This window comes from Vibrio sp. SCSIO 43097, from assembly GCF_023650755.1.
GTDB classification, from domain to species: domain Bacteria; phylum Pseudomonadota; class Gammaproteobacteria; order Enterobacterales; family Vibrionaceae; genus Vibrio; species Vibrio alginolyticus.
The window spans coordinates 1,323,305-1,553,990 of the sequence record NZ_CP071841.1 but is presented as its reverse complement, the minus strand read 5'-3'; the positions used below and the strand labels follow the sequence as shown (position 1 = coordinate 1,553,990).

The 230,686-nt window shown below is 45.7% G+C and carries 186 protein-coding genes, 6 pseudogenes and 1 riboswitch (2 of these 193 cut by a window edge); of the genes and pseudogenes, 106 read left to right on the top strand and 86 right to left on the bottom strand.

Features of this window, described 5'->3' with window-relative positions:
- Positions 1-19 carry the final stretch of a TetR/AcrR family transcriptional regulator gene (locus tag J4N40_RS23340; protein ID WP_115386815.1) on the top strand. Its footprint begins 527 nt before the window's first position, so 19 of the gene's 546 nt are visible here — the last part of the coding sequence; its start codon lies beyond the left edge, outside the window; the stop codon is at positions 17-19.
- A gap of 84 nt (positions 20-103) precedes the next feature.
- Here the strand turns inward: J4N40_RS23340 and J4N40_RS23335 are convergent, their stop codons facing one another.
- Both J4N40_RS23335 and J4N40_RS23330 read right to left on the bottom strand, forming a co-directional pair.
- Positions 104-2,542 (bottom strand): formate C-acetyltransferase/glycerol dehydratase family glycyl radical enzyme, encoded by a 2,439-nt coding sequence (locus tag J4N40_RS23335; protein WP_250654552.1) that lies wholly within the window; start codon positions 2,540-2,542, stop codon positions 104-106.
- 2 nt (positions 2,543-2,544) lie between these two features.
- A complete protein-coding gene (locus tag J4N40_RS23330; protein ID WP_213895956.1) occupies positions 2,545-3,486 on the bottom strand; it encodes a glycyl-radical enzyme activating protein in 942 nt (313 codons plus the stop codon).
- 254 nt (positions 3,487-3,740) lie between these two features.
- Here J4N40_RS23330 and J4N40_RS23325 point away from each other — a divergent pair, with 254 nt between their 5' ends.
- Positions 3,741-4,415 (top strand): fructose-6-phosphate aldolase, encoded by a 675-nt coding sequence (locus tag J4N40_RS23325; protein WP_115386941.1) that lies wholly within the window; start codon positions 3,741-3,743, stop codon positions 4,413-4,415.
- Positions 4,416-4,654: 239 nt separating this feature from the next.
- On the opposite strand, the gene J4N40_RS23320 is transcribed toward J4N40_RS23325, so the two are convergent.
- From J4N40_RS23320 to J4N40_RS23305, 4 genes are all read right to left on the bottom strand, one after another.
- A complete protein-coding gene (locus J4N40_RS23320) occupies positions 4,655-5,083 on the bottom strand; it encodes a ribosomal maturation YjgA family protein (RefSeq protein ID WP_115386818.1) in 429 nt (142 codons plus the stop codon).
- A complete protein-coding gene (gene creD, locus J4N40_RS23315) occupies positions 5,070-6,410 on the bottom strand; it encodes a cell envelope integrity protein CreD (RefSeq protein ID WP_115386819.1) in 1,341 nt (446 codons plus the stop codon). The genes J4N40_RS23320 and creD overlap by 14 nt, the downstream gene beginning before the upstream one ends.
- A 75-nt stretch (positions 6,411-6,485) precedes the next feature.
- Positions 6,486-7,928 carry a two-component system sensor histidine kinase CreC gene (gene creC / locus J4N40_RS23310; RefSeq protein ID WP_115386820.1) on the bottom strand — a complete coding sequence of 481 codons (1,443 nt, stop codon included), beginning with the start codon at positions 7,926-7,928 and terminating at the stop codon, positions 6,486-6,488.
- Entirely contained in the window at positions 7,928-8,638 is a 711-nt protein-coding gene (locus J4N40_RS23305) for a response regulator (RefSeq protein ID WP_053307945.1), read from the bottom strand. The genes creC and J4N40_RS23305 overlap by 1 nt, the downstream gene beginning before the upstream one ends.
- Positions 8,639-8,897: 259 nt before the next feature.
- On the opposite strand from J4N40_RS23305, the gene J4N40_RS23300 reads away from it, so the two are divergent.
- The gene (locus tag J4N40_RS23300) at positions 8,898-9,410 is read left to right on the top strand and encodes a DUF2799 domain-containing protein (RefSeq protein WP_005374970.1); all 513 of its coding nucleotides are present in this window, start codon (positions 8,898-8,900) and stop codon (positions 9,408-9,410) included.
- A 34-nt stretch (positions 9,411-9,444) separates the two neighbouring features.
- Here J4N40_RS23300 and J4N40_RS23295 read toward each other — a convergent pair.
- Positions 9,445-9,904: pseudogene (locus J4N40_RS23295) on the bottom strand (GNAT family N-acetyltransferase).
- A 24-nt stretch (positions 9,905-9,928) separates the two neighbouring features.
- Entirely contained in the window at positions 9,929-10,399 is a 471-nt protein-coding gene (locus J4N40_RS23290; RefSeq protein ID WP_158173246.1) for a GNAT family N-acetyltransferase, read from the bottom strand.
- A gap of 132 nt (positions 10,400-10,531) precedes the next feature.
- Here J4N40_RS23290 and J4N40_RS23285 point away from each other — a divergent pair, with 132 nt between their 5' ends.
- The 10 genes from J4N40_RS23285 (at position 10,532) to J4N40_RS23240 (ending at position 21,731) form a co-directional block, all read left to right on the top strand.
- On the top strand, positions 10,532-11,722 hold the full coding sequence (locus tag J4N40_RS23285) for an MFS transporter (RefSeq protein ID WP_250654551.1): 1,191 nt from the start codon (positions 10,532-10,534) through the stop codon (positions 11,720-11,722).
- A complete protein-coding gene (gene yidZ / locus J4N40_RS23280) occupies positions 11,697-12,665 on the top strand; it encodes an HTH-type transcriptional regulator YidZ (RefSeq protein WP_085569398.1) in 969 nt (322 codons plus the stop codon). Before J4N40_RS23285 ends, yidZ begins: the two co-directional genes overlap by 26 nt.
- Before the next feature lie 141 nt (positions 12,666-12,806).
- Complete coding sequence (locus J4N40_RS23275) at positions 12,807-13,676, top strand: DMT family transporter (protein ID WP_250654550.1); 870 nt, start codon at positions 12,807-12,809, stop codon at positions 13,674-13,676.
- 388 nt (positions 13,677-14,064) lie between these two features.
- Positions 14,065-16,239 (top strand): FUSC family protein, encoded by a 2,175-nt coding sequence (locus J4N40_RS23270; RefSeq protein WP_115386823.1) that lies wholly within the window; start codon positions 14,065-14,067, stop codon positions 16,237-16,239.
- A 10-nt stretch (positions 16,240-16,249) separates the two neighbouring features.
- Positions 16,250-17,893 (top strand): TolC family protein, encoded by a 1,644-nt coding sequence (locus J4N40_RS23265; protein WP_017820551.1) that lies wholly within the window; start codon positions 16,250-16,252, stop codon positions 17,891-17,893.
- A complete protein-coding gene (locus tag J4N40_RS23260) occupies positions 17,893-18,096 on the top strand; it encodes a DUF1656 domain-containing protein (RefSeq protein ID WP_250654549.1) in 204 nt (67 codons plus the stop codon). Before J4N40_RS23265 ends, J4N40_RS23260 begins: the two co-directional genes overlap by 1 nt.
- Positions 18,097-18,108: 12 nt before the next feature.
- Positions 18,109-18,999 carry an efflux RND transporter periplasmic adaptor subunit gene (locus tag J4N40_RS23255; protein ID WP_213969268.1) on the top strand — a complete coding sequence of 297 codons (891 nt, stop codon included), beginning with the start codon at positions 18,109-18,111 and terminating at the stop codon, positions 18,997-18,999.
- Positions 19,000-19,015: 16 nt separating this feature from the next.
- Entirely contained in the window at positions 19,016-19,702 is a 687-nt protein-coding gene (locus J4N40_RS23250) for a potassium channel family protein (protein WP_047102392.1), read from the top strand.
- Positions 19,695-20,843 carry an AI-2E family transporter gene (locus J4N40_RS23245; RefSeq protein WP_005386936.1) on the top strand — a complete coding sequence of 383 codons (1,149 nt, stop codon included), beginning with the start codon at positions 19,695-19,697 and terminating at the stop codon, positions 20,841-20,843. Before J4N40_RS23250 ends, J4N40_RS23245 begins: the two co-directional genes overlap by 8 nt.
- A 216-nt stretch (positions 20,844-21,059) precedes the next feature.
- A complete protein-coding gene (locus J4N40_RS23240) occupies positions 21,060-21,731 on the top strand; it encodes a DUF2057 domain-containing protein (RefSeq protein ID WP_017634411.1) in 672 nt (223 codons plus the stop codon).
- Positions 21,732-21,791: 60 nt separating this feature from the next.
- On the opposite strand, the gene J4N40_RS23235 is transcribed toward J4N40_RS23240, so the two are convergent.
- Positions 21,792-22,238, bottom strand: a complete 447-nt coding sequence (locus tag J4N40_RS23235) for an RDD family protein (RefSeq protein ID WP_025768614.1) — start codon at positions 22,236-22,238, stop codon at positions 21,792-21,794.
- A gap of 180 nt (positions 22,239-22,418) precedes the next feature.
- Positions 22,419-23,183 carry a ferredoxin--NADP reductase gene (locus tag J4N40_RS23230; RefSeq protein ID WP_005374935.1) on the bottom strand — a complete coding sequence of 255 codons (765 nt, stop codon included), beginning with the start codon at positions 23,181-23,183 and terminating at the stop codon, positions 22,419-22,421.
- Between the two features lie 210 nt (positions 23,184-23,393).
- Between J4N40_RS23230 and J4N40_RS23225 the strand changes: the two genes are divergently transcribed.
- Complete coding sequence (locus J4N40_RS23225) at positions 23,394-23,846, top strand: acyl-CoA thioesterase (protein ID WP_171345528.1); 453 nt, start codon at positions 23,394-23,396, stop codon at positions 23,844-23,846.
- A gap of 1,583 nt (positions 23,847-25,429) precedes the next feature.
- On the opposite strand, the gene J4N40_RS23220 is transcribed toward J4N40_RS23225, so the two are convergent.
- Positions 25,430-25,648, bottom strand: coding sequence for a VF530 family protein (locus J4N40_RS23220; RefSeq protein WP_025613103.1), 219 nt, complete (start codon positions 25,646-25,648; stop codon positions 25,430-25,432).
- Positions 25,649-25,780: 132 nt separating this feature from the next.
- Here J4N40_RS23220 and J4N40_RS23215 point away from each other — a divergent pair, with 132 nt between their 5' ends.
- Positions 25,781-26,704, top strand: a complete 924-nt coding sequence (locus J4N40_RS23215) for a LysR family transcriptional regulator (RefSeq protein WP_025768616.1) — start codon at positions 25,781-25,783, stop codon at positions 26,702-26,704.
- Here the strand turns inward: J4N40_RS23215 and J4N40_RS23210 are convergent.
- Positions 26,701-26,991, bottom strand: a complete 291-nt coding sequence (locus tag J4N40_RS23210) for a putative quinol monooxygenase (RefSeq protein ID WP_213904642.1) — start codon at positions 26,989-26,991, stop codon at positions 26,701-26,703. The genes J4N40_RS23215 and J4N40_RS23210 overlap by 4 nt on opposite strands.
- A 69-nt stretch (positions 26,992-27,060) precedes the next feature.
- Positions 27,061-27,714 (bottom strand): oxygen-insensitive NAD(P)H nitroreductase, encoded by a 654-nt coding sequence (nfsB, locus tag J4N40_RS23205; RefSeq protein ID WP_005374924.1) that lies wholly within the window; start codon positions 27,712-27,714, stop codon positions 27,061-27,063.
- A 167-nt stretch (positions 27,715-27,881) separates the two neighbouring features.
- On the opposite strand from nfsB, the gene J4N40_RS23200 reads away from it, so the two are divergent.
- Positions 27,882-29,345, top strand: a complete 1,464-nt coding sequence (locus J4N40_RS23200; RefSeq protein ID WP_250654548.1) for a helix-turn-helix transcriptional regulator — start codon at positions 27,882-27,884, stop codon at positions 29,343-29,345.
- A 129-nt stretch (positions 29,346-29,474) separates the two neighbouring features.
- Positions 29,475-32,132 carry an alpha-amylase family glycosyl hydrolase gene (locus tag J4N40_RS23195; RefSeq protein ID WP_213904644.1) on the top strand — a complete coding sequence of 886 codons (2,658 nt, stop codon included), beginning with the start codon at positions 29,475-29,477 and terminating at the stop codon, positions 32,130-32,132.
- A gap of 84 nt (positions 32,133-32,216) precedes the next feature.
- Here the strand turns inward: J4N40_RS23195 and J4N40_RS23190 are convergent, their stop codons facing one another.
- Entirely contained in the window at positions 32,217-33,374 is a 1,158-nt protein-coding gene (locus tag J4N40_RS23190) for a D-alanyl-D-alanine carboxypeptidase family protein (protein ID WP_104976414.1), read from the bottom strand.
- Positions 33,375-33,584: 210 nt separating this feature from the next.
- Between J4N40_RS23190 and J4N40_RS23185 the strand changes: the two genes are divergently transcribed.
- Together J4N40_RS23185 and trhO are read left to right on the top strand one after the other, a co-directional pair.
- Positions 33,585-34,880 (top strand): alpha/beta fold hydrolase, encoded by a 1,296-nt coding sequence (locus tag J4N40_RS23185; RefSeq protein WP_005374900.1) that lies wholly within the window; start codon positions 33,585-33,587, stop codon positions 34,878-34,880.
- Positions 34,881-35,335: 455 nt separating this feature from the next.
- Complete coding sequence (trhO, locus tag J4N40_RS23180) at positions 35,336-36,316, top strand: oxygen-dependent tRNA uridine(34) hydroxylase TrhO (RefSeq protein ID WP_005374899.1); 981 nt, start codon at positions 35,336-35,338, stop codon at positions 36,314-36,316.
- 68 nt (positions 36,317-36,384) lie between these two features.
- On the opposite strand, the gene J4N40_RS23175 is transcribed toward trhO, so the two are convergent.
- Positions 36,385-36,690 (bottom strand): DUF6482 family protein, encoded by a 306-nt coding sequence (locus tag J4N40_RS23175; protein ID WP_005374898.1) that lies wholly within the window; start codon positions 36,688-36,690, stop codon positions 36,385-36,387.
- A 108-nt stretch (positions 36,691-36,798) separates the two neighbouring features.
- Between J4N40_RS23175 and J4N40_RS23170 the strand changes: the two genes are divergently transcribed.
- From J4N40_RS23170 to gbpA, 3 genes are all read left to right on the top strand, one after another.
- A complete protein-coding gene (locus J4N40_RS23170) occupies positions 36,799-38,280 on the top strand; it encodes a cryptochrome/deoxyribodipyrimidine photo-lyase family protein (protein WP_250654547.1) in 1,482 nt (493 codons plus the stop codon).
- An 80-nt stretch (positions 38,281-38,360) separates the two neighbouring features.
- Positions 38,361-38,861: a fasciclin domain-containing protein gene (locus J4N40_RS23165; RefSeq protein WP_062730898.1), complete on the top strand. Its 501-nt coding sequence runs from the start codon at positions 38,361-38,363 to the stop codon at positions 38,859-38,861.
- A 268-nt stretch (positions 38,862-39,129) separates the two neighbouring features.
- A riboswitch (cyclic di-GMP riboswitch) is annotated at positions 39,130-39,230 on the top strand.
- Positions 39,231-39,328: 98 nt separating this feature from the next.
- Positions 39,329-40,792 carry an N-acetylglucosamine-binding protein GbpA gene (gbpA, locus tag J4N40_RS23160; RefSeq protein WP_115386831.1) on the top strand — a complete coding sequence of 488 codons (1,464 nt, stop codon included), beginning with the start codon at positions 39,329-39,331 and terminating at the stop codon, positions 40,790-40,792.
- Positions 40,793-40,845: 53 nt separating this feature from the next.
- Here gbpA and J4N40_RS23155 read toward each other — a convergent pair whose 3' ends face one another.
- Positions 40,846-41,718 (bottom strand): patatin-like phospholipase family protein, encoded by an 873-nt coding sequence (locus tag J4N40_RS23155; RefSeq protein WP_017634445.1) that lies wholly within the window; start codon positions 41,716-41,718, stop codon positions 40,846-40,848.
- Positions 41,719-41,908: 190 nt separating this feature from the next.
- Positions 41,909-42,550, bottom strand: a complete 642-nt coding sequence (locus J4N40_RS23150; RefSeq protein ID WP_005374889.1) for a MarC family protein — start codon at positions 42,548-42,550, stop codon at positions 41,909-41,911.
- Between the two features lie 194 nt (positions 42,551-42,744).
- Between J4N40_RS23150 and nfsA the strand changes: the two genes are divergently transcribed.
- The 4 genes from nfsA (at position 42,745) to J4N40_RS23130 (ending at position 47,706) form a co-directional block, all read left to right on the top strand.
- On the top strand, positions 42,745-43,467 hold the full coding sequence (gene nfsA, locus J4N40_RS23145) for an oxygen-insensitive NADPH nitroreductase (protein ID WP_053303898.1): 723 nt from the start codon (positions 42,745-42,747) through the stop codon (positions 43,465-43,467).
- Between the two features lie 418 nt (positions 43,468-43,885).
- A complete protein-coding gene (locus tag J4N40_RS23140) occupies positions 43,886-45,007 on the top strand; it encodes a polysaccharide export protein (RefSeq protein WP_017634447.1) in 1,122 nt (373 codons plus the stop codon).
- 69 nt (positions 45,008-45,076) lie between these two features.
- Positions 45,077-45,517, top strand: coding sequence for a low molecular weight protein-tyrosine-phosphatase (locus J4N40_RS23135; protein ID WP_053303899.1), 441 nt, complete (start codon positions 45,077-45,079; stop codon positions 45,515-45,517).
- Positions 45,518-45,546: 29 nt separating this feature from the next.
- Complete coding sequence (locus J4N40_RS23130; RefSeq protein ID WP_115386832.1) at positions 45,547-47,706, top strand: polysaccharide biosynthesis tyrosine autokinase; 2,160 nt, start codon at positions 45,547-45,549, stop codon at positions 47,704-47,706.
- 65 nt (positions 47,707-47,771) lie between these two features.
- Here J4N40_RS23130 and J4N40_RS23125 read toward each other — a convergent pair whose 3' ends face one another.
- Entirely contained in the window at positions 47,772-48,143 is a 372-nt protein-coding gene (locus J4N40_RS23125) for a hypothetical protein (RefSeq protein ID WP_017634450.1), read from the bottom strand.
- A 7-nt stretch (positions 48,144-48,150) separates the two neighbouring features.
- Positions 48,151-48,459 carry a monooxygenase gene (locus J4N40_RS23120; protein ID WP_005374871.1) on the bottom strand — a complete coding sequence of 103 codons (309 nt, stop codon included), beginning with the start codon at positions 48,457-48,459 and terminating at the stop codon, positions 48,151-48,153.
- 109 nt (positions 48,460-48,568) lie between these two features.
- Here J4N40_RS23120 and J4N40_RS23115 point away from each other — a divergent pair, with 109 nt between their 5' ends.
- The 4 genes from J4N40_RS23115 (at position 48,569) to J4N40_RS23100 (ending at position 53,566) form a co-directional block, all read left to right on the top strand.
- Positions 48,569-49,459, top strand: a complete 891-nt coding sequence (locus J4N40_RS23115) for a LysR family transcriptional regulator (RefSeq protein ID WP_115386833.1) — start codon at positions 48,569-48,571, stop codon at positions 49,457-49,459.
- Between the two features lie 280 nt (positions 49,460-49,739).
- Complete coding sequence (locus tag J4N40_RS23110; RefSeq protein WP_115386834.1) at positions 49,740-51,005, top strand: DUF1835 domain-containing protein; 1,266 nt, start codon at positions 49,740-49,742, stop codon at positions 51,003-51,005.
- Positions 51,006-51,394: 389 nt separating this feature from the next.
- Positions 51,395-52,699: a dicarboxylate/amino acid:cation symporter gene (locus J4N40_RS23105; RefSeq protein ID WP_054576578.1), complete on the top strand. Its 1,305-nt coding sequence runs from the start codon at positions 51,395-51,397 to the stop codon at positions 52,697-52,699.
- Positions 52,700-53,101: 402 nt separating this feature from the next.
- Positions 53,102-53,566 (top strand): DUF6795 domain-containing protein, encoded by a 465-nt coding sequence (locus J4N40_RS23100; protein WP_250654546.1) that lies wholly within the window; start codon positions 53,102-53,104, stop codon positions 53,564-53,566.
- A 133-nt stretch (positions 53,567-53,699) separates the two neighbouring features.
- Here the strand turns inward: J4N40_RS23100 and J4N40_RS23095 are convergent, their stop codons facing one another.
- The 5 genes from J4N40_RS23095 to J4N40_RS23075 all read right to left on the bottom strand — a co-directional run bounded on the left by J4N40_RS23095 (position 53,700) and on the right by J4N40_RS23075 (position 57,269).
- Complete coding sequence (locus J4N40_RS23095; RefSeq protein WP_250654545.1) at positions 53,700-54,143, bottom strand: DUF6795 domain-containing protein; 444 nt, start codon at positions 54,141-54,143, stop codon at positions 53,700-53,702.
- Between the two features lie 170 nt (positions 54,144-54,313).
- Positions 54,314-54,688 (bottom strand): YkvA family protein, encoded by a 375-nt coding sequence (locus J4N40_RS23090; protein ID WP_115386835.1) that lies wholly within the window; start codon positions 54,686-54,688, stop codon positions 54,314-54,316.
- 242 nt (positions 54,689-54,930) lie between these two features.
- Positions 54,931-56,055 carry a M20 family metallopeptidase gene (locus tag J4N40_RS23085; protein ID WP_005374856.1) on the bottom strand — a complete coding sequence of 375 codons (1,125 nt, stop codon included), beginning with the start codon at positions 56,053-56,055 and terminating at the stop codon, positions 54,931-54,933.
- A gap of 9 nt (positions 56,056-56,064) precedes the next feature.
- A complete protein-coding gene (locus tag J4N40_RS23080; protein ID WP_005374849.1) occupies positions 56,065-56,532 on the bottom strand; it encodes a YjiG family protein in 468 nt (155 codons plus the stop codon).
- Positions 56,532-57,269, bottom strand: coding sequence for a nucleoside recognition domain-containing protein (locus J4N40_RS23075; protein WP_005374846.1), 738 nt, complete (start codon positions 57,267-57,269; stop codon positions 56,532-56,534). Before J4N40_RS23075 ends, J4N40_RS23080 begins: the two co-directional genes overlap by 1 nt.
- Positions 57,270-57,717: 448 nt before the next feature.
- Here J4N40_RS23075 and J4N40_RS23070 point away from each other — a divergent pair, with 448 nt between their 5' ends.
- Together J4N40_RS23070 and J4N40_RS23065 are read left to right on the top strand one after the other, a co-directional pair.
- Positions 57,718-58,005, top strand: a complete 288-nt coding sequence (locus tag J4N40_RS23070; RefSeq protein ID WP_049872671.1) for a hypothetical protein — start codon at positions 57,718-57,720, stop codon at positions 58,003-58,005.
- 96 nt (positions 58,006-58,101) lie between these two features.
- Entirely contained in the window at positions 58,102-58,818 is a 717-nt protein-coding gene (locus J4N40_RS23065; RefSeq protein ID WP_053349997.1) for a DsbA family protein, read from the top strand.
- 69 nt (positions 58,819-58,887) lie between these two features.
- Here the strand turns inward: J4N40_RS23065 and J4N40_RS23060 are convergent, their stop codons facing one another.
- The 5 genes and pseudogenes from J4N40_RS23060 to J4N40_RS23040 all read right to left on the bottom strand — a co-directional run bounded on the left by J4N40_RS23060 (position 58,888) and on the right by J4N40_RS23040 (position 69,167).
- Positions 58,888-60,948, bottom strand: coding sequence for an alpha-amylase (locus tag J4N40_RS23060; protein WP_115386836.1), 2,061 nt, complete (start codon positions 60,946-60,948; stop codon positions 58,888-58,890).
- A 180-nt stretch (positions 60,949-61,128) separates the two neighbouring features.
- Positions 61,129-61,743, bottom strand: a pseudogene (gene mtgA, locus J4N40_RS23055) (monofunctional biosynthetic peptidoglycan transglycosylase).
- Positions 61,744-61,939: 196 nt separating this feature from the next.
- Entirely contained in the window at positions 61,940-64,132 is a 2,193-nt protein-coding gene (gene glgB, locus J4N40_RS23050; protein ID WP_373921116.1) for a 1,4-alpha-glucan branching protein GlgB, read from the bottom strand.
- A gap of 283 nt (positions 64,133-64,415) precedes the next feature.
- The gene (gene malQ, locus J4N40_RS23045; protein ID WP_005374838.1) at positions 64,416-66,596 is read right to left on the bottom strand and encodes a 4-alpha-glucanotransferase; all 2,181 of its coding nucleotides are present in this window, start codon (positions 66,594-66,596) and stop codon (positions 64,416-64,418) included.
- Positions 66,597-66,713: 117 nt separating this feature from the next.
- The gene (locus tag J4N40_RS23040; protein ID WP_005374836.1) at positions 66,714-69,167 is read right to left on the bottom strand and encodes a glycogen/starch/alpha-glucan phosphorylase; all 2,454 of its coding nucleotides are present in this window, start codon (positions 69,165-69,167) and stop codon (positions 66,714-66,716) included.
- 734 nt (positions 69,168-69,901) lie between these two features.
- On the opposite strand from J4N40_RS23040, the gene malT reads away from it, so the two are divergent.
- From malT to sstT, 7 genes are all read left to right on the top strand, one after another.
- Positions 69,902-72,610, top strand: a complete 2,709-nt coding sequence (malT, locus tag J4N40_RS23035) for an HTH-type transcriptional regulator MalT (RefSeq protein ID WP_005374834.1) — start codon at positions 69,902-69,904, stop codon at positions 72,608-72,610.
- Between the two features lie 578 nt (positions 72,611-73,188).
- Entirely contained in the window at positions 73,189-74,106 is a 918-nt protein-coding gene (locus J4N40_RS23030) for a polyprenyl-phosphate transporter (protein WP_025768640.1), read from the top strand.
- Positions 74,107-74,350: 244 nt separating this feature from the next.
- Entirely contained in the window at positions 74,351-74,776 is a 426-nt protein-coding gene (locus tag J4N40_RS23025) for a hypothetical protein (RefSeq protein ID WP_025768641.1), read from the top strand.
- Between the two features lie 9 nt (positions 74,777-74,785).
- Positions 74,786-75,400, top strand: a complete 615-nt coding sequence (locus J4N40_RS23020; protein WP_005384635.1) for an SCO family protein — start codon at positions 74,786-74,788, stop codon at positions 75,398-75,400.
- On the top strand, positions 75,390-75,698 hold the full coding sequence (locus J4N40_RS23015) for a PTS sugar transporter subunit IIB (RefSeq protein ID WP_250654544.1): 309 nt from the start codon (positions 75,390-75,392) through the stop codon (positions 75,696-75,698). Before J4N40_RS23020 ends, J4N40_RS23015 begins: the two co-directional genes overlap by 11 nt.
- 275 nt (positions 75,699-75,973) lie before the next feature.
- Complete coding sequence (rsgA, locus tag J4N40_RS23010; RefSeq protein ID WP_005384642.1) at positions 75,974-77,050, top strand: ribosome small subunit-dependent GTPase A; 1,077 nt, start codon at positions 75,974-75,976, stop codon at positions 77,048-77,050.
- 356 nt (positions 77,051-77,406) lie between these two features.
- Positions 77,407-78,624 (top strand): serine/threonine transporter SstT, encoded by a 1,218-nt coding sequence (gene sstT / locus J4N40_RS23005; RefSeq protein ID WP_005374821.1) that lies wholly within the window; start codon positions 77,407-77,409, stop codon positions 78,622-78,624.
- Between the two features lie 65 nt (positions 78,625-78,689).
- Here sstT and pdxY read toward each other — a convergent pair whose 3' ends face one another.
- From pdxY to J4N40_RS22990, 3 genes are all read right to left on the bottom strand, one after another.
- On the bottom strand, positions 78,690-79,559 hold the full coding sequence (gene pdxY, locus J4N40_RS23000; RefSeq protein WP_250654543.1) for a pyridoxal kinase PdxY: 870 nt from the start codon (positions 79,557-79,559) through the stop codon (positions 78,690-78,692).
- A gap of 101 nt (positions 79,560-79,660) precedes the next feature.
- Positions 79,661-79,849 carry an AbrB/MazE/SpoVT family DNA-binding domain-containing protein gene (locus tag J4N40_RS22995; protein WP_115386839.1) on the bottom strand — a complete coding sequence of 63 codons (189 nt, stop codon included), beginning with the start codon at positions 79,847-79,849 and terminating at the stop codon, positions 79,661-79,663.
- 139 nt (positions 79,850-79,988) lie between these two features.
- Positions 79,989-81,185 carry a tetratricopeptide repeat protein gene (locus tag J4N40_RS22990; RefSeq protein WP_115386840.1) on the bottom strand — a complete coding sequence of 399 codons (1,197 nt, stop codon included), beginning with the start codon at positions 81,183-81,185 and terminating at the stop codon, positions 79,989-79,991.
- Positions 81,186-81,731: 546 nt separating this feature from the next.
- On the opposite strand from J4N40_RS22990, the gene pulA reads away from it, so the two are divergent.
- The gene (gene pulA / locus J4N40_RS22985) at positions 81,732-85,721 is read left to right on the top strand and encodes a pullulanase-type alpha-1,6-glucosidase (protein WP_250654542.1); all 3,990 of its coding nucleotides are present in this window, start codon (positions 81,732-81,734) and stop codon (positions 85,719-85,721) included.
- A gap of 113 nt (positions 85,722-85,834) precedes the next feature.
- On the opposite strand, the gene J4N40_RS22980 is transcribed toward pulA, so the two are convergent.
- The 5 genes from J4N40_RS22980 to lamB form a co-directional block, all read right to left on the bottom strand.
- Positions 85,835-87,451, bottom strand: a complete 1,617-nt coding sequence (locus J4N40_RS22980) for an endonuclease (protein ID WP_213972099.1) — start codon at positions 87,449-87,451, stop codon at positions 85,835-85,837.
- Positions 87,452-87,782: 331 nt separating this feature from the next.
- Positions 87,783-89,384: an alpha-amylase family glycosyl hydrolase gene (locus J4N40_RS22975; RefSeq protein WP_213972098.1), complete on the bottom strand. Its 1,602-nt coding sequence runs from the start codon at positions 89,382-89,384 to the stop codon at positions 87,783-87,785.
- Between the two features lie 120 nt (positions 89,385-89,504).
- Positions 89,505-90,023, bottom strand: coding sequence for an early set domain-containing protein (locus J4N40_RS22970; protein WP_225466189.1), 519 nt, complete (start codon positions 90,021-90,023; stop codon positions 89,505-89,507).
- A gap of 163 nt (positions 90,024-90,186) precedes the next feature.
- Positions 90,187-91,017: a MalM family protein gene (locus J4N40_RS22965; RefSeq protein ID WP_053307972.1), complete on the bottom strand. Its 831-nt coding sequence runs from the start codon at positions 91,015-91,017 to the stop codon at positions 90,187-90,189.
- 156 nt (positions 91,018-91,173) lie between these two features.
- Positions 91,174-92,394 carry a maltoporin LamB gene (lamB, locus tag J4N40_RS22960; protein ID WP_213972097.1) on the bottom strand — a complete coding sequence of 407 codons (1,221 nt, stop codon included), beginning with the start codon at positions 92,392-92,394 and terminating at the stop codon, positions 91,174-91,176.
- Positions 92,395-92,840: 446 nt separating this feature from the next.
- Between lamB and glgX the strand changes: the two genes are divergently transcribed.
- On the top strand, positions 92,841-94,832 hold the full coding sequence (glgX, locus tag J4N40_RS22955; RefSeq protein WP_250654541.1) for a glycogen debranching protein GlgX: 1,992 nt from the start codon (positions 92,841-92,843) through the stop codon (positions 94,830-94,832).
- A 78-nt stretch (positions 94,833-94,910) separates the two neighbouring features.
- Here glgX and J4N40_RS22950 read toward each other — a convergent pair whose 3' ends face one another.
- Positions 94,911-96,281: an L-serine ammonia-lyase gene (locus J4N40_RS22950; RefSeq protein ID WP_250654540.1), complete on the bottom strand. Its 1,371-nt coding sequence runs from the start codon at positions 96,279-96,281 to the stop codon at positions 94,911-94,913.
- A gap of 11 nt (positions 96,282-96,292) precedes the next feature.
- A complete protein-coding gene (locus J4N40_RS22945) occupies positions 96,293-97,834 on the bottom strand; it encodes a sodium:solute symporter family protein (protein WP_017634478.1) in 1,542 nt (513 codons plus the stop codon).
- Between the two features lie 339 nt (positions 97,835-98,173).
- Here J4N40_RS22945 and J4N40_RS22940 point away from each other — a divergent pair, with 339 nt between their 5' ends.
- The 3 genes from J4N40_RS22940 to J4N40_RS22930 all read left to right on the top strand — a co-directional run bounded on the left by J4N40_RS22940 (position 98,174) and on the right by J4N40_RS22930 (position 101,850).
- A complete protein-coding gene (locus J4N40_RS22940; RefSeq protein ID WP_005374774.1) occupies positions 98,174-99,469 on the top strand; it encodes an MFS transporter in 1,296 nt (431 codons plus the stop codon).
- Between the two features lie 101 nt (positions 99,470-99,570).
- On the top strand, positions 99,571-100,587 hold the full coding sequence (locus J4N40_RS22935; protein WP_005374772.1) for a nuclear transport factor 2 family protein: 1,017 nt from the start codon (positions 99,571-99,573) through the stop codon (positions 100,585-100,587).
- A 177-nt stretch (positions 100,588-100,764) separates the two neighbouring features.
- Positions 100,765-101,850, top strand: coding sequence for a porin (locus J4N40_RS22930; RefSeq protein WP_062730895.1), 1,086 nt, complete (start codon positions 100,765-100,767; stop codon positions 101,848-101,850).
- A gap of 63 nt (positions 101,851-101,913) precedes the next feature.
- Here the strand turns inward: J4N40_RS22930 and J4N40_RS22925 are convergent, their stop codons facing one another.
- The 4 genes and pseudogenes from J4N40_RS22925 to hisD all read right to left on the bottom strand — a co-directional run bounded on the left by J4N40_RS22925 (position 101,914) and on the right by hisD (position 105,752).
- Entirely contained in the window at positions 101,914-102,633 is a 720-nt protein-coding gene (locus J4N40_RS22925) for an alpha/beta fold hydrolase (RefSeq protein ID WP_053350176.1), read from the bottom strand.
- A 1-nt stretch (position 102,634) separates the two neighbouring features.
- On the bottom strand, positions 102,635-103,639 hold the full coding sequence (locus J4N40_RS22920) for a cupin domain-containing protein (RefSeq protein WP_025768658.1): 1,005 nt from the start codon (positions 103,637-103,639) through the stop codon (positions 102,635-102,637).
- Between the two features lie 83 nt (positions 103,640-103,722).
- Positions 103,723-104,457, bottom strand: a complete 735-nt coding sequence (locus tag J4N40_RS22915; RefSeq protein ID WP_025768659.1) for an SDR family NAD(P)-dependent oxidoreductase — start codon at positions 104,455-104,457, stop codon at positions 103,723-103,725.
- A 1-nt stretch (position 104,458) separates the two neighbouring features.
- Positions 104,459-105,752, bottom strand: a pseudogene (hisD, locus tag J4N40_RS22910) (histidinol dehydrogenase).
- 289 nt (positions 105,753-106,041) lie between these two features.
- On the opposite strand from hisD, the gene J4N40_RS22905 reads away from it, so the two are divergent.
- From J4N40_RS22905 to J4N40_RS22850, 12 genes are all read left to right on the top strand, one after another.
- On the top strand, positions 106,042-106,791 hold the full coding sequence (locus J4N40_RS22905; RefSeq protein ID WP_115386849.1) for an HpcH/HpaI aldolase family protein: 750 nt from the start codon (positions 106,042-106,044) through the stop codon (positions 106,789-106,791).
- A gap of 150 nt (positions 106,792-106,941) precedes the next feature.
- On the top strand, positions 106,942-107,898 hold the full coding sequence (locus tag J4N40_RS22900; RefSeq protein WP_025768661.1) for a LacI family DNA-binding transcriptional regulator: 957 nt from the start codon (positions 106,942-106,944) through the stop codon (positions 107,896-107,898).
- A 268-nt stretch (positions 107,899-108,166) separates the two neighbouring features.
- Entirely contained in the window at positions 108,167-109,162 is a 996-nt protein-coding gene (locus tag J4N40_RS22895; RefSeq protein ID WP_132936239.1) for a TRAP transporter substrate-binding protein, read from the top strand.
- Positions 109,163-109,220: 58 nt separating this feature from the next.
- Complete coding sequence (locus J4N40_RS22890) at positions 109,221-109,784, top strand: TRAP transporter small permease (protein ID WP_132936238.1); 564 nt, start codon at positions 109,221-109,223, stop codon at positions 109,782-109,784.
- Entirely contained in the window at positions 109,781-111,061 is a 1,281-nt protein-coding gene (locus tag J4N40_RS22885; protein WP_250654539.1) for a TRAP transporter large permease, read from the top strand. The genes J4N40_RS22890 and J4N40_RS22885 overlap by 4 nt, the downstream gene beginning before the upstream one ends.
- Positions 111,062-111,574: 513 nt before the next feature.
- Positions 111,575-112,549, top strand: a complete 975-nt coding sequence (locus J4N40_RS22880; protein ID WP_132936236.1) for a nuclear transport factor 2 family protein — start codon at positions 111,575-111,577, stop codon at positions 112,547-112,549.
- Between the two features lie 49 nt (positions 112,550-112,598).
- Entirely contained in the window at positions 112,599-113,594 is a 996-nt protein-coding gene (locus J4N40_RS22875) for a nuclear transport factor 2 family protein (RefSeq protein WP_054578611.1), read from the top strand.
- A complete protein-coding gene (locus tag J4N40_RS22870; protein WP_005374733.1) occupies positions 113,587-115,320 on the top strand; it encodes a sodium:solute symporter family transporter in 1,734 nt (577 codons plus the stop codon). The genes J4N40_RS22875 and J4N40_RS22870 overlap by 8 nt, the downstream gene beginning before the upstream one ends.
- 217 nt (positions 115,321-115,537) lie before the next feature.
- Positions 115,538-116,545 (top strand): LacI family DNA-binding transcriptional regulator, encoded by a 1,008-nt coding sequence (locus J4N40_RS22865; RefSeq protein ID WP_017820101.1) that lies wholly within the window; start codon positions 115,538-115,540, stop codon positions 116,543-116,545.
- 146 nt (positions 116,546-116,691) lie between these two features.
- Positions 116,692-117,336: a recombinase family protein gene (locus J4N40_RS22860; protein WP_132936235.1), complete on the top strand. Its 645-nt coding sequence runs from the start codon at positions 116,692-116,694 to the stop codon at positions 117,334-117,336.
- Positions 117,333-118,517 (top strand): multidrug effflux MFS transporter, encoded by a 1,185-nt coding sequence (locus tag J4N40_RS22855; RefSeq protein ID WP_054576560.1) that lies wholly within the window; start codon positions 117,333-117,335, stop codon positions 118,515-118,517. The genes J4N40_RS22860 and J4N40_RS22855 overlap by 4 nt, the downstream gene beginning before the upstream one ends.
- Before the next feature lie 77 nt (positions 118,518-118,594).
- Entirely contained in the window at positions 118,595-119,239 is a 645-nt protein-coding gene (locus J4N40_RS22850) for an START domain-containing protein (protein WP_132936234.1), read from the top strand.
- A gap of 81 nt (positions 119,240-119,320) precedes the next feature.
- Here J4N40_RS22850 and J4N40_RS22845 read toward each other — a convergent pair.
- Positions 119,321-121,082, bottom strand: a pseudogene (locus J4N40_RS22845) (hypothetical protein).
- Between the two features lie 428 nt (positions 121,083-121,510).
- Between J4N40_RS22845 and J4N40_RS22840 the strand changes: the two are divergent.
- Both J4N40_RS22840 and J4N40_RS22835 read left to right on the top strand, forming a co-directional pair.
- Positions 121,511-122,465: pseudogene (locus J4N40_RS22840) on the top strand (M23 family metallopeptidase).
- On the top strand, positions 122,369-122,821 hold the full coding sequence (locus J4N40_RS22835; RefSeq protein WP_080659230.1) for a bactofilin family protein: 453 nt from the start codon (positions 122,369-122,371) through the stop codon (positions 122,819-122,821). Before J4N40_RS22840 ends, J4N40_RS22835 begins: the two are co-directional and overlap by 97 nt.
- 88 nt (positions 122,822-122,909) lie before the next feature.
- Here J4N40_RS22835 and J4N40_RS22830 read toward each other — a convergent pair whose 3' ends face one another.
- Entirely contained in the window at positions 122,910-125,660 is a 2,751-nt protein-coding gene (locus J4N40_RS22830) for a M16 family metallopeptidase (RefSeq protein ID WP_250654538.1), read from the bottom strand.
- Positions 125,661-126,024: 364 nt separating this feature from the next.
- Between J4N40_RS22830 and J4N40_RS22825 the strand changes: the two genes are divergently transcribed.
- Positions 126,025-127,911 carry a methyl-accepting chemotaxis protein gene (locus J4N40_RS22825; protein ID WP_132936231.1) on the top strand — a complete coding sequence of 629 codons (1,887 nt, stop codon included), beginning with the start codon at positions 126,025-126,027 and terminating at the stop codon, positions 127,909-127,911.
- Positions 127,912-128,028: 117 nt separating this feature from the next.
- Here J4N40_RS22825 and fecE read toward each other — a convergent pair whose 3' ends face one another.
- From fecE to J4N40_RS22795, 6 genes are all read right to left on the bottom strand, one after another.
- Complete coding sequence (fecE, locus tag J4N40_RS22820) at positions 128,029-128,793, bottom strand: Fe(3+) dicitrate ABC transporter ATP-binding protein FecE (protein WP_017634499.1); 765 nt, start codon at positions 128,791-128,793, stop codon at positions 128,029-128,031.
- Positions 128,794-128,795: 2 nt separating this feature from the next.
- Positions 128,796-129,767 (bottom strand): FecCD family ABC transporter permease, encoded by a 972-nt coding sequence (locus J4N40_RS22815; RefSeq protein WP_047102431.1) that lies wholly within the window; start codon positions 129,765-129,767, stop codon positions 128,796-128,798.
- Positions 129,764-130,723, bottom strand: coding sequence for a FecCD family ABC transporter permease (locus J4N40_RS22810; RefSeq protein WP_250654690.1), 960 nt, complete (start codon positions 130,721-130,723; stop codon positions 129,764-129,766). The genes J4N40_RS22815 and J4N40_RS22810 overlap by 4 nt, the downstream gene beginning before the upstream one ends.
- A 74-nt stretch (positions 130,724-130,797) precedes the next feature.
- Positions 130,798-131,721 carry a Fe(3+) dicitrate ABC transporter substrate-binding protein FecB gene (locus tag J4N40_RS22805; RefSeq protein WP_025768676.1) on the bottom strand — a complete coding sequence of 308 codons (924 nt, stop codon included), beginning with the start codon at positions 131,719-131,721 and terminating at the stop codon, positions 130,798-130,800.
- A 101-nt stretch (positions 131,722-131,822) separates the two neighbouring features.
- Complete coding sequence (gene pvuA, locus J4N40_RS22800; protein ID WP_054576556.1) at positions 131,823-133,961, bottom strand: TonB-dependent siderophore vibrioferrin receptor PvuA; 2,139 nt, start codon at positions 133,959-133,961, stop codon at positions 131,823-131,825.
- Between the two features lie 120 nt (positions 133,962-134,081).
- Positions 134,082-136,118 (bottom strand): TonB-dependent receptor, encoded by a 2,037-nt coding sequence (locus J4N40_RS22795; protein ID WP_005383467.1) that lies wholly within the window; start codon positions 136,116-136,118, stop codon positions 134,082-134,084.
- 250 nt (positions 136,119-136,368) lie between these two features.
- Between J4N40_RS22795 and J4N40_RS22790 the strand changes: the two genes are divergently transcribed.
- Genes J4N40_RS22790 through J4N40_RS22770 form a run of 5 tightly spaced genes read left to right on the top strand, consistent with a single transcriptional unit; the run spans position 136,369 to position 143,617 of the window.
- Positions 136,369-137,580 (top strand): ATP-grasp domain-containing protein, encoded by a 1,212-nt coding sequence (locus tag J4N40_RS22790; RefSeq protein WP_053307985.1) that lies wholly within the window; start codon positions 136,369-136,371, stop codon positions 137,578-137,580.
- Entirely contained in the window at positions 137,577-139,409 is a 1,833-nt protein-coding gene (locus J4N40_RS22785) for an IucA/IucC family protein (protein ID WP_250654537.1), read from the top strand. The genes J4N40_RS22790 and J4N40_RS22785 overlap by 4 nt, the downstream gene beginning before the upstream one ends.
- Before the next feature lie 6 nt (positions 139,410-139,415).
- On the top strand, positions 139,416-140,621 hold the full coding sequence (locus J4N40_RS22780; RefSeq protein WP_064369565.1) for an MFS transporter: 1,206 nt from the start codon (positions 139,416-139,418) through the stop codon (positions 140,619-140,621).
- The gene (locus J4N40_RS22775) at positions 140,593-142,422 is read left to right on the top strand and encodes an IucA/IucC family protein (RefSeq protein WP_104976381.1); all 1,830 of its coding nucleotides are present in this window, start codon (positions 140,593-140,595) and stop codon (positions 142,420-142,422) included. Before J4N40_RS22780 ends, J4N40_RS22775 begins: the two co-directional genes overlap by 29 nt.
- Complete coding sequence (locus tag J4N40_RS22770) at positions 142,415-143,617, top strand: type III PLP-dependent enzyme (protein ID WP_250654536.1); 1,203 nt, start codon at positions 142,415-142,417, stop codon at positions 143,615-143,617. The genes J4N40_RS22775 and J4N40_RS22770 overlap by 8 nt, the downstream gene beginning before the upstream one ends.
- 73 nt (positions 143,618-143,690) lie before the next feature.
- Here J4N40_RS22770 and J4N40_RS22765 read toward each other — a convergent pair whose 3' ends face one another.
- From J4N40_RS22765 to J4N40_RS22755, 3 genes are read right to left on the bottom strand one after another with little or no spacing between them, the layout of a single operon-like run.
- On the bottom strand, positions 143,691-144,935 hold the full coding sequence (locus J4N40_RS22765) for an ABC transporter substrate-binding protein (protein ID WP_176311369.1): 1,245 nt from the start codon (positions 144,933-144,935) through the stop codon (positions 143,691-143,693).
- Positions 144,936-144,937: 2 nt separating this feature from the next.
- Positions 144,938-146,368 (bottom strand): ATP-binding protein, encoded by a 1,431-nt coding sequence (locus J4N40_RS22760; RefSeq protein ID WP_176311370.1) that lies wholly within the window; start codon positions 146,366-146,368, stop codon positions 144,938-144,940.
- Positions 146,358-147,065 carry a response regulator gene (locus tag J4N40_RS22755; RefSeq protein ID WP_005383484.1) on the bottom strand — a complete coding sequence of 236 codons (708 nt, stop codon included), beginning with the start codon at positions 147,063-147,065 and terminating at the stop codon, positions 146,358-146,360. Before J4N40_RS22755 ends, J4N40_RS22760 begins: the two co-directional genes overlap by 11 nt.
- A gap of 265 nt (positions 147,066-147,330) precedes the next feature.
- On the opposite strand from J4N40_RS22755, the gene ptsG reads away from it, so the two are divergent.
- The gene (gene ptsG / locus J4N40_RS22750; RefSeq protein ID WP_081886422.1) at positions 147,331-148,773 is read left to right on the top strand and encodes a glucose-specific PTS transporter subunit IIBC; all 1,443 of its coding nucleotides are present in this window, start codon (positions 147,331-147,333) and stop codon (positions 148,771-148,773) included.
- Between the two features lie 95 nt (positions 148,774-148,868).
- Here the strand turns inward: ptsG and J4N40_RS22745 are convergent, their stop codons facing one another.
- On the bottom strand, positions 148,869-149,315 hold the full coding sequence (locus J4N40_RS22745; RefSeq protein WP_033906624.1) for a DUF302 domain-containing protein: 447 nt from the start codon (positions 149,313-149,315) through the stop codon (positions 148,869-148,871).
- A gap of 227 nt (positions 149,316-149,542) precedes the next feature.
- Here J4N40_RS22745 and J4N40_RS22740 point away from each other — a divergent pair, with 227 nt between their 5' ends.
- The 6 genes from J4N40_RS22740 to J4N40_RS22715 all read left to right on the top strand — a co-directional run bounded on the left by J4N40_RS22740 (position 149,543) and on the right by J4N40_RS22715 (position 157,080).
- Positions 149,543-151,534, top strand: a complete 1,992-nt coding sequence (locus J4N40_RS22740; RefSeq protein ID WP_064369561.1) for a U32 family peptidase — start codon at positions 149,543-149,545, stop codon at positions 151,532-151,534.
- Between the two features lie 105 nt (positions 151,535-151,639).
- Positions 151,640-151,885 (top strand): DUF3297 family protein, encoded by a 246-nt coding sequence (locus J4N40_RS22735; RefSeq protein ID WP_025768686.1) that lies wholly within the window; start codon positions 151,640-151,642, stop codon positions 151,883-151,885.
- Positions 151,886-152,372: 487 nt separating this feature from the next.
- A complete protein-coding gene (locus J4N40_RS22730; protein WP_250654535.1) occupies positions 152,373-153,083 on the top strand; it encodes an ABC transporter ATP-binding protein in 711 nt (236 codons plus the stop codon).
- Positions 153,070-155,601, top strand: coding sequence for an ABC transporter permease (locus J4N40_RS22725; protein WP_250654534.1), 2,532 nt, complete (start codon positions 153,070-153,072; stop codon positions 155,599-155,601). The genes J4N40_RS22730 and J4N40_RS22725 overlap by 14 nt, the downstream gene beginning before the upstream one ends.
- Entirely contained in the window at positions 155,601-156,710 is a 1,110-nt protein-coding gene (locus tag J4N40_RS22720) for a lipocalin-like domain-containing protein (RefSeq protein ID WP_250654533.1), read from the top strand. The genes J4N40_RS22725 and J4N40_RS22720 overlap by 1 nt, the downstream gene beginning before the upstream one ends.
- A gap of 103 nt (positions 156,711-156,813) precedes the next feature.
- A complete protein-coding gene (locus J4N40_RS22715; protein ID WP_004746427.1) occupies positions 156,814-157,080 on the top strand; it encodes a DUF2999 family protein in 267 nt (88 codons plus the stop codon).
- A 110-nt stretch (positions 157,081-157,190) separates the two neighbouring features.
- On the opposite strand, the gene J4N40_RS22710 is transcribed toward J4N40_RS22715, so the two are convergent.
- Both J4N40_RS22710 and J4N40_RS22705 read right to left on the bottom strand, forming a co-directional pair.
- Positions 157,191-157,778 (bottom strand): GNAT family N-acetyltransferase, encoded by a 588-nt coding sequence (locus J4N40_RS22710; RefSeq protein ID WP_115386866.1) that lies wholly within the window; start codon positions 157,776-157,778, stop codon positions 157,191-157,193.
- A 91-nt stretch (positions 157,779-157,869) separates the two neighbouring features.
- Positions 157,870-158,733 carry a helix-turn-helix domain-containing protein gene (locus tag J4N40_RS22705; RefSeq protein ID WP_250654532.1) on the bottom strand — a complete coding sequence of 288 codons (864 nt, stop codon included), beginning with the start codon at positions 158,731-158,733 and terminating at the stop codon, positions 157,870-157,872.
- Positions 158,734-158,917: 184 nt separating this feature from the next.
- On the opposite strand from J4N40_RS22705, the gene J4N40_RS22700 reads away from it, so the two are divergent.
- Together J4N40_RS22700 and J4N40_RS22695 are read left to right on the top strand one after the other, a co-directional pair.
- Entirely contained in the window at positions 158,918-159,817 is a 900-nt protein-coding gene (locus tag J4N40_RS22700) for an AraC family transcriptional regulator (RefSeq protein ID WP_115386868.1), read from the top strand.
- Positions 159,818-160,115: 298 nt separating this feature from the next.
- Positions 160,116-161,213 (top strand): YdcF family protein, encoded by a 1,098-nt coding sequence (locus J4N40_RS22695; protein WP_042522253.1) that lies wholly within the window; start codon positions 160,116-160,118, stop codon positions 161,211-161,213.
- 53 nt (positions 161,214-161,266) lie between these two features.
- Here J4N40_RS22695 and J4N40_RS22690 read toward each other — a convergent pair whose 3' ends face one another.
- The 3 genes from J4N40_RS22690 to ohr form a co-directional block, all read right to left on the bottom strand.
- On the bottom strand, positions 161,267-161,602 hold the full coding sequence (locus J4N40_RS22690) for a type II toxin-antitoxin system RelE/ParE family toxin (protein ID WP_020195558.1): 336 nt from the start codon (positions 161,600-161,602) through the stop codon (positions 161,267-161,269).
- Between the two features lie 13 nt (positions 161,603-161,615).
- A complete protein-coding gene (locus J4N40_RS22685; protein ID WP_005383516.1) occupies positions 161,616-161,858 on the bottom strand; it encodes a type II toxin-antitoxin system Phd/YefM family antitoxin in 243 nt (80 codons plus the stop codon).
- Between the two features lie 264 nt (positions 161,859-162,122).
- A complete protein-coding gene (ohr, locus tag J4N40_RS22680) occupies positions 162,123-162,545 on the bottom strand; it encodes an organic hydroperoxide reductase Ohr (protein WP_064369558.1) in 423 nt (140 codons plus the stop codon).
- A gap of 137 nt (positions 162,546-162,682) precedes the next feature.
- Here ohr and ohrR point away from each other — a divergent pair, with 137 nt between their 5' ends.
- From ohrR to ahpF, 3 genes are all read left to right on the top strand, one after another.
- Positions 162,683-163,141 (top strand): transcriptional regulator OhrR, encoded by a 459-nt coding sequence (ohrR, locus tag J4N40_RS22675; protein WP_064369557.1) that lies wholly within the window; start codon positions 162,683-162,685, stop codon positions 163,139-163,141.
- Positions 163,142-163,446: 305 nt separating this feature from the next.
- Positions 163,447-164,004 (top strand): alkyl hydroperoxide reductase subunit C, encoded by a 558-nt coding sequence (gene ahpC, locus J4N40_RS22670; protein WP_005374632.1) that lies wholly within the window; start codon positions 163,447-163,449, stop codon positions 164,002-164,004.
- Between the two features lie 334 nt (positions 164,005-164,338).
- Entirely contained in the window at positions 164,339-165,907 is a 1,569-nt protein-coding gene (ahpF, locus tag J4N40_RS22665) for an alkyl hydroperoxide reductase subunit F (protein ID WP_250654531.1), read from the top strand.
- 249 nt (positions 165,908-166,156) lie between these two features.
- Here ahpF and J4N40_RS22660 read toward each other — a convergent pair whose 3' ends face one another.
- The gene (locus tag J4N40_RS22660; RefSeq protein WP_064369556.1) at positions 166,157-166,726 is read right to left on the bottom strand and encodes a hypothetical protein; all 570 of its coding nucleotides are present in this window, start codon (positions 166,724-166,726) and stop codon (positions 166,157-166,159) included.
- A gap of 229 nt (positions 166,727-166,955) precedes the next feature.
- Here J4N40_RS22660 and J4N40_RS22655 point away from each other — a divergent pair, with 229 nt between their 5' ends.
- Entirely contained in the window at positions 166,956-167,375 is a 420-nt protein-coding gene (locus J4N40_RS22655) for a VOC family protein (protein WP_005374615.1), read from the top strand.
- A 77-nt stretch (positions 167,376-167,452) separates the two neighbouring features.
- Here the strand turns inward: J4N40_RS22655 and J4N40_RS22650 are convergent, their stop codons facing one another.
- Together J4N40_RS22650 and J4N40_RS22645 are read right to left on the bottom strand one after the other, a co-directional pair.
- Positions 167,453-167,992, bottom strand: a complete 540-nt coding sequence (locus J4N40_RS22650; protein ID WP_017634523.1) for a CAP domain-containing protein — start codon at positions 167,990-167,992, stop codon at positions 167,453-167,455.
- Between the two features lie 128 nt (positions 167,993-168,120).
- Positions 168,121-169,077 carry a LysR family transcriptional regulator gene (locus tag J4N40_RS22645; RefSeq protein WP_115386869.1) on the bottom strand — a complete coding sequence of 319 codons (957 nt, stop codon included), beginning with the start codon at positions 169,075-169,077 and terminating at the stop codon, positions 168,121-168,123.
- 126 nt (positions 169,078-169,203) lie between these two features.
- On the opposite strand from J4N40_RS22645, the gene J4N40_RS22640 reads away from it, so the two are divergent.
- From J4N40_RS22640 to J4N40_RS22630, 3 genes are all read left to right on the top strand, one after another.
- Positions 169,204-169,890: a DJ-1/PfpI family protein gene (locus J4N40_RS22640; RefSeq protein WP_005383525.1), complete on the top strand. Its 687-nt coding sequence runs from the start codon at positions 169,204-169,206 to the stop codon at positions 169,888-169,890.
- A gap of 120 nt (positions 169,891-170,010) precedes the next feature.
- Positions 170,011-170,541, top strand: coding sequence for a sigma-70 family RNA polymerase sigma factor (locus tag J4N40_RS22635; RefSeq protein ID WP_255209459.1), 531 nt, complete (start codon positions 170,011-170,013; stop codon positions 170,539-170,541).
- Between the two features lie 166 nt (positions 170,542-170,707).
- Positions 170,708-171,403 carry a VC0807 family protein gene (locus tag J4N40_RS22630; RefSeq protein WP_005383527.1) on the top strand — a complete coding sequence of 232 codons (696 nt, stop codon included), beginning with the start codon at positions 170,708-170,710 and terminating at the stop codon, positions 171,401-171,403.
- A 73-nt stretch (positions 171,404-171,476) separates the two neighbouring features.
- On the opposite strand, the gene J4N40_RS22625 is transcribed toward J4N40_RS22630, so the two are convergent.
- Together J4N40_RS22625 and J4N40_RS22620 are read right to left on the bottom strand one after the other, a co-directional pair.
- Positions 171,477-172,469, bottom strand: coding sequence for a zinc-dependent alcohol dehydrogenase family protein (locus J4N40_RS22625; protein ID WP_250654530.1), 993 nt, complete (start codon positions 172,467-172,469; stop codon positions 171,477-171,479).
- 88 nt (positions 172,470-172,557) lie between these two features.
- On the bottom strand, positions 172,558-173,373 hold the full coding sequence (locus tag J4N40_RS22620) for an AraC family transcriptional regulator (protein ID WP_033906852.1): 816 nt from the start codon (positions 173,371-173,373) through the stop codon (positions 172,558-172,560).
- A 111-nt stretch (positions 173,374-173,484) separates the two neighbouring features.
- On the opposite strand from J4N40_RS22620, the gene J4N40_RS22615 reads away from it, so the two are divergent.
- Positions 173,485-174,177, top strand: coding sequence for an MOSC domain-containing protein (locus J4N40_RS22615; protein WP_158173296.1), 693 nt, complete (start codon positions 173,485-173,487; stop codon positions 174,175-174,177).
- A 65-nt stretch (positions 174,178-174,242) separates the two neighbouring features.
- Here J4N40_RS22615 and J4N40_RS22610 read toward each other — a convergent pair whose 3' ends face one another.
- Positions 174,243-175,481, bottom strand: coding sequence for a DEAD/DEAH box helicase (locus J4N40_RS22610; RefSeq protein ID WP_250654529.1), 1,239 nt, complete (start codon positions 175,479-175,481; stop codon positions 174,243-174,245).
- Positions 175,482-175,746: 265 nt separating this feature from the next.
- A complete protein-coding gene (locus J4N40_RS22605; protein ID WP_047102453.1) occupies positions 175,747-176,748 on the bottom strand; it encodes an arginine deiminase-related protein in 1,002 nt (333 codons plus the stop codon).
- 404 nt (positions 176,749-177,152) lie between these two features.
- Here J4N40_RS22605 and J4N40_RS22600 point away from each other — a divergent pair, with 404 nt between their 5' ends.
- Positions 177,153-179,003, top strand: a complete 1,851-nt coding sequence (locus J4N40_RS22600) for an ABC transporter ATP-binding protein (RefSeq protein WP_171345550.1) — start codon at positions 177,153-177,155, stop codon at positions 179,001-179,003.
- Positions 179,004-179,595: 592 nt separating this feature from the next.
- Positions 179,596-180,303 (top strand): DUF445 domain-containing protein, encoded by a 708-nt coding sequence (locus J4N40_RS22595; RefSeq protein WP_005374596.1) that lies wholly within the window; start codon positions 179,596-179,598, stop codon positions 180,301-180,303.
- Between the two features lie 102 nt (positions 180,304-180,405).
- On the opposite strand, the gene J4N40_RS22590 is transcribed toward J4N40_RS22595, so the two are convergent.
- Together J4N40_RS22590 and J4N40_RS22585 are read right to left on the bottom strand one after the other, a co-directional pair.
- Complete coding sequence (locus J4N40_RS22590; protein ID WP_005374595.1) at positions 180,406-180,882, bottom strand: Lrp/AsnC family transcriptional regulator; 477 nt, start codon at positions 180,880-180,882, stop codon at positions 180,406-180,408.
- A 292-nt stretch (positions 180,883-181,174) separates the two neighbouring features.
- Positions 181,175-181,423, bottom strand: a complete 249-nt coding sequence (locus J4N40_RS22585) for a hypothetical protein (RefSeq protein ID WP_005374593.1) — start codon at positions 181,421-181,423, stop codon at positions 181,175-181,177.
- 358 nt (positions 181,424-181,781) lie between these two features.
- On the opposite strand from J4N40_RS22585, the pseudogene J4N40_RS22580 reads away from it, so the two are divergent.
- Both J4N40_RS22580 and J4N40_RS22575 read left to right on the top strand, forming a co-directional pair.
- Positions 181,782-182,057: pseudogene (locus J4N40_RS22580) on the top strand (GNAT family N-acetyltransferase); the annotation flags it as partial.
- 5 nt (positions 182,058-182,062) lie between these two features.
- A complete protein-coding gene (locus J4N40_RS22575; protein ID WP_064355019.1) occupies positions 182,063-182,497 on the top strand; it encodes a hypothetical protein in 435 nt (144 codons plus the stop codon).
- Between the two features lie 91 nt (positions 182,498-182,588).
- On the opposite strand, the gene J4N40_RS22570 is transcribed toward J4N40_RS22575, so the two are convergent.
- Positions 182,589-182,828, bottom strand: a complete 240-nt coding sequence (locus J4N40_RS22570) for an RNA recognition motif domain-containing protein (protein ID WP_005374587.1) — start codon at positions 182,826-182,828, stop codon at positions 182,589-182,591.
- A gap of 148 nt (positions 182,829-182,976) precedes the next feature.
- Here J4N40_RS22570 and J4N40_RS22565 point away from each other — a divergent pair, with 148 nt between their 5' ends.
- Positions 182,977-183,510 (top strand): GNAT family N-acetyltransferase, encoded by a 534-nt coding sequence (locus J4N40_RS22565; protein ID WP_017820066.1) that lies wholly within the window; start codon positions 182,977-182,979, stop codon positions 183,508-183,510.
- 124 nt (positions 183,511-183,634) lie between these two features.
- On the opposite strand, the gene putP is transcribed toward J4N40_RS22565, so the two are convergent.
- The 4 genes from putP to J4N40_RS22545 form a co-directional block, all read right to left on the bottom strand.
- The gene (putP, locus tag J4N40_RS22560) at positions 183,635-185,128 is read right to left on the bottom strand and encodes a sodium/proline symporter PutP (RefSeq protein ID WP_005374582.1); all 1,494 of its coding nucleotides are present in this window, start codon (positions 185,126-185,128) and stop codon (positions 183,635-183,637) included.
- Between the two features lie 136 nt (positions 185,129-185,264).
- Positions 185,265-185,972 (bottom strand): delta-1-pyrroline-5-carboxylate dehydrogenase, encoded by a 708-nt coding sequence (locus tag J4N40_RS22555; protein WP_005392153.1) that lies wholly within the window; start codon positions 185,970-185,972, stop codon positions 185,265-185,267.
- A gap of 11 nt (positions 185,973-185,983) precedes the next feature.
- On the bottom strand, positions 185,984-189,115 hold the full coding sequence (gene putA / locus J4N40_RS22550; RefSeq protein ID WP_158173300.1) for a bifunctional proline dehydrogenase/L-glutamate gamma-semialdehyde dehydrogenase PutA: 3,132 nt from the start codon (positions 189,113-189,115) through the stop codon (positions 185,984-185,986).
- A 405-nt stretch (positions 189,116-189,520) separates the two neighbouring features.
- Positions 189,521-190,333, bottom strand: a complete 813-nt coding sequence (locus tag J4N40_RS22545; protein WP_025768702.1) for an AraC family transcriptional regulator — start codon at positions 190,331-190,333, stop codon at positions 189,521-189,523.
- Between the two features lie 971 nt (positions 190,334-191,304).
- Between J4N40_RS22545 and J4N40_RS22540 the strand changes: the two genes are divergently transcribed.
- A complete protein-coding gene (locus J4N40_RS22540; protein WP_017820063.1) occupies positions 191,305-192,024 on the top strand; it encodes a helix-turn-helix transcriptional regulator in 720 nt (239 codons plus the stop codon).
- Between the two features lie 73 nt (positions 192,025-192,097).
- Here J4N40_RS22540 and pdxH read toward each other — a convergent pair whose 3' ends face one another.
- On the bottom strand, positions 192,098-192,733 hold the full coding sequence (gene pdxH / locus J4N40_RS22535) for a pyridoxamine 5'-phosphate oxidase (protein WP_005374570.1): 636 nt from the start codon (positions 192,731-192,733) through the stop codon (positions 192,098-192,100).
- Positions 192,734-192,848: 115 nt separating this feature from the next.
- On the opposite strand from pdxH, the gene J4N40_RS22530 reads away from it, so the two are divergent.
- From J4N40_RS22530 to J4N40_RS22495, 8 genes are all read left to right on the top strand, one after another.
- Entirely contained in the window at positions 192,849-194,723 is a 1,875-nt protein-coding gene (locus J4N40_RS22530) for a sensor histidine kinase (protein WP_017634535.1), read from the top strand.
- Positions 194,716-195,939 carry a sigma-54-dependent transcriptional regulator gene (locus J4N40_RS22525; protein WP_005383565.1) on the top strand — a complete coding sequence of 408 codons (1,224 nt, stop codon included), beginning with the start codon at positions 194,716-194,718 and terminating at the stop codon, positions 195,937-195,939. The genes J4N40_RS22530 and J4N40_RS22525 overlap by 8 nt, the downstream gene beginning before the upstream one ends.
- Before the next feature lie 173 nt (positions 195,940-196,112).
- On the top strand, positions 196,113-197,504 hold the full coding sequence (locus J4N40_RS22520; protein ID WP_005374562.1) for an HlyD family type I secretion periplasmic adaptor subunit: 1,392 nt from the start codon (positions 196,113-196,115) through the stop codon (positions 197,502-197,504).
- A 114-nt stretch (positions 197,505-197,618) separates the two neighbouring features.
- Positions 197,619-198,302: a transglutaminase-like cysteine peptidase gene (locus J4N40_RS22515; RefSeq protein ID WP_005374561.1), complete on the top strand. Its 684-nt coding sequence runs from the start codon at positions 197,619-197,621 to the stop codon at positions 198,300-198,302.
- 5 nt (positions 198,303-198,307) lie between these two features.
- Positions 198,308-200,221 carry a bifunctional diguanylate cyclase/phosphodiesterase gene (locus tag J4N40_RS22510; RefSeq protein WP_005383568.1) on the top strand — a complete coding sequence of 638 codons (1,914 nt, stop codon included), beginning with the start codon at positions 198,308-198,310 and terminating at the stop codon, positions 200,219-200,221.
- 15 nt (positions 200,222-200,236) lie between these two features.
- Positions 200,237-202,351 carry a type I secretion system permease/ATPase gene (locus tag J4N40_RS22505; RefSeq protein WP_005374556.1) on the top strand — a complete coding sequence of 705 codons (2,115 nt, stop codon included), beginning with the start codon at positions 200,237-200,239 and terminating at the stop codon, positions 202,349-202,351.
- Positions 202,352-202,844: 493 nt separating this feature from the next.
- The gene (locus J4N40_RS22500) at positions 202,845-203,438 is read left to right on the top strand and encodes a mechanosensitive ion channel family protein (protein WP_213912031.1); all 594 of its coding nucleotides are present in this window, start codon (positions 202,845-202,847) and stop codon (positions 203,436-203,438) included.
- 135 nt (positions 203,439-203,573) lie between these two features.
- Complete coding sequence (locus tag J4N40_RS22495) at positions 203,574-204,158, top strand: flavodoxin family protein (RefSeq protein WP_054575572.1); 585 nt, start codon at positions 203,574-203,576, stop codon at positions 204,156-204,158.
- Positions 204,159-204,221: 63 nt separating this feature from the next.
- On the opposite strand, the gene J4N40_RS22490 is transcribed toward J4N40_RS22495, so the two are convergent.
- Positions 204,222-205,847, bottom strand: a complete 1,626-nt coding sequence (locus tag J4N40_RS22490) for an ABC transporter substrate-binding protein (protein ID WP_005383575.1) — start codon at positions 205,845-205,847, stop codon at positions 204,222-204,224.
- Between the two features lie 141 nt (positions 205,848-205,988).
- Here J4N40_RS22490 and mpaA point away from each other — a divergent pair, with 141 nt between their 5' ends.
- A complete protein-coding gene (gene mpaA, locus J4N40_RS22485; protein ID WP_005383577.1) occupies positions 205,989-206,699 on the top strand; it encodes a murein tripeptide amidase MpaA in 711 nt (236 codons plus the stop codon).
- A 19-nt stretch (positions 206,700-206,718) separates the two neighbouring features.
- On the opposite strand, the gene J4N40_RS22480 is transcribed toward mpaA, so the two are convergent.
- Positions 206,719-207,570: a MurR/RpiR family transcriptional regulator gene (locus tag J4N40_RS22480; RefSeq protein WP_033907250.1), complete on the bottom strand. Its 852-nt coding sequence runs from the start codon at positions 207,568-207,570 to the stop codon at positions 206,719-206,721.
- Between the two features lie 242 nt (positions 207,571-207,812).
- On the opposite strand from J4N40_RS22480, the gene murQ reads away from it, so the two are divergent.
- The 3 genes from murQ (at position 207,813) to J4N40_RS22465 (ending at position 211,402) form a co-directional block, all read left to right on the top strand.
- Positions 207,813-208,715 carry an N-acetylmuramic acid 6-phosphate etherase gene (murQ, locus tag J4N40_RS22475; RefSeq protein ID WP_250654528.1) on the top strand — a complete coding sequence of 301 codons (903 nt, stop codon included), beginning with the start codon at positions 207,813-207,815 and terminating at the stop codon, positions 208,713-208,715.
- Between the two features lie 28 nt (positions 208,716-208,743).
- Positions 208,744-210,198, top strand: a complete 1,455-nt coding sequence (gene murP, locus J4N40_RS22470) for a PTS N-acetylmuramic acid transporter subunit IIBC (RefSeq protein WP_005500182.1) — start codon at positions 208,744-208,746, stop codon at positions 210,196-210,198.
- Between the two features lie 148 nt (positions 210,199-210,346).
- On the top strand, positions 210,347-211,402 hold the full coding sequence (locus J4N40_RS22465; protein ID WP_047102475.1) for a porin: 1,056 nt from the start codon (positions 210,347-210,349) through the stop codon (positions 211,400-211,402).
- A 208-nt stretch (positions 211,403-211,610) separates the two neighbouring features.
- On the opposite strand, the gene J4N40_RS22460 is transcribed toward J4N40_RS22465, so the two are convergent.
- Positions 211,611-212,522 (bottom strand): LysR family transcriptional regulator, encoded by a 912-nt coding sequence (locus J4N40_RS22460; RefSeq protein WP_085569464.1) that lies wholly within the window; start codon positions 212,520-212,522, stop codon positions 211,611-211,613.
- Positions 212,523-212,610: 88 nt separating this feature from the next.
- Here J4N40_RS22460 and catC point away from each other — a divergent pair, with 88 nt between their 5' ends.
- Positions 212,611-213,270, top strand: a complete 660-nt coding sequence (gene catC, locus J4N40_RS22455; RefSeq protein ID WP_021821184.1) for a type C chloramphenicol O-acetyltransferase — start codon at positions 212,611-212,613, stop codon at positions 213,268-213,270.
- Between the two features lie 56 nt (positions 213,271-213,326).
- On the opposite strand, the gene J4N40_RS22450 is transcribed toward catC, so the two are convergent.
- The 4 genes from J4N40_RS22450 to J4N40_RS22435 all read right to left on the bottom strand — a co-directional run bounded on the left by J4N40_RS22450 (position 213,327) and on the right by J4N40_RS22435 (position 219,590).
- Complete coding sequence (locus J4N40_RS22450) at positions 213,327-215,006, bottom strand: flagellar assembly protein A (protein ID WP_250654527.1); 1,680 nt, start codon at positions 215,004-215,006, stop codon at positions 213,327-213,329.
- A gap of 251 nt (positions 215,007-215,257) precedes the next feature.
- Positions 215,258-217,285: a tRNA(Met) cytidine acetyltransferase TmcA gene (locus J4N40_RS22445; RefSeq protein WP_017821874.1), complete on the bottom strand. Its 2,028-nt coding sequence runs from the start codon at positions 217,283-217,285 to the stop codon at positions 215,258-215,260.
- A 105-nt stretch (positions 217,286-217,390) separates the two neighbouring features.
- Entirely contained in the window at positions 217,391-218,365 is a 975-nt protein-coding gene (locus tag J4N40_RS22440) for a ParB/RepB/Spo0J family partition protein (RefSeq protein WP_005374504.1), read from the bottom strand.
- 7 nt (positions 218,366-218,372) lie between these two features.
- Positions 218,373-219,590 (bottom strand): AAA family ATPase, encoded by a 1,218-nt coding sequence (locus J4N40_RS22435; RefSeq protein ID WP_005374503.1) that lies wholly within the window; start codon positions 219,588-219,590, stop codon positions 218,373-218,375.
- Between the two features lie 1,238 nt (positions 219,591-220,828).
- Here J4N40_RS22435 and J4N40_RS22430 point away from each other — a divergent pair.
- Positions 220,829-222,799: a replication initiator protein RctB domain-containing protein gene (locus tag J4N40_RS22430; RefSeq protein WP_017635223.1), complete on the top strand. Its 1,971-nt coding sequence runs from the start codon at positions 220,829-220,831 to the stop codon at positions 222,797-222,799.
- Between the two features lie 289 nt (positions 222,800-223,088).
- Here the strand turns inward: J4N40_RS22430 and J4N40_RS22425 are convergent, their stop codons facing one another.
- The 3 genes from J4N40_RS22425 to J4N40_RS22415 are packed head-to-tail and all read right to left on the bottom strand — an operon-like array spanning position 223,089 to position 225,339.
- Complete coding sequence (locus J4N40_RS22425; RefSeq protein ID WP_005374501.1) at positions 223,089-223,556, bottom strand: hypothetical protein; 468 nt, start codon at positions 223,554-223,556, stop codon at positions 223,089-223,091.
- Positions 223,556-224,488: an ATP-binding cassette domain-containing protein gene (locus tag J4N40_RS22420; RefSeq protein WP_017821873.1), complete on the bottom strand. Its 933-nt coding sequence runs from the start codon at positions 224,486-224,488 to the stop codon at positions 223,556-223,558. The genes J4N40_RS22425 and J4N40_RS22420 overlap by 1 nt, the downstream gene beginning before the upstream one ends.
- A 2-nt stretch (positions 224,489-224,490) precedes the next feature.
- The gene (locus tag J4N40_RS22415) at positions 224,491-225,339 is read right to left on the bottom strand and encodes an ABC transporter ATP-binding protein (protein ID WP_042522305.1); all 849 of its coding nucleotides are present in this window, start codon (positions 225,337-225,339) and stop codon (positions 224,491-224,493) included.
- Between the two features lie 361 nt (positions 225,340-225,700).
- Between J4N40_RS22415 and J4N40_RS22410 the strand changes: the two genes are divergently transcribed.
- Both J4N40_RS22410 and ribA read left to right on the top strand, forming a co-directional pair.
- Complete coding sequence (locus tag J4N40_RS22410; RefSeq protein ID WP_005374493.1) at positions 225,701-225,898, top strand: PA3496 family putative envelope integrity protein; 198 nt, start codon at positions 225,701-225,703, stop codon at positions 225,896-225,898.
- 238 nt (positions 225,899-226,136) lie between these two features.
- The gene (gene ribA, locus J4N40_RS22405; RefSeq protein ID WP_017635221.1) at positions 226,137-227,198 is read left to right on the top strand and encodes a GTP cyclohydrolase II; all 1,062 of its coding nucleotides are present in this window, start codon (positions 226,137-226,139) and stop codon (positions 227,196-227,198) included.
- A 68-nt stretch (positions 227,199-227,266) separates the two neighbouring features.
- Here ribA and J4N40_RS22400 read toward each other — a convergent pair whose 3' ends face one another.
- Positions 227,267-228,022: a substrate-binding periplasmic protein gene (locus J4N40_RS22400; protein ID WP_213910614.1), complete on the bottom strand. Its 756-nt coding sequence runs from the start codon at positions 228,020-228,022 to the stop codon at positions 227,267-227,269.
- A gap of 68 nt (positions 228,023-228,090) precedes the next feature.
- Between J4N40_RS22400 and J4N40_RS22395 the strand changes: the two genes are divergently transcribed.
- From J4N40_RS22395 to J4N40_RS22385, 3 genes are all read left to right on the top strand, one after another.
- On the top strand, positions 228,091-229,989 hold the full coding sequence (locus tag J4N40_RS22395) for an ATP-binding protein (protein ID WP_250654526.1): 1,899 nt from the start codon (positions 228,091-228,093) through the stop codon (positions 229,987-229,989).
- 100 nt (positions 229,990-230,089) lie between these two features.
- Positions 230,090-230,299: a DUF3283 family protein gene (locus J4N40_RS22390; protein WP_005374484.1), complete on the top strand. Its 210-nt coding sequence runs from the start codon at positions 230,090-230,092 to the stop codon at positions 230,297-230,299.
- Between the two features lie 135 nt (positions 230,300-230,434).
- Positions 230,435-230,686, top strand: the 5' end (the start) of a protein-coding gene (locus J4N40_RS22385; protein ID WP_005374482.1) for a YebC/PmpR family DNA-binding transcriptional regulator. 465 nt of this gene lie beyond the right edge of the window; only the first 252 of its 717 coding nucleotides appear in the window; it begins with the start codon at positions 230,435-230,437; its stop codon lies beyond the right edge, outside the window.

Genomic DNA, 230,686 nt, shown 5'->3' with positions numbered 1-230,686 from the left:
CATTTTGCACAAGCTTTAATGCGTTCAGGTATAGTCATTTGCGGATTAAGTATGCAAACCAAAGGCACCAATCGGTGCCTTTCGTTTTAGTTAGTGAGTGTACTTACAGCTCGTGCTCGGTACGAGCAATGATATCGTCTTGAGCATCTGGTGATAGCGCGGTGAAGAAGGCTGAGTAGCCTGCAACTCGCACAACCAGATCACGATATTGTTCAGGGTTCTTCTTCGCTGCTAGCAAGGTCTCGCGAGAGACGATGTTGTACTGAACATGCCAGCCTTTGTGGTGGTTGAAGAAGGTGCGAATCAACATAGAAAGCTTGAGCTTGTCCCCTTCAGACTCAACTGCTGCCGGGCTTAACTTCTGGTTAAGCAGCACGCCACCAAGGATCTTATTCGCTTGAATCTTACCAACCGAGTTGTACACTGCCGTTGGACCTAAACGGTCTGAGCCAGATGACGGGCTTGCACCTTCTGCCAATGGCGTTTTCGCTTTACGACCATCTGGCGTTGCCATGGTTGAAGCACCGAATGGGACGTTTGCCGAGATACTTGATGTACCTGCGTAGTAACCGCCGCCAATTGGACCACGCCCATGACGCGTATTAACGAACTGCTCTAGCTCATCAATGTACACTTGGTAAGCGTCTGCCAATAGTTGGTCTACCGCGTCATCATCGTTACCGTATTTTGGTGCAAAGTTGATAAGACGTTGGCGAAGCTGTTCGTTCTCCATGCCATCGAAATCTTCTGCCAATGCTTTTGCTAGCTGTTGTTGTGAGATAAGGGGCTGAGTAATTTGCGCATCATCGAAAACAAGGTGTTTGATTGCTGCTAGGCTATTACCTAAGTTTGCGATACCGACTTGCAAACCAGATACCCAGTCGTATTTCGCGCCGCCTTCTTTCACGGTTTTACCGCGAGCCAAACAGTCATCCACCAGCGTTGAACAGAAAATATCTTGTGCTTGCTGTTCAAGCACGCTGTCAACTACGGTATCAATCTCAATCGATTTACGGGTGTAGTAGCGGATTTGCTCTGCCCAAGAAGCCGTCACTTGCTCAAAGTTCTCAAAGTTGCCTTTTGCCAATGACTTATCGTGCGGCAAGAAAGCTTTACCCGTTGTTGCATCCACACCTTCGTTCAATGAAGCGAGCAGGATACGAGCGAAGTTAATAAAGCTCATGCCCGTACAACGGTAACCCCATTTGCCCGGAACCGCCGTCTCGATACAGCCGATAGATGCGTAGTTGTAAGCGTCTTCTTTCTCTACACCAAGCTTGATGAATTCAGGAATAACAATCTCATCGTTGTTGAACGCTGGCATACCGAAGCCGCATTTAATCACTTCGATACAGCCCATTAAGAACTCTTGGTTCAAACCTTCGTGGTAACGCACACTCAGGTTAGGTTGCGTTGAACGTAACTGACCACAAGATTCCAGAATCGCCCAAGAAAGGGGATTCACTGCGTCTTCAGGCTCACCCTTTTCATTCAACTTCTGACCGCCGATACACACGTTTTGATACAGCGGAGAACCAGCCGATGCTTTCGAGTGTGCACCAGAGCGAATCTTGTTTACTTCAAGCAACTTCAACCAACAGCTTTGTAGCAACTCTAACGCGAAGTCTTTCTCAATTGTGCCGTTTTCGATATCACGAACATAAAATTCGTTTAGGAACTGGTCCATACGACCGAAAGAAACCGAGTGACCATTCGATTCGATTTGTAGCATCAACTGAACGAAGTAGCTCAACTGCAATGCTTGCCAGAAGTTTTCTGGTGCGTGGCTTGCTACATGACGACAGTTTGCCGCAATGCTTTCTAACTCAGCTTTGCGCAGCGGGCGCGTCTCTTCTAACGCCATTTTTGCTGCTAATTCAGCGTAGCTCACCATGTGATCTTGAATGGCAAGCAGTACGATTTCGACTGATTTATAGAACTGCTCTTTCTTCAAGCCTTCAAAGGTCGAAACATCATTGTTAGCACGGTGCTGACGAACATCCTCTAATAAGCCGTTCATGCCTAGCTTCAAGATTTTCTCGTTATCCACCGCAAGGTGCGCGTCACCCGAAGTCATATTGCCTTCAGCTTTAATGATGGTGCTGGCTAAGATATCTTGCTGCTCATCAGTAAACAAACCATAACAACGGTCTTGAACGGTTTTGCCACGCCAGTACGGTGTGATGCTGTGGATGCTTTGCTTATCTTCTTCAGTGACCGCAAAGCCTGCACCAGGACGGTCGGCTAGCTCATCAATTTCCGCTTCAATCCAACGTACTGTGTATTCAGGGAAAATAGGTGCAGCGCGCACTTTGCTCGCTTGGTTACCGACGATCAATTCATCGTGTTTAATCCAAATAGTACGAGTGCGTAAGTGCTCTTGCAGCGCCAGCGCACGTTGGACAATTACAGGTTTGTCTTCGTTTGCTTGATAAGCACGAGTGTATGCCTCTGCACGCTCGGTACAGACAGGTGGCGTTACGATATTTACCAGTGCCGATTTGTGCGCTTTGATACGCTCAGGAAGGTAATTCAGGTCCATAGTTAACCTCTTACAATCACGTTAAGTTGGGTGTTTTCGCTTGCGTATTGCATGGCGCTTTCTAGCAGTTCTGGTTTGTTTAATGGCTTGTCAGAACACTTGTAAGGCATATCGAGCAAACGGTATTTATTGATGCCGAGCGTGTGGTACGGCAGCAAGTGAAGTTCTTGGCAGCTTTCTAGTGAAGCCGCAAAATCGATGATGTCTTTCAACTCTTCGATGGTGTCATTGAACCTCGGCACAACGGGAACGCGAATCACAATGCGTTTCGCGATAGGTGCCAGTTTTCGGAAATTGTCTTTGATGCGTTTTAGTGAACCTTTCGCCCAGCTAAGAAACTTTTCTTCATCGGTATGTTTTAAATCCGCCAACCAGCAATCAATATGCGGCGCGACTTTTTCGACGTTCTTCCACGGCACATGCATGCACGATTCAATAGCGGTAGAGACTTGGTTGTCATGCAGACGCTGTGCGAGTTCTGCTACCAAATCCGCTTGCATGAGTGGCTCACCACCGGAGAAAGTCACGCCACCTTGGCTTTGGTCATAGAAAGGTTTGTCTTTCATTAAGGTGTCGAACAGCATGTCTGATTTTGCCTCTTCACCGCAGACGGTCAGTGCTTGCGTAGGACAGACGTTTCGCAGCGCGATCAGTTGGTCTTCTTTGATGGCTTTGCGATTGATGATGATTTGGTTGTCGATACGTTGAATACCATCACCCACCGTTTCGCTACCCGCTGTGGGTTGAGTTGTGGCTTGATAAGCAGAAACGCACAGCTGGCAACCTTCCATACAGCTTCGCTGATCAAATAAGAGTGAATGCTTTTCGCTGCGACTTTCTGGGTTTTGACACCAAGGGCAAGACAAGCTGCATCCTTTGAGAAAAAGAATGGAACGAATGCCATCGCCATCATGGGTAGAGAATCGTTGAATATTGAAATACATCTCTGCTTGCCTCTTGGTCTGTGCTACCGCTGTGTACTTAATCCGTTTCTTGCTGGTTAAGTCTTATCAGCGGCTTTTCTTTGTTCGAACTGAAAGCTTCATTTGAGCGTTTACAAGTTTCACTTAACTTTCATTTGATGAAATCATTACAGTTTCAAATGAAATTTCAATTGATCGAAATCAAGATCTCGTTCGATTGTCAGATCTATAGTGATCCCATCATCAAAACGAAGATTTTGTTTAAGGTAGAAACCATGATTGAACTTTATTTAGATACTGCTGATGTGGCAGAAGTAAAACGCTTTAACCAGTGCCTACCGCTAAAAGGCGTGACGACAAACCCAAGCATTTTGGCGAAGTCAAAACAGGGGCTGAATGAAACCCTAGCAGGCATGCAAGAAGCACTTGGCGGTACACCTCGCTTTCACGCTCAAGTCGTGAGTTCAACCGTCGAAGGCATGGTGGCAGAAGCACGCCAACTGAATGAATTGCCTTACGATATGGTGGTAAAAGTGCCAGCAACAGAAACCGGCTTAGCAGCAATTAAGCTAATGAAAAAAGAGGGAATTCAGATTCTTGCTACTGCTATCTATTCAGCTCAACAAGGGTTCCTTGCAGCACTGTGCGGTGCAGACTACCTAGCACCTTACGTAAACCGCATTGATGCGATGAACGGCAACGGTGTTGAAGTGGTTGCGGATCTTCAATTGTTGCTCGATCAAAACCAACTACCAGCGAAGATTTTGGCAGCCAGCTTCAAGAACACTCAACAAGCGATGGAGGTGATGAAACTGGGCATCGAAGCCATTACATTGCCAACCGATGTGGCAGCGCAAATGTTCGCTCACCCAGCAGTAAAACCTGCGGTTGAACAGTTCGATAAAGACTGGAAAGAGACGTTCGGCGAGAAACTTTCATTTGAAAGCTAATTAAAAGTAAGAACTCAATATCTTAGTCAATAATAAGGGAATCTTAACTCACCCTGTGCGCCGGTGAGTTTGAGATTCCCTTTTGTATTTCATATAAAGAGGCGAGGTTTACAGCAGCTCTCTATTGGTCAGTGACCAAAGGTACACGCGCTTGAGTAAACTGATTTTGAGCCTCTTACGAGTACCTCGTTTGGAATGTCGAAGTTGGTTTGGTAGCACAATAGCTTTCATCTCGGTTTTCATTTCTTTTCCATCCACCAACACAGTAGACCTCCGATGCAGTAAGCCAGCATGTCTTTCCAATCAAATGTGGCGCCCAAAATCACTGCCAGAGGCGATGAAGATTCGATACCAAGCCAAGCTGCAACCTGTAACAATTGCCCTAACTCAACAGCAAACGCAATCAACACCACCAATGAAACCAGCCAGTTAACGGGCATAGAGAACATACTTGCAAGAAAGTAGTAGAGCCAAACCACAACGAGAACATCACCAAATGTCGGGCGAATAAAGTTGTCTCGAACATAGAGTGCAATAACGACCAATGCGATAAAACACACCAAGCTTTTCAGTCCATTTTTTGCAGAAAATCGCAGGTAGATAGCGGACGTCTCTTCCACCATATCGCTTGGCTGACCAGCAAGAGCGACTCGTTTAAACATCTTCACGATTCGCCTTTGCACTTTCTTCTGCTTTCTTATTTCGTGCGTACCAGTCGATGTTGCGTGTAATGACCATAGTGAAGCTCAAAATCGCAAAACACAGTAATGTCCCCATGACCAATGCGTAACTCTCTGCTTGTAGCAAGCCAAACAGTAATCCGTAGAGAGTGAGCAAACACGCTCCGAATATCGCGCCGTGCTTGGTGTTGCTCAACATACCGCTCACGTACACACTTAAAAGCCCCGTCGATGCAACTGCTGACACCACATACGCCCAGTTAAAGCCGAGGTGTTCACTCATCGAAATCAGCAACAGATAGAAAAGTGCTAAAGCCAGACCAATAAAGCCGTATTGCACAGGGTGCACCGGACGCGCTTGGAACAACTCCAGTAAGAAGAAACTCGCAAATACTAATGTGATAACCAACAGTGAATAGTTCACAGCTCGGTGAGACTTCAAATAGTGATCAACGGGGTCAATCAAATCTACGCCCATTTGTCGCTGTTCAAGCTCGTGACAAGCGTGATTCGATGACAAACAGCTTTGGAACAGCTGCGCGATATTGGTTGAGAAGTTGTTGCTCGCCCATTGCGCGTTAAATCCATCTTCAGATACTTCTGATGACACCGGTAAGTAATCACCGATAAAGCTTGGATGCGCCCATGTTGAAGAGAGCTCCACTGTTGTTTGACTGCCAATTGGTGTGACTTGAAGCTGTCCCATCCCTTGTAGCAAGAAGTTAAGATCGAATACCAAAGGTTTTGCTGGGTTTAGGTCTGCAAGTGTCAGATCACTGTGGAAGCCTTGTGGTAACTGATTTAACCCCGTTCCCGGTGCGACTTCGATATCAGAGCTCGCCATGGTCATGTCATCCAAACGAATCAATCCACGGCTGTCTTCAATGCCAACGACTAGGCTCATGTTGTCAATATCAAGCCCCTGCAACGCCGCGAGTTCGTCTGCATCAAAAGTGCCTTTCAGTGCCACTTGTGCTTTGTATAAACGCGCGCGGTAAATGCCTCGGTACTTTTCAAAACTGTCCAGATTCGCGCTCATATCAAAAGTGCTAGGTAAAAGAAATTTACGACGCTCTTTAATCTGTACTTTGTCATCTCGGTAACTGGTTTCGGTGTAATTAACCATGATGAATGGACCAATGATGCGCTGTTCGCCGCTGCTGCTGCGTGCGATGTCGTTTCTGACTTCATCTTGGCGATATGAGCGTTCTGAGATCAGCCCTGTGACCATTGAAAGCGGGATTTGCAGTAAGACAAACAAAAACAGCACGAAGGCGAACTTCGTGCCGAGTTGGTTATTGAGGATCTTTTTCATGTTTCATTCTCCATTTGCTGATGGGAGTAATCTAAATCAGCAATTTGGAGAACGAATGGAGCTAATGTGGAGTTTCTATGGAGTTGGTAAAATCAGGGTCACTTTCACGCCAGCATCGACGTTTTCGACTTGCAACTGACCTTTGTGCAGCTTGATCACTTGCTCAACAAAATTAAGCCCGAGCCCAGTGCTCTTAACACCATTTTCCCGAGCGAGGGAGTAGAAGCGCTCGGTTAAACGAGGCATTGCATAGTCGGGAATGTGAGGACCTGAATTGAAAATCGACAGGCACACCTTTTCTTTCGTGACCTCAGTTTTCCATTCAATGCATCCCTCTGAATGAACAAAATCCAGCGCATTGTCCATCAGGTTAAAAACGGCTTGTTTCAGTAAGAAGGCATCACCAAGTACGGAGAGATGGTCATCAATTTGGATTTTGGCAGTGACCGACTTAGCACTCAAACGCGCATCCGCCGACTCAACCACTTCATTGACCATTTGTTCTAGCGAGATAGCTTCGACTTGCTCTAGCTCAGGGCGCTTTTCAAGACGAGCAAGTTCTAGCAACTTATCAATCAATGACTGCATGCGATCGCTCTCTCGCTCAATGTTGCCAGCAAAGCGCGCGACCTTTTCTTCAGGCAACGGCATTTGCAATATTTCACTCGCGCCTTTGATCGCTGATAACGGACTTTTCAGCTCATGAGTCAGCGTCTGTACGTACTCTTCCACATACTGCTTACCATCGAGCTGATTGCGCATTTTCTCTAATGCATCACTTAGCGTGCCGTACTCATAAAAGATACGAAATGTCGGCTTAGAGACCTTTTCACCTTCACCCATTTTGGTCGCGTAGTCTTCTAGCTTGTTCAGTGCTGAGTGAATTCGCCAAGCAAACAATGCCCCTGCCAATAGCACTAAACCACTCATCCACACCATCCAAAACAGCACATTGCGTTTAGAAAGATCGATGAAGGGTTGTACTGAGCGATTGGATTTTGCCACCGTCACGCTGCCAATGATTTCACCTTTGTGGTAAATGGGCGCAGCCACGTGCATAACGGTTGAGAGCGGATCTTTCGGGTCTTCGATGGTACTGCGCGCGCCGTATTGACCACGCAACGTGAGATATACATCGTTCCATTGCGAGTAGTCTTTGCCTACGTCTTGCTGCCAAGAATCCGCAATCACAATGCCTTGTTTATCGGTAATGTAAATTCGATGGTTAATCGCTTTTTTGCCAATTTCCCAAATGCGCGCTTGAGGCTCTCGCTGCCCATAAGCCGCTAGTAGTTTGGAGAAGCGACTTTCAGACAACTTTCCGTTCGCAACATCTTCTTCTGCCAATACTGCAAGCAAGTTCGCCATATCCACCAGCGTCTCTTCGGTGGTTTGACGCACGGTTGGCTTAAGTTCTTGGACGACCGTTTTGCTCACCATGTAAGCCGTCATTCCGACTAAGATGAAGTAGAGAAAAAACAGTCTGAGTCCAAGAGGGATCTTCGGCCAGCGATTCATCATTCACCTTTAATGCAGTAAAAGTAACCAAAGCCACGCTTGGTACAGATGCGTTCAGACATCTCAAACGGCTTCAACTTATGGCGAATGGCTTTGATGTGGGTATCAATATTGCGCTCGTACGCAGCTTCCGGCGCCATGTCAGCAGCGACCATAAGTTGCTCTCGGCTCAATACATTGGAAGAGACAGAAATCAGTTTATCGAGAATCTTAAATTCGACCGCAGTTAACCCAAGCATTTGCCCGCCAACACCGTAGTCGAAGTTCTGCGCAACTAAATCATGGTTCAAATGAGGTTGTTCTGGAACAGCTACAGGCTCTGGTTTGTCCTCCATCATTGGCGCTTTAGCTTTGATTCGAAGTTTAATGCGAGCCAACATTTCGCGCGGGCTAAATGGCTTAGTCACGTAATCATCCGCGCCAATTTCCAAACCGACTACGCGATCAATTTCATCGCTTCTTGCGGTGAGAAAGATTATGGGAATATCAGAAAACTCACGGATGGTTTTGCATAATTCAAAACCATTGCCATCCGGTAAGCCTACGTCTAAGACAAGTAACGCTGCGGAGTTGTGCTGCAAAAAAGCTAAGCCCTCTCCTGCTGTTGTAAACCACTCTGCGTGGTAGCCATCCATCTCTAATACATGAATCAGGTTCTCTGCGATAGCAGATTCATCCTCGATAATAAGGACGGTGGGTTGTTCGCTCAATGTCTTAGCCTCATTGACGGTGTTTATCTTTATGTTGGTATTATCACTTAATTTGGGGCCAAGGCTAGTGGATTGATGCAGCAAAGGCGCAGTTCGTGGATAATACTAATCAAACACACTTCTATTCAGCATAATAAATTTATCACTTAGATTAATGAGTCACCACAATTGTGAATACAATGATTTCAACCATTGATATGAACAGTGTTCATTTTAAACTCAAGTTATCAATTCGATTTTATTTAAAGGACAGTCACTGATGAAAAGAGCGCTAATCCCCCTGGCTTTACTGACTTTGCTCTCAGGTTGCGCCAGCATGTCTCCGGATGAGTGCAAAACGGCGAACTGGTACAACGTAGGTTATCAAGATGGCCGAGACGGCAACGATCCAAACATTATCAATAGCTATACCGAAGACTGTGGTGAAGCGGGTGTGACACCCGACCGAGCGAAATGGAAAGAAGGCTTTGATAAAGGCACTATCCAATATTGCTCACCAGACAATGGGTACACTGTCGGTATCGAAGGCAAAGAATATTACGGTGTATGCAGCAGCAAAGAGTTTATTGAGAACTACCAGTTAGGTCATCAAGAATATCAACGCCAGCAACGCATCCAACAAATCGATACTGAAATCTCGGTCATCGATAATCAGCTTGATGGCAATCCAGACAAAGATAATGCCAAGAGACTGAAAGAGAAGAGAAAGCGATTGGCTGACGAGCGTTCAAGCCTCTTGTCGCCAACCATCAACTTGAATCTGAATTTCTAAATCGATTGGATTTAGCTTCTAAAAATTCATGGCCCTAACTCAGTTCTAGGGTCATGAATTGACTGTTCGGATCGAGTTCGTAATCCCCGAACGGCTCGCAGTACACAAAGCCATGCTTTTCATACAACAGGCGCGCTGGTTTAAAAAACTCCATCGAGCCCGTTTCTAAACTCAAGCGCTGCAAACCTTTTTGCTTCGCTTGCTCAATCACATGAATCAATAATTGAGATGCCACACCTTGGTTTCTTGCCGTAGGCGTGGTGCGCATGGATTTCAGCTCCGCGTGTTGGTCATCCAACTCTTTAATCGCCGCACACCCAAGCAGTTGCTCACCTTTCCATCCGGTCCAAAACGTCACTTCTGGCGCTTTGAGCTTATCTAAATCTAACGCATGCACGCTTTCTGCGTGGTGACGTGGCGTACATGTCCTGTAAATGTCCTTCCAACAGCGCTATCACTTGCGACCGTTCTAAATTGTCGATTTCAATCCTCATCTTTCCATCCTTGGTTTTTCCTAGCTAAAGCGGCTGTCTCATAATGTGTTGCGGTCCAACGGGGCCACCGTGGTAAAGCTCATTGGTATCTTCAAACCCTGCTTTTAAATAGCACTGATAAGCGGGTATGTTGCGGCAATTCACAGTGAGATAAAGCGCATCAAACTCGGGATAATGGCGTTTGGCGAAATCGGCAAACTGTTGAATGGCTTGCTTGGCGATGCCTTTGCCTTGATGACGGTGATCCACCAGCAAAGCACGTACGCCTAAACTGTTTTTCGGGCAAAAATCGTATTTCTCGCTGTAAGCAGCATCAAATAGAAAAAAGCCAACCACGTCATCGTCTGCCAAAATCAGATGCGGAAGCTCTGTGGGTTCAAGACGTGTAAGCATTTCACCCACATCCGCGACCGTAAACTGCGATTGCTCTTCTAGAACGCTAAGTTCGCAAGTTTGTTCATGTCGCTCAGGCGAATACTTTTCAATAGTAATCATAATCTTCCTTGTTGTTTTTATGCTCAATTCATACAGGGTATGTCGTAAATAGAAATACCTAGTGTCGTATTTCCCACTCGCAGGCAAACGTTTAGCACTCTATTATCCTCGCCATTCGATAGAGAGGTTTCCATGTCCCGTTTTTTACTTTGCAGTTTTGCACTCGTCTTACTCTACCCTACTGCCATTGATTTGTATCTTGTTGGTTTGCCTCAAATTGCGTCAGATCTCAACGCCAGTGAATCTCAGTTGCATATTGCGTTTTCGATCTATTTAGCTGGCATGGCTACGACGATGTTATTCGCGGGGAAAATTGCAGACTCTGTGGGACGAAAGCCTGTTGCCGTCGGCGGCGCGATGATCTTCGTGCTCGCGTCTTTTCTCGGCGGAATGGCTGAGCAACCAAACGCTTTCTTGATTGCTCGCTTTTGCCAAGGCATCGGTGCTGGATCTTGCTATGTCGTCGCGTTCGCGATTTTACGCGACACGTTAGACGATGAACGCCGCGCGAAAGTATTGTCGATGCTCAATGGCATCACCTGTACCATTCCAGTGATCGCACCCGTGATTGGTCACTTGATTATGCTGAAATTTCCTTGGCCGAGTTTGTTTACCACGATGGCAGGAATGGGCATTCTCGTCAGTGTATTGGCCATTTTTGTTCTCAAGGAATCACTACCCAGCCAACAAGGTGAAGAACAGACAACGCCAGAGAGCCATCAAGAGACTTTCTTCGAGCGATTTTTTATCAGTAGGCTGATCATTACTGCACTGGGAGTGACCACCATCCTGACCTTTGTTAACGCTTCACCAATTGTTGTGATGAGTATGCTTGGTTTTGATCGCGGTGGCTATTCTTCCATCATGGCGGGGACTGCGACGATCAGTATGTTGATTTCGTTCTCGGCGCCATTGGCATTGGGGATTTTCAAGCAGCGAACCTTAATGATGAGCTCTCAAGTATTGCTCGTTTGTTCAGCCATCGTGCTCAGTGCAGCCCATTTCCATGATGGACAACCTTTTTACTATGTGTTCGGACTTGGGCTGATTTGCGCAGGCTTCGCTTGTGGCTTTGGCTTGGCCATGAGCCAAGCGCTCAGCCCATTCTCTCAACAAGCTGGCGTGGCGAGCTCGTTACTGGGCATTGCTCAAGTTTGTAGTTCCGCGTTCTATATTTGGTTTATGGGTTTCATCGGCGTTACTGCACTGAATATGTTGGTGTTTATCTTAGTGCTAGGTAGCGTCATCAGCCTTGCTCTAATACTATTGATTCCAAAGCCTGTTCACGATACCCATTATGAAGAAATCCCTAGCGCGACTTGATTTAAACTTACTGTTCACTCTGCAATTATTGTTGCAAGAGCAAAGCGTCTCGAAAGCCTCGAAAAAGCTGAACGTTACGCCCTCTACCGTAAGTAAGTCGCTCAACAAACTTCGTCATTGGTTCGATGATCCTTTGTTTGTCAAAACACCTAAAGGTCTTGCGCCAACGCCTTTGGCACAAAGCATGGAGCAAGATCTTGCAGAATGGCTGCAAATTGGCAGCCAGATTGCAGAAAAACGCAGCGATATTACGCCTAAAGGAGTGCGTTTTGATATCACGATTGAGTCGCCATTAGTGCTCACAGTGCTGGACAGACTCATCGTCGCTATCCACCAGCGATACCCTGAAGCGAAAGTAAAAACCAGTAACTGGGATTACGATTCACGCGACGCCATCATTCGAGGCGAGGCGGATATCGGTTTTACCGGCCGAGAAAGTCACCCGAGATCGAAAGAGTCGTTGGATCTTCTGCCGTATTTCTTGGATTTTGAGATTCTATTTTTTGACCTGCCGATGGTGTATTTACATAAAGATCATCCGGCATTACAGCAAGAGTGGAATCTCGAGACCTTTCTGAGCTACCAACACATCAATATTGTTTGGGAAAAAAGTGAAACTTGGGCGTTGGATGAAGTATTAGCGGAACTAGGGCTACAGCGCTCTATCGGGCTGACGATGTCCAACTTTGAGCAATCCCTTTTTATGGCAGCGCAGCCGACGCATGACATGATCACCACCGCGCCGCACTATTGCAAAAGTTACACAGAAAAGCTGCATCTCGATTTAGTGTGCTTGCCAATTCCATTAGACCAAGCTCAACAAGACAAGTTACTGATTCCATTTACCATGATTTGGCATAAACGCAATGCGTACAATCCCAAATTGCTATGGTTGAAAAACACCATTAAGTCATTGTACAAACAACCTTCCCAACCACAGTAAGACTCAGGCTAAGGTCAGGTTTTCTCTGGTTATTTTTAATGACTTTCTTGCTCTGATAGCTATAACTAATCACTTTATCAACTAATAAAAATGTTCTTTTGGATCTACACTAGCTGTTCATTTACACGCTAAGGATCAAGGATGTCGACCTTTTTACTCACTGCCATTGCAATGCTGGCGTTCGCTGCCAATTCATTATTGTGTCGAATTGCCTTGGCAGAAGGGTTAATTGATGCAGGAAGCTTCACGCTCGTTCGATTGATATCTGGCGCGATTACCTTAATCGCAATGCTTGTCGTGAGAGGCCAGTGGAAAACCGATCGGCCAACTTCTCGCTTTCGCTTTTTTGCTGGCGTGGCGTTATTTGGTTACGCTGCCCTTTTCTCTTTCGCGTACTTACAACTGGCGACAGGAACCGGTGCTTTGCTTTTGTTTGGTGCCGTGCAACTTACATTACTGGCGATCTATTGGTGGCAAGGTGAGCGCTTTCAGTTTCTCGAAATCATCGGTATCGGCCTTTCAATTGTTGGGTTTGTTTGGTTGATGTTGCCATCTGCCACGCGCCCCGATATTAGCTCTGCACTTCTCATGTTGATTTCTGGCGTTTGTTGGGCTGCGTTTACTGCGCTCGGTAAACAAGCGCCTTCTCCAAGTAGTGGCATCACGTGGGGATTCATCGCTGCATCAATAATTGGCGTGCTCCTTTCGCCATTAATCTTGTCCTCAATCCACCTTTCTTTGAGCGGAGTGTTGCTCGCTATCGCATCTGGTGCCATTGCCTCTGGCCTTGGTTATACGCTTTGGTACCAAGTCGTACGTAAGCTCTCTTTGCTTCAAGCCGCCGTCAGCCAACTTTCCGTGCCAGCCATTGCTTTGCTACTCGGCAGCATCGTACTCCACGAGCCTCTTTCACTGCATATTCTTTTAACCAGCGGCATCATTCTTGGTGGGATCGCTTTGGTTTTTTTATCTCGATCCAAAAAAACAAACGAACAATCGGCAAGCCGATAAAAAGTAATAACTTTCCCTCTCAAGTACCCATTCATCATCTATGCTTTTTAAAGCAGTAAAGCTCATTGCAGATGGTACAAGTGGTCTGCTTTGGTACCAGGCGAAGAATATAAGGTGAGAATTGGCTCACACAATGCAGCGATTTTGTTTCAAAAGTGAGAATCATCACAGATCGCGAATTTGCTCGTTTTAGGCGTTTCACCAATAACGCCAAGGGCTAGCACGAGATCAAGCCAAATACGCACTTTTTGTTTTGACAAAGGGTTTACAAAGCACACTTTTTCACCCGCTATATTCCGCCCCCCGAATTTATTCAGAACAAGATTCTGATTATTCATATAAGAAATTCATCAACTTATAACGATAAGCCTGAGCAAACTTTGACACTATGAACGACAAAATAAAATTCGCTATTAAAGTATCGCTTAGCCTAACTCTGGCTTATCTGATCCCGTTTGCCATGGGTTGGCCGCAAGCATCGACGGCCGCAACCACAGTGATGCTGATTGCATCCACAGGCAGTCGTCGTGAATCCCTCGCCAAAGGTACCTTACGCGTGTTAGGTACATTGGTTGGTGCCGTGGTTGGCTTGTTACTGGTGGGGTTGTTTGCTCAAGACCGCTTGCTGTACATGCTGAGCGTGTCGGTTGTGGTCTCATTCATTTTTTACTTCCGTAAAGCCTATCAAAAAGATCCAACGCTACTCATGCTGACCGGCGTGATGACACTGATGATGTCCAATGGCGGTGACGCAGAAGGTGCGTTTCTTTATGGCGTTGACCGCGCCTACATGACGGTGTTTGGGGTGGTGGTTTACACACTCGTGGGGACTTTCTTATTCCCGACCAAAACAGAACAAAACCTAAGACAGCTCATCGAACAACTCAACCAAGCACAACGCGCGCTGTTCACCGCTATCTTGCAAAATTTCGAGCAAAAATCGGCAGGGCAAGTCTCTACTCAAGAAGAGGGAAAAGAAAATCCAGAAGCAGGAGAGCCACAACCTAGCGTGGATTCTCTTATCGAACAGATGTTTGCCGCCCAAAATGCGCTCGAACAGCGCTTTGCTACGGTCAGTGTGGAATGCAGTGAAGTGTCGGCCTACATGAAAGAGTGGCGCTTGGCGGTTCATTTGAACAAGCAGGTAACGCAACAATTGACCGTTGCGGCGCACAGCCACTTTAGCCACCAGCAAGACCGTGAAAGCATCAGCAACTTTGATCAAGCCGTTGCGGAAATTGACGCGCTATTTGATACCTGCCAACAAGTCTGGGACGAAAAAGAGCCCGCTTTTCGTGTTCAGGAATTCAAAGTCAAATACAACCAAGCGTTGCTAGAAGACGCAACTCACCTAGAGAAAGGCTCTGCGCTTACGCTTGGTCACCTATTGGAACTGATGCATCAAAACTTGTCGCGTTTAGCGGAGAGCATTAGCTGTATTGACTCTGTGACGAACAATGTCTCCTTTGACGTGCCACTGCCGAAACCGAAAGGCAAGTTTCTATGGTGGGACGCAGAAAACTTTAAAACCGCGGTCAAAACCTTTGTCACTTATTGGGTTGCTGGACTGATTTGGATTTATTTCAATCCACCAGGCGGCTATTCATTCGTGGTCTTCTCGACCATGTTTATGTCTTTGCTGTCGTTCGTGCCTGTGCACCCAATTTTGTTGCTTGTGCTGTTCACTTTCGGCTTCTTGTTCGCGGTGCCTTCTTACGTCTTCATTCTTCCGCAATTGGATCTCGGGTTAGAACTTGGCCTGTTCATCTTTATCTACACCTTTATCGGTTTTTATCTGTTTAACGGGCCAGTGACGATTTTCTACATGGTGGGCTTGTTTGTTCTCGGTTTAGATAACAACATGTTCTATCACTTCGGGATCCTCATGACGATCATACTGTTGTTCTACATGGTGGTGTTCATGATTATTTTCGCGCACTACTTCCCGTTTAGCTCACGACCAGAACACCTCTTTTTGACCATAAAAGAACGCTACTTCCGACATACCCGAGAGCTGTTCACTACCTATCAACAGCAGTCCAGCTCGGTTATTACGCCGCTCAAACGGGCCTTGCACTTGGTGACGCTCAATGTCTCATCGAAAAAGCTCAAAGTCTGGGGTTCGAAAATCAACCACAAACACTTTGATAAAACCACGCCAGAAGCGATTGGCGCGTTTAGCAAAGCGTGTGATGTACTCAGTAATCACATCAACATCTTAATGGCCGCCGAGAAAAAGTTGATGGCCAATCCGCTGATTACTCAGCTTCGTCAACAACACCGCGATTCCATCATTCCTTTGATGGCAGGCGCTTTAGCCAGCCATCAAGCAACACAAGAACTCGACTCCGTATTCGACCAATACAGTCAGGATTACCAAACATTCGAAGATAAACTGGAAGATTTTTTTAGTGAGTTGGATTTATCTGACTACGCTTATTCAGAGATAGCCGGTTTTTATATCTTGCTGAATTTAAAACGGAACGTGTTCGAAGCAATCAAGCATTGCAAGCAAACCTACGAGGATATCGATTGGGTGAACTTACAACAGAAGCGTTTTTAAAGGTGGGGATATGATGCTTCCAAAACTAACCAAACCAAGCCTCGCCATACTTTCTTTGCTCGGACTCAGTGCGTGTACCACGGTAGGACCAGATTATGTTCATCCAAAGCAGGCGCCACTGCCAAGTGACTGGTCGGTGCAAAAAGCAGCCAAAGATACGCAGCAATCAGAGCAACAGCTACAACAATGGTGGCAGCAATTTAATGACTCGACTCTTAATCAGCTGGTTGAGTTGGCGAGCAAACAAAACCTCGATTTAGAAGCCGCAGGGCTACGAATTGTACAAGCACGTTCATTGCTTGGTATTTCGACTGGCTTGCAATACCCACAAGTTCAAACCGTGTCAGGAAACCTAGCGCGTGCCTACGTAAATGATCAGGGCGTGAATAACGCCACTTTGTCGTTTGATGCTGCTTGGGAAATGGATGTTTGGGGCAAGTATGCTCGCGGTATTGAGTCGGCAGAAGCGGGTTACTACGCATCCATCGCATCGTATCACGACATCATGGTTACCATAACCGCCGAAGTGGCGCGCAATTACATCAACTATCGCACATTCCAAGAACGTATTTTGCTGTCTCGCCGCAATATCGAGATTCAAGAGCGTGTCGTACGTATTACTCAGGTGCAGTTCGACTCTGGCAACGTTACAGAATTGGACGTTCAACAAGCTAAAAACCAACTCTACACCACCAAAGCAGCGCTACCGAGCCTCGAAGTGGCAATGAAGCAATCACGTACTGTGTTGGCTTTGCTACTGGGTCTGTTACCAGAAGAAGTAGATGGACTGCTACAGTCGGATGGGATGCACAAGCAAATCGCTGAGTACGAAGCCCAGTTCAAATCAACGGGCAGAAAATCGGCGCTATCGGGCACCGACGAGCGCTCCATTGTGCCACGTCCACCGCTTTTGGATACGCAAGTGGATGCTAACTTAGTGATGCGACGTCCGGATTTGCAAGTCTCTGAGATGCAAGCTCGCGCGCAAAGTGCGCAGATTGGCGTGGCAGAAACCGCTCTGTACCCAAGCTTTTCGTTGTTCGGTTCCATCGGTATCGACAGTACGGTTCCCGATGGCAGCAGTTTCAGTTTTAGCGATTCGCTCACCATGGTGGTTGGCCCAACGTTCAGTTGGAACATTTTCCAATACGGACGCGTGAAAAATAACATTCGTTTCGAAGATGCTCGCTTCCAAGAAACGCTGACGAACTACAACAAAAAGGTACTGCAAGCCGTTAATGAAGTCACCAATGCAATCGAAGCATATGACCTGTATTTGCAGCAAAAAGATTTACGCTTGCAATCGGTCAACTCTTCCATTCGTGCGTTCAACATATCCATGACACAGTACGAAAACGGACAAATTTCATTCGAACGTCTGCTTAACTCGGTAGAAAAAATGACCCGCGCAGAAGACAGCTACGCAACGATCAAAGGTAATGTTGCGAACCAAGTTGTCGCGCTCTACAAAGCCCTCGGTGGAGGCTGGCAAACCCAAACAGGCAAACCTTTCATCAGTGAATCGATTGCCACGCAGATGACAGAGCGCACTGACTGGGGAAGTTATTTAAATGAAGAAAACCGCGTATTGCCGCCTTTGCGACTCGAAACTCCGGCTGAGACCAGTGATGAAAACAAAACGGAGGATCGGTAATGCCTCATGAACTCTCTTGGGGAGACGTTTACTTTTCTCCTACGCTACTCGTGCTCTTTCTCGCCGTCACGGCCACGTGGATAACGGTGATGATATTGAACAAGACACGTTTGTCTCGCTTCATCGCTTTTCCGTCTCTGACGTTTATTGCCATCATGGTCGGTTATGTGGTGGCCATCAACAGCTTTTATATTCAATTTTAGGTGCCAAACAAGATGAAAAAACTATTCGTAATCGCACTCAATCTTGTCATTCTTGGTGGCGCAGCTTGGCTCGGCTATCAAAAGTTTGAGGAATACTTTAATAACCCATGGACACGAGATGGGCAAGTGCGTGCTAACGTCATCAAAGTGGCTCCTCGCGTATCAGGCCCAATTGTAAATGTCGCGGTGCAAGACAACCAAGAAGTAAAAACGGGGGATTTACTGTTTGAAATCGACCCTGCGACTTACCAGGTTGCGTTATCTCAAGCCGAAGTAGCACTGGAGCGCTCCATTGTTAGCTCTCGCGGTAAAAAAATCGAATATGACCGCTTAAAAGACATTCGTGCCAAAGACCGTGGCGCAGTTTCGCACAAGGATCTGATTCGTCGTGAAATCGCTTACGAAGAATCGCTACTGCAAATCAAATCTGCAGAAGAGCAACTAAGATCAGCACGCCTTAATCTCAGCTTTACCAAAGTTTATGCGACCGTCGATGGTTTTGTATCTAACCTCGATATTAGAAACGGTACGCAAGCGGTCGCAAACCAACCACTGCTCGCACTGATCGACAAAAACAGCTTTTGGGTATTTGGTTTCTTCCGTGAAAATCAACTTGCGCAAATCGAACCTGGCAGCCAAGCGCGTGTCACTTTGATGTCACACCCAGACACGCCAATTGACGCGACGGTTGACTCGATTGGTTGGGGTATTGCGCCCAAAGACGGCACGGTCGGCTACAACCTTCTTCCAAACGTAAACCCTGTTTTTCAGTGGATTCGCTTAGCACAACGTATTCCGGTGCGAATCTCCCTACAAGAACTTCCTGAAGATGTTGATCTTCGATTCGGGCTTTCTGCGTCCATCATGGTGATGAAAGAGTCATCCGCAGAAAGTGAACAATAACTAAGTGAGAAGAGCCATGGTCATTGGTAAAAACCTCAAAAACATTAATGAAGAAAACAACTTCTTCTATCTAACCTTAGCGCTAGTGATTTTGTTGCTAGGGAGTGCGATGGCACAAGTCGTAGGTGAAGGGACGATTGAACACATACTTCAGGCTTTCACGGTTCTGACGTTTATCGTCTGTTTTGCGAGCCTTCGCTTTGACAAAACCTGGTCTCGTTTCCTCTATAGCCTGTTTGGTGTTTGGGTTCTTGTGATTGTGATCAAGACCGTTTTCAACATCAGAGAGATGAATGTGGTGATGCTTGCCCTCACCTTTGCGTTCTTTTTCGGCACTTTTAAATCCATCGCAAGACAGATTCTTTTCACCGGCCATGTCAACAGCAACAAAGTCATTGGCTCGGTAGCGCTTTTCTTGCTACTTGGTCTGATGTGGGCGATTGCCTACCTCATTCTGCTTGAGTTTTCGCCTGAAGCCTTTACCGGTATGGAAGCGATTTCTTGGGGGCAGAACTTCTCCAATGCAGCGTATTTCAGTTTCGTTACCTTAACCACGCTCGGTTATGGCGACATTAGTCCTCTAACACCACTGGCTCAAGTCGTGGTGTATTTAGAGGCCATCACAGGTGTTTTTTATATGGCGATTGTTGTTTCAAGTCTCGTCAGTTCTAACATTGATCATCAGGTAAACAAAAATGGATAAACAATCGGTAAAAATCGACAGTAAGCTTTTCATCAGTAATATGGTGGAATCAGCAATACGCATTGGCTTGATCTTTGTCTTGCTGATGTTTACGTACGACATCATCAAACCCTTCATACTTCCGGTTATTTGGGGCGCTATTATAGCCGTCGCTTTAATGCCGCTTACCCAAAAATTGCAGCGTGTATATGGTGGTCGCAGAGGTCTGGCAGCCACAACCATTGCTTTACTTGGTATTGCCCTCCTTGTCACGCCACTTGTTATGGTATCAGGCTCCATTGTGGATGGTGCAACGCACGCGCTTGAAGTACTACAAAATGGTCAAGTGAAAATACCAGGGCCAAAACCTTCCGTAGCGGATTGGCCTATCGTGGGTGATAAGCTCTACGAAGTGTGGACCCTATTCGCTACTAATCTTGAGCAAGCGATTCAAACCTTTATGCCACAAATAAAGGCAGGACTCACATCTTTACTGGGTACACTGGGGGGCGTATTGGGAAGTTTACTGCTTTCAATCTTGTCACTTGCGATTGCAGCAGGTTTCATGACGTACTCTGAATCTGCGGCATCAGGCCTAAGAACCATCGCGATTCGTACCGCTGGTGAAAACGCAAAAAGCTGGACCACGCTTATCGCAGCGACAATTAAAAGCGTACTGCTTGGCGTAGTCGGTGTAGCGGCGATTCAAGCACTGTTGATCGGTGCTGGTTTCTTCGTATTTGGCGTTCCGGCAGCAGGTTTACTCACACTGCTTCTAATGATCTTATGTATCGCTCAGCTCCCGGCGTTGCTCGCAGTGCTACCTGTGATTGGCTTCATGTACATGACCCAAGACACCTCAACAGCAACCATGTTTACTGTTTGGGTCGTAGTTGCGGCTCTTTCTGAAAACCTGTTCAAACCAATGTTAATGGGACGTGGCGTCGACGTGCCAATGCCTGTGATTCTGCTCGGTGCCATCGGTGGTATGCTTTTCTACGGCATCGTTGGTCTGTTCTTAGGTGCCGTTATCCTAGCAATTTGGTATGAGTTATTTGTTTGGTGGTTGAGCATTGAGAAAGCACAACAGCAAGAAGAAATGGCAGAACAACAAGACGCTTCTGATGACCAATCAGAACCTGGACACGGTGCTGGCATTTAATAAATCAATAAGTTAGAAAGAAATTTAATCTATAACTTATGATATCAAACCGCTGCATTTCAGCGGTTTGATTCTATTTGGATCACAGTTTCGTCGTAATAAATGCGATAAAAATGACGTTCTTGTTAAATTTTCATACTTATTACACTTGGGAGTTGCAATCGGGCAATGAACGATGCACTCTCGATGACCACTAATTTGCTTAGGATAAAAACAATGAAATTGATCAAGCCTTTAACTTGTGCGCTTGCTCTCGCAATGAGTGGCATGGCATTCGCAGATGTAACCGTGAGTGTTCCTGACAACGTTTCAGTATTGGCGGCTAACGGTGAAAAAGCAGATCTTTCGGGTGGTTTTTTCGCCTCTGAAAGAACACTGACGTTACCTGATGGCCTTAACCAAGTCGTATTTCGTTTCGCCCCTTACTTCAACCAAGGTAATGACCGTTTAAGTGTTGAAAGCGATGTTATCGTTACACGATTTGACGCGACCAATGCCGAACTCACTCTACAAATGCCAGAATACCGCAACCTACGTGATGCGGAAGAGAAGATCAAAGACTTAGATTGGAAACTGGTTGATGATTCAGGCAACGCAATCGCGGTTGACCAGGACAAGTTGCTCAAACCGGGTATGCAAATCGGTCGTGATTACGTACGTGAAATCGAAGATTATAACCAAGCTGGCGGTGCAGCAGCCGTGGCTTTTGCTGGCGCAGCGACCATGCAGCCAGTCACGCTTCCTGCAAAGGTTCCTGCGGATATGAAGCAAGTGAGAGCAACTGCGGTTAAAGCGGATTCGACAGCTGAAGAGATGCTGCACTTCTGGTACCAAAAAGCAGACGCAGAAACCAAAGCTCGCTTTAAGAAATATGTTAATCAACAGTAAATCTGGTTAACTTTATCGATATTAAAAAAGCCACTTCACGTGGCTTTTTCGATCAAAAAATTAGGAAACTTGGACAACTTTAGTATTGGCGATCAAGTCATGCAACAAACGTCGCTCCGGATGAAAGAACAACAATGCCAAATTTACCAACGGGATCCCCGGAATGAGCATCTCCAGTAAGTAGCTAATAACAAGCCTTAACCCTGCTGTAACTTTCGTTGCCTTACTATCATTTTTCATTACAACTTTAATACCAATCATGCGCATACCAATGGTTTGCCCATGACTCAATGCATTCCAGTTGATCATTAAAACCGTTGGTAAAGAAAGCAAGTAAAACGCCTGAGTTTCACGAACAAGCGTGAGGTTATCTGCTAAAGAGAGCTGAAAGTCGTTAAGAAAAGAGTTAATACTCAATGCGATGATTAACACGACCACCATCGTAAAGAGCAGGTCGATAAAACCAGCAATGATTCTCTGTTGCTTGCTCGCGATAAAAGCATACATGGACTTCAGTCACCTCAATGTAATTGGTTAAGCGAGAATGACTGAGTGTACAGACGCGCAATGGTGAGCGCAGTTTAGGTATTGCCAACATAATATTCAACTAAGAACATACTAAATCGCGGTCGTATCTCAAAAGTAATCATTACATCTTGAGCATAACCGTATCAATTTAACAAAACGCTACCAGTAACGTTCGTAAATGATATTTCCCCCAGTTTGATGGCGATACTTTTCCAAGCCTAGCTCTTGTAAAACGGGCACGGTATCTTTGATCATTTGTGGATTCCCACACATCATGACAAAGCTACGCTGAGCTGAGAATGGCGCATCAGCGGCGTTGGACAGTAAACCCGATTCGATGAGTTCAGGAATTCGGCCTTGTAATTTACCATCAACCACTTCCCTGCTAACTATCGGTATATACTTTAATCTGCCTTCATATCGTTGCTGAAGCTGTTCAATTAGGTATTTATAAACCAGATCTTTTTCGAAACGAACGGCATGAACCAGCACAATGCGCTCATTGTGAGGCGGTAAGTTTATATCATCCAGCAGCGACAAAAACGGTCCAATCCCCGTACCTGTAGATAGCAGCCACAGGTCATGAGCCTGTTTAGGAATAGAATCATGGATTAAATCGCCATGTGCGGTGGCACCGACATAAATGCTATCACCAGATTTAAGCTTTTGGAGCCGTGGAGAAAGTTGTCCTTGAGGGTCGGCTACTATTAGAAACTCCAACCAATCGAATTGCTCGCTTGGCGCATTAACCACAGAGTAAGCGCGGCTGATCGGCTTACCTTCATCATCAAGCAAAGCAAGCTTGGTGAATTGGCCAGCTTTAAAGGAAAGAGGCGCGCCAGATATTCTCAAACTGAACAGCTCACCTGTCCAATCGATGCGTTTCTCAACTCTTGCGAGGTTGAAACCTTTGAGTTCAATCATGAGACACCTCCTATCTGGTTACTCTTAGTTAAACTTACGCCTTCAACTCAATTATGTAAAGTTTCTAGTTTACATAATCAAACCACCATTTCATTTCACATTTTAAAAACAATTTTATTACATATTAAATGATTACATCTAGAATAAATGCTCAAAGTGATAAGTCGCGTCGCAATTTGTGGCAAAGCAGATGAAAAAGGAGCAATAAAAATGGACACACTGTTAAAGGACTTTCCCGTTATCACAGAGATAAAAGTCGCATGGGGTGAAATGGATGCTCTGCAACACGTTAATAACGTGGTCTATTTTCGCTACTTTGAGACCGCACGTTTAGATTACTTCAACAAAATTAACCTGCTGGTCGACCTGCAGACCTCGCAAATTGGACCTGTACTGAGCGAGACTCAATGCCGCTACAAATTGCCTGTTACTTACCCAGACACGCTATTAGTCGGTTCTCGCGTAATCGACATGCAAGAAGATCGCATCACGATGGAGTACCAAGTGCTGAGTAAGAAGTGGGGTAAAATTGCGACCATCGCGACCGCCACTGGTGTGATGTTTGATTTTAAGAACAACGTTAAAGCTTCGATTCCAGATCACGTTCGCCAGTCGATTTTAGACTTGGAAGGAACCGTGGGTAGTACGCATCATTTGGAGTAACAATAAACGAGAGATTAAAGGCGAGGTTCCCGACAGCGCTTCTTCATCGCTATCGGGAATGATGCTGAGGTACCATTCCAACTTACGCAATAAGAAAACTAGCGTCATTCTAATGAGCCTAAGTGAATCATTCGAAACCTCGCTAAACGTAACAGCAGCGCGACTCTTCCAGCCTACGCGATAAGAAAAGCTGCGTCATTCTAGCGAGCCATAGCGAGACTAAGAATCTACTTACCGCTTGCAGCAGACCATAAAGCCATGAATAAACTCAATACAATCTGAGGGTAAATTCTGAATCACGCTCGTTCCTCTCGGTTCAGAATAACAGTTCGAGTTTGGCTCTGAGCTCTACAAAACCATCTAAAAAAGCGATTCCAGAAGAACCTAAGTGAGTCACTCGAAATCTCGCTTGAGACGCATCAGCAGCGCGACTCTTCTAGCCTACGCGATAAGAAAAGCTGCGTCATTCTAGCGAGACTAAGAATCTACTTGCCGCTTGCTGCAGACCATAGAACCATGAATAAACTCAATACAATCTGAGGGTAGATTTTGAATCACGCTTGTTCCTCGCGGTTCAGAGTAACAGTTCGAGATTGGCTCTGATCTCTACAAAACCATCTAAAAAAGCGATTCCAGACGAGCCTATGTGACCATCCGGAATTTCGCTTTAGACGTAACAGTAGAGCGACTCTTTCAGCCTACGCGATAAGAAAAGCTGCGTCATTCTAGCGAGCCATAGCGAGACTAAGAATCTACTTGCCGCTTGCTGCAGACCATAGTGCCATGAATAAACTCAATACAATCTGAGGGTAAATTCTGAATCACGCTCGTTCCTCGCGGTTCAGAATAACAGTTCGAGATTGGCTCTGACCCCTACAAAACCATCTAAAAAAGCGACTCCAGACAAGCCTAAGTGACCATCCGAAATCTCGCTTGAGACGCATCAGCAGCGCGACTCTTCCAGCCTACGCGATAAGAAAAGCTGCGTCATTCTAGCGAGCCAAAGCGAGACTAAGAATCTACTTGCCGCTTGCTGCAGACCATAAAGCCATGAATAAACTCAATACAATCTGAGAGTAGATTCTGAATCACGCTCGTTCCTCGCGGTTCAGAATGACGGTTCGAGTTTGGCTCTGATCTCTACAAAACCATCTAAAAAGCGATTCCAGAAGAACCTATGTGACCATCCGGAATCTCGCTTTAGACGCATCAGTAGGGCGACTCTTCTAGCCTACGCGATAAGAAAAGCTGCGTCATTCTAGCGAGCCAAAGTGAGACTAAGAATCTACTTGCCGCTTGCTACAGACCATAGAGCCATGAATAAACTCAATACAATCTGAGGGTAAATTCTGAATCACGCTCGTTCCTCTCAGTTCAGAATAACAGTTCGAGTTTGGCTCTGACCTCTACAAAACCATCTAAAAAAGCGATTCCAGATAAGCCTAAGTGACCATCCGGAAAATCACTTTGGACGTATCAGTGGAGCGACTCTTCCAACCTACGCGATAAGAAAAGCTGCGTCATTCTAGCGAGCCAAAGCGAGACTAAGAATCTACTTACCGCTGCTGCAGACCATAGAGCGGTTAGCAGAATGTCTCGATATATAGCGCTTCGACTTTGTCTCGCGCCCATTGCGTTTTACGCAAAAACTTCAGAGAAGATTTGATCGACGGATCTTTCTTAAAACAGTTCACACGAACGCGCTCATACATGCCATTCCAACCAAAGTGTTCAACTAGTCGGGTGACGATTTTCTCTAAACTCAACCCGTGAAGTGGGTTATTCGGCTGATGTTGGCTCATGCTATTGATCCGGTAAAGTGAAGTTGCGCGCTAATCTAACTCAAACTCGCCGTGCAACCTAATGTTTTAACCTTGAATTGGCCTACGACTCTCCCCTATAGTAGCCCAAACTTCATAAAAGCCCTTTTCACGATGAAAGCCCTCAACGACCTCAATATTTTTGTCGAAACAGCGCGCCAAGGCAGCTTTTCAAAAGCCGCTAACAGCATGGACATGACACCAGCCGCCATTAGCGCATCGATTAAGCGTCTTGAAGGGCAAATCGGTTTCCCGTTGTTTGTGCGTTCCACCCGAAGCCTGCGTTTAACCTCAGAGGGCGAACTGTTTTTAGACAAAACCACGCAAGCGTTGGCAACATTGCAAGAGGGGTTGGATCAGATCTCAAGTGCGCGCGGGGAGTTGTCTGGTCAGCTGCACATTACTGCACCCTCCGATTTTGGTCGCAATATGTTGCTCGATTGGGTGGATGAGTTCATCGATCTCTACCCAAATGTTTCCATTAAACTAGAGCTGTCCGATAGCTTGACGGATATGTACACCAAGCCTGTCGATATTGCGATTCGCTACGGCGAACCGGCCGACTCCAATCTGGTCGTATTGGCATTGTGTGGGTCAAACGAACGGATATTATGTGCATCGCCAGAGTACGTAGCTACACATCCAGAACTCACCTCTCCTGCCGATTTAACGCAACACAATTGCTTGTGCTACATGGTCGCGGATTCGGTCTACAACAAATGGACGCTCACGCGTGGCAGCGAGAAAGAACAAATCGTGGTCAGCGGTAACTTGTTGAGCAACGATAGTGACTTGCCACACCGGTTAGCGATCAAAGGCAAAGGCATTGCGAATAAATCATTGATGGACATTAGCCGAGACTTAATCGAGGGAAGATTGGTACGAGTGTTACCAGAGTGGGATTGCGGCCCAGTGCCGCTCTACATGGTATGTGCCGATCGTCGATTATTGACGCCAACGATTCGGACTTTCCGCGACTTTATCCAACAAAAATGCTGCCAGCAACGCGCCAACGTGCTGGCAACCTTCTGTCATTAGGCGATAAATCGAAGAGGACGAATCTGGGTATATTCAACCCAATCGTTCTCTTCCAATGTTTCAAGAAACGTCGCCATATGCGGGCTTTGCAAATGCTTATCCAAGGCCTCTTGCGACGCCCAGATTTCTTGGAACATAAATAGGCCATCAACTTTTTCGTCGAGATACAACTCGTATTGGCAACAGCCTTCTTCTTTACGAGTTGGCTCTAGTAAACCAGCAAGCAAATTCACCACCTGCTCCTTACTATCTGGATAGGCTTTCACTTCTGCGACTAAGTGGATCATCGTTTTATCACTCTTTTGCGATTTATATATTGATTACGGGGTGCTACGTCACCTGTAAGTAAGCTCGAATTAGATCTCGGTGAATACGGTTTCTGCGTCCCAGCGAGACTTTGGCGTTTTCGCGTTGAAGTCATCTTCCGCGTGGTAGCCAAGCGGCACGATCACAACACTGGTATAACCTTTTTCACGCAAGCCAAATTCTTCATCCAGCACTTTTGGATCAAACCCTTCAATTGGTACTGCATCGATTTCTAGCGTCGAAGCACCCAACAGCAACGTACCCACGTTGAGGTAAACTTGTTTCTCCATCCAATGGTTTGCATCTTTCAAATCAAAACGGTGCATGTTCACAAAGTAGCTACGGCCACCGCGCACAGCCGCTTTCGCTTCTTCAGTTGGGAATCGACCATCTTTTTCTTCTTGCACCATTAGCGCTTCAATGTAGTCGTTATCAATGCCTGTTTTTGCACAAAACACCAATACGTGAGAAGCGTTGAGAATCTTCGCCGCGTTAAACGCGTAATTCTCTTGCGCCGCTTTAGCGATGCGCTGCTTGCCTTCTTCTGTGCTTGCCAGAATGAAATGCCAAGGCTGGGAGTTCACACTCGATGGACTAAAACGAATCAGCTCTTTAACTGCGTCGATTTTTTCTTGAGGTAGCTTGCGTGTTGGGTCAAACACTTTCGTTGAGTAACGAGATTTTGCAGCTTGTACGATATCCATGAGGTTCTCCAATTAATGAATTTAAGCTGTGTAACAGCATAACCTCATGAGATAAAGGGAAAAACCGATTTCGATTAAAAACATTTTCAAAATAAATTTGAAAATAAAACGATAAGAAAGGCTTTGAGCGTTCTCACTGAACTTCTTCATCTTTTCAGCAATAATGCATGTTTGCTCGCAACCAAACTCAACTCATGCTGCCTCAAGATAACATTATTACATCCTTTCTGTGCAAAAAGCTCGGTCACAATCACCTTCGAATTGCTGGCGAATATTGGCACATTGAGAAGTTGGTGGCCTTGCAATGTATGATGTTGAAAGAAGCGCCTAACCTCCAAGAAGGGCTGCTTTGGTGGAGTAAAAGTGTCTCATTATTCGACCGCCGTTTGTACGTCACATTTCAACATGGTGATGCCCAAATCCATCTGCAAGTAGAATGCAGAACGGGCGATATGCCAAATTGGGCGGAGTCGGTGTTTGGCTTGCTCAGAATGCAGTTGGAGATGCTTGAGCTAAGCGAATCAATACAAGTACAAGTTCAAGCCAGCAATCCATTCTCGGCCGATATTTTTCTAGGGGAAACGCGAGATTCTAAAACGAGTTCAAGCGTGTTTGAACTGGTGAAACACGTTTATTTGCTGCTTTCTCACCAGCCAATTGAGCAACCCGAATTGCTGAGTGTTTTGAACGCCTTGTTCATCAAAAACAGCAATTACGCGCTCAAGTTAGAGCAAGCGGCAAGGCAACTGGGCGTCTCCAAACGCACCTTGCAACGTCGACTGCAAGAGAAGCAAATGAGCTACTCTCAATGCGTTGATTTCGCTAAAAGAAAGCAAGCACTCACTTTGCTTGCCGACACCCAACTCACAACGCAGCAAATCGCCTATCAACTTGGTTATGAAGAACCTTCGAACTTTCACCGCACTTTTCGTCGTTGGTATCCGTTTTCACCCATGCAATATCGCCAACAATGTTTGGATAACCGAACTCAACTAAATCAACAACCGATCCGCTTATACTACGCCAAAGCCAATACCTTCGACGATAACCACATCGACCAACCTGTCGGCAAAATCTGGATGGAAGTGGACAATATTGCGTTTGAAAAAGTGGTCTCGGTAGAATGCCGTGACCGTGATGGCACGTGGCGTCGCTACCCAGCCTTCTTCGAGCGCTTTTTAAGTCATGGCATCGAACTCTGGGCAACGACCGAACTTCCGGTAGCGCACCCCCTTACCTTTCGCCTTTGTTATGAAGTCGATGGGGAACGTTACATTGAGAATAACCACCAGCGTGACTATGTGGTTTCTAAGGGGCTTTTAATTGGTGCAACGGAATACATTGTCCCGACTCGGCAGCTTATTAATATGGGGGCGCAATACACGCTCTTTATCGAACTGGCATGCCGACTTGAAAACGTTGCGAGGATTGACTGTTACGTCGATGATGATCCCACACCTCACGCAATGCGCTTAACCAAACACTCGCTACATTATGCTTGTTGGGTGCTGCAATTATCGCTCACTCAAACTGCAAAGCAGTGCCGTTTCCGCCTTTATGATGAATCCGACAACGAGCTCGCGAAAGAGCATTACCCGATACAATATCCTATTGTGCAACCGCTCAATTAAAACTGTCGGTCAGATCAAAACCATCACTTCGTGACATCATTTCACGTCTTTTTTGGCGTAAAATGACACTCTCAATTTCAAACCTTTGCTTTATCGTTTCTGCATTGCTGCATAACGGAGGCAAAAACTGTGTTTGAAACTCTACCTAACCCAATGAATAAAATAAAAATACTTCCTTTCGCGATCGCTCTTGCCCTTTCTGGCTGTGGAAGCGACGAAACCACACCAGTCGATACAGGCAGCCACGTGGCATCTCCTGATTGGCAAGATCAAATCATTTACTTCCTGATGATCGACCGTTTTAACGACGGCGACAGCGCTCTCAATGATCAAGAGCAAAACGAATTCGATCCGACGTCGGATAAAAAATTCAGCGGCGGCGACCTCGTTGGTGTGAGTGATAAGTTAAGCTACATCGAAGATCTCGGTGCCACATCGATCTGGATTACTCCGCCAGTTGCTAACCAATGGTGGGATGCAGAGCAAAACTACGGCGGCTACCACGGCTACTGGGCGCGTGACTTCCAAAAAGTGGATGAGCACTTTGGTGACATGGAAAGCTACCAAGCGTTAGCGCGAGAAGTGCACGCTCGTAACATGTTCTTGATTCAAGACATCGTGACCAACCATGTTGGTAACTTCTTCACTTACGATGCCCCATACAATTACGATCCTAGCCTTCCTTGCCAAGGTTTCCGTTTGATAAAAAATGCACTACCTGCCGGGCAAGAGCTGCCGTACCCACTCAACATGAATGAGTGTAAAACAGACGGCACAGGCAGCTACCACTGGACGCCAAGCATCACCGACCATAACGACCCAGTACAAGAAAAAACCTGGCAACTGTCGGATCTGGATGACCTGAATACATCCGATCCTGAAGTACGCGCTTATCTAAAAGAGAGCTACCGTAAATGGATTCGCGAAGTGGGCGTTGACGGTTTCCGTATCGATACGGTGAAGTTTGTTGAGCACGATTTCTGGAACGACTTCCTGCATGCCGACGATGGTGTGATGACTCAAGCGGTTGATACTGGTCGCGATAACTTCCTGACCTTTGGTGAAGTCTTCGAAACATCTACGCCTTACCACACCGAAGGCGAAGAGAAGATGCTGACTTACATCGGCGAAAGCGGCTCGCCGGAGCAGTTAACCTCGGTGTTGAACTTCCCATTGCAAGCAACCATGACTCGCGTGTTTGCAGCAGGACAACCGACCGATTACCTACGCTTTCGTCTTGAGAAAATGATGGAGATGTTCCCAAATCCATACATCATGCCGAACTTCATTGATAACCACGATATGCCGCGTTTTCTATCGCAAGGCAGTGTCAACGATATGAAGCAAGCTCTGATCACCATGATGAGCGTACCCGGTATTCCTGTGATTTACCAAGGTACAGAGCAAGCGATGCCAGCAGCGCGCGATGCGATGTTTGCTGGCGGTTACCGTGAAGACGGCGACTACGTAGATTCATTCGACCAAAACAGCGAGATGTACTTGTTCATCCAAGAGCTTGCTAAGTTACGTACCGAAAACAAAGTCATGACACGCGGCGAAATGAAAGTCATTGGCAGCGATAAAGCTGGTGCAGGTGTGTTCGCCTTTACCCGCACTTTGGATAACGACGAAGTCTTAGTGGTAATGAACACATCTAACTCTCCAATGTTGATGAACCAACTCGATGTAGAACAAGTTGGTGGCACCGTCTTCAAACAACAAATCATGTCGAACTGGGTAGACGCTCCAGAGCAGTTAATCGCAGATGAAAACGGTTACGTAACCCTTGAGCTACCAGCCAAATCTGCCGTGATTTACTCAAAAACTAACGATACCCAATCGGTAGATACCCCAGACCTCAACATACAACTGGCGCAGGATTGGGAAGGAAAAACCATCACTGGTGATATTGTTATCGCGGGTAGTGCGAACGCCAACGAGAAGTTGAACCTTGTCGTCGATGGTAACTTAGAAACAGCGCAAGCCATTACTGCAGGCGCTGATGGTCAGTTTAGTGTCACGCTGTCGACTCGTCACTTTGCAATTGGCGAACAACAACACCGCTTCGCGATTTATTCTACTGAGAAAAAAGCGGGCATTGAAGATGTTAACTTTGTGTCGGACTTAAGCTGGTCAAACACGCCAGACGACACTATTGATGACGCGGGTGATGCGCAAGATGGCATGGGCGGTCCTAACGGTAACTATTCGCTACCAACGGATCCAACATTCGATAAAAACAATAGCCAACTCGCAATCAACAAAGCTGAGGTATTTACCGTTGGCAGTAACGTACGTTTGACCTTCACTATGGACAACATCACCGACACTTGGTTGCCACCAAACGGCTTCGACCACGTAGGTTTCACCATCTTTATTGATTTACCTGAAGAAGCCGCAACTAACTTGTCTGAGCTACCGAAGATCAACGCTTCTATGCCAAGCGGAACCTGGAGTCGTAATGCGGTTGTTTTTGGCTGGCAAAGTTCGATTTACAACACCAAAGGAGCAAATGCGACGACATGGGGAGAAGCGGTCACGCCAGCACCAACAGTGACAGTAGACAAAGCCAATAACACTATTTCGATGGACTTTGCGAGTGACGCGCTGGGCCGCCCAGATTCGCTCGATGGTATCCGCTTCTATGTCACGACTTGGGACTTAGACGGCCTTTCGGCAACTTACCGTCCGCTAGAACAAGACAAAGGCCCTTGGAACTTCTCCGGTGGCGCATCGGATGAAAGTAAGATTTGGGACGATTTACCAATCATCACCTTGTCGGAATAAACCGTTAAATAAAACACCGCCCAGCGTTTAGCTGGGCGGCCATCAACAAAAAAATGCAGAAAGACACTTCTGCTCGTTTTTATTCTAGTTAAAGAACGATTTCACCCACAGCACCAGACTGTCCCAAAGCTGAGCGAACCACGAGCCCTCTTCTACCGCTTGGCTGCTGACCAAGGGATAACTCGCCACGGTACTGTCATCGCTTTTCCAAACGACCTTACCAATCTCATCTCCTTGCGCGATCGGCGCAATCAACGGTTCATTTAACACCACACTCTTATCAAGCCCAGCCGTCATTGAACGAGGCAGAGTGAGATAGGCATCTTTAGCAAAGATCGCCTCAACTTGATTAGCATTTCCCTTCCAAACGCGAACTTTAGACTCAACTTCCCCCTGTTTAGCAACTTGCTTGGTGTCATAAAAGCGAAAACCATAGCTGAGTAGATTCTTCGATTGGCTGATCCGAGCCTGTTTACTTGGCGTACCCATCACCACCGAGATAAGGCGCATTCTTCCTTCTTTGGCCGAGCTCACCAAGCTGTATCCGGCATTGCTGGTGTAGCCGGTTTTTCCCCCGTCGACATCAATGGAATTGTCCCACAACAACTTATTGCGGTTGTACTGCGTAATGTCGTTCCACTTGAAGACTTTCTCACTGTATAGCGCGTACACATCAGGAACATCGCTGATGATCGACTGCATGAGTCTTGCCATATCGGTTGGTGAGGTTTGGATGCCATCACTATCAAGACCATGGGAGTTCACAAAATAGGTGTCTTGCAGTCCTAATTTCTCCGCCCAACCATTCATCAAGGCAACAAAGCCGCGTTCACTGCCTGCAACATGCTCAGCCAGTGCAACGCACGCGTCATTTCCTGATTGGATGATCACGCCGCGCATTAAGTTCGCAACACTAATTTCATCTTTCGGTTTGATGAACATTTTAGAAGAACCGGGAAACTTGGCCGACCACGCGTTTTCGCTCACGGTGACAACATCATCCCATTTCAAACGCCCCGCTTTGATTTCTTGTCCAACTACATAAGCGGTCATCAACTTGGTTAAACTCGCCGGAGCAAGGCCTGCTCGCCCGTTATACTCGGCAATAATGGCACCGGATTGAAAGTCCATTAATACGTAGCCTTTTGCCTGTAACTGAGGTGGGTTGGGCGTAACAACGGCAAAAGTAGGTACGCTTATTAAACAAGTCACAATTGTCCATCGAGCCAGTGACACTTTCATCCGACTTCCTCCATGCTCTTACTTTGTCGCAACTCTATTGAGCATAGCTCACTCAACCAGTTGCACCAGTCGCTAATCGTTTCATTTTCTTGAACTTACATTGATTTGACCAAGGTATAGAACTGAAGAGGCAATTGGGAAATAGCGTTGGTTCTTCGCGCCATTCGCAGTAAAGTAGCGCTACCCCTCAATAAGGAAATAAAGATAACAATGAACGCTCAATCATTTATCGACGCAGGATTGCATTACACTCCCCACAGTTTTACCGTTCCTCTGGATTACCAAAACGCGAGCAAAGGCACCATTGAAGTCTTCGCCCGTGCGGTTTGCCTAGTTGGCGAGGAAGAATCGACCAAACCTTGGTTGGTTTACTTTCAGGGCGGACCTGGCTTTCCCTCTCCGCGTCAAAACGGCAATAACGGCTGGGTAAAACGCGCGCTGCAAGAGTACCGAGTTTTGCTTCTCGACCAGCGCGGTACGGGCAACAGCAGCGTAATTAATCACCAGACGCTTGCTCACCTCACGCCAGAGCAACAAGCAGACTACTTGAGCCACTTCCGAGCGGATAACATCGTGCGCGACGCGGAATACATTCGTGAGCAATTTGGCGTCGAAAAATGGGCGATCTTAGGTCAAAGCTTTGGTGGGTTTTGCTCCCTCACCTATTTGTCTTTGTTCCCAGACAGCTTGCTGCAAAGCTACATCACGGGTGGCGTGCCATCAGTCTCGCGTCATGCCGACGATGTGTATGAAGCCACCTTCAAACGCACCATGGAGAAAAACCAAGCGTTCTTCCAACAATTTCCCAATGCGCAACAACTTTGCCAAAACATTGCGAATCACTTGCTGGAAAATGAAGAGTACCTACCAAATGGTCAACGCTTCACAGTGGAGCAATTTCAACAAATCGGCATCAACTTTGGTGTGAGTGATACTTTCTTACCAACTTACTATTGGCTAGAAAGCGCGTTGATTGAAGTGAACGGCAAACCACAACTTCGTTATGAGTTCTTAAACGATATGTTGGCGCAGCAAAACTTCCAAACCAACCCGATCTACGCCATTTTGCATGAATCGATTTACTGCCAAAGCTTCGCGTCGAATTGGAGTGCGCACCGCGTTCGCCAAACCCGATCAGAGTTTAATTATGAATCTGGCAAGCCATTTTACTTTACGGGGGAAATGGTCTTCCCATGGATGTTCGACCAATACGTTAACCTCAAACCACTAAAAGACGCCGCAGAAATATTGGCAGCGAAAAAAGATTGGACTGCGCTGTACGATCAAACACAACTGGCTCAGAACAAAGTGCCTGTCAGTTGCGCCGTTTACGCCGATGATATGTTTGTTGAAATGGATATCAGCCGAGAGACGCTCGCGTTAATACCAAACTCAAAAGCGTGGATCACCAATGAGTACGAGCACAACGGCTTACGTGCCGACGGTGAACGCATTCTCGACAGGCTCATTGCCATGGGTAAACAGACCGCAGCTGCGTTGAAATAAGCAGGACAGACGTTAGAAATACGCCTTTTTAGTATTTGATGAAAAGGCGTTTATAGCGGTTTATGAACAATGGCGATCAGTCATTCACTCTTTGTCCCTAAACCTTTATCCCTCACCACCTCATGTATAAAACTGCGACATGTCCTTTCCTTGTCAATGACTCCGGTGATTACTTGGTGCTTCTTGCGCCTAACTTTTTTGAAGGGCCCAAAACAGCATAAATTTAAACCAAAAGTATCGGCTCCAACCTACCTAACCCACTATAATTAATGCTTATAATTTGAACACATAGCGGCTTCACCTGCGGACATGCTCCCCCTATCAAAGACCGCCAGGCCCCGCCTACTCATAATATCCGTATAATTTGTCCGTATTTCCGACTAGTTTAGTCAGGTATACTTCGTGCCGCTAAAATTTTAAGGTCGTTGACCACCTGTATTTTTAAAGGAAACCTCATGAGTCAGTATGTAGTTTGTGCGCTGTACAAGTTTGTTGAGCTGAATAACTATCAAGAGCTACGCGAGCCATTACTTGCGTTGATGGAAAAACACCATATTCGCGGAACATTACTACTGGCAAGTGAAGGTATCAACGGTACTGTTGCATCTGATCGTGCAGGTATTGATACGCTACTGGAGTGGCTAAACAACGAACCTCGTTTGACTGGCACCGTATACAAAGAGTCGTATTCTGAGACCCAGCCATTCAATCGCACCAAAGTGAAACTGAAAAAAGAGATCGTAACATTAGGTGTTGAAGGTATAGACCCTCGCCACGTAGTGGGTACTTACGTGAAACCTCAAGAGTGGAACGATCTTATTGCTGATCCTGAAGTGTTTGTTGTCGATACACGTAATGATTACGAAATCGAGATCGGGACATTCAAAGGCGCTGTAAACCCAAATACTGAAACCTTTCGTGAATTCCCAGACTATGTAAAAGAAAACATGGACCCGGCAAAACACAAGAAAGTTGCGATGTTCTGTACCGGTGGTATCCGCTGCGAAAAATCAACGGCTTACATGAAAGAACAGGGCTTTGATGAGGTCTACCACCTAGAAGGCGGCATTCTTAAATATCTTGAAGAAGTTCCTCAAGAAGAGAGCATGTGGGAAGGCGATTGTTACGTATTTGACGGTCGTGTTGCAGTGAACCACCAGCTAGAAAAAGCAGATTACGATTTATGTAACGCTTGTCGTCTACCGATCACTGAAGAAGACAAACAGTCAGAATTGTTCGAGCAAGGCGTGAGCTGTCCAAAATGTCACGGCACACACTCAGAAGAACAAATTGCTCGATTCCGCGAGCGTGAAAAACAAGTTGTTCTTGCAGAGCAGCGAGGCGAGCAGCATGTTGGTGGTGAAAGTGCCAAGCAAAGAGAAGCCCGACGTGCCGCTAAGTACGCGCAAAAAGAAGCGCAGCGTAAACAAGACTAAGCCCAACTCTCCTTATATTTAGCGAGCTGCCGTAAGGTGGCTCGCTTTTACTACGCACCAATACTCTTTCAATACAATTTTGTATCCCTCACCAATACCTCTAGTTGATTGTCTCTTTTGCCTTCGGGTAGCCCCACCATTTCATCATAAGCACTTTGATGCACTAGAACCTGCTTATTTGCTTTGATATTCCTGCACTTCTTTTGCATCTCGATCAGGGAATGAGCCCTCAAAAAGATACCGTTGTCATCAGTGATAAATTGCGCTTCTCCATCAATCACGACAGATGCCTGGTACAATGCGAGATCAAGCGAATGAATGACCAATTTGTCTACATAGAAGTATTTTTGTAACTTACTCAATGGTATTGCCATGTGTCACCTCCCTGAAAGTTACCTCTACGTTTTGTAGAATAAAACCGATCATTGGATGAGATTTCTTCGGTTTACTTGCGTACAACATCGGAAACAAAGAGGATTCCGATGCAAACAATCAATGTCGTGTGGTTAAAGCGAGATTTAAGGCTGACTGACCATCAACCACTAACTCAAGCATTATCAACAAAGCACCCAACTGTGCTTTTGTATATTGTTGAACCATTGCTATTGAACAACCCACACTATTCTGAGCGCCACTGGCGATTTGTTTGGCAATCACTGCAAGACATGGATGAAACGCTCAAAGCGTATGGGCATCGAATCACGGTGCTGTTTGACGATGCCTTAGCATGTTTCCAATCAATTCAAGCGCAATATCAAATCAACGCTGTTTTTTCTCACCGAGAAATAGGACTCAACTGCACCTTTGAACGAGACCGACAAGTTGCCGCTTGGCTGTATGAGCAGAACATCGACTGGTTTGAATTCGAACACGGTGCTGTAATCAGAGGTGCAATAAACCGGCAAGGTTGGGACAAACATTGGGACTCTGTCATGAGAGCCTCAATAAGCCCTATTGAGCTCCAAACCGACTTATTGCATTCATTGGATGCAGAAGCTCTCGGCTGTTCGTTTTCGCCACCATCATCCTGGCTATCAAAATGCAAAGGAATGCAAACGGGAGGAAGCCGGCTCGCTTGGAAAACACTAGAGGACTTTTTCCATCGTCGAGGTCGTGATTACTATCGAAGCATTTCTAGTCCCACAGCCTCACGCACAGCCTGTACTCGACTTTCTCCATATCTCGCTTGGGGTAACATATCCTTGCGTGAAGTTTATCAATACCTTTTGAAACACTGGCAAGTCGCTGGATTTCGTCGCAGCTTAATTGCATTGTCTTCACGGCTTCATTGGCACTGTCACTTCATCCAAAAATTCGAATCGGAATACGACATGGAGTTTTACTGCGTTAATCGGGCTTACGAACCATTGATTAAACAAAGTAGTACTTTCGATGAAGAAAAGTTAGCAGCATGGAAATCCGGGCATACTGGCGTACCTTTGATTGATGCCTGCATGCGCTGTTTGCACCACACTGGTTACATTAACTTTCGCATGCGTGCCATGCTGGTTAGCTTTCTTACTCACCACATGAACATGGATTGGCGAGTAGGTGTAACGCATTTAGCGCAACTATTTCTCGACTTTGAGCCTGGAATTCATTACCCACAATTCCAAATGCAAGCAGGAGTAACCGGGACTAACACAATCCGTATTTATAATCCGATCAAGCAAGCCCAAGAACATGATCCTAACGGTACGTTCATCTACAAGTGGGTGCCTGAGTTACAAATGGTTCCTCCCCCTCTTTTATTCGAGCCCTGGACAGTGACCCAGATGGAAGCTGTCATGTATCAGTTGCAGCCAGATAGCCGTTACCTTGCACCTATTATCGCACCAGACAACACAGCTAAGGCAGCAAGAGAGCGCTTATGGGCGTGGCGGAAACGAGCCGATGTGAAACAAGAAGGCAGACGAATTCTTGCGCGACATGTTAGGCCCTCAAAAGAAAGTAGGACGCGATGATCATCTTTCAATCACGATGCGTACAAATGCAAACACACTCCAGGGAACCCGTTGTACCCTCAACTAGTAAGGAACACACTATGTTCAAACGTATCTTAGTTATCGCGGCGACACTGATGGCGACATTATTTTTTATGCTTCCCGTCAAGGCTCATGAGCATGGCATGATGAAAGCCGATATTGTCGACGTTGCCGCTGAAAACGGCTCTTTCAATACGCTTGTTGCTGCGGTAAAAGCAGCGGGCTTGGTTGACACTCTCAAAGGGGAAGGCCCATTTACTGTTTTTGCACCAACGGATGACGCTTTTGCAAAACTGCCAGACGGCACAGTCGACATGCTCTTAATGCCGGAAAACAAAGACAAGTTAGTATCTGTTTTGACTTATCACGTCGTCCCAGGGAAAGTGATGGCTGCCGATGTTGTTAAGCTAGACAAAGCGACTACGGTTCAGGGGCAAGATGTGATGATTAAAACCATGGGCGATAAAGTCATGGTTAACGATGCAAATGTCATTGCAACCGATGTGAAAGCTAAAAACGGTGTCATTCACGTGATTGATACTGTCATCATGCCGAAATAACACCATTCAAAGGGCGGTACACTCCGCCCTTTAGACAGAACTTCTTCCACCCTTAGCACGATTCCTCTCCACTTATCCCCAACCCCCACTCATTCACCATGACTATAAAAAGGATAAAAACAAAATTAAAATCAATACCTTGCAATACGACACTGCACAATATTGACGAGGTTAAGATATCGTTATCTTTCAATTTGAGAACAGGATTCCATGTCAGTGACGTTTACTTTTCCACATGTAAATTCTTAAGCTAAATTTTGGCTGCTCAATCACATTTCGGCAAACCATTCGAAAGGGTGGGACGCAAAGCTTCCGGTCTGTCAGCATTTAAAAATCTAAAAGAATGCTCATGATAGCGGGGTTACCATGACGCAGTGTTACAGAAGTCCAATTTCTGTAGCGTTGCTTTATGCTCAGCATGCGCCGGGGTGTGACACTAGTTTGTCAGCCATAACAGAGGACATGTGATGAAATCATTTCCAACCAAATCCGTACTCGCGTTAGCACTTGCAAGCATTAGCTCAGGTACTGCGGCTCACGGTTATGTATCAGAAACCAATGGTGGTGTCGCTGCAAGTCGCTCGGCACTATGTAAGTATCCAACGCCAGATACTAACGAAAAAAATAATAACTGCGGTGCGATTCAATATGAACCGCAAAGCGTTGAAGGCCCTGATGGCTTTCCCGAAACAGGGCCTCGCGATGGTAAAATAGCGAGTGCCGAAACCGCTTTAGCAGCTGCCCTTGATGAGCAAACTGCCGACCGTTGGGTAAAACGCCCTATTCAAGCAGGTACACAAACTTTTGAATGGACATTTACCGCTAACCACGTGACGCGCGACTGGAAATATTACATCACCAAGCCTGATTGGAACCCAAACGCTTCACTATCACGAGACTCTTTTGATTTAACTCCTTTCTGTGTCGTCGACGGCAATATGGTTCAACCCCCGAAACAGGTAAGCCATCAATGTAATGTGCCTACTCGCGAGGGATACCATGTCATCCTGGCAGTATGGGATGTTGGCGACACTGCAGCCTCATTTTATAACGTGATCGATGTGAAATTTGATGGTGACAGTCCCGTAATTCCAGATTGGAAGCAAGGCGGTCAAATTATTCCTACAATGGATTTAAATATTGGGGATTCGGTTTATACGCGCGTATTTGATCAAGCAGGTGAAAACGTGGCGTATAGAACTGAACTAGAAATTACCGATGCAGCAATGGGCCAAGCGAAAAACTGGTCTTACGCACTCGCGACTAAGCTAAACCAAGAACAAGCAAAACTGCAAGCTGGGCAGTATGCAGAGGATAAATTCACTCCTGTTTATGGTACTAATCCGGTGTATCTGCAAGCAAATAGCGGCCTTAAGCGAGTAGAGATCGGCTATAATATTGAAACTCCTGTTCCAGAATACTCACTCACAGTAGATGGCTTAGCAGACGAATATATCATTGAGTCAACACCGACAACGTTGGATCTGACACTAACTGCTGAAGGCGATTTAAATGCAGAACTCACCGTTTACAATCACCATCGCGAACCACTTGCAAGTTGGGCAAACGAAATGAAAGACGGCTCGGTAGAGGCGATATCGCTCGCTTTAAGTAAATCAGAGCCGGGTCACCATATGCTCGTGACACGTATTAAGGACAAAGATGGCAACTTGGTGGATCAGCAAACACTCGACTTTCACTTAAAAGAAGAGTCAGTTACTCCACCACCATCTGGTGAGTACGATTTTGTCTTCCCTGAAGGACTATCTAGCTACACTGCGGGCACAAAAGTGCTTGCCAGCGACGGGGGCATTTATCAATGTAAACCTTTCCCATACTCTGGTTACTGTATGCAGTGGAAAGAAAGCGCAAACCATTACGAGCCTGGAATAGGTTCACACTGGGAGATGGCTTGGGATAAAGTCAACTAAATCACCCTTCGAACGTTAAGTAAAAAGAGCCTCACTATGAGGCTCTTTTATAATCAAACGCAAAAATGACAATTTTCCCGGTCTAAACCATGAACACCAGATAAACTAGTGAGATGCGCTCGCCCCTCAATCAGCCCCATTTCATACCCTTCTAGTAAAACGGATTGTCGCATTGATAAGCGCTGAACATGAAAATTATCTGGTGGGGCAATCACCCTAACATGTGTTCCTGGTGGAGGGTTACGAATAAACTCTAATGATTGATTATAGTTATCTGCACGTCTTAACATCGCATCCGCCATTTTGGGGTGCTCCGCAAACAGTTTCTTCATCAGCCATGTGGTCTTAACTGGCTTTTTGGCATAATTCAGTGGGTGAGAGAGTACTACGGTTATGTCGCGAGCCCCTCGACGATAAGCCTCACGCACTGGGATAGAATCAGCGACCCCACCATCGGTATAACAACCACCAGAAAAACAAGGGGTATGCTTGTAGGCAATCGGTAATGCTGTTGTCGCTTCAATCGCATGGTGAAAATTATCACGTGTCACGCGATAGTAATCTGCCTGCCCTGTATCTACATTTGTTGTCGCTGCGAGAAAAGGAACGCCATTAAACAGTTTATTTTCATCGACGGGATACAAGCGATTAGATTCTTCAAACAACCACTTCACATCGATGAGATCCCCACCTTTAACGAAGCGAGTCGGGTCAAAAAAGCGTTTACTTGTGGCCAGCTTAGTAATGACGTTAATACTGCGATGCGGGTAGTCGGTCAAATACCCAATCAAATTTGATGCACCAGCAGATACACCGATTGCAAAATCAAACGGTTTATAACTCTGCTCTAAAAACGCATCTAACACTCCGCTTGCGAAGACGCCTCGCATCGCGCCACCTTCTACTACAATTGCTTTTGTTGCCATATTTCCCCCATTCTCCTTGCCAAAAGAGTAATGAAATTCGTGCAATCACAACAATTGAATATTCTTATTATTGAAATAGGTGAAGTCTATTTATTTCTCTCTTAGAAAATGAAAACTAAAGTTCAAAAAATCCGTACCCGTTAGAAATGTAATTGCGGGCTTAACCAAGGTGGCAAGGTCTAAGAGAAATCTAGGAGAAAACCGTTTTATAGGCTTCGCCCGCGCCATCAATGAACATTTGAGTACCAATAACCGCTAGAATTAAGCCCATCATTTTAGTCACAACATTTAGAGCACTTGGTCCAACCGCTTTGACCAATTTGTCTCCAAACAAAAACAGTACATAGGTGATCACACAAAGGACAGCGAAAGAAACGATAGTAATAATGGTTTGATCGAAACCACCCGCTGTCGCAAAGTTCATCGCGGTAGCAATCGTTCCAGGCCCAGCTAATATTGGCATCGCCAGTGGAGACACTGCAATACTCAATGCCGCCCGTTGCTGAGCTGGTGAATACGCCTTCTCTTTGGTTTTTTGATGCGTCGAATCACCTTGAAGCATGTTAAAACCTATCAAAAACACCAAAATACCGCCTGTTATTCGCAATGCATAAAGCGTGATACCAAACAAATCAAAAATTAACTTACCGGCAATAGAAAATATCGCGATGATAATAAATGCAATAAAAACCGAGCGGAGCGCAATGGAACGGATGGTTTCTTTATCTTCATCAGCAGTTAAACTCAAAAAGATGGGAATATTGGCGATAGGGTTCATGATGGCAAAGAAGCCCATAAACACCGTAACTGTATGAACAATGAGTTCTTTCATATTTTCCACTGCATTTAAATTATTGATTCTAAAAACAGTATATACGCTCTCAAACAGAACGAGTGGTGTATTCTCGATTCGTCTTCACACTTATGCACCAAGCATTGTTTTTCTTTTGAGATAGTTTACCGACTCATCAAATGTCGCTAAGGTGAGTCTTCAGCCTTTAACGTAACAGGGGATGTTAAGTCACCATGAACAGCACGATTCAAACAATTCTCAATCACCGCTCAATTCGAAAATTCACCTCACAACCGATTGAGAGTGAACAATTAGATGCCATTCTTCAAGCCGGCCTTGCGGCATCCTCATCAAGCATGTTGCAAGTCGTTTCAATTATCCGCGTGACCGACAAAGAAAAACGCACGCTATTAGCTCAATATGCCGGAAATCAAGGGTACGTTGAAAGCGCGGCTGAGTTTTTGGTGTTTTGTATTGATTACCAGCGCCATGCCAGTATCAACCCAGATGTTCAAGCTGACTTTACCGAGTTAACGCTAATAGGCGCTGTAGACTCGGGCATCATGGCACAAAATTGCTTGCTTGCGGCGGAGTCGATGGGACTAGGAGGTGTGTATATTGGTGGTTTACGAAACAATGCCCAAAAAGTAGACGAATTATTAGGTTTACCTAAAAATACCGCCATTTTATTTGGTATGTGTCTTGGTCATCCAGATCAAGCCCCTGAAGTAAAACCTCGCCTACCTAAGCATGTCGTGGTGCATGAAAATCAGTATCAAGACCTAAGCTTGGATGATATTCAGACGTATGACCAAACTATGCAAAACTACTATGCAAACCGTTCGAGCAATCAAAAACAGAGTACTTGGTCACAAGAAGTCACCAGTAAACTGGCTGGCGAATCACGTCCGCACATCCTTCCGTATTTGAATGGGAAGGGGTTAGCGAAGAAGTGACCATGTCGAAAGACAACAAAACAAAAAAGAGACATGAGTCACATTTTTAATAATCCTATTTAATACAACGAGATAATTAGTCGGTAGACTTTCTTGGTTGTATTTTAGAAAGAAAACACTACATATAGAGCTAATAAACAAAATTTGAGCTAATTGAACAAGTTTTTTATCCGCAATATGAAATCTTGTAAGTGAAAACATAAAAATACGATATTTATTTGGACACTTGCTGCATTACTGTCTATTGCTCTAACCATTGAAATTCATTAGAGTTCATGCCTCCAGATGCAATCAATCCCTTATTGAGCACTTTATAAATAGAAGAAGGTGGTGCTTATAAGGTTATGTTGTGAAGTCTTTTCTGGAAAAGAATGTTGCTACCAGCAACTCGCTCTTTACGTCAGATGAATGAAAAAACATGAATTTCAAACATAAAAAGCTAGCTAGTTTAGTGCTTTCCTCAGTACTTCTTTCTGGATGTACTGTACCCGGTAGTCACCTTTCCACAGATGGAAAAAACTTCGTCGAAGACAGCAATGTTAGTCGCACTTCTGATTTCAATGTTTTTCCACTTACACTTGATAAAGTATCTCAACTTAAAATTTTGGGGATAGAAGCCAAATCCAACCCTGAACTAGATCGCCAACTTAGCTCTTATGAGTATGAGGTTGGCCCTGGAGATATACTAAACATTACTATTTGGGATCACCCAGAACTAACTATTCCTGCTGGTTCTTATCGCAGCTCTGCTGAAGCGGGGAACTGGGTACATGCTGATGGCACTATCTTCTATCCATATATAGGTATTGTTGAAGTTGCGGGTAAAAACGTTCGTCAAATTCGTGCTGATATTTCTCGCCGATTAGCAAAGTACATAGAAAGTCCTCAAGTGGATGTCAGCGTAGCAGCTTTTCGTTCGAAAAAATCCTACATTACTGGTGAAGTAAGTAATCCTGGACAACAACCAATCACCAACATCCCACTCACCTTGTTAGATGCAATTAACCGTGCAGGTGGATTAGCCGAAAACGCCGACTGGAAAAATGTAACACTGACAAGAAACGGCATAGTTGAAAACATATCTCTTTATGCGCTGATGCAAGAAGGCGACCTCACTGAAAATAGGCTACTTCAACCAGGTGATATCATCCATGTGCCAAGAAATGATTCACAAAAGGTTTTCGTTATGGGTGAAGTTAACGATCCTAAACTACTGAAAATAGATCGCGCTGGCATGAGCCTTACGGAAGCTCTGAGCAACGTTGGCGGTATTAATCAGATATCAGCGGATGCGACAGGTGTATTCGTAATTAGGAGGTCACAAGACGCAGGTTCACTGGGCGACATATATCAACTTGATGTCTCCGATGCGGCAGCGCTCGTTATTGGTACTGAATTTGCTCTGAAACCGTATGACATCGTTTATGTCACTGCGGCGCCTATCAGTCGTTGGAATCGCGTTATTGCACAACTAGTACCTACCATCTCAGGCTTCAATGAACTTACAGAAGGCGTCCTTCGAGTCAGGACTTGGCCATAGAAAAAGCATTCTGAAGGGCTTGTTTGAACATAAACAAGTCATTCAAACGTTGTCTATAAGGAGCAAAACATGTTTTCGAACATTCTTGTCGTGTGTGTAGGTAATATTTGTCGCTCTCCCACAGGAGAGCGGTTACTACAGCAACTACTCCCAGATAAACAGATTTCTTCGGCGGGTATTGCCGTAGAAAAAAGTCGCCTAACCGGAAAGCCAGCAGATGAAACCGCCAGACTTGTCGCGTCAGAACGTGGTATCTACCTGCTAGACCACAAAGCGCAGCAGCTAACCGCTAAGTTGTGCGCAAAACAAGACCTAATATTGGTGATGGAACAAGGTCATATCGATGCTTTGACGGAGCTGGTACCAGAGGCTAGAGGTAAAACAATGTTATTTGGTCACTGGATAGGTTCCGTGGATATTCCAGATCCATACAGACAGAGTAGAGAAGCCTTTGAGCATGCATTATCTCTGATTGAAAATGCTGCTCATGCATGGGCAAAAAAAATATAAATTCAGATCACTTGGCGAAATAAAAAATAATGGCTAACCAAACAATACAACCATCTGCTCTTGCTGATGATGAGATCGACCTAGGCAAGCTCTTCGGCATATTGATAGACGCGAAATGGTTTATCATCAGTATTACACTCTTTTTTGCAACATTAGGTATCGCGGTCGCGTTGCTATCAACTCCGATTTACAAAGCCGACGCGTTAATACAAATCGAAAAGAAAAGTTCAGGTGGTATTTCGGCGATGGTCGGTGACATGGGAGAACTCTTTTCTGCCGAATCATCTGCAACTACAGAGATTGAAATAATTAAATCGAGAATGATTCTTGGCGATACCGTTGATAAGTTTAACTTAACAACCATTGCCACTCCTGATTACTTACCTTTTGTTGGTAAAGGTCTAGCACGAATCAACGGTACTCAAAACTACATTTCTTTGACCACGTTTGAAGTACCTCGAACGGCTAAAGGATTATCTCATCAACTGATTGCTACAGACATCGAGAAAGGTCAATTCAGCTTGATGCTTGAAGACCAAATGGTACTTTCTGGTTCAGTTGGTCAACTAATTGAGATGAATGGCTATCGTGTAAAAGTGAACCAGCTCAATGCTCAAAATGAAGATACTTTTACAATAAGTAAAATAAGCAAGTTAGATGCTATCAACAAGTTAGCCTCACAACTTTCTATTTCAGAGAGAGGTAGCCAAACAGGTATTGTATCTCTAAGTATTGAAGGTGAATACCCAGACCACAGTCAGCTTGTTTTAAATGATGTTGTTCAAAACTATTTTTTGCAGAATGTTAGAAGAAACTCAGCTGAAGCTGAGCAGAGCCTCAACTTCCTTAAAGGTCATTTACCCGAGATTAAGGACAAGCTAACTATTTCAGAAGATACATTGAACAGTTTTAGACAAGAAAACGAATCTATCGATTTAAATCTCGAAGCACAATCTACTCTAAAAGTGATGGTGGCACTTGAAGCCCAACTTAATGAGCTAACATTTAAAGAAAGTGAAATCAGTCAAAAATTCACCCAAGACCACCCAGCTTATAAATCGCTGTTAGACAAACGTCAGACATTACTACAAGAGAAAGAGCGTCTTAACAAACAAGTTCAAAAACTGCCAAAAACACAGCGCGAAGTCTTGCGTATGACTCGTGATGTCGAAGTAAACCAGCAAATCTACATCCAACTTTTGAATAAAGTTCAAGAGCTAAATATCATAAAAGCTGGCACCGTAGGTAATGTGCGTATTATTGACAACGCACAATCTTACGCAATTCCTATTAAACCGAAAAAACCTTTGATTGTAGTTTTGGCTACTCTTCTAGGAGGCATGGTAGCTGTCGCATTTGTTCTGGTAAAAACCGCGTTTCATCGTGGAGTGACTTCTCCTGATGAAATTGAGCAAACTGGAATATCTGTATATGCAAGTGTTCCAAAATCAGCACAACAATTGGAAGTTGCGAACAAGCTAAAACGTAAAAACAACAAAGACTTACTTCTTTTAGCAAATGCCAATCCAGCAGATCTATCAATTGAAGCACTACGTGGACTTCGAACCAGCTTACACTTCGCAATGTTGGAAGCCAAAAACAATGTCTTAATGATTTCAGGCCCAGCGCCTTCCATAGGTAAGACGTTCGTATCAACTAACTTTGCTGCAGTTGCGGCTAAAACGGGTCAAAAAGTCCTTTTGGTGGATGCTGACATGCGAAAAGGTTATTTACAGCAATGTTTTGGCCTCACAGCAGAGCAAGGGTTATCTGACTTACTAAGTGGAAAAATTGATCGAGCAACCGCAATCAAGCCAAGTCAAGTTGAAAACTTGGATGTGGTTACTCGCGGCCAAGTACCACCAAATCCGTCAGAACTTCTTATGCACCCTCGCTTCAAGAGCTTTGTTGACGAGATGTCTGCACAATACGATCTAGTCATCATCGATACGCCGCCTGTACTCGCAGTTACCGACCCAAGCATTGTTGGCGCGCTTGCAGGAACAACTCTGATGGTCGCTCGTTTTGATCAAACGACTTTGAAGGAGATTGAAGTCGCGCAAGGTCGCTTCGAGCAATCAGGCGTTGAAGTTAAAGGTGTGATTCTCAATGCAGTTGAGAAAAAAGCATCTAACTCATACGGCTATGGATACGGCTACTATAACTACGCGTACAAAAGCGAATCATAACTTGAATTTAGATCGCTAATTAAACCAAATATGACAAAGCCCTGCTAGAAACAGCAGGGCTTTTTCTATTGCACTCTTAATTGCTTGTACGTAATCAAACTAAGCAAGACAAAGAATATTGGGTCACTCCAACCAAAACCGACAAATACTCCGATAATGCCGGCATAGGTAGTAATCACTGCCCCTAAGCCATTAGTAATCAATAATGCTTTAAACAGCTGTTTCGCAGTATGCCCTGATTCCACATTACGTAACATCAAACTCACCGCTGCGATTCCACCTAAAAAGATCGAAGTATGCTGCGATAAAAACAGCGCGTACTGGTCGTTAATTTGTACTCCATACATCGGCCACATTATGGTTGGTACAAAAAACAACGCAAAAGCGAATACCGTATATACGACACCATGAACGGTTAGAAAAGTGCGGTTGGTCATCATCTCCTTATCCTCTAATAGGCCCTTGATTGAGCGTCGTTAACGGCACATTGATATCGAAAATTTGACCTCGTACTTCGACTACGCCCATTTTTCGTAAGCGTGCGGCATGCATTTCGAGATAAGCTTGCGCCGTGGCTTCATCTTCAAAAAGATAGATACCACCACCGAGTTTGTCTTTTTCGCTTTCCGTCCAGATTTTCCAAATCATGCCCGGCTCTTGGTTAATCGACTTAGCTAAGTCGACCAGAGCATTCGACATCTCGTCACCAAACGGACCATGAAATTCAAAATCAACTTGCAATAATTTCGCCATCTTGAGTCTCCTCTTCTTATTGACTCGTTTTCGATGACAAGATTATTACCTTTATAAAACTGACAGAAAAGTTCATAATTTCGCCATTAACTGTCTAAAAAATTGACTCATGAGACTAAAAACGACCTTAGAACAATGGCAAACGCTACAAGCGATTAATCAAGAAGGCAGCATTCAATCCGCAGCTTTACTGCTCAACAAGAGCCATACCACATTGATCTACTCGGTGAGGAAGTTAGAAGACCAACTTGGTATTCAACTTATCGAAGTACGAGGGCGCAAAGCGGGTTTGACAGAGCACGGCAAAACCATACTGCGTCGTGCACAATCCATGCTTGAACAAGCGCGGGAACTAGAAGTCATCAGCGAGCAGTTAAAAAGTGGGGTGGAATCTCAAATCACGGTCGCAGTAGATCATCTTTGTGACCCTTGTTGGCTTTATGCACCACTCAGTCAATTTTTGGAGGACAACAACACAACCTCCGTTCAAGTGGTTGAAACGTCACTGAGCAAAACAACCGAAATGGTCGTAAATGAGCTCGCTGACATCGCAATCATCAACTTACCGATAACCAACTACCCTGCCGAAGCATTTGGCGTAACAACCATGCTGCCTGTAATCGCAGCACACCATCCACTCGCTAAAAAGCCGCATGTTTCCATCGACGATTTTGCAACCACCAGCCAAATTGTCATCCGTGACTTAGGTGATTCAGACAAAACGAAAAGAGATGTGGGTTGGTTACGCGCACGTCAGCGTATTACCGTCGATAACTTCGACCACGCTTTTCACGCCGTAGAGCAAGGCGTTGGGTTTTGTCGGCTACCAGCGCACTTAGTCTCAGCCCGAAAGAGCGATAAAATTAAAGTATTGGAGCTCGAACACTCCCATCAATATCAAGTTGCGCTACACCTCACTTTGCCCAAAGGAGCCAAAAGTGGTCCTGCGACTCAAGCGCTTTATCGTACTTTACTCAAAAGTGTAGAAACTCGAGTCTAGCAACAGTGGTATTGAGTTGAATCGCTAGTGTTATCGGCTATTGATTCTCCCTAAATATAGAGAAACGGCCATTTTGTGACGCTACACTCTCACAAAAGGTTGCACGAAGGATAGCGACCACCTACTATCACTCTGCTCATGCCTAAAGCACCCAACACTCGCGGAAAGAACTCGGTTCACGGCAATATCCTCACCTGCTTGGTTTAGCAGGCACAATCTGTTTTTACCTTCTTTTTAGCTTCTATATAGGCGAGTGTGGAAGAAATAAGAAAGGTGAAATATGAACTCTACAAATAGCTTCTCGATCAATATCAATCAGCAAAAATCCATTGCTAAAAAAAGGCTCAAAGCTATCCGCCTATACGATGACGCCACGTTGGAGTTAGTTAAGCGATTTCACTCCAAACCAGAATCTTTGGCTCCCAATACAATTCAATTGGCTGACGTTCAACATGCACTCGCAAGAGAACTGGGCTTATCCAGTTGGAGTAAACTAAAAGTTCATGTCGAAGAGCTAGAAGCGCACAAACTAGCCATCAAAGAACAAAAACCGCCCCTAGATGCAAAAGTAAAAACGCTACACGTTCGTTGTGGCCACGACATTCAACAACAACTTAAAGCCAGCGGATTTGAAGGGGCATTTTTAGCCCTGATCGATCCGCTTTGTATTGGCCCCATACCAGCAACACCACAGAACTTCCTTGCCATTCGTGCCCAATATGTCGTAGAGACTCTGCTGCCTGTGATGAAGCGTGAAGACTCGGTTCAAGATATAGTCACATTGGAACAATCAAACCTCGATCTGTTGCAAAGTGATGTATTTGAACGAATCGTCTTTTGGGTCGAACATGACAGTTATGATCAATTGATGCTAATTCGTGCTCTAACACAGTTAGAGAATGTAGAGAATAAAGTGATAGAGGTCATTGAGTTGAACCAGTTCCCGGGCACTGAACGATTCATCGGCTTTGGGCAGTTGCCTGAAGAAGCTATTCGTTCTTGTTGGCGATACCGTAAACCTGTGACAGCAAAATTATTCAGTCAGGCTAAACGGTGTTGGCACGCTATTACATCACCGACACCTATTTCCATAATTAATTTGATTCAGCAGCATAACCTGGATTGCTTGCCCAATATATTCAACGTGCTTAAACGCCATTTGCAAGAGTTACCTAATTCACAAACTGGATTGAGCTTGACACAACACCTCGCACTAAAGGTTTTGAACTCGCAAAATCGTTCAATTCCCATCAAAGATTGGTTTGAGCAATATCAACAACTAGAACCTCTTCCTTACCTAGGAGACGTGATGTTTTACGCGTTACTCCTCCCTCTAGCACAGTGTCAAACACCTTTGATCACGATTGAGTCACGTGAAAGGCACTGGTGGGAACAAAGCGTCCGTATCACTGAGGCTGGCAAGCAGTGTTTGGAAGGCTTAATACGAGCGAAACAATGCTATTGGGTTGGAGGGATTAAAAATACCAGTCAAAGTTATTGGAGCTGGGATCACCTCCAACTAACTACACTTGCCAACCATCATTGAGTTGACAAATATGAAAGCATAACGGGTTCGTTGGCTCTGATGAACACTCAATACTAAATTATCCCTAAAGAAGCGACCGCTAGCCTGAATATAACTTAAATAGTTATGCAGAAATGCATCCACTCAAAGAGAGTATGCACTCTATCTCTTATTAAAATTTATTGTAAATCCTCTTTGTTATCGGTTGTATATTCGATAAAAGTGTTAAAATACAAACTTTTCATCCGGCCAATTCGTTAATATTTGGTTAAAATCCCATTTTTATTAGTGATAAAGTTCACATCTATTAACCATTTAGAGGATTATTCTTTCGTATTTTCTCACTCCGCTGCTAATCTGCTCGCCGCTTTGAAGTGAACTCAAGGTGCATAACTATAAGGAGTGTTCTCATGAATACCAAGAAACCGATGTCGCTTACCAGCCGCGTAATTTTAGGTATGGTTGCGGGTATCTTGACAGGATTTGCAATTCGCACACTTTTTGCCGACAACGGATTTGTCGACGCATACATTGTTAATGGATTATTCGAAGTTGGTGGACAGATCTTCGTTGCCAGCTTAAAAATGCTTGTTGTACCGCTAGTATTTGTTTCGTTAGTTTGTGGTACTAGCTCTCTCAAAGACCTCTCTACACTGGGTCGCATGGGCGGTAAAACCCTCGCTTTCTACGTTACGACAACGGCTATCGCGATTACGCTTGCTCTAACTATGGGTACTCTATTCCAGCCAGGGGCAGGGGCAGATCTAACGGCAGCAAGTTCATTCAAATCAGCCGAAGCGCCATCTTTAGGTCAGGTGATCATCGATATGTTCCCGACCAACCCAATCAGCGCAATGGCAGAAGGTAAAACTCTGCAAGTTATCGTGTTCGCCGTGCTATTCGGTATCGCGATCAGTGCAGCGGGTAAACCAGGCGAACGCATCGCAGCATTCTTCTCTGATCTGAATGAAGTGATCATGAAACTGGTCGCGATTTTGATGAACTTGGCGCCTTATGGGGTGTTCTTCTTAATGGCGAAGCTATTTACTGGTCTTGGTCTGGGCGCGATCGTCAATCTGGCAGAGTACTTCTTAGTACTGGCTGGTACGCTTGTCCTACACGGTCTAGTTACTTACAGCTTAATGTTAAAAGGTTTCACAGGTCTAAACCCAATTACGTTCCTACGTAAGATGGAAGACGCGATCATGTTTGCTTTTTCTACAGCATCATCGAACGCGACGATTCCAGTGACAATGGAAACAGCAAAGCACCGCATGGGTGTTGAGAACCGTGTATCATCGTTCACAGTACCACTTGGTGCAACCGTGAACATGGACGGTACGGCGATCATGCAGGGCGTAGCAACTGCGTTTATTGCTCAAGCTTTCAATATTGATTTAACTATGGGCGATTACCTAATGGTTATCATGACGGCAACTCTGGCGTCTATCGGTACCGCAGGTGTTCCTGGTGTGGGTCTTGTCATGCTTGCTATGGTATTGAACCAAGTTGGTCTGCCGCTTGAAGGTATCGCGCTCATCATGGGTGTTGACCGTCTTCTTGATATGATTCGTACCGCGGTAAATATCACTGGTGACAGTGCTGTAACCGTCATCGTTGCGAAATCAGAAGGTGCATTGGATGAAGCTCGCTTCAACGACCCAATGGCAGGCGTAGCCGAAGAAGAAGTGCATCTGAAGCGCGCGGAAGCTTAAATACTTCCAAGTTAAATTATCCTGTCTAAGCAAAAACCACCTTACTCTAAGGTGGTTTTTTATTTCCAATTAACCCGAAATCAAAAAGGTTTAGATAAAATTCTCGTCCCCCGAGGTTGTTTCAATTACTAATAGGTCAGTAGTTAGATTCTATATTAGTTCATCTAGAGGGTTAAGATAACTCGCCTATGTTTATCACTTTGAAAATGATATAAGGGACATTTTCATCATATAGAGATACAAATTCCATTATCAAATTAAAGTTCAAAACCAAATCGCGATAGATAGTAGTCTGATAATTAAGTTGGTACTAAGATACATACATCATAATTTCATGTTTAAAAATAGTCTTTTTTATTCATATTCTCACTTCCAATACTTGCATTAGGTTTCAACGAAAGTATGTTCGATTTTTTTAAGAAATTTAAATATACATTAAGCCCAGAGGTAAAAGGTACTTTAGTTCTTGATCAAAGACCTCTAGAAAATGTAACGGTTTACTTAGAAGCTAATTTTTTAAAAAATAATTACAAAAGGAGTTCAAGTACTAATGAGTTAGGTGAATTTCACTTTAAACCAGTCATACATGCTCAAAGGTTCAAAGAATCAGCTTTGAATCAAACATATTCATATATCGGAATATATACCTATATAAATGAAGAAAAGAAATATATTTGGGAGTCTCAGTTAAACTACGTTTCACCATCTATATTTATAGAGGACAACTTAAGTAATCTTTACTGTGAGCTTGAAGATACCGAGTTTCGATACTTTTTCAAGAATATCAATCTAGAAAATGCTGGAGATCTAATGGTTATTAGCAACTGCAATTTAAATGGATTTTTATATAAAAGACATTTTTCATAGAGTTTATGATTGTGATGATTATTAAACTCAAAGTTCTTTAAAAGAAAAAGCTATACCTGCACGCCTCAATCAAGTTTAAAAATATCAATCAAAGTGCTAATTCGCAGAATATTTCTCTAAAGTAATTCACTACTTAACTTTCGTATACTCCTGATTCTACATAACCAGTTAGTTTGCACTGACTGTACACATAAGTATCATCTTCACCATTTCCAAAATAAGAAAAAGCGAAGTAGTAAACTTCATTGGTTACTTCACAATTCAAATTTCCCATATTTTCTCTAGCAAACTCATAAGTCTCATAACCATCAATTGAAGACTCCCATATCGTCACCTCTTCTCCATTTGCTAGATGAGTCGTCAGGAAAACGAGCACGTATTTCTGATCTAAGTTCAATAAGTCTTGAGACTCATGCTCTTCAAATACAGGGAAGGCAAACGATCCGTTAGCATCAGTAATAGTTTGAAACTCATGAATGGTTCCACGCACACCGACTCGGAGGACCACTAATTGAGATGACAACGGTTTTCCGTTCAAAGTTAGCATACCAATAATATCTGGCGTATACCTGTACATGAAAGGTTTCTCTTAGATAAAAACTTGAATCTGAAAGTACCCTTTCAAATCGAGCAAATCTACTACGGAAAAACGTATTGTGACGAGCTCGTGTGCTTTGAGTAAATGTTAAAAATAACAATTTCTTGTTTGCGCTAAACCAAACATAGAACATGTTTGATGGGCCATACCTACTCCACCATCGAATTCAGTTTTTCTCTAGCTTGTGCTTCGTGTTCTTTAGTGATGGCATTACCGACTGAGTTCGCGGCTAAGGTAAGTGCCGCCATATCATCGGTAAAACCGACGCCAGCTAGTACGTCTGGCACCATATCTGTTGGTAGGACGAAGTAAGCCAGTCCGCCACCTAAAATAGCCTTGTGGCGAACAGAGGTGTTGGAATCTGCCATCGCGAGCCATGATTTTATGCCCATTACGGCAATTTCTTCACCCGCTTTCTTAACCGACCCTTTCATTTTTCGCCAGAATGTTTTCTCATCTGGCGCTTGCATCGTTTGATCTTTGGCGTCTTTCGGCGCCGATTTTACAGACATTGTTGTGGTCATCGTTGCCTCCGAAATTTATGACTATGTCCAACATATTAATAAATCGAACCTGAACGCAAGATTAATAACAAGAAATGATAGTAAAGTGAAACACAGATAGAAAAATCCCCAAACCGAAGTCCGGGGATTATTGCCTTGGAAACAAAAAGTCTTGGAAAACAAAAGTTTTGAAACCAAAAGTTTTGAAACCAAAAGTTTTGAAACCAAAAGCTTTGGGAGCCAAGCTTTAGAAGCAGAATGCCTTATTGAACAATCTTCTCCAGTACACGTATCAACATTTTGATACTTGGTTCAATAGACTCAAGCAACAAGTACTCTTGATCGCTGTGGAAGCCCGCACCGATAGGTCCTAGACCATCCAAAGTTGGAACACCAAGAATCGCCGTGTTGTTTGCATCAGAGCCACCACCTACTTCTTTCCAGTTGATGTCGATCGCCAGTTCACTTGCGGCTTCTTCAACTAGCATCATCAGGCTTTCTGTTTGTGGGCTTGGCACCATAGAAGGCTTATAAGCTTCACGAACCAACTCAATTCTCACGCCATCAACGAATGGTGTTTCCAGCATGCCATTTAGCTTGCTATCGACATCATCGTATTCTTCGTTGCTCCAGAAACGCACATCCACGATCGCTTCCGCGTGCTCAGGGACGATGTTCGCACCGTTGCCGCCAGAAACAATGCCGACGTTCAGCGTAGTACCAGATTCAAAGTTGGTCATTGCATTGACAGCCAGAATCCAATTCGCCATCTCAGTGATTGCGCTGCGGCCGTTTTCTGGCTCGTTACCTGCGTGAGCAGCAACGCCATTAAAGGTCATTTTGTAGCGAGCCATGCCTTTGCGCGCTTTCACTAAACCACCGTCTGCACGTGCTGCTTCTGCAACCAGCACATTCTTAGCGTTTTTCGCAACTGATTGAATCCAATCCACAGAGTCCAGAGAGCCCGTCTCTTCATCTGGGTTCATGCAGATAGCGATAGACAACTTATCCAACACCGCTTGGTCTAGATTGCGCATCGCGTATACGATGTTCAGCAAGCCAGATTTCATGTCCGAGACGCCCGGACCGTAGGCTTTCTCTGCATCTTGAGACATTGGACGAAGCTCAGCAGTACCCACAGGGAACACGGTATCCATGTGACCAATCAGCATTACGTCGATTTGCTCAGCTTCCGGCTTGTTTCGAACTTCAAGACCGATGCCCGCTCTGCCACAGTCGATGCGTTTTACGCTCCAACCTGACATCGCTTGGTACTTCTCTTCAAATTGAGAAGCGATAAACTCGATACCATCAGTCGTGTAAGTGCCACAATCCACATTAATCAGCGGACGTAGCTCTTCTAGATATTCATTTAGAGAGAATTGCATGACTCACTCCTAGACAAACAGATTCATCACCAGCATTGCGCCAAACGCGTTCAATACTGAGATTGCAATCATAACTGGGATGTAACGACCTTCAGTACCGATTGGGCCCATGATACGACCCATGTACTGAACTTGAGAGCCCATAAGGTAGATGGCAGGCGCTAGAATCGCAATGTGCGTGCCGTTAAGGATACCTTGGTCAAACAGCGTGATAACCACACCCACTGCGCCACCCATCGACATCCAAGCACCGATCAATACCGCTGCAGCTTCACCCGGAAGACCAAACACCGCCATGATTGGAGAAAACACAGTGCCCATCAGATCCAACGCGCCAGTGATTTGCAGCGCTTTGATGATTACGAACGCCATCAATACGTTAGGCACCGTAGAGGTAGTCGCAATCACCCAACCTTTCTTAGCACCTTCGACGAAGATATCCGTCACCATTGGTTTTTTCGCTTTAACGTCACCCATTATGCCGTCTCCTCTTTTAAGTTCTCTGATTTGTTTTGGTCTTGCTTGTCTTCTTTACCTTCCGTCATGTTCAGGTAGATACGGAACAGGTTCGCGCCGATGATCTTAAATGCGAACATCACCACAACTGCTAAACCAATAGAAGACGTTACTGCTAGAGAGCCGTCAGCCATCGTCAGTGTGAACAGCACAGCACCCGATGAGAAGAAGTTCACGATGGTTGCACCTGCTGTGAACTGGAACATGGTAAATACGTCCGTTTCACGCTTAGTTAGGTGACCTTCATCTTTTAGCTGACGCGTCATTGCCGCACCTGCATCGGTACTTTGTAGAGAAGCAATTAAAGCCAGACCAGAGTTACCAGGGATGCCCATTAGAGGACGTAGAAGAGGAGTAAGAAGCTTACGAGCTGCTTCAAGTGCACCGTAGTGCTCAAGTACGTTGATCATACCTAAGGCGAACATAACAGTTGGAATCAAAGTAAGTGCGAAAATGAAACCGTCGCGAGCACCGCTACCACCAGTACCGCGAAGCGACGTTGTTGCAACTTGCACACCGTCAGCCGTTTCGGTGACACCATACGCCACCTTGCCGAAAGAGCCATTGAGCGTTGTAAAATCGAATACACCGTACCATTCGCTAGATTGCATCAGGCCAGAAAAGAACACAACCGCAAACGCCAGAGCAACGTAGCACCCCAGTGTAACTTTACGCTCAGTTTGAACAGGAATTTTCATAACATTACCTACACATGTGGAACTTAACACATATGTTCACCTGAATAATGTGCTAGAGAGATGATCAAAATCAATCCGCCTGCCGAACATTATCGCGACTCAGTTATGAAGTTTTGTTTTATGATTTCAATCACAATTGAAAGATAATGAAAGTTTGTTCTAACAATTAGGTATTTTAATCTATATCGATACCTCGGGACTTCTTTATCAACCCAACAAATGATTCTGACGAATATTACTTTCTACAACATTCATGACGAACTTCATACTTTGGCATTGAGGCAATATCGATTAACTCGAAAGTAACATTCAGCCACGAAATTTAGGTTAGGATGGTCCGGTCATATGTAAACGGCATAAACCAGAATTAACAGGACTATACGACCCATTGTTACGCTCACAATATAAAATAGCCAAATGGACACTCGCCCTCGTGCTTTGGGTGGTGATGATATGCTTAAGCCAAAATTCTGGTTTCTCGAAAAGCTGCCCGAAGGCTCACCAAATACAGAGTCAGCAAGATGAGAGTGTGAATTTATCACCATCTTGCGACCTTTCAGAAAAGCTGGTTCAAGCTTACCAACATCAGTTTGATCATATTCTTATTCCATTTTTTCTGTTTGCTTTGATTGTGGCGCTGCCGATGACAACCACAGCAATTCGTTATCTGGAATACACAGAACCGATACCGGAAAAGTATCGGGTTCACCTAAAACTTTGCGTGTTTAGAGAATAAAGCCAGCAAGGCGAGAGACCTTTCTGCCTGACTTTTGTGCATATTTTATTCACTTCACATAACAAACAACGAAATTTAAAAGTTTTAGGAAATATTATGACATTCACTCGTACACTTTTGGCGTTAACGATGGCTATCGTATCTGCCGTATCTTTCGCATCAGAAAAGACCGCAGAACAAAAGCTAGAGGAAGTTAATCAGATACTAAAAGATAACCCTCAAATTCTTGATTCATTGCACCAAAACCTTCAAGAGTACATTGCGTATCAACAGTCATTTGGCGACACCTTGAAGGAGGTTCGTCAATATCTAAGTGATGGCAAACATTCCTCTTTTGGTGCTGAAAACCCTGAGTTAACCATTATTAACGTAACAGACTACAGCTGCCCTTTTTGTAAACGTTTAGAAGGAGAGCTGGTCAAAGTTGGTAAGGAATATCCGCAGGTAAAAGTGCTTAACCTCAATGTCTCTTTTAAAGAACAATACGAGAAAAACGGCTACAACTCGGCAAGTTACGCATTAAATGTTTGGCAAAACCAGCGAGATAAGTACGAACAAGTGCATGAGTTATTGGTGAAAAAACCGGGCGCACATGACGCACGTTCCTTAAATCAAATCGCGAAAAAAACGGGGACAGAAGCGCAGCTTGTCGACGACAAAGAGACCAAGGCGTTGCTTGATAAAAACTATCAGTATTTCACGCAACTTGGTTTACGCGGCACGCCTGCGTTGATCATTAATGATCAAGTCATTCCTGGCTATGTGCCGTTTGACGAGCTAGAACAAGTCATCGACCAAGAACTGGCGAACTAAAACAACAAAGCCCTTCCCTGATAACTCAAGGAAGGGCTTTTTCTATCTAGGCTTAAAACGAAGTTCTAACTACTTTTCGCGACCCACAAACGCCACAACGACTTTGTCATTGCCAAGCGAGCGAGAGAACACATACGCACCTTCTTGTTCAATCACTTGATGTTGACCTGCACCAATCGCTGGGTGCGCTTTACGGAACTGACCAAGGGTTTGCCAGTGTTTGAGTAGCGCTTGCTTCTCATCCGATAGCTTCCACACCATGTCAGAACGTGTGCCTTGGTGGAAATCATCCGCGTAAGGACCAATGTTACGACCAACTTCATCACCATAATAAACCTGAACAGCACCAGGACTCAGAAGCAGTGCATTCGCGGCGTTACGCTGCATACCGTAATCTTTGAAGCGAGAGAAGAACAGCTCGGTATCGTGAGAAGACATGTAGCTCACAGGGTTAAAGTCTTTCTCATTGGCGATAGTATCTGCGTAACTTTGGTAAGTGTCTGCCATTTGGCTGAAACACGCCGCGCCTTTGTCTAACTTCTTCTGCATGTCGAAGTTAATCAACGCGTCAAAGCCATCGTCAAAGTAAGGGCTGCGATAAGCGCTATGTCCCCATACTTCACCCATCATCCAGAATGGCTGACCTGACTTACCGTTCTCTTTACGCCATTGCTCAAGGCTGCTTGATGCCTCTTCTTTCAAGCGTTTCCACACATCGCCTTCAACGTGCTTCACCGTGTCGACACGGTAACCATCAATACCAAAGCGTTTCACCCAATCAGTTTGCCACTCAATTAGGTAGTCCGAGACGGTGTAATTATCACGCGCCTCAACGCGAGTGCCAGGGTTATCCAATAGCCATTGAGCTGGCTTCACGGCTTTGTCTGATTCAGTGATAAAGTCAGGCAAACCCGCCAATGACATGGTGATATCACTGCTGCCCGGAACTGGGTATCCCGGTAGACCTGTTCTTATCCAGTCACCGCCCCACCATTTCGCCCAGTTTGGACTCTGGTAATCAATATTCTGGTGGTAGCTATGCCAATTTTCACCCGCTTTTGGTTGCCAATCCCCCCACTTCTTAGGTAGTTCAGCGTTTGGTTTTAACACCTCAATACCATCAAATTGCAAATCGGCTAACGTTGAGTAACCGGTGTGGTTGATTACTGCGTCCATCAATACTTTAAGGCCACGTTTGTGTGCCTCTTCCACCAGCTTTTTCAGGTCATCTTCGTTACCGAAGTTCTCATCAATCTTGGTGAAATCACGCGTCCAGTAACCGTGGTAAGCGTAAAATGGGAATGAGCCGCTATCGCCGCCGCCCACAAAACCATGCACTTGCTCAACGATTGGCGACAGCCAAATTGCATCTGTACCTAGGCTCTTGATGTAATCTAGCTTTTCGATCACGCCTTTTAGGTCACCACCGTGGAAGGTACCAATCTCTTCTTTGCCGTCTTTCTTGCGCCCATAGCTGTTATCATTGCTGGTATCGGCATTGTTAAAACGGTCGACCATCACGAAGTAAATGTTGGCATTACGGTAATCAAACGGTACTGCTTCTTTGGTTTTCTTCACTGGCTCTAGTAGCACCAAACCGCCGGAATCTTTGCTTGGTGTCAGCGATACTTGCTGATCTTTTACTTCGACCATTTGACCAGAATAGGCATCACGCAACTTGGTGCCATCGGGGAAACTGTCACCCAGCGCGATGGTGACTTCGCCGCCTTGGTAAACCTCACATTGCACTTGTGGGATTGGGCGTTTGAATTCTGTCTTGGCAGCTTTCTTAGGTTCACGCTTGAAGCGTAGAGTTTTGGCTTCCGCATCAAAAGCAAAAGAGTAATCGCCAGTAAAACGGATTTTTAACGGCAGTTCTGTTGGTTTTCCGCAGTTCAGCGCGATAGGTTTGTTGAATTTGACCTTCTGACCATCAGGCGCGACACAGTCGCCTTCAACACCCGTGATTTTGAGCGTGTATCCGTCTTTGGTTAAGGGCACAACCAAAGGTTGCTCTGCACTTAAAGGAAAGTCACGGCTGTTGGTCGTGGTAGAAATGGTGATGTTTGGCTCGGCGATGGCACTTGCCGATGCAAGCAATAAGGTCGTCGTAATCAGATTCAGTTTCATCGTTCAGTCCATTGGTTGCGCATAGGCGCAGTATTCGTGTTGTAGTTTTATTCACACTAATAGTAAATGGATGAAAAACTGAGCACATCATTCTGAAAGGCTACGCCCTAAAGCTTGTGACGCTTCACATTTTGCTTTTATTGGGGCGTAGTTCTATTTACGAGCAGGATAAAAGGGAGTTTAAAGCTGCACGCTGCCTAGGTTGCGCATTTGTCTCATCGCCCAATTGACGCGGCTGATGGTGTAAGAAGTCTGAGGGTAGACTTTGATGCGATACGGATTTGGCAGCACCACCGCAAGCCTTGCTGCTTGGCGTGTTGAAAGTTGTTTAGCTGGAATACCAAAGTAGTTTTGTGCAGCGGCTTCCGCCCCATAAATACCCGGCCCAAACTCCACCACATTCAAATACACTTCGAGAATGCGTTCTTTACTCCACATTGCTTCCATCAGCAGAGCAAAATAAAGTTCATACGCTTTGCGCACATAAGAGTGTGAAGGAAACAGAAACACGTTCTTTGCAGTTTGCTGAGTAATCGTGCTCGCACCGCGAGAGGGACCGTTCTCGCCAGACTCTGAGATCACTTTAAACAAGGAATCAAAATCCACTCCTTAATGGGTCGGGAACTTTTGATCTTCTGTCGCAATCACAGCCAATTGAATGTGTTTAGAAATATCACTCAAAGGCACCCATTCATTTTGACTCTCTTCAGGAAATCCTTCAGGAGGAGAAATCATGCGGCTGATCTTCCATCCCCAAATTGGTGGATCGATGTATTTCACTATGCCAACGAGCATCACTGGTAAAAGCAAAAGCACCAATAAGATATTGAACAGAAGGGATTTAATCTTTCTCAAAGTCCGACCTAGCCTGATTTAATAAAACAATATGATGCAAGTATAGAGTATGCAGTCTGTTTATCGTTAGTGAAAACTTGGTCAAAAAAAGCCCGATTTACAATGTAAAACGGGCTTAGAATTTGATTAGACTAAATTATTTGTGCAGCTTGTAGAACACGGTTGAAAGTGGAGGCAAACGAAGCTCAAGTGATTGAGGCAGTGATTCACTTTCAACTTTTTCCGTTTTCACACTGGTCAGCACTTTAAAATCGCTGCCGCCGTATTTGCTGTCGTCTGTATTCAGTAGCAGTTCGTATTGACCTGCATTTGGAACGCCTAAACGAAAGCGCTCGTGTGGTACGGGCGTAAAGTTGGTGATGATCAGAATACGCTCACCTTCTTTACTAATACGCTCGTGCGCTAGGATGCTCGCATCCGCTTCGTCTTGTAGACGCCACTCAAAACCAGCAGGAACACAATCTTGATCGTGCATCGCAGCTTCATTTCGGTACAAGTGGTTCAAATCTCGCATCAGCTTTTGAACGCCTTGATGACGCTCGTATTCTAGCAAGAACCATTGCAACTGATCATCGTGGTTCCACTCCGCCGTTTGACCGATTTCCGCGCCCATGAAGTTCAGCTTTTTGCCCGGTTGACCATACATATAACCGTAGTATGCACGTAGGTTTGCGGTTTGCTGCCATTCATCGCCCGGCATCTTGTTATGGATAGAGCCTTTTCCGTACACCACCTCGTCGTGAGAGAGAGACAAGACGTAGTTTTCGCTGTGCGCATAAACCAGCGGGAAGGTGATGGTATTGTGGTGGTATTTGCGGTGAACAGGATCTTCTTTGATGTATGAAAGACTGTCGTGCATCCACCCCATATTCCACTTGAAGCCAAAACCTAAACCACCCATAAAGGTTGGCGCAGACACCCCCGGAAACGCCGTTGACTCTTCCGCAATCGTCATCGCATTCGGGAAGTGCTTGTACACTTCTTCGTTCATCCATTTTAAGGTTGCGATTGCGTCGTAGTTTTCGTTGCCACCATCGACGTTTGGAACCCACTGGTCGTGGCTACGTGAGTAGTCGAGGTAAAGCATCGATGCGACTGCGTCCACGCGAATACCATCAATATGGAATTGTTCAAACCAGTACAGCGCATTCGAGACAAGGAAGCGGCGCACATGTTCACGGCCTAAATCGTAAATGTAGGAGTTCCAGTCTTGGTGCCAACCGCGACGCGGATCTGGATCATGGAACAGAGGCGTACCATCAAAGTTCGCTAAACCATGATCATCCGATGGGAAATGCGCAGGAACCCAATCCAGCACTACACCGATACCAGCTTGGTGACACGCATCCACGAAGAATTTGAAATCATCAGGTGAGCCAAAACGGCTAGTTGGTGCAAACAAGCCAACAGGTTGATAGCCCCATGAACCATAGAATGGATGCTCAGACACAGGCATCAGCTCAACGTGGGTGTAGCCCATATCCACAAGGTATGGCACCAACTGCTCCGCGAGTTCGCGGTAGTTCAAGAAATCACCGTTCTCGTCGCGCTTCCATGATCCAGCATGTAGCTCGTAAAACGATAACGCTTCATCACGCTTTTGTGTCACTGCACGGTTTTGCCATTTCGCATCTTGCCATTGGTAACGCTTGTGATCGTAGGTAATGGATGCGAACGATGGGTATTGCTCAGAGTAGAAACCCCAAGGGTCTTGTTTGTGTGGCAACCCTTCCCCATTTGGCCCTTTGAGCTCAAATTTGTATTGTACCCCCTCTTCCAAACCAGGAATGAATAGGCCCCAGATACCGTAGTCTAAGCGTTGCATTGGATGACGACGGCCATCCCATTGGTTGAAGCAACCCACAAGGCTAACAGCAGATGCATGTGGTGCATAAACAAGGAAACGCACACCAGAGATGTTTTCACCGCCACGCTCTAGCGTGACAAAGTGCGCGCCCATGTAGTGATACATGTCTTTTGGCGTATGCAGATGCTCGTACTCTTGGTAGATATTGTGGTACTGGTACGGGTCATCAATAATTTGTTCAACACCATTCCAATCGACCGCTAAACGGTAGTGGGTCAGGTGTAAATCGCGTTGTTCTTTTAAGATGAAACCGCTGTCGCCATCACGCTCAAGCGCCACGCGAGGTTCACCATTAACAAGCAGTTCAACCTTGTTTGCGCCCGGCATCCAAACTCTCAGCGAAGCTTCGTCGTCAATGAATGGACCCAGCGCCGCAAATGGATCTGAGTAAGCCGCCTCAGCAAGCAGTTCGTATGCGCGTTCGTGTTGTTTCTTTATTTTCTTGGTTTTGGTGGTTTTCAAATCTTTCTCCCTAGAGCCAACATCCTTTTCAAGACCAGAGATCTGAATCAAACATCGGTTTCTCCACAGCCAACGTTGTGAACTCACAAAAAGACTCCGCTTCTCACGTTCGTTGCGTAAACGGCGTCAAAATACAAAAATGCCCGCTATTGTCGCGGGCATAATAACGGTACTTCATCCTAACGGATTGTGTTTTAGGAATGAGTGACCTAGACGGAACTTTCGTACCTCTGAGCTAACAAAATTGGTAATCAGCTCGTCCATCTACGCCACTCTAGGCATCTTACTTACTCGCCTGTGCGCGAACTTCAGTAAGGCGTTTAGAAATACGATTCACATCTTCACGGCTGAAGATTTCATCTAGGTTCATCGACAATTTACGACGCCAGTTTGGATACTCATCCACCGTACCAGGAATATTGACAGGTTGATCCATTTCTAGCCAGTCTTCAAGCTGAACGCTAAGCAGTGCAGAGTCACCCGCGGCTACGTGCAGTTGCAGCGCTTCGCTTAGGTATGAATCCATTGGCACGTACTGAGCATCATGACCAATGCCTTCTGGCAGATAGCCATGCCAGCGAACACTGTCTAGAATGCCTTGTTTGCACTTCAAGCGGTCAGCGAATAGGCCTTCCAACTGCTGCTCATCAGGGTACAGACCAATCTCACGCCCCATCTTCAAGTCATCACAGTGCCAGAAACCGCGTAGTGTTGGCATATCGTGCGTACACAGCGCAGCCATAGACTGCTCAGCGTAGTGCTTCGGAGAAATAAAGCCACCGTCGTCTTTTGATGTTTCGAAGAAGAAGACTTTGTACGAATGCACACCCGCATCACGAAGGATATCAACGATTTCATCAGGTACAGTACCCAAGTCTTCACCGATTACAGAACACTGATGACGGTGAGATTCCAACGCTAGGATTGCTAGCATGTCTTCCACTGGGTAGTACAAGTATGCGCCTTCTGTCGCTTTCTCGCCTTTTGGAATCCACCAAAGGCGAAGCAGGCCAAGTACGTGGTCGATACGCAATGCACCACAATGCTTCATGTTAGCACGTAGCAATTTGATGTAAGCGTCGTAGCCAGTCGCTTCTAAAACCTGAGGGTTAAGCGGAGGCAGACCCCAGTTTTGGCCTAGTGGACCAAGTACATCTGGTGGTGCACCGATGCTTGCATCCAATACTAGCGCGCCTTCATCAGCCCATGTTTCACTACCAGAATCAGCAACACCAACCGCAAGGTCACGGTACAAACCCACAGCCATGCCTTTTTCTTCGGCTAGCGCTTGCGCTTCTTTGATTTGATCGTCTGCGATCCATTGCAGGTACATGTACAAGTGAACACGATCTTGGTTATCCTTGATGTACTTCTGAGTACCAGCTGCGTCGAATGTGCGGTATTTCTCAGGGAATACAGGCCAACCCCACATGTTTGCATCTTCTGCATGTAAATCAGCATGAAGTGCATCGAATGCAGCTTGATGTAGCAAGCTGTCGCCGCCTTTTTCAACAAAGTCCAAGAAGGCACGAGCGCGATCGGTGTTTTTGTCTAAATGGCGAGCTTTAAACTCACTGAATAGTAGCGGAAGAACGCTCATTTTTAGTTGCGAAACTTCGGTGTAATTCACCCAATGAGAGTCTCGTGCTTTTTGTAAACGTTGTTGGAACTCTGCGCTACCAACACGCTGTTGTGCTTCTGCACTTAGCGCGAATTCAGGTACAGAGCTTACGTCGATGTACATGATGTTCAACCAACGACGAGAAGACGGGCTGTATGGGCTTGCCCCTTCTGGATTCGCAGGGAACAGCGAGTGAATAGGGTTCAAGCCAATGAAGTCACCGCCACGAGAGGCAATATCACTCACCAGTTGTTTTAGGTCGCCAAAATCACCGATGCCCCAGTTATGCTGAGTACGCAGTGTGTAAAGCTGGATACTAGGACCCCATAGCTTTTTGTGTTGGTTTAGATCGTCTTGTTTGAAACACGCTTTCGGCGTAATGATCAATGACATCTCGTAAGGTGTTTTACGACGCTTACGACTGATGATCAGTTTGTGATAACCCCAAGCCAAGTTCTTTGGCAATGCAAACACTAGAGGGCCACCCTCAGCACGCTCATCACGAACAATTTGGGACTGAAGATAGCCTTCAAGTACCTCTCCTTGTTCTGTTTCTAAACGCCAGCTGAATTCACTCTCACGAGCACTCGTACCTAGGTTTAGTTCCACTTCGACTGGTTCGCCGTCGCGTAAAACAAGAACAGGGGCTAGTACGTCTTTTTTATGTTTCTTTTCAGCAGAAGCCAGTAGTTTTTCATCACTGCTAGTATCGTAGCCAAGCGAAGCGAGCAAGCGGCGTAGCGTCTCCTCAGACACTTTAGCCTCATCTCCCCAAGCACTGACATAGCTATCAGCCAATCTCGCCATTTCCGCGACTTTCTTTAATGCTGTTTGTTCTTTCATCGCTTTCTCCGAAGGTAATACCAACACCTTCCATGTAGGGTTTTATTGTTATCAATAACTTCTTTTGGAAAATGACCAAAGGTAGCGCTTGGCTACCTTGGTCTTAACTAGGTTCTATTAGCGTTTCACCGCTTCAAGTTTCCAGATATTGTTCACGTAGTCTCGGATTGAGCGGTCTGACGTGAACTTGCCAACAAGGGCGGTATTAAGAATGGCCTTCTTCGCCCAGCCAGCTTGATCTTTATATTGTTCGCTCATGTCTTCGTGCGCTTTCACATACGATGCGAAGTCCGCAAGACATAGGTATGGGTCACCGCCATCCAGCAGGCTATCGTACGTTGCACGTAGTAGGCCCGGTTGACCTGGAGTGAATTCTTCACCCAGTAGTAGGTCCATGGACGCTTTGAGTAAGTGATCCGCATTGTAGTAATCAAATGGGTTATAACCTTGAGCTTTCAGCGCTTTCACACCTTCAACATCTAGACCGAAGATATAGATGTTCTCATCGCCTACTTCCTCACGAATCTCAACGTTTGCACCATCCATTGTACCGATAGTTAGCGCACCGTTTAGCGCCATCTTCATGTTACCTGTACCTGATGCTTCTTTACCCGCTAGCGAGATTTGTTGAGAAACGTCAGCCGCAGGGATAATGATTTCAGCCATGCTCACGCGGTAGTCAGGGATGAATACCACTTTCAGCTTGTTACCGATGCGAGGATCGTTGTTCACCTTGTCTGCAATCTTATTGATTGCGAAGATGATTTCTTTCGCTAGGTGGTAACCCGGTGCTGCTTTTGCTGCGAAGAACACAACGCGTGGCGTACACTCAAAACCTGGTTCATTAAGAATACGGTGGTACAGAGACAGTACGTGTAGCAAGTCTAGATGCTGACGTTTGTACTCGTGCAGACGCTTGATTTGAACATCGAAGATTGCATTAGTATCGAGCTCGATACCCATGTTCTCTTTCACCCAAGTTGCTAGGCGTTCTTTGTTCTCTTTCTTCACTGCCATGAATTCTTTTTGGAATGTCGCGTCAGTAGCGTACTTCGCAATACCTTCAAGTTGCTCTAGTTTCGCTGGCCATTCTGGGCCGACTTTCTCAGTGATAAGCTGAGACAGACCTGGGTTACAGAACTTCAACCAGCGACGTGGCGTAATACCGTTCGTTACGTTGTGTAGACGTGTCGGGTACATTTCGTGGAACTCTGGGAATAGGTCTTTCTTAACCAATTCAGAGTGAAGTGCTGCTACACCGTTTACTGCGTAAGAGCCGATTACACATAGGTTTGCCATACGAACCATGCGGTGGAAACCTTCTTCGATGATAGAAAGCTTCTGTTGCTTCGCGACATCACCCGGCCACATTGCACGTACGTCTTGTAGGAAGCGGTGGTTGATCTCGTAAATGATCTCCATGTGACGTGGTAGCAGGTGCTGGATTAGCGACTCTGGCCATGTCTCTAGTGCTTCTGGAAGTAGCGTGTGGTTGGTGTACGCAAATGTCTTAGAGCTGATTTCCCAAGCCGCTTCCCAAGCTAAACCTTTTTCATCCATCAGGATGCGCATTAGTTCAGGAATCGCAATCGTTGGGTGTGTATCGTTAAGCTGGATAGTCTCTTGCTTAGGTAGATCCGCTAGCGAGTAGCCCGCAGCTTCGTGGCGACGTAGGATGTCACGTACAGACGCTGCTGAGTGGAAGTACTGCTGCATTAGACGCAGTGTTTTACCTTTCTCGTGGTTGTCGTTCGGGTAAAGCACTTTAGTGATGTTACCTGCGTCGATCAGTGCGTGCTGAGCTTCGAAGTAATCACCATTGTTAAAGCTTGCTAGTGAGAATGGTGCAATCGCCTGACATTCCCAAAGACGTAGCGGGTAAACCGTGTCTGATTCGTAACCCACAATTGGAAGATCCCAAGGCATTGCTCTTACTGTCATGCCTGGTACCCATTTGCGAACCTCTTTACCGTTCTCGTTAATCACTTCAACGTGACCGTAGAAACCGATCTCTTGCGCAAGTTCTGGACGCGCAATTTCCCAAGGGTAGCCTTCTACACCGCGCCATGCGTCAGGTGCTTCTTGCTGGCGACCATCTTTGAATGACTGTTTAAATAGACCGTATTCGTAATGTAAACCATAGCCGACAGTTGGGAATTCTTGTGCCGCACATGAATCCATGAAACACGCAGCCAGACGACCAAGGCCACCGTTACCCAATGATGGGTCGCGCTCTTCTTCTAGCAGATCAGTTAGGTTGTAACCCAGTTCAGCCATTGCTTCTGTTACTTGTTCATACAGACCCATGCTGATTAGGTTGTTACCCGTCAAACGACCGATAAGGAATTCTAGCGAAAGGTAGTTAACGCTCTTCGCACTTTTAATGCGTGGATCTTCTTCTGTCGCAAGCAAATCTAGAGTAGTAAATTCAGCCAGAGCATGCCCCATTGCTAGGTACCATGCGCGGCTGTCTGCGTTTTCAATCGTATGAGCGTAAGTTACAGATAGGTGTTTCTTTACGCTTTCTTGGAACGACTTCTTGTCAAATTGTTTTTGTTGAGTAGGTTTCATTACGAAATTCTCACGTCTTTTGGTAATTCATCTGCCATACATCGTGCATTTACCTCTGTGAATAAACATCCTCCTAATTCTCATCCTTTGAAGGAGGAGGGCTGAGGGCGTAGAGGGGGTACCATTGCTAGGTTAGTGATCCAAATCTCAACAAAGTGAACTTTGCACCAGTTCTTAGTGATTTTGATCACAATGGAATGTGAGAAAGGTTAAAACCCGTTCATGACGCTTTTTATAGTCCACTCATCTGATGATGTGAAAATTGTAATATCGGTCACATTAACTCGGTCAGCGTAGAAGAACTTTTCGTAATCTATGTGCAACGCGATCTTAACGCTAACGAAACAAACGATATTTAAGTGACGACAATCACAAATAAAGGGCGTAGTTGATGGTAAATCCATCAACCCTTGAGAATTAGGAAGTGGATCAAAGTAACGAACATTTCTGATGTCGTAACATCCCACTCAGCTCACAGGATTGTACGCTTTTTATACAAACTAGAATTAGGCGATGTGAGTTATTTCTAGTTTTCGCTAGCTTTTATATCTAAGTGACCGTATGGAATGGTTTTTCAGACGGACGCAAGCCCCAACAGTAGCGACATTATCCGGCATTCAAACAGTGTTTTTGATGCTGATGACATCATTCAGTAAGACGGCTTTCAAGGGGGCTTTACAAGAATGATCACGTTGCTGTCATTTGGGTATACATAAATAAGGACATAACTACTAATGTGGATTCCATCTAAGCTTACTCGACCAGGACGCCTGCACAATGCCATCGTGCGCCCACGAGTGTTGGACTTACTACAGCAAGCGCCTTACTACAAATTGGTTTTATTCCGATCCCCAGCAGGTTACGGAAAAACGACAATGGCAGCGCAGTGGCTATCCGATAAGCCAAACGTCGGTTGGTACAGCATTGATGACAGCGATAACGACGGCTTTCGCTTTGTAAACTATCTGCTTCAAGCATTAAACAAAGCCACCAACTTCAGTTGCGCTAACGCACAAAAACTGGCGGAAAAACGTCAGATCTCGTCTTTACGCTCCCTATTTAGCGAAGTATTCGCTGAAATGGCTGACTTTCATCAAGAGTGCTACGTGGTACTTGATGACTACCATTTAATCACGAATGATGAAATCCATGAATCCATGCGTTTCTTCTTAAAGCACATGCCAGACAACCTCACCGTTGTGGTAACCAGTCGTGCAGCGCCGCCTCTGGGCACTGCAAACTTACGTGTTCGTGATTTAATGATCGAAATCGGCAACGAGATGTTGGCGTTTGATACCGAAGAAACCACTCGCTTCTTTAACCAGCGTATCGCCGATGGTATTGATGAAGACATGGCGAACAGCCTAAGAACCTATGTTGAAGGTTGGCCATCGGCGATGCAGTTGATCGCATTACAAGCCCAACATCAAAACCGCACATTGGCACAAACTGTAGAGTCGGTATCGCAGTTCAATCACGCGCACTTGTGGGATTACTTGGTCGAAGAAGTGTTTGACTTACTCGATCACGAAACTCGTCACTTTTTAATGCAAGTATCCGTGCTTGACCACTTCAATGATGAGTTAGTGTTTGCCCTTACCCAACGCGAAGACGCACTGGGAATGATTGAATCGCTTAACCGTTACGGCTTATTTATTTACCCGCTCGAAGGGGAACAGAACTGGTTCCGGTTCCATAACTTATTTGGCGAGTTTTTATCTCATGAGCGCCAAGCTCGTATTCCTCAGCAAGAAAAAGATCTCCACCGCAATGCTGCTATCGCTTGGTTACAACAAAAAGCACCACACCAAGCGATTCATCATGCACAAAAATCGAATGATAAGGACTTAGTGGTAGAGATCCTAAACGAATTCGGCTGGAAGATGTTTAACCAAGGCGAACTCAGCACACTGGAAAGCTCAATTAACAAGTTGGACGATGATCTGTTGTTCAGCCACCCAAAACTTACGATGCTCCGAGCATGGTTGGCTCAAAGTCAGCATCGTTATAACCAAGTGGGCCACCTGCTTGAAGAAGCGGAAGAGGAACACAAAAAGCGTAACATTGCGTTAGATATTCATTATCAAGGTCAAGCAAACGCGTTGCTTGCTCAAGTGGCTATCAACAGTAACCAACCAGAAAAAGCTCTCGAATTAGCGGAGTTAGCGCTTAGCCAACTTGATAACACAATTTACCGTAGCCGAATTGTGGCGACTTCGGTTGTTGGTGAAGTTAACCACGTGCTAGGTAAACTAGACCGTGCTTTGCCGATGATGCAACAAACTGAAAAGCTAGCTCGTCAGTATCAGGTATATCACCAAGCGTTATGGGCAATATTGCAGCAAAGCGAGATTTTAATTGCACAAGGTTACGTGCAAGCTGCCTTTGAACTACAAGATTCCGCATTCCGTCTGATTGAAGATCAGCAGCTTCAGCATGTTCCTCTTCATGAATTTTTGCTGCGTATTCGCGCGCAAGTACTTTGGTGCTGGAACCGACTTGATGAAGCGGAAGAATGCGCGTACAAAGGTCTGCAAATTCTCGAAAACCATTCACCAAGCAAGCACTTACATAGCTATTCGATGTTGGCGCGTATTGCGATTGGACGCGGTGAATTAGACAAAGCAGGTAAATTCATTGAGCATATACAGCACTTGATGAAACAGTCGACTTATCACGTAGATTGGACTGCAAACGCTTCACTATCGTTGATTCTATTTTGGCAAGCGCGCGGGAATACCGATGCAATGCAAGAATGGCTCAATACTGCGGTTCGTCCTGAATCGGCATGCAACCACTTTTCTCAATTGCAATGGCGTAACATTGCTCGCGCCCACATTAACTTAGGCCAATATACCGACGCTCGTGCTGCGTTAGATTTTCTCCAAGGTGAAGCTCGTCGCACTAACCTAATCACAGATACTAATCGCAACTTAGTGGTTGAAGCGGTCCTTTCTGCTCGCCAAAAAGATGAGGAGCAAGCCAAGGCTCTGTTAAAAGAAGCATTAGTAATGACGAACCAAACTGGCATGGTCGGAAACTTCCTGATTGATGGTGCAACCATTGGCGGTCTGCTGGAGAAGTTGAGCCTCCGCCATGAACTGGGCGATCTTGAGCGTCACCGTGCTCAACAGTTAATGAAGGACATTTCATCGAATCAACGTAGCCGGTCGATTCACTTTGATGAAGACTTTATTGAAAAGTTGGTGAATCACCCTAATGTGCCAGAGCTAGTACGTACTAGCCCATTAACACAACGCGAATGGCAGGTTCTGGGGCTGATTTATTCAGGCTTTAGTAACGAGCAAATCGCACAAGAGCTGGATGTGGCAGGTACGACAATTAAAACCCACATTCGCAACCTGTACCAAAAGCTTAATATTGCTAATCGTAAAGAAGCCATTGTGACAGCTGAAAATTTGCTACAGTTAATGGGATACTGAACTGCTAGATAAACGGGTTAAAACGTAAAGTAAAACACAAGGGTTGGCGTAACACGTCAGCCCTTTTTTATGACTGACAGTAAGAGAAGTGCAATTTGCAAAGCACGTAAGTAACGTTGTTCATATAAAAAAATAGCCAACCGCAATAATCGCGATTGGCTTATATTTAGTGTGAACAAATTGTATTCACTAACAACGTCAGTTGGCTAGGTGACCCTCGGCTTAAGAAGGGTCGAGCAGTATTATGCATTAATCATGCCAAAATGCAAAGACTTATTTTTGGGCACAAGATCTCATATAAGCTGGATTTATTCACGCGCAAATTATCAAAATGCAATTTGATAATGCAAATTGCAATTGCACAATGCAACCAAGATTGATAATTGATAGTAGAGTTAATCATCTCAAAAATGTAAACCAAGCATTAAAAGCTCGTTACGGCGGCATTGTCTCTTGGCGGGTAATAAAGATAGGCAATAGATTGGATATAAAACCAAGTAGTTACAGCACTATTTCATACTTTTTTCATCGCAATGTTTGTATACTCTCTGCCATCGAAACGACTTAGCATTAGAGCAATGAACTATTTAATTACTTTCTTCAAGGGAATCGCCATGGGTGCAGCAGATGTTGTACCTGGTGTATCTGGCGGCACCATCGCGTTTATCACTGGTATTTACGATACGCTGCTTGAAAGCATTCGACGCATTAACCCCTCACTTTTCTCTATCTGGCGAAAAGAAGGGGTTAAAGCCGCGTTTAATCACATCAACGGATTCTTCCTAATCGCTCTGTTTGCCGGCATTTTCACCAGTATTGCAACGCTAGCAAAGTTGATTACTTGGCTTCTTGACACACACCCGATCCCACTTTGGTCATTTTTCTTTGGTCTAATTTTGGTCTCTGTGTATCACATTATTCGTCAGGTTGAGCAACGCGATCTTGTCCGCTTTGTCATTCTGCTCGTTGGTGTCGGGTTTGCTTATAGTATTACTGTGCTCAAACCTTTACACATGGAACCAACGGCCACTAACACCTTATTCGCTGGAGCTATCGCGATTTGTGCGATGATCTTGCCGGGTATCTCTGGCAGTTTTATTTTGCTGCTGATTGGCATGTATGCTCCTGTATTAGCCGCAGTGAAAGGTTTTCAAGTCGATACATTAGCGCTATTTTTGTCTGGCTGCGTGATCGGTTTACTGTCCTTCTCTCACTTATTGTCGTGGTTACTACGCAAGTTCCGTGATTTCACCCTGATGTTTTTGACTGGATTAATGATTGGTACGTTGCCAAAGATTTGGCCATGGAAAGAAACCATCACTTGGCGCACCAATTCGAAGGGCGAACAAGTGCCATTGCTACAGCACAACCTATCACCATTTGAATTTGAACACGTGACATCACAACCTTCTCAGTTAGTACTTGCTGTCGTAATGATGCTTGCAGCCATTGCTCTGGTTTTGGGTCTAGAGAAATTCGCAGATTCAGATAAATAACTTTGGTATCAAACACATACTGAACCAAATAAAAACGGAGCCAATTGGCTCCGTTTTTATCTATTGGCTAAGGGCAAAAACATCTCAATTGAAAACTCTGCTGTATTTGATGCAATAAAGTCCGTCGCATTACTAAGAAGCTGGTCACCGAGGTATAACGCACAATTTACCGAGGTCACGAGTTGGCGAGCGGCGCATCTGTGCTACGATGCTCGTAATGTTAAGTGATAAATGCTGAACCTTAATGAAACTGTTACAAATCGCCGCTGTTTCAGCCGCATTAGTTGCGGGATTTTATGCCCCGACTCTAATAAAAAGCTTTTCTTCTTCCACTCAAAGCAAGTCAATAGATGAATACTGCTTTCTCTCTACAACCTCTTGCGTCCAAGAAAATGTTACGATGACGCTAAACTCAGAAACTGCTCAACCCTTGGTTCCTACCACTCTAAATGTTGAGTGGCATACAAGCGATGCTAAGCAACTCATCCTAAGTCTTTCAGGAAGAGAAATGGAGATGGGTGAGCCTAAGTTTTTGCTGAAGCAAATCGCTCCTGGCCAATATCAAGGTGACATCATTCTCCCGGTTTGCACGGAGGATGCAATGACTTGGGTTGGTGAACTCAGTGATGGAGAGAATACCGTTTACCCTGCTATAAAAATGCAAAGATAAGGAATCGTTATGAGCCACAATTGGTCCCTATTTCTCGTAGCTGCTTTCGCACTCGGGTTTGGCGTAAAGAGCTATTTAGATAATCAGAAAACGAAGCCAGAGCAAGTGGACAGTTCCACCTCTCAACAAACGGTATTGTTTGGGGAAAATAACCAAGCCGTCAATATCTTCGATGTGAATGACCCTCGCATCCGAGTCGTCTATTTTGGCTTTACTCGCTGCCCAGACGTTTGCCCAACTTCTCTTGCAATGCTGGCAGGAGCACTGAATCAAATTGACGACGCGCAAAAAGCACAACTACGCCCGATGTTCATTTCTTTAGACCCAGAGCGTGATGAGGCCGATGCATCAGCAAAATATGCCCATTACTTCCATCCAATGATTGAAGGCCTATCGGCACCACTTGATGTAACGACACCTTTGGCACACAACTATGGTGTCATTTTCCGCAAGACAGAATTGGAAGGCTCAGAACTAAAATACACGCTGGATCATAGCTCTTACTTTTACTTCTTGAAGCCGGATGGCACGTTAATCACTAAAGTACCGCATACGCTCTCACCGGCACCGATTGTTGAAGCCATTTCAAAACTAACGACCGAAGACTCTTCAAATGACGGTTAAGTCAGTGCTGAAGCAATTTTTCAATTTCCTAACTCATACCAACCCCAATATCGAACAAGACGTCGATACGATCATTGACGCCATTGGGGGCATAGAGAACCTGCTAGAAACTGGTGCATGTGCGACTCGGCTGCGTCTTACCCTCAGAGCGACGTCCGTCATCGATAAGAACGCACTCAAGAATCATGGCGCGCATGGCGTCGTGATATTGGATGATCGTCATGTCCAAATCATATACGGCTTAAAAGCCAACACGTATTCGCAGATTATGGAAGAGCGCATCACAAAACAAAGTTAATATTTTTGCAGTATAGCTACCCTCTTTAAAAAAGGGCGGCTATACTCTTTTGGCTTAATTAACTCACTTATTTATTAACCAACGAAGAGGACACAAGATGATTGTATTGAATAACACTAACTGGGCATCGCAAGGGTAACCCTAACAGCACCAACTCTGTGGCATAGCCACAACTCCCCTTCTCTGCCCGGTCTTCACCGGGGTCAACTCTATCCGAATTAGACCCTAATGCGATTTGTATTAAGGCGCTTTGTTGCGTCTGGGATAATTCAATAATGAATCAAACACATACTTTTTGTGACACATTAGTTTCAACTTCAAACCCTCTAAAACAATTGGGTTGGAAACCATTTTTTCAGCAACAACTGACATTAGACGATTACGACAACACTATCTTTGCTCGTGTAATTGCGCATCACCGAAGTGGTTATTTATTGGCAACAGAAACTGGGCAAGTTCATCTTAATGCCCACCATTCTTTACCCAATATGACCGTCGGAGACTGGGTAATCTTAAATGAAGATCAGCAATTTGTTCGCTTACTGGATCGCTTGAGCCTCTTTAGCCGCAAAGCCGCTGGCAGCAAAGTGGTAGAGCAACTTATCGCAGCCAATGTGGATACAGTGTTTATCGTCTGTTCCCTTAACGACGACTTCAATTTAAGTCGTATTGAACGCTATCTTGCCTTGGCTCATGAAGCCGAAGTCGAACCCGTCATCGTGCTTTCCAAAGCCGATTTGTGTGACAATACTGATGAACTAAAAAGCCAAGTACAGAAGCTCGACCCTCTATTAGCTATAGAGACAGTCAACGGCTTAGAAATAGAGAGTGCTTCTAAACTCATGACCTGGTGCAAAGAAGGACAAACCCTCGCTTTTATCGGTTCTTCAGGCGTTGGCAAATCAACTCTTGTTAATGCATTACTCGGGCAACAAGAACAGGCAACTGGGCATATTCGTGAAGACGATAGCAAAGGGCGACATACAACTACATCGCGCTCTATCCATCTATTACCTGATGGCGGCATCTTGATTGATACTCCGGGAATGCGCGAGCTTCAACTAGCAGATTGTGAATCGGGGGTCAGTGAGGCATTTTCTGACATTGAGGCGCTCGCTCAGCGTTGTCGCTTTGGCAATTGTAAGCACCAAACTGAGCCAGGCTGCGCAGTTCAAACTGCGATTGCAAATGGCAAACTGGAGGTTCGTCGTTTCAATAACTATCAAAAACTATTGCGAGAACAAGCCTTTAACGGCGCAACTTTGGCAGAGCAACGAGCACAAAGTCGACGATTCGGTAAACTTGCTCGCAATGCCATGAGTGATAAGCGCAGGCGCCAACAAAGTTATTAATTTGTTGCGTTTGAGTTGTCAATAAAATCAAAGGAGACGAAAGTCTCCTTTTTAACAACTTTATTAAAAACCATTACTCATAACTAATGATAATTTTCAACATAAAAATCTTATTTAAATAACATTGAGCAAACATTTAATCCAAAAACAAACTAAAACTAGACACAAAATATTACCAAGCTAAGATATGTGATATTCAGCAAGAAAATGGCTGAATTTATAAAAACAGGATAATTGATAATCATGTGTCTTAGTGACCAGAAGCAATGCTCACCCCTTGTAATATAAGGGCATTATCGCCGTGTAATGATGGACTATTGCCCTGCCACTCTGGCATAAAATTGCAGGAATGATGTATGCAACACAACAGCCTCGTTGCCCGATATGCTCGTGGTAACCTCGTCGTCCAGATCCTTGTCGGTATCGTCTTTGGTATTTTGCTCGCGACAATTTCTCCAAGCCATGCCGAAAGCGCGGGATTAATTGGTAGCCTTTTTGTCGGCGCGCTTAAAGCGATCGCGCCAATTCTTGTGTTTATTTTGGTTGCCGCTTCAATTGCAAACCAAAAGAAAAACCAACACACTTACATGCGCCCAATCGTTGTACTGTACCTGATGGGTACATTCTTCGCGGCGCTATCAGCAGTGGTTCTAAGCTTCCTTTTCCCGACCAATTTAACGCTTGTCACCGGCGCTGAAGGTGCAACGCCTCCTCAAGGTATTGCTGAAATTCTACGCACACTGTTGTTTAAACTGGTCGACAACCCAGTAAATGCACTAGTAGAAGCAAACTACATCGGCATTCTTGCTTGGGGTGTGGGTCTGGGTCTTGCACTACACCACGCATCGGCAACAACGAAGGCCGTATTTGAAGATCTAAGCCACAGCGTGTCTCACATTGTGCGCTTTATCATTCGTCTTGCACCATTTGGTATCTTTGGCTTGGTTGCTTCAACGTTTGCGACAACGGGCTTTAGCGCACTAGCAAGCTACGCACACCTTCTGGCGGTTCTTCTTGGCGCAATGATGATCATCGCACTCGTTGTAAACCCAGCGATCGTGTTCGTTAAAACCAAACAAAACCCTTACCCACTTGTATTCCGTTGTCTACGTGAAAGTGGTGTAACTGCGTTCTTCACTCGTTCAAGTGCGGCGAATATTCCAGTAAACATGGCACTATGTGAGAAGCTAAAACTGGACGAGGATACATACTCAGTATCTATCCCTCTAGGTGCGACCATCAACATGGCTGGTGCTGCAATCACTATCACGACGCTAACGCTTGCAGCTGTGCACACTATGGGTATCGAAGTTGATCTACTGACTGCGCTACTTCTAAGTATTGTAGCTGCGGTTTCTGCATGCGGCGCATCAGGTGTTGCAGGTGGCTCTCTACTACTTATCCCACTTGCGTGTGGCCTGTTTGGTATCTCAAACGACGTAGCAATGCAGGTTGTAGCGGTTGGCTTCATTATCGGTGTGATTCAAGACTCTGCTGAAACTGCGCTAAACAGCTCAACAGACGTTGTCTTTACGGCAGCAGTTTGTAAATCAGAGCAGCAAAAAGCTCAGTAAGACTGACAGAACAAATAGAAAGGGGAGCCGATGATGGCTCCCCTTTTTTGTTTAATTGCGCTCAATTATGCGGTGACCAGAGCCACTTCTTCAATCGGGAAGTGTTTGCTTGGTTCAACAAACTCTTGCTGCGCCGCGATAGTTTGCAGCTCCCATTCGCCTGCATGGTAAGTGGCGCTTAACACCCCGTAACACGCGTCGTGACAATGTTGGAAAGCTTGTTTAGGAGACCAACCTTTCAGCAATCCTGAAGTGAAGATCGCCGAGATAAGGTCGCCCACGCCAACAGGTTGTTTAGCAAACTCAAATTGAGGACGCTTCGCAAGGTAAATGCCTTCTTGCGTAGCCAGTAGCATGTTAAAGCTGCCATTTTCTAGGCAGTAAAGGTGCTTAACTAGCACAACTTTTGGACCTTTCTCTAGCGCACGTTGGCATGCGGTGATCGCATCGTCTAGTGAGTGGATTTCCATCTCAGCAAATTGACTTAGCTCGAATTGGTTCGGAACGATCACGTCCGCCATTGGCATCAAACGCGTTAGAAGATTTTCAGCAATGCCCGGAGCCACAATGCAGCCTTTGTCTGGCGCGCCCATCACAGGGTCGCAAACGTAAAGTGCGTTCGGGTTCGCTTGCTTCACTTTCGTCACGGTATCTTCAACAGCAAGGCACTGCTCTGCGCTACCTTGGTAGCCCGTCAATACCGCTTGGCACTTTTCCAGCACGCCGATGTTACCAAGTCCACGAACTAACTCGCTGATGTCTTCAGCCGCAAACGCTCGCCCAGTCCAGCCTTCTTGATACTGCGTGTGGTTAGAAAATTGAACGGTATGAATCGGCCATACTTCGAAACCCATGCGTTGCATTGGGAAAACGGCACTGCTGTTACCAGCATGACCAAAAGAAACATGAGATTGTATAGAGAGGATACCTTGCATAGTACCTTACCTCTTATTGTAGTTATCGATAGTTCAAAGACAGCGGCAAGCGCCAGTTTTGCGAAACCAGTAGTGTATCCGACAAACCAAGATTCTCTAACTCAATTCTCCTCAATATCTTCAGAGTAAGTTGGCGCGCTGGTTTTCAACACCATCTTCTTAATTTCCATTTTGTCTTTATTCAGTGCGATTTCTAGGGTATCTCCTTCCCTTATCCCGAGCTGAGCCAGGATTGCGCTTGGAATGACTACGGCGGTATCGCCACCGATTTTAACAGGTTGACTTATCATCTTTCGTCCTCCAAATGTCGAAAATGAGTTTTCACGTCATTGGATGTCTAGCCTCAAATGCATTGAGCTGACTTGGATTGGCGTAACATTTTAAAGACAAAAGAAAAGCCTCAATCTTGAGGCTTCTGGATAAGATAGGTTATGGCTGAAGGAAGTTTTGAGTGAAATCGAGCGCATCTTTAGAGAGTTTTTTTTCGTTGGGCGATGTGCTTGCCTGACCTTCTGCTGTTACCGTTGTCATGTTAGGCTGAAAATCTAGTGTTGATGCCTCCTCCCAAGCTTCGGAGGCGTCTTTATTCTCATCATTCAACACCGCATTGAGCTCCTCTTCCGCAGGAAAATACGCTTCGCGTTTGTACACTTTGTTAAGGGCTCGAATAATAGAGTGCTTTCTCACCATTCCTGAGGCCAGCTTTCTTTGCAACGGCTTCGCTATGGACTGCAATCCAACGACAACATCAACACCAATATTGGTTGCCACTTCATCACGTAACGTACGCGCAGGTTGGTAGCCCATATTGGCAGCAAGAAACAGCCAAACGTAAGCAATTGCATTACCCGTTTTACCTTTATCCTTCCACGCTTCGCCAGCATGATACATCGCTTTAGCACTGCCACCTTCCGCGGCCCGTTCCAGCCAGTAGCAACCTTTAACCATGCTTTTTTCTGTACCAATGCCATTTAGGTAACATAAGCCGACTTGGATCTTGCCATCTGCACTGTCTTTTTCCGCCGCTTTCATAAACCAGTAAAGCGCATCTGCACTGCGTCCTGCACTATTGTCTGGTGAAAGCTGCCATTCCCCCATATAAATCATGGCATCAATGCAGCCTTCTTCGGCGGCAGTTTCAATCAGTTGGTTACCTTTTGGGATATTTTTTTCAGTTCCTCGACCAAAGACCAAGGCCTTGCCCGTCGAAAATTTCGCTTCGGTATCCCCTTCCATTCCCGCAATTGCGGTACGCCAGAAGTTTGCCTGCTCTTTTAAAATCACATCTTCGCGCATGCGTTCACTTAAGCGAACAATGCCGTACATCCCCGTCACATTGTCCAGTTTAGCGGCTTTATCATACCAATACAGCGCTTGACGAATGTTGTCCTTTTCGGCTTCTTTCGCTAGAAATAAAATGGTGGGGATATGCCCGGTTTCTGCTTTGAACTCTCGCTCTTTACGCTCTTGCTCTCGCGCTTTATGCATCGCCTTTCGATAAGCGGCTTCGCGAGCTTTCCTCTCTGCCTCGAGTCTCTGTTTCCGCATCGACAACGAGATCATCCACACAAATATCAGGACGAGTGAAAGGCCAGTTGCCGCAATGGCAATGCCCATACTACTCATAAATAGCCTCTTTTGGTTTCAGGGCCCAATTCAACTCCCTTTCAGGGAAATCTTATGATTACGCGCCGACGTAACGCCGACTACCTTCATTATATAACGACCACTTAGCGAAAATCTGAAGCTTGCGAAGACTTAATGGCGGTATTTTATTCAACATCACTGCAACTTATTTTTAAAAGAAAAATATAGCCCTCATTTTTATAGAACTTAATCACGGTTTTGGGGCTGAGACATTCTCATCCCCTATCATCCCCCCTTACTCATCCCATAAAAATTTACATTTTAATGGTGTGCAGAATCTCTCACTATGCGCCTGTTTTATTATTTAATTTGTGAACAAAATCGACTGTGACAGAAAATTTGCACCTGTAAAAAACTTAACAGCCTGCTCTCACATTTTGCTGATGATTCAGTGTATTAGCATCTAATTGAACATTTCCTTTTTTGGCATCTGCCTTTCTAGCGTGTGCAAAACCTTCTTGATGATTGAGTCAGCGAAGGCAGCGCGCAGCTCAATATCAATTCAATAACAATGGATTTGTAAACGTGGACAATAAGACATTTAAATTATCAACAATTGCCAAAACCGTACTGCCTTTGATTTCCGTCGCGGTAATCAGCGGTTGTGGTAGTGATAGCACGAACGAAGATACGACGAACCCTGGCTCAGGCTTGTACCCTGCGGGAGAGAACGAAGTCGTCATTTATTACAAACGTGACGTAGCATCAGCTTCAACAGCAAGCGACTACGAAGGTTGGGGCTTGCACCTATGGAACGGTGAGGGCTGTACCAGCACAGATTTAGACGCAATGGGCATTCCGGGAACAGGAACGGATTGGTCTGCGCCACACCCATTCGATGGCATCAACGACACCTACGGTGCTTACTACGTACTGAAAATAAACCCTGACGCCTCTGACCCACACGAATGCATGAACTTCATTCTGCACAAAGGTGATGAGAAAGCGTTCGGCAGCGCAAACTCAAAAGTAGAGTTGACGAAAATCGGCGAATCGAAAGGTTTGTTTGGCTTCCACGGCAGCAGTGAACTTTACTACGAGCCAATAGAAGAGCGCCCTGTTGATATTGATGGTCAAAAAGCGCATTGGCTAGATGCCAACACCATCGCGTGGGAAGCGGCGGCCAATGCGGATTCCATGAAGCTGTTCTACAGCCTTAGCAATGACATCAAAATGGATGAAGATAAGCAAATCTCTGGCGGTACAGCGGTTGAGCTGACAAAAGCTGGTGAGTTGTCTGATGGTCTGAAATCACGCTTCCGTCACCTTGCTAGCCTTCAAGCTGCGGGTATCGATGTCGATGACGCGACCTTGCGTACGATCCTGAAGTCACAAATCGTTATGGTGGCTTACAACGCAAATGGTGACGTCATTTCTGCAACTGAAGTGCAAAAACCGGGCGTTTTGGATGCGGTGTTTGCCGATTCCAAGGCAGGTAACGCGATCGGTCAAGAACTCGGTGCGATTGTGGAAGGCGGTGCCGCAACCTTCAAACTATGGGCACCAACTGCCCAAGATGTTGATCTGATAATCTACGATGAAAACTTAGCAGAAGAAGCGACCGTTGCCATGACGGAAGACCCAGCAACAGGTATCTGGGTTTCTGAGGCACAAAGCAACGTTGTCAACAAATACTATCGCTACCAAGTTAAGGTATACCACCCAACAACTGGCGTCGTTGAAACGCGTTTGGTAACAGACCCATATTCAATGAGCTTGTCTAAGAACTCACGATACTCACAAGTGGTTGATTTAGATGATCCAAGCTTAATGCCTCAAGATTGGAAAAACTACGCACGCCCAACGGTTAAAAAAGACGAAGACCACGTCCTTTACGAGTCACACATTCGTGATTTCAGCTTTAACGACAGCAAAGGCACACCAAGTCTTGATGGCAAATATCTGGCGCTTACAGAACCTGAGCGTGAGTCTGTATCTCACTTACAAGCTTTAAAAGATGCTGGCCTAACAACGCTACATATCTTGCCAGCATTTGATATTGCAACCGTGGATGAAGACGCTGACCAGCGAGTCGATATCACCGACACCGTGGGTAAACTTTGTGGCATCAAGCCAGAAGCCTCCATTTGTGAGACCGAAGATGACGGCAAAGTAATTGAAGAGGTATTAAATAGCTACGACCAAACAACGGGCAAAGCACAAGCGTTGATGAACGATCTTCGCATGCTAGACAGCTTCAACTGGGGTTATGACCCTTACCACTACACCGTGCCAGAAGGCAGTTATGCGACCGATCCTAACGGGTCTAAGCGTATTCTTGAGTTCCGCGAAATGGTTCAAGCGACGCATAAAATGGATCTGAAACTGGTCATGGACGTCGTGTACAACCACACAAATGCATCTGGTGTGAACGAAAAATCAGTACTGGATAAGATTGTCCCTGGGTACTACCACCGCCTAAACGTCAACACTGGCGGCGTCGAAAACTCAACCTGTTGTGATAACACCGCAACCGAGAACTTGATGATGGGTAAACTAATGGTTGACTCATTGATGGTATGGGCGGATGACTATAAAGTCGATGGTTTCCGTTTTGACCTTATGGGCCACCAGCCGAAAGATGTGATGGTTTACGCACTTGAAAAAGTCCGTGAAATTGATCCGAATACTCTGTTCTACGGCGAAGGTTGGGACTTTGGTGAAGTCGCGCAAAACGCTCGCTTCGATCAGGCGACACAAGTCAACATGGCAGGGACAGAAATCGGTACTTTCTCTGATCGTCTGCGTGACGCAGTTCGTGGCGGAAGCCCGTTTGATGGCGGTGTAGATTCAGAAGGTAAGCACCCACTTCGCTTTAACCAAGGCTTTGGTAATGCTGCTTACCCTAACGAAGAAACCAAAACTGACGCAGAATCGGTGAATGGTCGTTTACACAACCAAGATCTGGTTCGTCTAGGTATGGCTGGTAACTTGGCTGACTACATCCTTCTTGATTACAAAGGCGAAACCAAACTGGGTAAGAACGTTGATTACAATGGTGCGCCTGCAGGCTACACAAAAGTGCCATCAGAGAACATCTCTTACGTGTCTAAGCACGACAACCAAACATTGTGGGATAACAACGCCTACAAGATTGCGACAGGCACTTCATCTGCCGAGCGTGCACGTATGCAGTCTGTGTCCCTATCAACGGTGATGCTTGGTCAAGGCATTCCATTCATCCACATGGGTTCTGAGCTATTGCGCTCTAAATCCATGCAGCGCGACTCTTACGATTCTGGTGACTGGTTCAACCGCGTCTTCTTCGACGGCAGTGACAACAACTGGAACGTAGGTCTGCCTCGTGAAGACAAAGACGGCGCAAACTGGGAGCTGATCAAGAAGATCGTTTCTGATACGACAGCGAAGCCAGATGCAACCGACATTGAGCTAACCAAACAACAATTCCTAGAACTACTAAAAATCCGTAGTTCAAGTGAACTGTTCCGCTTAGATACCGCTCAAGAAGTCATGAACCGTGTTGACTTCCGCAACGTTGGTAAAGACCAAGTGGAAGGCTTGATCGTTATGTCTATCGACGATGGTAAATCAGCAGGTGCCGATTTAGATTCGAACTACGATGCTGTCGTGGCCGTTGTGAACTCAACATCAACTGAGAAGTCTTTCAAAGTTGCTGGCGCAACTGGTTTCGAGTTACATGAAGTTCAACAAAACTCTGCGGATGACATCGTGAAAGGTGCAAGCTTCACCAATGAAACGTTCACAGTACCAGCACTGACAACAGCGGTATTCGTGCAGCCACAAAACGGCGCACAAGGTGCTGGCCTACCAGTAAACACGGATAACAAAGACGTATCGAGCATTCCTCCTTACGGCGAAACCGTTGTTTACGTGAAAGGCACGATGAACGAGTGGTCTGATAGCAGTGATTGGGCGATGACCTTTATTGGCAACGGTATGTACTCTGTAACTGGCGTTCTTGAAGCTGGTGAACACGAGTTCAAATTCGCGGACTCTGGTTGGGCAAATCCAAACATCGGTTGTGATATTGCGAATATAGCTTCTGGTTCACTAGACTTAGGTTCAGAAGGTAACTGTAAGCTGTCTGTTGCTGAAACAGGTAAGTACAACTTCACTCTGAACGCGCTGCATGTTCAAGATGAAAGCGTAGAAAAACCGGTCGTGTCAGTGACCAAATCAGCAGATGCACCAACATTCGGTGAAACAGCACTTTACTTACGTGGCACTATCACTACATGGGATGCTCCAGCACAAGACTCAACAGCGAAGTTCAGCTATGTTGCAAATGACGTTTATTCGCTAGACATTGACCTAGCGGCGGGCAACTACGAGATGAAAGTTGCGAGCGCAGACTGGGCAGCAGACACCAACTTCGGTGGCGAAGGCAGTGTTGAGCTTGGTAAAGCGCTAACGATGGAAGTCGGTGGCGGTAGTGCAAACCTGAAAATTGCGATTGCAGAAGCAGGAAATTACAACTTCCATTTCAATGCGGCTGACAAGTCAGCGCCAATCGTAACCGTCACGAAGAACTGAGTTCTCCAGTTTTCACAACATCCGTAAATACAAGGGGAAGCATTATGCTTCCCCTTTCTTATTCTCAATGGTTCGCCGTGAGATTGACTCGCAATGTTGAAACCAATTGCGCGTTAATTCCCCCAAATTTGCTCAACAAATTCAGGATGATCGATAAACGGGTTGCGGTTTCCTTGGAACTCAAACACCAAGTCATTGCGACGGATTTCTTTCGCGCTAACAGGATCATTTTTGTGCCAACGTTTCAGCATGTTTAGCATCCAAGGTTCAAATACGTTCGTACTGGTGCCATCCAACACCGCGTCAGAGTTGCTCGTGTTGTTCTCCCAATTGCCAATCACGTTCTCGTAACGGGTTGCCATGTAAAAATACGCGCGCGCAAAATCGCCTTTAAACTCATCAATCGGCTCAAACACGGTGCCTGAATAACCCAGTGCTGTGCTCGCTTGACCTAGCTTAGAACCATTGCTGGAAACATAAGTCGAGGTGCCCACTTCGCCAAATGGCCAGTTGCTACGTTTGGCGTTTACATAACCATCGGTGACAAACAAATGGTGACCGTCTGAGTTCATCGGTTCAACTTTTCCACCAAACCAGCTTTTCGGGAACGAGTGTTCACGGTTGTAGCAATCCCCTTCTTGACTGTATTGACCGCATTGGTCGGTTACTTTCGTGAAACTCACTGCATCGTTGCCCGCAGGCTTCTCTGAATACATATCAAGAATGGAGCCGTCTTTCTCGTAGTAGTTATCCAAATCTACGTCTTTTACCAAAGTCCAAATCGCTGAATAGCCACGGCTGGAGTGATTATTGATGATGTTAAACAACGCCGTTTTGAGTGCGTAGCCTGTCTTGCCAGACGCGGCTTGATAATACCCATCAACCACTGGTGGAGTCGTGGTGGTGTCACCTAACGTAAAATCAGTGGTTTCGCTTTTGGCGAACTCAGCGCCAGAAGCAAGGGTCTTGGTTCCTTCCATCAACGTGTACGAACCCGCGCCACTTCCACAACAAATGCCGTCACCATACTCATCTTGAATGGTGAACTGGTAATCACCGTCGGCTAAACACATGCTTTTTTCAACGGTGGTTGCCGACTCATAACCCTGACCAGAGAACAGCACTGCGGATTGGCTGTTTTTCAGCGTCCAACTCGTTTCAGAGCCATAGTTGTCGGTCGTGAGAGTCAAGACCACTTGGTGATCACTACAGCTCTCTACGGGAGGCTGCGTGCTTGTCTCAGTCGGTTGAAAATTATCGACGTAGACAACTTCTGAGCCATCAAAACTGGCTTCATCGTAAAAACGCAAACCGACGTTGATGGTCTTGTTCGAGCTCGCTGTGTAGTTGTGCGCGAGCTCTTGCCACTGGTTTATCTGTTGTGGGTTCGAGTAATTGTGATAACCATCAACCACCAGACGTGCTTTTACATTTCCTTCGGTATGATAAACCGAGACAGAAAACGGATAGGTTTTCCCTTGCTCCACATTAATGGTTTGCAAAAAGTCGGTGTTGCTTTGGGTACCTGTATTCACGACGAGCTGGGCAGCCAGACCACCCGATTTGATTTGCTCGCTGCTTGGCGACACTGTAATGCCCGCGTCAATCTCTGACCACTGCGTAGGTACATTGCCATTCCACTGCTCAAAGTCACCGTTGATAATTTGGCTATATGCAAACGGAGAGCTAACAGCAGCAAGGAGACAGAGGGAGTTCGTTATGGATTTCATTATACTTTTCCATTAGTTATATAAATCCCAAACACGATAAACATATTAGTGGGGCATAAGTAATCCTTCAGTCACATTTTTACGTTGCACAAGTGTTAATTTACTTTTTAATGTGCAGCTTATCTCACAAATATTCACCTGCTGAAAACAAACGCCAATACAAAAAGCGAAGCTACTTGTTGGCTACATCGTCGTAAAACCATTAAGGGAAAAGTAAAACAGACAGAAAAAAGCCAAGTGTGCGCCTATGGGGGTCAGCAACAACACTTGGCTTGTTTATAAGAAAGCTTGTGGTCAGCTCAACTGGTGAGCATCAATTCTGGATAATTCCTTAAGGTTTTACCGCAAAGAATCGCCCTTGTAATGGCGACATCGGAAGTTGATATTGACCATTGCTCGGAGTAATTTTTTCTTTCGTAAGCAAATCCACCAACTCACCAGTACCAACACTCTCCTGAGTAAGAGTGACGCTTCTAGCGCTCTCTAAGGTATTTAGCGCAAACAAGACTTTGTCCGAACCAGATTGTTTCAAGTCCACATAACTGCCGTTACTCGCAACTAAATTCGTGCGTGACCCCTGATAAAGTGCAGGATGCGCATCGCGCATTGTCATCAGCGATGTCACATAAGATTTGAGATCGGCTTGGTTTGCATCAAGCGTCGCCGTCACGCCTTCAATTTTCGCACTGCTGCGCGCAACGTGATCATCGCACAAACCTTGAATGGCGCAGGTGCTGTTGTCTTCTTTTACGGCAAAACCATCCACTTGATCCCCGATTTCATCACCGTAGTACAACGTGATTGGCCCGGTGTACGCCGCTTGGAAAGCAAACGCGGCTTTATGGCGTAACCAATATTCTGCATCATTCACATCCGCTAAATTTCCGCGCTGTAACAAGTCACCAAAGCGCACTAAATCATGGTTGCCGATCATCAAATTCGGCTGCGCATGTGTTGGATATTGGTTGTGTGTGCTGTAGCCGTTGTCTAACCAATCCGCACCGCGACCACCCACGCCGCTCTCATTCACGGCCAAAGTTTCAACGAGGCGATATCGCATAGGGAAGTCAAACGCAGAGCACAATGCTGGATCGCTGTTCGATCCATACGCCTCATTCGCGATTTCAGACTCCCCTTTCCAAATCTCTGCCACCATGTAACCCAACGGATTCACTTGTTCGCCTTTGCTATTGGTGTACGTCACACTTTGTGAGGCTTCATCGACGGCTTTACGAATTTGTGTCCAAGCGTCTGTCGGAACTTGATAGGCTTGATCTAAACGCCAGCCGTCAATCTTCAGTTCTTTGATCCAATACGTTGCCACTTCTTTGTAGAAATCGAGACTGGCCGGGTAATCAACGGGATTGCTCGATCCCGATGGCAACAAACCGGAAGGAGATGGTTTGATCAAACCATCTTTGTGATGACCAAATACACCATCAAAAAACACGTATAAGCCGCGTTTGTGTGCTTCCTCGACCAAGGTTCTCGCCGTTTCTAAATCACCAAAACGTGGATCAATGGTGAAGTAATCCGTTGCAAAGTAGCCCGTGGCATCCAGGTGTTCTTGGCCCGCTATCGCTTCCGATTCAAAAACTGGCGTCAACCAAATCGCGTTCATCCCTAAATCTTGGATGTAATCGAGTGAATCAATCACTCCTTGCAAATCGCCGTTATGATGGCTGGTGCCATAACCTGTACCGTGACCAATGCTCGCATCACCATCCACAAAACTCTCTACCATGATTTGATAAGTACGAAGTTGGTTACTTTGCGCCATGACATTGGCTTGGCAAGCATAACTGGTATCCGGTAGCGGAGTGCTGCTATTAGTGTCGCTACCACCAGAAGAATTACACGCAGATAAAGCACCAATCACACTTAACGCAAGCAACGATCGAGACAGGCGATGGTTACGTAGGATATTACGCATTTTATTCTCCCTAACTTACTCAAATAAACTACTGACATTTGAGTAATAAAATTAACCCCGACATTTGTTTCATGCAGGGGTTAATAAATAAAAATAGATTTTAAATAATTGAATGGAATATTATTGGCACTTATTTACCATAATTGAATAAGGTGAGCCATCATCTGTAAATTCTAAACTCCAAAGATATTTACCAGGCTCTTTAATTTCTAGTTTTGTATCTGTACCGTAACCACCGTAAGTCAGTTCATTTAATTGTCCGACCGATAATTTTTTACCTTTGGCAGTAAACTGTGGTTTCCATTGTTCAGCGGCATACTGCATTTTATAATTACCTGAAATTTCATCGGTAATCACTTGATAGACATTGTTCCCCTTATAGGTCAGCTTGCGCTCGGCAGTGTGCTTCCAATCTGCATTTGGGAAACTACCTACAACAAAAATGTCTTTAGACAATGGGCCAGATTCGGCTGAATCCGGCAAACTACAATTTGTCATCATATCAATCTGCGTGCTCGTAAACGCAACCGCATTATTTACTTCACCTTGGGTTGTATTTTCTGATGATGTGGACGAGCAAGCAGACAAGATAGACACAGCAGCTAAAGTACATGCTGTATTTATAATTATTTTTTTCACGTTATATCCTTATTTTTATTAGACCAAGTACTAATTAAATTAGAACATATATATTATGGATCGAAATAAAATAAATTTTAAATAGGAATAATATAATATGTGAAAAAGATAACTAAATGCGTAATAAAAAAGCCGACTATCTTAGCCGGCTTTTTAAAATTATCTATTTACTATTAACTGCTTTTACAAATACTTCTTGCGCACCTTCAATTCCTAACGCTTTTGCTTCATCAAGTAAGCTCAGAGCTTTAGGGATATCATCTGCTTTTACGGCCGCTTTAATTGCGTTGTGGTAGTAAGTTTGTGTTTCAGGCTGTACTGATTCAACCGCCTTAGCCGCAATTGGAGCCGCCGCTGGTTCATTACTTGATGTTCCGATTGAGAAGAAACTCACACGGTCAATCGAGACTTCAATCTTACCTGTATCACTGTTAGGAATTGGAATATCTTTTACTTCTGGTAAGTAGTTACCTCTCCCCTCAGCGTCCAAACGCGCGGGGTGAATCACTTCGGTAAACCCGCCAAGGTCGGCTTTATCTGTATAAATAATAAGATAAACAGAATCTAATCCCGTTGGGGGGAAAAAGTCTTTTTCGGCAGCCAAGCGATTACCAAGATGCAGGCGAGGTTTTTTGTACTCAAATTCAGTTTTATCATAATTTTCGAGCTCTCTACCATTTTTATCGACAATAACTGCTCTTGGTACAAAAGCCGTCTCTTCGATTAGACTGGTGATTTTAATAGCAAACTCACCACGATCTGCTGGAAGCTCAAACACAGCGACACGGCTATCGATATTCTGATACTTCAGAACTTGGCTTTGAGCAGTGATATCAATAATGGCAGAGCTAGGAAGCTTCATTTTTACCGATTGAAGTTCAGAGAGTGTGTCAACTTGTTGCATTTGAGCAACTTGAACTTGTTCGATAACTTCAGTGGATTGGCAGCCAGCAAGCGCTACACATCCACTTAACATGAGGGCACGGAAGTACATACTTTTTCCTTCTAGTTATTTTTCTAAAGGTTTTGGCACTAAAGCATCTTAGAGTGACTTTAATGAAACGTCTAACTTTTCAATAACCCTTAGAAAAATAGCCGACTGATGTCGGCTATTTGACTAGGACAGCTAGATAACTAAGAGTTTATTTGATTACCACCAAGCCTCAGCTTGAACACCAAATACGAACTCTGTATCGTCACCGTTGAACGTATTGTCATTTTCAGTATCTAGCAAGTAAGTTCCGTATACACGTAGTTCTGGACGAGCCCAGAAGCTGTCACCCATAGCCCAAGCTTGAGCAACTGTGAATTTAGCATTACCAAAATCTTCTTTTGCTAGGCCACTATCTGCGATTTTCTCACCAGAGTTGTAACCCGCTTCGAATACTGTGCGCATTGTATCGTTCCACTTGTACATAGGACGAACAACTACAGAATATTGATCAATATCGAAGTTTTTACCTGTGTAAGCGCCAGCAGCTTGACCACCAATGTCGCTACCTGATAGGTAAGCAAGTTGGTGACCCATTTCCCAGTTCTCAGCTAGGTTCATTACACCCCAGTTGATCAAACGGAAGCCTGATGCATCATTAAATGCCTCTGTACCTCGCGCGTAATAAGCACCAGATCCCCAGAAGTTAGCAGCTTGAACACCGTAACCATTTGTACCGTATTGAAATACTGTTTGGTTAAAACCGTTACTCATACCTTGATGGATAATCGCAGACGCCAATACGCCGTCATCCGCTTCTTCTTTTGCATCGTTAGAATCTGTCGCAAAGTTGTAAGCAACAGCCAACTCAAGAGCAGCATTATCCCAAAGGCCGATGTTCGCTAAACGAGCATCAAAGATGTAACCCGTTGAATCTGAAGTTTCACCATCTTGAATCAATGCTAGAGATAGTTTTTGGTTGCCTACTGAGAGGTTTTCGATACCACCACCAGTACCAGAAGTGTTTAGGAAATAGAAATCAGTGATGTGGATATCTTTACGCTGGTAGTAAGTTTTACCAGCCCACATAGTTGCGTCTTTATCAGAAGCAATCAGACCTTTAGCTTTTACAGCAAACTGAGCAACGTTAAAATCAGCATCTTCCCAACCATTCGCACCAGGAGCACCAGAAGCAATCATAGATTCGATACGCCAAGTCTGGTCACCCATTTTCAACTCTTCCGCCAAACCAAACTCAGAGTAGTTATCGTCTTCGTTACCCAGACGACCAATACCAAATTTGTTTACAGCAAGGTCACCATTACCATTACCGCTGATACCAGTACCAGCGCGCATGTAACCGTTAAAATCCACTGCAAACGCAGAACCAGCAGCTAAAGTTGCAGCAACAGCAGCAGCAATTACACTTACTTTTTTCATTCTTAACTCCATTAAGGGTATTTATAATTCTGTCTTCCCTGCTCACTCTTTTAGGTGAATATAGGCAGTAAAAACACACCTAAAGAAAGAGAGGTAAGATGGGAACGAATCCCCGTTTGTTTCAACAGTTGTGAGATTACCCGAGGCGTACAAGGATGACTTCCTCCGCCCTAAACTAATTTAAGGGGGATGAGAAGGGAGTAGAAAATTTACCGAATGGTGTTTTTTCGAGTCAGATCACCAATCTAGGGAGGAATTAGTAAGTTTGTTCGGTTTTGAGCCGCTACAAAGTGATAGCCATTTCATATTTTTGACTCTAAGCCGTCACATAAAGTAATTAAATTACACGAATATTTTTATATTTAGGGTGGTTGACCTTAGTAAGACAAAGTTTTTAACTTATAGTTTCCTAAAGGTAGCAATAAATATTAAATAAAGTATCTCCGATGACACGACTTCTCTCTCGCCCCTACCCCCTGGGCGCAACATTGAATAAAGAAGGCTGTAACTTCTCTATTCATGCTCCGGGCGTAAAAGACATTCAACTGGCATTGTTTGCAGACGATGGCAGCTACGAGCTTCGCGGTTTACCGAATGAATACGCTGGCATACGTCATACTTTTATTCCAGATATTGAGCCGGGGCAAAAATACGGTTATCTTGTCTCCCACAAGGACGAGCCACTGTTAATTTCTGATCCGTACGCAAAATCAATAGATAAAGCCCTCCACTATCATCCTCCCTACTCTCCAGCCAAAAGTTTCGATATGCCGAAGTGCGTCGTTATCGAAGATGATTTTGACTGGCAAAACACGGATCACCCGCGTATACCCAGAGAAGAGATGGTGTTGTTTGAGACGCACGTCAAAGGGATTACCCAACGCCACCCAGAGGTTGAGGACAAGCTGAGGGGGCGCTATTTAGGTCTTGCATCACCTGAAATGCTGGCCTTTTACAAACAGCACAACATCAACACGCTGCAATTGCTACCTGTCGCAGCATGCATGCATGAGCCTCACCTACTAGAGATGGAAAAGGTCAATTATTGGGGATACAACCCTTATCTCTTTATGGTGCCCGATCCGCGCTACGCAGAACAAGACGCCGTTACGGAATTAAAAACAACAATTCGCGAATTGCATAAAAACGGCATCGAAGTGATTCTCGACGTGGTTTACAACCACACTGCTGAAGGTGGTGAAGGGCCTACAATTTTCAACCTGAAAGCCCTCGACTCCTGTTTTTACATCAAACATGGCAACCACTTCGCCAATTACACTGGCTGCGGAAATACAGTGGATCTCACCTACCAACCAGCCTTAAACCTTGTGATGGATACATTGCGCTACTGGGTTAGCGAATTTAAAGTCGATGGCTTCCGTTTTGACTTGGCTGCAACGTTAGGTCGACAGGGCGATGATTACAACCCAGAAGCAGCTTTCTTTAAAGCCGTTGCGCAAGACCCAATTTTGCGTGAAACCAAATTGATTGCCGAGCCTTGGGATATTGGTCCAAATGGCTACCAAGTGGGTAACTTTCCATTTGGTTGGAACGAATGTAATGACAAACTGCGTGATATTTCCCGCAGTTTTTGGCGCGGTGATCAAGGCTATTTAAAAGAGTTTGCCACTCGATTAATGGGCTCTCGTGACATTTATAGTGCAGCGAACTGGCCATACAAACTCACCGTAAATTACATCACGTATCACGATGGCTTCACACTGCAAGATTTAGTGTCTTACAAGCACAAACATAACGAAGCCAATGGCGAAGAAAATCGCGACGGTCACGGCGACAATCGTTCAGAAAACTACGGTGTTGAAGGCGAGACCGAAAATCTGATGATCATCGCCACGCGTGAGAAGCAAAAACGCAACCTTATTGCTAGCTTGCTGTTTGCCTTCGGTATCCCACACATTCTCACTGCTGATGTTCTGTCTCACACCCAAGGCGGTAACAATAATGCCTATTGCCAAGACAACGAAACCAGTTGGCTGAACTGGGAAGAGACAGAACGTAAGCAACATTTCAAAGCATGGATGTCACAAATGGTCGCCAACCGAAATCAATACATGGTGCCATTTATCCGAGCTTTCAGTGGCGAAAACCGCAATAACAACCGCATTTTCTGGCGCCGAACAGACGGTCGCTTAATGGAGCACGATGATTGGAACCGTTTAAGCTCTGTCGCACTTCACCTTGGTATCGGTAAAGAAGGACAAGAGTTGGTCTACCTCATCAACCAAACTAACGCCACAGCGCGCTTTAAGCTCCCCAATGAGCGAAAGCAAGAATGGGTGACGATCTGTGATACAAACGTACGTAACCTCAACCCAGGACATGCTGAAGGCGAAGTCTTGCTGTCACCCACCTCGATGGTGATTTTGCACTATCAACCAAACCAAAGCACACCAAAAGGTGAGCAAACGCATAGCTAAATTATAAACGTTCCAAAAAAGGAAAGCCGATGCATCTCAGTGCTTCGGCTTTTTTGTTGGTTAGATGTGCCTAACTCATTATTCGCAAGGCGGCGCTAGGTGAATCAAAGCTAACCCACCCTGTGACGTCTCGCGGTATTTCTTGTTCATGTCCTTGCCCGTTTGGTACATGGTTTCAATCACCTTATCCAACGAGATCAAACATTTACTATTACGCTTTAGTGCCATGCGAGATGCATTGATCGCTTTCATTGCACCCATTGCATTACGCTCAATACACGGTACTTGCACTAAGCCACCAATTGGGTCACAAGTCATGCCTAGTGAGTGCTCCATGGCGATCTCGGCCGCAATACAAATTTGCTCATTACTACCACCACGCAGCGCGGTCAAGCCAGCTGCCGCCATAGAAGAAGAAACACCGACTTCGCCCTGACAACCTACTTCGGCACCCGAAATAGACGCATTAGTTTTGTACAAAATGCCAGTCGCACCGGACACAGCAAGGAAGTCTTTAAGCTGTTTAGTATCAAGCTCTTTGATGAAGCGATGGTAGTACATCAATACCGCCGGAATCACACCCGCCGCACCATTAGTTGGCGACGTTACGACTTGTCCACCAGCCGCGTTTTCTTCACTCACAGCAAAAGCAAACAGGTTAATCCAATCCATGATTTCCATCGGATCGTTTTCGATTGCTTCATTTGCTTCAAGCTTCTTCAGTAAGTTAGGCGCACGGCGGGTCACATTCAAGCCGCCATCCAAGATGCCTTCTGTTTCGAAACCACGCTCCATGCAACGCGTCATCACACGCCAGATCTGTTCTGCACGTTGATTGATGGCTTCCATATCCTGAAACGCTTGTTCGTTTTTCAGAATCATGCCGCCAAGGCTCATGCCATTCTTCTCTGCCTGTGCCAACATTTCGTCTGCACTGGAGAATGGAAGCTCAACTTCTACGGGAGCAGTCGCACTGCCATTTTGCAGTTCATCCGCCGTTGCGATGAAACCACCACCGATAGAGTAGTAAGTTTCAAACCCAACCTGATTGCCGTGCGCATCTAACGCAGTAATCGTCATTCCATTCTCATGCAGAGGAAGGTTCTCTTCATGGAACAACATGTCCGTTTTGTAGTTGAATTCGATTTCATGACGGCCATCGACAGACATCATGCCCTCTTCAATCGCCTTGCGCATCGCTTTGTTCGCAGAAGCGATTTTGATGGTATCTGGTTTGTTACCCAACAGACCCAAAATGGTCGCACGGTCTGTATGGTGACCAATCCCCGTTAACGAAAGTGAACCGTATAAATCAACTTGAATACGAACCACTTTTGCCAAGTTAGATTCAATCAAACGAGTGAAGTGGTAACCCGCGATCATTGGACCATTGGTGTGAGAGCTAGAAGGACCCACACCAATCTTGTAAATATCAAAGATGGACAGCATAAACTTACCTATTACGACAATGCAGCATAAAGCCAATCAGGGAGAACCATACAAGCAGCGATGGTCGCCACGGCGAACACCAACAGCCCGTAATGGCTTGCGGTTGGCTTTGCAAAAAGATGTTTTTGATTATTGATAAAAATTTGTTGCTCGGCAGTCACAGCGCCCCAACGACGGCTCACTAACACACCAAACAAAAGGAAGACAAACGTACCAATTGGCGCGAACCACGGCCAAGCCACGTCGAGATACATGGCAGTAAACACCGCAATCACACTCATGATACTGCCAACGATCACGCCTTTCTCATTGGCTTTTGCCCAGAATAAGCCAAGCACGAATGACCCAAGACGGATACCAACAAAGATGGAAGTCAGGCTAGCGATGGTTTTGAGTACCGATTCATTCGATACCGCCAGAAGAGCTGGCACTACCACCATAGCCGCAGCGAGCAAACTCATCTTTCTTGCGACTTTTTCGTAGTGCTCATCATCGGCACTCTTGCGAACGAAACGCTTGTAGATATCAAACGTTGCGACGGTCGCCATTGAGTTGTAGGTAGAATCCAAGGTCGACATTGCGGCCGCCGCCAATGCGGAAATGATCAAACCAACGACGATTGGGTTAGTGTGGTTGAAGACGAAATCCAAAATCACTTCGTTGCTGTTTTCAAACGATTGATCTTGATAGAAAACACTCAAAAGAACACCGAGTACCGCGAAGAATAAGTACACAAAAAATGCACCGTAACCACACAACAGCATCGACTTCTGCGCCGTCTTTTCACATCTCGTCGCTAACGTGCGTTGGATGATCAATTGGTTGGTGCCGTACACACTCAAATGCAAAAAGCTCACGGCAACCACGCCAGCCCAGAGTGTGGTATCTACGCCTAAATCAAAGTCTAAGTTGATGATATTCAGGTGATTACGAGAAAGGTAATCTGCCGCATTAATCTCTGTCATTAGAATGGCAAAGATAGCGATACTGCCCGCCACCAATACTGCAGATTGCAACATATCGGTCCAGATAACCGTGGAAATTCCGCCCGCATAGGTATAGCAAGCGGTGAAAATACTGATGTAGATAATAGCTTCAGAAATACTGATAGGCAGAACTTGCACTAAGATCAGCGCCACAGCATACAAAATCACACCCGCAGAGATACATTGAACCACAATGAACACAATCGAGTTGATGGTTCTTGCATACACCCCAAAGCGGTGCTCAAGGTATTCATAAATCGAAGTCAAGCCCAGCTTATAGAAGACAGGCACAAAGAAAATGACGGTGAAAAAGATAACGATGGGATAGTTAAGGTGAATACTCATCGCTTCCATGCCAGAGCTATAAACCCAACCAGGCATCCCTACAAACGTCATCGCACTAATGTAAGTCGCAAGTATCGAAACACCCGCCGTAAACCAGCCAAATTGCTTTCCACCCGTAGAAAAGTCGCCACCATTGCTGTAGCGCTTATTCACTAAATAGCTGATTAATATGGTGATTAACACGTATAACGCAATCACCACAAAACTTGAGTACGTAACCATTTCAGGGTTTCCATAATTCTGGGTGCTAATTATTTGTGCTTGGATATTACTTTAAAAAAGCATATCTAAACGATAATCCCGCCATAACTGTGACTATAATCACCAATATAGACGGTTATATATTCAAAAATGCCAAAAAGACCGATTTAATGAGACTCCCATCACTAAAAACCACTAATTGGGTACGCATTCATTTTAAAATTGATATTGATCACGGATCTAATGACCTTAAAAAAACTATGATTCACCACGACACGAAATCGAAGATGATCCCAATAAGATCGTGTTCTTTAAGTTTGAATAGCAACAAATCCTAAGTGAAATAGAGGTTTATCGGTCATGAATGCCAAAAGACACATGAGCGAAGTTCCTATGATTCAAAGGGTAGCTGCCTATCTAGCGATACTGGTTGGTTACTTTTTCTATTGTTATAACTTTGTAATTATTGACTACGTACGCCCATACATCGTTGAAGCGTATGATGGTATTAGCCTGTCAGACACTGCCCAGTTCTATACATGGCAGTCGGTTGGTGCACTTATCGGTGCATTGAGCTGTGCTTGGTTCGCAACAAAATTTGGTAAGAAATCCACTCTTATTACCATCACAGCCCTAAACGGTGGCGCAACGATCATCAATATGATGTTCACCGACTACACAACATGGGCAGCAATGCGTTTCATCATTGGTTTGTCACTGGGTGGTTACTTCACCGTGGCAGTAAGCTTGATGATCGGCCTATTTACGCCAACGGTACGTGGTAAGTTGACGGCATTCGCGTCTTCTATGTTCTCTGTAGCACTGATGGTAATGGGTGCGTATGCAGCATTTATTGCAAGCATTGATGCACCATGGGAAAGCCTAATGCTTGTAGGTGGTATCCCACCATTGGCAGCCGCTGTGGTCATGATCTTTGTGCTACCTAGCGACAGCAAAGTGATCGCTTACGGTGAAGAAGAGCAAGCAAAAGCGGAAGAATCAGACGCACCAGCGAAAAAAGGCTCTTGGGGCGAAATGCTAAGCAAGCCCTACCGTAAGATCACACTAACCTGTCTATTACTGGCTGGCCTTAACTTCTATGGTTTCCAATTCTTTGGTGGCTTCGTAACCACATACCTACGTGATGTACGTATGTTCGACGGTGCAACCATCGGTCTCATCTTCTCTATCTCAGCATTTGGTTCACTGTTTGGTGCGTGGTTCTGGGGTTGGGTAGCTGACAAATTCGGTCGTAAGGTGAACGCGTTTGGCTTCATCCTAGCGGGCATCATGGTTTCAATCTTCTTTGTTGCACCTGGCGACATGGTGATTGGCGGCCTAAACATGCTGGCTCTACTTGGCCTGATTTACAACTTCGGTCTGTCTTCTTCAGCGGTATGGGGCGGTTACTTCTCAGAACTGTTCCCAGCACACCTACGTAGCTACGGCGCAGCGCTATTCCACGGCGGTCGTATCCTCGGTATGTGGGCACCAATGGTACTTATCTTCATCCAAGAACGTACCGACCTACAAACCGCAATGTGGGGTTCACCAATCGTATGGATCCTTGCTGGTCTTCTATGGCTATCACTGCCAGAGACACTAAAAGGCGGCGTGTTCGATAAGAGCAAAAAAGCCGAAGCAGCAAAAGCGTAACTGAATTTCAAAAACTCCGGCTGGCTCCCCGGCCGGATGAAAAAACTTAATTTCGAGTCCTGTTCCCAAAGCCGACTCGACAGCAAATAAGAGAGTTTATTATGTCTAAATATCAAGAAGCAAAACGCGTTGTACGTGAATACTTCAGCGCAATGGAAAACGCAACTCACGAGAACGTGGCAGAAGTACTAAAAGCACATACTTCAGAAGATTACCTTTGGCGTGGTGTTTACCCATTCCGTGAGCAACAAGGCGCTCAAGCAGCGGCTGACGTTTTCTGGGCTCCTTTGATGAAATCAATGACTCGCATGCAGCGTCGTCAAGACATCTTCATCGGTGGTGAGAACGAAGTAACATCAGGTGAAATCTGGGTAATGAGCATGGGTCACTTCATGGGTCTATTCGACGCTGAATACCTAGGCATGCGCCCAACTGGCAAAATCATGAACATCCGCTACGCAGAATTTAACTGTGTTGAAAACGGCAAGATCACTAAGACTGGCCTATTCCTAGACCTTCTAGGTGCAATGGACCAAGCGGGTTGTTACCCACTACCACCATCAACAGGTAAGCACTTCGTATACCCTGGTCCTCGTAACCACGATGGTCTACTGTTCGAAGACGCAGCACCAGAAGAAGGCGTAGCAACACTAGCACTAGTGAACAAGATGGTTGATGACCTATCTGCACTAAACGACAGTGGCGCTATGGGTTGCCCACCAGAAGTTCTTGAGAAGAGCTGGTCTAAAGACATGATCTGGTACGGTCCATGTGGTATCGGTGCGTCTTACACAATCCCTCGTTACCAACAGCAGCACCAATTGCCATTCCGTAACAACCTGAAAGACAAGAAGTTTAACGGCCACGTATGTCGTTTCGCAGAAGGTAACTTCTCTTGTTTCTTCGGCTGGCCAAACCTATCTAACACACCAATCGGTGGTTTCCTAGGTATGACAGGTGGTGAAGTACGTGCAGACATGCAAGTGGTTGACGTTTACTACCGTGACGGCGACAAGCTATCTGAGAACTGGGTACTGATCGACCTTCCTTACTGGCTAAAACAGCAAGGTCTAGACGTGTTCGAGCGTACTCAACAGATCCTAAACCCTTCTCTATAAGAAGTCCTAGGGGCGGATTGTCAACCCGCCTTTATGTTGCCTGAATCCCCTCTCGGTTCAGGCGACATGCTCCCAACTCGTGCCTCAAGGATGGGGCACAACCTCAAGATAGAACCCTTATTCAAAACGGGCATGAACGCACGGTGGCTTTCTGCGCCCTGAATAATGAGATTGATGATGAAAAAGTCGACCCTTTCTGCAGTGATTTTAGCAGCGCTTACTTCTAGCTCAGCCTTTGCTGCACACACTTTTGTTAATGACGCTGGCGACAGCCTAACCATCGATGGCCGTTTCGATCTTCGCTACCAAGACCGTGGCGGTGATGACAACGGCGAATGGAACAGCGGCAGCTCACGTTTCGGTTTGAAAGGCCAAATGGGTCTGGATAACGGCTGGACTGGTTTCGGTCACGCGGAATGGGGCTACAACTCTGGCGCGAACGGCGACAACATTTACGACCGCTTGCTATACGCAGGTGTTGATCACGAAAAATACGGCAAGATTGCTGCGGGTACTAAGCAGTGGTCTACCTTCTACGACGTAGCATGGTACACCGATTTAGGTCGTGTATTCGGTACTCGTGGCTCAGGTGTTTACAACCTAGCTGACTGGGGTATCGCATCCGGTGCTGGTCGTGCGGAAAACTCAATTACGTACCGTAATTCAATTAATGAAAAAGTGAGCTACGGCTTTACTTACCAAACCACGCGTGAAGATGTTGCTCTAGCAAGCAATGCGACAGCCTCACTGAAAAACGGCATGGGTGCGTCTATCACTTACAAACCCGTTGATGGCGTAACACTTGGTGCGGCTTACCATCAAAATGAAGTTGCGGATCTAGACGCAAGCGTGGTTGGCGTAGAAAACGGCGACAACATGCGCATCATGCTATTGGGCGCAAACTACAGCAACGGTGGCTTCTACGCAGGTGCGACTTTCCACGTTGGTGAAAACTGGGAAGCAGTGAGCCAAGGCGGTACGGACGTAATGTTCGATACCCTAGGTGGCGAAATCTACACTTACTACCACTTCGACAACGGCCTACGCCCAACGTTGAACTACAACTACATGGAAGATCGCGGTGACGAGACGCAAGGTTACGAGCGTAACTTGCTGATTCCTGGTGTTGAATACCACTTCCAGAAGAACAAATTCCTAGTTTGGACTGAATACCAATTCGACCTAGGTAAAGATCAGTACGATGGCAGCAAATTCGAAAATCGTGATGATCAATTCGCGGCAGGTATTCGCTACTACTTCTGATAATACTCATCGCTCACCACCTATACCCAAGTAGCCTTAAGGTGGTGAGTGATGAAGTTCTTATCAACACAAAGCAAAGTTATCTTGAAGCCAAGTAGTCATCACTTCACTAACCATTAAAGGCTGCTCCAGCGTAGATAGATGCCCACACTCAGGGATAACATGAAGCGTGACGTTTGGGATGCATCTCTCCATGAGCAGGTGATTGTCTAGCGGACAAAGCTTATCTTCTTTACCTGTTATCACCAACGTAGGAACTTGAATGTCCGCCAATAAAGGTCGAGCATCCGGGCGAGTTGCTAACGCTTTAGCATGCGCTTCAAATGCCTCCAAACCTACATTGACCGCCATGCCTTCAATACGCTCTGTCAACACTTTGTCTTGCAAACGGCTGGGATGAATCAGCACAGGCATCAGAGTGTCAGGCGTAATGCGTTCAAACTCACCACTTAACGCACGGCTAACCAGTGCATCACGCTTTTGTGTCACCTCTGGCTTTTCATCTGCTGCATTGGTATCCATGAGGATCAAGCCTTTGACTCTGTTTGGCGCTTGACGGTACACCTCAAAGGCAAGAATCCCACCCATTGATAAGCCACCCAAGACAAACTCCTGCGGTGCGTCTTGCAACACTCTCTGCGCCAGCTGTTCCATTGACGGCAATGAAGCCAGCGTCGGGCATGAAGGCTCAACCCAACTTGGCAACGCTCGGTTGACTTCCTCAAACAATGTGCCATCACAAAGTAGTCCGGGTAGCCAAACTAACGAGGTGGGTTGCGTCATTTTATTCTCCTGCCAGCGGCTTTGGTTGATCAGAGCCAAGAATGCAATACGTCAAACTATTACCACGCAAGTTCGTCAGTGAGTATGACGCACCTTCTGGAACATTCAGCACATCACCGCGCGTTAAAACAACATTAGCTTGTTCGCCTTGATGCGTGAGGACCACCTCTGTATCGCCATCAAAGTTGATAAGTACTTGTTTTTCTTCTCGGCAGTGTTGAGGAATCGAGCCACCTTCAGAAAGCTCATAAGCCATGATGCTCACTTCATCTTCACTCTTTACTTGGAAGTCATAACTCGCCAAAGGATGACCCGTTAAGGCGTATTGTTTCACGTTGCTTCCGCCGAAATCGCCTTTGATTTCACGATAATCTTTTTGCAGAGCGACAAATGGCATCATCTCTTCTGCGGTGTAGGTATCGAAGGTCGCGAGCTCTTCTTCGGTAAGCAGCGGCATCAATTCTGATTCTTGTGGCACCGGGTCGCCATTAATGGTGTCCACGAGTGTGCCATCGGCTTTGAGGTATAAACCATAACCTTGACTGTCTTTAATAACGTTTGGATGCCAAATAACGCCGCCACCTGAATCGTCGCCGCCAAGTACCGAGAACATAAAGCCGTAATCGCGGCCAACCACTTCAAATCCACGGAAGAGATTGGTTGGAATCGAGATGACGTCACCGTGAGACAACACCGCCTCATGCTCTCCATCGTTCCCCCAATAAAAACGGAACTGACCTTTGAACACCAAGAAAAGCTCGGCGGTACGATGAGAGTGCAACGAATTTTTGATGCCCGGCGGTTGGCCTGCGGCACCAATGTTAAAGCCCGCCGTATCGCGAATATGAACATGCTGACGACTGCTCTCTGCCACCCCAGCACCGATAATGCAAAAGTTATCTTTGAGATCACTGCCTGGCGTGCGCGCATCAATAAACGCACTCGTACCCGGAATCAGTTCCATGTAGCGGACCAGGTTATTATTCATTTTAGATTGTAGAGTCATTGTAAATCCTTGTTGTCCTTGTTTGGACCTAGCCTTTGAATTGTTAGTTACAAACCTAAAGTTAGTTACAAACCTAAAGTGTGTTACAGACCTAAAGGTCGCCCACCATCAACCGCGATGGTATTGCCTGTCGAGAAGGTCAGAAGATCTGCCGCGGCGTACACGGCTTGAGCGACTTCTTCATCATTGGCTAAACGCTTAAGCGGTGTGGATTGTTCTTGTTGATTACGCCATGCGTCATCCAAGCCTTTGACAAACTCAGTGTCGACAAGCCCTGGAGCAACAGCCAAAACGCGAACCTCGGGAGACAGAGCGCGAGCTAAAGAACGGGTCATGTTCTCCGCGGCAGATTTACTTGCACAGTAAGCAATGTTGCTCCCCATCGCAGTCTGTGCCGCGATAGAAGTAATGTTCACCACACAACCATTGGCTTGCTTAAGCCAAGGCTCAAACGCTCGAACCATGGCAAAAGGCGCACGAACATTCACTTGGAATATTTGGTCAAACAGCTGGTCATCTAAGCTTTGCAAATCAGAGTGCGCGACGAATTTCGTCATCCCCGCACAGTTGACCAACAGATCCAGCTTGTCGCTTATTTCACTGACTTGATGTTTAAGCTGTTCAATCGCACTAGAATCTGCCACGTTCAATTTGAATGCTAGATGCTCGTTACGTGGCAGCGAGGAAAGCACATCCTCGGCCGCTTTCTGATTACTGTTGTAAGTCAGAATTACGCGATATCCCGATTCAGCTAGCTTGCGACAAATGGCGGCACCCAGTCCGCCACTGCCGCCTGTGACTAAGGCAAGTTTCGACATATTACGCCTCTTCCACTTTGCCTTTGTAACGGCGCACACGAATATCCGCTTGCTCTTTGTGGCCAGCAAAACCTTCGAGTGCACACAAGCGAGAGCAGTACTCACCGACTTTTAGCGACGCAGCTTCCGTTACACGCTGGTAAGTACAGGTCTTGATAAATTTACCTACCCAAAGACCACCGGTGTATCGCGCCGCTTTCTTCGTTGGCAGTGTATGGTTGGTACCAATACATTTATCGCCGTAAGAAACGTTGGTTTCACGACCTAGGAACAAGGCACCGTAGTTGGTCATGTTATCTAGGAAGTATTTAGGATCTTCCGTCATCACTTGAACGTGTTCAGAAGCGATATCGTCTGCCACTTCCACCATTTCTTCGTAGCTATCACACACAATCACTTGTCCGTAATCTGCCCACGCTTTACCCGCGACTTCAGCCGTTGGAAGAATGGTTAACTGACGTTCAATCTCTTTGATGGTTTCTTGCGCAAATGTTTCGCTATTGGTCAACAATACAGCGGGAGAGTTGTAACCATGCTCAGCCTGACCAAGCAAGTCTGCCGCTGCCAATTCCGGGTCACAGCCTTTCTCATCGGCAATGACTAGGGTTTCCGTTGGGCCTGCAAACAAATCGATACCAACGCGACCAAACAGCTGACGTTTTGCCTCTGCTACAAATGCGTTACCCGGCCCTACAATCATATCGACCGGTGCAATAGTCTCCGTCCCCAGAGCCATTGCACCTACCGCCTGAACACCACCAAAGCAATAGATTTCATCCGCACCCGCCATTGCCATCGCAGCGACAATCGCCACATTCGGCTGGCCATTAAACGGTGGCGCACAAGCAATAACACGTTTTACGCCCGCGACTTTCGCCGTCAGTACACTCATGTGAGCGGATGCAACCAATGGGTATTTACCGCCAGGGATGTAACAACCCACGCTGTTGACTGGAATATTTTTATGCCCCAGTACCACACCAGGCATGGTTTCTACTTCGACGTCTTTCATTGAGTCACGTTGAATTTGAGCAAAGTTTCGAACTTGTTGCTGAGCGAACTCGATATCATGACGAGTCGATTCATCAAGCGCATCCACACAGGCTTGGATTTGCTCTTCTGACAGGCGGAATTGCTCCGGCGACCAGTTATCAAACTTTTCAGACAACTCACGTACAGCGCTATCACCTTTCGATTCAATATCAGCAAGAATGTTTTTCGACAATCTGACGCACTTTTGCGTCATTTGATGCTGATGCTTCTTCAGTGATTCCGTTTTTTAAAATGCGTGCCATTGGGTTTCTCCTTGAACATTGAGGCTGACGAACGGTTATTTTTATGCTTTTGGATACGAATGCAAAATCAGATTAAACACTTAATTAACATTTGACAAGTTAAGTCAACAAACCACAAAAACAATCCTTAAGCCTTTGTATTTATTAGTTTAAACAAATAAAAGCAAGTAATAAGGACCTTAATTAAGTTTAATTTTTAATCAAAAATGAGTTTTAGATCACATCATTTTTACTCATCATTTACATTTCTACATGTTAGTTTTTGCATACCTTTGCAAAGGAGAGAATCATGAGCAATTTTAAACAACGTCTGAAGCAAGAAACGATATTAGGTACATTTGTTAAAACCCCTCACCCTCACATTATCGAAGTATTGGCACTGGCAGAGTTGCCTTTTGTGGTACTGGATGCAGAGCACGCACCTTTCGATCGCTCCTCGCTTGATCTGTGCATCATGGCGGCCAGAGCGAATGACCTCGCGTGCGTGGTACGAGTACAAGACAGCGCCCCTTCAACCATTTTGAACGCGCTTGACTGTGGCGCGGCGGGTGTACAAATTCCCCATGTTTGTACTGCTGAGCAAGCGACGCAACTGGCGAAAATCTGCCATTACGGAGAAGGTGGCCGAGGGTATGCTGGTTCCAGTCGAGCAGCGCAATACGCCACTAAGCCCATGGTTGAACACTTAAAAGACAGTCGTGCGAATACGATTGTCATTGCACAAATTGAAGACCCTCAAGGGGTTGAAAATGTTGAAGCGATTGCCAATGTTGAAGGAATTGATGCGCTCTTCATTGGCCAAGTTGATCTCACTGTCGCTTATGGTGCTGATAGCGTTCATGATGAGAAAGTCGCACAAGCAAGTATGCGAGTAATCGAAGCGGCCAGAGCCGCCAATAAACCTGTTGGCATGTTTGTCGCGACGGCTCAACAAGCTCGGGAATGGCGTGAACTCGGCGTTAGCTTCTTTTGTGTTGGCTCTGAACACAAAATGATCATTGATGGCTTCAAGCAAGAGAGAAATGTGATGAATTCTTGAGTTTTCTCTGATATTTACGCCTTATCAATGTAATGCTCTAGACACAGAAATCCCCTAGCCCATACACTCAGCACGTATGAGAAGGTTCAATGGCCTTAAATAAGGAGTATCACCATTAAAGCGAAAGTAACTTCGATCGACGTCGCGAAGATGCTCGGCGTCTCTCAATCGACGGTATCTAGAGCATTCAGCCCGACTGCGAGTATTAGCGAGAAGAAACGCAAAATGGTGATGGATGCCGCAGCTAAGCTCGGATACACACCGAATGCCATCGCCCGAGGTCTGATTTCGAATCGTTCAGGCTTAGTGGCGATTGCGTTAGATAGCGAATCAAACCCAATGTACGACATGCAATCTCGTGCTTTGGCTGTCGAAATTCAAAAGCGTGGCGGACAAGTTGTGCTTTGCCCTATCGACAAAGACGACCTCGATCTCGCCATTTCACGCGCCATTGAATACCAAGTGGACGGACTCGTTATCGCCACCAGCCGTTTAACCTCACGCGCGTTTGCCCAATGCGAAAAGTTTGGCGTTCACTTAAGCTTGATCAACCGCTACGCCGAAGGCATTAATGCCAACAGCTCTGGTATTGATAACCGCTTGGCGGGCCAACAAGCAGCCGAGTATTTAACGCAGAAAGGCGCAAAACAGTGTGCTTACATCAGTGGCGATGCTGGCTCCATGACCAGTGAAGAGCGTTGGCTGGGTTTCTCTTCAAAATTGCAAGAACTCGGCTCCCCGTCACCAACCTTTATCCAAGCCAAGTACAGCTTTGAAGCAGGCTTAGAAGCGGCGAAAGCGATCTTGTCGCACACTAGCAAACCCGATGCAATTTTTTGTGCAAACGACATCCTCGCCATGGGTGTGATGGATGGCTTGCGACAAGCCGGAGCAAAGATCCCCCAAGACTTCTCTGTGATGGGTGTAGATAACATTCCGATGTCTGCATGGCCGAGCTATGATTTGACCACCATTGCTCAACCAGTCGACAAAATTGTTAAACGAGCGGTTGAAGACTTGATGAATCGAATCAACGGCAACCTGGATGCAACTGGCGAATACCTTTTCGAGCAAGGCACCTTGATCGAACGTAGTAGCACCATTTAATAAATCCATTTTTATTCATTCTTCATAAAACAAAATGCCTTGCTTTCGAGTAAGGCATTTTCTGTGATCGCGATTAAATTTTCACCAATCGTTATTTAATACCTCATCAATTCATCAATCTTGTTATTGACTTGTTACTTTAATGTTTTATTTTGGATTCGTATGCAAAATGGATATGAATTGCTCAACTAATTTATAAAAACATAAAAAGTTGTGTGACTTGCCAACGAATGCCCATGGCAGGTCATACCAGAAACAAGGAAGAACGATGAAGAAAGCAATCATAACTTCGCTTACCACACTGGGATTCGCACTTAGTAGTATGAATACGTTTGCAAGCAACGTTATTCGTCTTGCTCACGACAGCCAAGAAACGTCTCCCGTACACAAAGCAATGCTCTATTTCGAACAAGAAGTGGAAGCACGCTCAAACGGTGAAATCGAAGTTGAAATCTACCCGGCGAGACAACTGGGTGATGTGCGCGAAACCACTGAACTCGTACAGCAAGGCAACTTACAAATGACGTTTGGCGCGTCGGTTTTACTCTCTCCCTATGTCCCAGAGTTTAACGTGCTGGACGTGTTCTACCTTTTTGATAGTGAAGAACAAGCCCACAAAGCACTCGACAGTGAGAAGATCGGACAGCCATTGCTAAGCGCTATGGAGTCAAAAGGCTTCCATGGTCTTGGCTTTATGGAGGTCGGCTTTCGTAGCGTGACCAACAACAAACAGCCAATCGATAGTATTGAGGACTTGAAGGGACTTAAGATTCGCTCTGCGTCTAACCCAACCCAGATCAGTGCGTGGAAATCCGTTGGCACCGCGCCAACACCTCTATCCTGGGGTGAGATCTTTACCTCGCTGCAACAGGGCCTGATTAACGCCCAAGAAAGCGGTATCTACTCAATTTATGCCGAACGCTTTTACGAAGCGCAAAAGTACCTCTCTTTAACTAACCACATTTACACCAACTACGTGCTGTTTATGAACAAGACGTTTTGGGATTCACTGCCTACCGAACAACAAGCGCTGATCAATGAAGTAAGCAAAGAGACCATAGCGAAACAGCGTGTACTCGCTGCTAAGCAAAACCAAGAAGTGATTAAAGAGCTCGAAGCGAAAGGCATGACGGTTAACATCGTCCCAGACGAGGTACGCAGCATCATGAAAGAGAAAATGAATGCGGCCGTGTACCAGGACTTGCGCAGTAAAACGGGTAAAGACTTGTTTGACAACGTGATGGCCGAGATAGAACGCCTATAACTCCCACTCTTTTGCACGATCTGGCAACAGGTCGTGCTTTCTCGTTTTGGAGGTGAACATGAAGTGGTTTCGCTTACTAGGCAAATACCTAGAACCAACCCTTATCGTTATCGCGATCTCAACGATGACAACTTTACTGTGCTTGCAAATCGCCCTACGCCTGTTCGATGCAACGATCGCGTGGGCTGAAGAGCTGGCTCGTTATTTATTCGTATGGGCGATGTACCTGAGCATCAGCTACTGTATCCGAGATGATCGACACATCCGCATTCGTGTGTTCATAGATAAACTTCCGGGCAATTGGACGCAATTCAGTTTGATTGTCTCTGATCTTATCTACCTTGCCTTTAGTGCCACTGTCGCCTGGTTTGGATTTAAGGTTATAAACCGCAGCCTGCAACTCGGTCAGATTGCACCCGCAATGGAAATTCCTATTGCGTGTTTGTATACCTCTGTTTTAGTTTGCGCACTATTAAGCTGCGCGCGCCTAGTGACAAGCATTTATCAACGTGTGAACGCGTGCTCCACCAGCAATGAACGAGTTCGCTTTTCTCGCCAACGCTATCGCCATATCAAAGCAAAGTATCGTACTTCTAACCGACTATTGGAGTTTAACGCATGACGTCTGCACTTTTGTTTGGCAGCTTTGGTCTGCTTCTGCTCATTGGCGTTCCGGTCGGTATTGCTCTGGCGGCAGCCAGTATGGTCGCGATACTCAGTCTGCCATTTCTTAACATCGAGTTTTTAGTCCAAGGGATGGTAACAGGGCTCGACTCTTTCCCTCTCCTCGCCGTCGTTCTTTTCACCTTGGCAGGCAACCTCATGAGCCAAGGAGGGATCTCAAAACGATTATTGCATGTCGCGGAGGTGTTCTTTGGTCACTTTACTGGCGGGCTTGGCATCGTCGCTATTGTCGCGTGCATGTTCTTCGCTTCTATCTCTGGTACAGGATCTGCCACCGTTGCCGCTATCGGCCTGACGATGATCCCATCCATGGTGAAGAAAGGCTACGACCGCAGCTTTGCGGGTGCTTTAATCGCCTCCTCCGGCGGGATTGGCGTAATTATCCCACCATCTGTGGTGATGATCGTCTACGCGATCACCGCTGAAGTCTCGGTCACCAAGATGTTCATGGCGGGAATCATTCCTGGCTTGGTCGTCGGCATGGTATTGATTGGCTACTGCTTAATCGTATCCAAAATGCGTGGCTACACAGGTAACGAACGCAAAGCCACTTGGACAGAGCGCCTCGATGCGTTAAAAGAAGCCAGCTGGGCGATGCTGCTCCCTGTGATCATTCTCGGCGGCATTTATTCCGGCATTTTTACGCCTACCGAATCCGCAGCGATTGGCGTGCTCTATGGCTTGTTCTTTGGCATGTTTGTTTATAAAGAACTCAAACCAGCGCAAGTCGTGAAGATCATTTTGGAGTCTTCATTGTTAGTTGGCGCGGTACTAGTCATTGTCGGTGCATCAGTGACGTTTGGTCGCATACTGACCCTAGAACGTCTACCGACCGAGATTGCCCAATTCATTCTATCGATTATAGAAAACAAACTGCTGATACTGCTTTGCATCAATGTTCTGTTGTTGCTTGTTGGTACCTTTATGGAAACGCTGGCGGCCATTGTTATTCTCACGCCAATTCTGTTACCCATTACGTCAGCACTCGGCATGGACCCCGTTCATTTTGGGATCGTGATGATCGTGAACTTGGCCATTGGCTTTGTTACGCCTCCTCTGGGTGCCAACCTGTTTATGGCAAGTCAGGTAGGCAAAGTACCGATAGAGTCGCTCTCTAAAGCCATTATGGGCTGGATTGGAGCAATGATAGTGGCCTTGATGTTGATTACCTTTATCCCTGCCATCTCGCTATCGTTGCCTGCGCTTTTATCCTGATCGTTGCACTCATAGAGCGCTTATGACTGTTATAGCCACTAGATAAACACCTTTCTAGTGGCTTATTCGTTATCTACTTCCGATTTAATAAAAAAGCCTTTAAGCATTCGTATGCAAAAGGAAAATTTGAAAGATATAAGGATAATTGACACCAAAATAGCTGAATATTAGCGATAAAGTCTATTTGGGTGCCTTGATCTGCATGATTATCAGTTTTGGCTTAATCATTTGTTTCCATTCAAACAGATCAAAATAAATTAAGCGATTAAAAAACAATAAGATATTAGGAAATTCATACAAAAAACTTTGACCTCCTTTCTTATTAACACGTCTCGATAAGAGATAGCTTCCATCTCACCTGTACTTTTTTAGTTTGTTTTCTGCTCAATTGTTAAAAACCTGATCATCAGCACGCTATTTAAACAATCGAAAAACAATCCATTGACAAAATGGCAACATGATATATTTTGAATACGTAATCAAAACATAATCATTCAATTACGGAGGTGATTTATGGCCATGGTTGGCTTCGATGAAAAGTGGCGTGATTTTCCCGACTACATTCTTGGTATCACAAAAGAGATTTGGGAAGACCGAGGTTTAAACACCTTAGAACACTACTACTCTCCCGACATTGTTGTGCGTACTCCACTCTCTATCGTTCAAGGAAACGAAGGGGTGATCAGTGCAACAATGGCGACACTGGCCGAGTTTCCCGATCGCACGCTATATGGCGAAGACGTCATTTGGTCAGGCACCCCGGAACAAGGCATGCTTTCTTCTCATCGAATCATCTCTACTGCAACACACAGTGGCAACGGCTTCTACGGGCAAGCCTCGAACCGCAAACTTCGTTTCCGTATTATCGCAGATTGCCACGCTATCAATAACCAAATCAATGACGAATGGTTGGTTCGCGATCAAGCCGATATCGCGAAGCAACTGGGCATGACGTCAGAAGAGTTTGCACGCCAACAAATCGAATTTGAAGGTGGCGTGGAATCAAGCCCATTTCCGTTCACACCTGAAGTCGACATTCCTGGACCTTATTTGGGCGTAGGCAACGACAACGAATATGGTCAGCGATACGAAGCAATTCTCAGAAGCCTTATGAATGCCGAGTTCTCAATAGTACCGAAAGAGTACGACCGCGCTTGCATCGGCGAATACACTAGCGGTCAAACTGCCTTATCACACTCGGAAGTCGATCATTTTTGGATGGCACTTCGTGCGTCTTTCCCAAATGCTCAATTTACCGTTCACCATCGTATTGGCCGGGATGACGACATGATGTCACCACGCGCTGCAATTCGATGGTCTTTGCACGGTAAGCATGAGGGATATGGGATGTTTGGTAAGCCTTCAGGAAAAGAGGTTTACATCATGGGGATCAGCCACGCTGAGTTTGGCCCTTGGGGTCTTCGTCGCGAATTCACTTTGTTTGACGAGACCGCAATCTGGAAGCAAATCCTGCTACAGCAAGGCTAACGGCTGACTAAACACTATTTATTAAAATCACAGACAGTAAGGAAGCAACATGTCACTCAACATCATCGAACAGTTCTACCAGAACTACTTCAAAGCCGCAGACATCGAGCAAAAACAGGCCGCTCTGCAAACTTTGAACCCTGACGTAAAATGGTGCGTGGCGCACCCTGTGAACGATCTTAATGGCCCAGATGCAACCCACGAATCTTTCCTCTCACCACTTGTTAATGCTTTGCCTGACGCCGAGCGCCGACCAATAATTGTTATGCACGGCGAATACGAAGGCCGCACTTGGTACAACTCTACCGGCTACTTTATCGGTACATTTGAACAACCACTATTTGGCATCCCAGCAACAGGGAAAACACTCTACTTGCGTTACACCGAAATGGTGTGTGTGGAGAACGACCAAATCACCGAATCATACATGATTCCAGACTTCATCGATGCGATGAATCAAGCAGGCTGCAACCCTCTTCGTAAAAGCTTAGGTCACGATGGCTTGGTTCCTTCTCCTGCAACTTCTAACGGTATTCAACAATCTATTGTGTCTTTGGAAGAAAGTGAAAAGAGCGCCCAGCTGGTTGAAGATATGCTGTCTTGCTTGGGTCGTTTTGATGGCAAAGATCTTTTCTCGATGGATTTAGAAAACTACTGGCACAATGACTTCATGTGGTACGGCCCTGCTGGTATTGGTACTACACGCGGTATCAAAGGTTTCCGTAACCACCATCAAGCGCCATTTGTGTTTGCCTTCCCTGACCGAAGTGTCGATATTGAGGTCAATTTTTTGGCCAAAAATGACTACGTATCCACAGGTGGTTGGCCACATATGCATGGTACTCACACTGGTCACAGTGGCTGGCTCGGTCTTGCCCCAACCGGAAAACACATCGAACTTCGCGTTATGGACATTTGGCGACGCGAAGGCGATTTACTGAAGGAAAACTGGGTGGCGATCGACATCGTTCATATCCTGCTGCAACTTGGCTATGACGTGTTTGCACAAATGAAAGAACAGTTAGAAGGACCTAATTATGCATGAGTTTGGCGCACTTAACTGGAGCATCCTTGGGGGATACATCGCCCTAACGCTAGTACTGGGTGCGGTGATTGGTAAGCGAGTCACTTCAGCTAGCCAATTCGCTTTGGGTGATAAGAGCATCCCTTGGTGGGCGATCGGTATTTCTGTCGTTTGTACTTACGTGAGTGCCATGTCTTTCCTTGGCGGGCCAGCTTGGTCTTACAAAGAAGGCCTGTCGGTTATCGCGATTCACCTCAATTATCCGCTGGTGATCTTCTTCATCGTGGCTGTGTTTATGCCGTTTTTCTACAACAACGGTTTAACCTCCATCTACGAGTATCAAGAACGACGCTTCGGTAAGGCTTCACGACTGACTTTGTCGTTTATCTTCCTTATCAAACAAGCATTGAGCTCGGCAGCCGTACTCTACGCGACAGCAATGATTTTAGAGTTCATTACTGGTATCGACGTGATGTACTGCATCATGATCGTCACTGCAATTGCCCTTATCTACACGGTAATGGGCGGTATCGCGGCTGTCATTTGGACCGATGTGATTCAAGCAGTAATCTTATTTATTGGCGCATTCATCATCATTGAAGCCGTTTGGAATGGCATGCCTGCTCCAATGACGGAGGTCATGGCAGAACTCAAAGCGAAAGGAATGACCGATGCCCTACAAACAAGTTTTGACCTAAGCCAAGTAACGACGGTATGGGCCGGCGTTATCGCAATGACGATGTTCCACACCACCGTGTATGGCGGTAACCAGATGATGGTACAACGTTGTATGGCCGCGAAAAACATGGGCGATGCGAAAAAGGCAATGTTGATGATGGGCTACGTGGCCTTCTTTATTTACTTTGTCTTTATCTTGCTTGGCGTCCTGTTCAACGCTTATTACGACGGTAAAGAGTTTGAAAACGGCAACACCATCATTCTTCATTATGCGAGTGAATATGGAATGCCAGGCTTGATGGGCATCATTGCCGCTGCGATTCTGGCGGCAAGTATGTCGAGTCTCGATTCCGCATTTAACTCAATGGCGACCGTTTCTGTGGCTGACTTTTACAAACGCTTCTACAAGCAAAACGAGTCGGAAGAGCATTACTTAAAGGTATCGCGTTTCTTCACGGTGGCGTGGGCGATTTTGGTCATCATTCCAGCGATCATGTTTGCCACCAGCACAGGCTCGGTACTGGAAGTGCTGAGTAAGGCAGGCTCTTACTTTGTCGGTGCGAGCTTCTGTATGTTCGTCCTTGGTTTCTACTCAAAACACATTACGGAAAAAGGCTTGTTAATTGGCGTTGCTGCTAGCTTCTTGGTGATCTGGTATGTAGCCGTTGCGACCGATATTGCGTGGCCTTGGTATTGCGTGATTGGCGTCCTTGTGAATGCCGTTGTCGCTTACATTGCTAGCCTTCTCCTGACGGGTAAACAAGATGAAATGCATCTTTACACAGTGAAAGGCCAGCAAGCGGAATATGCTCGTCTAAATAAACCAATCAAGGAAGATGGTTGGTATGTCGTTCCCGGCAAAATCGATGCTCCATGTTATGGCTTACTAGTGATGTTTGTATTCTCGATCGTGATGCTTTGGGGGATCAACGCGTTTACCGACAACGCTCCTATGCTGATTAACTTTATGCGTGGCTGCTCTATTCTTGTCGCTACCGCTTGCATCGGATACATGGGGTATTCACTCCTCTCCCCGAAACGTAAAGTTGCAGTCAAACAAGCAAATTAATGTTCTTTACGTAGATACTGTACGTCCAACAAACGGACAGTATCTACGCTCTAGATCTAGTGCTAGCTCAAAGCAAATCGAATGGGTTAACCCACATTTTGCTTTTTAACACTCCAAAGCCATTATTCTACTTAGGATACCCCGTCAGAACATTTATGAATACGTACCTATTTATGCTAGTCTTATGACCTCAATTACTGGCAACTAAGTTTTATTCATGAAATCAATTAAACACGTAGTCACATCAAAAGATGTGGCAAAGATGGCAGGCGTCTCTCAATCTACTGTATCGCGCGTGTTTGTTCCGGGTAGCTCAGTATCCGAAAAGACCAAGCAAAAAGTCTTTGAAGCGGCTAAAGCCCTTAACTACCGCCCTAACGCCTTTGCACGTAGCCTGACCACAAACGAATCGAAATTGATAGGTTTGGTGTTTCCTGATGCGGATTACCCTATCCATATGAAAACACTGCAGTTAATTTCCAGTGAGTTACAGAAAAAAGGTTATTCTGCCGTATTGATTCCATGGCAAGTGGATGAAGAAGAGGGCCACTCAATCCCAAATATCTTCCAGTATCGCGTCGATGGTGTCATTGCTGCTTCCGCAACCTTCAATAAGTCCCTTTATGAAGAATGTGAAGAGTTTAATATCCCAATTGTTCAATACGCACGAGTTGTTGAAGGTACTAGGAGTAGCTACGTTATCAGTGACAACTACGAAGCAGGCCAACAAGCCGCGCAACTTCTGCACAAAAGTGGCGTGAAGAACGCGGTTTATTTGACGGGAGAAGTGCCAACCTTTACGAATGACGAACGCCAAAGCGGCTTCTGCTCTGAATTTGAAGACCTAACCGGCAAGACGCCACGCATCATTGAAGCCAGCTATGACTACGCGAGCTCACTTGATAAAGTCCGTGCCATACTGGCAGACAAAAATCGGCCTGAAGCAGTGTTCTGTGCAACCGATAACCTTGCGATGGCGGTCATGGATATCGCCCGTATAGAATGCGGGTTGAGGATTCCTCAGGACTTACAAGTCATTGGTTTTGATAATATTCCTCAGACAGAATGGTTAAGCTATCAATTAACCACGTTCCGCCAGGATTTCCGTCGCCTCGCTCGCGAGTGCGTGAAGATCATTGTTGATCAAATTAATACGAAAAACGGCAGCCTAGTAAAAATGATGGTGCCAGTGAAGTTAATCGAGCGCCAGACAACAAAAGCTTAAATAGCTATAGCCAGCCATTCGGTTGGCTTTTTTATTTGCCTCTGAATCCCAAACGGCTCATTTAGTGTTGTAAGCATTAATGAACCCATGTATATTTATGAGCTATTACACTATATGAACCAAAAGAAAAGAGGCTCATAATCCTTATGACCACGTATCTTTACACTCGCTATTCGCCAAAAAATCGAGCTTACCAAGAGCACCTTAATACTCTAAAAGCTTTTGCGCCCGAAGCTCAGCACTTTGAGGATAAGGTTCGTGGTTGCATGCCTCCAACCGAGAGAGAGGCATTCTTACGACTGCTCGATTCCGTCAGAACTGGGGATACGATTGTGCTCTGGTGGCTGACCGCATTTGGTCGCGACTTTAGTCAAGCATTGAACACAATAAAAATGCTACTCGATAAAGGGGTAACATTGAAAACCGTATGTGAATCACTAACTTTTGAGCCAGGTTCTGTTCAAACTCAAACACTACTCACAGTGTTATCTGGATATGGGAAAGTGCAGACTGAACATCGCCTGTTTGCCGCAGAGCAAGGGCGACAGGCCATTAAAGAGCAGCCAGAATTATGGAAACAGAAGTTTCGCGGCCGCCCCGCAAACAAAACCAAACACCAACAGATCGCAACGTTGCTGCTAGAAGGCTACACATTGCAAAACGTAGCAGAGCAATGCGAAGTCAGTCTATCGACTGTGAAGCGGGTCAAAGCAAAGCTAAATGAAGTGGATGACGAAGGCGGCTTAAGATCACGACGCCAAAAAGGTTGTTTGAATGGAGACCAGTCATGAGTCGCCCAATCAACTCTCATACTATACTACTCGCCTGTCTTATTATTAGCGTTGGCCAGTTGAGCATGGGGCTAGTCATGCCCTCTTTGCCATGGATAGCAAAAGACTTTTCCATCTCCCTCGACCAAGCTCAACTACTTGTGAGTATTTATTTGCTCGGCTTTGGCCCCTCTCAATTTATCTACGGGCCAGTGTCAGATGCTTTAGGACGAAAAAGAGTATTACTTACCGGTTTACTCATCGCGATGTCTGGTCTGCTGATGATTATTTTCTTCAGTGACACATTTACAGGGATGGTGATGGGGCGCTTTTTACAAGGGTTAGGTACAGGATGCTGCGCGGTACTCGCGAGGGCGTCGACTCGAGATAGATTTAGCGGGGATGAACTCCCAGTGGCAATGTCTTACATCGCCATGGCGGCTTCAATCACGCCACTTATTGCACCTGTGATTGGCGGCTTTATCAACTTCCACTTCGGTTGGAGTATGGTGTTTATTTCTCTATTGGGCTATGTCTCGCTGGCCTGGGTAATCATCGCCTTTAAGTTCACAGAAACCATCACAAAACGTTCTGTCATTCCGTCACCCCGAAAAATGTTACTCCAATACAAGAGCTTACTTACGTCTCGTTACTTTATGAGTTTCGCCAGTATCAGTTGGTTAAACTTCAGCTTAATGATTACGACAGTCTCTGTGATGCCATTTATCATGCAAGATCAAATTGGCATGACCTCCGCTCAATACGCGATATGGGCGCTCATTCCCGCTTTGGGTATGTTATGTGGTACCACGATTTGTAACCGAGTAAGGCCAATTATTGGCAATAAAAAAATGCTGCTTTGCACCCCATTTCTTCACCTCGCTGCCGCAATATGGTTATTTTTCTGCCCTGTTGAGCCTCTATTTCTGATGCTAGGACAGCTATTAATGATCTTGGGTAATGGTATTGCCCTACCTTGTGCACAAGCGATGGTAATGCAACCTTATAAAAAGCAAGCAGGTGCCGCAGCGGCAATGTCTGGTGGTGGACAAATGGTCGTCTCCTCATTGGTCAGCTTAACTCTGGTGCAGCTTGGATTGAGTCAAGCATGGCATCTAGCGATCGTTATCGTAATATTTGCATCGCTTACCTTCACCAACATTCAACGTGGCTTTAGTGCAGAGCAACCTTCAGAACAATAACAACAAACATACTATTGTCCTTATAGCTACAACAAATCGTATAAATTTAAATTTAGGAAAAGTTGGCGGATACTAACATGATGTTGCATTTAAGAATGGGCGCCGTAACACTCGCCACATTGATATCCGCTGGTACTGATGCGAGCGCCAACGAGAACTGGCAGTTCGAGAGTGACAAGAATGGAATCACAATTTACTCCCGAGAACATAGTGACGGTTTAGTTGAGATCCGTGCCCGGATGTTCACACCCACCAGCTATGGTGCATTTTTAACGCTACTGGAAGACAGTGACAACATCCCGAACTGGATTGACAATGCCAGTCATAGCCGGGTTTTAAATCAGATATCGGCCACCGAGAACATCGTTTACACCCAGTTTAAAGCACCATGGCCTGCCAAAAATCGGGATATGGTCACCTACTCAAAGTACTGGGTCGATGAGCTGGGATTCACGATAGAAATCAAAAGCGCACCTGACTCATATCTTGCTGAACAAAATGGTTATGTTCGAATTCGCTCGGTTGATGCGACTTGGGAGTTACAAAAACTCACAAACGATACAACACTCGTGGAATACAAGGCGTTTGCTGACCCCGGAGGTCTATTGCCAAACTGGCTGATCAACAAACTCTCAAAAGAAAGTGCATGGGCGACATTTAGTAATTTAAGAAAAGAGTTACCTGAATATCAACAATACTCTCATCCTCAAATAGATGAGTAAGCGTCGCTCTTCCCACTCGCTTTTTAATGCGGTTACATAATAACAAAAGGCGGCATATGCCGCCTTTTTCTACTCAATGTGTTACTGTTGTGCAACCGTTACAGGTTTTAGTTTGCCACCACGGTAATCAAACTCAAAACCAATACCTTGGTCTGTCACGTCCATCGTCATACCACCAACAAGCTCGCCTTTGTAAGCTTTTGACAACATCATCCGGAACCGGCTCCCCAGTGATTGACGACGCACTCTCTAACACTTCCAAAATACGCTCTGAATCAAAATCAAAGCTGAACAAGCCATTTGGAGAAAGTGATTGCCGCCATCACTTCTTTGCTTGCTTCCGCAGCACTATCACCACTGTAAAGGGTGAAATGGTTTTCGTTTAGACGAGCAAACACGTCCACCTTCACGCCAGTATGCATTTCTAATAGCTCACTGACATTAACAGGTTGGTTATCCGGTTGAATTTGCAATTGAGCAAGTTCAGGAACGAACATTTGCGCAGTTTGAATAAGCATCATTGGATCATTGGCAGAAAGAGACAACATACCATCTAGCTGGCTAAATACTTCACCATGCTGAGCATTAGTATCTACTTTGATATCAAACATTTGCAGGCTTAACCCTTTGAGGCCGTTAACCATGCCTGACCCCATGCTTACAGCGGCAGCTGGATTCTGGCCGCCCATCTCTTTGCTGCATTTGCGTCAATAAAGAGCATTGGTATTGAGGCTGAGTCAAGTCAGCCCAAATCTGACCAATCGATGGCGCTAGCGTATTAATGTCTAAACCAAGCGCCATACTAAAGAAACTCTTATCACTTTTAGACTCTGCCAATACACCACGAATCGACTTGAGCGCATCTAGAATCACTTTATTGTTGGACTCAACAACAAAAGAACCTTTAATGAACGCCTGATCGCCTTTCATCTTGTATTCTGCAAACGCGACGGACTGAGGCCCAGTTTTCTGCAACTTGAGTAAGCTCAGTATGGCAGGCTGGTGAACGCATTTCCTCAATAGTTGGTTCAGGATCTATTGCATCCAACGTGCTGATTTGACGAGCAAACATATTGCCATCTTTCGTCGTCAAACCTTTAATCACTTCGCGATGATCAAAGTAACCAAAAGAGTTGTTGTTTTCACCGTATTTGGCTTGCAACGCCTCAAGGCGTCCACTGTCAGCAATATTTTGACTTGGTGCTTCAAGCCCTAATGCCATTTTAATCGGGTTTTGAACGCCCAGGTGCGGAACATCAACCGTTAACGTAAGCACGTTATCAACCACGGCTACAACCAAGCCAATACCGTCCTGCGGGTCAATTGAATCAGTCATCTCGTAACGACGATACTCGACTTCACCAAGCTTAACCAACTCATGCTTAGCGCCGCTCATCTGCTCTTCATGATCCAGTGTTTTCCATAACGCGGCAGGGTCTTCAATATCCACTTTGTACACCGGTACCATACCAATTGTGTACAACACAGGATTAATGTTTTCCCCGGTGCCCAAATAAGCTTTTAATGTTTCTGGCGACGCAGCACTCTCTAGGTACCCATCGAATAAGTTAACTGCAAACTGCTGTTGTGGAGACAGTGGTTCATCGGCAAAAAGTTCTGCAATCGAGCCTTGATTCGCCGTACCGAATGCGTTCATGTATTTATAATGGTTAAAAGGTTCTGTCTGATACGTCACCATAAGTGAATCTGCAGGAACTTGCGTTAACAGTGAGCCTGCATCACTCGCGGTAGTATTGTTTTGGTACAGGTAGCCAGCGCCCCCTGCTGCTGCGACCACTGCTGTAGCCAATAGTAGTTTTTTCACGACCAACTCCGTTGTCATAGTTATGTGTTCCTAAACGAAATGTAACGCTTAGGTTTAAAGCCAATGAATAGTGCTTTATATCAACCGATATCATAAACAAGTTATCGATGTAATGAATGTCGGTTTGATAAATTATCCAACATTTATAAGGCAAACCGTGAAGTAAGTTGAATTGCGTGCGGATGCTATTGGCAATATTCACAATCCAATTTCTCGGATAACCGCCTTAAAAATCATAATATTCAGTTAAATGAAGCGATTTGGAGTAATTACGACCAAAATCAGCAGAATATTAAATCTTTATTGAGTCTTTTATCTAATATCTGAAAAACGCCTCACGACCTGACACTTCTTTCCAATTTGCCTCTGGCGGTCCCTACTCGTTTTCCTTACATTCCTACTAACTCAGTGACGAGACGTATACTAAATACGAGCAATAGAAGACGATGAAAGACCAGTTGACGATCTCTATATCAACTATCAATGGCTCAAGACATTGGTACTTCAGTAAAAGGATGCAACGCAACATAAAAACGTTTTTCGTTTTTTTTGTTGTTGCTCTGGCCGCGACCGTAATCTTAATTCATCACTTGTACACTCGCGTTGATAATGCAGCGTTAAAACAAGCTGAATTGACAGAGCATTCACGCACCATGGGTGAAGAACTCAGCACACTGAAAACACTTAAATCAGAGCTAGAAAATGACCTTTCAGAACGTGAAGAACGGGTACAACTTGTTTCGGAACGTTTGGGTGAATTAGAGAAAGTGCTTGGGGTTGGAGAACATACCTCGACAAATAACTTGGATGCTAGGCTCGATGCAGCGGCGATAACCTCAAACGTTCGCATGGTGTTATTAAACCAAATACCAAGTGGCTCTCCAGTCGGCAACGTACGGCTATCTTCCGGATTTGGTAAGCGTATCCATCCGGTGACAAAAAGTTGCCAAGATGCATCGTGGGCTCGATTTTGCCGTAAATATCGGCACCAAAATTTATGCCCCTGCCGATGGGGTAGTGGAAGTCACCCGCCGCAGTAATAAAGGCTCTGGTAACTTCCTCAGGCTGCAACATTCTTTCGGTTTTTCGAGTTCTTATTCGCACTTGAAAGCGTTCAAAGTAAAAAGTGGTCAGTTCGTCAAAAAAGGGCAGCTGATTGCAATTTCCGGCAACAGTGGGCTCTCTTCTGGCCCTCACCTGCATTACGAGGTGCGATTTGTTGGGCGAGCACTGAATCCGAAACCATTTGTCGATTGGAGCCTTAATGATTTCGAAGACATTTTTACTAAGGAGCGAAGAATACGATGGGAATCTTTAATCAAAACAGTGGAACAACGAGTAGCTCAGCAGCTTCAACTCTCATCGCCAAAGGCTGTTCTCTTAGCGGAGAACTCAAAGTAGAAAACGATGTCCAGATTGATGGCATCGTCGATGGTCAAATTAACGTGGAAGGCACTCTCGTTGTCGCAGAAAGCGGGCGAGTAAACGGTGAAATTTACGCTAAACAGCTGATCATTAACGGCATGATGGACGGAAACTGTCACGCAGAACACATTCAAGTACTTGCCAAGGGACGCGTAAGCGGTAGGATCTGGAGCAATAACCTCAGCATTGAACCTGGTGGCAAATTCTTTGGTGAAGCAGCCGAATTACCTGAAAAGGAAGTGGTAACGTTAAAGGGTAAGGCTCAAGACAGTGCGAACACAAAAGAAAACAACACCAACAATGAAAAGCGACTTGCGCGTAAATCAGCATAAAACGCTCTGATTAAAGTGCTTAAAAAAGACGGCTTTCACGCCGTCTTTTTTATTACTATTGCCACGATTTTCGTCAGAAACTACGTGATTATTCGGCCGGATTTAAAACCATCACCGAGCGTTTTGCTTGTGGACCAAAAGCTGATTTTGCATGCGCTTTCACTTCATTTAACGTCACACTTTTAGCCACTTTCTCAACGTCAAGTAACACATCGACGCCGTAATCATGCACCAAATAACGAGTATATGCCCATGATCTCTGTGCTGGGTTGTCATCCAATCCTTGCATCGCGACTGCCAATTGTTTCGCGGCCGTATCCACTTCTTTTTGGGTAATATTTGACGCTAAATCATCAAACACTTTGCCCAGTTTACTCTCTAAAAGTGCCACGTCTTCGGGCTCGACTTGAGACTCCAAGAGCCAATCAGAGATGGGTTCGCGATCTTGTGTCATGGTGTAAATGCTCGGGCTGTAATCAAGGCTAGACTCTTCTCGCACAATATCCAAAACACGTGCATTACTAATACGTTGCAAAATATCTTCGATAACCGTGTCTCTTGCCGTACGTTGGTAATCGCTCGTATTAGTCAAACGCATTACATACAACGATGAAGGTTCATGCCCATCCGCAACCACAGTTCGCTCCGGCACTTCCGGGTTAAACGCAACGTGATAATCAATCGAACGACTCGGTTTCATTTCGATAGAGGCCACATACTTACGCAAAAGTGGTGTAATTTCTTCCGGCTCTACGTTTGCAACAATAACCATCTTAAAGCCATCATTGGTTTTGAAAAGTTGCTCATGCACCGCTAGTATCTGCTCGGAAGTCACTTGTTCAACATCATCACTGGACACTATACGATGACGACTCCCCGGCAAATAAGAATTGCCGTTTGCTTTTTGAATCAGTTTTCCCATCGGTGATTCAAAAAAAGCGCCGCTCTGCTGTTTAAACTCTTGCTTCGCTGCCGCCATCTGGCGCTCGTCGACTTTAATCTCCGTCGCTAGGTTGTATAGTCCATTCAAAGCATCAGTTAGGTGCGTATTTGGCGCCGTAATTTGCGCTCCGTGACTGGTCGCATCAAGCATCGCGCCAAGCGCAATGTTGTTTTTGCGTAAGTAGCTATCTAGCTCTGAACCAGAAAATGCCCCTAACCCACTGCGTATTGCCGTTGTTGCTGCGATTTCATAAGCGGCATACAACGTCGGATCAACAGCGGCTTTACCACCTTGACTCGCATAATAAATATACGCTCGACCACCCGCTTTAGTATCTTTTTGGAACCACACTTCGACACCGTTTGATAGCGTATAGACTTGAAAACCATCCGCTTCCTGACGCATGCTCGTGATGCTGCCTTCCTGGGTAGGCTTTAAGAATCCATCCACTTTGTCATACATCTCTAACGGTTTTTCGCCAGTTTGAAGATAGGCACTGTTTAGAGCGGCAAATACACCATTGAACTGTTCTGACGTTTCGCTTTTCCCCAAACCAATAAAAAAGCTTGGCTGCTGAGATAACAAAGCCGTCAATTGTGTGTTAATGCTCTCTAAATTCTCGTTGTTGATGAATTCTGCCAAACTCTGGGCATAATTCTCTTTTGATTGGCTGACACTGTCTTGTCCAATTTGAAAAACACGTGCTTCTGCGTAACTGTTTGGCTTACGCTGACTCCAATCTGAATCAATATTTGCAAGTTCACCTTGCCAATTTGACATAACGCTATCTAACTCGGATTGAGTCGCACCATAATCTCTTAACGACGCCAAGGTACGAATGAAAGTCTGGTGCATTTGTTCGCGGCGATCTGGTGCAAACGAAATCCCTACCGACATCATACGCTGATAGTTAGAGTAATAGGGCTCTGCATAAGCGTATTGAAAAGGTTCAGCGGCATCACTGAGTACACGGATCAAACGCTGTTGAATGAGTTGTGTTGCGACTTCATCACGCCACACTTCATGTTGTTGCTCAATCGTCGCGCTGCCACTTAGACCACGCTCAATCACTAAATGAAGACTTGGTGATTCCATCGTGTTACTTGGCAAGATTCTGTTTTCGTTGTTCACTCGAATATCACGGCGCTTCTCTATTACCGTATCCGAGGTACTTTCCCAGTTCGAGAACTTGCTTTTGATAATCTTGGACAGTGAATCTACGTCGATATTACCAGTCACAATCAACTCGGCATTTTGTGGCTGGTACCACTTGTCGTAAAACGCCTTTAACTTACTCGAGGAAGCGTTTTGAATCGCTTCGCGAGTACCAATTGGGTCATGTTCACCATACATAGTGCCTTCAATCGAGGCTTGGTAAGCATGCATAGAAAAGGACTTATCATCTGGATTAGCACGTCGCCATTCCCCAAGAATCACCCCTTTTTCTTTCTCTACTTGCTCAGGAGCAAACTCAAGTCCGTTACCGATATCTCTCATCCACTTCAGGGCATCTTCTAGCTTCGTATTATTCGCAAGGTCAAGTTGGTAAGACGTTTGCTGATAACTGGTAAAAGCGTTGATATCAGCGCCAAAGCTACCACCAGATTGCTCGAAAAGTTTGACAACGTCGTTACCGGTAAAATGCTCACTACCATTAAACGCCATATGCTCAACAAAGTGAGCGTAACCCTTTTGAGAAGATGTTTCTTGGAATGAGCCGATATTCATCACCAAACGGACCGAAACTTCTTGGTCTTCTGTTGGATAAAGATGGTATTTCATACCGTTCGATAACTGGTCCACGTGCCAGTTGGCGTCAGGTTGAATCGGCGTCGACTGTTGTATCAGAGCACACCCTGACACTAATAACGCGGGGACTAACAATATACTGCGCATAACGATTGCCCATAACAATGATTAAGCTAATCAATATATATCCGGTGCTATAACCTTCACATTTTTAATGGATTATCAGACACACAAATGTGATAAATATCACCATTTATTGAAATCAATTCTCATTTACAAAAATCGACAAATCCTTACTTTACAAATACATAAATAATATCGTCCCAAATCCTTTTGCTTATTTGATGTAAAACTCAAATTCGCGACATGGAGTCAGTATTTATTTTGAGCAATAAAATATAATTATTGAACAGATTCGAATCTGACTTTCTGCTGCATATTCAACAGCGCAGAGAGCACTGATGAGAATAAAAACACAACAACTATTATTCAAAGATCTATTATTCGCTTTATGTTCAAAAATCTATCATTAAAAAACAAACTGGCAATCTCTGCCAGTGCCGCCATCATTCTAGGGGGAGTGCTGGTAGAGGGGCTGTCTTTTCGAGATTCATTAAACAGGCTCGATGTCGAAGTCGCACAGCGACTAGAAAGCACTAGCGCATCTTACAATCAATACGTAAAGGACTGGCTACTCTCTAAAGAGCGGGCACTAACTTCACTCTCTTCTGATTCAGAGAAACGTTCTCTGGTTACGCATTTGAAACAAGTCCGAGACTCTGGCGCGTTCGATAACGTTTTCCTCGCTTACCCGGACGGGTCACAAGACAACGCTAATGGGGTGGTTTTGCCACCAGGTAATAACGATCCTCGTAAGTGGGGTTGGTATACCAATGCAATCGCCAACCCATCGAAAGTCTTTATGGATAACCCAACCGTCGCAGCAGCCACGGGGGCTAACGTCGTGTCGCTCGGTAAAGCCTTGCAATTGCATGGTCAAACCGTCGTTCTGGGTGCTGACGTAGAGATCGGTGATATCCTGAACAGTCTGAACCAAGTGATCCTACCGGGTGCAGGTTATATGTTTATTGCCAATGAACAGGGCAATATTTTCACTCATAACAACGGTAAACTGCTGAATCAACCGGTTAGCAAGCTAGGCCTCAACAGCAACGACATTACGTCTGCCGCACGTTCAGGTACAGAGCGTCGCGTCTCTATTAACGGCACCGAATATGTGATTTACGCGCGCCACATAGAGGGTACCCAGCTCACAACAGTGACGGTGTTAGATCAAAACTCGTTGGTTGCCCCACTCTACGATGCTGTTTGGGATCAGATCATCGCAACCACCATCGTCGTCGTTATCTGTGTAGCTTTGTTTAATCTGCTATGTAACATCTTGTTCCGTCCGCTCTACAACGTTTCGAATGCGCTTGCACAAATCGCAAACGGTAGCGGCGACCTAACTCAACGCATCAAAGTAGAAAACCGTGACGAAGTTGGTGAGCTGGCTGAAAACTTCAACCAGTTCGTTGAAAGTTTGCAGCAACTTATTGGTCACATTCGTCACCAAGCGGAAGAACTGAGCCAACAATCGGAGCTGAGCACGACTCGCGCGAATCAATCGGTTTCCGATCTGAACCATCAGCAACAAGAAATCACTATGGTGGCGACCGCTGTGACTGAAATGGCATCGGCAACGCAAGAGATTGCAGCACATGCAGAGCAGACGGCTAAAGCCGCTCAAGACTCTTCAGCAAGCACACAAAATGGTCATGAGTTAGTGATCAACTCCAAGTCATCCATCAACAATTTGTCTTCTGAAGTCAACCAAGCGAGCGTTGTCATCGGCGAGCTCAACCAGCACGCGCAAGACATCTCAACCGTACTATCAACGATTCGAGACATCGCAGAACAAACCAACTTACTGGCTCTGAATGCGGCGATTGAAGCGGCGCGTGCAGGTGAACAAGGTCGCGGTTTTGCCGTTGTTGCAGACGAGGTTCGCGTGCTATCACAACGCACACACACCTCAACCGAAGAGATTCGCTCGACGATCGAGACTTTGCAGCAAACCACACAACGCGCTGTGACCATCATGGATACAAGCTCTCAGCTCGCGCAAGGTTCGGTGGAAGATGCAGATCGCGCAGCACTGGCTCTGGATGAAATCAACGCGGCCGTTGCGCTGATCAGCGATATGGCAACGCAAATCGCGACCGCCGCCGAAGAGCAAACGCACGTAACCAATGAAATCACGCAAAACGTCACGTCCATTAAAGATGTGACCGATCACTTGGTAGTTGGTGCCGAAGAATCGATGAATCAATCTGCTGAGCTGAAATCGCAAGCTGAGGATCTCAACTCGAAAGTGGCGACGTTTAAACTGGCTTAAACGCCACATTAAGGACGCTCTTAAAAACAACAAACCCCGCTAGCAACTTTGTTACTAGCGGGGTTTGTTTTTATGGATCGACGTTTTTATTGCAGATAGCTTTCCAAAGACGTAAACCTACACCGCCACACACATCGGCGTGCCTGAGATTGGGTCATTAAATACTCTCGCTTGTAAATCAAACACCGATGACAACATGCCTTCTGTCATTACCTCTTGCGGTGTTCCCTGCGTGACTAACTGACCTTTTTCCAACACCACCAAATGATCGCAGTAACGGCACGCTTGGTTTAGATCGTGCAGCACTACGACCACTGTTTTGCCTTTGTCGTTCATCTGCCTCATGAGTTTCATCAGCTCAACTTGGTGAGAGAGATCCAAGTAAGTGGTTGGCTCATCAAGCATCACTACGTCGGTATCTTGCGCCATTACCATCGCAATCCACGCCCTTTGCCTTTGACCGCCAGACAGCGATTCAACTGGCTTGTCAGCAAACTCAATCACGCCAGTATCTTGCATTGCTTGCTCGACTAAGGTCTTGTCTTGTTGACTTAACCGGCCCCAATGAGAGAGATAAGGCGAGCGGCCATATTCGACCAGTTTTCTGACGGTAATACCTTCAGGACTGACAAGAATCTGCGGCAGCAAAGACAACGAACGCGCCAAGCGTTTATCACCGTAGCTGCTTAGTGGTTTGTCGTCATACAACACTTGGCCAGAAGCGGGTTTATTGATGCGTACCAAGGTTTTTAATAGTGTCGATTTACCGCAACCATTTGGACCAACTAGTGCGGTAATTTTACCTTGAGGAATCGACAAAGAGAGATCTGGAATGATGGTCTGTTTGCCGTACGCGACGGATAAGTTCTGCGTTCGTAACATGCTTACCAACCTCTATAACGATACAAAAGAAAAATGAAATATGGTGCGCCAATAACAGATGTCAGCACTCCCGCTGGTAGCTCAATTGGTGGCTGTAAGCCTCTCGCTAAACCATCGGCGCAAATCACCAACAAAGCGCCAAGGGTTGCAGCGGCTGGAATCAACAACTTGTGGTTGTGGCCAAACAGCAAACGCGCAAGATGCGGCGCAAGCAGGCCAACAAAGCTGATCGTGCCTGCCACAGACACACTGATACTCGCCAATAGCACGGCAGCAATCAACGCAATAATTTGGATCTGTCTTGGTTTCGTGCCAAGTGTAGTGGCGCTTTCTTCTCCCAGTCCCATAACATCTAGCCGCCAAGCCAGCCAAAACGCCAATGGTAGTAGCAGCAATAAAGCACTCCAAATAAACGGCACTTGTTGCCAGTTTCGTCCCCACAAACTGCCGGTTAGCCATACCATCGCCGTGTTGATTTCAATAGGGTGCACAATCAGAAGAAAATCGATACCGCTAGCTAAAAATGCGCTGACAGCAACACCAATCAGCGCCAAACGTGCTGGTGTTGGTTTCGACCAGTAAGCCAGCACAGCAATAAAGCCAGCAGCAAGCAAGCCTCCCGCCATGGCGACCATCGGCAACATTGCCACTGGCGCATTCGGATACAGCACCAAACAAGCGGTAGCCGCCAGTCCTGCTCCGGCGCTTATCCCCATTAAATCTGGTGAGGCAAGTGGATTACGGATGACGCCTTGAACTAAAACGCCTGACAGCCCCAACCCAGCGCCCACGCCAATGGCGAGCAACATTCTCGGTAATCGATATTGGTGAATCACAAAGTCCGAGTCAGAGAAAGAAAACAGTAATGCAAAAACCTGTTGAGCCGACATGTTCGCCGCACCAACAAACAGCGTGAGAGAAGACGCAATCAGCAACAATCCAACTAATGCAAACAGTTTGGTTTGATTCATCATGATGATTTCCTCATTGCAATCGCGATAAAGCAAGGTGTGCCCAACAGCGCGGTAATCACGCCCACTGGCGTTTCAGCCGGAAAAGCAATCGCTCGTGATAAAGCATCTGACCACGTCACCAATGCCGCGCCACACAAGGCGGAAACCGGAATGAGAATGTGATAGTTGTGACCAACAATCGGGCGTACCAAGTGCGGCACTAACAACCCGACAAAGCCAATTGGCCCAGCAATCGCTACGCTAGTTCCTGCCAACAGCACAACCGCTAAACCACTGATAAATCGCGTAAGACGAATGTTACCACCTAGCCCAACAGCAACTTCGTCCCCCAACGCGAGTAAATTTAAGTTTCGCGCTAAGCCCATGGCGAGCACCAAACCTAAAGTCGCAAAAGGCCACAGTTGCTGCCACTGTTCAGAATCTACCGCGGAGAGTGAACCCGTTAACCAATGCAACACGCTGTAAGCCATGTCATCCGCCAAAATTACCGACGCACGAGTTAACCCTATCAGCAGTGCACTGATGGCAATGCCCGCTAGCACTAAACGCAATGGGTGAGAACGCGCGGAAAAAAAACCGCCCAACAACATGACCGCACCACCACTTAGTAGCGCGCCGAGTACTGCGTTGATGATTGAGTTCAATTGACTAAAGAATGGTACGCCGATGGACGCCAAGGCCATAAAACAAGCCGCACCAGCATTAATGCCGAGAATGGATGGCGACGCCAAAGGGTTACGAGTTAATCCTTGCATCAGCACTCCGGATACCGCAAGCGAAGCGCCAATTAATAACCCAGCATAGGCACGAGGCGCACGCAGCGTCGCGAGGATTTGATGCAGCATATTGCCCTCATCAAACGCAAACCAATAGCTTGTCAGATCATTAACGCTCAAAGAAAAGTTGGACCAGCCAATCATTGAGGCTGCATAGCCTGAGAGCGTACACAACGCCATAGCACAGACAAACAAGCTCGCTGTCCAATGCGATTTGCTAACCGAAGACGCGCTTTCCGAGCTTATCGCCGCACTCATGAGCGCTCCAATAACGCTTCAAGATTGCGGGCAATTTCTTCCGCAGCCAACATGCCGCGATTTAACGACCACAGTTCAGGAGAAACCTCAACAAGTTGCTGTTTTTTCGCAGCAGTTAGCAACTTAAACAATGGATTTTTGCGCCACTCATCCACAATATTTGGTTGAGAGTAAAGTCCAACTAACAACCAATCAGGGTTGGTTTTTAGTAAAAGTTCGAAACTGGTTGGGATATACGCTTTTTGCTCAGATGGAGCCAGCGGGCTTTGGATGCCCAGCATACTCAAAACGCCCCCAGCGTAAGAAACCGGGCTATGCAACCACATCCCTTTGTCAGAAACCACACCAAACTGAATGGTTTCTTGTGTTGCAAAATGCTGTTTGAACTCCGCCATTGTCTGTTTGTGCTGCTCAATTCGTTGTGTCATTTTCGCTTGTTTGCCAATTGCCACGCCGATTTTGTGTGCGGATTCGAGATTTTCTTGATATGTCTCACCACGGCTTTTTAACAGCAAAGTTGGCGCAATTCGCTGCAAATCTTGATAAATCGCGCGATGACGTTCTGCATCAGCAATGATCAAATCCGGCTTGAGCACCGCAATCGCCTCTAAACTCGGTTGCGAGCGCATGCCGACCGATTGCCAAGGACCAACCTTGGCACGAACAGCAGGAATGACTCGTGTGGCATCGTTGTCATCGGCGACGCCTACAGGTGAGACATCGACTGCCGCTAATGCATCGACAAACGAAAATTCTAAAACCACAATACGTTGAGGTATCGCTTCTAGCTCAAAAGTGCCTTGCTCATCTTGCACGCTGCGCGCCTGAGAAAATGCGCTAAATGACATCAAAGCTGAGCTCAACAGCATCAGCAAAACTGTTGAAAAGTGTTTGATCGTAAATTGTTTTTTATTTTTCATCTTGCTTTTTTCCAGTGCTAAGAGTTTTCCATTACCTAAGATCGGCAAAGTCGCCAAGGTAAATTGGCGACTTTTCTTTTCAAACTCGGTGAACGAAACGCTTAAAACTGATAGTTCAGATCCAGTGTGTAAGAGCGTCCCGGAGCTGGGTACCGACCAACTGGGCTTGTATCAATCCCGCGGAAGTAATACTCCTCGTCAAACAAGTTGTTCACCGCAACATTCATGCGTAACTTGCCTTTGTCGTCTTTGTATAAATCCGTCCCCAAGTTGAAGTTCCACACCATGTAAGATGGTACTTTACCCGTTGCGCCAGTTGCATCTTCGGCACTGGTGTTGGCGTTATCGGTATACGAATCACTAAAGTAGAAGCCCGATAGCGTGGTGTCCATGCCGTAAAATGCGTAGGTTGCATCCCAACCAAGCTGATGCTTAGAGGTGTAAGGCAGTTGATTACCTTTATTCGCGCCTTCTTCTTCAAGCGTAGCGTCTAGATAGTTGTAGCTTGCGCCTAAACTCAGTGCAGGTAGTGCTTCAGGCACGTAACGAGCAGAAAGCTCTATGCCTTGGTGAAGTGTTTTTCCGATGTTATCGAAGGTCTGCGTTGAGCTTTGCCATTGCAATTGATCTTCAAAGTCGATGCGATAAAGTGCAGCGTTAAAGCTGGTCGCATCTTGGGTGTAACGCGCGCCGACTTCGTAGTTCCAAGCCAGTTCGCTACCTTCTTCACCCAAACCTCGGATGTAGGCAATTTGTGGCGCACGAAGTGATTTTTGCGCGTTCGCATACGTCACCCACTGGTCAGTTAAGTTGTATGCCACCGTCAAACCTGGCAACCATTCCGTCACGGTGTTGTCTGCCGTTTGTTTTTTACCACGATCGGTAAACGTCATTCGAACCGACTCAACACGCAACCCAGGCGTTACCTTCAATGTATCATTGAACAAACCAATTTCGTTGCTAACGTATCCAGCAAACGCGTCCGTATCTAGATGCCAATCACGCGGAACGCTGGTTGCACCACCGGCGATTGGAGTCTGAGTGAGTTTGTAGTCAATGTCTTCATTAACATAACGGGTACCCACGATCCAGTTTTGAGTAACGGATTTACCTTCGCCAAAGTACATCGCCATTTTTGGCTCTATACCATACACGGTAAATTCACGTGGAGAGGTACGAACGTCCGTCGCTGGCAGAGCCGGATCCGCCCAATGGCCACCCGCGCTGTTAAAGCCCCACTTGAAAAGACGCTCTGACTTATGGCCAAACGTTAGCACTTCTAGCTCGGCACTGTCGGCAAATGGCAAATCGTGGATGTACTTAACACTCCAGCGCGTCGACTTACCTTCATAATCATCGTAAGGACGTTTCGATTGGTGACGATCTTGCTCGTAATCTTGTGGCGAAAGTGCGCCCGGCATTTGCGTTTCAGCATCGTAACGTTGCAGGAATGCTTGAATCTCTTGAGTGTCACTCAGTAGCCACTGTGCTTTGGCTTGGAAGTTCTTCACGTCCGTATCGGAATGTTCACGGAAGCTTTCACCTTTTAGGAAGTTACCTTCCAACTGTAGTGCAAATGTGTCGCTTAACCAGCCGCCCGTGCGTAGGTAAAAATCATTCAGCGGCGCATCACCGCCATCAAACACGGTAAGGCGGTTACTGATTTCAGTTTGCCACGTGTGTGGAATCGGTTTGGTCACTAAGTTGATCACACCACCGACGTTGTTTGGGCCGTACTGTACTGCGGCACCACCGCGTACAATGTCAATACGATCAAGCATCGACAGTGTTGCTGGGAAGATAGACTGACCAGTGTGACCATATGGCGCAAGTGTTAGCGGTACACCATCCATCAAGAACTGAGCATGACCACTACGGCTTGCTTTCAAACCACGTACGGAAATGTTAGGCAATACGCCCGTTCCGCTTTCATCCTGAACTTTAATACCCGGCACGCGCTGTAGCGCGTTATCAATCGAGCCTGCGGCGGTTTTCTCGATTTGATCGCGGGTAATGACGGTACGAGCACCTGGGTACTCTTTGACGTCTTCAATTTCAGATTTACCAATCACGCTACCAGTGACAACGACGGTTTCCATCGTGGTAGTTTGTTCTTTTTTAGCAGGAGCAGCAACCGCGCTCATGGATGTGGCAGAAGCGATTGCAATCGCAAGCACACTGTAAGTGGTAGACAAACCAGCACGTACACGCACTTTACCATCCAAATTCTGGTAAGACATTAAGATCTCCTTTGCGAGAAATTGAGCCTCGGGCAGAATACATCCCGTAGGCTCTAGGGGCTAAACATCCTCAATATGAGGCAAAAATCGGCTAACAGGCGCTAACTACGCACAAAAAGCCTAGAACTGATATCCGTAGCTGAGCATGAACTCGGCTGGTGCGCCGTAGCCAATCTGGTTTAAGCCAGACGTGCCGTTTGTTGCGCCAAGAATGTATTTCTCATCCAAAATGTTGTAAGCGTTCGCTTGGATTTTGTGACGACCAGTGGTGTACGCCGCCATCAAATCCACCGTTGTGTAATCGCCAAGTGCGACGGCTTCGTCGTTACCTGCGTAACGGTCGCCCACGTACTTCACACCACCGCCTAAACGCCAGTTGTCATCCAATTGGTAAGTGCTCCAAAGAGAGAACAAGTGGTCTGATACATCGTTAGGCTTTTTGCCTGTGGCTTTGTCTTCCGCATCTAAGTAGCTGTAACCAACAGAGATGTCCCACTGTTTGGTGATTTGGCCGCGAGCCTCTAATTCAATGCCTTGGTGACGCACTTCAATTTTATCGATCACATCGCCGTCCACGTTAGTTTGTGGTTGCTCTTGATCAATCTGGAACAGTGCCGCATTCAACATTAATGCGTTATCCAAAAGGTACGCTTTCGCACCCACCTCTTTTAAGTCGGTGTGGAAGAATTCCGCCAATTTTGGATTGATGTAGATACCAGCGTACGGTAACTGCCAAGAGCGCGCTAAACTGGCGTATACGGATGTGTCGGAATTGATGCGGTATACCAAACCAGCACGGTAGCTGACTTTGTCATCATCCAACTTTTCCTTATCTGAGCCCGCTTTTTGTTGTTCGAGCTCCATCGAGTCGTAACGCACGTTACCGATCAAAGAAAGGTCGCCCCACGTATAGACGTCTTGCACATACAAACCTGTCGTGGTGGTGGTATTGTCACGAAATGGCTTAAAGCCCGGATCAGGCGTTGGACCAACGACTGGGTCGTATATATTTTGCGGAGGAAGCGTTTTGTCACTTGCCAACGTTAGGTCGATATCGATCTGGTTGAAATCTGCACCCACCATCAATTGATTGTCCCTGGTTTCCCAAACCAACTCAGATTGTAAAGTGGTCGTAGTACGTGGATCGTAACCAAAGTTGTTGACGGTTTGAGACACTTCATTACCCGTCACTTTGCCCTGACGCGTGCCTTTTTGCTCAAGTTCGATATGGTTGAACGCCGCTCGGTTGTTCCATACCCATTGATCATTCAGACGCCATTCGTAATCCACCGCAATACGGAGACTGTCTGACTCCTGATAGTCGTTTGTACCGCCAAAGTAAGTGCTTACTGGCAAATCAACTGGCTTGCCATTTTTTGATGGCACACCACGATACGGCACTAGTTCTTGATGGGCGTATTCCACGTCAATATCAATGGTGTGACCTTCCGCTGGTAACACACGAATGGTCGGTGCAATGAAGAAATCGTTTGAATCAACATGATCAACGTACGAGTCGGCTTGACGGTATTCCAAGTTAATACGCCCGTTGACCTTATCTGTAAACGCCATTGAGCTGTCGACCTGACCAACATATTGGTTGTTGCTGCCTACACTACCGTTTACGTGAGTAAAATTCTCACCGTTAGCGCGTTTCGTCACCAAGTTGATGATGCCCCCAGCCGAACCACGGCCATACAAAGCACCCGCAGGGCCTTTCACAATTTCAACGCGTTCAACGTTCGCTAAGCTGCGGTAAGACTGCAACGTACCGTCATCTCGCAAGCCATCACGGTACATATCGTTGAGTGAATCAAAACCACGGATCATGAACTGATCGCGGCTGCCTTCGCCCAAGGTGTTATTGACCCCGGCTACCCCATCTAGCGCATCCACTAAACGCACCGCGCCTCGGTCTTGCATTTCTGTTTTCGTTACTACGGATACCGCTTGTGGCACATCAAGCCATTCCACATCGGTTTTGGTGCCTGATTGAGGCATGTGTTCAGCATAACCTTCGTACTGATGACCGAAGACTTGAATCGTTTCAGTTGCTGATGGGGTTGAGTTCGTCTCTTCTGAAGCCACTGCGCTTGGTGCTACTAATGAAGAACCAATCGCGACCGCCAAGGGGGTCAGGGTCAATAATTTATTCATTCCATAATTCCGTTTAGTTGTTATAAAGCCAACGGATGGAAATAAGAACAAATATTATTTCTATTTGCAATATTAATTTTATGCTCTATATTTATTTACCCTAAAAACACAACTAACAACAAAAAAAACCAAATATCATAACAATAAATACTAAAACTTCTGCCCTCCGTCTCGAGAGAGGCACATTGGAAGACGACCGTGAGCGACTTTATCAACGTTAGAAGAAAATGTTAGAAAATTAGGAAAGCTCATGAAATCTACGATGATTATCGTAAGTCATGTCGTTAACGATGCAGTCACTCACGGCTTTGTGCCTGCAGCTAAAGCGATGGACCTTCACGTCGTTCTTATCACCGACCATAAGCTCAGCCATTTAGAGTTGGCGAGTCATGATAGTCACTTTAATCCGGATACCATTCTAGAATGTGATGTCTTCAACCCATTAGAACTCATCGAAACCATCACGGAGCATGAATTAAAGCCAGACGCTATTTTCAGCAATAGTGATCACTTACAAACTTCCACCGCCATCTGCGCGCAATTTTTTGGCCTCCCATCCAAAGATTGGTCTGTCACGTTAAAGGCCAAAAACAAACACTTAACTCGACAAGTGTTAAATGAAAAATCCTTACCCAACACACAAAGCTGTTTGCTGCATCGCCATTCGAATGTGGCATTAGGCATGGCCTTCCCTGTCGTAGCAAAACCCAAAGAAGGCGTGGCGAGTTTAGATGTACAGCGCTGTGACTCCCAAAGCGAGCTCGATGCTTACTCCGAGGCGTTTTGGCAAAAGCACCCAAACGCCGCCATTCTGGTGGAGCAGTTTCTTCAAGGACCGTTGGTTACGCTCGAAACTTTAGGAGACGGTAACCAACTTATCGCCGTGGGCGGTTTTGATGTGTCGCTCTCTGAGCCGCCTTACTTTATCGAAACCGCCGCAGACTGGAACGGACCAAACGGCATTGCTCACCGAGAAGCTTGCTTGGCTCAACTTAAAGCGTTCGGCGTTGGTTTTGGAGTTTGCCACAGCGAATTTATCATTACGGAAAATGGCCCGGTTCTGGTGGAAATTAACTACCGCAGTATTGGAGATGGCCGCGAATTCTTGCTCAACAATCTCGCTCACTTCGGTTGGTTTAGCACAATTTTGGGTCTGCATTTGGGCCGAAGATTGGCCGGCGATTACCAAATTCATGGGTCAGCGCACGTGCACTATGTGGTTGCGGAGCACAGTGGTGTGATTGACGGAGGTTCGACGTCGTTCATCCAACACGATGACGATATCATCACCCAGCAACAGGTACTAAAAACCGCTGGAGAACACTTCCAACAGAGTTATTCCAATAAGGATTATCTCGCCCGAATTTCGATTGTCTCACCATCAGGGCGAAACCTCGACCAAGCGCTGCAGAACGCGCTTAGCAATTTCGATCTAGCTCCGACTCGTGAGGTGGCAGCATGAACGACAACGCTTTGTATCTAACGCAACGATTGATCGACACTTGCTTACGCGAAGACATGTTTGGCATTTTGTCAAAAGCCAAGTTCAGTAGCGACGCGCCAAAAGAGGGAATTGTTCCTCAAGGCGAGCAAGTCTGGCTGATATTTGCCAACTCTGATTTCACGTTGTATTTACCCGTTGCGCCAACGTATTACATGCAGCACTGGCGCTACGGTCACGCCAATGACGAAACACCACAAGGTTGGTGGGTGGAGAAAAATGGCCAAGTCGAACATCAACAACATTACAAAGAGTGGATTGCACTACTAACGACACTGGCGCATGACAGCTCTCACGAATTGTTGGCGGGATACCTTCAAGAACTAGAATGTGCAGAGCAACACAAAGCGCTGTGTGACCAAGCGTTTCATCATCACGCAGACCACATTTCTCAACCAATATCCGAGCTTGGTTCTTGGCATCAAAAACTGCTGCTAGCCGACCAGATCGCTTCTTACCTTGACCATCCGTACTATCCAACTGCGCGGGCGAAGTTTGGTCTGAGCGATGAAGACCTTGCTAAGTACGCGCCCGAGTTTGCACCAAGCTTTGCTCTGCATTGGATTGCGATTGAAAAATCACTGGTGACATTAACCAGCGGACAACCTGATTGCTGGCCAACAATGGAGCAAGTTGGGCTTCCTGCTGATTTTGCACTGAGCCACGTTCTGTTCCCTGCACATCCGCTCACCCTGCGATCTTTAGAAGCCTTACCCGAAGGTGTGATAGAAGCGCCTTTAACGTATCTAGACGTGACGCCGACGCTTTCCGTTCGTACTGTGGTCGTCAACGAGGCACCGCACATTCACATCAAGGTTCCGCTGATCATGCGATCGCTAGGCACGAAAAATATTCGCTTAATCAAGCCTTCAACACTGTATGACGGCCACTGGTTTGAACGCCTACTCAGCCACCTTGAACAAACGGACGCCGACTTAAACAGTCGCTTGTTCCATTGCAACGAAAAACACGGTGGACACATCGGCGAGGATAAAACCTTCGCGTACATCGTACGTGAGTACCCACTTACTCATTGCGAAGACAAAGCGTTAGTTCCGGTTGCAGCACTAGCAAGCCCAATGCCTGACGACCGCTTGTTCTTAGAACATTTGGCAGAGCAGTACTATCAACAAGATACGCTGGCGTGGTTCCAAGATTACGTCGATCTATTATGCCAAGTGCACCTCACCTTGTGGCTTCGTTATGGCATCGCATTGGAGTCCAACCAGCAAAACGCCATCGTTGCATTTGATCAACAGGGCAGAATGACGCTCGCGATGAAAGACAACGACGCGGCGCGAGTTTGGCCAGAGCGCTTCCGCTTTGCAACAGACCATGTTGCCGAAAAATACGGCGCAAAAACAATTCCAGTGGATTGCGATGAACTGCTCGACCAACGCATCAAAGTCGACAATGAATTGGCGCTCGGTCAGATGTTTACCACCATCACACTGCAACTGGATATCGCAGCGATTGTAGAATCTATGGCAGCGAAGGGCATTGCCTCTTCAGCATCGCTTTACGCCATCGTGGCCAAAAGCATTGCAGAGCAACTCAACCGATTAGAAGGCGAAGGGTTAGAGACAAAACTGGCTCGCGAGTTGCTGCAAGAGGCACCTGACTTGTACGCCAAGTACTTGTTGAGCTCTGGCAGTTTGCTTTCGAAAGAAGCCTCCGGCGCGAGCGACATCAATAAGTTCTATGGTTTGTCGGCCCCGAACTTCTTACTGCTTTCTAGCGAAGAAGCGCAACGCGCCTACATAGAAGCCATCAAAAAAAGCGTACGTTAAACGATTATGACCAAACTCATCTACAGTGTGTTGTTGTGCCACTTTATCGCTGCGTTTGCCGCGTTAGGTATGCCGCTATTTCTACCCGTCGTGTTGCCAACGTTAGGCGCAAGTATTGATGCGGACTGGGCAGGGGTATTGTTTATCCTACCTACGTTTTGTACTGCGTTGGCAGCGCGATTTTGGGGCAACTTTGCCGATCGCTACGGTCGCCGCCGCTCACTCTTGCGTGCGCAACTTGGCCTTGCAGCAGGGTTTGCGCTGTGCGGCTTGGCAGACAACCTCGCCATGTTTGTGTTTGGTCTTATTGTTCAAGGAACCTTTGGCGGCACCATGGCCGCCTCGAACAGCTACTTATCTAGTCAAATTAAAGAAGCCAAAACACTCGGCAAGTCACTCAATAAAACCCAACTATCTGCTCGCTTGGCGCTGATCGTTGCGCCTATTGGGCTCGGCTGGAGCTTGTCAGAGACCAACCCGCTCAACGCGTACCTTTGGTTATGCGTTTTGCCTTTGATTGCGATGGGCATCACGCTAACACTGCCTGCGGATAAACCTGCCGAACGAAACCTCGAAAAGCCAAACTCAGAACCTCAGCAAGAAAAACCGGTTGCACAGAAAAACGCAATGCATGCCATTCGTTGGATCTTCTTTGCTCAATTCGGGTTTGCGTTTTCTATGGTGGTGACCTTTCCTTATTTCTCGCCGTTTGTGCAGCAATATGGCATCACTAACCACGCATGGATCGGTTTTTTGTACGCACTGCCGCATGGCGTCTATCTGTTGCTGGCAGGAAAAATTCACGTGTTGTCAGATGGGTTGAATCGCCATCAACCGCTGCGCACGTTGTGGCTTGGGTTTGCATTGCTTGCCGTGAGCTCTGCCTTGCATTTGATTGCGTCCGAAACCGCACTCATTGCTGCGAGAATTATCTTCGGCATCGCGATGGTGTGTTGTTATCACGGATTGCATCAGCATCTTGCGAGCAATCTGGATCGCAAACTCAGTGGCAAAGTATTTTCTCGCTTTGATGCCATGTCCAAATGGGGTGGCGTGGCAGCGGGATTTTGCGCTTCTTTCATTTCTAGCTTGGGGCTACTTGAGGTTCCTTTCCTACTTTCTGCGATAGTCAGCGTAATCACCTTGATCGCGCTGGTTCTCCACTCAAAATTTGGAAATCAACATGTTACAAACTCAATACTCTCAGACTAGCGAGTTACGCGCGCATGAGGTGCAGCTCAATCGTGAGAAAGCCCAACTCAACACGATAATGGGTGTTCTTAATTGTTACTTACGAGAATTTGCGCTACCGAATCAACAAGTAGAATGGCACTACCAATCGACATCGCTACCCCAAACGTTAAAACGCAACTATTCCGCAAAACAACGGGTAGCCGTTCATCTGTCTCAACAAAATGGCGTATTGGTTTTGCCGATTCACTACGCGAGCAAACTGGGCAAAATCAAATTGGCAGAACTGCCTTGGGCGAAAATGCCGGGATCTAGTTGGGCGAAATTGGATGCCACGCAAACTCTTACGCTTTTGCTTAACTATCTCAAGCAGGTGTTGGCGATCCCATTTAACCATGAGCTGATCGAACAACTGGAAAATAGCGTGCTGGTTACCGAGCAGTTTCTCAACGTCGCGCCCAAATCGCATCACAACGAGTTTATCGCTTCGGAACAGTCTCTGATTTGGGGGCATACTTTCCATCCGACCCCAAAAAGTCGTTCGGGCGTCACCATGGATGATCTCTTGGCGTTTTCTCCAGAAGTCGGCGCGCAAGTCCCGTTGTACTGGTTTGAAGTGGATACGTCCTTACTTGATGTGCTGAGTTCCGACGGAGAAGCTAACCCTGCGCAACGCATGCTACAACAGCTCGCGCCACAACACGCCACCAGCGATGGGAAGACCCTCTACCCTTGTCATCCTTGGGAAAGCTACACCATTTTGAGTAACCCAAGCGTGAAGCGTGCCATTGAACAAGGCAAGATCACGCCACTGGGTTTAGGTGGTGAAAAGATGCAGCCGACCTCTTCAGTTCGTACTCTCTACCACCCTGACATGGACTGGTTTGCGAAATTCTCCATCAACGTACGATTAACCAATTGCGTGCGCAAAAACGCGTGGTACGAACTCGACAGCGCCGTGCAACTCACGTCGATTCTCAAACCAATTAGAGAAAACGAACAGCTGCACAACCCCGTATTTAAAGTGATGACAGAGCCTTACGCCACCACGTTGAATCTAGAAAGTGTCGCTGAGCACAACTGGGACGACAACACCAAAGCACGCGAATCGTTTGGGATTTTGTATCGCGAAAATTTCTCGCTGAGCGAAGTCGACATCTTGAAACCAACCCTCGCTGGCGCTCTGTTTGCTTACGACAATAACGGCAACAGTTGCATTGCTCAACGCCTTAAAAACAAAGCGCGTCCTACGCAAAATCGCTATTCCGACATCGCGACACTTTGGTTTGAACGCTATTTGCATTGCCTGATCCCGGGCGTATTTAATTACTACTTCAAACACGGGGTGGCGTTTGAGCCGCATTTGCAAAACACCCTGATTGGCTTTGAGCAAGAGATGCCGTGTTGTGTTTGGATTCGTGATTTGGAAGGCACTAAATTACTGCCGGAGTTCTGGCCAGCAGAAACATTAACTGACTTGTCTGAACGCGCACGACAATCGGTTTACTACAGTCGCGAACAAGGCTGGAATCGCATCGGATACTGCACCTTTATCAACAACATCAGCGAAGCGATTTTCTTCATCGCAGAAGGTGATGAGCCACTAGAGCAAACGCTGTGGAATGCGGTGCAAAGTGCCATTGTGCATTGGCAATCAGTGAATGGAAAACAACCGGAACTAGAAACGTTGCTAAATGGCGGTCACTTCCCAAGCAAAAATAATTTCACCACGCGTTTGATGCAAAAAGCCGATAAGGAGTCGGGCTATACCCAAGTCGCCGCGCCTTGGCAGCAACACGAAAAAGGATCGCAACATGTCTAATTCACTCTCTCTACCGACACGCGTTTGCCAACAAGTTCACACGCTCGCACAGCAGCAAAGTCAACCCTTGTGCGCGTACGTGTATGACCTAAGCGCCTTAGAAGAACACATCAAACAACTGCGTCACGTTTTGCCGAAAAATGTCGAGCTATTTTACGCAGCTAAAGCCAATCCATCGGGCCCGATTCTCAAAACGCTCGCGCCGTATGTCGATGGTTTTGAAGCGGCATCTGGCGGGGAGTTGGCACACCTCCACCAGCAACAACTCGATAAACCATTGATCTTCGGTGGCCCAGGAAAAATGCCAAGTGAATTGCAACAAGCGATTGAACTTGATGTCAATGCGATTCACGTCGAAAGCCTCACTGAGCTGCAACGCATTGGTGCGCTAACCGAGCGCCTCAACCGCCCTGCTTCGATCTTTTTGCGTATGAACATCGATATTGGCGACATCACGCTCAGCAAGTTGGCAATGGGCGGCAAGCCGACTCCGTTTGGCTTGGACGAGTCCGAACTGAGCAATGCTTTGATGTTGCTGCGCGATTTCCCGCAAGTGTCACTCAAAGGCTTCCATTTTCACTTGATGTCGCATCAGCTTGATGTTGAACGCCACTTAGCGTTAATGCAGCGCTATTTCCAAGTCGTGAAGGCGTGGCAGCAGGAGTTCGAACTCGGTGAGCTGATGATCAACTTGGGCGGCGGCATGGGCATCAACTACCAAAACCCTGAGCAACACTTTCCGTGGATGGAGTTTTGCGACAAGTTGGAATTCCTCATCGCTAAAGAGCAAGTGCAAGATTGGACACTGCGTTTTGAATGCGGACGTTTCATCACGGCGGCATGCGGTTATTACGTGATGGAAGTACTGGATATTAAGCAAAATCTTGGCGAAAACTTTGTCATCGCACGCGAGGGAACTCACCACTTCCGCACGCCAGCGGCGCAGAGCCATGATCATCCATTCGTCATCCTGAAAAGCGAGCAACACCACGAGATTTCTCACCCAATTCAGCATGCACAAGCAACTTTTGTCGGCCAGCTTTGTACGCCCAAAGATGTGCTGGCACGCAATCAACACGTCGCCCACGTCGATATTGGTGATTATGTTGTGTTTACCTTAGCGGGCGCCTATGCGTGGAACATCTCCCATCAAAACTTCTTGATGCATGAACCGCCGATCTTCCACTATTTCTAAACGGCATACTTCGCTTTACTCAAGCCCCAATCATTGGGGCTTTTTTATTCCACTCGGCACAAATTCATTGCCATTAACCGCTTTGCGAAATAGCAATAATGCGTTTTATCAGCTCGTCGGGTTCCATTTTGGGATTGCGGTAAAAACGGAAGATTTCCGAGTTTATCGCCTGCTGAGCAACCGGATTGACCGCCATCGAATCAATCATACTCGGCACAGCGAGGTTGTGCTTAACGCCGTAGTGAAAGTCTTGATATGACTGGACCTGACACGGATTAAAATCGCTGATGTCGATATCGGTGCGTACCGGAATCGAGCCTTTTATCTTATTGAACTTAGCTTGAAACTCGACGTCTGCTAGCGCGCTTGCGGTTTGCTGAGCCGCCTCGGCAGAAAACGACTTGCTCGACATAAACACCAAACTGTCCATGTTGTAGAGGAATACACCATCGCTGTCAGGCGTTGGGTAACAGCCGACCTCTTGCGGAACCGAGACTTGATTGGCGAGCAGCTCACCCAAAATCCAATCACCGCCGATTTGAAACAGCGCTTGACCGTCGGCTAACGCTTGGGTGGCGGTATCCCACTTACTGTCGGGTAATTGGTTGTCGATCAACAAACTGAGGCGACGAAATTGCGTCAACGCTTGGCGCAGGGTGTCGCTGTCGATGCTGTCGCGTTCTAGTTTGACCATCGCATTGGTGTAGAACTCAACGCCGCCAGTGGAGATCACTAAGTTCTCGAAAAGTTGGGCGACTTGCCACGGCTGCTCACCGACCGCGATCGGTACAATGCCATTTTGCTTCGCAAGCTCCATGGCGGCGAACATCTCTTGCCAGTTTTTCGGCGCGGATAGATTCAGTTGTTTAAGCAGCTTGTGGTTGACCCACAGCCAGTTCAAACGGTGCAGCGTAAGTGGCAGGGCGATGTAGCCGTTTTGTGTTTTGTTGATTTCAATAGATAGCGGGTAGAGCACCTCGTCCCAGCGCTGCTCATCGGCAACTGCGTTGACGTTGTGCAAAATACCGATGGCATCCCATGCTTTAATACTTGGCCCTTCGATTTGCGCGAAGCTTGGTGGATTGCCCGCCAGCGCGCGAGCTTGCAGTACCGTCATCGCACTGTCTCCACCACCGCCTAACACCGGGCTTTGCAGCAGCTCTATATCGTGCTGTTTTAGCTGAGCTTTAAGTGTTTGCAGCGCTTGCTGCTCGCCGTCAGAAGTCCACCAATGTAAAAACTCTACCCCTTGTGGCGACTCAGCGTGAGCGACGCAAGGGGCGAGCAACAGTGGGAACAAGAATGCCAGTTTGTTCATAGTCAGTCTCTCGGGAAAGTCAGCGTGGCGCAGAGGCCGCCAAACTGAGAATGGCTCAGCAACAAGTTGCCGCCATGAGCCTTTGCAATACTCTGTGAAATGGTTAATCCTAGCCCACTGCCTTCTTTATCGTTGCTAGCGCGGAAGTATGGCTGGCAGAGCTTTTCAAGTAATGAATCGTCAACACCGCCACCGTGATCTTCAATTTCAATCTGGATCGACTCTGGGCTTTCAATCAGCGTAATGTCCGCTTGATGGCCGTATTTGAGCGCGTTATCGACCAGATTCTGAATGCAGCGCTTAATCGCTAACGGTTTACCAGCAAAGTGGGTGCGGATTTCGCCGTGGATGCGAATCGTGTCCGGCGCATCGGCGACATTGGCGGAAATGTGCTGAATCAGTTGGGTGAAATTGATCGGCTCGATTTCCTCGTGGATATCGGTCTCTTTAATGCATTGCAATGCGCCTTTGACCATCAAGTCTAGGTCGTTACTCAGGCGGATAAAGCGTTCTCGGTCGGCGTCGTCATCCAGCATTTCCGCTCGTAGTTTTAGGCAGGCAATTGGTGTTTTCAGATCGTGGGAGATGGCGCTGAACAGCATCTCGCGGTCTTTAATGTGGCTGTCGATGCGTCGGTTCATTTTGTTAAACGCACGGACCGCCGCTTTCAGTTCGTTGCTGCCGCGCTCAGAGACTTCGGGCACGTCTAATCGGCTCGACATCAGGGTTGCGGCTTTTGCCAGCTCTCGAATGGGTTGAATTTCTTTGCGAACGATAAACCAGGTACACAGCAACAGCATTAGCGCGGACACCAATAGCGTCAGCCATTGGCGCAGCTCAAAATAGTTAGTCTCTAGGTTGATGTAAGGCGCGGGTAGCACCGCCGCGAGATAAAACCATTCGTTCTGTGCGACTTCGACCTGCATCACCAGAATCGGTGGATTGAGGTCACCAAACGAAAGCGAATAATGCGCCCACAATAGTGGCAGTTCATCGATAGGTAGCTCGTTGTTGAACACTTTGAGTTTGTCGCGCTGGGTGAACTCCACCTCGATATTAGGAATGCCGCTCAGCTCGCTTTCTAATACCTCGCGAACTTGGTTGATGACCAACGTTTTGCGTTCGCTCTCTGGCAGTGGGTCGACCTCAATCTGGTGATTATTGAGTGAGACGAAAAAGCGCGTGCCGCCCATATTGCGTAGTTGATTGAGCACCAAGTGGCGGTATTCCGAAGGGAGGGTTTGAAAGAAAGCGATGGTGGAAGAAGCGCTCAGTGCTAAGCTTTTGACCGTGGTGGTCAGGCCTTCTTTATCGCGTTCGCTGGCGTGTTGATACCAGATAATCCCGGATAATACCTGCGCCAGAATGATCACCAGTAACAAGAACACACTGGTGCGAACGACCAGTGATCCCGTCCAGCGTTTAATTCTCATAATGCACGTCCGTGGTCAGCATGTAGCCTTTGTTGCGCACCGTTAGGATCAGCGAGCGGTCTTTATCTTCAAGGTGATGACGCAAGCGGCTGATCTGCACGTCAATGCCGCGTTCAAACGGGTCGGCATCACGTCCCCAGATCTCGCGCGCAATGTCATCGCGAGACAATATTGATTGCGCGTGGTTGACGAACAAACCGAGCAGCGACAAATCCGCGCCACTCAGTTGCTTAACTTCGCGGCTAGCGACGTGGGTCAGTTGCCGGGTTACGGTATCTAACAACCAATCGTCAAAACGCACTTTACGCGTCAGTTTGCTATTGGCGGTCGATTGGCTGCGTCTCAGAATCGTTTTGATGCGCGCGAGCAGTTCTCGCGGGCTGAATGATTTGGTGATGTAGTCGTCAGCGCCCATTTCTAGTCCTGCGACTCGGTCGGCTTCTTCTGTGACGGCGGTCAGCATGATGATCGGGATATCGGAATTTTTGCGCAGTTTCTGGCACAAGGTAAAGCCGTCTTCACCGGGCATCATAATATCGAGGATGATTAAATCAGGATGGTGATCGTTGAGCAGTTGCCACATCACGCCGCCGTTTTCCGCGCAAAGCACTTCAAACCCTGCGCGGCCAAGGTAATCCGACAACGCTTCGCGAAGGTCGAGGTTGTCATCGACGACCAGTATCTGCTTGTTTTCCATCCTACTTTCCCTGTGTCCGTCCCTGTGCCTGCCCCTGAGTTTGGCGCTGGCCAATATGATGCATTCTTAAACGCCCATGCACAATCGAGCCGATTGCAATTTTCACTTCTCGGTGTAAGAGATTTGTAAGCGGCCACTTACAAACTGATTGCCTTTTGTAACCTTAGGCGCCGCCTTGCTCGCTATGATCATCCTGACCTTACGTGAAACAACATGACCTGAAGGAATCAGGTCCTACAACACTGGCATTCGTCAGGAGGAAACCATGTTTGCAAGTATATTTGGACAACTACAAAAAATAGGGCGGTCGTTGATGCTGCCTGTGGCGGTGTTACCGGTGGCTGGCTTGATGCTGGGTATTGGTAACGCGGGTTTTGCGTTTATTCCAGACGCGGTCAACAAAGTGATGCTCGCCGCCGGTGAAGGCGTGTTCGGCAACATGCAGTTGATGTTTGCGGTCGGTGTGGCGCTCGGGTTATCAAAAGGCAATGACGGTGCGGCTGCGCTCGCAGGCTTAGTTGGCCTAATTATTATGAACGCATCGCTCGGTATCGTGACTGGCCTGCGCGGCCTAGAAACTGACGCCACGATCATGGGCGTTGAGACGCTGCAAACCGGGGTGTTTGGCGGCATCTTTATCGGTGCGGTGGCGGCAATCATGTACAACCGCTTCTACAACATCAAACTGCCGGAATATTTGGGCTTCTTCGCGGGTAAGCGATTTGTGCCCATTGTCACCGGTCTATCGGCGATCGTCGTTGGTGCGATTCTCGCGTTTGCATGGCCACCTGTCGGACAACTTCTTGATGCATTCTCTCATTGGGCAGCGTACCAAAACCCTGTACTCGCGTGGGCGGTTTACGGCGCGGGCGAACGTTCACTACTCCCGGTTGGTTTGCACCACATCTGGAATGCGCCGTTCTTCTTTGAAGTCGGCAGCTATGTAGACCCAGAAACCGGCAAAGAGTTTACCGGTGAGCTCACTCGCTTCTTCGCGGGCGATAAAACCGCAGGTTATCTGTCTGGTGGCTTTATGTACTCCATGTGGGCGCTACCAGCAGCGGCATTGGCGATTTACCACTGCGCGTCTCCTGAGCGTAAGAAAATCGTCGGCGGTTTGATGATGTCTGCGGCGTTGACCTCTTGGTTAACTGGTATCACAGAGCCAATCGAATTTACCTTCCTATTCGTCGCGCCAGTGCTGTACGTGATCCATATTTTCCTAACTGGTATTGCGTTTGCGATCACCGCATTTTTGGAAATCAAACACAGTACTGACTTTGCGCACGGCGCGATCCAGTTCTTCCTTTACTACCCAATGTCGAGCAACGCGTGGATGTTCATCATCATCGGTCCAATCTGGGCGACGCTCTACTACGGCTTGTTCCGCTTCCTAATTGTGAAGTTGGATCTGAAAACGCCGGGTCGTGAAACCGACATTGCAGAAGTGAAGATTACCGGAGAGCCTGATGAAATTGCGGTGGATGTAGTAGCTGCATTGGGCGGCAAAGCCAATATTAAGTCAGTCGATGCGTGTATCACTCGTCTGCGTGTCTCGGTGAAAGACATCGCTAACGTTGATGTTGCTAAGCTAAAAGCACTTGGCGCGCGAGATGTGTTAGTGATTGGCGACAGTTTACAAGCGATTTTCGGCACGCAGTCTGACTCAATTAAGTCAAAAGTGCACAGCGTACTCGCCACCTCCTGATCTTACCTCCCCCAATCTAGGTAAGATTTGCCAACCTCCTTGTGAGGTTGGCTTTTTCGTTTTCGGAGTAAAAAAAGCGAAGCCAATAACCAGCCCTACTTCGCCGCCGCGTTGGTTAAATTGCCCAGCACGCCGCTGATTTTGTTCAATGCCTCGTCACAGCCTTCAATATGATGGCGCTGCTTTAAATAAATAGGATCGTTATAAGCTAACCACGTTTTGCCTTCATCATCTTCATACACCAACACTTTTTGGGGTAAATCGAGCGCCACTTCCTGCGCACAGATCATCAGTGGCGTGCCTACTTTAGGGTTTCCAAACACGATAACTTCGGTTGGTCGCAACGTCATATCGACTTTCGTGGCATTCTCTTGATGGTTAATGCGCGCAAAGACGTTCAACCCTTTTTCTTGCGCGATAGCGACAAATTTATCCGCCGTATTTTTTGCTGAATGCGTGCTCGCAACGGTTACCACACCCTCCCCAGCCAATGCACTCAATGACGTCAACGCCACGACCAACCCAATGATTACTTTTTTCATTTGTCGTCCCTTCCTCTCTCTGAGTCGAAAACTAGATATAGAAAAACCAAGTGTAGGAAAACTATAGAAGTCAAATTCCGCTATCGCGAATTGCACTCTACCCACTCAAGAGTCGACCGTGTAACACGGATTAATTGATTCAGATTAATAAAGCGTTAACTAGCTGAGCATCAAAAGCGTGAAATACGTAACATTTGCAGCCTATTTTAGTAAGAAAGAGAAAAGTAGTGACACGCGATCAATTTGAGTTATTAGCACCCGGTGGTGATTTAGATTCCATCAAAGCCGCCATTGCCGCTGGCGCCGATGCAATTTACTGTGGGCTCGACCGCTTCAATGCTCGTAACCGAGCGACCAACCTCACTTTAGATAACTTAAATGGCGTGTTAACGTTGGCCCATCAGCACAGCTGTAAGATTTTCCTAACGTTGAATGTGCTGATTTTAGAAAGTGAAATTCCAGCGATTGTTCGCTTGCTCAGCCAACTGAACACCACCAAAATCGATGGCGTGATCGTACAAGATCTCGGTCTGGCCTACATTCTCAAACATCACTTTCCCGATTTGGATGTGCACGCTTCAACGCAACTGAACACGCATAACGAAGGCCAAATCCTCTTTCTCAACCAGCTCACCGCAAGCCGAGTAAACTTATCTCGCGAACTTAACATCAGTGAGATAAAACATCTGGCGCAATTTGGTCGCGAGCACAACGTAATGATGGAAGTGTTTGTCCACGGCTCATACTGCATCGGATTCTCCGGAATTTGCTACATCAGTTCCGCTCGCAATGGCGCATCAGGTAACCGTGGACGCTGTAGCCAACCTTGTCGCGAACAGTACGAAACGACCAAAACAGGCAACAACTACCCACTCAATATGAAAGACAACTCCGCCTTTGGGGACTTGGAAGCGCTTGCTGATGCGGGTGTGTATTCGTTGAAAGTGGAAGGCCGCATTAAGAAATCCCACTACGTGTACACCGTGGTCGATAACTGGCGTAAACAGATTGATCGCTTGTGCGAGGGTTTGGAACTCTCTGAAGACACCACAGAGTTATACACAGTGTTCAACCGTGATTTCTCCAACGCATTTTTGCAAGGTGATTTCGGCAAGGCGATGTACATCGACAACCCGCGCGACCATGCTGTAAAGCATTTTTCGAAGGTTTACCAATGCCAGTCTGCTGATGATGTACAAGCGGTGAAAAAGAAACTCTACGATGACAAAACCGCGATCATTGAGAAAGTGGCAGAGCAAACTAAGTCGTTCGATGTCACTTCAACACAAGTATCCGGCAGCAGCTTGAAAGGGTCGATTGATGTGCCAACTCTGCCAACGTTACCTCAACCAGAACCTCGCCAAGGTGCGCCAAAATTATCGGTTCTGATCTCGTCAGCACAAGAAGCCATGCTGTGCGAATACCACGACGTTGATGTTTACTATCAATTGCCAATGGGATTGTCTGGTGAACTGAGCGCGATGATTGAATTGTTCCAAGCCAACCCAATGCTCAAACCTTGGTTCCCAGCCATTTTGATTGGCGAAGACTACCACGCCGCGCGCGTATTTTTGGAAACCATCCAACCTGAGTTGTTGATCACCAACAACTCAGGTGTCGGCATGATCGCAAAAGAGCTCGGCTTAGGCTGGGTGGCAGGCCCACAACTGAACACGGTGAACTCATACGCGTTTAAATGCCTTCAAGACGAGTTCGCGGCAAGTGGCGCGTTTGTTTCTAACGAGCTGAATATGAAGCAGGTGCGTCACATAAAGCGTCCGAAAAACATGCGCAGCTTCTACAGCATTTATCACCCGAACACTCTACTCACGAGCCGCCAATGTTTGTTTCAACAAACCGAAGGATGCCGTAAGGTGAAGGTCAACAAAAGTTGTTTGAAACGCTGTGATAAACGCACGTCTATCATCAACTTAAAAGACAATCCTTACTTGGTGCAAAAACAAAAAGGCAGCCACAATTCAATCTACAGCGAGCACAACATCTTAAACCTGCAAGTGCTGCACGATCTGCCGCAATTGTTTACCGATGTGTTGATCGATCTGTGTGATATCCAGACCGAAACAAAAGTCTCAGCAAGCAAACCTGAGTTGATTGACGCGTTCTTAGCTCTACTTGAAGATCACAGTGAACAAGCCGTCCAAACGCTGAATGCCATGATTCAACCAACAGCCAACGCGCAGTATTTAAAGGGGTTATAGGCGGTACTTGAAAGTTAAACAACGCATCCACTCTCAACATATCTTGAACACATACAGTGCACTGACTACAATATCGCACTTTTTACGGAATTTAGGTCACACAAAATGACAGACACAGCTAAACCAGCTCTACCAGATCGCCTAGCGGGTAACCCACGTAGCCCATTCTTCATCAAAGAATGCTTCGAGCACCAAATCGGTATTCGTATCAACGGCCAAGAGCGCACAGACGTAGAAGAATACTGCGTGAGCGAAGGTTGGGTGAAAATTGCTTCTCCTAAAGCAAAAGACCGTTTCGGTAACCCAATGCTAATCAAACTTAAAGGCGAAGTTGAAGCGTACTACGTGTAAGCTGACCACGCTGAATATCTTTGAAAGCTCGAGTTTGACTCGGGCTTTTTTAATGCCTGTCATATCCCTTCCTCATTTAATCTCTTCCCTCTTATTTTCAGTACAAAGTAGGGTCTGTTTATCTTTCGAGATTAAGTTTTGTTCGAGATAAAATCGTTTTAGGCGAGGCAAGGAGTGTGTAGCCTAGCATTCTAAGTAAATACTCCTTAACAAAGCATAGAACGATTTTAGCCGAACCCTTTGGGCAGCGTTTGTTGGTCATTTCTCCTGCGTTATCAGCTTTTTCATGTAGGCTAACTACACATCAAAGCTTCTGCCTTGCACAAACACCCAACAATTCGCTGCAAAAATCAGCTCGAAAGGTCAACAGACCCTAAACTCGATGTAAATCGCTGTTTTTATCTGATTGTTGTCTAAAGTTTCTAGAGACATAACTGCAATAGTGATTGCCAAAAGAAACGACACCTTTTGAATACAGGGAGAGGAAATGGAAAGCCCACTTGTCACACTCAAACACGCCAGCAAAAGCTTTGTTGATGGCAAAGAGACACATCGCGTGTTGGAAGGCGTCGACTTCACGTTGAACACAGGAGCGAGTGTTGCGCTGACGGGCGCAAGTGGCAGCGGCAAAAGTACTTTGCTCAATGTCATCGCTGGCTTTGAGCCGCTTTCCGATGGTGAGTTGTGGTTAGATGGCGATAACACGGCGGCTTGGAAAGACCCACAATGGAGCCGATTTCGACACCAAAAACTCGGTGTTATCTTCCAGCAATTCAATCTATTAACGCCGCTCAACGTGCAGCAAAACATCGCCTTCCCTCTGCATTTGAATCAAAAGAAATGGAACGACTGGTGCGATTATTTGGTCGAGACTCTAGGCATCAGCCAACTTCTCGACAGACATGTTTCTGCCCTTTCCGGCGGTCAACAGCAACGAGTCGCTATCGCACGTGCTTTAGCACACAAACCTAAACTGCTACTTGCTGATGAACCCACAGGTAACCTCGACCAAAAAGCAGGCTTGGAAGTGATGAAACTGCTCAGTGAAATCACCACCCAGGGCAATACGGCGGTGCTATTGGTAACACACAGCCATGAATGCGCTGAATTTATGAAAGCACGGCTGCGATTGGATAACAGTCAGCTACAGAACAGTCATCAAGTAAACAAACATGAGCTTCGCCATGAAGCAAGCTAAGCTATCAACCACCAGATTCACGCATACTCGACTCGCCCTGGATCTGTTTGCGGCACATTATCGACAAGCACCACTGCAAGCCGCCGCGATTCTGATCGGTATCGTGTTGGCTGTGACCTTATTTGTTGCGGTGCAAGCCATCAACCTCAATGCCAAACGAAGTTATGCGGAATCTACCGAGCAGCTTAGCGCACAAGCTCAGAACTTAATTATTCCACCAGCAGGGCAAAACTATCTGCCCGAGTCTCTTTATTTCACCCTTAGACAAAACGGGCTCAGTGCAGCACTACCTGTAATCGAAGGGCGAGTGAGAGACGAACAAGGTCGTCGTTGGTCAGTACAAGGTAGCGAGTTAATTGCTGCCATCTCTTCACGTTCGCGCTACTCAACGGATAACAAGCAAAAGTCATCAGATAACCAACAGAACGTGTCTTTGTTCGACAGTGCTTTGCCTCTACCTGAGCTTTTAGCTGGCAAGCCAATCGTGATGATGAGCCAATCTCAACATCAAAACTTAGGAGAGGTAGAAACCCTAACTCTGGACGACATTCCAACCCAAGTGGTGGTGTTGCCTGACGAATGGCAGTTAGGTAGCCGAATATTGATGGACATTGGCTTTGCCCAGCAACTGCTCAATAAAAAAGGGCAGCTCAGTTACATTGCGGTTTTCCATTCGGGTGATAAAGGGAATAAAGACACGCAAGCAAATTGGCAAAGCATCATTGGCGAGCAAGGACAATGGATTTCCAATAATCAAAGCACAGACCTTGGCTCACTGACCGACAGCTTTCACCTCAATCTCACCGCAATGAGCTTACTCGCGTTTTTAGTCGGGCTGTTCATTGCTTACAACGGCGTTAAGTACAGCTTGCTTAAACGCAATCGGCTGTTAGTGCAGATTCAACAGGCGGGCGTTGCGCCGAGCATTGTGCTCTCTGCGCTGTTAGTTGAACTCACTGTTCTCGTTACCATCGGCGCTTCCCTCGGTTTTGTATTGGGCATGCAGCTTAGCCATTGGCTACATCCGACCGTGGCACTGACTCTAGAACAACTTTATGGCGCGACACTTCTGCCCGGAACTTGGCAGTGGCAATGGTGGGCGCAAGCGCTGCTGCTCACGTTAACCGCAACCCTGTTGGCGTGTTGGCAGCACTTTAAACAGCGAGTGCGCCAACCGCTTTCCTCTCATGGCGGGTTTTATCAAGCGCCTGAAGCCTCTAACGAAAACCAATTGTTCGTGATAGGTGCTGCGTTGACGACTCTCGCACTCGCAGGGTTATGGCTGAGTGAGCATCACCGCTTCACCATGGCGTGGCTCGGCGTGCTTGTAGTGTCGATTCCTTTGTACCTACCCAAAACACTCAGCGTCTTAGCCAATTGGTGTGAGAAGCGCACCAATTCCGGTTTGATGCAGTATCTGTTTGCTGAGCTGCGTGAGCTGATTTCTCCGCTTTCTCTCGCCATGATGGCACTGCTACTCGCCGTTACTGCCAATATGGGGATGAACAAGCTAGTTGGTAGCTTTGAATCCACCCTAAAGCAGTGGTTAGAACAAAGGTTACACGCCGATATTTACGTCAGCCCTGCGCAAGGGGAAATCGCAGATGTAGAGCGCGCATTAGGACAGTTTGACAATGTTGAGACCGTCTACAAGCAATACTACGTCGACGATAACCTGCAAGGCTTACCGATTTTGCTTGGCACCAAAGACAAAGACACCTTAGAGCAAACAATGGTGTTCAAATCGCGTTTGGAGAACTTCTGGTCACGCTTTTACCAAGGTGAGTTGGTCGCTATCAGTGAACCAACCGCGGTCAAACTGGGTTTATCTCTGGGTAGCGAGCTCACGCTTGATGCCGTTCCAAATAAGAACCTCCTTGTGGGTGCGGTATTCCATGATTACGGCTCACCTAACGGTGAAGTCTTATTAGCACCAAAGTTATGGCAAGAGAGTGGCTTTACCGACCTGCCAACAAGCCTTGGCATTAAAGTCTCAGGGGACCCACAAATCGTCTACGAGCAACTGCGCGAGCAATTGAATCTGCATCCGAGTCAACTCTACGACCAGGCGCAAATCAAATCCATCGCGTTGGATATTTTCTCGCAGACCTTCGCCATTACACGCGCACTCAACGGCGTGACGTTGATGGTCGCGGTGATTGGTTTGTTCAGTGCTTGTTTTATGTTGCTCGACGCGCGCAAAGCCGCCATTGCAAGGCTGTATGCACTTGGCGTCAGCCGTCGTAAATTAATGACCATGGTGGTCGGGCAGATCGTCGCTTTAGTCAGTTTTACTCTGGTTGTCGCCCTGCCCCTCGGAGCCATGGTGGGTTATGTGCTGACAGACATCGTCACCTTACGCGCTTTTGGTTGGAGCTTAAATTATCTGTGGAATTGGAGTGACGCCCTCAGTATTGCGGCGATCACCATCTTGGTGGCGGTGATTGCAACCTTGATTCCGCTGTGGCGATTGGTCAGCAAGCCTGTCGTATCCAGTTTGCAAAGCGAGGTGTTGTGATGGTTCGATTAGCAAGCACACTTACTCTATTCATGAGCAGTCTGTTCCTGTTCGGTTGTGAAGATGCCCAACAAAAAAATATGGGCACGTTGCTGGGAAGCGGAGATACGCAAAGCGAGAGCAACCTATTCACTCCCGTAGAAAAAGGGATTGAACTCACCTTCCCGGCAGACCATCAAGCACACCCGGATTTTCGTCATGAATGGTGGTACTTAACCGCTAACTTAATTGATGAAGATGGCAACCCACTTGGCGTTCAATGGACACAATTTCGCTTTGCTGCTGCGCCACCAACGGGCGAAGATGACGTGAAGAAAACCGAATGGCAAGCTCAACAAATCTACATGGCGCACAGCGCAGTCACGACCGCGGACAAACACTACGCCGATGAAAAATGGTCACGCGCTCAAGCGTCCTTAGCCGGCGTCGATAGCTCTCCATTTCGTGTTTACCTCGATGATTGGCAGTGGACCTCTTCAACCAACGACCTCTTCCCTGCCACATTGAATGCAAACTCCAAACAGTTTGGCTATTCGCTGACGCTTACCAGCACTGCGCCTTATCAAAAGCAAGGCGAGCAAGGTTACAGTACCAAAAGTGGCGATGGTCAGGTGGCTTCGTATTACTACAGCCAACCGTTTATTGATGTCTCCGGTGAAGTCACGATCGATGGCAAAACCCATCAAGTATCCGGCAAAGGCTGGATAGATCGAGAGTGGAGCTCGCAATTCTTACTCGACTCACAACAAGGCTGGGACTGGTTTGCTCTGAGGTTGAGTGACAAAACCAGCTTGGTGGTGTTCCAGTTGCGGGATTCCAAAACCGGACAAGCTAGTTACGCCAGCGCAAAGCTGATGCAGCAAGATGGCTCTGGCATCGCCATTTCTCAAAAAGACATTCGCTTAATAGCAACCAAGCAAACAGAAATCCAAGGGCGAAAGTATCCAACCCAGTGGCAAGTGTCGATTCCAAATCAGCAAATTGAGCTTACCGTTTCTGCTCTCAACCCGAACGCGAAAATGCCGCTTTCGGTACCTTATTGGGAAGGCCCAGTACGTATTGAGGGCTCTCATTCTGGGACTGGTTACATGGAGCTAACGGGGTATTGAAATGTTGAGCGGGAGCCCCAATTATTCAGCTAGTACAAACACCGGTAACCGAGTGATACACTGCACCTCAGTGTCATCCAATGAATGATTGAAAGGAAATATGATGAACCCAATTATCGCCTTGCTGAAAGAGAACAACATCAGCGATGAGCAAATCAACGAGATTTTTCAGACTCTGACGCAAAACCCTCTAGCGGCAATGGCAACAATCAGCCAACTAGGTTTGCCACAAGACAAGCTACAAATGCTGATGGCGCAAGTGATGCAAAACCCTGCGCTAATCAAAGAAGCCGTAGACGAGTTGGGATTGGATTTCTCAAAGGTTGAAGAAGCAAAAGAGAAGCTTCAAAGCCAAAACCAAGGCAACTAAGTCTTAGCCATTTAGCGCTGAATATAGAAAAGGCCGTTAACCCGAGCATGTGGGTTAACGGCCTTTTTTGTTCGCTACGTTGTTGTTAGCTAATTTTTGTCGGTTAATGATCAGCGATTTAAAGACGCGAATTGTTCTGCGGTCATGCCGTAGTAAAGCTTGTCGTCAAAGCCTTGCTCTAGTTTGTAGTAGTTTTTCTGACGGCCTTCTTGAGTAAAACCATTTTTCTCTAACGTCTTGTAAGAGCCAGCATTAGAAGCGTAGCAATCCGCACTGACTTTATGGGCGTTTAGCTCAGTAAAGCCAATCTCGGTCATCATTTGACAAGCGCGAGTCGCAACGCCTTTGCCCCATGCGCAAGTAGGTAATTGATAACCCACTTCGTAGTTGCCAGTTAAGAACATCACCGCGGTCACTGCACACATTCCCATGTACTGGCCTTGTTGGTCGCGAATCACGAACGTTGGGCTATCTGGCCAAACACCGTCTTTGAGCGCTTGTGCCGTATTTTCAATAATAGGGCCAAAGAAACCCTCATACAGGCTGTTGTCAGCAGGTGCGAAGAACAGATACTGATTGACCTTATCGTCGTTCAACATCTCGATAATATCTTGTAGATCAGAGCCTTGAATCAGTTGGATAGTCAACGATTCGTTAAATGGGATGGCTTCGCCTTGTTTTAGTTTTTGATATGACATGTGTTACCTCGTTATCTGCTGAAAATAGTAGCCCAGCGGATAAGAGAAAAATTGGATTTTTGCGACAACTTTCGGGCTGATTAGCAATGTATTACGACTCAAAGTCGCCATAGATATCGATGGTTAAGTCACGCTTTTTCAAGTACTTGCTCGGTGTTTTCCTTAGCTGCTGTTTGAGGGTTCGAATCAAATGCGATTGGTCACTGAAACCAAATTGTTGGGAGAAGCTCGCCCAATCAATCGCCTCTTGTTGCTTGTAGAGGGTCAAAATCATCTGCTCCAGACGTGCCATTTGTTGATACTGCTTAACGCTCAGCCCCACCACTTGCTTGAAACTGCGCTCAAGTGTTCTTCGAGAACAGGCGCACTGTTTGGCTATCTCATCAATATCCATCGCTAGCTCAGGTGAGCGTAATGCTTGAGCGTCCATCACGGATACTGCTTTTTGCGATGCCAAAAACGGTTTGGTACGGCAAGGTTCGATATCTAACGCACCTAGATGTTGTTTGATGTAGTTCAGCAAACATTGCGGTGAATCTTGCAACTCTAGCAGCCATAACCCTTGTTGAAAGCGCACATCAAACGCCGTGTTGAGCCAATCAAACCATTCGCATTGGTTAATTGCGCTAACTTGGGATACATCACTAAAAAGTGACTCAATGGCATACAAACCCTCTGGACGAAAGGTGATACCAATACGCTTGATGGGAGCCGTATCTTCCAACAGCAGCAAGTGTTCGTTAGCCGTTAATAAATGGCAGCCTTTGCCAGTAAGCTTAGTGTCTCCCGTGTCGTAGCTGTAGCCTTGCTCTGGTGGCGTAAAGAGTAAATGAGCTCGCGGGTTTGGAATAAGGTGCGGCTTGGGGTCAATGACTTCACCCTCTGGTACTTCCAAGTACCACACTTGATGAATGAGCCATTCGTACTCTGGCAGAGTGTGTTTCCAAGCTATCATGATTGTCCTAGCGGTTAGTAAAGATAATAAGCGCAACGTTTTTGCTTAAACATCTGTTAGTTGAGTGTGACTGATTGACGCGCATCTCGCCACGCATTTCTCACCCTGCTCCCTTGCAAGCTTGTTGGATTGCGGTAGGCTTTGAGCAGAGAAAACAAGCTGAACAGAACAAGGAAATACCCCGATGCGCGTCGACTACCACCAACGACTGGTTCCTGTGATTCGTTATTTAGAACAAAACTTTAATGAACCACTCAACCTGCCAGAAGTGGCCGCGCTGGCAAACCTTTCTCCTTATCACTTTCATCGCACCTTCAAAGCCGTGCAAGGCGAGACATTGGCCGATTTCATTCGACGTTTACGTTTAGAAGCCGCCGCCGATGACTTATTCAAATCCAAGCAACCGGTATTAAACATTGCCCTAGAGTACGGATTTGCTAGCTCACAGAGCTTAGCCAAAGCCTTCAAACAACATTATGGCGTCACACCTACAGCCTTTCGTGACTGCGAAAACTACCAGCAATTTTCTGAATTAGCACGAAACAGCAAGATTGGACACACGTTGCGCAAGAATGGAAACGAAGTAACACCAAGCGATTCATATACTGGCTCTGAACTCACCAAATGGAGCATGACAATGGAAACGCAAAACTTTGAAAAAGCAAAACTGGCTTACATTCGCGTAAACGGCCCTTACGGCCAAGGCTATGAAGAGCCGTCAGGTCGCCTGTATCAATGGGCAGGAATGAAAGGTTTGGCAGGCAATACCTGCATCTTCATCTACCATGACAACCCAGAAATCACGCCAGACGAGAAGTGCCGTACTGACATCTGTCTAATGGTGCCAGAAGATACCGAAGTTCCGAAAGGTATTGAGCTGCAAGACTTCCCCGGCGGTCAGTATGCGGTGATGCGCCAGCACATTACTGACCCGAGCCAATACTCAAAAGCGTGGGATGATGTCATGAGCAAAGTGATTGAATCCGGTATTGAGAACGACGATCGTCCTTGCTTTGAGCTTTACCACAGCTTTGACCCACAAACGCACCATGCAGACGTTAGCTTCTGCACTGCCATCAAATAAACCAAAAGCCTGCATCGTTGCAGGCTTTTTCATTTCTTACTCTGGTTGCTTAAATCCGTTCTTCCAAACGCTGTTTATCTTTTAATCCAATTACTTAGAACACGAACGAATACCTCAGTATTTTCGTGATCCTACTTCGCGTTTTGACCACGCGCGTTCATTCGCTCGGCTGAGTTGGGATTCATTTCACAGATTATTCATGAAGCGAACCTAGACTGAAAAAATTCTATCGACCCCGTTCGACCTACAACGCTAGGCACAATAAAAACTAGGTACTACAGCACCTCTAGGACATTCCATGAAGAAGAACTTACTTGCCATTGCTCTTGGTAGCGTAATTGCGCTGACTGCTGCCCCATACTCTATCGCGGCTAACGATGCTGCTATCCAATCTTCCGCCGATTACTCACAGATCGTCACCAAACGTCAGGTTGTCGACCAACTGCTGAATGACGCGGTACAGGCATTCAAATCCCCTGCGCGTATCTCGCATGCGGGTTTTACCGCCAAAATGCCGAGCAACATGGAGATTGTTACCGACCGCTTACTAGAAGCATACAAACTTGAGCCGTACCGCACTGATCTACTGATTTCTGCAGCAAACGCGCAGATCTATAACAAGAATGCAGACCGCGCGATTGAACTGTTTGAACAAGCCCTTTCTGTCGCACCAGACGATGTGGATTTGCACGCCTACTTAGCGGTATGGCAACGCTTTGAGGGCAACCAAGCAGAATCAGCGAAACACATGGCGACACTCACTAAACTCAATGCAGGTAAAGCCGCAGACATCCAACGCATCTTCGACACCGTAGACCGCGTACTTGCAACGCCACTAAAAGAGAAAGCCGATAAAGGCAAACTGGATGACAAAGGCGCTATAGTCACGTTGGGATACGCGCTGAACCCAGATGGTTCAATGCACCAAATCTTGGTTGAGCGTCTGGAAACCACGCTAGCAATGGCGAAAGCAAACCCAGACGCGTTGATCGTGTTGACGGGGGGTGTACCGAAGAACCACAAAACCGAAGGCAAATTAATGGCAGATTGGCTGATTGAAAAAGGCATCAGCAAAGATCGCATCATTGAAGAAAACTACGCCACCAGCACGGTAGGTAACGCCCTATTCAGCAGCTACGCATTGGCACGTCATAACATCAAGCACGCGACCATCATCAGCTCAGCGAGCCATGTGCGCCGTGGTCAAACCTTGTTTGAAATCGCAAGCTGGCAAACTGGCCCGCAAGACATCACTTTTGACACAGTGAGCTATCCAGACAAGCCACTGAAAGACTTAGCCAAAGCCAGCGATGGCGAATTGCTTGGTATCTACCGCGATGCACTGCGTACCTACGGTATGTGGAGCTACCGCTCTTACCCGCTAGAGTCGCGTTAATACACTAGAGCCAGAAAGCAAAAGAGACCGCGTTAATGCGGTCTCTCATAGAATCATTTGAACATGATGCAGTGGTCAATCAATGCGTTTTGTAGGTTTTGTTTGTCACTCAGAATCACTAGAGCATAGATAGTATTTTTGTCACCAATTCGGTAAAGCAGCTTGAATCCATCAAAGCTAAATTGCCGGATGTCGTAAACACCGATTGTTGTCAGTTCATAACAAGGGGGATAGATAGACGGGTTATTCAAAACGTTGTGTTCAAACCTCTGCTGAACCGCAATTAATCTATCAATCACATCGTTGCGAGCGCTCCAGTTCGATAAATAGTTAATACTCTGAATAGCCGTATTTTCAAAGGTTTGTGTATAGAGAACTTTTGCTTCCATGCTCGTATCAAACTCAATCTTTGAGTGCTGCTAACGTGCTCTTCATATCTTCTGATGACTTTACACGTTCATTCGCAACATCATTTTGAGCAAAGCTAACAAACTTCATTAAAGCAATGGCTTCATCACGCTTCTGACGTTCTTCATAAGACTCAACGACATAAATAGGCTTACCATTTTGCGTAATCGTCATTGGCTCATCCAGTTCAAGCTTCGCAGCATTCTTTTTTAGATAACTTACCGTTTCAGTGCTCATCACATGACTCCTATCGGCAACCTCGCTGGTGTAACAACAAGCGAATCCAGCCGAACTATACTGCAGGTTTGACCGAAATATTTGAATCAATAGAAAGTGCTAATCACATTCTATTTTTCGTTTAGATTTTGACCTAATCTTGCCAACTATACCTGTGCATTTCGAACAAACCAAATTAAGTTTGAATTTAGACTCCTACTTCAAATATAGAAAAAGCCTGCGTACTTGCAGGCTTTCTTGTCTTTGTGCAGTGATAAGAACCGCTTAAATTGCTTCGCCGTTTACCGTTACTACCACATCAATGTTGCCACGAACTGCGTTTGAGTATGGGCAAACTTGGTGTGCAATGCGCGTTAGTTCTAGCGCTTGTTCTTGTGGCATGTCTAGCTCTACGGCTAGGCTCACTGTTAGTGCAAAGCCGCCGTTATCGTTCGGACCGATGCCCACTTCTGCCGTTACAGGAGCGCTTTTCAGGTTTACTTTACCTTCACGTGCTACGTGCAAAATCGCGTTAGAAAAACACGCTGAATAGCCCGCTGCAAAAAGCTGTTCTGGGTTAGTTGCTGCGCCTGTGCCGCCCATTTCCTTCGGGTATGACAGCTCTAGATCGAGAAGACCGTCATCTGTTTTTACTTGACCATTACGACCAGCCAAAGCGGTAGCTTGAGTTTTGTATAGAGTAGTCATGCGAGTGTCCTTCTCAATTTAAGTTGCGCACAATTTAATTGCTTGCAATCTTATATCGAAGTAAAGATCGTTTGCAACTATATTGTGCACAATTTATTTTATGACTCTCTTTCTCTATGAGCAGGTAGGCAGCGCCAATGAGCCAGTGTTACACCGACAACACCATGACCAACGACGATAAACTCTTACTCGAAAACCAAGTTTGCTTCCCGCTCTACAGCGCAGCAAATGCAGTGATCCGAGCGTACCGCCCGTTGTTGGACGAGCTTGATCTGACTTATTCGCAGTACTTAGTGATGATGGTGCTGTGGGAGAAAGACGGTGCCAGCGTAAAAGAATTGGGGTCACAACTGCATTTGGACTCAGGCACACTCACACCGCTGCTTAAACGCTTAGAAGCAAAAGGCTATGTAGAGCGTGGTCGCAGTGAAACCGATGAGCGCGTTCGCGTACTCAACCTAACAGAGCAAGGTCGTGCCCTTAAAGAGCAAGCTAAGTCGGTGCCAAACGCCATGATGTGTAAAATCACCTTAGAGCTAGATGAAATGATCATGCTGAAGAAGTTGTGTGGCAAAGTGCTCGACAACCTGAGCTAACAAGATAGAAGCATCCGCTTCACCACTTCCTATTAGAAAGAGCCTGCCGAGATGCAGGCTCTTTCGATCTTGTTCAGAACATCCACTTAAGGTCATCATCAGTATTCTCTATTGCTAATCCGCCTTCATCTTCAATAAAACCTATCAATGCAAACCCACTTACATCGGATATGCCTATCAAGTGAAATAGGAAATGGCTATCAATAGGATAGTTACAAGCGATTTTCCTTAAACACACTCCGATGAGAATATACTTTCCGAAAGCAACAACAGCTCAGCTTAAAACATTCAAAGGAAAGTAAATTATGATTAATACTCAAATCAAACCATTTGCAGCTACAGCGTACAAAAACGGCGAATTCGTTGAAGTAACAGAACAAGACGTCCTAGGTAAATGGGCAGTATTCTTCTTCTACCCAGCAGACTTTACGTTTGTATGTCCAACAGAACTGGGCGACCTAGCAGACCACTACGAAGAGCTACAAAAACGTGGCGTAGAAGTTTACTCAGTATCAACTGACACACACTTCACTCACAAAGCATGGCACGACAGCTCAGACACAATCGGTAAGATTCAGTACTACATGCTTGGCGACCAAACAGGCAACATCACAAACAACTTCGGTGTGATGCGTGAAGGTCAAGGTCTTGCAGACCGTGCAACGTTCCTAATCGACCCAGAAGGTACTATCCAAGCAATGGAAATCACTGCTGAAGGTATCGGTCGTGACGCAGAAGACCTACTACGCAAAGTGAAAGCAGCTCAATACGTAGCAGCGCACCCAGGCGAAGTTTGCCCAGCTAAATGGAAAGAAGGTGAAGAGACACTAGCTCCATCACTAGACCTAGTTGGCAAAATCTAAGCCACTGAAATTTAAGTTCTAATCAGTTCCGATTTCCTTTTTCTGATTAGAACTGAATTAGAGAGCACTTCAGGTTAGATACCTTGACGACCTTCTGCCTGATTTGCTCTCTCCCCCTCAGGTTTTATCTACAGTAACCACTTTTTATTACCTATCTGAATAAGTAGGTGTGCAGTAATTGCGTAGAAAAAATCGTTTAGAACCAGGCATAGATTTTCGATAGCTAGTTACTCTAACTACAAAATCTATAACGCAGTTATCAACGATTTTAGCTAGCAACAATGAACAAATACTTGTTTTGATTGGTAACTATTTAATTAAGGTAGTAACAACTATGTTAGACCAAGCGATCCAACAACAACTCAAACAATATCTGGCTAATGTAAAAGAAGAAGTTCGTTTAGTGGTTAGTCTAGATGAAAGCAAAGCATCGAATGACATTTTGTCTCTAGCGAACCAAATCGCAGAGATGAGCGACCTAATCACCGTTGAACGTGACGACAACGCAAGCGCACGTAAACCAGTGATGGCGGTAACTAACCCAGCTAAAGGCACAGCACTACGCTTTGCAGGCTTGCCAATGGGTCACGAATTTACCTCTCTAGTATTGGCACTGCTTCACTCTGGCGGTCACCCAATCAAACTAGAACCAGAAGTGATTGAGCAAATCGCAGCACTAGACAAAGATCTAGACGTAGAAATCTTCATTTCACTGTCGTGTCAAAACTGTCCGGACGTGGTTCAAGCGTTCAACATGATGGCGGCGATCAACCCGAAAGTAAAAGCAACCATGATCGACGGTGGTTTGTTCCAAGATGAAGTGAAACAACGCGACATCATGGCAGTACCAAGTGTATTCGTGAACGGTGAGCTATTCGGTCAAGGCCGTATGTCTCTGACTGAAATCCTAAACAAAGTGGATGACGGCGCGAGCGAGAAAGCGGCGAAAGCACTAAGCGAAAAAGACCCATACGACGTGCTTGTTGTCGGCGGTGGCCCTGGTGGTAGCGCAGCTGCTCTTTATGCTGCTCGTAAAGGTATTCGCACTGGTGTTGTTGCTAAACGCTTTGGTGGTCAGGTTATGGACACCATGGCAATTGAGAACTTCATTTCGGTAAAACGTACTGAAGGTCCAAAACTGGCAACTGACCTAGCAGAACACCTAAAAGAATACGATGTAGACGTCGTGACTGAGCAACAAGCTGAGAAGCTAATGGGTGCAGCACACACAGAAGATGGTTTGATTCACATCCAACTTGAAAGCGGCGCAACGCTGAAGAGTAAGAGTGTCATCTTAAGCCCAGGTGCACGCTGGCGTGAAATGAACGTTCCGGGAGAGCAAGAGTACCGCAACAAAGGTGTCGCGTACTGCCCACATTGTGACGGTCCACTGTTCAAAGGCAAGAAAACTGCGGTTATCGGCGGTGGTAACTCAGGCATCGAAGCAGCTATCGACCTTGCTGGTATCGTAGAACACGTAACGGTTCTTGAATTCGCAGACGTACTTCGCGCAGACCAAGTGCTTATCGACAAAGCGAACTCACTACCAAACGTAGACATCATCACGATGGCGCAAACAACAGAAGTGGTGGGTGACGGTACTCGCGTAACAAGCTTGAAGTACAAAGACCGCAACACAGACGAAATCAAAGAGATTGAACTGTCAGGTATCTTTGTTCAAATCGGTCTAGTACCAAACACAGAATGGCTAAAAGATTCAGAAGTAGCCCTATCTGAGCGCGGTGAGATTGAAGTCGGTAGCCGTAGCGATACTAGCCTAGAAGGTGTGTTCGCAGCGGGTGACGCAACAACCGTTCCTTACAAACAGATCATCATTGCGATGGGTGAAGGTGCAAAAGCAAGCTTAGGCGCATTTGACTACCTAATCCGTAAGCAAGGTTAATCTCCAAATTTCTTGGACACAAAGCGCACGGTGCTGTGTTTTCTTCCCCGGAAAACCAATCGGGGCACCGTGACAGCGATGAGTAACAAGAAATAAAATCAAAAAACTAGAAGCCCAAAGACTTTGCCAGCAGGTACTAACTGCTGGCTTTTTTGGTTTTTTTTTGGGGGGGGGGGAACAAATTATTACTAGAAATAACAGAGTAAAATAAAGCTGCCGAAATACACTTAGGGTGAAACATTGCGGGCTTTAACTCGTTTCTACTGCTTCAAATATCAGACCTTTTAGCTGACAACGATGGTAAATTTCATACAAACCACCTAATTCATCATTGCAGTAAACACCGCTTCCGTTATTTTCAATCCTGAACAAGCCTCCGGATTTGATTGATTTAATACTCAACACTAATTTTTTAAACCGCTTTACACGACTTGGCTTACCATTAGCTCTTACATTTAACACAGTGCGATCCTTATCAATGGCATCGCAAGTTTTGAGTATGTTTATGGCATACCAACGCTCGCCAGCGACGCGTAATGGCAAAAACTCACAACTGGAATCAAGAGCTTCGTTTATTTGATTATATGCGGACTCAGAACAAGCAAACTCGCCTGCACGCCAGATTGCAAAATCAGGTTTTGTTGTAAGCATGTGGTTATCACTCACCCACTCCAAATCAATAATCATCCAAGTATCAGCGACACGCTCACCACATAACTCCCGCAAATCGCCATCCGAGTATTGTATAGAAATCTCTAGTTGAGTTTCTTGTAAAAAAGGGAAATTCTCAACATCATGATTAAGTGTAAAAACTTTCATCTTTTGCTTACTTAAATCAAACGGTTAACTGGAAGTCCCCATCATGTAACATCTTTCCAATCTTGCACAAGGTTTCAATGATTTCTGTGTGAGCCAACTCTTCAGTGTCAGCTGCCTGACCTTTATAAATGGCGTCTACAAATAAAATCAAAAAAGCCCTTTACCTCAACTTTACTTGAGGTTTTAGCATATTCATCGTTGGCTAGAAAATGACAAAAAGGAGCACATCATGATCCAACTAGAACATATTAACTTAGTCGTGAAAGATATCCCTGAAATGCTGAAGTTTTACCAAACTGCATTTCCACATTGGTACGTGCGTGATGAAGGTAAAGGCGAATGGAGTGGCAAACCAAGAAACTGGCTACATTTTGGCGACGAGTATCAATACATAGCCATGAGTGACCATGGCGAAGGAGAAAACCGCGAGTTGAGCGGGCACCAAGTTGGGCTAGCGCATTTTGCTTATGTGACCAACAACGTCGATGCAATCATCAAAAGACTAACCGATGCAGGTTATCCGATTGCCCAACCTGGTGCTGATGAACCTTACCGCAAAAATGTGTATTTTGTTGACCCTGCCGGTTTTGAGATTGAATTTGTTGAATACCTGGCGGATGACCCAAAACTTCGTAACCTGACAAGCTAAAAGAGATGTAAATAATAAAACGCCAGCAGATAGTGACTGCTGGCGTTTTATTTTATCTATCAGGCTTCTTTATCGCATTAGCGCTGTTTGGCAAAAACCTGAGTCCAGTAATATCCGTAGCGTGCAGAGTGATTTTCGACAAGCGACGCGCCCATCTGATCAAAATCCGCACTCATGATATTAAGGCAGTGACCTTCACTCGATAACCAAGCATTAATGACGGCGTTAATGCTGCTTTGCCCTACGGCGACATTCTCACCAATGGCGCTCCAAGCATAACCCGTTGCGTTAACTCGATCTGACATTTTGCTGCCATCAGAGCCTGTGTGGCTCATGAAATCGCTGTTCGCCATATCGCTTGAATGTCGATAAGCGGCGCTTTCCAAATCGTAGCTCCAAGTCAGGGCCCCAACAGGTGGCATGGTGGTTGCGCCACACTGTTGTGTAGTAGAGCGGGCGCTGTTGACCGCTGCAAGCATCTGCTCGGCAAATGTGCCTTGTGACGATGTGGAACCTGTGTTTTGTGAGCCGCTTTCTGCTGGGGCTGACGACTCCCCGTCGCCGCCACATGCGCTGAGAAGTAGGGCCAAAGCAGGCACTAAGATCTTAGTTGGCATTGTCTTTCCTTTATGAGTGACGAAGAGCAAACTGCGCTTTTCGATAATAACGCCCAATAAACTAACAAAAACCAATAAAAGCGCCATATAGCTTAGGGGGGTTTTAACCAAAGACTCACATGAAGTTTTCAATCGCCTTGGTTCGGTCGATAAATCGGCAACGTTTCAGCCCAAGTATGGAATGGCGTTTCATCCATATCCTGTATTGCTTGAGTGATAAAATCGATGAACACCCTAACTCGTGCAGGCACATATTCCCGGTTGGCATAGAGAAGATACACGCCATTTCCTGCTTGGCGCATGCTCGGAAATATCGGCACTAAACGCCCCGATTTAAGCCAGTCTCTCGCGATAAAATGAGGGATCTGAGTTAATCCTAAGCCTTCTGCGCAAAGCTCTGCCATGGATTCACCGTCATTTACAATATAGTTTCTTTCGGGGTCATATTCACTCGCACCGTCTGGTTCTGGCATCCGAATCGGCAACAGTTTCCCCGTTTGTTTAAAACGAAAACGAACCCAAGAATGGTCATTGAATACATCCGGGCCACTCGGAACACCATGGCGCGCTAAGTAATCCTGACTGGCACAAATGATAAAATCGATAGGGCTCAGCTGACGCACAATCAATTGACTATCGTGAACGACACCAGAGCGAATCGACACATCAATACCTTGCTCAATAATATCAACGTAGGCGTCATCGTAATGAATATCGATAGTGATGTTAGGGTAGCGGCGACAAAACTCTTTTAATAAAGGACGAATATAGAGGCGACCGTACGAGACTGGCACATTAATCTTAAGCTGCCCTAAAAGCGCATCATTGTGACTTTTTAATGAATCCTCACATGCCGCCAGCTCCTCCAGTACAAACCTAGCAGTATTTGCGTACCTACGACCAGCTTCTGTCAGGCGGCTCTGTCGCGTAGAACGTTGAAAAAGCTGTATACCCAAATCGCTTTCAAGACGATGTATGGCTTTACTCACGGTCGAAGGGTCAGTGCCATACACTTTGGCAGCCGCAGCAAAACTACCGCCATCTAAAGTGGCAATAAAAAATCGTAGGGACCGTATCTTATCCATATAACCAATGAACTCTATTCATGAATTTTATTCACTTTAGTAAAGACCAAGTGGCTCTTCAATCACTAATCAGCCTAAATATAATGAACCTCAATAACTTGATGCTCTGTTAACGAGGAAAAAACCATGGGTAAAAACGGATTGAAGAATGCACTACAACTATTGATAGCGACACTAGTCCTATTCTTTGGGATGCTTCAAACAGCACATGCCGCAGATAAACGAATTGGTATTCTGGTTTACGATGGCGTACTGACCTCTGATGTTACTGCGCCTTTAGAGGTTTTTGGCGTCGCAAGTCGTCTCACTTGGTTTAGTGATTATGACGTGCTCACCATTTCCGTCTCCGATCAGAAAACCATCACCACTGAAGAAGGATTAAAAATTGGTGTGGATGCTTGGATTGGTGATCTGCCGGAACTCGACGTATTGGTTTTAACATCCAGCTATGACATGGATGCACTAATCGAAAATAAAGATCTCATTCACTTTATTAAAACTACCTCAAAAGCGGCAGATTGGATGGCAAGTAATTGCTCTGGCGCGTATTTGTTAGCCGAAGCTGGCCTTTTAAACGGCAAAAAAGCAACAACTTGGGCCGGAGGTGAAAACGGCTTTCAAAGAGATTACCCAGCAGTCAAAGTACAAGTCGACCAGAATTTTGTCATTGATGATGGCGTTATCACTTCGAACGGTAGCCTAGTTAGCTATCAAGCTGCTCTTAAGCTACTTCACCTTATGACTTCAGAGTCTAAAGCTCAGGAAGTCGCAGATGCCATCCAGTACTCACGCTTTTCCAACCAACCATTTTAAGCGTGTAAGAAAGAAATCAGAGTCACCCTTCGATATTTGGAAGGTTAACTCTTCGAATTTGTCTTCCTAATAGAACAACCCTTTTTATCACTGTAAAAGCGATAAAAAGGGTTGTCGTTCATCTGGCAGACACAACGTGCTCTCCAAACTTTTTATCTTAATGCTATGGAAAAACATAAACGTTACGAAGCACTGACGAAAGATCGATACCAAGAGATCTACCGTCTCGCGTATTGGTTATGCAAAGATCACCACCTTGCTCAAGATTTAGCGCAAGAAACCTTTCTGAAAGCGTGGCGATTCTTTGATAAATTAAATGACCCCAACGCCGCGAAGTCTTGGCTCATTACTATTTTGCGTCGTGAGAATGCTCGGCGCTTTGATAGAAAACAGTACGATTTTGTCGACATTGATGAGTGTGCAATACAGACAAAAACCTACCCTGGCAGTGACTACGACATGGCCCAAGATTGGCTTCAAAAACAAATGATGATTCTCGAACCCAAATACCGAGAGCCGTTGCTCTTGAGCTTAGTGGCTGGGTTGAATCATGATGAAATTGCCCAAGCCTTGAGGCTCAACCACAACACAGTGGCGACTCGATTATTCAGAGCGCGTAATCAGATCATCGCACAGAAGGAGAGTCATTAAGACACAAAAAGTAGTCAACCATGTAAACTAACTGGCTATGCTCCGGTCTATTTCATAAGTCGTTACACAACTCGACGCTTTAACGCTTTACATCAAGCGCGACTAGATGAACACTTCTTGTCAAAGTACAATAACAGCCGACATAGAGTAGAGTCAGTAAAACATTATGAGTAACACGACGGCGAAAAAGCCGAATCCCTTATTTGAAATCCTTTTCAACGTATTTATCCCTTCCTTCATTTTGATGAAGTTTAGTGGCGATGAGCATCTAGGGACAGCAATGGCGCTGGTTGTCGCTTTGCTATTTCCTATCATTTATGGCGGTATGGACCTTGTCCGTAACAAGAAATTTAACTTTATTTCTGCTCTGGGCTTTATCAGTGTTCTACTAACTGGTGGCATCGGCTTGTTAGAGCTTGATACACGCTGGTTAGCACTAAAAGAAGCCCTGATTCCTGGCCTGATCGGTTTAGCGGTTTTGGGTTCAACGTTTACCCGCTACCCACTGATGCAGAAGTTAGTACTGAATGACACAGTGTTGAATCTCGCGTTGATTAACCAACGTTTAAAAGAAAATGGTAAAACCGATGCGTTCGAACGTTGCCTTATGTCTTCTAACTACTTGTTTGCAAGTACTTTTGCGTTCTCATCTGCAATGAACTACTTCCTTGCGACTTGGATTGTGACTAGCCCTTCTGGTACTGCTGCCTTTAACGAAGAGTTAGGGAAAATGACGCTGTACAGTTACCCAATGATTGCCATCCCAAGTATGTTGATGATGTTCGGTATTTTTTATTACATTTGGCGTCAAGTACGTGCGATGACATCGCTCGAAACAGAGCAAATCTTCCATCTAAAATAGCCCAATCATTACAAGTAAACCCATAAAAAAGGGAGGATTTTATCCTCCCTTTTCTCAACAGGCTCACTGTAATTCACAGCGTCAAAATGATTTTTCCTGACACTGCTGACGAGCGTCGCTCAACCATTTCAATCGCTGTTTGAAAGTCCTCTAACGGCAGATCATATGCAACGTTTAACTTTATGTCGCTGCTAATAAAGTGTTCTAACATTTCAGCGAACACCGTCTTTCTCCCGCCTTTACCTACCGATTCTTCCCAATACCGCAAAAAGAATGTACTAAAGTCGATGTTGTTGGCCTTCATCGATTCAAAAAACTCAGGCGTATAAGGCGTTAACGACAATGTTCCGTAGTTGATGTATTGGCCATTTTCTTTCAAGGTACGAATGAGATCCGTGCCAGCCTCACCACCTATCGCGTCCAGAGCGACCGTTGGTTGTGGCAGTTGGCGCGTTTGCAGCTGCGCTTGTAAGTCTTTCTTCGCGTCCAACACTGGAATAGTATCGTACGGATACTCGTCTGGCTTTGAGGTCACAGCAATCAGTGTAAAACCCAGTGAATGGGCGAGCTGGGCAAATATCTTACCGATCGCTGACCCTGCTGCATTGATGATCACCACATAGTCTTTGTTCAACTTAGCTACTTTAGTGGTGATCACCCACGCGGTTAACGCGTTGATGTACAACTGACAGGCATAGCCGTTCTCCAAACTCTCAGGTAGCGGAAAAAGATTCTCAGGCGAGGCATCTATGTAGTATTGCCAAGTACCACTCATCGCCACCAACACCTTTTGCCCAACTTGAAGGTCAGTTTGACCAACTGCACTGACTTCCACCACACGCCCAACCGCTTCAAATCCCGGCACGCGAGGTGGTACGTGAACGCGGCGGTATTGCCCAACACCATGAATGGAAAGCAAGTCACTTGGGTTAATATTGGTGGCTTCCAGTCGCACCCGAACCTTGCCCTGAGCAAGCGGTTTGAGGGGCTCTTTTTCCAACGACAGCGACGTTTGGGGCTGACCAAAACAGAATTGATTCACTCGAGTATTTATCGTTGGTGCCATTGTTATTCATACCATGTAATTGAAATTCAAAAAGGAAGTTTCGCGACTTCTACTCAAAAGCATTAAGTGAAGTCGAAGCTCTGTATTTCTACCTGCGCGATGCGCCGTTCACTCTAAACTGTTGTGGCGTCATATCAAAATAGGCTTTAAATGCTTTGATGTAGGATGAGTCATTTTGATAACCCACTAGGTCTGCAATGGCTTGGATTGGCAACGATTCATCTAACAAAGAAAGCGAGTAAATTAGCCGGATTTGTTGCCGCCAAAGTAGAAATGAAGTGTTGAATTCCTTGGCGAACAGCCGTGATAAAGTACGCTCAGACGCCCCAATTTTCTCCCCCCACTCTTTTAGCGAACAGCTTAACGCGGGCTCGTCTGTCAATTGCTCGAAAATCAGTTTTAGTCGTCTGTCTTGTGGCAGCAATAACTGAAATGTCTGCACGTTGCTTTTCAAAATTTGATCATGCAACACCGCCAGCAAATGCAGCACTTCTTCGTGGCTTGTCTCACCTTCACACTGTCTGCGGATCTCTTGTAAAAGCTCATTTAAAAACGGCGTTAAAGCAATGGTTCTCACTTGTTGCTCGTACGTTGCGCCAAACTCAGGGTTGAGGTAAATGCCAACAAATATCGTGTTGCTTAGAGCAATCGACTCGTGTTGAACACCCGCAGGAACAAATAACGCAGAGGTGTGCGGAACCAAGTGCTGATAATGCTCAGTTTGTGTTTGCAATAACCCTTTGATAGGAAAGATGATTTGATGCCAAGTGTGTTGATGCAGCGCATCAATGTAACCTTTTGGCATGTCGATGGTTTTCACCAAAACAGGAGAATGGGGATTCGCGTCCATCATCTTATTGGAGGTGACGACGCCTGACTTCGAATCAATTTGGCGAGTTAGCATTGTTAGTTGTCTTTTCATCCCTACTCCGACACACGTTTACTAGGCTATCATGCTCCGCATCGCGAATGAAGGTAAACACTTTATCTCTCATTCAAATAATAAGGAGGTTATATGAAGAAAATCGGCGTCGTAAAAGCTGTGCTAGCAGGGAAAACCGTCCCTTATGCTCATGGAGCGCAAAGCGCAATCAACAAACAAGTGCTACCTGAGCGCCAGCACGCAACAGAGCTTGGTTTTACCAGTGATGAGCAAGGTGATCCGCGCTTTCATGGTGGCATTCAAAAAGCGCTTCATATTTACCCAAGCGAGCACTACCCAATCTGGCAACAAGAATTAGGCAAAAGACCAATTTTCCAATCCGCCGGCGGCTTTGGCGAAAACATCAGCTCCGAAGGCGTCACCGAATCCACGATTTGCTTGAAAGATAAAATTCGCATCGGCTCAACACTACTGGAAGTGTCGCAAGGTCGCATGCCTTGTTGGAAACTTAACGTACGTTTTGACCAACACGACATGGCGAGAAGACTGCAAGATACGCTTCGAACAGGCTGGTATTTCCGAGTGTTGGAAGAAGGCGATATCGGTGCAGGTGACGAGATTATTCTGTGCGAAAGACCTTATCCAGAATGGCCACTGGCTCGCATCATGGGCGCGGTTTTCACTGGCTGTTTAGATAGAAAAGAACTCACTCAGCTGTCTGAGCTGCCGTTAGTCGAGTCTTGGGGCAAGTTGGTCGAGCGCCGCCTAGAAACTGGCGAAGTTGAAGATTGGGAAATGCGCTTGGTTGGCCCAACTGTGGGTTAACACCCCAAAGTAAAATTTAAGCCACGCTCTGAACCGACTATGCCGTCAGAGCGTGTTTTTTTGGTTTACTTCGCACTCGGGGCTGGGCGTTTCGACTTACCTTGAAACTGCTTAATGCTCTTCTTAGCATTAGTTCGGCGGTTGGCTTTTTTATCGCGTGGCGCGCGTTTGCTCTCGCCAGTTGATGGCTTATCCGTTACTGGAAAACCAACCAGATCTTGCACTGGCAATGCACGTTGAGTCAGGTGACGAATCGCGTTTAGTGCGTCCATTTCACCATGACATACCAATGACATCGCCACACCTTGTTCGCCTGCGCGAGCAGTACGCCCAACTCGGTGAACATAAGTTTCTGCATGCATTGGCAGTTCAAAGTTGATCACTACAGGTAATTGCTCAATGTGAATGCCGCGCGCTAGTAGATCGGTGGCAATCAACACCTGAATTTGCCCAGATTTAAACTGCGCCAATGCTGCTTCTCGCTCAGCTTGGCTCTTATCACCGTGCAGCGCATTGGTTGAGATGCCCGCTTTATTCAGCTTCTTCGCTAAGCCATCGGCGTTCTCTTTCGCACCGATAAAGACCAACACCTGTGCCAAAGCATTCTGTTTTATAAGTTCAATCAATGCCTTGGTTTTACTGCCTTTGTTGACGAGGTACAGTGTTTCAGCAATATCTTGGTTGGTGCTATTTTCTTGATGCGCTGCAACTTGCTTTGGTGCCTGCATAAGCAGCTTCGCTTTATCCTTCAACTCATCTGAAAACGTTGCCGAGAACATTGCGGTTTGACGCTGGTTTGAAATCTGCCCTGCAATATTTTGTACGTCAGGCCAAAAGCCCATATCCAACAAACGGTCGGCTTCATCCAATACTAGATAATGAACATTGCTCAAATCCAAGCCATTGTTTGCTAGGTCAACCAAACGACCAGTCGTCGCGACAAGGATATGAGGATTTGTCGCTAGCGCCTGCTGTTGTTGCTCTTTATCAACGCCGCCACACAAACACACTGCGTTGAGTTCAAGAACTTGACCAACTTGGTTAATTGCTTCACTCACTTGCATTGCCAGCTCACGAGTTGGCACAAGAATCAGCGCTTTTTGCTCTGGATTGACACCCAGCTTTTCCAACAAAGGCAAACCATAAGCAAGGGTTTTGCCGCTGCCTGTATTTGCCAAAGCCAATAGATCTTGACCAGCCAACAGCTCAGGAATGGCCAACGCTTGAATATCGGTCGGTTTCTTGAAGTCTTTTGGCAGTGCGTGAATCAGCTCAGAACTCAATGAGAGAGTAGAAAATGGCATTAACGAAAACCTTGTACTTTGGGTTGAAGAAGCAATAAAAATAATGAAGATGCGGTAAAACGCAGGCGCGGACTTTACCACAATCTGCTAGGTGAACCATCCTATTTTAGGCGCTTAAACCAAGCGGCGCCTATGCAAATCGTCAGAAAACTAAAAAGCGCAAAAAAGCCGTTAGTCTGTACTGCCACAGAGCTAACGGCTAAAAACCCTTGAAGAGAACGCTTCGTCAGCCTTTCACTGCGGCTGAAAAGAAATGTGCAGTTTATTAAAGTACAGCTTTACGATTCGGTAAGAACACTTCACCCAACATACAACGAACCGAGCCACCACCAATAGATTCTATGGTAGAAACGTCGAATGGCAGCAATTTACCGTGCGTTGCCAATTGGTTTCTTTGTGCTGGTGAGAATGCATCGTACGCCGATTGCGACATCGCAATCACCTTGTCGCCGTTGATCGTTTCCAGTTGCAGAATGTTACCGCAGAACTGGTTCATCTGCTCCAGCGAAATTGAGATGACTTGCTTGTCTTTGGCGAGTGACTTCATTACAAAACGACGCTCAAATTCTGGGATCACTTCGTCACAAATCACGCAAAACTGTTCGCCAACCGCCATCATCACATTGGTGTGATAAATCGGCGCACCAGACGGCAAACGAGTTTGGAAAGAAATCACTCGTTCATAGCCAATACGATCGGCGTAATCTTCTAAAACCAGACGATCACAACGTTGTGAGAGTGCGGCATAGACCTTTTTATTTAGGTGGTCAAACACCATCACACCCGTGCTTTCTAAATACGCTTTCTCGTCAAGATATTCAGTTAGACTGCTGCGTCGATGAACCTCTCGCCCTGCTTGCGCTAGTGCTGCCACAAGCGCATCGGGACGTACTTCTTTTTGACGGTTTTCACAGGCCATTGGAAAAGTGTACAACGTGCCATCTGGCGTAGTGCTAAACCAATTGTTTGGAAATACCGCGTCTGGCGTTGCAACATCTGAAGTTGGATAATCAAATTCAACAACTTGAACGCCCTCTTGACGCAGCGTTGCAACCATACTCGCGAACTCGGCCATTACTCGACGTGAGACTTCTTCTTGGCTGAGTGACACTTTATGTTGGAACTCATTATCTTGTGCGGTTTCTTCATTAAAACGAAACTCTTTCGGTGGCACCATCACTACGCAGTTCGCGGTTTGGCGCTGAGCACTTTGCGTGCTTTCTTCTTTCCCATTAGCAAATTGGGTCACTGATTCGTGTAATAGCATCCAATACATTCCTTATCACTAGAATGAGGAGATTGTAAATTTATTGTTAACTTCAGTTTTGCTGTTTTGACAATTAATTTAATTGCCCAAAAGTAATTTTTGCTGCATTAAGTTCATTTTTCCCTAAATTTTATTGTCACTTTGCAGGTTTAAGCTTTTATTGCACCGTGATGAACATGATAAGAATTCATCATAAGAATCAGAACCATAGACAATCACACTCATAACCAACTAGTTACATTTAAGACACAATCGGTTAGACTATTTTTTCGCCCCTCTCGTCAATCGGTCTGCTTTATCGAGGAGCAGGCAAGAAACTCTCATACACGCGGTTTCATCCAAAGCAGCGTGAATCGATGGATTTAGCCACCCCATATGGCATTGTTTTAACTTTAGGATGAGTTATGTTTAAACGATTTGAAGGCTTTACAGAGCCGTTCCCCAAATCTACACCGGATCAGCCTCCTTCAGGGATGTTCGCTTTTCTGCGTTATTACACTCGTGGTTATGAAAAGCCTTTGATCATCATGTCTTTGATGGCCACAATTGTCGCTGTTGTTGAGGTAATGTTGTTTGGCGCCATGGGACAACTGGTTGATTGGTTGTCTACCAGCAATCCAGAAACGTTCTTACAAGACAACAAATCGGATTTGATTTTCTACGGAGCCTTATTGCTGGTTGTCATGCCTATATTGGTGATCTTGTACTCGTTGCTCGTTCATCAAACGTTATTGGGCAACTACCCAATGTCTATCCGCTGGCTTGCACACCGGTATTTGCTCAATCAAAGCTTGAACTTCTATCAAGATGATTTTGCAGGTCGAGTCGCAACGAAAGTCATGCAAACCTCATTAGCTGTGCGCGAAACCGTGATGAAAGCTATGGATGTGTTTGTTTACGTTACGGTTTACTTCACCAGCATGATCATTATGTTAGCGACGGCAGACTGGCGTTTGATGATCCCAATGATTGTCTGGCTACTCGCTTACATCGCTATCCAAATCTATTTTGTCCCTAAGCTCAAAGACGTCGCTTCAGCACAGGCCGATGCACGTTCGACAATGACAGGGCGCATCGTCGACAGTTATACCAATATTCAAACCGTCAAACTGTTTTCTCATAGCCAGCGCGAAACCCAATATGCCGAGCAAGGCATGAAAGGATTTTTAAATACGGTCTATCGTCAAATGCGCCTAGTGACCGGCTTCGACGTCGCTGTAGAGATCTCAAACTATATTTTGGTCTTTTCCGTTGCTGCTTTATCGATTTACCTGTGGTTGGATAGTGCCATTAGCGTTGGCGCGATTGCGATTGCTGTTAGTCTTGCATTGCGCGTAAACGGTATGTCGATGTGGATTATGTGGGAAGTTGGCGCCCTCTTTGAAAACATGGGAACCGTTGTCGATGGAATGAAAACGCTTTCTAAGCCTATTGATATTAAAGATAAACCAGGCGCAAAAGACTTAGTTGTCACTGAAGGAGGCATTCACTTTGATAACGTCAGCTTCCATTACGGTGAGAACAAAGGCGTAATTAGCCATCTCGATCTCAACATCAAACCAGGAGAGAAAGTAGGCTTGGTTGGGCGCTCCGGCGCCGGAAAATCGACTTTGGTGAACTTGTTACTTCGTTTCCACGATGTCGAAGACGGCAGCGTTAAGATCGATGGACAGAACATCTCAGAAGTCACACAAGACTCTTTGCGTTCAAAGATCGGTATGGTGACCCAAGATACTTCTCTGCTACACCGTTCAATTCGAGACAATATTTTGTATGGCAATCCAGATGCGACAGAAGAAGATTTGCTGAAAGCCACTAAGCAAGCGCATGCCCATGAGTTTATCGAAACTCTGACCGACCCATTTGGTAATGTCGGATACGATGCGCAAGTTGGTGAACGTGGTGTGAAACTGTCTGGCGGCCAACGTCAGCGTATCGCAATATCTCGTGTGCTACTCAAAGATGCACCATTGCTGGTATTGGATGAAGCAACATCGGCTCTAGATTCAGAAGTCGAAGCAGCGATTCAGGAAAGCTTGAATGAATTAATGCAAGGGAAAACGGTTATTGCTATCGCTCACCGATTATCGACCATCGCACAAATGGATCGCCTCATCGTGCTAGATAAAGGCAGCATCGTTGAACAAGGTTCTCATCAAGAACTCATTGCGAATAACGGCATTTACGCCCAGCTTTGGGCGCATCAAACTGGCGGATTTATCGCTGAAGAACTAGACAAACAACACGCTTCTTAACGAGTGATAAGCTCAATAAAAACGGCGCTTTAAGCGCCGTTTTTTATTTTAATCCATGGCTAGACGCTCATATAGCCATTGTGGTTTCTCATATATGAAACACTCTCCATGATAAAGCTCACACTTTTTCTGCTAATATACCGCCTCGTTGCGTATCCATTGCAATGAACACAATACAGAGTATTGAGCCGTCTTCATTTGTCATTTCACTTTTTGAGAAACAGCTATACTCAATAGATGGCTTAGTTATTATATTAACAATAAGGTAATTAGCTTATGTGTAAATGTGGTTCAATGCAGATCGTACAACTCAAACCAAGTTGGGCTGACAAGCTATTTGGCTACTCAGAAAGATGGAAATGCCAACTTTGTTGTAAGATCTACCGCATCTAAAATTAAAAATAGAATCTTAGTTTTTCTAAGAAAAAGCAGTGGCCCGACAATGATTGTCGGGTTTTGTTTTTCTGAGCATTCATTTTTTGTCCCTTCTCTACAAGATTACTCATCACGGCAAAACCTAGCATCTTAATGTGACTTAGGTATAGAATCAGGCCCACTTATTCTTTCCGATATTCATATATAACTGGTCACTATGAACAAAAGTTTGCTAACGAATGTCCTCGCTATCGCTTTGATGGCTGGAGGTCATCAATTACAAAACGACTATCTTTGGTATGCAGGGCTGTTTGCGTTCTCAGGCGCCATCACCAACTGGCTTGCCATCCATATGCTGTTTGAGAAAGTGCCTGGATTATACGGTTCTGGCGTGATCCCCGCGCGATTTGAAGAGTTTAAACTGGCTATCAAAAACTTAATGATGGAACAGTTTTTTACTGAAGCGAACATTGACCGATTCTTGAATAAAGAAATGGCGGGCGGTGTGAACATCGATCTTCAACCAGTAATTGAGAAAGTAGATTTAAATCCAGCATTTGATTCCCTAGTGGAAGTAATTGAAGGCTCTCAATTTGGCGGCATGCTAGCGATGTTTGGCGGCTCGGAAGCGCTACAACCCATGCGCCAACCTTTCGTCGAAAAGATGCAAGAATCCATCATTGAGTTGAGCAAGAGCGATAACATCAAAGAAGCACTGAAAGAGCAATTCGAATCTCCTGCAATGATGGATGAGATAAAGCAGAACATTGAAGGTATCATCGATCAACGTTTAAGCGAATTAACACCGGCATTAGTTAAAGAAATGGTGCAAAAGATGATCAAAGAACACCTTGGCTGGCTAGTCGTTTGGGGCGGTGTTTTTGGTGGTTTAATTGGCGTTATCAGCACCTTTATCGGGGCATAATCGCTCACCGATTTATTAAAAAGGAGCTTCGGCTCCTTTTTTTATCTTGAAAAAATAATACGCCAAGTCACGCTCAATAAGGAGGCTCAACACATGCCTCGCCTAACCAAGGAGCTCGGGATTAACACCAAATCCCGTTTTATGTTCTTCTATGACCACTTCACTACGAGTTTGAATCACGCCCGGAAGCGTGCCTAACTTGCTCGACATAAACTCCTGATACGCTTTCATGCTCTTAACACGAACTTTTATCATGGTATCGAAATCTCCAGAGAGCGAGTAGCACTCTTCAATTTCAGGCATCAATTCCACCGCTTTCGCAAACTTTTCAAAAATAGAAAAACTGGTTTGGTCTAAACGAATATGGATGAATACTTGCACATCCAGCCCCAACTTTTCCGCATTCAACTCTGCATGGTAACCATTGATATACCCTTCTTTTTCTAGCCGCTTTACACGGTCAGAACATGGAGAAGTCGTTAAGTTAATCAGCTTTGCTAGTTCTACAACTGGAATTCTGCCTCTCGAATGAAGCACTCTCAAAATATGTAAATCAATCCGGTCCAATTGATAACTCATTAACCCACTTCCTTGTAACCACTTAGAAAGCATCACATTAATCGTTGCTCAAACAATTGCAAACCATCAAATGTACAGCATGTGAAATTCAGCAGAGAATAACCAGAAAACAACGAAGGAGGGAAAGAGCTATGATTATTGCCGCTCACTTAGTAACCGTGATATGAAGAGAAAAAGCAACCTAGCGGCTCCCGTGGAGTCGCAAATTTGAAAGCGCATGACACGCCTGTATAGATATGTCGTTCGGGCAACGCCGCCCTATTTAGCCATTAATCATGGCTATCACTCAGAGTTAGAGTGCGGCCGATGTATGCCGTGTAGGATGTGGAACAACCTCTCCAATTGCACGATGATTACAACAACGGCAGTAGTATTGAGGCTCCATCTCGTAATAATGTTCACCTGATACAAATTTCGCCATCAGCTGTGTAAAACTCACCATTTTGCCTGTTAACGAGTCAACAGACTGAGGCTCGCAACGCTTCATAATCACTTTATGTTGCGTTGATTTTCTACAAGCTGCGCAATATATATCCGGCATTTCTCTTCTCCCTACTTTTTCGTCCTACTGACAATTGACATATTTTGTTCAAAATAATTCCACAATTAAAAAGCTCCTTTAATTTTTTGTGCCCTATCTTCAAAAAATTGAACGAAAGTATCAAAAAACTGAGACATTGGTCAGACCTCAACTTTTGTACCATCAATATGAGCAAACGTGCTTATGTGTGTAATAATACGACACATTACACATAAGCAATTGTTCGGGCTTATTATTTAGTAAGGCGCATGACAACTTTACAGCTGGCTAGATCAAGCTTTCGAGACGCCTTGTTATCTTGATTTACCCCGCAAACCAGTTGCTAGCAGCTATAGCCGTCTCATCAAGGAAGAAATGCATGACGATACAACCGATTCTCACTACCGAAAGACTCGTCCTCCGGCCATTCAATATCGATGACTGCCAACAAGTGGCTTTACTCGCTGGAGATAAGCGAATTGCTGACATGACAGCAAACATCCCTCATCCTTATGAGCGACCGATGGCGCAAGCATGGATAGATAGGCACGATCCGATGTATCAGCAGCATCAAGGCGTGGCGTACGCTATTACCTTGCGAAACACTGAGGAGTTACTTGGTGCGGTGAGTTTACCGCGTATAGAAGAGGGATATGTCGGATGATCATCCATGAAACTTCACAAAATCTGCCCAAGAACAACCCTTTCTTGCTAGGAACTGTATTGTTGTCGCTGTTCTATTTTTCCTACCTAGCAGACAAGATCGTCGAGTTTGGACTCGTAGCACTCACAATAATAGGATTGAAACTGCTCTCAACGTACTTCACGCGCCGCGCGTTCAATCCTAAAACGCTAGATATCGATGCAAGCACCAACACCTTGAAGTACCGCCAGGGCTCAACGGTTTACTTCCGTCTACCTCTTGATGACATTGTCAAAGTCCAAATACAGAAAGAGTTCTTCTCTAGCAAAAGCTTGATGCTCTACACAGTCAACGACGCTTACCAAGTGCCGAATTCAAACAATTTCGATTCTCTACAGTTAAAGGATTTAATGAAACAACTTGAAGAGAGAATTGATGATCAATCTCGCTAAAACGAAAAGAGAAGACATTCTAGAATGTTGCCAATTTGGTCTCTAAATAGAAAGACAAAAAAGCCAGCAATAACGCTGGCTTTTCTCTGTATTAGTCTTGTGCGACTTTCACGCGAATTTTGCTTTTTTCTACGTTCGTCAAATTCAGTGCTTCAAGAGCAGAAATGGCTTCTGCTTCGTCCGGCATGATGACAAAACCGAAGCCTTTCGACAAACCCGTGTCTTGATCAAGCACTAGCGAACACAGTTCTACTTTGCCGTACGCTGAGAATAATTTGCGGATATCTTGCTCGGTCATGTGACGAGCCAAGTTTCTTACTAAAAGTTTCATAATGAACCTAGTTGGTTTGATAACGGTTCGATTCTCTCAGTTTCTCTCTGGCAAACCAAGTGAATAATATGACGGCGTTGACTAGATCATTCTAAGTACATCTGTTTAAATGATTTTCCGTTCATTTTTCACCCATAGGAGAGTCGGCATGGAAACGAAACGTCTCAAACTCATCCCTGCTTGTTTAGAACGAGCCGAAGAGGCGCATCAAGCTGTCGTTCGCAGCCAAAAGACTCTCGAAGTCTATCTGCCGTGGGTGCCTCATGTGCTGACATTAGAAGCGATGATAGAAGGGACAGAGAAAGCCATCGCAAACTTTGAAAACTTCGAAGAAGAGCTGCGTTACTACATCATTGAAAAGGAAAGCGATCGCTTACTGGGTGCGGTCGGCTTGATGATTCGAGATCCCGACGTACCATCCTTTGAGATAGGTTATTGGTTAGATAATGCTGCCGTTGGCAATGGTTATGTTGCCGAGGCTGTGCTCGAAGTTGAGCGCTATGCGTTTGATGACTTGGGCGCCAAGAGAATCGCAATTCATGCTGATAGCACCAACCAAAAGAGCCGGGCTGTAGCCGAGCGCTGTGGTTATGAGTTCGAAGGAGAGCTCAGAAACGAACGTCTGACTACATCGGGAGAGCTGAGTAACACCGTTATTTACGCCAAAATTCGTCGCGACTAACACTCCAATCTAACCGAGCAATGCTAAGCTTTGATCTCAAGCTACCACCATTAACGTTAATTAAGTTTCAGATAAAACAAAGCCCGCTAAAATAGCGGGCTTTGTGTTCATATACGGGAAGTTACTAGTCTAGTTCAACCAGTTTTTTCTCGAACGACTGGTGTTGGTCTAACACGTCTTGCGCAGCACCACCCGTTGCTTTACTTACCACAATGATGGCAAGCGTAGAGAAGATGATGCCCGGTACGATTTCGTACACATCAAACCAACCGCCTGTTAGCTGCTTCCAAACTACGATAGTGATACCACCAACAAGAATACCTGCTAACGCGCCATTACGGTTCATACCGCTCCAGTAAAGGCTAAGTACAACCGCAGGACCAAATGCCGCACCAAAACCAGCCCAAGCGTAAGATACAAGACCAAGTACTGAGCTATCAGGCGTCATCGCTAGGAATAGCGCAACAAGCGAAATAACGATAACACCGATACGACCAATCATTACGATTTCTTCAGAAGACGCTTCTGGCTTGAATACTTGCTTGTAGAAATCTTCTGCAAGCGCTGAAGATGAAACAAGGAGCTGTGAGTCAGCGGTACTCATTACCGCCGCTAGGATTGCTGCTAACAACATACCCGCAACGACAGGGTGGAATACTGCGTTAACCAATAGCATGAAGATCTTCTCGCCGTCTTCTAGTTGAGTACCCGGATGACCCGTAACCCAAACCAGACCAACAAGACCAACAAGCATTGCACCAACCATAGATAGTGCCGTCCAAATCACTGCGATACGACGTGCAGTTGTTAGATCTTTGTTTGAACGAGACGCTTTAAAACGCGCTAGGATGTGTGGCTGACCAAAGTAACCAAGGCCCCACGCCGCTAGAGAGATAATGGCAATCGCAGACAATGGTTCGCCTTTCGCGTCATTCCATAGCGTTGCAAGTTCTGGGTTGATGTCATGTAGATCAGAACTTAGCTGACCTAAACCACCGTCCATTACCGCTATAGGAACAATCATTAGCGCAGCCGCCATTAGCAGACCTTGCACTAAGTCAGTCCAAGATACCGCTAGGAAACCACCGAATAGTGTGTAAGAAACGACACACACCGTACCGATGATAACAGCGTAGGTGTAATCTAGACCGAATACCGTCTCAAACAGTTTGCCCCCTGCGACCAAACCTGAGCTGGTGTAGAAAAGGAAAAATAGAAGAATGAAAAACGCAGAGATTGTCTGAATCAGTTTCGACTTATCGTTGAAGCGACGTGACAGGAACTCTGGCAACGTTAGCGCGTCAGTTTGGATACTGTAGGTACGGAGGCGTTTTGCACTGATGAGCCAGTTTGCCCATGTACCAAGAAGTAGACCGCCGGCTAACCAGAAGGCCTCGATACCCGCAGCGTACGCATAGCCAGGCAAGCCTAGCAGCAACCAACCACTCATGTCTGAAGCACCTGCAGATAATGCAGCAGGCCACGGACCTAGGCTACGGCCACCTAGGAAGTAGTCAGATGAATTGGAAGTCCTCTTATACGCGTAAACGCCAATAGCAACCATAATCAGTAAATACGCCACAAAAGTGGACGTGATAGCAAAGCTATTTTCTATCATTAGATAGTCCTCGTTATAATTATTTCCTTCCTTGCCTGCCCTGATATTTTACCGTCTCAGCAATACATCAGAGTATAAAAAACCAATCTGGACCGGCTCTCAGTCCAGTTACTCCAGATTGGCATTACAAGTCAGGTTAGTGAGTTTCGTTCCCCAACTCGAGTAGAGTTGCGTTACCACCCACCGCGGTAATATTTATCGTTCGAGTGCGCTCAGTAATGAAGCGCAACGAGAGATGAGGATCATGAGCCAATTTCGGTGACTCTAAATCCGTTTCAGAAACTAAGCCGACGATTGCACCGTCACGCTTAGCTAGTTGAAGATTGAGCGCATGCTCAATCTGTGAACGCCCAACATAACCCACACTACGTACATCGCTCTCAAGCAACGGGGCAGACGCATCGTACGCAACAACCTGGACTAAGTTAGATGGGAAGTTTGCCAACGCTACAGCTTGCTTAACCAATTGGTTTAGCTCTGCATTGTCACTGCAAACGACCACACTGTTGCCTGCAATTAAGGCACAGGTGATCATCGCAAAAGCACTGTATAACGCATTATCAGCAGGCTCGATGTTGTTTTCACAAATCACCAAAGCCACACCGCGTCCTGCGGCATACAGTTCGTTAGTTTCCCCTGTAGGGCCAACTAACTGGTGAGTTTCTGCAAGAAGAGCTGATGCTTGTTGCAAGTGGTAAGAAACCACTTTGGCAACGGTAGACTGCTGCCCTTCTAGTGCAGATTTAAATGCCAGAACATGCTCGCATTTGTAATCAAAATCAGTCAGATTCCACTGCTCCCACGCAGAGAATGCATCTTTAAAATAGGTGATCTGATGAACCATAATGCGACTCCTTATGCGTTTTCTGCTTGAGCAAGAAGATGTTGAGTAAATCGGAATAGGTAGTGTGGACCACCAGCTTTCGGGCCAGTACCTGACAAGCCTTGACCACCAAACGGCTGTACACCAACCACAGCACCAACTTGGTCTCGGTTGATGTAGCAGTTACCTACTCGAGCATGCTTCTCAATCCAACGGTACGTGGTTTCGTTACGGCTATGGATACCCATCGTCAAGCCAAAACCCGTTTTGTTGATCTGCGCAACCACGTTCGGTAATTCAGACGCTTTAAAGCGAACAATGTGCAAGATTGGACCAAATTGTTCTTCTTTCAGCACATCGATGCCCGAGATTTCAAACGCACTTGGTGAGACAAAGTCACCATGCTGGCACGATTCATCCAGCTGTAGCTGAGCGACTTTAGTCTGTGTTTTGCTCATTTGCTCAAGGTGAGCGAGGAGTTTTTGTTTAGCATTGCTGTCGATAACCGGACCAACATCTGTTTTGTGTAGGTAAGGTAAACCAACATGCAGTTCATTCATCGCACCCTGAATCAGGTTGATCATACGGTCTGCTACATCTTCTTGTACAAATAGAACACGAAGGGCAGAACAACGCTGACCAGCAGATGCAAACGCCGAACGAATCACATCACGCACCACCTGCTCTGGCAATGCAGTACTGTCCACAATCATTGCGTTTTGGCCACCTGTTTCCGCAATAAACGGAACCGGTTTCGCGCTGCGCTCCGCAAGCGTAACGTTAATGCGTTGCGCCGTTGCCGTTGAGCCCGTGAATGCCACACCAGCAATAGCATCATGAGAAGTCAGTGCATGACCAATCTCAGCGCCGCGACCAGTAAGTAACTGAATCACACCTGCAGGGAAACCAGCATCCAGCATTAGTTCAATAGCGCGAGCGGCAATTAAGCTTGTTTGCTCAGCAGGTTTTGCAACCACTGTGTTACCCGCAATCAGTGCTGCCGTCACCTGACCAAGGAAGATAGCCAACGGGAAGTTCCAAGGGCTGATACACACAAACACACCAAGACCTTCACGGCTAGAAATGCGTTTCACACCATCAAAGCCTTCTAGCTCAAATGGCTGTAGGTTTTGCGCTTGTTTCGCGTAATAACGACAGAAATCCACCGCTTCACGAACTTCATCAATGCTATCGTGAATCGTTTTACCCGCTTCTTTGTGACAAATCGCCACCAGCTCAGCCAGGTTTTCTTCCATTAAGTCAGCAAGCTTTTCTAAACAAGCCGCTTTTTGCTCAACAGGAACGGTTTTCCAATCAGAGAAAGCAGTTTGCGCCGCATCAATTGCAGCGGAAACGTGATCAAGAGTTGCAAATGCCACTTTGCCGACTTCAATTCGGCGATCGTATGGTGCGGTGATGATCTCAGCCGCATTTTCCTTGATCATGCTTTCGGCAAAGCGTTCACCATTGATCATCGGGCCTGCAACCCACTGGTTGTCCATGAAGCTTTCGACCTGAGCTTCAAATGGCTTCGCTTCACTGTCGATGTCGATGTTGACGCCATATGAGTTCTTACGCTCAGGGAAAATGTCGGCAGGCAATGGAATTTTGTCGTTGTGTAGCGTGTCAAAACCCGTCAACACATCCACAGGGTGATGGGTCAACTCATAAATCGGACAACGCGCATCAACTAGACGGTGTACAAACGAGCTGTTCGCACCATTTTCAAGCAAACGACGAACCAAGTACGGAAGAAGATCAGCATGGCTACCGACAGGAGCATAAATACGTACTGGCTGACCGTACATTTTCATAACATGGTTATACAGTGAATCACCCATACCATGCAGGCGCTGGAACTCGTATTCTTTGTGCTCCGCCATGACAGCAATTGCCGTCACCGTGTGAGCATTGTGGCTTGCAAATTGTGGGTAGATATTACCGCGAACACCTTCGCTAAGTAGGAAACGAGCACAAGCTAGGTATGCAACGTCCGTCGCTTCTTTGCGAGTGTATACTGGGTAATTTGCATAACCCGCTTGTTGAGACCACTTGATTTCGCTGTCCCAGTACGCGCCTTTAACCAAACGCAGAGGAATAACGTCACCTTGTTCTTTTGCGAGTGCATTTAGCCACACCAAGACTGGTAGCGCACGTTTTGAGTAGGCTTGAATAACCAAACCAAACTTGCCCCAACCCTTCACAAGATCGCTACGGTATACTTTCTCAAATAGCTTCAGGGAAAGCTCAAGGCGATCCGCTTCTTCTGCATCGATTGTGATTGCAACGTCGACTTCAATTGCACGTTTCAATAGCTGCATTAGTGAGTCATACAACTCTGTCATTACACGTTCTTCATTTGCGACTTCGTAGCGCGGGTGTAATGCAGAAAGCTTGATGGAAATCGAAGGCGCAGGGCTGGTGTCGTTACCGTAAGTCTCGCGACCCACCGCTTCGATCGCCATTAGGTAATCTTTGAAGTACTTGTTCGCGTCCGCTGTAGTTAACGCCGCCTCACCCAACATATCAAACGAGTAGGTGAAACCTTTGTCGCGCATTGGACGACCGTTCTTCTGCGCTTCTTCGATCGTACGACCACGAACAAACTGGTGACCCATGATCTTCATTGCCTGATACATGGCTTTACGAATCACAGGCTCAGAGAATTTATTTACCAGACGGTTTACAGCCTGACCTGGGCTCTGGGTGCCTTGCTCACCAAGACCAACCACTTTACCTGTTAGCATGAGGCCCCATGTTGATGCGTTAACAAACACAGAGTCAGAGTTTTTCAGGTGAGATTTCCAGTCTGCGACACTCAACTTATCTTTAATCAAAGAATCTGCTGTCGCGGCATCTGGGATGCGCATTAATGCTTCTGCAAGACACATCAGCAAGATACCTTCTTGAGTATCTAAGCTGTATTCCAGCAATAAAGCATCAATCATCTGGATTGACTTCTTATCGGCACGAATGGCTTCGATAAGGTGGGTAGTTTGGGTAGTGATCGCCGATTTTTCATCCTCTGTCGGCGTCGCTAGTGGCAATAGTTGCTCTAGCCATTGAGACTCGTCCACCATATATAATGGCGAGATCAGTGACCACAACTTATCAAGCGGCTGCCCGATAAATTCCGGTGTCAACACGTTCGTAGCTGTAAACATGTGTGTTCCTCAATCTCACTCCTCGAAAACCGCTTCGAGGATTATCAATGGCTGGCAGTGTATTTTGAGGCCGATAAGAATACTTGTCAAAAACTACGACATTTTTGCCAAAAACTCGCTTTTATAACAAAACATCCACATAGTCACATTCAAATAGGTAATATTTTGTGTTGTAAATTTTAATTTTTTCATTGCATTCACAACAAAATATTAAGAATATCAATAAGATTTTTGTGAAGAGCTCGTTCTAAGAGAAAATGTAGGATCAAGTGGCATATCAGCCACTGCAAAGAACAGAGAATTTAAAAAAACGAGTGATAGGTCACGTGAATAAAACATAAAAAAACCACGCATAGTGCATGGCTTTATTCTAATTGATGATTATTTGACCTAAAAAACGCGTTGTTATCCAACTTGTTTTTTATAACGGGAAGGTGATATTCCCTGTAAGCGAGTAAAAGTATGAGTAAAAGTACTCTGGCTTGAGAAGCCAGTAAACTCGGCAATTTGCCCTAAAGAAAGGTGCCCTTGCTCGATTAATTCACGAGCCATGTCGATTCGCTTTCCGAGAACATATTGATGAGGTGTAATCCCCATCTGCTCTTTAAACAAGCAATGGAACTGACTTTCCCCAAGAAACACTCGCCCGGCCAATTGAGCCACACTAATCTTATGACTCAGGTGCTGCTCAATGTAACGATCTATCGCCTCCAAATCAAAGCGCGACTCTTTTCGACTGGTCTCAAATGCCGAGATATGGCGCTGCATTAACGCAATCACAGTGTCGTTACACGCACGACTTAACAGCAGGTCATCCGGATGGTTTCGCATTTCCTGAACCAACATCTGTATCAGCTTCTGAATTTGACTATCTAACTGGAAGTAGACATGGTCTCTCTCCAGGTTATTGATTTTTTGAAGCATTTCAGGATCATCATTTGTCGGTTTGGGCATATTCAGCACCAAAATATCCGATTGATTGATGACGCCACCGAAAGCATGATCAGAGCATGCGGTAACCACACAACCTTGACCAGGGCCGACAAGATTACCTCGCCCGCGCACTTCAAATTCGGCTTGCCCTTTTAAACCAATCACGATCTGCGTATAAGAATGATCGTGGCAATCCATATAAGACGGAAGTGTGATCAGCTCCGCCGGCTTTGGCAGCATAATCTCTTGATATGAAAGGATTTTTTGATTATCTGAATCACTCATTTTAAACAGTCGTCTTTACACGGTCAGCTTACGTCTTCGCATCATATACCTTCTTTGTTGGGTTGCAACTTTTACCCAACTCAATCGACAAGATCAAATCAGCATGATCAAGTTCATTTACATGATCATAGTTCCGGAACGATGATCATGCGAGGTTAATTTACGGTCAGTGAGCAACCAATTTTATTAACAAAAACGGATAGATAGGCAACACCTTACGTATGCATAATCAATCAATGTAAAGATCCTTATTACCGAACAATCCGTTATTTTGTAAAACATCGTGCTCCATATTAGATAAGTCGCCCCTGAAACGGATCGAAACCCACTCTTAAGCTTAATATAGAGGGATTTCCCCCCTTACTAATATGCCTCTGATTCAATACATTAGTTATCGAGCTTTAAGATGCATACGATCTAAAGCTCTCGGTATCTCATTGATACCTCTAACTTACTTAGCAGACCCTCGCTAGGTAATTTAGAACCTCTTCTACACGTCGACAAGATTATATCTTGTGTTGCCAGCCCGTCTTCAGGCTGGCTTTTTTTTCGCTTCTCAACAATGAAAACAATGGCATAAGCTGATATCATAGCGTTTGTCTCACTGTCCCTCTCATATGCTTAGGTGCTGCTCTTTCGCTCACAAGTGATATGAACGTCAACCACATTACAACTGAGTTGTAGGAAGCATGATCAAGGACGATACGAGTTGTAAGCCGAACATTGGCGGACATCCGTGAGCGCACATATCTGTAATGAAACAGACCATTTTCCCAATTAAACTCTTCGTTCCATTTCGTCGTTGTCTATGACTACCTGACGAAAACATCGAACACCACGAATTTAATTGGATTGAGCGCCAATCAACGAACGTGTTCTAGCAACGTAACTGCCTACTTGGCAACATCAATACGAGCCATGTAACACGGACGTCTCTGTATTGGTAAAAGCAGTATGTAGTGAGTCCTTTTGTGAATATTTCAGTCGATACCATAGAACAATCCCTCCTTAAACAGCTACCAGGTTGTTGGGGATGCAAAGATAAAGATTCGGTATTCCTATACGTAAACCAGGAATACGCAGAACTGTTAGGGCACACGTCGCCCGAGGAGTGCTTGGGTAAAACTGATTTTGATATGGCCAGCCCAACCACTGAATGCGCGCAAGAATTTCAACGCCAAGATAAACACGTTCTCGAAACTGGCGAGTCACTAAAAATTCTGGATATCCACCCTTATCCAGATGGCCGCTGGCGAGCACATATATTTACTAAAACACCGTGGCGAGATGACAAAGGCGACATCGTAGGCACCATTTTCTACGGAAGGGAACTCACCGACACCGCCGTGATTGAAGTCGGGTATTGGGTTTGTCGTGCAATCAGTACCAACCCAAATCAACAATCCATCTTTCGTTTTTCTGACTTACAACCAAAACCAGAGAAGCTCACATGCCGCGAGCAAGAAACGCTTTTCCTCTTGCTCTATGGCAAAAAGCCTCAATTTATCTCTCAGGTCATGGGCATATCAACAAAAACCGTTGAAGGTCACGTCGCACGCTTACGTAATAAGTTTGCAGCGAACAGCAAGAACGAGCTAATAGATAAAGCAATGGAAGCAGGCTACGGCTCTGTTGTACCCAAAACGCTGCTTAAGCATCAATTATCGGTTGTGTTGAATGGAGAGCGATAATTCGCATCGCTTCCACCTACAAAAACACCGCCCCAATTCGGCGGTGTTTGTTTATTCATGAGGGACCATAAGCCTATGGCGCTAAACGATCAATGTCCCAACTTCCATCATGCTGGGAGAAAAGAAAACGATCGTGAAGGCGATGTTCGCCACCTTGCCAAAATTCGATGCTCTTTGGTTTTACGCGAAAGCCACCCCAAAAGGTTGGTACTGGTATTTCACCCTTAGCAAACTTCTGTTTTAGCTCTAAAAACTTACCTTCCAACACACCTCTGGCAGAAATACGGCTACTTTGTTTGCTCGCGATTGCGGCCAACTGGCTCTCTTTAGGACGAGAAGTAAAGTATTTCATATTCTCTACGGCGGTAAGCTTTTCAGCCACACCAGTAATATGAACTTGGCGCTCTAACGGATGCCAAGGGAAGTGCAAACTAATATTGCTGTTATGCTCTAGCTGCTGGGCCTTGCGACTGCCTAGGTTGGTGTAAAACACAAAACCATCTTTGTCGACGTTTTTCAATAGAACAATGCGTTGAAACGGCATGCCATTTTCATCAACCGTTGCAACTGTCATCGCTGTCGGGTCCGTTAAACCCGCTTCAACTGCTTGCTCTAGCCACAGATTAAATTGATCAATAGGATCAGCTTTCAAATCTTTACGACGCAGCCCACCTTTGGTGTACTCACGACGAATATCAGCAAGTTCCATCTTTACTCCTTCACTCGTTTTTGTCGATTGTGCTCCCGATACTGAGGAAATACAAGGACATCATTGTGCTTGTTATCGTTGCCGCTCACAGCATCACAGTGCGTCATTTGATACCATGACACAAAAAACCAGTGAGCCGATCGTGAACTTACTCAACCCCAAAGCCCTACGTCATTTTTTACTGCTACTGTGTGCCGTCGGCATTTCAGGGCTTGCGCTTACTCATCATTACGCAACTCAATACCAACATGATCAATGGCAACAAAAGCTAGAGAGACAAGCCGCGCAAGTGTCACAAGAAGTGGACTACGAACTGGCAAAGTTTGAACAGATACCAAACCTATTAAGTCACGACCCAAGACTACTCAAAGCAGTCGAACGCGGAACGCCCTCTCAAGAGCTCAACCTACTGTTATCAGATTGGTTGAAGCAAAGTTTGGCCGATACGATTTACGTTCATGACCGCACCGGGTTAGTCATAGCCTCAAGTAACTTTCAGCAAGAAGATACGTTTGTTGGCTCTAGCTTTAGCTATCGCCCCTATTTTAAAAATGCGCGACGCGGTGAGCCCGCTCAATATGTTGGATTAGGCGTGCGCTCGAATAAACGTGGGTACTTCTTCTCATCTCCGCTGTGGGTAAATGAGGAAGTCGTTGGCGTGATCACAGTAAAAGTGAACTTGGAGCAATTAGAACAGCGCCTTTCGCAAACCACGACTGACGTACTCATTACAGATAAACACAATGTCGTGTTTATGAGCAATTTACCAGACTGGCGCTATCGTGCACTTTTCCCACTGTCATCGAGTGCAATAAATGAACTTACCGAAACGCGTCAATATGGCGATACCTTACCCGAATATTTTGGTGAGTTAACGGCACATAGTGGTGTCACGGAGTTTGATGACAATCAATTGCTTCTATCACCAAATTACCTCGCATACGCAACACACTTATTGGATAAAGGGTTTCGCGTCGTTGCCTTAATTAACCACAACAGCGTTCTTGCCGCCGTTTTACAGGCCGATATCGTCTTCCTGATCTTATATGCGCTCATTGCTCTAATTGCGTTAGCGTGGTTCCAAACCCTAGTTAACAAAGCACGCCTTGCCCATCTCAATGTGAGCCTAGAAGAAAAAGTAGTGCAACGGACACTAGTTCTGAGTGAAGCCAACCAAAAACTACAACAGACCATCCGCCAATATGAGCAAAGCCAACAAGAGCTTAAACAAACACAACAAGAACTGACGCAAGCCGCGAAATTGGCACTGTTGGGCGAGCTATCAGCCAGTATTAATCATGAGATAAATCAGCCACTTTCCGCACTAAGAACCTATACCGAAAACTCGCAGCGTTTGTTGGCAATGGAAAAATACCCAATGGTCGCTGACAATTTGGGCAAAATGCTGACACTCAATGACACCATTTCGGAAGTCATTGCCCGCTTAAAAGTCTTTACTCGGAAAGCCACGCACGATTCACACAATGAAATCTCAGTACTGCACGACGCGGTACATACTGCCACCAGCATTTTGAGCAACAAGCTTATTAAGCAAGGAGTAACACTAAAAGTTCCGGCCATCGACTATGATGTGAAGCTGGCCATTCACAGCGTTGAATTAGAACAAGTGCTGATAAACCTCTTCCACAACGCCGCACAAGCGATGGAAAACCACTGTATCGATCCGCAAATATCCATTGCTGTTCAGTGTCATGATGACAGTTGCGACATTCTTGTTTCCGATAACGGACCAGGGATGTCAGACGAAGCCCTAGCAAAAGTGTTCGACCCATTTTTTACGACTAAGCCGGAGGGTCTTGGATTAGGTTTAACAATCTCCAAGCGGATTATAGAGAGCTATCACGGCTCCCTCTGTGCCTATAAACATCAGAACACAGAACAACAAGCAGGAGGGATGACCTTTATCGTGACGCTACCAATAGTCAATCAGAATAAACGTACCCCAGAAGTGGAAAACGACCATGAATAACCCAGTTTTCTTTGTTGATGACGAACCACACATTCGTGATGCCGTGTCTCAAGCCCTGCTGATTGAAGGGATAGACGTCACCTGCTTACCAAACGCAGTAGAAGCCTTACGCGTAATCGACTCAAATACGCCTGCGATTATCATTACCGATATCCATATGCCCGTGATGGATGGCTTGGAGTTTATGCGAACTTTGCGAAGCAAAAACGATCACTTTCAATTCATCGTACTTACTGGACATGGAGATGTGAAAACCGCGGTAGATGCGATGAAAAGCGGCGCGTACGACTTTCTAGAAAAACCGTTTTCAACGGAACAGCTCATGAAATCGCTCAACAATGCCAGCGATAAACTGAACTTGTTGCAAGAAAACATCTGGCTTAAGAAAGAGCTCGACATGCAAACTCATGTTGGTCCGAAAATGATTGGTCACAGTAAGGCCATGGTGAGCATTCGTCGCGCCTTGATCAGTGCGCCCACAAGCCAGCCGCTCATTTTTGTAGGTCAAGATGGTACGGGTCGGCGACTCGCTGCACAATTTGCCCACGACATACATGCAACACCGGATAGTGAGCTAATCGCCGCTTCTGGTGAAGACCTTTATGAGCTTTCATTAGAAGCGCTCGACAAAGCCATACACCGCTTAAGTGAAGGAAAACGCCACTGCAGTTTGTACTTACATAGCGCAGAGCATGTGTCATTTGAGCAATGGGAATACTTATTCAAGCACCCAAAACTTGAACGTGTTTTTGGCGCGACCACCCAAGCCGAGCCGCCTCTAAAATCCCTGGCGACTCTAATTCACTTACCGACGCTCGATGAAAGAAAGGAAGATATAGGGCCTTTATACAAGCACTTTGTGCGCCACACCGCGAGCCGATATCAGTTACAGCCGCCACATATCAGCCTAGAAGAGGTCAAACACCTCACCAGTCTCGAATGGCCAGAAAACGTTAAGCAGCTACGCCAATTTGCTGAACTTCGTGCCCTCAAGCCAGATACTTTTAGAATGGAAGATTGGAACAGTGAGAAAAGTCTTGAAATTCAGAGTATGACTCAGCGCACAGAATACTTTGAATATTGCTTGTTATTCGATGCATTGCAAAGACATCGCGGCAGACTCAAAGAGGTTCAACTAGAATTACAGGTATCACGCAAAACCTTGTACGACAAACTAAAAAAACATCAGTTGGATAAAGCCAAGTTCAAGGCGTAATAGCTATACTCCGGCGCTAATTATGCTTTTGTTTGATTTAGAAAGTGTAAGAAAGCTCATTTGAAGAGAGAATAACCCTCTTCTCATATTTTATTAGCCGAGCATGCTGACACGATCGGTTAATAATAATAAGATCAAAAAGATAATCCGTAATTATATAAGCAGGGACTGTGATGAGCCGAGATAACTACAACAAACTCAACGATGAAGAGTTGGATTTTGTTGATGACAAAACTGCAGCATTGCTCCTCAATACCCCCAACAGCGCGCGTTTTATGCTTTGGGTTATGGTGCTATTTTTCATTGCAGCAATAGGTTGGGCATCTTGGGCTGAAATCGACAAAGTCACGGTTGGTCAAGGCAAAGTGATTCCCTCCTCACAGATACAAGTAGTCCAAAACTTAGAAGGTGGCTTAGTCAAAGAAATCTTGGTCAAAGAAGGTCAGTTGGTTGAAAAAGGCCAACAGTTACTGCTTATCGACGACACCCGCTTTCGCTCAGATTTTCGTGAACGTGAGCAACAAGTTGCCAACCTTACCGCATCTGTGCTGCAACTATCCGCTTCTATTAACAGTGTTGCCGTTAATCGTGATTTTGAAACGGAAAACTGGCGTCAAAGTGTACTACTTGATTACGGTAAACTGACCTTCCCACCAACCTTGGAAGAGACTCGACCTCAACTCACACAGCGTCAAAAAGCAGAATATCGCGAAGATCTAGATAATTTACGCAACCAACTTTCTGTTATTGACCAACAAGTGCAGCAAAAGCAGCAGGACTTGGTAGAGATCCAAGCACGAGTAAGGAACTTGCGTCAAAGCTACCAATACGCGAAAAAAGAACTCGATATCACCAAACCTTTGGCAGACGAGGGCGTTGTTCCTCGTATTGAACTGCTCAAATTACAGCGCCAAGTCAACGATACCCGTCGTGAAATGACGTCCAGTGAGCTCAAGATTCCCGTATTGCAATCAGCGATTCGAGAATCCATGCTCAACCGTATTGATGTTGCACTCAAATTCCGCTCTGAACAGCAAGAGAAACTCAACAGCGCCCAAGACCAGTTATCTGCTTTGGTTGAATCAGCGGTGGGCTTGGAAGATAGAGTAAACCGAACGGTTGTGAATTCGCCAGTAACAGGCAAAATCAAAACACTGAACATCAATACTGTCGGTGGTGTTATCCAACCTGGTATGGATATCGTCGAGATCGTACCAACAGAAGACACACTATTGGTAGAGGCGAAAATTGCGCCAAAAGACATCGCATTTTTACGCCCAGATCTTCATGCTATCGTGAAATTTACAGCTTACGACTTCACAAAGTACGGCGGTTTAGAGGGAGAGTTGGAACATATCAGCGCGGATACCACTCAAGATGAAGAAGGCAACAGCTTCTACATTGTTCGTGTACGCACCGAAAAAACAAACTTTGGTCAAGATGCAGATTTACCAATCATTCCAGGAATGACAGCATCGGTCGATATCATCACAGGGAAGCGAACCGTTTTGGAATATCTACTTAAACCGATTTTAAGTGCCAAAACGAACGCCTTGAAGGAGTAAACCACATTAAGATACTCGCGATAGGGAGTATTGAGCGATAAGTGATTAAATAAAAAGCACTTATTTCTCACTGACGAACTCTCTAGAAGAGTATACTTGTGATACGAGTCGAATATGCGATCCAATTTGCAGCGTAAAGTTACATTATTAATCAGCTTAAGTTGTTTGTCGTTCCAACTTGGTGCGCTGAACAGTAAAGAACAACGATGGGTCAATACGGTCACAGCGGTGTACGGCGAACGTGCGGGATTGCGCGTAAATACATGGCGAAAGAACCTCGACTTATTTAAACAATTAGAGACTCATGAACAGCTCGCTGGCGTTAACGACTTTTTTAATCAGCTGTATTTCGTTGACGACATAAAACTGTGGGGAAAGACAGATTATTGGGCTACGCCACTCGAATTTTTAGGGAGTAACGCAGGAGACTGTGAAGATTTCACTATTGCTAAGTACTTCTCTTTACTCGAGCTAGGAATACCAGATTCAAAGATGCGGTTAATATACGTAAAAGCCATCGAACTGAATCAGTTTCACATGGTATTAGCTTACTACCCTACCCCAAGTTCTGAGCCGCTCATTCTCGATAATATCAATCCTGACATTGTCCGAGCCTCTAAGCGTAGCGACTTGCTACCGATATACAGTTTTAATGGTACAAACCTGTGGTTGATGAAGTCATCTGCTAGCACTGGAGAGCTGGCAGGGAAAGCATCACGGTTGAGCCTTTGGAATGACTTACGCTCGCGCGAACGTAAGTTGCAGTTAAATAAACCTAAAATTAACTATGACGAGTGAGAAACATGACCCTATATAAGAAGCTTGTGGTGGGGATGGTTACGGTCTTTATACTCTTGTTGGCATCAGTATTCGTAATCCAATTCAACACGACTCGAGACAGCTTGGAGCAACAGCAACGTTCAGAGGTCAACAACACTATTAACACCGTAGGTTTGGCACTGGCTCCTTACCTAAAGGACAAAGATAAAGTCGCGGTTGAGTCCGTGATTAATGCTCTGTTTGACGGCAGCACCTACTCCGTTGTTCGTCTTACAGCATTAGATTCTGACTACCAGATCGTGCGTACTTACCCAGTTAAACCAAGTACGGTGCCACAATGGTTTATCGACATGAATCTATTTAAAGCGATTCACGATAAGCGTGTTGTGACCAGTGGTTGGATGCAGCTCGCCGAAGTAGAAATCATTAGCCACCCAGGCGCAGCTTACGAGCAGCTCTGGCAAGGTTTTATTGGCTTGCTGTCTGTATTCAGTGTTATTTTTCTAGCTGGTTTAGTGGCAATTTCATACATCCTACGTCGCTCGCTAAAACCATTAACGGCCATCGTAAATAAAATGCATGAAATCGCGAATAACCAATTTGGTGAACCGCTTGCTCGTCCAAGAACCAAAGATCTTATCGCGGTGGTAGATGGCATTAACATGATGTCTGCTCAAATCGAGCTATCATTCAAAGAGCAAGCCAAAGAGGCGCAACGTCTGCGTGCTCAGGCTTACCTCGATCCTATATCTAAATTGGGTAACCGCTCATTCTACATCAACCAAATCGACCAATGGCTTGCAGAGCAAACGCAAGGGGGTATCGCGCTACTCCATGCTGAATACATTGGGGACATTTACGAGACCAAAGATTACCAACGCGCAGATGCCCACGTTAAAGAACTGTCTCAACGTTTGAAAAACACAATTGATGTACCGGGTGCCACTATTGCTCGCTTGTCTAGTGATGAGTTCGGCTTGCTTTTCCCTCATATGGATGAGAGCGAGTTACGCATTTTATCGGACAGCATCGTCAATTGTGTGAACGGCCTAAATACTGACCCAACAGGCTTAGCAAAACCTAAAGCGTCACTAGGGGTTGCACACAGCAAAGATCAGAAAACGCGCTCTGAAATCCTCTCGATGGTGGACAACGCACTATCGAAAGCCAAAGCGCAACCAGACAAGCCATACGGCTTCATTGGCAGTGATACACCTTCTAGTTTGATGGGTAAACAGCAATGGAAAGCGTTGGTTGAAGAAGCCATTCATAGTGATTGGGTTAAATTCCGTTTCCAAGCTGCGAAAAACACATGGGGTAAAGTATTCCACAACGAAGTATTTTCAAGCATCGAAAAAGATGGTGAAACGTATCGTGCGAATCAATACCTATTCGCACTAGAACAGTTAGACGCCACCAACATCTTTGACCAGTATGTCATTGAATCAATGATTAAGATGCTAGAAAGTGGTGAACTTAATGACCCAGTCGCGATTAACATCGCGCAAAGCAGCTTGTCTCAACCATCGTTTATTCGCTGGACAACTAGCATGCTGGAAAAACACGCCAAAGTGGCCTCTAAGCTACACTTTGAAATTCCAGAGGAATGCTTTATCGATCAGCCTCACCACACAGCACTGTTATGTAATGCCATTCGCCAATCAGGTGCTGAGTTCGGCGTGGATAACTACGGACGTAACTTCCAATCTTTGGAATACATCCAAGAGTTCCGCCCGAACTATGTGAAGCTCGATTACCTATTCACACACAACTTGCACGACGAAAAACAGAAATTCACGCTAACGTCGATCTCTCGTACTGCCCACAACCTTGGTATTACGACTATCGCATCGCGTATAGAAACTCAAATCCAGTTGGATTTCCTCACTGAACATTTTGTTGAGGTATTCCAAGGATTCATCGTCGACAAGGAATAAAAAGGTTTATCAACGATGAAAGACCCTTTACTGAATTCGCTCATCTACGTTAGCCGTTACTATGGGTTAGCTAACTCGCCAGAAGCGCTAGTCAACGGACTACCGCTATCTGACGGTAAACTGACCCCATTTTTGCTACCAAGAGCAGCGGAAAGGGCCGGATTGGTTGCCAAGGAAAACCGCGCAGAGCTGGAGAGCATCTCCAGCCTAATTCTGCCGGCAATCTTAGTTCTTAAAGGCGGTGACTCTTGCGTTCTCAACAGCATCAATATGGAGAAACGCGAGGCCGAAGTCACCACCCTAGAAAGTGGAATGGTGCCGATCTCTATTCCATTAGAAGACCTACTTGAGCAATACACTGGTCGGTACTTTTTAGTTAAAAAGCAATTCCGTTTCGATGAGCGCTCTCCCGAAGTGCTCAAAACCAACGAAGGCCACTGGTTCTGGTCCACCTTGTGGCAGTCAAAACGCATCTACCGTGATGTTTTAATCGCATCACTTCTCATCAACCTCTTTGCGGTTGCCGCTCCGCTATTCACTCGCTTGGTGTACGACAAAGTGGTTCCGAATCTTGCGTTTGAAACCCTATGGGTACTAGCAAGTGGCATCTTTGTCGTGTTCCTGTTCGACTTCATTCTCAAGTCGCTGAGAAATTACTTCATTGATGTGGCGGGCAAGAAGTCTGACATTCTGATTTCATCCAAACTGTTCAGCAAAGTGATGGGGATTAGAATGGAATCAAAGCCGCCTTCGGTCGGTGCCTTCGCTCGCCATTTACAAGAATTCGAATCTATTCGAGAGTTTTTTACTTCAGCGACCGTCAGTGCTCTCATTGATTTGCCTTTTGCCATTTTATTCTTAGTGATTATATGGCTAATGGCTGGCGATCTTGTGTATGTACCGATGGTGGGCGTGGTCATTTTGATTATTCATTCGCTACTGATACAAGGACCGCTGCGTCGCTCCATTGAGGAGGGTTCACGCCTAGCATCGCAAAAATATGCCAATTTGATAGAGAGCTTGGCTGGGTTAGAAACCGTAAAAATGCTCAGTGCGCAAAGCCAATTCCAATACCGCTGGGAAGAGGCAGTTGCACACATGGCGAACTGGAATATAAAAAGCCGCCGAATTACGGATAGCATTCAAAACGCGGCAGGTTTTGTGCAGCAAAGTAGTAACGTAGGGATGATCATCCTAGGCGTTTACTTAATTGCAGAAGGCGACTTAACCATGGGTGGTTTGATTGCCGCAACCATGCTTAGCGGCCGCGCGATTGGTCCTTTGGTTCAGTTATCCTTACTCTCTACGCGCTACAACCAAGCGAAGTCTTCTATGACAATTATCAATCAAGTCATGGAAATGCCGGATGAACAAGAAGAAGGTAAACGTTACATTCACCGCCCAATAGTACAAGGCAAAATTGAACTTGAACGCGTGACCTTCCACTACCCAGATTCACCGGTGGCGTCGATTCGAGATTTGAGCTTGACTATTAACCCAGGCGAAAAAGTAGCGATCATAGGCCGTATCGGTTCGGGTAAAACCACGTTAGAGCGTCTCATCATGGGTTTGTATCAGCCGACGGAAGGTCATGTTCGCATTGATGATACCGACATCGCACAGCTGCATCATGTCGACATTCGCCGTAATATTGGTTGTGTGCCGCAAGATTCGAATCTGTTCTTTGGTTCTATCCGCGACAACATTACGCTAGGTCGCCCATTAACCGATGACCGTGACGTACTAGACGCAGCGAATCGTGCCGGTGTTACTGCGTTTACGCAATCTGACCCAGCGGGCTTAGAACGCCAAGTTGGTGAAGGTGGTGCAATGCTTTCGGGTGGTCAACGTCAAGCAGTCACGATCGCTCGTGCATTTTTGGGTCGTCCTCCTGTTCTACTCATGGATGAACCAACCAGTGCAATGGATAACCGCTCAGAGATGCACATTAAGCATCAATTAGCACAGTTGAAACCTAGTGAAACGCTGATTCTGATTACGCATAAAACGTCTATGCTCGACATCGTTGATCGCGTAATTGTGATGGAAAAAGGCAGCATCATTGCAGATGGTCCTAAAGCGCAAGTGCTGAACGATTTGAAACAAGGCAAAGTGCGTGCGGTTAGCTAGCCTGAATTCACATTGATAAAAGACAAGGGCCCCGTTTAACTTGTGTTTAACGGGGCTTATTTTATTGGGAGCCCGAGATAATTAAGTTCTTCAAGCGCGACCCAAACGAGTACAAGGCCAACAATCACGAATAAAATCATAATCGCCTTTTCATCTTCTTCCATTTTTCAACGCCCTAAAAGCTATTTCAATTAATACACCTTAGGTTATCAGGACAAAAGTCATATTCAGCTCGTTTATAAGGAACTAGCGTCATAGAATGTCGGATATGGGATACAGCTCAAAGATTGCTCTCTTCAAAATCACGTCAGCTTTGATTGAATATAAGTAATGAAGCCAAAGAGTTCGTAATACTCACTAAGTCTTTGATTAACTTATATAGTACTCTGTGGAACCTCAACACAGAGACAAATGGTGTAAAGAAAAATTGTGATTACTTACAGCAAAAAATCAGCTATAAAAGCCGCTTTCTAGATATCGTCGAGATGAAGAAATGAATGATTGGATCCAATTAGAGCAAGTGAGCCAGTATTTCACTACGGGCTCCCTCAGTTACAAACTATTGATGGGCATTTTTGTCCTGATCGCGTATCGCATCCTGAAGAGGATTGTAAATAGAGCCATCCTAAATTTGGCAACAACGAAAGGTGTAAAAAAGGCTCGTTTGAGTTTTATTCAGCGCTGTTTCAATGTCGCGCTGCTATTTTTGACCGCCTCTATTTTTGCCATTATCACAGGTATTGGCTATGGCGATGTGTCTTTGTTCCTATCGTCCATTTTTGCCGTATTAGGTGTGGCGTTTATTGCGCAGTGGTCAATTCTGAGCAACATCACTGCCAGCTTTTTGATCTTTTTTGTCTTCCCGTACCGAGTGGGTGACCGAATTAAAGTCGTAGACAAAGATGAAGACATCTGCGGTGAGATTCAAGAAATCAGCATGTTTCACGTGTTAATTAAGCACGACAACGGTAACTTAATCACTTACCCAAACAACCAGATTTTGCAAAAAGCAGTGCTAAAGCTGGCGAAAAACAAGCCAGAGCCAAGTAAAGTAAAATCTCGGATTTATACTCGCAGAAAGAAATAACCCACTAAAAAGCCGATGTATCTACATCGGCTTTTTAATGCACTTCTTTTTAAGTTTTAGTGTTGACCTCAACTTAGCTTGAGGTTTTAGCCTTAGTCGCACGATTAAAAATCAACAATGAAAAAAGGAACCATTGTGTCCAAAATTGCGATTATTTATTTCTCTAAAACCGACGTTACTGGTCAGCTTGCTCGCGCGATTGCCGCAGGCGTTGAACAACAAGGCATTAAGCAGCAAGATGAATGTGAAATCCTCTCTCACCGAATTGAAGGCAGTGAGATTATTGAGGGACGTTTTGTGAACCCTAAACTAATGGATGAACTTGCTGAGTGTGATGCGATTATCTTTGGCTCACCGACCTATATGGGCGGTGTAGCAGCGCAGTTTAAAGCATTTGCCGATGCAAGCAGTGAATCTTGGTATTACCAAAAATGGGCGGGCAAAATCGCGGCTGGCTTTACCAGTGGTGGAGCAATGAATGGCGACCAATCTTGCACATTACAATATCTACAAACGCTCGCTAACCAACACGGCATGATGTGGATCGGGTTGGATAAGATCAGCAATTCTGGGGAGCAAAACCTGAATCGTTATGGTGTACAAGGTGGTATTGTTGCACAAGGTGGTGAAGGTGGTCAGTTGCATGCCTCTGATGTTGCAACGGCGGAGTATCTTGGCAAACGAATCGCAATGCTCGTGGACAAGCTCTCCGCTCGCTAACAATAAAAAGAAGCCCCGTAAGACACATCTTCGGGGCTTCGTATTTATCGCTTGTTTTGAGCGCTACTTCTTGATGTAGAGATCTTTCGAGTAAATGCGCCCTTCTACGTTGTTTTTTGCAAAGCCACCCACGGTTGGACGAACCAAACGCGCTTGCATGTAATAATAGATTGGCGCAATGGGCATATCTGCCGCCAGCAACCGTTCAGCTTGGTCGTAAAATCCTTGGCGCGCTTTCTCATCGGTTGCAGCCAATGCACTGTTCATCGCGTTGTCGTACGCTGCATTGCTGTAACGTGCAAAGTTACCCGAAGAACCTGAGCGAAGTAAGCTCAGGAAAGTAGACGCTTCATTGTAATCACCGCACCAGGAAGCACGCATCACATCGAAATTGCCTTGTTTACGCGCCACTAAGTACGACTTCCACTCTTGGTTTTCTAACTCCACGTTTGCACCGAGATTTTTTTGTAGCATCGACGCTATCGCAACCGCGATCGATTTGTTTGCCTCACTGGTGTTGTACAGCAATTTAAAATCGAGCGGCTTGTCTTTGCTGTAACCCGCTTCTTTTAACAACTGACGCGCTTTCTCGTCACGTTGTTGCTGACTCCACTTACTATACTCAGGGGGCGTCGCATCAAAACCGGCAGTGTACTGATGCGCAAAGGTATACGCAGGAAGGTTGCCCACTTGCGTGACACCATTCGTAATCACATCACGCATGATGGAGTACGACACCGCTTGACGCACTCGCGCATCATCAAATGGCGGACGAGTGGTATTGAACGCGTAGTAATACGTGCACAGTAATGGCACCACCGTGTAAGCCTGCTTGTAATCTTGTTTAAGCTTCTGCGCCATATGAGTCGGCACATCGGACGTGATATCCAACTCTCCTGCCGCATAACGATTGATCGACGCGTTTTGGTTTTCAAACGGAATGTAAGTCACTCTGTTTAGATGCGTATCTGCGCTGTCCCAGTAACTTGGACTCTTAACCAGTTCAATGCGCTCATTCACGACCCACTTATCCAATGTGAATGCACCGTTGCTAACAAATTGGTCTGGATCGCTCCACGGCTTGTCGCGGTTTTCCACTGTCGCTTGATGCACTGGCATCATGGACGTGTGCCCAGTCATAGCAACAAAGTACGGCACTTGACTGTCCAACTCAAAACGTAGGGTGTATTTATCCACTGCCTTGATACCGAGATCGTCCAAAGGCTTTTTGCCCTCTGCTACATCGGCGATGTTTTTGATCTTGGTGAGTTTGAGATACCAAACATTTGGAGAAGCGGTCTTCGGGTCCACCGCTCGGCGCAGTGAATAGACAAAATCATCCGCTGTCACAGGCTCGCCATTCGACCATTTCGCGTCTTTGCGCAAGTGAAAAGTAAAGGTTTGGTTGTCGTTGGTTTCCCATGATTCTGCCACACCGGGAATAATGTTTCCGTCACGATCTTGAATCACAAGCCCTTCAAATAAGTCACGAATCACATGCATTTCTGGCAGACCTTCGGCTTTCGCTGGGTCAAGCGTCGCCGCCTCTGCGTCATTCGCACGTACTAAATGCTGTTCTGCGGCAAGTTGAATGTCTTTAGGTAAGGTCTCCGCAGCAACTGATGTAGCAAGAAAAGGGGTGAATAAAGAGGAAATCAGCAACGCCGTTGAATGTTTTTTAAAATCCATATCGTTTTTCGTTCTCCTAACGCGTCTTGTGAAGCAAGTGCCACAATTAACATTTCAACCGTTGACGAGTTTAAACGGTTCAGTTTAGCTAGGTGTAATTAGCTTAGATATTGATACTACTTCATCAATCAGGAGATTACGGTGAGTCTAATTCCAAGAACGGAAAGAGCGGCATTTTTAATTCGGCCAACATCATACGGTCAATCCGTGCTTGGTGCGCCATTACTGTATTTTCCGGCTCAAGTCGAAAGTGCTTCGCGAGGTTTGATTTTGGCAGGCACTCACGGGGACGAGACGGCCTCGATTGCAGGTTTGTCCTGCGCGCTAAGAAGCTTGCCTGCTGAAAACTTACGACATGATGTGATTCTGTCAATGAATCCTGACGGCAACCAACTAGGCACACGCGCAAATGCAAACCAAGTGGATCTCAATCGCGCGTTTCCAACCCAAAATTGGACTGAGCATGGCACAGTGTATCGATGGAGCTCTCACACACCCGTTCGAGACGTACAGGTAAAAACTGGCACTAAAAACCAACTAGAGCCTGAAGTTAGCGCATTAATTAACTTGATTGAACTGCGCAAGCCAAAGTTTGTGGTGTCGTTTCATGAACCGCTTGCGTTTGTGGATGATCCCAAACATTCCGACCTTGCCAAATGGCTCGGCGAGCAGTTTCAGCTGCCAATCGTGGACGATGTCGACTACGAAACACCCGGCTCATTCGGCACTTGGTGTAGTGAACGTGATTTACCTTGCATCACGTTGGAGTTACCGGCAATTTCTGCCGATCTCACCATTGAAAAGCATCTATCCGCTTTTATTGCTTTACTGAGGCACGATCCGGATCTTTAGTCCACTGTTGAACAAGCGATCATGTGAGGATCTGTTTGATGTCGGTACTGATATCGCTGATCAACTGACGGGCACTGTCGTCTCTTTGTTGAACCAAGATGATAAACAGCAAATCGGTGATCACGTTTTGCGCGGTACGCGAAGCAATGGATGAGCTGCGATGTTCCGTTTCATTGGCAATCGTATCAAACGTAATATCGGCAATACCGCGCAAGCGACTTCTTCCAGGCGCAGATAACGCAATCACCTTCGCGCCCTGCTCTTTTGCCGCTTCTGCCGCAACGAGAATTTCTTTGCGCTCACCCGAAAACGAGATTGCGATCTGAACATCTTCTGGAGAGAGCGTGCGGGCAACAGCAATCTGCACGTGGCTGTCTTGTTCAGAAAGCGCCGTAATACCAAGTTTAAGCAGCTTAAAGCTTAAATCCTTCGCGGTCAGTGCAGAGCCCCCAATCCCGACCACTTGCACTCGACGCGCTTCACTCAACCATTTCACCGCTTGGTGACACGCTTCGTAAGACAGCGTATTGGTGGTTTGAAACATAGCGTCGGTTTTCGCTTTCACCAGTTTCTGTGAAATAACCGCAATGGGGTCGTCAGCCAAAATATCACTGTGCAGCGGTGTCGACTGCATCGCATGCTTACGGCCAATCTCTTCATTCAGAGCTAATTTAAACTCGCTGTAACCTTTAAAGCCGATACGCTGAGTAAATTTCACAATGCTCGATTGACTCACTTTTACTTGCGCCGCAAGTTCTTGGCTAGTGAGCAGCGCCGCCTTTTCTGCGTTTTCAACAATCCAATCGCCGACCAAACGACCACTTTGCGAAAGCTGAGTACGCCTCGCGACTATCTTATTGATAACTGACACAACAAAAACCTCAAAAAATTTAAATAAATTATTCCAAAACAAAAATAATTGGAGTTTGATTTAACTCCATGATTATTCTAACCAAGCCAGTTTATATCGGATGTAATGGACGTATATTTTCTCTCATTATTCCAAATTTCTCCTGCACAAAGAATAACCTCAAGTGTGATTTTTATCACCAAAACAGAATATTTTATTCCATAGAATCGCCCTCAGATTGAACATTACGAAGAGTGTAAAACATGAAAATTGATTTAAGCCGATTGGTGACAGAAAGCCGTAATCCAGCCAGTGCAGAGATTGATACGCTTTCGACCATCGAGATGCTGCAAGTCATTAATGAAGAGGATCAAAAAGTCGCGCTCGCGGTCAAAGCAGTGCTACCACAAATTGCAAAGACGGTTGATGCAATTACTGCAGCGTTCGCCAATGGTGGCCGTTTGGTTTACATGGGAGCTGGCACATCAGGCCGCTTAGGAATTCTTGATGCGAGCGAGTGTCCTCCTACCTACGGCACGCATCCAGATATGGTGATTGGCTTAATTGCTGGTGGACACCAAGCGATTTTGAAAGCGGTAGAAAACGCAGAAGACAACGCGAAAATGGGTCAAGACGACTTAAAAGCGCTTCACCTCACCAAACATGACGTGGTTGTAGGCATTGCAGCGAGTGGCCGTACACCTTATGTACTAGGTGGTTTGGACTACGCTAAATCCATCGGATCTACGACCGCATCTATCGCCTGTAATCCGGAATGTGCCATGGCAAAAGCGGCCGACATCGCGATTCTGCCGATAGTTGGCGCAGAGGTTGTCACTGGCTCTTCTCGCATGAAAGCCGGCACCGCACAAAAACTGGTGTTAAACATGCTCACGACAGGTGCAATGACTCGTAGCGGTAAGGTATTTGGCAACTTAATGGTGGATGTAGAGGCCACCAACGCCAAGCTCATCCAACGCCAAACCAACATTGTTGTAGAAGCAACTGGCGCATCAAAAGAAGAATCAGAGCGAGCATTAAATGCCTGCGATCGCCACTGCAAAACTGCCATCTTAATGATTTTGGCCGATTTGGATGCCGAACAAGCCAAATCACGCCTCGCCGCGCACAACGGTTTTATTCGCGCAGCACTAAATAATAACTAAATAATCCGAGTTCTGAAGGATAGACCCTATGGCAAAAATAACTTCAAACACAGTATCGCAGTTGTTGTCCGCAGTGGGTGGCAGCAGCAACGTAAGCAAATGTGGTAACTGTATGACGCGTTTGCGTTTATCGCTCGCCAACAATGGTTTGGCTGATCAGTCAGTTATCAAGCAAATTCCCGGCGTAATGGGTGTGGTGGAAAGCGATGAGCAGTTTCAGATCATTCTCGGTCCCGGAAAAGCTCAACAAGCGGCTGAGATGATGAATCAATTGATCGACAGCTTAACCTCTGGTGACAGTGAAGAACCAGATATGCCGCAACAAGATCTTTCTGCCGTCGCGGCCGAGCAAAAAAAGCAGATGAAGAGCAAACAAACCAGTGCGGTTCAGCGTTTTTTAAGCAAGTTTGCTACCATCTTTACGCCGTTGATCCCTGGTTTTATTGCCGCTGGTTTGTTGCTAGGTTTTGCGACGTTATTGGAACAGATGTTTGTTCTCGACCAGACACCAAGCCAGTTTATGCTGGATTTGATCGCCTACATGAAAGTCTTTGGTAAGGGTCTGTTTGCTTTCTTAAGTATTCTGATTGGTTACAACGCGCAGCAAGCGTTTGGCGGCTCTGGTGTTAATGGTGCCATTCTCGCCTCTTTGTTTGTGCTGGGTTACAACCCAGAGGCGACATCCGGCATTTACTCTGGCATGAACGAGTTTTTCGGCTTTGCGATTGATCCGCGCGGCAACATTATCGGCGTACTTTTGGCGGCGATCATCGGTGCGCAAGTCGAGCGTAAGGTTCGTCAATACATGCCAGATGATCTGGACATGATCTTAACGTCCGTTATCACTCTGTTGATCATGGGTGCGGTAACCTTCTTGATCATCATGCCAATCGGCGGCGAGCTGTTTAAAGGGATGTCTTGGTTGTTCCTCAACTTGAACGATAACCCATTAGGCGCTGCAATTTTGGCAGGTTTGTTCTTAATTTCTGTGGTATTTGGCATCCACCAGGGTTTTGTTCCAGTGTACTTCGCATTGATGGAAGCACAGGGCTTTAACTCGCTGTTTCCTATCCTAGCGATGGCTGGTGGCGGTCAGGTTGGCGCGTCAATGGCGCTGTATTTCAAAGCCAAAAAAGACGCTCTACTGCGTACTCAAGTTAAAGGCGCTATTATTCCTGGCCTTCTAGGTATTGGCGAACCATTGATTTACGGCGTGACATTACCACGTGTAAAACCATTCGTTACCGCTTGTATTGGTGGTGCTGCGGGCGGCTTCTTTATCGGCTTAGTTTCTTACCTTGGCTTACCAGTTGGTCTTAATACGGTGTTTGGCCCGTCCGGTATCGTGGCGATTCCTCTCATGACATCTGAAAATGGCATCTTCCCGGGCATGATGGTGTTTGTTGCCGGCCTGCTTATCTCTTACATCGTCGGCTTCCTCGCGACTTACTTCTTTGGCTGCAAAGACGTCGATTTAAGCTAAATCATTCTTCCCCTATAGGAATGGACTAGCTCGCGCCCTTGGCAAACAAGGGCGCACCCTCTCTCTACTTCACGACAATTTTTCTTATTCCGTTACTCGGAAGGGGCTTTGTCGTACCTAAAACAATAGAAATGAAAGGTCGTTAATCATGAAAAAGCACATTTTGACTCTACTTCTCCCTACATTGATGGCATCAAACGCAATGGCAGCGCAGCTGTATCAAGCGGAAGATGGGTCAGTTTTAAATATTTACTCTCGTCTTGGTTTCAATGTCACCAGTAAAAATGACGAGCACGGCGATGCAAATGGCGAGTTTGATGGCCGTATTGGTTTAAACGGTTCACAAACCATCAACGAGTACGCGTCGATCATCGGCCAAGCGCAATACCAAGTGGGTGCAGCTGAATACGCAAACCAAGTAAACGACAAACCGTCTCTGACCGCACGTTATGTATGGGCGGGGATTGATGCGAAAGATTATGGTCGTATTACTGCTGGTCGCGTGGCATCTGGATTGATTATGTTTACCGATATTGGTGATGTGTTCGCCTCTTCCGATGTTTCTATGGCGCGCCAAGCGAATAAAGTCGACAAAACCGCGACGCAAGTTTTCCGTCAAGATGGCACGCTGCAATACCAAAACAACCTAGGTAATTTCGATTTTTCTGTCGCGTACATTTTAGGAAACAACACTTCTGAGCTCGACTACGGTTACAACACTGCACTGCGTTATACGCTAGACATGGGAAATTTGGGTACCTTGGCACCAGTGGTGGCGATGCAGAAGAATAAAGGTGATGCACGTGAAAGCAACGACACCGATTACACATTCTGGGGCGCAGGTACGCGTTACTACCTAGGTGATTTGATGTTGGGTGCGTTGTACTCGGAAGATGAACTAGAGGGCTATTACTCACAAACCAGTACCGACAAAGTGATGGAACTAACGGCGGTTTACAGTGTAAATGACAAATGGGTACTGCGTGCTGGTTATCGTTCTTTAGAAAACAGTGATGGTGACGAGCTAGAGCTGAAAGATACAACGCTAGAAGTGCAATACAAACTGACGCCTCGTTCTTCTATCTACACAAACTACGTTGATCGTAACGGCTCGCGTGGCTACAGCAATGGACAAGAAGTCTCGTTTGGCGGTGCGCACGCAGACGAAAGCTACTACCACTTAGGTCTACGTTACGAGCTGTAAGCACGATACTTAATGTAAGTTAGCTGAATCCATGAGCTTCTTCTGTGTCCGGTCAGTAGTTATTGCCTTTAATGCTGATTTGAAGAAGCTCACCCTCGTAATATGTTTTCTTCGTTACCTGTTTTGACCAACACGCCTGCATCAGGAAAACTGGTGACAGTGTTTTCGCATTCCTTTGCTTCCTCAATTGTTGCTAAGTTTGTTGTCGCTATTCGCCGACAGAATATATGTTCCTAAAGTGTTCGATGAACGCTCGCGTTCTTCTTGGTAAGTGCTCACGTTTTGGGTAAAGCAGATAAAGCGGCAAAATCGCATCCGTTTGCCATTCTGGCAGCAAACTCACGAGTTGTTCTTTTTGTGCAGGGTCGAGTTTAGCCAGTGCAAATTCATCTAACATGGCTACACCACAGCCAGTCAAAGTAGCATCCAACATGGACTGGACAAGATTAAAACTCAGCGTACTTTCTAACTCAATGCTGCACTGCTGTTGAGTTTGCTTATGCGTAAACGTCCACTTGTCTAACACCAAGTCACGACTTTTATAAAGGATGTGCTCTAAGTCACCAAGCTCCTCTGGCGTACTTACATTTGGTTTATCAGCTAAATACGAGCGATGAGCGATCGGTTTACAGTGTAAAGTGCGTAGCTGATGGCCGACGTATCCCTCTGGGGGAGTATCGGTAAAGTAGAATGCGATATCAAACCCAGCCTCAATCAAGTCGAGAGGTGTCTCTGTGAAGATCACTTCAACACTCACTTGTGGATGTTGCAATCGAAACTCGATCAATGTTTGGCTGAGTAACGCAGCTCCGAAAGAAGCGGACGCCGCTATTCTCAATTTTCCCGATACGATCTCGTTTGCCATGACTTGCTCATTGATCTGCTCAGCGCCTTCGAGCAGTTGCTTTACCTGCTGATAAAACCGCAAACCATCGTAGGTCAAATTAAACTGGCGCGTAGTTCGCTGAATAAGCTGCACCGACAATATGTCTTCAAGCTGTTTAAGTTGCCGACTTACATGCGCATTCGAACAATTCAGTCGCTTTGCTGCACCAGCAATACTTCGTTCCTCACACAAAGCGACGTAAAGTGGTACGTAGCTGAGCCATTTTATTTCCATACAGTAATTCTGAATCTCTAAAATCAAACTACTGGAAATAATAGAAAGCCTCTAAACTCTGTACAACCTAAATTTGAAAGGATGAGTTATGAGTGTTTTCGACACGTGGTTAAAAGGTCAAGTCATTAAAGATCACATCACTAATCCCAATATCATCGTTGGCGATTACAGCTATTACTCGGGCTTCTATCATCAAAAAAGCTTCGAAGAGCAAGCGGTACGCTACTTGTTGGGTGACCCCGTCACACTTCAAGAATGGCAAAGTAGAGAACCCGATAGCATCGACAAATTAATCATTGGCAAGTTTTGTTCCATCGCTTCTGGAGCCACCTTCATGATGGCAGGAAACCAAGGTCATCGCATTGACTGGATTTCGACCTTCCCCTTCTCTCCTGAAGAATTTGGAGAAGGCGTACAAGACGGTTTCGAGCGTGCCGGAGATACAGTGGTGGGGAACGATGTTTGGATTGGCAGTGAGGCGATGATCATGCCCGGAGTAAACATCGGCGATGGAGCCGTCATCGGAGCACGCGCCGTAGTGACGAAAGACGTGCAACCTTATTCGGTGGTGGTTGGAAACAACCAAGTCGTACGTCAACGATTTAGCGATAAAGAGATTGAGACTCTACTCAATATCCAATGGTGGAACTGGCCAATAGAACACATTAAACAAGCAATGAAAGTAATGTGTAGCAGCCAAGTCGGTGCGCTTGCGGACTACTATCAAGAGCACATTGTCGATTTGTAGATAAACAAAAGCCCACACATCTTGTTGCGACGTGTGGGCTCAATGAGTAAGAAAGCTTAAACCGCAGCGACGTCCTCTTCTTCCAAGTTCGCCGAGACTTTAATTTCGTATTGATTGAAACGGAACGAACAACCGCCATGAGTGCGCTTTGTCGTTACTTGTTCGTCGCCAAACTGCACCGTCACGCGTGTGAAGACACGCTCTTTGGCTTCGACAATATTTTCTTCTAACGCGACTTCAAAGTCATGTTCCGTTTGTTCTAGCTTTTGCTTTATCGCTTCAAGCTGCTCGTTGTTTTGTGTTTTCATCACGTCAATCTGAGCTTGTTCTTCGTCGGTACGTTCGGCTTTAGGACGTTTCTTAAATTCGAGCTCTTTACGAATCACATCCATCGTTCCTTCTTGAGCGCGTTTGTATTGATCTTTGAGCTCTGCTAATCGCTCCTTAAATGCAGAATAGCGCGCAAACGCTTCTACCTTTGTGGCGGTGTCGCCTTCTACGCCCAATTGTAAGCACACCACTTTGCCACCGACTTTTGCATCTCCGCCGCTGAGCGTACCGTTCCTACCGTTCGCATCCAGCACCGTCAGATTGCGCCGACAAACAATATCGTTATTCATACTGTGCACCGCCAACTCAATATCTTCGCCGGCTTGCAAATCACAATATTGGGCGTAGCTGGCACGAATCGAACCTTTGGCTTTGACGTGACAACTCTTTGGCTGGCCATCACTCACGGTGTGGCCAATGATCCCTTTACCAACTTGAATGTCGTCTTGCGCTTGTACTTCAGCCGATTCAATGAAGCCGCCTACAGTAATAGAGCCCGTCGCTTTAACAATCATTCCGGATTCGATGTTGCCACCGATAATCACATTCCCTTTGAATTTCACGTGACCTGTATTCACGCCAACGCTATTGAGACAGAGTGCGTTATCAACTTCAATGGTTTTGTCTTTAATTAGAGGCGTACCGGATACCGATGCAATCAATAGGTTTGGGTCGTGCTTGCTTATCTCGGTGCCCTTGCCTGGCTTCATTGGGCTGTCTTTTCCAGCTTGTGGAGGAATCACTCGCCCTTGAACAGTAAAACCTGGCGTACCTTTGGTCGCAGGCGTGCGGCGCATCACCTCATCGCCTACGTCAACCGCGATAGTTTCACCGAGGTTACGTAAATCAATTTTGTCGCTAGCAGATTGGCCGTCTTTGGGTTTGAGGATGCGTTTGGTGATGTCTTTAACGAGAGGAGTAAAAAGAGCGTCTTTGCCTTTGATAGGTTGCTTACCAACCGCTACAGGTTGAGAAAAAGTTTCGCCGGGTTTGAGCTGAGTGCTGACAACCAACACTTTCTTCAAAGCCAGTTTGTTGATGCCTTTCGAAACTCGCGCTTGAGCAAGGGCTTGAACAATCTCGGGGCCATGTAAACCTCGGCCTCCGTACGCACCGACAACGTTCATACTGGCGAGCATGTCATTATTCGATAATTCGACCTCAACTTGCGCGTTGCGTTTTTCCGCAATGACGATGCCTTCGTAAGCTTCGGCTTTACGTTCTTTGGCGCAGTTAATGAACCTAACGACTTCCCCCTCAACAACAAACATCCTTTCAGCGTTCATTGCGACGAGCTGCTCGTTTAATTCATTTTGATTTAGCTCACCACCGAGGTCCACTTCTCCCGGAAGACGGGCTATCACCTTGGTCTTATCTTCAGATAACTCAAGACACAGCTTCCACATACCCTTACCACTTTGCTTCCCATCAACACTTTCAGTCTAACCAAATCCGTTTTCTGAACAAACCTCGCATTTCTTATTATAGGGCTCACGTCACTAAAGAAAGTAATCCATCAATAACGGTTAAACAGCATATTAAGAGAAAACTCGATTTAACCTAAAGCTCAATCAAAATACACGCTGAAACAAAAAGGAGCTGGATTTACAGTGTAAAATCAGCTCCCAATAATTTCATTTACAGTGTAAATTTCCCTTTATTGTTTACAGTGTAAATCGCTCCAAATGTGTCTTACTTCGTCCCTTAACTGCTGCTCAACTTGCCTTCTTCCAGGTAAACCAAATTGCTGAGCACATTCAGTCCAACTACGGTTAAGAAAAAGCTTACTAATCATCAAGTCGGAAACAGAGTTCAAACCTAAATTAAGTAACCACTGTTGAAGCCACACAGACACAGACTCATAACTGTTACCACCATCAGCATAACATTCAATTAGTAATAACTTAGCGGGATGAAGTGGACTCATTCCCAAAGGTTGCGGCAATAGAGCTCGAAAAATAGGGGCTTCTAATTTTGGATAGACGTCAGCCACATTGTTAGACAACATTTCTTCAAATAGCGCCTGAGATTGGTCGACCCAAGCCGTCTGTTGGGAATCACAAGGTTTGACCATCAAGACTGAATAACAACCGCTAGCAGCATCGCGCATTGACCCTAAGCGAATTGTACGGAAGTTCGATTGTCGCCAGAAATAGAGCAACTCTTCCGTCGCACCAAAACTCGTGGATAAGTAGGCAATGTGTTTAGCAGCCATTTGCTCAAGTTGCTGCAGAATTTTTTGACCAATGCCTTTGCCTTGCAATGCTGGATGAACCGCAATTCTCATGACTCGCAGCGTCGATAGATTCGCGACATTCGGGAATCCTAGGTGGTTTGCAATCGTAATTGGGGCTAAGTGTCCTTTAGGACGACGCTTACCAAGCTGGATTTCTTCAATCAATTCATCGTCAAGGCCCCCCTCTTCGACCGCTAATATCACCCCCACAACCGCATTATCTTGCTTAGCAAAATAGAGCTGACTGTTGTCGTCTTGCAAAAGGTGAATCAAATCATTCGGCGAGGTCTGATAATGAGCATTCACCAAAAGAGCGAAGCACTCACGCAGCAAACTAGGCTGCGATATCAAATTGTTCTTATCGGCTTTAGAAAGGGAAATTGAGTCGACCTGTTTAAGTTGATGGTGCGTTAACTCCGCATCCAACAAAAACGCGTCATAGAGCCATGATTCAAGCGCATCATTCATGCTCCAGCGGATGGGCTGTGTCATGTGCCATGTTTTCATTCCCGAACGCTGTTTCTGAAGCCAATCAACAAATTTAATCGTAAAGCCCCGGCCACAACCTTCATAACCATGAACAGTCGTAGAAAAAACGAGTCGATGATAATGTTCGGTAATGCTTTTGAGCATAGGAACTGGAATTGCAGCCGCTTCATCGACAAGTAACAAATCACATTCAGGTCTGCTCGATAGAAGTTCGTCAGGAGCAATGAATTGAATGGCTCCCTGCCCTGATTCTAATCTGTCCTTCTTAATGCGCTGTGCGTTAGGGAGTAAACGTAAAGCATGTTGGTAAACAGGCTCAACGGCTTTTATAGATGGTGCCGTAATTAAGATTCTAAGTGGCTTCTGCTGTAATAAGTTCGCACACGCAATGCCGAGGGCACTTGTTTTTCCGCGCCCACGATCAGCGGTCAAAATTAACGGTCGCTTTCGATGTCCTGTCACCACCTTTTCAATTAGAGAAATGGCATGTTCTTGTTCCGTGTAGTGGCTTTCTTTTTCTGCTTGCTTGATGTCTGGAGCCGTTGGCAATGGTTTGTCTTGCTCAATAACAACGAGCTTCTCCCACTGTTTGTGCATCCATTGCTGAGCAAAATTCGCATTTTGTCGCAGCTCAGTAATGACAATAAGAAAACCACCGCCAACCAATGAGCCAAGCGCGGCGGTAAAACTATTGGCGTCAAAGCCATTTCGAGCATCAAACAATAGAACGTCACACTCTCTGCCTAGCAACATGTGTCCTTGTTTAGACGAAACACTGGATACGTTTTTCAAACCAAAATCACCAACAGAAAACCAACGTTGATGGCGCTGCGTTTTATGGAACTCTGACATCAACGCATTTTGCCAAGAAGCCTCGCCTTGAATGACAACACCAATCCTTTGGAAAGATTGGTGAGCTTGATGTTGAAGTGATGAAAGGAAATCAGATTGTGTCTGCATTTTGTCTATCCAACGTTGAACTGACGTAATGGTATCACATCTTTAATTTGACGCTTCTCAGATATAAAAAAACCGCCCGGAGGCGGTTGATTCAATCATCATTTGTTATTGCAGTTTGGTTTGTACAAACGCAAGAATCTCTTCCATTAAGCTGTCGTCAACTTTCTTCAAGTTCAACGCCAGGCTGCTACCTTTTCGGCTATAGCTTGCTCGACCTTTAACTAAGTCGACTTTTTCCGTCTTCTTACCAGGTTTTGCTGGTGCAAGTTCAGTAATCCAATTTTCGATGCTTTCCGTGACTTCTTTTGTCAGACGAGCAACGCCTTGAGCTGTGCTTCGCTGCCATAAAAACCCTTCGCTAGAGCGACATTTATCTAACAGCTCTTGCTGCTGCTCTGGCGTTAGCGTTGAAAACTGTTTGTGCAGTTTCACGATTGTTGGGCGACCGAGATCGCCAACATTCGGATACGCTTGAAGCAGTTCTAACGGTAATGCTGCGGCTTTTAAAGCGCCACTTACCAACGCTTCACTGCACTGGAACATTTTTGCCAATGCTTTCTGATCCTCAGCTTCACCACTATCAAGCTTAGCCTGCATCTCTTTACCTTTTTCGTATAAAGAGAGCGGTTTGTGAGCATTTGCCACATCAGACAAAAACTTAGCATGGTCAGTATTGATGTTGTCAGCAACATAAACCAAAAAATCTTGTTCAGCGAGGATACAAGACATGCGACGACGGCTACCATCTAAAACTTCAATCTTGCCATCTTCAGTTCTACGACCCACCGCTGGATATTGTTGGCCACGCTCTTTGAGTGTGACTAAAACATCAGATAAAGCATGTTCGTTTAAGAACGATTGCTCACGAGCGTTATCAACAAATACTGTTGTTTCTGTCGCAACTTTATTTGCAGGAATACGCACAAGTTCAAACTGAACAATATTTTCACCTGCAACTGCTAGTTCAATCGTTTGAGCTTTCTCTTTTGCCGCAGTTTGCGCCTCTTGCGGAGTCACAACACGACGCTTATTCGTTTTGCCAAATAATTTCGCGTTTAATTCAGACGTTTTCAAAGCCATTTACTTATTACCCCTGATTCAATGACGGCCAATTAGAGTGCAGCACACGCTCTAATTCCAGTGCGCTTTTATGAACAGCGTCTTGCGCGGTAGCTAGTGTCTTCTTACCGCCTTCAAAATCGCTTACTGTCAGATCAAATACTGTGCTGTAGGTATCGGCACAGGTTTCAAACGCACGGCTACGAGGAATAGTAGCCATCATAACTTGGTCACCTAGAAGATAGTTCATTTCAGTTAAAACAGAAACTTGCTTCTTATTGTCGTCCTCAAACATGGTTGGCATCAAGCGAACAAACTCAAGACCATTCCAGTCCTCCGGGAACATTTCATATACCGTAGGCAAATGCTGGAAGAAGTTTACTGTTGAAGCCCAGTCCAGACGCTTAGCCGCACAAGGAATGAGCAAGGCATTTGATGCATACATCGCATTCCATACTAATGGGTCAACGTGTGGACCGGTATCAATCATAATGATATCGAAGTCATCAGCAATTTTATCAATCAGTTGCTCTTTCAGCAGACGGACGATATCGAGTGATGGGTCTTCAGATAGCGTTTGCCATGCTTCCGCATTAAACATCGCGTCTTCTGGAAACGCTGAAATCGACTTTAAGTTCGGATATTGCGTTGGCAGCAATACGTTTTTACGTAAAAATTCACTGTCAATTTCCACACCATCAGGCACGTTACCCAACATAATGTCTACCGCAGAATAGATATTATCATGCTCTGCCATGCTGATTTGCGGGTTGAGGAATAAACGTAGCGAGCCTTGTGGGTCTAAGTCGATTAAACAAATACGGTATCGTTTATCCAAATTTAGCGCTAAACATGCCGCTAAATGAACCGCGGTCATTGATTTACCTGTACCGCCCTTTTGGTTCTGCACATTAATAATCCAAGGTTTGTTACCTGAATTCTTTTTACGCTCATGAAATTTAGGCACTTCAGCCGCATCCATGAGCATGTGTGCTTCTTCTAACGTAATTGAATAATGATTCGCGTTGTTTTTAGTAAATTGATGCCCAGCGGCTTCCATTTTACCAATCGCGTCGTCGAGCTTACGGCGAGTTAGACCAGAACGGGTTTCCATCATCGCTTTCGACATTGGTGGGAAGTAGTTATCGCTTCGCTCTTCTAAAACAATTTCAATACGGTCAGCTTGAACCTGCTGAGTCAGCTCCGCTAACTCAAGAAGGTTTTCAATCGTTTTTTCTCTTTTCATGCCAAATTCCGTTGGAAGGATTTATAACTGCAATTGTACAGCAGTAAGGACCAAAAACAACAAAAAGGTGCACGAACATTTTGAATTACCATCACATAAAAAAACACCCAAATCGACGCTTTTATGATTTATGGTCAAAAAGATAACTATTTTTAATCAAATAATCTTCTCATAAGTGGACACCTAAACTTAAAAATAAAAAGTGTTACAGCGTCACTCATTTACAATGTAAATCAATTTTCTACCGGAACGATTATAATCTTAAGCTAAATTACGGATTATGTTAGACCAACCTAATTTAAACGAAAAATAGTAAGTAATATCGGAACAATAAAGACCTGAACACCTTGATCATGTCTCCGAGCAAAATAGGGCAGTTCCAGCGAAACATCTATGGAAGTATGATCAAGGTATACTTATGATCATGCTTCCGTGTTAATAAACAAATCCGAAAGCATGATCATGGAAAAATTGAGCAGAGTACGGTGTAAACACGCAAATAAAATAAGATCCATTAGTCGGAAATATGATCAAGCCTTAGAATCTCTCGGAAGCATGAGTTTTCTTCTCTGATTTACGGTTGAGTGCAGACAGAATGGGGGATTGAGCAGAAATTGACGGTATAGAAGCCGGAACAATGAAATTGCTCAAGTTGCTATGATAAATCACACTCTCATGATCATGCTTCCTGTAAATAAGCAGAGACTAGGATTTACTTCTAAATATGAGCGACTTGAATGTATTTTAATCAGATGAGTGATATCTCATCAATATGGACGCCAGAACGATAGATATATTGGCTCTTGATCATCGATCCGAGTATAAATAACATCACCAATGCACAATATAATCATCGTGAAGATCATTATTAAATACTGCATCTGTGGATAACCTGTAAAAACATCATGATCATCGTTTCAAGACTCTTTTGATCATCTTTTCATAACCTTAATGATCATGCTTACGAATAAATATGATCATGCTTTCAGGTTATTGTTGATCATACTTTCAGACTTCTTATGATCATAGTTCCGAAATAAATGGAAATAATAGTCTTATAGAACAAAAGCTTAGCGAAAAATTTCAAGCCAGATCATTAGATCATATAATCAATTAAGATCAGATTAATCAAAAAGATCAGTTATTTAAAAAACAATCTTTTTTCTTTATTTATGATCTGTTTTTCTTTATTCTTCGGAACCATAGCACAACTACGGCTAGTGTGATCTGGATCTAAAATGACGGCTGATGAAAAAATTCTGATTAAAGCACCGAGAAGCCACAAAGATGGCCATCTTTTTGAGGTACATGAATCCTCTGCGGATTGGGTAGAGCAGTACCAACATTTCAAAGGGGTGACCAAAAGCATCTTAGAGTTGCTTAATCTGATCTCATTACGAGGCTTCAGCAGCAAGGATGGTTTGGTTTCAACCACAGAGATTGTGGAAGCAACAGATGGGCAACTCACACGCGCAGCCCTGCAACAACGTTTGCGCGCGGCAGTAAATATTGGTTTATTTACTCAAACTCCAGTGCGTTTTGAAGAGGGACTTGCTGGTAAAACGATGCTACATAAATTTGTGAATCCCAATCAGCTTATATCTGTGTTGGGAGCAACAAGTCTTGTTACCGACAAAGTTCGCCAGAACGAGAAACAAAAACGTTCGAAAGCATTGGCTCAGACTCAAGTAAACAAACGTTTGTTGAATGAGCACGGGTTAAACACACCTCCCACGATGAAAGATGAAGCCGATCAATTTGTTGTATCTCCAACAAATTGGGCTGGGATAATTGACCAAGCACTTGCGCCACCAAGAACTCGAAAAAGTTATCAGAAATCCATGGTGTCGATCTCTGGCACAAAAGCCGTTATTGAGACGCGATCATCCAAAAATATCATGACTGTGGATGATCTCATGACCCTGTTCGCTCTCTTCACGTTAACGGTTCAATATCATGATCATCACAAAGATCAGTATCAGCTTGATGCGGCTCACGTACCAAACAAAACGCCGCTATACATCACTGATATTTTGTCGCTCAGAGGCAAAAAAGACAGTGGCCCAGCTCGTGATTCCATTCGCGATAGCATTGATCGCATTGAATTCACTGATTTTCAGCTCCATGAACTTACTGGACGTTGGCTAAGTGAAAACATGCCAGAGGGCTTCAAAAGTGATCGTTTTCGTTTTCTTGCTCGAACCATCACAGCCTCTGAAGAGGCACCAGTGGAGGGAAGCGATGGTGAAATTCGTATCAAGCCAAACTTATATATTTTAGTTTGGGAACCTTCGTTTTATGAAGAGCTGTTAACGCGCGATTATTTCTTCTTGTTTCCGCCAGAGATCTTGAAACAACATACTTTGGTGTTTCAACTGTACTCTTTCTTCCGTAGTCGCATGGTTCGTCGTCACACGGATTGCATGCTATTGAGTGAGTTAAACCAGAAACTTGCACGTAACATTGAATGGCGACGTTTCTCCATGGATCTGATCCGAGAACTAAAGCGTTTGTCTGATGGAAAAGGGAATGATGATCTATTCGTCGTTAATTTGTGGGGTTATCACCTGACGATCGAAACCATGATCGAAAATGACAAAGTGATGGACTACCAGATCGACATCAAATGTGATGTCGAAGAGGTCTTACGTTACTCACGTGCTCGTACAACCAACGCAGGCAAGCGCAACATGGCGCCTACGCTGCCAAACCCGCTTCGTAATGAGATGGTAACCCGACAGCAGCTTGAGGAGCTCTCAGGCATCATAGACGGCGAATTTGAGCCCATTCAACGCAAAGCACCGTCTCCAAGAGGAAATTTAGGGCGACGCGTGAAGCAAAGAAAACATTTGGTAGAGATCAATGCTGATGAGATCACCATTACTCTATCTAAATATACCTCACCAGAGGCTCTAGAACGCAGTATAACGGCTTTATCTGCGATGACAGGGCACTCGTATGCCTCAATCAAAGAAGAGTGCTCAGATTACATAGAGAAGCTCGATTGGCTAAGGGTAGGGGATGAGCCGATTCCTTATGAGACATTAAGTAAAACCGTCGAGCTGTTTAACACCCAGAACGATGTCAAGCATCTTACCATCGAGCGCTTGATTGCGGGGTTAGCGGTGCGTCGGAAAGTTTGTCGTCAAATCTTCGATGGTCACATGGATGAAATGGTATTTCGTGCCTTGGATGAAATGGCGATTTAAAAATGTCGCTTGATGTGTATCAAGCTATAGGTGTGATGTATCGGTTTGAAATGTAACAATGTCTTTCGATGATAAAAAACAGACTTAACTCTTACAAACCACTGACATTAGAAGCCAAGCCTAATACTACTATTTATCCCGAATAGACAACCTTTTGTCCTTTCTGATGATTAATAGATTGGCTCATATTGTTACATTCATTCTGAATAGACTTCGCGAGTTTCTCCTCAGGAAACTCGCTTTTTTTTACCTAAAATTCCGCTAATTAAGCCTTGATCATTTTTCCGGACTAATGAGGCAAACCTTGATCATGCTTCTTAGGTTCATTCCAATGTAATGAACGCATCAACGCAACATGTGATTCGATTAAGCTATGGGCTTGTTCCTGCCACTTGTTTTGATCACACTGCTGATTACAAAACTCTAACGCCACAACGGTGAGATGCTGAAGTCGTCTCAAACACCAATCTTTGATCAGAATATCAGTCGAGACTTGGCATGCTGCTTGTTCAAGCTTTGCACTCGTATAAAGCAAAGTTTGATATGCTTTCTGAGGGTCTTGGTACCTTGCATGTTGAAACACGCGTAAACATCCATCCAACCAGCAAGCAATCGCTTTACTTTGAAGATCACTCAATTCGGGTCCAAACACGTCATCAGGCACCTGATATAAGATCGTTTCCAATTTTTCTACTTGATCATGTTTCCGCTGTTCGTACCACATGGCGATTTGATCTTGCCAAGTACTCAAATCCATTACGCTGCCTCAGTCCATTGTTTTACATAGTGATTTGGTCCTATTTGATCAAATTCGTCGACAATTATGCTGCTACGTTGACGAATTTCATCGGCATCTATCGAATAGTTTGGTTCATTTTTCACTAAGTTACCAAAAGGTAAGTCAGGATCAGGAACGGCAGAAATCAACAGCTTAGTATAAGGATGCTGCGGGTTCTTAAGTATTGAATGAGTGTCGCCCCATTCAACGATTTGCCCTTTGTACATTACTGCGGTTTCTTCCGCGATGTAGTGCGCAGTCGCCAGATCATGAGTGATGTATAAAAAACCAATTCCCAGTTCTTGCTTCATTCGTTGCATTAAATTCAACACTCCCAAGCGAATAGAAACATCCAGCATAGACGTAGGCTCATCCGCAAGAATGATTTGCGAACCTACCGCTAAAGCCCTTGCTAAGTTTACTCGCTGACGTTGCCCACCACTGAGTTCGTGAGGGAACTTATTCAATGTCTCTTCAGGTAGTTCCACCAGCTTTAGGAGCTCTTCCAAGCGGGCTGGGATGTCGCGCTCGTTTTTGACTTGTTTATGAATTTTTAAAGGACGTGTTAGGTGATGGCGAATGGTATGAGTTGGATTGAGAGAGCCAAACGGATCTTGAAACACCATTTGTACTTTACTGCGATATTCTTGTAGAGCCGATCGTGACGTGATCTCATTTATGTCAGTGCCATTGAAAAGGATCTCGCCTTCCGTTGCAGGATAGACTTTGGTTATTAAGCGAGCGCAAGTACTCTTACCGCAGCCTGACTCTCCAACCAAAGCCAAGGTTTTTCCTGCGTACAGATCAAAAGTCACTCCTTGAAGCGCACGAAAGGTTTCCTCTTTCGCTAAACCACCGCCCACTTTGAATTCTTTAATCACATTTTTCATTTGGATGATAGGTTGACTCATGGTTACGCTCCTTGTAACTCTGGTTGTTTGTGGACGTCATGGATGTTTGGGAAAGAAGCCCATAGCTTTTGCGTGTAAGGGTGTTGAGGATGATTGCGTATATCGTATGCTCGATTGACTTCGACGATTTCTCCGTGACGCATGATTGCAATTCGATCACATAGTTGGCTCATGAGTGCCAGGTCATGAGTGATAAAGAGGACTGAAAAACCGAACTCATCTCTAAGCTGATAAATTTGCTGTAAAATTTCTCGCTGTACCACTACATCTAATGCTGTTGTGGGTTCATCCATAATGATCAGTTTTGGATTTAGAGACAAAGCAATGGCTATCACCAACCGCTGACGCATTCCTCCTGAAAATTGGTGAGGATATTCTGCTAAGCGTTCTCGAGGAATATTGACCAAGTCCAACAACTTTTCTGCTCTATCTTTTGCTTGAGCGTTAGTGAGGCCTTGATGGTGTCGTAACACATCTGCAAATTGCTCTTGTATCGTTAAGACAGGGTTGAGTGAGTTCATCGCGCTCTGGAACACCATGGCGATTTCACTCCACCTTAGAGCGGTCAGTTCAGAGTCTGAGATACTAAGGATATCCTTGCCATCAAACCATATTTTACCGCCAGAAATGAACGCTGGCGGCTTATGAAGACGATTTATTGAGAATGCGATTGTGCTTTTACCACATCCAGATTCACCGGCAAGACCAAATATTTCGCCTTTGCCGATATCAAAGCTGACGGACTTTACCGCATTAAAATCACCATTATCAGTGATGTAATCGACGCACAAATCTCGGATCTGGATGACCGGGTCATTGTGGTATGCATGACTTAAGTTAATACCATCCATATAAACACCTTACCAATCTAAAAGATAATTATTATCATTATCAGGTGTGGCGGTTTTTAGAAAGTATCAAACTATGAATCAGTGAAGTGACTCGAAAGTTAGGTGAAACAGGAAGTGGTGTAATGCGTCGTTGATAAAACTAAAGAAGAGCAGAATTGAGAGCTAGATCAGCACACTTTTCGTAGGGGGAATTACTCAAATTTAATCGTAAATTTGTCCCTTGGCAAAACTTAAATGATGAATCTATTAAGGAGTTAGCGAAAGGGCGGGAGGGGTCACATTTCCCTACAGTTTTTCTTACCACCTTGTTCCGGTTTTGCTATAGATTACGCATCGAAAACATGGTGTGTTCGGAGGAAATATGTCCATTAATTCTATCGACCATGACGAGATGACCAACATCGCTCACAAATGGGAATTACCTGATGAGGAAACCGTTGTGAAGCCAGAGAAAACAGTGAAATCAGCAGAAGCCAGAAGACGCATTGAAGCGTTACGTGAGATCCGTGAAAGTGGGTTGACCATTGAAGAAGCAAGGGAGCTTGGCTTGATACACTGATCGCCTCAGGTTGGTTTAGCAACCCATAGGGTAGTCGACGGACTGCCCTTTTTATTTTTTCACTCTATTACTCTCTTATTCAAACTCTCCATTTATCTGTCTTGCGCCTCAAAAGCACGAGTTTCACACTCACGTCCCGTCCCGAAGAAGTTTGACAATCTGACCTTGTGTTACTAGATATATCAGTAGCGATATGCTTTTTGTTGATTATCGCAACCACAAAGCAAGGAGCGCAAGTATGGTTGATCAAATCCTTTTTTATGAGCCCGATGAGCCCCACGGTTTTCTCTCAAATTTTTGCCATGCCCCAGTCAATATCTCCTCCCAAACTTGGCCCACCAGCGAACATTATTACCAAGCCCAAAAGTTTCTCGATGCTCAGTTGCAAAGTAAAATTCAGCACGCAAGCACCCCTGACGAAGCGTTTGCTTTAAGCCGCAAATACGAACACTTTGTCAGAAGCGATTGGGACGATATAAAGTTGGCTGTTATGGCTTTCATCGTTAGGGAAAAGTTTCTACAAAATCCACCATTAGCGCAGCAATTAATGAGAACGGGTAACGCTTGCCTAACAGAGCATTCTCATAAAGATGCCTTTTGGGGAGACGGGGGAGATGGTAAAGGAGAAAATCATCTAGGAGAGATTCTGATGAATGTGCGGGCAGAGCTGAGACATGTTGAGCCTTACAATCTCGTGAAGTTTATCGATAAAGCCAAATTGCCCACCCAGTGGGGCACATTTATGATGTACGGCTTTATTGAAGCCGCGACAAATAAAGAGCATCTTGCTCTGGTCTATGGTGAGCCAACAAAAAGTGCAGCTCCACTTATTCGGTTGCATTCGGAGTGTCTTACCGGAGATGCTCTATTTAGCACGCGTTGTGACTGTGGTTTTCAGCTTAATAGAGCGCTACAAAACATCGTCAAAGAGGGATGTGGCGTGCTGCTTTATTTACGTCAAGAAGGGCGTGGAATCGGCTTGATTAATAAAATTCGTGCCTATCACTTACAAGATGATGGCGCAGATACCGTGGAAGCAAATGAGCGTTTAGGTTTTGCCGCTGATATGCGTGATTACGCGTTCTGTAAAGGAATGCTAGAGCATTTGGGGATTGACGCTGTGCGTCTAATGACGAATAACCCACGCAAGCTCGCCGCCTTAAAAGCGGTTGATATTAACGTCATTGAACGAGTGCCATTACAAGAAGGGAATAACCCAAGTAATCAACATTACCTGCAAACCAAGGCGAGTAAATTGGGGCACATGTTTGATCCTAAGTTTGTTAACCACACTAAGTAAGTGCTACAGATTTCCCAGAAACAAAAACGCCAACGTATCATCGTTGGCGTTTTTGTTAATGATTTGATTCATTGATACTTTTGAATGATTTCATCAATTTCCCCTGAGGCTTTTAATTCAACGAGTCGTGTATTGATGTAATTTTGAGTTTCTGGTTGCATTTGAGGTGAAAAAGCTAGGTAGATTGAGTAGTCAGGAATAACCGAGCTGAAAGGCTGTATCTGAAAATTCTCTAACGGCAAATTGAGTCGCTTTAAGTTGTAAAGGACTCGGGATTCCATCTCGACAAAAGCTGTATCTCCAGGGGTTCGGCTTATCACTCGGTATGCGGCGTTGTAGTCTTTCACACGCATTTCATTGACACTGCCATTTTCAAAGAACGGTGTTAAATTTGGATAATCAAACCCCAGCAGTAATACAATAGAACGACCATGCATCGTATCCATATTTTTGAATTCTAAAGGCTTCTCGCTACTCGACACCAGTACATGTTTTACAGTGTAAATGGGCTCCTCAGATAAATTTTCCGATTGCACCTTGCCCCAGTTCGGGCTGCCATAAGTTAACCAGTTTGGCTCAGCGCCTTCTTCCAATATGGAAATCATACGTTTAAATGGATAAGTATGATAATTCACTTGGTAATCCGACTCCGCGAAGATAGCGCTGACGATATCGGTCACAATTCCGGAGTGCATTTGTCCCTGTTGTTCAATTTGAAATGGTCGAGCTTGTTCAGCAATGACGTAATAGTTCACTTGATTTGCGGTCACATGAGAACTTACAACAATGAAGCTAAAAGCCAATCTAAGTAGAAGTCTTTTCATCGTATCCTCGATTATTATTTGTGCGTAGCTATATTTAGAGTAGCGCAAGTTTATCGGAGCGGTTTCATATGGATGAAAAAGAGCGATCTCAACGTCGTTTTAGTATCGGCAACCAACTTATGTTGGCGGTATTAACGTTGAGTTTAATCTTTACGGTCATCATTTCTACAGTGAGCTTATATCGAGTTTTTCACGAAGATTTAGCCCATTTAGATGTTGAATTAAAGCAGGTTGAGTCTAGCTATTTATCGAGCTTTTCTGCGAGTTTGTGGGTAGAGGATAGGGAGCTGTTGCTGACACAAGCTCAAGGTGCAATGCGTATGCCCTCGGTGGACTACTTACGTATTGCTAGTGAAGACGAAGTTATCATTGAATTAGGTTCGGCGCTTTCTGAGGATGTTGTCGAGAGAAGCTGGCCGATGCAGTATCGGGTCGGCGATAAAACGTATGATCTCGCGATATTAACGGTTCAATCGGATCTTAGCGCGATATATGAAGATCTTTGGCAGCAGTTCTTTTTTCTACTTACGACAGAAGCGATCAAAATTCTTGTCCTCATCATTGGTGTTCTTTGGGTGGCGTTTCGCTTGTTGGTCAATCCGTTACAATTGCTGTCTGGTGCGGTGAGCGATTTTCGTGGCGGTACAGTGCCGAGTAAAGTGACTCTCCCTAAACGATGGTGCTTTGATGAAGTGAGTGTTTTGGCAGAGAAATACAACCGAAGTGTTGAGAAAGTGAAAGAGCACCAGACTGAGTTAGAGGCTGAACGCGATAGGGCAGAAGTCGCTAATCGTAAAAAAAGTGAGTTTCTTGCCACTATGAGCCATGAGATCCGCACACCGATGAATGGCATTATTGGTGTGTCGTCGTTGCTCAATGACACCGACCTCGATCCCCAGCAAAAAGAGTTTGTAGAGATCATTGACAGTTCTTCTCACTCACTAATGACGATAATCGACGACATTTTGGACTTCTCTAAAGTTGAAGCTGGCAAAGTAGAGCTGGAATACACGAGCTATGATCTTCGCGAGCTACTTGACGATGTCATCAGTTTACATAGTGTCAAAGCCAAGCAGAAAAACTTACAGCTGCTCAGCGATATTGATCCTCACTTGCCAATGGAAGTGCAAGGTGATGCCACACGATTGAAACAAGTTCTGAACAATTTGTTGAGCAACGCGATTAAATTTACCGAGCGCGGCCATGTGAAGCTTCTTGTAGCGTTATCTCGACTTGATGGAGAGACCGCTCATATCCGGTTTCGAGTTGTGGATTCTGGTATTGGTATTGCGAAAGAGTACCAACAAGCAATCTTCGAACGCTTCCAACAAGCTGATGGTAGTACCACCAGAAAGTATGGTGGGACAGGGCTTGGTTTGGCGATAGCTGCACAGTTGGTTAACTTGATGGGAGGGGAAATACAACTAACAAGTGAGCTTGGGCTGGGAAGCTGTTTTGAATTTTCGATTCCTGTTGCTGTAATAAATGCGCAATCGACCTATACCGACCAACTTAATGTATTAGATTTCCGGAAAGCGGAAGACAACGAAATCAGCCCTCAAGATAATGATAAACCTTGGGTACTGGTTGTTGAAGATACCATCGTCAATCAGAAGGTAGTTCGCATCATGTTAGAAAAACTGGGTGTGCGAGTGAGTGTCGCCAACCATGGCGAAGAAGCATTGCAGCTGTGTGATCAGCAGCCTTTCGATTTGATTTTTATGGACTGCCAAATGCCTGTGATGGATGGGTTTATTGCTACGGAACGAATTCGAAAAATGGGAGAGTGGGGGAAACACGTTCCAATTATTGCGCTAAGTGCCAATGTCATTAAAGAGGATCAGCAACATTGCTTCGATGTTGGGATGAACGAGTTCGTGGCTAAACCCGTTACCAAGACTCGATTACAACAAATATTCGAACAGCATTTACCAAAAGCACTGAAAATCAGCGCTGTGCCTAAATAGTTAACTTGAAATCGATCAAGTTAAGTGCGTTTCTATTCTGTAATTGTAACTCTGTGTGATATAGTGCCCGGCTAGTATTTAAAGTACCTTGAGGCTGTGAATGTCGTTTAATCTATCCCTATTGCCGCCTGACGAAAAAAACAAAATCGAACTGGATAAGCAGGCGTCGTTTTTGGTTTGGAAGCTCAGAGAGGCCAAATCTGGTCCTGAAGCAATAGAAGAACAGTTGTCCAAGATTAACGATGCTGATGAAAAGGCGTTTTTCCAGCAATCGGTCGAAAAGTACAAACGAGTAATGGGTGTCGCTTAACGCGAACCGTGGCAATGGTTCAATCCAATGTGACGAATGAGGTAACCTCCCTATTCCTTTGCTAAGCGAAATTGAAAAGGTTTCGCTTTTTGCTAAAATCCTTCGCATTAAATTTGAATTTAGAGAGACATCCCGATGGGAAGAAGTTTTGAAGTGCGCAAAGCCTCTATGGCGAAAACTGCAGGCGCGAAAATTAAAGTTTATTCCAAATACGGTAAAGAAATTTACATGTGCGCGAAAAACGGTGGTGGTGATCCAGACATGAACTTGTCTTTGAAACACCTGATCGCAAAAGCGAAAAAAGACCAAGTTCCTGCGCACGTTATCGATAAAGCGATCGACAAAGCGAACGGTGGCGGTGGTGAAGACTACACTCCAGCACGTTAC

Excerpts from the sequence above, each read along its gene's own strand:
- J4N40_RS23335 (WP_250654552.1), bottom strand. The coding sequence starts at position 2,542 with ATGGACCTGAATTACCTTCCTGAGCGTATCAAAGCGCACAAATCGGCA.
- J4N40_RS23330 (WP_213895956.1), bottom strand. The coding sequence starts at position 3,486 with ATGTATTTCAATATTCAACGATTCTCTACCCATGATGGCGATGGCATT.
- J4N40_RS23325 (WP_115386941.1), top strand. The coding sequence starts at position 3,741 with ATGATTGAACTTTATTTAGATACTGCTGATGTGGCAGAAGTAAAACGC.
- creD (WP_115386819.1), bottom strand. The coding sequence starts at position 6,410 with ATGAAAAAGATCCTCAATAACCAACTCGGCACGAAGTTCGCCTTCGTG.
- creC (WP_115386820.1), bottom strand. The coding sequence starts at position 7,928 with ATGAATCGCTGGCCGAAGATCCCTCTTGGACTCAGACTGTTTTTTCTC.
- J4N40_RS23300 (WP_005374970.1), top strand. The coding sequence starts at position 8,898 with ATGAAAAGAGCGCTAATCCCCCTGGCTTTACTGACTTTGCTCTCAGGT.
- J4N40_RS23290 (WP_158173246.1), bottom strand. The coding sequence starts at position 10,399 with ATGATTACTATTGAAAAGTATTCGCCTGAGCGACATGAACAAACTTGC.
- J4N40_RS23285 (WP_250654551.1), top strand. The coding sequence starts at position 10,532 with ATGTCCCGTTTTTTACTTTGCAGTTTTGCACTCGTCTTACTCTACCCT.
- yidZ (WP_085569398.1), top strand. The coding sequence starts at position 11,697 with ATGAAGAAATCCCTAGCGCGACTTGATTTAAACTTACTGTTCACTCTG.
- J4N40_RS23275 (WP_250654550.1), top strand. The coding sequence starts at position 12,807 with ATGTCGACCTTTTTACTCACTGCCATTGCAATGCTGGCGTTCGCTGCC.
- J4N40_RS23270 (WP_115386823.1), top strand. The coding sequence starts at position 14,065 with ATGAACGACAAAATAAAATTCGCTATTAAAGTATCGCTTAGCCTAACT.
- J4N40_RS23265 (WP_017820551.1), top strand. The coding sequence starts at position 16,250 with ATGATGCTTCCAAAACTAACCAAACCAAGCCTCGCCATACTTTCTTTG.
- J4N40_RS23260 (WP_250654549.1), top strand. The coding sequence starts at position 17,893 with ATGCCTCATGAACTCTCTTGGGGAGACGTTTACTTTTCTCCTACGCTA.
- J4N40_RS23255 (WP_213969268.1), top strand. The coding sequence starts at position 18,109 with ATGAAAAAACTATTCGTAATCGCACTCAATCTTGTCATTCTTGGTGGC.
- J4N40_RS23250 (WP_047102392.1), top strand. The coding sequence starts at position 19,016 with ATGGTCATTGGTAAAAACCTCAAAAACATTAATGAAGAAAACAACTTC.
- J4N40_RS23245 (WP_005386936.1), top strand. The coding sequence starts at position 19,695 with ATGGATAAACAATCGGTAAAAATCGACAGTAAGCTTTTCATCAGTAAT.
- J4N40_RS23240 (WP_017634411.1), top strand. The coding sequence starts at position 21,060 with ATGAAATTGATCAAGCCTTTAACTTGTGCGCTTGCTCTCGCAATGAGT.
- J4N40_RS23235 (WP_025768614.1), bottom strand. The coding sequence starts at position 22,238 with ATGTATGCTTTTATCGCGAGCAAGCAACAGAGAATCATTGCTGGTTTT.
- J4N40_RS23230 (WP_005374935.1), bottom strand. The coding sequence starts at position 23,183 with ATGATTGAACTCAAAGGTTTCAACCTCGCAAGAGTTGAGAAACGCATC.
- J4N40_RS23225 (WP_171345528.1), top strand. The coding sequence starts at position 23,394 with ATGGACACACTGTTAAAGGACTTTCCCGTTATCACAGAGATAAAAGTC.
- J4N40_RS23220 (WP_025613103.1), bottom strand. The coding sequence starts at position 25,648 with ATGAGCCAACATCAGCCGAATAACCCACTTCACGGGTTGAGTTTAGAG.
- J4N40_RS23215 (WP_025768616.1), top strand. The coding sequence starts at position 25,781 with ATGAAAGCCCTCAACGACCTCAATATTTTTGTCGAAACAGCGCGCCAA.
- J4N40_RS23210 (WP_213904642.1), bottom strand. The coding sequence starts at position 26,991 with ATGATCCACTTAGTCGCAGAAGTGAAAGCCTATCCAGATAGTAAGGAG.
- nfsB (WP_005374924.1), bottom strand. The coding sequence starts at position 27,714 with ATGGATATCGTACAAGCTGCAAAATCTCGTTACTCAACGAAAGTGTTT.
- J4N40_RS23200 (WP_250654548.1), top strand. The coding sequence starts at position 27,882 with ATGTTTGCTCGCAACCAAACTCAACTCATGCTGCCTCAAGATAACATT.
- J4N40_RS23190 (WP_104976414.1), bottom strand. The coding sequence starts at position 33,374 with ATGAAAGTGTCACTGGCTCGATGGACAATTGTGACTTGTTTAATAAGC.
- J4N40_RS23185 (WP_005374900.1), top strand. The coding sequence starts at position 33,585 with ATGAACGCTCAATCATTTATCGACGCAGGATTGCATTACACTCCCCAC.
- trhO (WP_005374899.1), top strand. The coding sequence starts at position 35,336 with ATGAGTCAGTATGTAGTTTGTGCGCTGTACAAGTTTGTTGAGCTGAAT.
- J4N40_RS23175 (WP_005374898.1), bottom strand. The coding sequence starts at position 36,690 with ATGGCAATACCATTGAGTAAGTTACAAAAATACTTCTATGTAGACAAA.
- J4N40_RS23170 (WP_250654547.1), top strand. The coding sequence starts at position 36,799 with ATGCAAACAATCAATGTCGTGTGGTTAAAGCGAGATTTAAGGCTGACT.
- J4N40_RS23165 (WP_062730898.1), top strand. The coding sequence starts at position 38,361 with ATGTTCAAACGTATCTTAGTTATCGCGGCGACACTGATGGCGACATTA.
- gbpA (WP_115386831.1), top strand. The coding sequence starts at position 39,329 with ATGAAATCATTTCCAACCAAATCCGTACTCGCGTTAGCACTTGCAAGC.
- J4N40_RS23155 (WP_017634445.1), bottom strand. The coding sequence starts at position 41,718 with ATGGCAACAAAAGCAATTGTAGTAGAAGGTGGCGCGATGCGAGGCGTC.
- J4N40_RS23150 (WP_005374889.1), bottom strand. The coding sequence starts at position 42,550 with ATGAAAGAACTCATTGTTCATACAGTTACGGTGTTTATGGGCTTCTTT.
- nfsA (WP_053303898.1), top strand. The coding sequence starts at position 42,745 with ATGAACAGCACGATTCAAACAATTCTCAATCACCGCTCAATTCGAAAA.
- J4N40_RS23140 (WP_017634447.1), top strand. The coding sequence starts at position 43,886 with ATGAATTTCAAACATAAAAAGCTAGCTAGTTTAGTGCTTTCCTCAGTA.
- J4N40_RS23135 (WP_053303899.1), top strand. The coding sequence starts at position 45,077 with ATGTTTTCGAACATTCTTGTCGTGTGTGTAGGTAATATTTGTCGCTCT.
- J4N40_RS23130 (WP_115386832.1), top strand. The coding sequence starts at position 45,547 with ATGGCTAACCAAACAATACAACCATCTGCTCTTGCTGATGATGAGATC.
- J4N40_RS23125 (WP_017634450.1), bottom strand. The coding sequence starts at position 48,143 with ATGACCAACCGCACTTTTCTAACCGTTCATGGTGTCGTATATACGGTA.
- J4N40_RS23120 (WP_005374871.1), bottom strand. The coding sequence starts at position 48,459 with ATGGCGAAATTATTGCAAGTTGATTTTGAATTTCATGGTCCGTTTGGT.
- J4N40_RS23115 (WP_115386833.1), top strand. The coding sequence starts at position 48,569 with ATGAGACTAAAAACGACCTTAGAACAATGGCAAACGCTACAAGCGATT.
- J4N40_RS23110 (WP_115386834.1), top strand. The coding sequence starts at position 49,740 with ATGAACTCTACAAATAGCTTCTCGATCAATATCAATCAGCAAAAATCC.
- J4N40_RS23105 (WP_054576578.1), top strand. The coding sequence starts at position 51,395 with ATGAATACCAAGAAACCGATGTCGCTTACCAGCCGCGTAATTTTAGGT.
- J4N40_RS23100 (WP_250654546.1), top strand. The coding sequence starts at position 53,102 with ATGTTCGATTTTTTTAAGAAATTTAAATATACATTAAGCCCAGAGGTA.
- J4N40_RS23095 (WP_250654545.1), bottom strand. The coding sequence starts at position 54,143 with ATGTACAGGTATACGCCAGATATTATTGGTATGCTAACTTTGAACGGA.
- J4N40_RS23090 (WP_115386835.1), bottom strand. The coding sequence starts at position 54,688 with ATGACCACAACAATGTCTGTAAAATCGGCGCCGAAAGACGCCAAAGAT.
- J4N40_RS23085 (WP_005374856.1), bottom strand. The coding sequence starts at position 56,055 with ATGCAATTCTCTCTAAATGAATATCTAGAAGAGCTACGTCCGCTGATT.
- J4N40_RS23080 (WP_005374849.1), bottom strand. The coding sequence starts at position 56,532 with ATGGGTGACGTTAAAGCGAAAAAACCAATGGTGACGGATATCTTCGTC.
- J4N40_RS23075 (WP_005374846.1), bottom strand. The coding sequence starts at position 57,269 with ATGAAAATTCCTGTTCAAACTGAGCGTAAAGTTACACTGGGGTGCTAC.
- J4N40_RS23070 (WP_049872671.1), top strand. The coding sequence starts at position 57,718 with ATGATATGCTTAAGCCAAAATTCTGGTTTCTCGAAAAGCTGCCCGAAG.
- J4N40_RS23065 (WP_053349997.1), top strand. The coding sequence starts at position 58,102 with ATGACATTCACTCGTACACTTTTGGCGTTAACGATGGCTATCGTATCT.
- J4N40_RS23060 (WP_115386836.1), bottom strand. The coding sequence starts at position 60,948 with ATGAAACTGAATCTGATTACGACGACCTTATTGCTTGCATCGGCAAGT.
- malQ (WP_005374838.1), bottom strand. The coding sequence starts at position 66,596 with ATGAAAGAACAAACAGCATTAAAGAAAGTCGCGGAAATGGCGAGATTG.
- J4N40_RS23040 (WP_005374836.1), bottom strand. The coding sequence starts at position 69,167 with ATGAAACCTACTCAACAAAAACAATTTGACAAGAAGTCGTTCCAAGAA.
- malT (WP_005374834.1), top strand. The coding sequence starts at position 69,902 with ATGTGGATTCCATCTAAGCTTACTCGACCAGGACGCCTGCACAATGCC.
- J4N40_RS23030 (WP_025768640.1), top strand. The coding sequence starts at position 73,189 with ATGAACTATTTAATTACTTTCTTCAAGGGAATCGCCATGGGTGCAGCA.
- J4N40_RS23025 (WP_025768641.1), top strand. The coding sequence starts at position 74,351 with ATGAAACTGTTACAAATCGCCGCTGTTTCAGCCGCATTAGTTGCGGGA.
- J4N40_RS23020 (WP_005384635.1), top strand. The coding sequence starts at position 74,786 with ATGAGCCACAATTGGTCCCTATTTCTCGTAGCTGCTTTCGCACTCGGG.
- J4N40_RS23015 (WP_250654544.1), top strand. The coding sequence starts at position 75,390 with ATGACGGTTAAGTCAGTGCTGAAGCAATTTTTCAATTTCCTAACTCAT.
- rsgA (WP_005384642.1), top strand. The coding sequence starts at position 75,974 with ATGAATCAAACACATACTTTTTGTGACACATTAGTTTCAACTTCAAAC.
- sstT (WP_005374821.1), top strand. The coding sequence starts at position 77,407 with ATGCAACACAACAGCCTCGTTGCCCGATATGCTCGTGGTAACCTCGTC.
- pdxY (WP_250654543.1), bottom strand. The coding sequence starts at position 79,559 with ATGCAAGGTATCCTCTCTATACAATCTCATGTTTCTTTTGGTCATGCT.
- J4N40_RS22995 (WP_115386839.1), bottom strand. The coding sequence starts at position 79,849 with ATGATAAGTCAACCTGTTAAAATCGGTGGCGATACCGCCGTAGTCATT.
- J4N40_RS22990 (WP_115386840.1), bottom strand. The coding sequence starts at position 81,185 with ATGAGTAGTATGGGCATTGCCATTGCGGCAACTGGCCTTTCACTCGTC.
- J4N40_RS22980 (WP_213972099.1), bottom strand. The coding sequence starts at position 87,451 with ATGAAATCCATAACGAACTCCCTCTGTCTCCTTGCTGCTGTTAGCTCT.
- J4N40_RS22975 (WP_213972098.1), bottom strand. The coding sequence starts at position 89,384 with ATGCGTAATATCCTACGTAACCATCGCCTGTCTCGATCGTTGCTTGCG.
- J4N40_RS22965 (WP_053307972.1), bottom strand. The coding sequence starts at position 91,017 with ATGTACTTCCGTGCCCTCATGTTAAGTGGATGTGTAGCGCTTGCTGGC.
- lamB (WP_213972097.1), bottom strand. The coding sequence starts at position 92,394 with ATGAAAAAAGTAAGTGTAATTGCTGCTGCTGTTGCTGCAACTTTAGCT.
- glgX (WP_250654541.1), top strand. The coding sequence starts at position 92,841 with ATGACACGACTTCTCTCTCGCCCCTACCCCCTGGGCGCAACATTGAAT.
- J4N40_RS22950 (WP_250654540.1), bottom strand. The coding sequence starts at position 96,281 with ATGCTGTCCATCTTTGATATTTACAAGATTGGTGTGGGTCCTTCTAGC.
- J4N40_RS22945 (WP_017634478.1), bottom strand. The coding sequence starts at position 97,834 with ATGGTTACGTACTCAAGTTTTGTGGTGATTGCGTTATACGTGTTAATC.
- J4N40_RS22940 (WP_005374774.1), top strand. The coding sequence starts at position 98,174 with ATGAATGCCAAAAGACACATGAGCGAAGTTCCTATGATTCAAAGGGTA.
- J4N40_RS22935 (WP_005374772.1), top strand. The coding sequence starts at position 99,571 with ATGTCTAAATATCAAGAAGCAAAACGCGTTGTACGTGAATACTTCAGC.
- J4N40_RS22930 (WP_062730895.1), top strand. The coding sequence starts at position 100,765 with ATGAAAAAGTCGACCCTTTCTGCAGTGATTTTAGCAGCGCTTACTTCT.
- J4N40_RS22925 (WP_053350176.1), bottom strand. The coding sequence starts at position 102,633 with ATGACGCAACCCACCTCGTTAGTTTGGCTACCCGGACTACTTTGTGAT.
- J4N40_RS22920 (WP_025768658.1), bottom strand. The coding sequence starts at position 103,639 with ATGACTCTACAATCTAAAATGAATAATAACCTGGTCCGCTACATGGAA.
- J4N40_RS22915 (WP_025768659.1), bottom strand. The coding sequence starts at position 104,457 with ATGTCGAAACTTGCCTTAGTCACAGGCGGCAGTGGCGGACTGGGTGCC.
- J4N40_RS22905 (WP_115386849.1), top strand. The coding sequence starts at position 106,042 with ATGAGCAATTTTAAACAACGTCTGAAGCAAGAAACGATATTAGGTACA.
- J4N40_RS22900 (WP_025768661.1), top strand. The coding sequence starts at position 106,942 with ATGCTCGGCGTCTCTCAATCGACGGTATCTAGAGCATTCAGCCCGACT.
- J4N40_RS22895 (WP_132936239.1), top strand. The coding sequence starts at position 108,167 with ATGAAGAAAGCAATCATAACTTCGCTTACCACACTGGGATTCGCACTT.
- J4N40_RS22890 (WP_132936238.1), top strand. The coding sequence starts at position 109,221 with ATGAAGTGGTTTCGCTTACTAGGCAAATACCTAGAACCAACCCTTATC.
- J4N40_RS22885 (WP_250654539.1), top strand. The coding sequence starts at position 109,781 with ATGACGTCTGCACTTTTGTTTGGCAGCTTTGGTCTGCTTCTGCTCATT.
- J4N40_RS22880 (WP_132936236.1), top strand. The coding sequence starts at position 111,575 with ATGGCCATGGTTGGCTTCGATGAAAAGTGGCGTGATTTTCCCGACTAC.
- J4N40_RS22875 (WP_054578611.1), top strand. The coding sequence starts at position 112,599 with ATGTCACTCAACATCATCGAACAGTTCTACCAGAACTACTTCAAAGCC.
- J4N40_RS22870 (WP_005374733.1), top strand. The coding sequence starts at position 113,587 with ATGCATGAGTTTGGCGCACTTAACTGGAGCATCCTTGGGGGATACATC.
- J4N40_RS22865 (WP_017820101.1), top strand. The coding sequence starts at position 115,538 with ATGAAATCAATTAAACACGTAGTCACATCAAAAGATGTGGCAAAGATG.
- J4N40_RS22860 (WP_132936235.1), top strand. The coding sequence starts at position 116,692 with ATGACCACGTATCTTTACACTCGCTATTCGCCAAAAAATCGAGCTTAC.
- J4N40_RS22855 (WP_054576560.1), top strand. The coding sequence starts at position 117,333 with ATGAGTCGCCCAATCAACTCTCATACTATACTACTCGCCTGTCTTATT.
- J4N40_RS22850 (WP_132936234.1), top strand. The coding sequence starts at position 118,595 with ATGATGTTGCATTTAAGAATGGGCGCCGTAACACTCGCCACATTGATA.
- J4N40_RS22835 (WP_080659230.1), top strand. The coding sequence starts at position 122,369 with ATGGGAATCTTTAATCAAAACAGTGGAACAACGAGTAGCTCAGCAGCT.
- J4N40_RS22830 (WP_250654538.1), bottom strand. The coding sequence starts at position 125,660 with ATGCGCAGTATATTGTTAGTCCCCGCGTTATTAGTGTCAGGGTGTGCT.
- J4N40_RS22825 (WP_132936231.1), top strand. The coding sequence starts at position 126,025 with ATGTTCAAAAATCTATCATTAAAAAACAAACTGGCAATCTCTGCCAGT.
- fecE (WP_017634499.1), bottom strand. The coding sequence starts at position 128,793 with ATGTTACGAACGCAGAACTTATCCGTCGCGTACGGCAAACAGACCATC.
- J4N40_RS22815 (WP_047102431.1), bottom strand. The coding sequence starts at position 129,767 with ATGATGAATCAAACCAAACTGTTTGCATTAGTTGGATTGTTGCTGATT.
- J4N40_RS22810 (WP_250654690.1), bottom strand. The coding sequence starts at position 130,723 with ATGGCGTTGTGTACGCTCTCAGGCTATGCAGCCTCAATGATTGGCTGG.
- J4N40_RS22805 (WP_025768676.1), bottom strand. The coding sequence starts at position 131,721 with ATGAAAAATAAAAAACAATTTACGATCAAACACTTTTCAACAGTTTTG.
- pvuA (WP_054576556.1), bottom strand. The coding sequence starts at position 133,961 with ATGTCTTACCAGAATTTGGATGGTAAAGTGCGTGTACGTGCTGGTTTG.
- J4N40_RS22795 (WP_005383467.1), bottom strand. The coding sequence starts at position 136,118 with ATGAATAAATTATTGACCCTGACCCCCTTGGCGGTCGCGATTGGTTCT.
- J4N40_RS22790 (WP_053307985.1), top strand. The coding sequence starts at position 136,369 with ATGAAATCTACGATGATTATCGTAAGTCATGTCGTTAACGATGCAGTC.
- J4N40_RS22785 (WP_250654537.1), top strand. The coding sequence starts at position 137,577 with ATGAACGACAACGCTTTGTATCTAACGCAACGATTGATCGACACTTGC.
- J4N40_RS22780 (WP_064369565.1), top strand. The coding sequence starts at position 139,416 with ATGACCAAACTCATCTACAGTGTGTTGTTGTGCCACTTTATCGCTGCG.
- J4N40_RS22775 (WP_104976381.1), top strand. The coding sequence starts at position 140,593 with ATGTTACAAACTCAATACTCTCAGACTAGCGAGTTACGCGCGCATGAG.
- J4N40_RS22770 (WP_250654536.1), top strand. The coding sequence starts at position 142,415 with ATGTCTAATTCACTCTCTCTACCGACACGCGTTTGCCAACAAGTTCAC.
- J4N40_RS22765 (WP_176311369.1), bottom strand. The coding sequence starts at position 144,935 with ATGAACAAACTGGCATTCTTGTTCCCACTGTTGCTCGCCCCTTGCGTC.
- J4N40_RS22760 (WP_176311370.1), bottom strand. The coding sequence starts at position 146,368 with ATGAGAATTAAACGCTGGACGGGATCACTGGTCGTTCGCACCAGTGTG.
- J4N40_RS22755 (WP_005383484.1), bottom strand. The coding sequence starts at position 147,065 with ATGGAAAACAAGCAGATACTGGTCGTCGATGACAACCTCGACCTTCGC.
- ptsG (WP_081886422.1), top strand. The coding sequence starts at position 147,331 with ATGTTTGCAAGTATATTTGGACAACTACAAAAAATAGGGCGGTCGTTG.
- J4N40_RS22745 (WP_033906624.1), bottom strand. The coding sequence starts at position 149,315 with ATGAAAAAAGTAATCATTGGGTTGGTCGTGGCGTTGACGTCATTGAGT.
- J4N40_RS22735 (WP_025768686.1), top strand. The coding sequence starts at position 151,640 with ATGACAGACACAGCTAAACCAGCTCTACCAGATCGCCTAGCGGGTAAC.
- J4N40_RS22730 (WP_250654535.1), top strand. The coding sequence starts at position 152,373 with ATGGAAAGCCCACTTGTCACACTCAAACACGCCAGCAAAAGCTTTGTT.
- J4N40_RS22725 (WP_250654534.1), top strand. The coding sequence starts at position 153,070 with ATGAAGCAAGCTAAGCTATCAACCACCAGATTCACGCATACTCGACTC.
- J4N40_RS22720 (WP_250654533.1), top strand. The coding sequence starts at position 155,601 with ATGGTTCGATTAGCAAGCACACTTACTCTATTCATGAGCAGTCTGTTC.
- J4N40_RS22715 (WP_004746427.1), top strand. The coding sequence starts at position 156,814 with ATGAACCCAATTATCGCCTTGCTGAAAGAGAACAACATCAGCGATGAG.
- J4N40_RS22710 (WP_115386866.1), bottom strand. The coding sequence starts at position 157,778 with ATGTCATATCAAAAACTAAAACAAGGCGAAGCCATCCCATTTAACGAA.
- J4N40_RS22705 (WP_250654532.1), bottom strand. The coding sequence starts at position 158,733 with ATGATAGCTTGGAAACACACTCTGCCAGAGTACGAATGGCTCATTCAT.
- J4N40_RS22700 (WP_115386868.1), top strand. The coding sequence starts at position 158,918 with ATGCGCGTCGACTACCACCAACGACTGGTTCCTGTGATTCGTTATTTA.
- J4N40_RS22695 (WP_042522253.1), top strand. The coding sequence starts at position 160,116 with ATGAAGAAGAACTTACTTGCCATTGCTCTTGGTAGCGTAATTGCGCTG.
- J4N40_RS22690 (WP_020195558.1), bottom strand. The coding sequence starts at position 161,602 with ATGGAAGCAAAAGTTCTCTATACACAAACCTTTGAAAATACGGCTATT.
- J4N40_RS22685 (WP_005383516.1), bottom strand. The coding sequence starts at position 161,858 with ATGAGCACTGAAACGGTAAGTTATCTAAAAAAGAATGCTGCGAAGCTT.
- ohr (WP_064369558.1), bottom strand. The coding sequence starts at position 162,545 with ATGACTACTCTATACAAAACTCAAGCTACCGCTTTGGCTGGTCGTAAT.
- ohrR (WP_064369557.1), top strand. The coding sequence starts at position 162,683 with ATGAGCCAGTGTTACACCGACAACACCATGACCAACGACGATAAACTC.
- ahpC (WP_005374632.1), top strand. The coding sequence starts at position 163,447 with ATGATTAATACTCAAATCAAACCATTTGCAGCTACAGCGTACAAAAAC.
- ahpF (WP_250654531.1), top strand. The coding sequence starts at position 164,339 with ATGTTAGACCAAGCGATCCAACAACAACTCAAACAATATCTGGCTAAT.
- J4N40_RS22660 (WP_064369556.1), bottom strand. The coding sequence starts at position 166,726 with ATGAAAGTTTTTACACTTAATCATGATGTTGAGAATTTCCCTTTTTTA.
- J4N40_RS22655 (WP_005374615.1), top strand. The coding sequence starts at position 166,956 with ATGATCCAACTAGAACATATTAACTTAGTCGTGAAAGATATCCCTGAA.
- J4N40_RS22650 (WP_017634523.1), bottom strand. The coding sequence starts at position 167,992 with ATGCCAACTAAGATCTTAGTGCCTGCTTTGGCCCTACTTCTCAGCGCA.
- J4N40_RS22645 (WP_115386869.1), bottom strand. The coding sequence starts at position 169,077 with ATGGATAAGATACGGTCCCTACGATTTTTTATTGCCACTTTAGATGGC.
- J4N40_RS22640 (WP_005383525.1), top strand. The coding sequence starts at position 169,204 with ATGGGTAAAAACGGATTGAAGAATGCACTACAACTATTGATAGCGACA.
- J4N40_RS22630 (WP_005383527.1), top strand. The coding sequence starts at position 170,708 with ATGAGTAACACGACGGCGAAAAAGCCGAATCCCTTATTTGAAATCCTT.
- J4N40_RS22625 (WP_250654530.1), bottom strand. The coding sequence starts at position 172,469 with ATGGCACCAACGATAAATACTCGAGTGAATCAATTCTGTTTTGGTCAG.
- J4N40_RS22620 (WP_033906852.1), bottom strand. The coding sequence starts at position 173,373 with ATGCTAACTCGCCAAATTGATTCGAAGTCAGGCGTCGTCACCTCCAAT.
- J4N40_RS22615 (WP_158173296.1), top strand. The coding sequence starts at position 173,485 with ATGAAGAAAATCGGCGTCGTAAAAGCTGTGCTAGCAGGGAAAACCGTC.
- J4N40_RS22610 (WP_250654529.1), bottom strand. The coding sequence starts at position 175,481 with ATGCCATTTTCTACTCTCTCATTGAGTTCTGAGCTGATTCACGCACTG.
- J4N40_RS22605 (WP_047102453.1), bottom strand. The coding sequence starts at position 176,748 with ATGCTATTACACGAATCAGTGACCCAATTTGCTAATGGGAAAGAAGAA.
- J4N40_RS22600 (WP_171345550.1), top strand. The coding sequence starts at position 177,153 with ATGTTTAAACGATTTGAAGGCTTTACAGAGCCGTTCCCCAAATCTACA.
- J4N40_RS22595 (WP_005374596.1), top strand. The coding sequence starts at position 179,596 with ATGAACAAAAGTTTGCTAACGAATGTCCTCGCTATCGCTTTGATGGCT.
- J4N40_RS22590 (WP_005374595.1), bottom strand. The coding sequence starts at position 180,882 with ATGAGTTATCAATTGGACCGGATTGATTTACATATTTTGAGAGTGCTT.
- J4N40_RS22585 (WP_005374593.1), bottom strand. The coding sequence starts at position 181,423 with ATGCCGGATATATATTGCGCAGCTTGTAGAAAATCAACGCAACATAAA.
- J4N40_RS22575 (WP_064355019.1), top strand. The coding sequence starts at position 182,063 with ATGATCATCCATGAAACTTCACAAAATCTGCCCAAGAACAACCCTTTC.
- J4N40_RS22570 (WP_005374587.1), bottom strand. The coding sequence starts at position 182,828 with ATGAAACTTTTAGTAAGAAACTTGGCTCGTCACATGACCGAGCAAGAT.
- J4N40_RS22565 (WP_017820066.1), top strand. The coding sequence starts at position 182,977 with ATGGAAACGAAACGTCTCAAACTCATCCCTGCTTGTTTAGAACGAGCC.
- putP (WP_005374582.1), bottom strand. The coding sequence starts at position 185,128 with ATGATAGAAAATAGCTTTGCTATCACGTCCACTTTTGTGGCGTATTTA.
- J4N40_RS22555 (WP_005392153.1), bottom strand. The coding sequence starts at position 185,972 with ATGGTTCATCAGATCACCTATTTTAAAGATGCATTCTCTGCGTGGGAG.
- putA (WP_158173300.1), bottom strand. The coding sequence starts at position 189,115 with ATGTTTACAGCTACGAACGTGTTGACACCGGAATTTATCGGGCAGCCG.
- J4N40_RS22545 (WP_025768702.1), bottom strand. The coding sequence starts at position 190,333 with ATGAGTGATTCAGATAATCAAAAAATCCTTTCATATCAAGAGATTATG.
- pdxH (WP_005374570.1), bottom strand. The coding sequence starts at position 192,733 with ATGGAACTTGCTGATATTCGTCGTGAGTACACCAAAGGTGGGCTGCGT.
- J4N40_RS22530 (WP_017634535.1), top strand. The coding sequence starts at position 192,849 with ATGACACAAAAAACCAGTGAGCCGATCGTGAACTTACTCAACCCCAAA.
- J4N40_RS22525 (WP_005383565.1), top strand. The coding sequence starts at position 194,716 with ATGAATAACCCAGTTTTCTTTGTTGATGACGAACCACACATTCGTGAT.
- J4N40_RS22520 (WP_005374562.1), top strand. The coding sequence starts at position 196,113 with ATGAGCCGAGATAACTACAACAAACTCAACGATGAAGAGTTGGATTTT.
- J4N40_RS22515 (WP_005374561.1), top strand. The coding sequence starts at position 197,619 with ATGCGATCCAATTTGCAGCGTAAAGTTACATTATTAATCAGCTTAAGT.
- J4N40_RS22510 (WP_005383568.1), top strand. The coding sequence starts at position 198,308 with ATGACCCTATATAAGAAGCTTGTGGTGGGGATGGTTACGGTCTTTATA.
- J4N40_RS22505 (WP_005374556.1), top strand. The coding sequence starts at position 200,237 with ATGAAAGACCCTTTACTGAATTCGCTCATCTACGTTAGCCGTTACTAT.
- J4N40_RS22500 (WP_213912031.1), top strand. The coding sequence starts at position 202,845 with ATGAATGATTGGATCCAATTAGAGCAAGTGAGCCAGTATTTCACTACG.
- J4N40_RS22490 (WP_005383575.1), bottom strand. The coding sequence starts at position 205,847 with ATGGATTTTAAAAAACATTCAACGGCGTTGCTGATTTCCTCTTTATTC.
- murQ (WP_250654528.1), top strand. The coding sequence starts at position 207,813 with ATGAAAATTGATTTAAGCCGATTGGTGACAGAAAGCCGTAATCCAGCC.
- murP (WP_005500182.1), top strand. The coding sequence starts at position 208,744 with ATGGCAAAAATAACTTCAAACACAGTATCGCAGTTGTTGTCCGCAGTG.
- J4N40_RS22465 (WP_047102475.1), top strand. The coding sequence starts at position 210,347 with ATGAAAAAGCACATTTTGACTCTACTTCTCCCTACATTGATGGCATCA.
- J4N40_RS22460 (WP_085569464.1), bottom strand. The coding sequence starts at position 212,522 with ATGGAAATAAAATGGCTCAGCTACGTACCACTTTACGTCGCTTTGTGT.
- catC (WP_021821184.1), top strand. The coding sequence starts at position 212,611 with ATGAGTGTTTTCGACACGTGGTTAAAAGGTCAAGTCATTAAAGATCAC.
- J4N40_RS22450 (WP_250654527.1), bottom strand. The coding sequence starts at position 215,006 with ATGTGGAAGCTGTGTCTTGAGTTATCTGAAGATAAGACCAAGGTGATA.
- J4N40_RS22445 (WP_017821874.1), bottom strand. The coding sequence starts at position 217,285 with ATGCAGACACAATCTGATTTCCTTTCATCACTTCAACATCAAGCTCAC.
- J4N40_RS22440 (WP_005374504.1), bottom strand. The coding sequence starts at position 218,365 with ATGGCTTTGAAAACGTCTGAATTAAACGCGAAATTATTTGGCAAAACG.
- J4N40_RS22435 (WP_005374503.1), bottom strand. The coding sequence starts at position 219,590 with ATGAAAAGAGAAAAAACGATTGAAAACCTTCTTGAGTTAGCGGAGCTG.
- J4N40_RS22430 (WP_017635223.1), top strand. The coding sequence starts at position 220,829 with ATGACGGCTGATGAAAAAATTCTGATTAAAGCACCGAGAAGCCACAAA.
- J4N40_RS22425 (WP_005374501.1), bottom strand. The coding sequence starts at position 223,556 with ATGGATTTGAGTACTTGGCAAGATCAAATCGCCATGTGGTACGAACAG.
- J4N40_RS22420 (WP_017821873.1), bottom strand. The coding sequence starts at position 224,488 with ATGAGTCAACCTATCATCCAAATGAAAAATGTGATTAAAGAATTCAAA.
- J4N40_RS22415 (WP_042522305.1), bottom strand. The coding sequence starts at position 225,339 with ATGGATGGTATTAACTTAAGTCATGCATACCACAATGACCCGGTCATC.
- J4N40_RS22410 (WP_005374493.1), top strand. The coding sequence starts at position 225,701 with ATGTCCATTAATTCTATCGACCATGACGAGATGACCAACATCGCTCAC.
- ribA (WP_017635221.1), top strand. The coding sequence starts at position 226,137 with ATGGTTGATCAAATCCTTTTTTATGAGCCCGATGAGCCCCACGGTTTT.
- J4N40_RS22400 (WP_213910614.1), bottom strand. The coding sequence starts at position 228,022 with ATGAAAAGACTTCTACTTAGATTGGCTTTTAGCTTCATTGTTGTAAGT.
- J4N40_RS22395 (WP_250654526.1), top strand. The coding sequence starts at position 228,091 with ATGGATGAAAAAGAGCGATCTCAACGTCGTTTTAGTATCGGCAACCAA.
- J4N40_RS22390 (WP_005374484.1), top strand. The coding sequence starts at position 230,090 with ATGTCGTTTAATCTATCCCTATTGCCGCCTGACGAAAAAAACAAAATC.